This is a genomic window from Rhizobium bangladeshense (assembly GCF_017357245.1).
Lineage (GTDB): Bacteria > Pseudomonadota > Alphaproteobacteria > Rhizobiales > Rhizobiaceae > Rhizobium > Rhizobium bangladeshense.
This window is the reverse complement of record NZ_CP071612.1, coordinates 3163342-3391318: the sequence shown is the minus strand read 5'-3', so window position 1 is coordinate 3391318 and position 227977 is coordinate 3163342. Positions and strand designations below refer to the sequence as shown.

The window sequence follows — 227977 nt, the reverse complement described above, 5'->3', positions numbered from 1 at the left end:
GGGCAACCCGTCAGCTCAGTCGGAACGCAATTCAAGTGGCGCCAGCAGCAATGATGGTATCGGACGGGCAGCTTTTGCCAATTACGATGGCAAGGTCCGCAGTCGCATCCGCCGTGCAATCAGAACGCCGCGTGGTGTCGAGGGGACTGTGGTCGTCTCGTTTTCGGTGAATGGCAGCGGAGGCCTAACTTCCGTTCGTGTGGTGAACGGGTCCGGCGTCCCCGAGATCGATCAGATTGCCATCGATGCTATCCGGCGTGCGGCACCATTCGGCCCGACGCCTGGTGGAAATGGAAGGAGCTTCACGTCGCTTCCGATCTCAGTCGAATAATATGACAAACACATTCAACTTTATACTTTACGAGGAAAATCAAGTTTAATAAAGTCCATCCGCACACGCAGGAATCGTGTGACGACCAACGAGCGAACGGGTGGCATATGGCTCGCAAGGGCAAGAAGGGATCGAACCGGGAGGTCCGCGACAGCGCGGGTGAGGAGGTCAGCCAGGCGTCCCACGGACGATCCAAGCTGGATGGCCGCAGTTTTCTGTATGTCGGCGGGCGTGACTGCCAAGTGGCGCATCTTCGCCAGATCGCCAGCAATTTCGGCGCCGAGCTCATTCATCACGATGGCGGCCTTCGCGAGGCGGTCTCCCGCATCGACACGCTGCTTCCCTCTGTCGACTGCGTGTTCTGCCCCATCGACTGTATCAGCCACGATGCCTGCCTGCGCGTGAAGACCGGCTGCAAGAAGTTCAGCAAGGCCTTCATCCCCCTCCGCAACGGCAGCAAGTCCAGCCTGGAACGTGCACTGCAAACAATGAACGAACGAGACAATTCCCGATGAACGACCAGCGCCCCGACGGCTTCACCATGATCGGCCTGCATAAGCTTGCTTCGCAGACCGGCGATGGTCTCGTGCCCGAGCTCTATGAACTTCTTCAGCAGCATATCGAACGCCAGCAGATCTACCAGAATGTGACGCTGTTCCCCACCTGGGAGGCGCGCATGCCCGGAGAGGCGGCGGCAAGGCCGCTTGGCGCTGCGGCGGCGAACGGCAATAATATTCTTGCCTTTCCCTCACCCGCGGTAAGGGCGGCGGCCAAAAGGAAGGCGTAAGGAGATTTCATGTATATCGCAATGAACCGCTTCAAGGTCGTCACCGGAACGGAGGGCGATTTCGAGACCGTCTGGCGCAATCGCGATTCCAGCCTGGCCGTGGTGCCCGGTTTCGTCGAATTCCGCCTGCTGCGCGGCAAGTCCAACGAAGAGGAGGGCTACACTCTCTATTCCTCGCACACGGTCTGGAAGAGCGAAGAGGACTTTCAGAATTGGACGAAGTCGGAGAATTTTCGCGCGGCGCATCGTAACGCCGGCGAGCGCAAGGCTATGTATAAGGAGCCGCCGGTGTTCGAAGGCTTCAACGTCGTCGATGGTATATGAAGCAGGGGTCTGATCGTATCGAGGTCCTACCGGTTCTGCCGTCGCTCGATATCGATGCGACGCTCGCCTTCTATCGAGACAAGCTCGGCTTTGCCAATGTCGTCTATCACGCAGAAGACTATCTCATATTGCGGCGTGACGACATGGAACTGGATTTTTGGCGCACCAGAGATGCCGGGCTTTGATGAGAAGGCCACCATCTATCTCAGGGGCGAACCTATCGGCGCCCTCCACGCGGAATATCGCGAGCGGGGCATCGAGCGCCTGACCGAGATGGAAGTGCGGCCGTGAACATGGGGGGAATTCTACATCCATGATCCGCACCGCAATCTCTTGCGCTTTGGCCGTGTGCCACAGCAGCGCGCCTAAGCCCTTACGCGGAAGATGGCGCCTCCCGCAACGGCCAGCCAGCCAAGCATCATCGCCCAGCCGCCGGTCGGCGCGGCATAGGGGAAGAGGCCGGAGCCGGAAAGGCGCAGCGTGACGAGATCGCCGGCGAAGAGCAGCGTTCCGACAATCATCAGAAAACCGGCCAGCCAGGCGGTTTTGAGCCGGGTGGTGCCCAGCGCCAATGCCAGCAGGGCAGGCGCATGCGCGAGGCACATGGCGGACGCGGATGCGGCAAGGCTGGCTTCACCGCCGCCATGCGCGGCAAGCGCTGCGAGCGCCACGCCGGCTACGCCGAACAGGCCGGCAAAAAGATGGAGCACCGGCTCCAGACGCGCGTTGAGGCTCATGGTTATTCCTTGTTCTGCATGTGATAGGCAAGGCGCTCGACCGGCGCCCAGATGAGATCGCGCAGCGCCTGGCTCGCGACCGTCTCATCGAGCGCGCGGCGGAAGCAGAGCAGCCATTCGTCGCGCTCGATCGGCCCGATCTCGGCGACGAAATGGCGGCTGCGCAGGCGCGGGTGGCCGCGCTTATCAGTATAGAGTGGCGGGCCGCCGAGATATCCGGTCATGTAGTCGTAGAATTTCTCTTCGCTGCCTTCGAGGCTCGGCGGGTGCACGGCGCGCACGTTGCTTGCCTCCGGGAGTGTATCCATCAGCTTGTAGAAGCGGTGCGTCAGTGCCCGTACGGCCGGATCACCGCCAATCGCTTCATATAAAGTGGTGACCTTCTCCGTCACGAAACCATCCCGCTGTCATCCCATAGCAATTGCGCGATCCTTCATGCACCGGAGATAACATGATCGCAACTGTCATCAAGGTGCCGCGTCATTTCGCGCATAGTCCCGACACAGTTGGCCTTACGCCGATTTTTCTTGACAAAACCGTCTAGACGGTTTCTTTTGTTTGCATGTCGAAAGCTCACCATCGCAAGAAACAGCCCGCTCTCGTGCGCCAGCAATTGCTGGAGGTTGCGGCGCGTCTTGTGGTCAACGAAGGCATGGCCGCCGTGACGCTAGACGCGGTTTCTGCTGCCTCCAGCGTCAGCAAGGGCGGACTACTGCATCACTTCCCGACGAAGAATGCGTTGCTCGACGCGTTGTTCGAGAGCCTGCTCGACAGGTTCGACGCCGACATCGAGGAGCTGATGCGCGGTGATCCATTGCCGCAGGGTCGCTTCACCCGCGCCTACCTCAAAGCAGTCTCCGGCCTCAAGGATCGTCCCGACGATTCCAAAAGCTGGACTCAGGTAACCATCGCCCTGCTCGCCGAGCCCCGGCTGCGCCTGCGCTGGCGTCAATGGGTGCAGGCGCGGGCGGAGGAATATGTCGGCACCGATTCCTCGCTCGATGCGCAAATCGTGCGTTTCGCCGCCGATGGGTTGTGGTTCGCCGATACGTTGGACAGCCATGATATCAACAATGCTTTAAGGCGCGACCTCATCAACCGCCTTGTCGATCTGACCGGAAAGTAATCTAGGGAGTTCGCCATGAGCCAGGCTGCCGTTTATGGGCTGCTTCTCGTCGCCGTCGTGCTCGAAGTCATTGGCACGACCGCGCTGCAACTATCCCAGCAGTTCAGCCGCATGGGGCCGACGGCCATCGTCGTCGCCTGCTACGCTGCCGCCTTCTACTGCCTGTCGCTAACGCTGAAGAGCATTCCCGTAGGCATTGCCTACGCGATTTGGAGCGCTTTGGGAATCGTGCTGATTTCCTCGGTTGGCCTGGTATTCTTCAAGCAGCGTCTCGACGTGCCGGCAATCGTCGGCCTCTGTCTTATCATATCAGGCGTACTCGTGGTCAATCTGTTCTCGAAATCCGTTTCGCATTGATTCCATAGCGATATTGCGGAAAACCTCTTCTAGAGGCCGACGAGAGATTTTCCCCTTTGTCAAACTCCTGACAAAGGTCTATGTGTTCCTCTGACGTCGAGGAGACGAGGCGCTGTCAGCGACACTTTCCAAAGCGCTTTGAATTCGGCCTTTCCCGCCTGTTGATACTTCCAGCTTCCAGAGGAGCAAATCATGGCCATACGCACCGTCGTCTGGGGAGAGAATATTCACGAGAATACCAATGAAGTCGTCCGGGGCATCTATCCCGAAGGCATGCATACGACGATCGCGAATGCGCTGAATAAGGATCCCGGCATCTCGGCGACGACGGCGACGCTGCAGGAGCCGGAACATGGGCTGAGCGAGGCCCGTCTTGCGCAAACCGATGTGCTGACCTGGTGGGGCCACAAGGATCACGGCGCCGTCTCCGATGCCGTCGTCGAGCGCGTCGCCAAGCGCGTCTGGGAAGGCATGGGCCTTCTCGTGCTGCATTCCGGCCATTTCTCCAAGATCTTCAAGCGACTGATGGGCACGCCCTGTGCGCTGAAATGGCGTGAGGCGGGCGAGCGCGAGCGGTTGTGGACGATCAACCCGCGCCATCCGATCGCCGCCGGCATCGGCGAGCATTTCGAGCTCGAGAACGAGGAAATGTATGGCGAGCAGTTCTCAGTGCCGGAGCCGCTCGAAACGGTGTTCATCTCCTGGTTCCAGGGCGGGGAAGTGTTCCGCTCGGGCCTGACCTGGCGCCGCGGCGCCGGCAACATCTTCTATTTCCGTCCCGGCCACGAGACCTATCCGACCTATCACGACGCCACTATCCAGAAGGTGCTGATCAACGGCGTCAAGTGGGCCTATAACCCTGCGGGCGCTCTGACGAGCATTACCGACGCTCCGAATGTGCCGGTAGAAAAGGCACTGGAGCCGATCGTCGAACGCGGCCCGAAACTGCACCAGGCCGGCGAAGCCGGTTACCGCTGAGGAGCATTCATGCGACTACTCGTTCTTGGCACGGGCGTGATGGCGAAAAACCAGCTCACCCACTTCAGCAAAATCGACGGGGTCACGGTGGTCGGCGCCGTCGACACCGATCCCGACCGGCTTTCCGCCTTTGCCGAAAAGTTCGACATCGAAAAGCGATTTCTGTCGCTTGATGAGGCGATTGCCTGGGGTGAATTCGACGCGGCGACCAATATCACGCCCGACCGCATTCATCACCCGACAACGCTGGCGCTGATTGCCGCCGGCAAACATGTGCTCTGCGAGAAGCCGCTGGCGGAAAACTATCCGAAGGCGCTTGAGATGACGGAAGCTGCCGAAAAGGCCGGTGTCATCAACATGGTGAACCTCACCTACCGCAACGTCGCGCCGCTGCAGCGCGCCCGCGAGATGGTGCTCGCCGGCGAGCTCGGCACGATCAAGCATGTGGAGGCCTCCTATCTCCAGAGCTGGCTCGTCTCGCGCGCGTGGGGCGACTGGCGCACCGAATCGACCTGGCTGTGGCGGCTTTCCACCGGCCACGGCTCAAACGGCGTGCTCGGCGATGTCGGCATCCATATCCTCGATTTCGCCGCCTATGGCGCCGCGACTGACATCGACCATGTCTTTGCGCGGCTGAAGACCTTCAACAAGGCGCCGGGCGGCCAGATCGGCGAATATATGCTAGACGCCAATGACAGCTTCACGATGTCGGTCGATTTCGCCAACGGCGCGCTCGGCGTCATTCATGCCAGCCGTTGGGCGACCGGCCATCTGAACGAGCTGAAGCTGCGCATCTACGGCGAAAAGGGCAGCCTCGAAGTGATCCATCGCCCCGGAGGGTCCGAGCTGCGCGGCTGCCTCGGCGACGACGCCGAGACCGCCACCTGGAAGGAGATCGAAGTGCCTCCGGTGCCGACCAACTACCAGCGCTTCGCCGAAGCGGTGGCAAGCGGCATCCAGCCAGACCCAAATTTCCGCCACGCGGCCAACCTGCAGAAGGTGCTCGATCTCGCCATGGTTACGGAACGCGAGCGGCGCGAGCTGAAGGTCTGATTTCCGGTTGGGGTATGGAAGCCGCCGTTCAGGCGGCTGCTTGCCGTGCTATCACGCGCCGATCGGTCGTGCTGCAAACAAAAAAAGCCCCGCCGAAGCGGGGCCGGAGTAGCCGAGACGCAGCAGGCGGTCTCGACCGTTTGATTATTCGATGACCTGCACAACTCGATGGGTCCGGGGTTCCACGATCACGCGACGGTCGTTCACGACGGTATAGGCGTATTTGGGGTTATCCGGAACCGGGGTGACGACGACATCGGCCGGAAGCGGTTTGCCGACGACGATCGGTTGCTCGACGACCACGCGAGAGGTCGGGGCCGGCTGTTGTTCGACGTAGGTGACGACCTCGCGCGGCGGCGGGTCAATAGCGGCACCGGCAACGCCGCCGGCGATGCCGCCCACGGCAGCACCCACGGGGCCACCGACTATTGCGCCGGTAATGGCGCCTCCGGCGGCACCGGTCACGGCGCCGTCAGCGAGCGCGTTGGTGGCAAGCGACGACAGCGCAAGGGCGCCGGAGACAAGTATGATCTTGTACATTTTGCTTCTCCTTTGCTGGGGTTGCACTCGACTAACGACGGTGCCAAACCGAGGTTCCAGCAGCAAAGAGTCACGCTTTGGAAGGCCGGTTCACATTCTGTGAGGCGGCTGAAGCATGCATGGGGTGAGATTATTCCAGGCGCCGACGGAAGAGCCAGGCGGCGGCGCTGAGAGTAACAGTGGCGATCAGCGCCAGCGGGATGGTTTGATTGACCACCTCGCTTAAGGGGATATCCTTGAGGAAGACGCCTTTGACGATCACCAGGAAGTAGCGCAGGGGATTGACCAATGTTATCGGTTGGAGCCAGGCTGGCATGTTTTCGATCGGAGTCGCAAAACCGGAGAGCAACATGGCTGGGACCATGAACAGGAAGGCGCCGAGGATCGCCTGCTGCTGCGTCATCGACAGTGCGGAGATGAAGAGGCCAAGGCCGGCGACAGAACCGAGATAAAAGATCGCGCTGCTATAAAGCAGGAAGAGCGAACCGCGCAGCGGCACCTCGAAGAGAAAGACGGCGGCCACAATATATACGGTGATGTGGAAGAGGCCGAGCATCATCGGCGGGATCAGCTTGCCGATCAGGATCTCGTGCAGACGCAACGGCGAGACCATCAGTTGATCGAAGGTGCCGAGCTCGCGCTCGCGGGCGATCGACAAAGCCGTGACGATCAGGCCGATCAAAAGCGCGATGCTGGCGATCAGGTTCGGCACCATGAACCATTGGAAGGTGAGGTTGGGGTTAAACCAGTTGCGCGGCACGGATGAGACGATGCTGGCGCCGGCGCGTTTGCCGGCCGGTGTCTCGGCGGCAAGCGCGGCGCCGATCTGCGAGATATAACCAGCGACGATCTGCGAGGCGTTGGAGCGGCGGCCGTCGAGCACCACCTGCAGGTCGGCCGGCGTCCCCGCTTCGATATTGCGGGAGAAATCCGGGCCGATCTCGATGGCAGCGAGTACCATCTGATTGTCGATCGCCACCTGGATCTCCGCCTGTTCGGCGGCAATCTCAATATTGCGGAAGGTCGGCGAGCCATCGATGCGCTCGATCAGCTCCTGGCCCCAATGGCCGCTGTCGCGGTTGAGGATCATGACGTCGACATTGCGGACTTCAAGTGTCGCCGCGTAGGAAAAGACGAGGAGCTGGACGATGGGCGGGCCGATCAGGATAGCGCGTCCCTTGGGATCGCGGAGCACCGCGAGCAATTCCTTGACGATGAGCGCGTAGAGCCTTGTCCATCCCATCTCAGCCGATCCTCTTTCTGGTGCTGCGTGCGGCCAGCACGAACATGACGCCGCCGATCGTCAGCATGACCGAGATTGCCTGACTGAACATCGGCCAGATGTCGCCGGCGAGAAACACCGTCTGCAGGCTGGGGATCAGGTAGCGCGCCGGCACGATGAAGGTGATCCACTGGATGATCTTCGGCATGGAGTTGATCTCGAACAGGAAGCCCGAGAGCAGGAAGGCCGGCAGGAAGGCGGAGATCAGCGCGAGTTGCGACGCCAGGAACTGGTTCTTGGTTGCTGTCGAGATCAACAGGCCTTGCCCCAGCGCCGGGATCAGGAAGGCGGCCGACAGGGCGTAAAGGCCGGCGACGGAGCCGCGGAACGGCACGCCGAACAGAAAGACCGCAAGCAGCACGCAGAGCGTCATCGAGGTGAGGCCGAGCAGAAAATAGGGCAGGATCTTGCCGGCGAGCAGCTCGACGGCCGTCACCGGCGTCGCCATGATCGCCTCCATCGTACCTCGCTCCCATTCGCGGGCGACGACGAGCGAGGTCAGCAGCGTACCCACGAGCGTCATGACGATGGCGATGGAGCCCGGCACGAGGAAATTGCGGCTTGTCAGCTCCGGATTGAACCAGAAACGCTGTTCGATGGCGATGGCGGGATTACGCGAGGCGACGTCGGCCTGCCTCTGCTGTTCCCAGTTGGCGACGGCGCCCTGCGCATAATTCTGGACGAAATTCGCCGTGTTCGGATCGGAGCCGTCGACGATAACCTGGATCTCCGGGCGATTGCCGGCGGTGTAGCGCGTGGTGAAATCGGCCGGGATGACGACGATACCGCGCACCTTGCCGATCACGAGATCTTCCTCGAACAGGCGCCGGTCACGGCCGATCAGCACGTCGAAATAGCGCGACGCCCGGAAGCTGGCCGCGAGGTCCTGCGTCAGCGGCGTCATCTCCTCGGCCACGAGGCCGATGCGGGTGCGCGTGGTATCGAGCGAGACGCCGTAGCCGAAGAGGAAGAGCAGGATCAGCGGCAATACGAAGGCGATGAGGATGCTGCTCGGATCTCGGATTGCCTGGAAACTTTCCTTGCGCACCAGGGCTGCAAGGCGCCGGAGCCGGCTGGAGGAAATACTCATGCGGTATCCTCCGCTTCCGATCGCTGCACCAAAGCGATGAAGGCGTCCTCCATCGTCGGATCCGGTTCATCCTTTGTCGCGACACGTGCCTTCAACTCATCGGGCGAGCCGAGCGCGATCGAGCGGCCGCGATAGATCAGCGAGATCCGGTCGCAATATTCCGCCTCGTCCATAAAATGAGTCGTGACGAGCACGGTGACGCCCTTTTCCACTAAGCCGTTGATATGGGTCCAGAACTCGCGCCGGGTAATCGGATCGACGCCGGAGGTCGGTTCATCGAGGAACAGGGCGCGCGGTTCGTGCATGACAGCACAGGCGAGCGCCAGGCGCTGTTTGAGGCCGAGCGGCAGATCCTTGGCAGGTTCGCGGGCGTGGCGGCCGAAATCGAAAATATCGGCCATCAGCTCGATGCGTTCGCGCCTGCGCTGCCCCCGAAGTCCATAGACGCCGGCGAAGAATTCCAGGTTCTGCATGACCGTGAGATCGCCGTAGAGCGAGAATTTTTGCGCCATGTAGCCGAGCTGATTGCGCGCTTCGGCGGCGTCGTGACGAAGATCGAAACCGGCAACACGGCCTTCGCCGCCGGTCGGTTTCAACAAGCCGCAGAGCATCTTGAAGGTGGTGGACTTGCCGGCCCCGTTCGGACCGAGCAGACCGAAGATCTCGCCGCGGCGGATATCGAAGCTGATATCGTCGGCGGCGGTGAAATCGCCGAAGCGTTTGGTCAGGCCCCTTGCCTCGATCACCGGGCGGTCGCCCTCGGCCTTCAGCGGCTCTTGCGCTTCCGCAAGCCGGGAGCGGCCGCCGGGCCCGCCGCCGAGCATATCGACGAAGGCGTCCTCGAAACGCGGTGGGGCAGGAGAAAGCGATGCGCCGTCGCCGGCCTTGCCGATATCGGGCTTCTTGCCGCTGGCTGCGACGAGGCGGATCGCCTCGCCCTGGATCACGCCGTCGATGACGCCATCGGCCTGCAGAAGTTCGGCGAGAACCTGCCGGCGGCGGCCGCTAACATCGGATACGCGGAAGACACGGTCGCTGACACGCTCGGTCATTTCGTCCGGCTTTCCGGAGAAGAGCAGTTTTCCCTCGTTCAAGAGCAGGACGTGGTCGCAGGCTTCGGCCTCGTCGAGATAGGCGGTCGACCAGACCACGCCTATGCCTTCCCTAGTCAGGTTCTCGACCATCTTCCAGAGGTCGCGGCGCGAGATCGGATCGACGCCGACGCCCGGCTCGTCGAGCAGCAACAGGCGCGGCTTCTTCAGAAGCGCGCATGCGAGGCCGAGCTTCTGTTTCATGCCGCCGGAGAGCTTTCCTGCAAGTCTGCCGGTGAAGCGCTTGAGGTCGGTGAAGGTCAGCAGCTCATCGAAGGCGCCGGCGCGTTCGCTCTTGGGCAGGCCACGCAAATCGGCATAGAGGTCGAGGTTTTCCTGCACCGAGAGATCCTCATAGAGGCCGAAGCGCTGCGGCATGTAGCCGATCGCAGCCTGAATGCCGGCGGCATTCTTTCTGGTGTCGAAGCCAAGAACCTCCATCGTTCCGGCGTCCGGCAGCATCAGGCCGGTCATCAGCCGGATCAGCGTCGTCTTTCCGGCGCCGTCCGGGCCGACGATACCGGTGATCGCACCGCCGCCGATGACGCCGGAGATGGCATCGAGAGCCGCAGGCGCGTCGCCGAAGCGTTTGGTAACGGCGTCGATCCAAACGAGCGGCCTGTCGTCCCGGTCAGGCCCAGGGGCGGTCATTGTCGGCCTGCCGTCGGCGCAGACGGCCGCACGGTGACCGGCATGCCTTGGCGCAGATCCGGGCCGGGCCTGTCGATGACGATTCTCAGGCGATAGACGAGGTCGGTCCTCAGCTCCGGCGTTTCGACTGACTTCGGAGTGAATTCGGCGACCGGCGAAATGAATCCGATTGTGCCTTCATAAGGTTTATCCGGCTGGGTATCAGAGGCGACGGATACTTTCATGCCGGGGTGGATGCGCCCGAGATCGGGCTCGGCGACGTAGCTGCGCACCCATACCGGCTCGGTCAGGGAGAGCACGAAGACGGTATCTGCCGGCGAGACGATCGCGCCGTTCTCCCGCACCCGCGAGAGGATGACGCCGTCGTTCGGCGCGCGCAATTCCGTGTCAGCCAGCGAGGTTCGAGCGGAGGCGAGCGTTGCCTCGGCTGCCTTCAGCTGGGCGTCGGCGGCGGCGATATCCTCAACCCGCGAGCCTTCCTGCAGCAGCTTCAGCGCCTCGTTGGCGGACTCCGATCGTGCGGCGGCCATCGCCTTTGCGGCGGTCGCCTGGTCGAGGCTCGCTTCGGAAATCGTGCCCTGCGGGCGAAGCTGACGGGCGCGCTCATAGGCTAGGTTGGCATTTTGCAGATCCGCGAGACTTTCGTCATAGGCGGCGCGCGCCTGGGCGATCTCGGTCGGCCGCGGGCCGGCCTTCAGCTTGTCAAGCGTTGCCCGAAGAGCGGCGGCATTGGCCTCGCCGGAGCGGACGGCGAACTCGTAGGGCGAGGCGTCGAGTTTCGCCAGGATCGTCCCGCTCTTGACGACATCGCCCTCATCGACGCGGAGTTCGGAGAGGCGGCCGCTGACGCGAAAGCCGAGCGAGACCTGGCGAATATCGACATTGCCGTAAAGAACGAATTCGCGGCGGGCCTCGGGCAGCCAGCCGAGCCTTGCGGGAAGGCCATACCACCAGGCGGCCGCGCCTGCCGCAAGGAGGAGAAGGACAGCGAGGGGGAGGATGCGTTTCACGCTGCGCCTCCTTTCTGCGGACCGATGACATCGGCCAGCTCAGCGGCCAGGCGCCGCAGTATTTCCACCTGCTCGGGACCGAAGCCGTCCCATTCCATCTGGGCGAGCACAGCGGCGTGGGCAAACCGGAAGATGAGGATGCTGCCAACGAGATTGAAGGTACGCAGGCGCACATGTTCGGAGGCCGGATCCTCGCCAAGGATTGCGCCGACCAGGCGCCGGCCCATTTCGATCATCGGCCGCATGATGCCTTGGTAGACGCGCTTGAAGGCCTCGGTCGGCTCCATCTGCTCGCGGATCAGGAACCGGGCCCACGGTTCGGACTCCTTGGCTACGAAGAGCGTCACCATAGTCTGGAGAATTTCGGTCAGGAAGACGCGCGCCTGCGTCTCTCCGAGCGTTTCGCCGGCTGCGTCGAGAGCCATGAGATGTGCCCCGATGCGGGCCCGCATGCCGCTGACATGCGCGTCGATCTGCATCATCAGATATTCGGCGGTGGCGATGTAGAGGCCTTCCTTGCTGCCGAAATAATAGGGGATCGCCTGCAGGTTCACGCCCGCAGCTTCGGTCAGCTGCCGGGTCGAGGCGCCGTCGAAGCCGTAGCGCCCGAAGACGTCGAGAGCAGCGGTCAACATCTTCTGGCGAGCGATCTCGGCACGGGCGGAAGCTGGCGGATTTGAGTTGTCGCGTTCCTGGGTCATGACATCCTTATAGCCTACCTGGCCAAATAAGTCAATCGATTGATTTTCTACGCAGTGGCGACTTCCTCGGCGAGGATGCGTTTCCTCTATCAAGGTTTCCGGAATGAGGGGATGAGCCGGTCTTGGTACGTCGTGCAGACGAGCTTTCCAGCGCCCGCAGGAAAAGCAAAGAGGCCCGCAGCGAACGGGCCTCTCATGCTCTTGGGGTGGCTGCTAACAGTAGCAATGCACTATCTCTAAATTTGACGACACTAATATGTCCGGCGCCGATCTGAACGGTGGGAAAAGTATGCCGGTTTTTTCTCGTTATACGCTCATTTTATGACACAAAACTGCCTTGCTCTTTCCGTATCGCCAGTTCGATGCGTATCCAGATCTATATTATCGCGTTCCTGTTGAGCGCCATTATGTGGTCGATCTCGTTCGATGCGGCGCGAGAATCCTATCATGCTGCGCAAAGCGCGGGATTGATGCCGAACTTGCATATCAACAAGAAGCTGGATCGCATTCTCTAAGACTGCGACGGCTGTGCGGACAAAAGTCAATTTCCTAAAAATTGAGCGATCTGCTTAAAAGCCCTGCAAATTCCGACGTGTAGAGTGTTCCCATGCAAGCGGCCGAAGCGTGGACAGACGCGTCGATCGCTTGGAGACGGGCGCAAGGAAGCCCGCCAATCCAAGAACGGGGACTTCGACATGCAGAAAACTGTTGCCGCCATCGCCTTGACTTTGAGCATAACCACGGCAGCGGGTTCGGCCTTCGCCGCCGGGCCTGCGAGCCTCGCCCGCGACCTGATGTACACTTCCGCCATCGACCATTCGACCGAAAATCCCTTGACGACACGCGCCGGCTTCGTGCGGCCGAGCGCTCCCCTCGTTCTGCGAGGCCCGGCTGCTATCGAGGGTAGGGGTTATCAGCTCAAGGCCTATTCGCAGAGCTTGACCGTCGCCATCAACTATCTCTTCTCGAAGACAGTCGGTGCTGTGGAAGCGGTCACGCTTCTCCGTTAAGGCAACGCGCTTCAGGCATTCAGTTCGCGACGCACGTCGATATACCAGTCGACGAAGGCCTTGACGCCGGCATCCAATGTCGTATCGGGCTTGTAACCCGTCAGTGCCACGAGCAGATCGGGAGCCGCGAAGGTGCGCGGCACGTCCCCCTTCTGCATCGCCAGCATCTTGCGAATGGCAGGACGGCCAAGCGCTTTTTCCACCGTCTCGACGAAATCCATCAGGCTGACCGGTTGGCCGCCGCCGATATTGACGACGCGGAAGGGCGCCTGACGCGAAAGCGTTTCGACCGCCACGTCGCCGAGCCGATTTTCCTCGCTTGGGGCAATTGCCGACAACCTGACGATCGCTTCGATGAGATCGTCGATATAGGTGAAGTCGCGGCTCATATTGCCTTCGCCGTAGATCTCGATCGGCTGGCCATCCAGGATGTTCTTGGCGAATTTGAAGAGCGCCATATCAGGCCGGCCCCACGGGCCGTAGACGGTGAAGAAGCGGAAGGCAGTCGTCGGAATCTTGTGAAGATGGGCATAGCTGTGCGCCATCAGCTCCATCGATTTCTTCGTCGCGGCATAGATTGTCAGTGGCTCATCGGCGCGGTCGGTCTCACGAAAGGGGACCGTCGCGCTCGCGCCATAGATCGATGATGTCGAGGCCAGCATCAGGTGGCGAACTTCAACCCGCCGGGCAATTTCCATGATATTCCAGGAGCCTTCGACGTTCGAATGTATGTAGGCTTCGGGATTTTCCAGGCTGTAGCGGACTCCGGCTTGCGCCGCGAGATGGATCAGGATGTCAGGCTCGCTCGCGGAGACTGCCGCCTCCAGTGCCCGCCGGTCTTCAAGCATTGAGATGACAGGCCGGAAGGCGGGAAACTGAGAGAGCGCCGCATGACGCATCTCCTTGAGCTTGACGTTGTAATAGGGAGTGAGGCCGTCGAAGCCTGTCACCTCATGCCCTTCCTGCAGCAGGCGCCGGGCCAGATGAAAACCGATAAAGCCGGCAGTGCCTGTAATGAAGTAGCGCATTCCCACCTTTTTCTCGGCCCCCTGCCGACGGCAAAAGCCGATTCCGTATAAAATGGCACCCACTTACAGGATAAAAAGAGTGCGAGTCGATAGTCCTTTGAAAGATAGCGGCTGAGCCGGTGCCGCTGTCGTCGTTTCCGGATGTTATGCTGCATTGCACCATTACGGCCCTCATGTTATGGGCGGCTCGTCGTCTTGAGATGATGCCGAAATTGTGAGCGTTTTTCGAGCGACATCCTGTTCAGGCGGAACCAGGGATTGATGAGAAACATAATTTACTGGATTTTTTCGGCTTTTCTGACCCTGGCCATCGTGGTCGTGTCGCTGCGCTATATCACGAACTTCTGGCTGCTCTCCTTCGTCTACAGTTTTCAAATCCACCTCGCCGCCGCATTCGTCGCCGGCAGCCTCGTCATCCTCGCAGTCAGAAGACATGTTTACGGCTTTGCTCTTCTGCTCGCCTCGCTGTTTCTCGCCGCGCACGGCCTTATCATGCTGCGCGAATTTGCCGGGGAAGACAGGGGGACGGGAACAGCGCCGCTTTTCAGGCTGATGTCGTTCAACATCGCGATCGACAATTGGAAAAATTCGACCGCCATCGCCGACATGGTGATCGCTTCGAATGCCGATGTCGTCAATCTGCTCGAAGCCAAGCCGCTGACGTTCCATCTGCAGCGACTGTTCAAGGTTTATCCGTATCATATCGGCTGCGACCACGGCAAAGACAGCTGCGATACGCTGGTGCTGTCCAAACGCCCCTTCGTGACGCGGCAGGTCGCGAGCATCGGCAGCTTGCGGAAAGACAGGCTGGTCGCAGCAAGTGTCGATTTCGGCGGGCACACCGTCAATCTCGTATCGGCGCACCTGACCAAACCCTATTTCGACGACTACCAGGTGGAAGAGTTGGAAGATCTCGGCAAAGCGCTCGGTTCGATCTCAGGTCCGCTGGTGCTGTCCGGCGATTTCAATTCGTCGTCGATCGCTCCTGGCGTTCGGGCTTTGCTGCGCACGCAGAAGCTGAAGACATTGGCGCCCGAACCGGCGACATGGCCGATCGCCGCCGGGCGGTTCGGGATCGCCATAGATCACATCTTCGCGCGCGCGCCGCTTCATCTGAAGTCGCTGAAACGTCTCGATGACAATCTCGGCTCCAACCATTCGGGCCTGATCGCCGAATTCGTTCTCGGTAAGGATGGCGAAACGGGGCCGGCACAATAAACGGGGCAAAGCAGCCCGGGCCGAAATCAGAATCTGGTTCGGCCGCCCTTACGGTCGATCATCTGAAAATTCTTGCCGTCAGTCTTCACGCTAACGCAGTCGGTCGACTTGTCGGGAAACCGGACACACACCTGGCCATTGCCGATCTTATAGCCGTTCTCGTTGCCCTCGCGATATTCATAGCCGTTGCTGCTTTCTTTCAGCTCCGACGTGCCGGGCAGATGCTGGCGGATTTCCGCCTCGCTTGCAGCGCGCATGTTTTGGGCAAAGGCTATTGCCGGAAGCACGATTGCAAGAAATCCGGCCAAGGCGGGCAGGGTACGCATTAGAAGACATCTCCTGTCAGGTCTGTCGGCTCATGCATTGTACGAGAAACCCGGAAAGGAATTCAACTGGAATGGTGCTCATGCCGGCAGCGCTGGCGGACTGACCTAGTCCGCCAGCCGTTCCGGCATTTGCTCTATGTTCTTCCGAATTCGTCGACAATACGGATAATGTCGTCCTCTCCGAGATAGGAGCCCGTCTGAACCTCGATGAGTTCGAGGACGATCTTGCCCGGGTTGGCGAGACGGTGGACCTCTCCGAGCGGGATATAGACGCTTTCGTTCTCGCGCAGCATCTGCACGTTGTCGCCGATCGTCACCTCGGCCGTTCCCTTCACGACGACCCAGTGCTCGGAGCGATGGTGGTGTTTTTGCAGCGAAAGCTTCTTGCCCGGCGTGACGAATATGCGCTTCACCTGAAAGCGGTCGCCATTGAAGATAGAGGTGTAGCCGCCCCACGGTCGGTAGGATGTCGGATGCGTTTCGGCGAATTTTGCCGTCGCGGAGGAGGCGGCCAGCATCTTGACCAGTTGCCCGACATTCTGGCTGTCCTTGAGCGGCCCGACATAGACGGCGTCCTCGCTAGCGATGACGGCGACATCCTCCATGCCCTGGACGGCAAGGTGCACGCCATGGGTCATGACAAGCGAGTTGCGGGTATTGACGACGGTCGTGTTGGCGGCGGCGACATTGCCGCTATCGTCGCGTTTGCCCGACTTCCAAACTGCATCCCAGCTTCCCATGTCGGACCACCGGAATGGAGAGGGAACGACCGCTGCCTTCGATGTCTTTTCCATCACCGCATAATCGATCGATATGTCGGGGCTCTTGGCGAAATGGTCGGCGTCGAGGCGGGTGAAATCGAGGTCGCGGCTTGCCTTGGAAACAGCCTTGCTTGCAGCCTTCAACACCTCGGGAGCATATTCCTGCAGTTCGGCAAGAAGTTCTGCTACCGGGAACATGAAGATGCCCGAGTTCCAGTAGAAGCCGCCGTTCGCGAGCATCCGCTGGGCTTCGTCCAGTGCCGGTTTCTCGACGAAGCGGCTCACCTTGTGAGCGCCATTATCAAGCGCATCGCCGATCTCGATATAGCCATAACCCGTCGCCGGCTCGGTCGGATTAATGCCGAAGGTAACGAGCTTGCCGCCGGCCGCCGCGTCGCGGGCGATACGGATACAGTCGAAATAGCTCTTGTCGGCGAGGATCTCATGATCCGAGGCGAGCATCTGGATGATGGTGTCCTTGCCAAAGAGGTCGGCGGCAAGCGTTGCTGCAGCGGCGACCGCCGCGGCGGTATTGCGGGCGACCGGTTCGAGCAAGACGGCGGCGAGCGGGATGGCAAGCGCGCGCGCCTGCTCGGCGACCAGAAAGCGGAACTCCTCATTGGTGACGACGATCGGAGCTTCATAGAGCTCGGGATCGGAAACGCGTTCGAGCGTTTCCTGAAACAGCGTCTTGTCGCCCACGAACTGGATGAATTGTTTCGGCGCAGTGGCACGGGAAAGCGGCCAGAGCCGCGTGCCTTTGCCGCCGGCCATGATCACGGGAACGATTTTCTGCTTCATAGGCGGGTTCCTCGAAATAGAACGCTTATTCGTTGCATTTTAGCGGGCAGTTGCCCAGGCTCTTATTCTGTCGAGCCCGGCATGCAGCAGGTCGAAGGCTGCGGATTCGCTGCCGGCTTCCACGTAGCAGCGCATTTCCGGCGCATTGCCGGATGGGCGGAAATGGATGATCCGGCCATCGCTCAATGTCACCCGAAGCCCATCGATATTGGATTGCGCCGCTACCACGCCGATGGGCTGCAGGAAAGAGGCCAGATTTTCGTCCGAGGCGCGGAGATATTCCATCAGCGCGGCGCTCGTCTCAACCGGGAAATTCTCCAGACGATCGGCGGCGGCGAAGGGCAGTTTATAGGAACTGGCAACGGCAGAGACGGGCTGCCTGCGAGCGGCCGCGAGCGACAGGATTGCGAGCATGGGAATAAAGCAATCACGCGTCGGCAGGGCGCGCAAGTTTTGCCTGTTGATATCGAAAGGGGTAGCGGTCAGCAAACCGCCATTGGCTTCAAAGCCCATGACGCGATCATCGCCGGCGGCCACAGCCTCTTCCATGCCTGTTATGACAAAGGGGGAGCCGACACGGGTGCGCTTGACGGCAAAGGAGCCTGCGGCCTCGATGCCGGAATTGGAGGTGACGGGCGTCACAACTGTGCGAGCTCCCAAGAAATTGGCTGCCACAAGACCGAGAAGGTCGCCGCGCAGCGGTAGGCCGGCTTCATCCGCGACAAGCGGGCGGTCGCCGTCGCCATCGGTCGAAACGATCGCATCGAGTTTGTGCTCGGATACCCAGCGTCTCATCAGCATAATCGTCTCGTCGGACACGGCTTCGGTGTCGACAGGAATGAAGCTCTCCGAGCGTCCGAGAGCAATGATCTCGGCACCGTAATGGGTGAGAACGTCGACCATCAGGTCGCGGGCGACAGTGCTGTGCTGATAGACGCCGATCTTCAAGCCCGACAGCGCGCCCTGTGGAAGCAGCATGGCGTTACGTTCGAAAAAGAGCTGCCGGCAGATTGCTTCATGCTCTTCGATTTTGGCCAGCGCCACGACCGGCGCTTGACCACTTCGCTCGATCGCGGCTGCCTCTGCAGTAATGGCTGCCTCGTCCGATTTGTCGATCTCACCGTCCGGGCGATAGAATTTGATGCCGTTGCGGTCTGCCGGTATGTGCGAGCCCGTAACCATCAGGCACGCGGCCTTGCGTTGGAGGCCATAAAGGGCAAGGGCTGGTGTCGGCACATTGCCGCAATCGAAGATCCGGAAGCCGAGAGCCGTCAGCGCACCGGCGCAATTTGCCGAGATTTCGGGGCTAGAATCGCGAAAGTCGCGGCCGATCAGAATAACGTCGCCGACCTGCGCCCTGCCGGTCCGCAGCAGATATTTGCCGAACGCGGCGGCGTAGAGTGCCGAGGCGCGTCCCTTGAGATCGACTGAAAGTCCGCGAAGGCCGCTCGTGCCGAATTTCATGTGAAGACATGCCCCCGATTGTCACAATAAGGTTCTACTCACCCCGTCAGTCGGCGTAAATACCGAAGCGGGCATATAGTAAACACGGACGATGACGTCTCGAACAAGTTCTGCGGCTCGCCGCCAGGTTTCGATGGGCTGAAGCCGACGCGAAACCCCGCAGGCATTGCGACGTCAGTTTGTTTGCTGGAACCGCCTGTCGATTATTTCGTCCTATGCTGAAGGGTTTCTGATGAGCGATACATCCGTCAGTCTCGAGGAGAGCTGGAAGGCCGCGCTGGCGGGGGAGTTTTCAAGTCCCTATATGCAGCAACTCAGATCCTTCCTCGTCGCCCAGAAGCAGGTCGGCAAACGGATCTTTCCGAAGGGCAGCGAATATTTTCGCGCTCTTGATCTGACGCCGATCGCCAACGTCAAGGCCGTCATCCTCGGCCAAGATCCTTATCACGGGCTTGGGCAGGCTCACGGTCTATGCTTCAGTGTCAGGCCCGGCGTGCGCATACCGCCCTCGCTCGTCAATATCTATAAGGAGATGGAGACGGATCTCGGCATAACACCGGCACGCCACGGTTTTCTCGAACATTGGGCAAGGCAGGGCGTGCTCCTGCTGAACAGCGTGCTGACTGTCGAAGAAGGGCAGGCGGCCGCCCATCAGGGCAAGGGGTGGGAGCGCTTTACCGATGCCGTTATCCGCAAAGTCAATGATGAATGCGAATCCGTCGTCTTCATGCTTTGGGGTTCCTATGCTCAGCGCAAGGCTGCCTTTGTCGATACGGCCCGACATCTGGTGCTCAGGGCGCCGCATCCCTCGCCGCTTTCGGCCCATAACGGCTTCTTTGGCTGCAAACACTTTTCCAAGGCGAATGCTTTCCTCCAGTCCCGCGGGCGGGCGCGGATCGACTGGCAATTGCCCGCAGATCCTCATGGGGCCTGAAGTGAACATGAATTGATTTTCGTTCGCTAAAAGGAGACAATGCGTTTTGGTCTTAGGGTCTATTCCGGAGGCCAGGCCGGGCGCATTTATGATCCATCAAAAGCTCGCGAATGGCGGGCGAGAAAGGGGTCTCACATGCTCGATCAGATCAAGGGGCTGCATCACGTTACGTCGATGGCGGAGGATGCCCGCACCAACAACCAGTTTTTCACCCATGCGCTTGGCCTGCGCCGCGTCAAGAAGACCGTCAATTTCGATGCGCCCGATGTTTATCACCTCTACTATGGTGATGAGACCGGTGCACCCGGCACGATCATGACCTATTTCCCCTTCCCGAAGATGGCACAGGGCCGTCCCGGCACCGGTGAGGTCGGCACGACCGCATTTTCCGTCCCGCAAGGCTCGCTCGGCTTCTGGAGCGAGCGCTTCGCCACGCTTGGCGTCGGCGGTCTGAAGGCCGAGGAGAGCTTCGGCGAAAAGCGCCTGAACTTCTCCGGCCCGGATGGCGATGGCTTCGCACTCGTCGAGGTCGAGAATGACAGCCGCCAGCCGTGGACGCATGGCGGCATCAGCGAGGATCGTGCTATTCGCGGCTTCCACTCCGTTGCCATGCGGCTGAGGGATGAAGGCGCAACCGCCGAACTGCTGAAGTTCATGGGCTACGAAGTGGCCGAGGAAAGGGACGGAGTCAAACGCCTGATCAGGCCGGATGGCAACGGCGCCCAACTGATCGACCTGGAGACCATGCCGAACATTGCCCGCGCGCTTCCCGGCGCCGGCTCCGTCCACCATGTCGCCTTTGCGGTCGAAAACCGCGAAAAGCAGCTCGAAGTGCGCAAGGCGCTGATGGACACGGGCTATCAGGTCACACCGGTGATCGACCGAGATTATTTCTGGGCGATCTATTTCCGCACGCCAGGTGGTGTTTTGTTCGAGGTCGCGACCAATGAGCCTGGCTTCGACCGCGACGAAGACACTGCCCATCTCGGCGAAGCGCTGAAGCTGCCGCAGCAGCACGCTCATCTTCGCTCCTTGCTCGAGCAGCATCTGCAGCCGCTGGAAGCGTAGGGAGGGTGATATGATCGAAACCGGATATGTGCATCGGCTGCGTGCCGGCGCACCTGACAAACCGATTCTGCTGGTGCTGCACGGCACCGGCGGCGATGAGAACCAGTTCTTCGATTTCGGCCGACGGCTGCTGCCCGAAGCAACGATTCTTTCACCGCGTGGCGATGTTTCCGAATTTGGCGCGGCCCGGTTCTTCCGCCGCACTGGGGAAGGGGTTTACGACATGTCCGACCTTTCACGCGCGACGGAGAAGATGGCGGCTTATGTCACGGCATTGGCCGCCGAATACCAGGCTTCTCATGTTCTGGGCCTGGGCTTCTCGAACGGCGCAAATATTCTTGCCAATGTGCTGATTGAAAAGGGCATCTTCGATGCGGCGGTTTTGATGCATCCGCTCATTCCCTTTCAGCCCGAAGCTCGGTCGACGCTGGCGGGAAGAAAGGTACTGGTGACAGCCGGACAACGGGATCCCATCGCTCCGATCGCAGCCACCGAGGCCCTTTCAGCGCACCTGGAGGGTCGGGGTGCGGAGGTCAGAACGGTCTGGCATGCCGGCGGGCACGAGATCGCGCCGCTTGAGATCGATGCGGTTCGCGAGTTCCTCAGCGGTTATTGACCGTGCAAGGACAGTGGCCAAAACGTGAGCGGGACCGGTGAATACCGGTCCCGCATCGTTCTGAGACGACGATGATGTCGTCGTAGATTGACACTCAAGGGGGCTCGGAACCGCCCGCCGTTTAAGTCAGATGTCGCCGTCTTAAGACCGCCGGCAGTCGGTGCGGCAGCTAAGGGCGAGGCGGATATTTGCCCCTTATTGCTTTCATGTAAAAATTCCCCGGTGATTCCGCCATCGTCAAACCGACGACGACCCCTTTGGGAACACCTTCATATTCTCGCCTCTGACCGTTGGTCAGATAGACCCGCAGATGCCGGCTGTCTTCGTCGTAGCTGATCGCTTGGATAAGTTTCGAATCAACCGCAGTTTCCACTTTGCACCCCGCAATTTTGGATCTGAGATTCCTGATCAAGAATTGTCATTCACTCTCGCAGCGCACCATCTTTAAGCGACGTCGCAAGGTCGTCAAGCGCGATCTGCTTTAACGTTCATTTTTTCATGGCGACTCTCGCTGTAGTTGATTTATACAGCTTTTTCGGAGACCTCGCCTGTGGAAAGCCGCGAGTTTCCAGTTCTTCCAAACGCGAAAATACTCGGAAATACAGCTGGTGATAGAAGGTCCGCAGCAGTAAACGCACGATTAACCGGCAATTAACCATCATGTATTAAAATACAGGCGAATATTAATCGCGATATCTTCTCAGCTATGGATGGATACCAAGCGCCGCTGCTTGCGGAAGTCGTTTGTTATCCCGAGCGGGCTGCGTGATCGGGCTAGATCATGTTGCCGCCGAGAGCCGACCTGCCGAGGTGAGGCCCACGCAGGAATCTCTTGCGCTTTCAATCGGGAGCTACAAGGATGGACAATCCTCACTGCTTGATGAGTTGGACGCGCAACGTTCGGCCGCGACCGCCCAGGCGAGCCTGACGCAGGCGGTTCAGTAAATGGCGAAGGACTATGCCGTTGTGAATGTGGCAACAGGTCTCCGCTACAATCTCGACGCCGCGATCAGGCCAACTTCTTATGAACACTGAGCTTGGTGCCGTGGCAGCAATGGATGAGAATTCGATCAACCCGCCATTCGGTCGGGTCTCATAAATGGGTTATATGTTTAATTATCTAGGACCGTGGCGACAACAGATACCGATACTGGCCGGCAGCCGTAGGAAGCGCGCTCGGCTGACATTTGCCGAAAGCGAATTCGCTGCGGTCTATGCCATGAGCGATGTTCACGGATGTTACAACGAGCTCGTCGAGGTGCATCGACGCATCGTAGAGGATGCAGCGCGTATTCCGGGTCCCAAACTCATCGTCATGCTCGGCGACTACGTCGATCGTGGACCCGATTCGAGTGCGGTTCTGGAGTTCCTGAGCAAGAGTCCGCCGCCGGGATTTCAGCGTGTGGTCCTTTGCGGCAATCACGATGCGGAGTTGGTGAAGCTTTATCGCAAACCGGCGGGAATTTTCGAGTGGCTGGGTTTTGCCGGGACGGAGACGCTGCAATCATATGGCATCGATATCGAGCATCTCCTGCAGTCGGCGGCGGGAAACGAAACGATTGCCCGCGTCATTCGCAACATGATACCCGAGCGGCATATCGAGTTCCTGGAATCGCTGCCGGTCATGTTGCGGATAGGCAGGGTGGTGTTTGTGCATGCAGGTGTCAGACCCGGCATCGATCTCAAGAAACAAACAGACAGCGACCTCATGTGGATCAGGCAACCCTTCCTGGACGAGGGGCCGCAGCTTCCTGTGCTCGTGATCCACGGACATACCCCGGGGCGAATCCCGACATTCGGTCCGCAACGCATCGGCATCGACACCGCGGTTTCGGCGACGGGCCGGCTGACCGTGCTAACGATCAAGGGGACGCGGGTAGGGCTTCTTTAGAGCGCCGTGCTCCTTCCCGCACACAGTAAGGACACTTCAACACTCTGAATCTAACGCATCGGTGCCTTCCGAAAATCCATTCCGATCTTCGGGCCGATGAGCTGGGCAAGGAGAACGTGACGCCAACCAAAAACTGCTTCGGTTTCGGCGGCACGATTCAAAAAAACGCCGCGGGATTGTGCCGCGGCGTCAGAAGCTTCACGTATTTGTCAGGCTCTCTCAGGCGTCCTGGTAAAGGTTGGTGCCGATACCGGTATAGGTAAAACCGTGTTTGCGGATTTCGTCGCTGCGATAGATGTTGCGCAGATCGACGAGTACCGGAGCGCGCATCGACTGCTTCAGGCGATTGAAATCGAGTGCTCGGAACTGGTTCCATTCGGTGACGATGACGAGGGCATCGGCGTCGGCAGCGGCTTCGTAGGGGCCGTTCGCATATTCGATGTTCTCGATGACCTTGCGGGCATTATCCATACCCTCGGGATCATAGCCGACGACCTGGGCGCCGGCGTCCTGCAGCGTCTGGATGATGGCGATGGCCGGGCTGTCGCGCATGTCGTCGGTGTTCGGCTTGAAGGTCAGTCCGAGGATGGCGATCTTCTTGCCGCGAATGTCTCCGCCGACGGCCGAAATGACCTTGCGTCCCATCGCTCGCTTACGGTTGTCGTTGATCGAGATCGTCGTCTCGATGAGACGGATCGGGGCGTCGTGATCCTGCGCGGTCTTGGCAAGGGCAAGGGTGTCCTTGGGGAAGCACGAGCCGCCGTAACCGGGGCCTGCATGCAGGAACTTTGAACCGATACGGCCATCGAGGCCGATGCCGCGCGAGACATCCTGGACGTTTGCGTCGACCCGCTCGCAGAGATCGGCGATCTCATTGATGAAGGTGATCTTCATCGCAAGAAATGCGTTAGCGGCATATTTGATCAGTTCGGAGGTGCGGCGGGTCGTGAAAACCAAGGGTGCCTGATTGAGGTAAAGCGGGCGATAGACTTCGGTCATGGTTTCGCGCGCCCGATCGTCGTTCAGCCCGACGACGATACGGTCAGGGCGCTTGAAGTCTTCGATCGCCGCACCTTCACGGAGGAATTCCGGGTTGGAAACGACGGCGATATCCGCTGCAGGATTGGTTTCCCGCATGATGCGCTCAACCTCATCGCCGGTGCCGACCGGCACCGTCGATTTGGTGACGATGACCGTGAAGCCTTCCACATAAGTGGCAATCTCGCGCGCAGCCGCATAGACGTAGGAGAGGTCGGCATGGCCGTCGCCGCGCCGGGACGGCGTGCCGACAGCAATGAACACGACGTCGGCGCCACGCACGCTTTCGCCGACATCCGTCGAAAACGACAGGCGGCCGGTGCTGGTGTTTTCGGCAACCAGCTGATCGAGACCCGGCTCGTAGATCGGAATGCGGCCTTCGCGAAGGGCCTCGATCTTGCTCAGATCCTTGTCGACGCAGATGACGTCGTGGCCGAAATCCGCAAAGCAAACGCCTGAAACGAGGCCTACATAGCCTGATCCAATCATCGTGATGCGCATATTTCCCTCAAATCATTAGAGTAGAACGTCATGCTGCGTCGCAGCATGAGGTTCGTCATACTGAATCTGGGCCAAAAGACAATATCGAAGATCGCTTGATACCCACATCGGAAGTCGTACTCGAGGTGCCTCTGCTCGTTGCCGGCTACCCCGCGACAGCAAAAACATAGGTTTGTGTGGGCGATATGACAAGTCGAGCCGTTCGTTATAGCCGGCTCGACTTCAATTCCGTAACGGGAGGAATTGTCCTGTGGACTGCCTTGGCTGCTACAGCCGATACCAGACGTAGGGGTCTGTTCCCGATTGAATCTTGTCCCATCGCAGGTCGGTATCGTGCCAGTTCTTGATGCTGCTTTGCCTGTTGTCGAGCACAAGGTCGCCCATGTCGGTTCTGACCACTAGCACTGCATGTCCTTCCCCGGAAGGCGTAAACGCTGTCGCAATCCGCAGGGCGCGCGACGACCAGCCCATCGCTATCAGTCGACTGCGTTTGGTCAACGCAAAATCTTCGCAGTCGCCGCTGCGCACATTCACCCTCCAGACGTCGCCGTTCAATTCGTTGCGGGGATCGTTCCGGCCGACCATCGTCCGGTTGACGGAGCTGTTTACATTTTTCAGTTGCAGCATCTCCTTGTCCGTCAGCGTGATGACAGCCAATCCATTGTTGTCGCGGCATTCGGCTGGGTTCTGGGCGCAGAACAGCACCTGGGCGAAGGGCGGAATGATCTTGCCTTTTTCAGAGATGTAGCTGACCGCCGAATTGTCGTTCAGGCCGCGGGCAAGACCTGTGGGGCCGGCGGCAAATGCCGAGCAGGCATTGCCAGCCGTAAAAGCAAGCGCCAGAAGTGTAACAAACGTTTTCTTCATCTCTTAAATCCCCGTCAGGGCAACCGATTGAGATCAGGCTTGCCTTTTCGCGCAGTCAATGGCATGGCGATTTAGTGATCTGCCAAGTATATGGCACAGAACGTCTATCCCGTTTCTGCTGCATGAGGAGCATAATCGGGTCTTGTCTCGATTGGCTTAAGCCGTTCGAGACAATTTTAAACTATGTGGAATTCTGTTGCACTTTAACACGCTAGCGCTTGATATGCAACTTATGTTAGTACGAGTATATTAACCGTAACGGTTGTAATCCCCTCGGTGCCGCTGCTGGTAAGCGAAGTCAAATGCTATCCAACCTCATCAACAGGCAGGTCTTGCGGGAGGCGATTCTCGTTGCCTTTATCGGCCTGGTTATATTGACACTCGTTCCTTTTGGGAGCGTCACGCCCTTTCCCTTCGCTTTCGCCGCAATCGGAATGTTTGCTCTCGCCATCCTTGCGGGATTGCTGTTCGCGCTGCCAAAACACGGGAGGTGGGTGTTCAACATCGCCTTGTCTTTACTCGTCGTGCTGACGAGCTGGACGTTTATCCAGACAATCGAATTGCCGGCCAACTGGCTGGCGAACCCCGCTTGGCGCGCTGCGCGCGATCTGGCGGGCGTCCAACATGCAGTGATCTCCGTCGAGCCGGCCGATACGCTTGCCTCGATCCTCTGGGTGGCTCTTCCTTTCGTGACGTTTCTGACCGGCCTGATCTTGTGCGATACCGATCAACGCGCACGGAAATTGCTTACCGGTCTGGGACTTGCTGCAGGGGGCGTCGCCGTTTTCGGCCTGCTGCAATTCTCCATGTTTCCCGACGTCCTGATCGTCGTCGAAAAACACGCCTATCTCGACAGCCTGACCGCCGTCTTCGTCAACCGCAATACCGCTGCGACCTTCCTCGGACTAGGAACGTTGCTCATGCTGACGCTGGTGAGGGACATCGCTCGTTCCTATTCAGCCCACCCGCCTGGCGAGCCCGGCCGAAACCTTCTGCTCTTGAGAACATGGATCTGCATTCTGCTCCTGTGCGCATGTTTCACCGCGTTGATGCTGAGCCGATCACGCGCCGGCATATTCGCGACTTTTGTTGCTGCTCTCATCTATTTTCCATGGCTTGTCATCAATTGGAACAGCTCAAGGCGATACATAACACCGGTGCCGAGATGGCGCTCGGTGTTGAAGCTTCTTTCCGCGGTCATCTTCATCGTTCTTTTGCTAAGCATGTTTGCAGGACGAGCGATTTTGCGTGCACAGGAGCGGCGGCTCGAGGATGACGATCGTTTCTGTATTCTGCCGGGCATATGGCGTGCCATTTCGGATCACTGGTTGACGGGAACTGGCCTGGGAACCTTTCGCACGGTGTTTTCGGCCTACCGCGATCCAGCCTGCGGCATCTTCGGGATTTTTGACCGCGCACATAATTTCTATCTCGAAGGATTTCTGGGGCTGGGGGTAACGTTTCCGGTTGCGACGCTCGTTACTTTCGCGGTGCTTGCGAGGGTTTTCTGGCGTGGGCTCTCCGAGAGGCGGCGCCTCAGGTACTATGTTCTACTCGGCATAGCGGGAACGGTCCTGGTCGCCCTTCATGCGGCGGTCGACTTTTCGCTTCAAATCCCTGGCTTCGCGGTATTTTTCTCCGCCTTTCTGAGCGCCGTCGTGGCGATCAGCCTCGGCCGCAGTCATGGCAAAAATGAACGCCAATATGGGTGACCGACCAGCGCATAACAGTTTAAATAAATGGAATTATGAAGGTTTTCCGAAAATACCGACAGATTGAGGGCTGCGGGTTGACTCTTAAATGCAAGAGATTTTATAGCGGACGCAGCCTTTAGATTATCGCCGGCGTCAGAGAGCCGGGCCGAGGCCGTTCGTTTGTTGAAGGGCTTGGCGTTGCCAAGCTGCCACAGTTAGAGAATGATAAACGGCTTTTGGTAATTAATGATCAGGGATTGTCTTGTAATTTGTCCGATTGCGGAGCAGTAGCTTCAAGGGCGTCAACACGGGTTATTCTATGGGTTGTTTTCCTGTTGGTAGTACACGCGTCGCCATTGTTGTAGCGCTAACGAGTATATTGGCAAGCTGCACGTCCTTGCCAAGGTCCGGCCCAGATCACAAAGATGTTGATCGAGGGGCGGCGGTGAAGGTAACAACGAAGGAGCGTCGCGTCGGTATCGACTACGCCCTGATTGATCTCAGCAAGAACGTCCTGCCCTATTTCTCATCTCCGCAGCCCACCTCCTTCAAGGGTTTTGGTGGTGGTCGCGGCGGTGCGCCTGAAATTCCGCTTGGTTATGGCGATGTCGTCGAGGTTGCGATCTTTGAAGCGCAGTCCGGCGGCCTCTTCATTCCCTCCGACGCCGGTAGCCGACCTGGCAATTATATCTCTCTGCCGGCGCAGACCATCGACAGAAACGGAACGATCACGATCCCCTACGCGGGTCGCGTTCCGGCTGCCGGTCGCCTGAAGGAGACCGTTGAGCAGGATGTGGAGGACCGTCTGGCCAGCCGCGCAATCGAGCCTCAGGTGGTGATCACAACGACCACCAACCGCTCGAGTCAGGTAGCCGTGCTTGGGGACGTCAACAATCCTCAGCGCGTTCAGGTCAGCCCGGCCGGTGAGCGCATTCTCGACGTCATTTCCGCCGCGGGTGGTTTGACGACCAATAACATCGAAACGAATGTGACGCTGCAGCGCCGCGGCAGGACGGCAACCGTCGCTTATAATACGCTGCTGAAGAACCCCGCTGAGAATATCTATGTCGCGCCGGATGATACGATCTCCGTCGATCATGAGCGCCGCACCTTTCTCGCGCTCGGCGCAGCTGGCGTCAGCGGCCGGTTTGATTTCGAAGAGTCGGACCTGAGCCTCGGGGAGGCGATCGCCAAGGCCGGCGGCCTGCGTGACGATCGGGCGGATCCGTCTCAGGTCCTGCTCTACCGTCTTGTCCCGAAGAAGACGGTTGCGGCGATGCATGTGGATACGACGAGGTTCGCTGGCGATACGGTTCCTGTGATTGTCCGCGCCAATCTTCGTGACCCGGCAACCCTGTTTGCTGCTCAGCAATTCAAGATGGAAGACAAGGATATTATCTATATTTCCAATTCGGACTCTATTGAATTGGTCAAGTTCCTTGACATCGTAAACTCGGTATCGTCCACTGTGGCCGGCGTGACGGACGACGCACGCGATACACGCAGTGCGGTGCGAGAGCTCGGGCGTTAATGGGGAATAGCCGGCGCCGCTCATAAACGATCGGTGCCGGGGCCTGTTTTTCGATAGTGGATTTGATGAAGGAAGCCACTTATGGCAAGGTTTAGTGTTCATCGTAAACTTGCATATGGCGGAATTGCCGCGGCAATGTTTGTCGGCATGACTTCGAGCGCTTTCGCGGCTGCTTGCCTGGGGGCTGCAAATCTCACAACCGTTGACGTCAGCGGATTTACCGCCAGTCCTGCCGTTTTGCTCGACATGTCCGATCCGCTGGTTTTGTCATCGCGCGTTCGAGCGCTGGTGGCGAGCAGCAACGACGCCCTGTTGCCGGTGATCGAGCAGGCTAAGAGTGCCAGTGCCGCGCAGATGGCCGCGATCGGATCGGGTCTTGGGCGAGCCGCAAACAGTTGCCAGGTGTCGGATCCGCAGTTCAAACTGGCGATCGAAAAAGCGGTTGCCGAAGCGGCCAGCGCCGATCCCAACCTTGCGCCGCTGCTGACAGCCTTCGCAAAAGTTCTCGCAGAAGGCGGGACCGCCGCGCTTGGCCCCAGCACAGGTGCGCTTGCCGCAGCATCCGGTATCGGCAACACTGGCTCAATTGGGCCGACAGGCCCGGGCTCGGATGACGGTACGCCGTTTGATGGCAGCGCCACGACTGCGGGCACGCTGAGGGTTTCGGATGCGAGCGAGGAGGAGGACAGCTCGTCCAGGAGTTCGACGACGATAGCCATCAGCACGGGAGGAGCGGGACAGTCGTCATCTGATACGACGGAGTCGACGAGTCAGAGCGTCCCCGTCACACAATAGCTGGAATTGCCTGTAGATCTTAGCGCTTGACGCCTTTGTTGGAGATCGAAATTGCTGTCGCCAGATAAACTTACGCCGCGTATCGACCCTTCCCGCGATACGGGAAACGAAGCTGATTTCATCGATTTCGACAAGCTTATCGCAATTGTCCGTCGGCAGTGGCGGATCGTTGCGGTATGCGCTTTCGTCTTTGCCATTCTTGGTGTCGTCTATGTCCTGACTGCAGTGCCGGTCTACACAGCCGAGACCAAAGTGCTGATCGACCGCAGCGACAATCAGATGATTAACCAGCTCGCGGCCTTCGGCCAGCTAGACGATGACGAAGGCACGGTCCTCAGTCAGGTCGAGCTGCTGAAGTCCGATACGATCGCCTATGCGGTCGTCGACAAGTTGAAACTGGTGGACGATCCGGTTTTCACGGCACAGAAAAACTCGCTCTTTTCTGTGGCAACGCTGAAATCACTGCTGAATTTTCGCTCCTGGTTCGCCGATGACGTGGCAGTTGCTCCAGATCCGGAAATGAAGCGGCGATGGGCCGCGGAAACCGTCGCCGGCAACATCGATGTCGAGCGTGTCGGCAAATCCTACGTTCTCGACGTCACTTATACCTCGCAGTCGCCCGACCTGGCGCGTGAAATCGCCGCCGCTATTGCCGATGTTTATCTGGTTGATAAACTGAATTCGAAGTATGAGGCGACACGCCGAGCCGGCGAGTGGCTGCAGGAGCGTATCGAAGAGCTGCGGCAACAGGCCTTGGATACCGATCTCGCAGTGCAGAAATTCCGCAGCGAGCATGGCCTTGTCGAGGCAGGGTCGGGCACCTTGCTTAGTGAGCAGCAGCTTTCCGAGCTGAACACCCAGTTAATCAAGGCTCAGGCCGAAACGGCGCAGGCCGAGGCGAAATATACCCGCATCAAATCGATTATCGACGCCAGACAGACCGATGCGATCGTGACCGATGTACTCGACAGCTCTATTTCAAACGATCTTCGCAAGAAATATCTGGAAGCTTCGAAGCTCGAGGCCGAAATCGAAGCGCGGCTTGGCCCGGACCACGTTCAGGCAGTTCGGCTTCGTGCGGAAATGGCCGAATACGAAAGGCTCATGTTCGATGAACTTAATCGCATCGCCGAAAGCTATCAGAGCGAGCTAACAGTTGCGCAATCCCGCGAAAAATCGCTGCGCGACAGCGTTGATAAGGCAACGGGTGTGGCCGCAACGGCGGGCGAGACGCAGGTACAGCTCCGCGAACTTGAGCGGACACGGGATACCTACAAGAATCTCTATCAGAGCTTCCTGGCGCGCTATCAAGAAGCGATCCAGCAGCAGAGCTTCCCGATAACTGCCGCACGTATCATCACGACCGCGGAGACGCCGACGAAGCCGAGCGCTCCAAAAAGAAGCCTCGTTATCGCTTTCGCAATGTTCCTGGGGTGCGCGTTCGGTAGCGGCATTGGAGCTTTCCGTGAATTCCGCGATCGCTTCTTCCGCACTGGTGACGATGTCAGGGATATGCTCGATGTCGAATCTCTTGGCGTCATGCCGCTGATTGAGAACAATGTCGAGGATCCGACGCTTGTCGATCCAGGGAACCCGCGAAGCATCGCCAGGGGCGGAAAGACAACGACTTATGTCGAGGAGCATCCGCTGTCGGCATTCGCCGAGACGCTGCGTAGCGCGAAAATTGCGATCGATATCAGTGCGTCCGATCAGCGCTGCAAGGTCATCGGTATGGTGTCGAGCTTGCCTGGTGAAGGTAAGTCGACGACAGCCATCAACTTTGCCAAGCTTCTGGCCATGCAAGGTGCACGGTGCCTGCTCATCGACGGCGATATGCGGAATCCAGGAGCGACGCGCGCCATCGGCCGTCACGCGGAAGCCGGCTTGCTTGAAGCGATTGTCGACAATCGTCCGCTGAAGGATCTCATTCTCCTCGACCCCAGGACCAAGCTGGCATTCTTGCCGACCGTGGCACGATATCGCGTTCCGCATTCGTCGGAGCTGCTCGCATCGCGCGGTATGGATCAGCTTCTGGAAATCGCGCGTCAAAGTTTCGATTACATTATCGTTGACTTGCCTCCTCTGGCTCCGGTGGTGGATGCGCGCGCCATTAATCCGAAGCTCGACGCCGTCGTGTTCGTGATCGAGTGGGGCAAGACTTCGCGGAAGGTGGTGCAGTCGACACTGTTGTCTGAGCCGGATCTGTATTCCAAGTGCGTTGGTGCCATATTGACCAAGGTCGATCCGGCGCAGATGAAGCTTTACCGGACGTTCGGTTCCAGCGAATATTATTACAAGCGGTATTCGCGATATTATACTGAAAGCTGATGCTTGGCGCTCGGTATGTTTCGCCCACGAGGATCACTTTCCTTATCGTCGCTGTAATCTTTACGATGCTGGCCGGCCGAGAGCTCTATGCTTCGATAAGGACGGCCAGCATTTCTATTGTCGCCGAAAGGATGGAGCGCGGCCAAACTGTCCCGAACGACGTCGCAGCGAGATATGCGGCTCGCACGATTGAGGTGGTTGACGGACGCTATTGCCGATCCGACATTGTCGCCGCCGGTGTTACGCTTGTTCTGGCGCAGCTCGATCGACAGAACGTCAATATCAACTACGATGCCTGGGTTGCCGCGGCGTCGGATGCCCGCCGGTATCTCCAGCACGCGCTCTCGTGCATGCCTACAAACAGCAATTTCTGGCTTCGTCTCGCCGCCGTTCAGTCGGCAATTGCGGAGGAGCCGCTTCAGGTCGCAGGCATGATGAAACGTTCGGTCGCTCTCGCGCCCTACGACGAGTCGATCATCCTGACCCGATTTTATTTCTGGAACGATTTCACCCATGCAACGCTTTCGGCGGCGAGCAGCGCAGTCGACAGCGATCTTACGACAATGCTGAAACGCGGCGACCGCTGCAGGGTCAATGCCACCATAAAAGCGGTGAGTCCGCAGCTGCGCCCAGTCCTCGATCGGGTCTGGGCAAGTGTCGGGGAAGGCGCCACGGCGCGGCTTCGGCAGCGCTGCAGCGGGTGATTACAGCCGTTCGCAGTATTTCGATTTCCGGCGAGCTAAGAATGTTCGACCTTGTTGTCCGCGAAATTCAAGAGCGCAGGGAACTCCCGCGCGTCAGCGGGGCTTCAAAGAGAGCTGCGTACCGGATTAAGGGCGGACAAGCTGACCACGCGGCACCGGATCATTCAATCATCAATGCGGCCAAAGTGCCCGCAGAGTCCTTGCCAGAAACGGCAACGCCCGCAGCATGTGTCGCGAGCGTTGCTTCTTGATCGGACTTTGATGATCAGACGTCTACGCCGCCGGAAACGACGTCGGTACCGGTAATGTTGAGCGTCAGAATGCCTACATCCGTGTGGCCTTCACCATCGGAGATCTTGTAGTACTCGATGGTTTCCGTCACCTGAGCGCCCGGAGCGATATCCTGCGTCAGCTCGTAGGTGAATTCGCCGTTCGCCTGGACATGGAACGTGCCATAGGTACCGAGAACCTCGGTTACAGCGCCGCTGCTTGCATTGACGTTCGAGCCGTCGAACTGGCGGAGGAAAAGGTGACCATTGTCGCCGGGAATGTCGTTATCCAGAACGTTGCCCCCGATAGCGTCACCTTCGCTGAAGCTGTAATGATCATCGACAGCGACCGGATTGACCTGGCTGACGCCCTGAATATTCAGGGTGAACAGGCCGAAGTCAGTGTTGCCGGCACCATCGGAGATTTTGTAGGAAACCTTCTCCTGGAGCAGCTCGCCGTTGGTGAAGCCGATCTTGGCGGCATCGCTCAGCACATAGGTGTAGCTGCCATCGGCCTTGACGTAGAAGGTGCCGTAGTCGCCCTGGATTTCGGTAACTTGGCCGGGCTGCTTGGCGCCGACGCTCTGTTGGTCGAAGAAGCGCAGGAAAAGGTTACCGTCGGATGTGTCGTTGGTAAGCAGGTTTCCGGAAATAACGTCGGTTTCCAGAAATGTTGCAGTATCGTCGGTTGCGTGAATAGCCATTATTGTCTCTCCTTGAAATTGATCTTCGCTGGTCATTTTTGACCTTCAGCGAGCTGCCCGATTAAGGATATCTTAATACATCGAGTCAAGCGCATAGTTAACAAGAGTCGAATATTCACGGCTGTATTTTTTAGTATTGATACACGCTTACTGTGCATAAGATCATGAAAGATTTCGATATTATTGCTTTAACAATAAGTGAATGGAGAATTGTTTCAAAATCCGCCAGCTTGTCTCCTCGCTGAAAGATTCTTTATCATGAAGCAATTATCGGAATGCGAACACCGGGACGAGTCGGAATAGAGTTCAGCTATAATCATTTATAATGATTGACGTGAACTTGCGAGTTCTGACGATTGTCTGAAGGCTCAGGCGCGCAACTGCAGAAATATTGTCTTCCATTATACTTCTATCAGGTATAACTGGGAATGTTGCACGGTCGTGCAGCTCGCGACGAACTCTGTCCTGCCCGAATAGTGGCAAATGACTGTTTGCCGGCGACGTCCGGCACCCTTGCGGTGCCGCAATATGCGGCGGAATCAAGTTATTATCGCTGCGAATACAAGAATTATCGCCTGATATCGCGCATTTTAGTGTTTCATTTCAGCAGGCAGAGAGAGATCGGCGGCTAAAGATTTTCCATTACATTTGGGAGATCGCGGCATGACCGTCTATTACGTGAATTCGGTGACAGGATCCAACAACAATAACGGAACCAGTGAGAGTTCGGCCTTCGCGACCTTGTCTGCCGTTGAATCCTTGAGACTAAACCCGGGTGATAGCGTGCTGCTTGCTGCCGGAAGCGTATTCAATGAGCAGTTCGATCTGAAATATTCCGGCAGTGTCAGCGCCCCCATCACCATCGGCAGCTATGGCATCGGTGATGCGCCGGTCATTCGCAGCAGCAATGACGGGATCCACGGTTCCAAGGCTTCGAATATCGTCATCGAGAATATCAAGATCGCCGACACAGGCGCTAACGCGATCTACGCTGGCAACGTCTCGAACTGGACCGTGCGCAACGTCGAAGTATCGAATACAGGTCTGTCCGGCAAACCCGGCTCGGTCAGCTTCCAGAGCAGTCAGAACATCACCATCGAGAACAGCACGCTGACCGGTGTGCGTTCCGACGGAATATGGATGGATAAAGTGAATGGCGTCACTCTCATCAACAATACCGTCACCAATAGCCTGGGTAGCGCAGCAGATGCGATCCAACTCAACGACAGCAGCAATATATTGATCGCGGACAATCACCTCGAGCAGACAGCGACGAATAGCGCCAAGGGTGTCCTGGTGCTGATCCGGGCGACCAATGCCGTGGTCGAGGGCAATACTCTAGTCGGGGGCGGTTTTGGGCTGAGCGCTCAGGGAGGTACGAATATCGCCATCCACGACAATGACATCTCGGGATATGGCGGCTATAGCTGGTCTTACGGTATCGGTCTCGGCGACCAGGGCGATGCGAAGAACTACGACATCAGCGGAAACTACCTGCATGACGGGGTCTATGGCGTTTTGGTCAGCGCCGTCGGCAACCCTAGCTACATTCGCGAGAATATCGCTGTCCACGACAACGTCTTCGACGAACTGTCCTCGTCCGCCTTGAAAGTCGACAAGCCGGCGTCGGGGTCGTTCTACAATAATGTTATCGACAGCGATATATCGATTCTGACCATGCCCGCGACGATTGCCGCTCAGAACACATTCTCCATCGGTGTAAACAAGACGCTCGAACAAGCACAAGCAGAGCTTGATGGCGCAGCTGGGGGCGCAAGCGGCGATACGTCGTCGAGCAACGGCCAGACGCCTGCCACACCAGTCCCCGAGAATATAGACGTGCCGACGCCGCCTCTGGTTGGCGCTCCGGGGCCCAGTGTTGAAACGCCGGTTGTGACCGTACCTGCCGTCGCCGTTCCGAAAATTGTTGCTGTCCACGACAGCTTGAAAATTTCAGCCGATACCGGCAGTGCCTATCACGGAAATCTTCTTGAAAACGACCATGCGAGCAACGGAACGGTGCTGCTTCGCCGCTTCGGCGACAGCGCGGTGGACAAGCATGGCCTGACGCTAACCGGGAAATACGGCGTCATCCACGTCGAAAGCGATGGCGATTACAGCTATACCGTCGATGCAACCAAGCTCGCCGGATTGAGTGGAAAGGTGAGCGAATTCTTCCAATACAAAATTTCTGATGGCGCTTCCCATATCGATGCCGACAGCTTGAGCGTCTCCATTAACGTCGACGCATTCCTCAGCAGCCACGCCTCGCAAATGCTGCTGGCTTAAACTGAACCTGAAGCATTTCCGCTGGCCGCGGAAGTGCTTCAATTTTCAAGGTAGGCCAAGGTTCTCGCTACCGGTGACGTTGCAAATCACGCCATTCCCGGTGAAAAAATGTTCCGCTGGCCCGAAATATGTGAACTATAAATTGTATTTAAAGTTAACATTCCAGTAAACGCCGGAGCTAAGCGTGCCACACGTTTGCCGCTTTGCGCCGTTATTGGGCGTTTTGCGATTTTCACTTGCTTCGGCCGGTATAATTATCGTAGCGTTAAAGTTAGATCCTCTGAAATTGTTCGTGGTAAATTTGTATTTTCGGTCACTTTTCAGTGGGATTTATGGGCTAAGTTATGGGCCTGCAAGCGGAGCGTCGGCACCGGTGCCGGGGATCCGTAGGCAGCCATGTCAATGTTCGGGCTTTATAGGCTCGCAACTGCAGTGTGTGTCCGCGTGTTCGTGGGTGCGCGATGCGGTAGAAGAGGGATTGTTACGTGTTTCAAAGTTCAGCAGCTGACGTCAATGAACCGTCCAAGGCCTTGCGGAAATGCAAAGGGGGGCTGATCTTCATTGGCATAGCAAGCGCGCTTGTCAATATCCTCTATCTTACAAGTTCATTTTTTATGCTTGAAGTATATGACCGCGTCATTCCAAGCAAAAGCATACCGACGCTCGCCGCCCTGGCAATACTTGCATTAATTCTTTACGCTTTTCAGGGCGCGTTCGAAGTTCTCAGGAGCAGAATGCTCGTTCGTGTTGCCGGTGCGCTCGACGAAATGATGAACGGTCGGGTGTTTCGGGCGCTTGTCAAAGCGCCGTTGAAGGTCAAGATCGGCGGCGACGGGCTTCAGCCCCTGCGTGACTTCGACCAGATAAGGACCTTCTTGTCCGGCATGGGCCCGACGGCGATGTTCGATCTGCCCTGGCTTCCTTTCTATATTGTAATCTGTTTCCTGTTCCATCCGGCGATCGGATATATCGCGATCGGCGGAGCGCTGGTTCTCGCTATCCTGACGTTCCTGACCAACCATGGCACGCGTACGCTCTCCAAGCGGCAGTCGGAAGCGGCCAACATGCGCAACGCCTTTGCGCAGAGCTCGATTCGCAACTCCGAGGTCATTCATGCCATGGGCATGGCAGGTACCATGGCTGAAACCTGGGACCGCAAGAATGCGGAATACCGGAACATCACCCGGCAGGCATCGGATGTCGGCAACGGATACGCGACCATTTCCAAAATTTTCCGTATCGCTCTGCAATCGGGAACGCTGGCGACCGGCGCGATCCTCGTCATTCAAGGACAGGCCTCTTCGGGTATCATCATTGCCGGTTCCATCCTGACGTCCCGCGCTCTGGCACCTGTGGAGGCGGCGATCGGGAATTGGCGCGGTTTCGTTTCCGCCCAGCAGAGCTGGGCCCGGCTTTCGAACCTCCTGAAAACAATTCCCGAGATCCCGGCCCCGCTTGCGCTTGCCGCACCTTCCAAGCAAGTCACGGTCGAAGGCGTCGCGAGTGGGCCTCCGGCTGGCCAGCGGCTGGTTATCTCCGATATCAGCTTCGGCCTGAGGGCAGGGAGCGCGCTCGGGGTCATCGGCTACAGCGCCTCGGGTAAGTCGTCGTTGGCGCGGGCGATGATGGGCATTTGGCCAACGGTCAGAGGATCCATCCGCCTGGATGGCGCTGCGCTCGATCAGTGGGACGGCGACGCACTGGGCCGGCATATCGGTTATCTCCCGCAGGATGTGGAGCTTTTCTCGGGAACTGTCGCGCAGAATATCTGCCGCTTCGCGAAAGAGATGTCGCCGGAGGCCGTGGTTGCCGCGGCGAGGGCGGCGCGTGTTCACGACCTCATTCTGCGTTTGCCGAACGGGTACGAGACGGAAATCGGCGAAGGTGGAGCTGCGCTTTCGGCGGGCCAGAGACAGCGTATCGCGCTTGCGCGAGCGCTTTATGGCGAACCATTCCTTGTCGTGCTTGATGAACCGAATTCCAATCTCGATGAGGAAGGCGAGCGGGCGCTGAGCGCTGCGATCATGAGTGTGCGTGCACGTGGCGGCATCGTCGTCGTCATCGCGCATCGATCCGGCGTTCTGGCAGTGTGCGACTTCGTGCTGATGATGCAGGAGGGCAGAATGATCGCCTTCGGTCCCAAGGAAGAGGTGCTGGCACGGGTCAGCCGGCCGGAGGCGGCGCGCACCCCGATTGCCGAGCGCGTGGCTCAGCTCAAAGTCGTGGTCGACGGCAATGCAGCCGAATAGTCCGGAAGGTAGATTGTGAGTAAAGTCATTAGTGAATCGAAGCGTTCCCTCAATCGTCATGTGGCGGTTGTCGGGGCGTTGGCCATTGCGCTGGTTTGCGGCATCGGCGGTTGGGCGGCGACAACGGAGCTTTCCAGCGCCGTCATCGGCGAAGGCGTTGTCATCGTCGATGGCGATGTCAAGAAGGTCCAGCATCTAACGGGCGGCATCGTCTCAGAACTTCTGGTCTCCGAAAACGACCATGTGTCGGCCGGACAGGTTTTGATACGGCTTGATGGAACGGCGACAAGAGCGCAGCTTTCGATTGTGGAGAGCACGCTTGCTCAGCTCTATGCGCGCCGTGCCCGGCTGAAGGCCGAGCGTATCGGCGCGGAATCGTTCGAAGTCGAAGAAAACCTCAGCGATCTGACGTCCAGCACCGCGGCACAGCAGCTGCTCGACGGCGAGCGGAAGTTGTTCGACAGCCGCAGGTCGGCGCTGATCGGGATGAAGAGCCAGCTGGCATCGCGCAAGGATCAACTCGCCGAGCAGATCAAAGGGTTGGTCGTTCAGATCAATGCCACCGCCGATTCCCTCGGCTTGATCGAACAGGAACTCGAAGCCGTCGATGTTCTCTACAAGAAGGGTCTGGTCACGCTTCAGCGTTTGAATACGCTCAAGCGCGCCCGCGCCGATCTTCAGGGTAACAGCGGTCAGGAAATCGCTGCAAAGGCGGAGGCCGAGGGCAAGGCGATCGAGATCGACCGACAATCGATTCAGCTGGATGAGGATCGTCGTTCGGAGATAGCAAAGGACCTGACCGATGTCGAAGCTCAGATCGCCGAAAACGAGGAGCGCCGCGGCACTGCGCTTGATCAACTCCGCCGTCTCGACATTACCGCACCGCTGAGCGGCCGCGTTCACGAATTGGCGGTTCACACCGTCAATGGCGTTATCGAAGCCGGCCAGACGTTGATGCTCGTTGTTCCCGAAAACGACGATCTTACAGTCCAGGCGAAGGTCGCCACCCGCGATATCGACCAGGTCCATGTCGGCCAATCCGTCGATGTACGTTTCAGCGCCTTTGATCAGCGCACGACGCCCGATGTGCAGGCCGTGATCACCTCGATTGCGCCTGATATCGTCAAGGATGAGCGGACAGGGCTCAGTTATTATCCGCTGCGCGTCAAGCCGGAGGCGCAAAGTATCGCGAAGCTGAAATCGATAAAACTCTATCCCGGCATGCCGGCCGAAGTCTTTATCAAGATCGCCGACCGGACCGTCATCTCTTATCTCACAAAGCCGCTGACCGATCAGATGCAGCACGTATTTCGTGAGGAATGATTGGCGTCTTCCCGACGCCGTTGCTGCATGGCGCGGCACGTCAGCGCAGTGCCGCCCCTGATTGGAGGCAAGGCTCGCGTCGCGTACTGAAACAGGCGTGAGAACCTATCTTCATGATAGTCTCAAGCCTGCCGCGGCGTGGCTGCGCGAAGGACTTTGACGGCCATTCCAAACGGATGTGCGGCGGGGTGACGTATAGCTCTCGCCGAGATATGGTTTCGTCATGATATGTTTGCAGCTTTGGCGAGCGGTGCCGACCGAGAGGCGACTGGCATGGTGTCTGGTTCTGTATCTGGCCAGCCTCATATTGGTTTCAATGACTGGGAAGAGTGATGCCGAGAACCTTCCGCCTGTGAAAATCGTGGCTTTCGGAACGTCCCTCACAGCACGCGGGGGATGGCAGCCCGGCCTTCAGACAAGGCTTGCCGCCTGCCTGCAGAGACCTGTAAGTGTCGAGAGCGTTGCAAAGAGCGGCGAGACCTCGACATGGGCTTTGACCCAGCTGGATCGCGTCCTTGCCGAGCAGCCCGATATCATTCTCATCGAACTCTACGCCAATGACGCGACATTGCACCGGTTCGTGTCGCTGGCGCAAAGCCGAAAAAATATTGGCGAGATTCTCGATCGGCTTCATCAACGGCTGCCGCGGGCGCGGATCATCCTCATGGCGATGAATCCGTTTTCAGGATTGCGCGGGCTGATCCGTCCTTTCGTCGACAGCTATATTTTGGTTCATCAGGCGGAGGCACAGAAACGGGGCCTGGAGTTTGTCGACCATAGGCCCGGTTGGGAGCGTCTGTCCCCGGACGATCTCGCCGCCGCGATTCCTGACGGCGCGCATCCGCGGCCCGAAGTCGCCTCGAAAATCATCGTACCCGAACTCGTCGGACACATAGCCGGCCCCGGTTGCGGAGAATGATTTCCCCTTTCTCGAGGGCCTGCGCGTGCCGCGGGGATCAACCTGCCGCGAGATAACCCTTCAAATAGTTGACCAGCGACGTCCGGCTGGTATCGGACGCGTCTTCATGAGAGGGGCTGTCCAGGTCCTGGAGAAGATAATCTTTGAGTTCCTCATCGCTCTGGGCGACATAGATGCCGGGCCGGCCGACGAGCTGGCTGACGGTGGCAAGCTGGTGGTCATTTCGGTGCTCGCCAAGGGCTGCCTTCCGCGGGACCAGAATGATCGGTTTGCCGAAGCGTTTGGCCGTGAGGACGGTGCCGATTCCTGCGTGGGAGACGATGACACTCGCATCGCGAAAGATCCCGTCGAAATCCGCGGGCTCGATATTCTTGATCCATTTCATGTTCTGTGGTGTGTAGGTGCCCTTGCCGATCTGCGCCAGAACCGGTCTGGTCAGGTCCTTGGCGAAGGTGTCGACGGCCTTGACGAGGCGATCAAACGGCAGCTGCGTTCCGACGGTGACGAGGATCAAAGGACAGCTCCTGCGTAATGGGGGCCATCCGGCCGCGAAAGATGTTCCCATTGCGTGAGCCAGAGCGTCGCGATATGGCCTGCCAATTTTCCCGACAAGGATAGTTTCTCGACATTGGCAACGCTGTCGATCCAGATCGTGCGTTTGCCTGTCATCTTGCCGGCTAGAAGACAAAAGAGCCCGGGCGCGGCACCCGTGGAAATGATGACGTCGGGCCTGTGCCTGATGACAATGGCGAAGGCGCTGAAAAAGCACCGGATCGACATGGTTATCGAGTCACGGCTGCAATCGGGAAGGACCAGCCCGTCTCGAATTTCGTATTTGGAGAGAAGCCCCGGGATGGTCGTTGCAAAAATGATATCGCAGCCTTCGAACGCGCTACGCATGGACATCAACTGTTCCCAGTGACCGCCTCCTGACGAAGCAGCGAGAACTTTCAGTTTTTTCTCAGCCATAGACAGGCATCTCCTATGTTTGACCGATGACGGGAGGGTTGGACCGTTCCACTGAAACCGTGGCTGTATCGCGGCAGTTCAATGGAATTCTAACATTAGTAACCAACACGTCGAAGCGCGGATTGTGTAAAACTCCTGGTTCGGGACAATCTTTCACCTGACATACTTATAAATCGGCCCCGCCATCGGTACTGCCTGAAGCGCCAACTTGGCAAGAATCGGCAATAACGTCCCGGCAAGCATCAATATAACGACCATAAAAGCAAACCACGGACCGTGATATGGCAGGATCTTCACATAGATACCCTTGGCTATTCCAATGAAGATCGTATTGAAAAGGTAGATCACCATCGAATTTTGACCGAACCAAAGGAGGATCTTGTCGTTTTCGAAAATCGGCAATTTGACGAGAGCATGCAGAAACGGAATTGACGCCGCTCCGCACAAAAGAAGCCAATAGGGGAAGCTCCGGCCGATATAAAGTGCGGCTGCGAAAACAACTAGCCAGAGGATGATATATCTGGAGAATATGTTGAGAGCGTATTCGGAATATTTGCAGCTCAGCATTCCAGCGGCGAAGAATACGAAATAGCTCAGAATTCGCGCGACATAAAACCTCTCCGAGGCGGGGATGAAAAAGATCGCCAGCGAGAAAAGGAAAAGAATGCCGATCTGCCGGCTGCTCAGCCGCCACAGGATCGGTGTCAGCACCGAATAGACGAAAAGCACGAGGAGATACCAGATCGAAATGGTCGGGTTGTTCGGGCTGTTCGAAATCACCGCCCATGGCCCCTGCCAAAAGCCGCTGACGCCGTCATCGACGTGAACGAACGTCTCGGCGATCTGCTTGCCGAAGACATTGATCAGGCACATGACGATAAAGGGGATCAGCAGCCGATCAAATCTCTTGGCGAAGAACTGGCTGAAGTTGCGATCAAGAGCATTATGCGCGCCTGTGAAAAAGAACACGAAGCCACTGAGATACATGAAGAACGGCATGTGGAAGGTGTAGATCGCGGATTTCGTCGCCTGGTACCATGCCTGCTCACCAAGCGTACCTTGCATGACAAGGTGGCCGTAGACGACCAGAAGGATGCCGAGGCCTTTGCCGCGTTCGATATCCAGCAGTTTTTCGCGTTCAACGCTGACCGCGGCTCTTTTCGATTCGGGCACGGCCATTGGGGCGCTGGTCATTGCCTATTCTCCTAAAGCGGGTTGTGGACGACGGGGGCTGCGCCGCCCGCCCGGTCCCTTTGAAAGAAGCCGCCGCCGACTTGGCGGGGGGACAACAGGTTCCGTTCTCATCGGTAAGACAGAGACGAGGACCGGCCACAGACCGATCGGTGCAAGCATCATTCCCGCTTCGGTCATCGCGCCGATCATGACGAGCAGGATCAGCGCAACCTCTTTGGCCTGAACGGTCTGAAGCTGATGGCTCCTGTAGACTGCGGCTATCTTCTTGAAAATTCGCGTCAGCAGGAAGGCGATCCAGCAAAGGAAGCCCGGAATACCGATGTTGAGGCAAATCTCGAGATATGTGTTGTGCAGGGAGCGCACGGTGTGTCCCAGACGGACATATTCCTCGACAATGTCCGCCTGTCGGAATGTGGCGAAGCCATAGCCGAAGATCGGCCGATCATAGATCAGTGGGATTACCTGCTCCCAGATATCGGATCGGCCCGATAGGGTCAGGTCCTTTCCGAACGCCTCGGCGACGGCCTGTGCGACGCCGAGATAGGCGATCGAGCCGGCGAAGCCGATCAGGAGGCAGAGGAATAAGACGATGAAAGCGCGGGCCATGCTGTGCCTGATATTCTCCATCATCTTCAGGCCGACGATCGTTGCAAGACCGATCGCCACCATGACGACCGCGGTCGACGACAAGGAGACCACGATAAGGACGAGGGTCAGCACGATTGCGATGGTTTTCAGCAAGCCGCTGTAGCGAAGCCGGGGGGAGGGCAGCCGATGGGAAATCAGCACGATAAAACAGATCGCACTGAACTGCCCCATTGTATTTTTGTGATAAAACAGTCCCTTCACCGCCCCCGCCAGCGAACCGCCCATGATGCCGAAACGCGGGAAAGCAGCGGTGTAAAGGATGTTTGCGAAGGCCGAGAAAATGGCAAAGTTGGCGAGGAGACGCAAGGTTTCCTCGTTGCCGTAGCGCAGTCGAAAGAGCAGGGGGCCAAGCGCAAGCAGACCGACGGCCGCGGCACCGCGCACAGATGCGCCGAAATCGAGCGAGCCGAAGAACGACACCACGATCGAAAAGATGACGATACCGACGAGCAGCGGAATGCCGCGGAAAAAGGCGAGGAAGCGGTTTGGCTCAAGGATGCCATAGAAGCCGATCAACGGGATCAGCGAATAGAGCATCAGCTTCTGCGGCAGCGGATCAACGCTTGCCCCGTCATCGAAATTCGATGGATAACCATACCACATGCCGGTTGCCCGCAGCAGGGCGACGTAGAAAATGCCCGTCAGGAGCAGGCGGACGAGCGTCTCCTTTTTGATGCCATGGCGTGGCCGCGCACGGACGGACGGCCGCAGGCCGATATCTCCGTCTCGAACATAGGTTGGGCCAAAACTCATGCGAGGGCGCTCCTGCAAATGATATCAGAGGGCGGCATTGGGTTTGTATTCCTGGTATGCATGTCCGAGGATCCCGTTGACCATGCCTGCGCCACGCAGGACATGGGTGAGTGCTCGCATGCCCCAATAGGGTGAAATCACGATCGCCGGCAGCATGGCCAGCCCAAGCATCACTCTCGTGGCGCCATAGGCCGCACGATAGAGCCGGCGCTTGAGGTTGCCGTGCAGGACCTCGCTGACGGCGAAAGTATTGCCGAGCCGGTATTGCCGCTGCAACACCCACTTCCAAGTCATTCGGCTGGCGGGAACGATATCATAGACGAGCGCCTTGTCAGCCCAGAAAACCTGCATGCCACGGCGAATCGCCTGGTTGAAGAAGAGATAGTCAGTGCCCCCGGTGAAGCGCATCTTCTCTTCGAAGCGCAGATTCCACGAGCGGATGAGGGGATAATCGAACATGACGTTGTTCGAAGCCGCATAGGAAATGCGCTGACCATCCTTGTTCTTCTTGCGCTCGAAAACCCTTGCCTTGATGAAATATTCCGGCGGGTTTTCGGGATAGACCGGCTGGACCGGCCCGTAGACGCAATCGGCGCGGTTTTTCTCCCGCGTCTCCAGCATCGCATCGAGCCAGCCATCGACGGGCCATTCGTCATCATCGAGAAAGCAGAAGAGGTCGGTGCCGGCAGGGGCTGAATCGAGCGCGCGATTGCGTGCAAAGGGTATGCCCTGGTTCGGCTCGACGACATAGATCAGATCATAGGCGCCCGTCTGGCCAAAGTCCTCGACGGTGGCTCTTGCGCTGCCGGCGGCATCATTATCGACGATCACCATCGTCAGATGGTAGGGACGGGCCGGATCCCTGGTCTGGCGTGTCATCACGTCGAGCAGCTTGGCGATCCCGTCCAGCCGCCGATAGGTCAGCACGCCGACGGCGATGTTCAACGGTGAGGCGCCTTGCCGATCAGATCTGACCGATGAAGGTGGAAAGGTGTCTTGCTGGTTCATGACTGTCCTCTCCGCAGCATATTTCCCAAACGCTTGCGCGCGGCCATCAAGGCCACTTCGTTAATGGCATCATCACCAAACGGACCGCCCGTCACCGTGTTGCGAGCCTCGCTCCTCAGCTTCAAGAGCGATGTCGTTTCGGCAATGCCGCCCGCCACAAGGCTCTTGCCGAGCGCATGCAGCCCATCATAGCGGCGTGCCAGTTCCAATCCTGTCGCGATCATGATCCTCGGGCGAAGGGTTTTTGCCCTGCTCGTGCCCGTATAGCGGTTGGAGGCATGAATGCGCTGAAAGGTCAGCGGCGTTTCGACGATGGCGCCGCGACCGAGATAGGCGGCCGCGAACTTGATGTAATTGTCGCTGAGGACGACGTCTTTCGCGACGGACATCGGCAGGATCTGGGACAGCAGTTCGCGGCGGAAGCTCAAGCCGGAGGTTGGCACCGGAAGCGAGGGGAAGCCGCCCTTGCGCAACGTGTCCCGCTTGTCGAACAGCGTCACCTGCAACTGAGCTGGAGGCTGGTCGCCTTCATGGGTCGTCACGCGGTCAAAGCACCAGTCGATCTCGTTGCGGTCGTAGATCTCGGCGACGCGCGCGAGTTTGCCCGGCAGAAACGCATCATCGGCATCGAGGAGAAATAGAATATCGCCGCTTGCGGCCGCAAAACCTGCATTGAAGCTTGATGCTTGGCCGCCATTTTCCTTAAATACGGGCAGGATCCGCTCGCCATAGGCGGCAAGGATCTCTCGGGAATCGTCGGTGGAGCCGTCGTCGACGACGATCACTTCGAAATCGGCATAGGCCTGCGACAGGACGCTGTCGATGCATGGGCGCAAATATTGGCCGTAATTGAAATTGTTGATGAGCACCGATAATTTCACCGCACGACCTCCTGCACCAGTCGACCAGAATGATTTCCTGCCGGTGCGTATCGGCGAAGTCCGGCGCGGTAGCCACGCATGTAGTAATACTTCCAGATGGCCCAGAAACGCTTCTTTGATCGCGGCAAAGGATAAAGAAGAGCTGCCCGAGCCGCCCAGTTGGCGCTTTCTATCCAGGTTCTCACGGGCACGCCCCCGATCCTTACGCCTTTGGGAATATCCTCGGCAAAGAGCGCCGGCATTCCATAGCCCAGACGTTCCCCGCGTTTCTGTACCCAGGCCTCCGTCACGCTGGAGGCTGGAATCCAATGATGAACAATCGCCTCGGCGCACCGATATGTTTTCACGCCGCTTCGGGATAGGCGGCTGACGATTTCGGTATCCTCTCCCATTGCGAAAAGACCTCCTGGAAGCGGACCGATGTCTTCACGGAATCGTACATTGCCGCCAAGCAGTTCACGACGCACGCTCGTGTTCGGACCCCAAATTTTTGTCGGGTCGCATGGGCCACTGGATTCCTCGTCGGCTATAGCGAAGGTTGATCCCATGGGAATCCAGTCCAGCAGCGGATCTCCATGGGGGTAATGCTCCCAATTCGGGAGAATGCGGCCGCCGATAACGCCATAATCCGGGTTCGCCTCTGCACATGCGGCAATCGAACTCAACCAGTTCACATCCGCCTCGATATCGTCGTCCGTAAAAACGATCAGCGCTCCTCGAGCGATTGCCAGGGCGGCGTTCATAGCTCCTGATTTGCCTGGACGGGCATGATTGACAACAATCATCGGAAGCTTCTTGGCATACTGATCGAGAAGCTGCTCTGTTTCGTCTTCACTGTTGTTGTTGACGGCAATCAGTTCCCATTGTTCAGCCGGAAGGTTTTGGTCCAGCATCGAATCCAGCATCTGTTGAAGCCGTCTACTAGCGCCGTTGAAGGACGAAAAGATGACACTAATTCTTGGATCCGTCATCAAATCCGCTCACCTCCTGAAGTGCGAAAATCCTGTGCCCCGCCGCCGTAGCTCGAGCACTTCCAGCCGATGCCGCGGTTTAATACAATCATCATTTGGTACTAACCTGAGAATAGATCGTTTTATTCGTCGCTGATCGCTGCTTGAGAAATTGGCGCAGGATGCCCTGTCTCACCGACTGCGCCCACAGCAATCTGAAGCGAACGCCGCTTAAGGGGAAACGCTTGACGGCGACGCTGGCCGGCGCCATCAGAAGCCATCTGAGGGCGCTTCCGACTGGCAGACCGGCGATTTTCGTTTTGCTCTCGAAGAGGTCCGGTCGAACGATCACCAGACCCATGCCATAGCGCTCGCCGCGCCGCAAAACCCAGCCTTCATCCAGGTAGCCCTGCCTTACAATGTGCCGAACCCGGGGATGCCGCGAATGAAAAGCCCTGGCGCCATTCTTCTCCAACCTCAGAGCGAAAGCGGTATCCTCACCCATCGGGAACTGGGCGACAGTGGCATCCGGACCGAGACCGTCGTGTACGATATAGCCGGGCCCTAAAATCGAGCGGCGGAAGGCCGAATTTGGCCCTGATATCAACGCGGCCGAAATCGGGCCCTCGGGAAGATCGTCGTTCAGCGCATAAAGAATTCCCAGATGCCCATACTGCATCAACCACGGTGCAGGCTTTTCCTCCCATTCGGGCGTGATCAGGCCGCCGAATATGGCGAATTGTGGCTGCTCATCTGCCAAGGCAAGAAACTGCTCGATCCAATCCGGCGCGGGAATGACGTCGTCATCGGTTAATATGACGAGTTCGCCCTCCAGATGGCGGAAGCCCAAAGTCAATGCATGCTGCTTGCCTTGTTTTGGCTCAAAGTAAACTTCCAGCGGAAGCCGCTCCTTATAGGAATTCAGGACTGCTGCAGTGTTGTCGCTGCTGTTGTTGTCGACCGCAACGATTTTCCATACTTCTTTCGGCAGGGTGGAGGCGCAGAGTGCGTCAAGCATCGTTGGCAGAGTCTTCTCTCCGTTATAAGTCGAGAAAAGTATTGTAACCTTGACTTTGCTCATTTACTGCTCCGGCTCCCGTTTCGGTCTGATCGCCTCCCAGTACGGACTCAGCTCACGCGTTACCGATGACTTGGGCCTGCGACAGAACGCTGTCGATGCATGGATGCAAATACTGCCACAAAATTACTGATGAGCACCGAGAGTTTCAGACTACTGCCTCCTGAGCAATCGATCACTGTGCCATCGTCTCAGGCACGTATCGACGAATTCCGGCGCGATAGCCGCGCATGTAATAATATTTCCAGATTGCCCAGAAGCGCTTCTTCGATTGCGGCAGGAGATAAAGCACTGCTGCTCGGAAAGCCCATTGCGCGCTTTCGATCCAGGTCGGAAGCGGAACCCCGCTTAACCTCACCCCCCCGGGCACCTCGTCGGGAAAGAGCGCCGGCATGCCGTAGCCAAGCCGCTCGCCTCTTTTCTGTACCCAATCTTCCGTTACGCTCGACGCCGGAATCCAGTGATGGACCACGGCCTCGGCGCATCGATAGGATTTGGCGCCATTGGCCGCCAGGCGAATGATGATTTCCGCATCTTCACCCATGGCAAAAATCTTCCCGGGAAGAGGCCCGATATCTTCGCGGTAACGCACGCTTGTTCCGAGCAGTTCGCGTCTGACGATGGTGTTCGGCCCCCAGACCTTTGTCGGATCACACGGTCCGCTTTGGGTTTCATCGACGATCGCAAAGGTGGATCCCATCGGAATCCACTGGATGAACTGATCTTTTGGCTCTTTCTCCCATTCAGGGACGATTCTGCCGCCGAAGACGCCATAACTCGGATGGGCTGCGGCGCAGTCGACGATCGCTTTCAGCCAGTTCGGTTCGGCGCGAACATCGTCATCCGTCAAGACGATGAGATCCCCCTTCACGAGATCCAGGGCCATATTCAGCGCGCCGGACTTTCCCGGCTTGTGCTGCTGCAGGATGGTGATGGGAAGCTTGTCGCTGTAGGATTTCAAAAGATCAAACGTGTCGTCATTGCTGTTGTTGTCGACAGCAATCAGTTCCCACTGATCATGGGGAAGCTCCTGGCGTACCAGGGAGTCCAAAGTATGGCGCAGCCGACGGCTGGCGCCGTTGTAAGATGAAAAGAGCACGCTGACGAGAAGATTCGCCATCTTCAACCAACCCTTTTGGTGAAATCGAACGAGAAAAGCCTCATAATTTAGTTGCCTTCGCTAATGCGCATTGGAGTGTCTTATGCAGGATTCGACCGCGCCCCGCCGAAGAATTCGCGCCGATAACCCTGGCCGAGAACCCTCAGCTTGCGAAAATTGCGCAACAAGCGTCGCGGCTTCAGAAGCACGCCGCGATTGAGAAAATACTGCCGCATCAGACTCGGCGCCCGGCTATGCGATCCGCCATGGGCGACCCGGTAGACCGCGCCCCGAAAGGGGAGTTTGGCCAGCGGTGCTCCGCGCTGGGCAAGAATGTCCGCAATGCGGACATGGCTGCCGAGCATCGACTTGATCCAGTCGAGCGATGCGTCCTCGAACCGCTGCGGCAATTCATAAAGATCGGCGCGAATGATCAGCGATGTCCCGCAGAGATGGCTGAAGTCATCATGACCAAGCAGGAAATTACCGCCATCGTCCCAGATGTAACCATGGTCGATCGTCCAGCCGTTCGCGTTCTGATTTTCGGAAGCATGCTGGACGATACGGGAACTGACGAAATCATCATCGTCGACAATCATGAAGAAGCGGCTGTCGGCCGCGGCCAGCATGCCGCTCAGGACGCGCCGACCCTTGTCGGCGCGGAACGCGTCGAGGAAGTCTTCCTTGCTGCCTTTGCCAAGCTCGTGCATGTCGTTCGGCGGAAAGGTCACGCGCACGGCGGAGAATTTCTCCGGCAGATCGGGCAGATCGGCGCCTTCGTTGGCCACGATGATGCCGCGCCAATCTCCATTGGTCTGGTTGGCGATGGAGGCCACGGTCTGGCTGAGATTTGCCTTCAGCTTGCTCCAATCGCGCGCGTTGTCCTGATGTCGGACCGGGATGATGAAGGTGACAAGTGGCATCGAATTCCCCCTCAAGCCCGCAGGCCCACAGCGTCTTTCTCAGCGACGCGCCCAGTGGCAGCCTGCTGACGCGCCCACTCGATCCCGTCGTCGAGCGAAGTCGCCTTGTAGGAAAGGTCGGTGCCGCCGGAGAAGGCATTCATGAAGCGGCGGATCTTTCCATAGCTGTTGTCCAGCACCGCATGCGGACGGCCAAGCAGCAGCGAGCAGATATGGACGTGCAGGCGATCGGTCACGATCGCGCGGGCGCGCGAAATCTGGCTGATGCCACGCTCGAAGCGGTTATGGGCCGCAGCGTCCAGCCTGCGCAAGGCAACCTCGCTCGGCTTCAATGCGAGATAAGCAGAGGCGACGCCCAATTTTTTGGCGATGTCCACTTTCCGTTTAGATTCAGTGATCCAGTCTTCCACAGGAATATCCGAAGGGATCTTGCGATCGGTGCCACCGACCCGTTCCGCATCCTCCCGCAACATGGCGAGGACCGGAATCTGCGTCGCCCTGTCCGGTAGCGCGCGGATGGCGAAGGCCATATCAGGGCACAGCCGCACGGTGCAGTCGAAGTGCTTTTCGGAAAACTCCTTCGATTCTTCATCGCGCACGAGCAGTACGAAATTCTTGTGGCGCCCGATGGCCTTCTTGGACTGCTCGATGCGCTCGGGCGAACTGTAGTGGATCGACTGCGGGAACTGGATGATCTGCCGATCCGGGAAACGTTCCATGACCATCTCGCGGAAGTCCTGGTGGGCCACCCAGATATCACCGAAATTGCCGCCGCCGTGAATGAAGATCGGGCCGGTGGGCACCCGCCGTTTCAGTTCGTCGGCGGAAAAATCGTGGAGCCTGGAAACATAGTCCGGGCGCTTGCCGAAGCGATCCCTGAGATAGGCCATCTCACCCAGCCAGATCGCCGAGTCGCCGCAATTGCGTATGTCGGGGAAATCGAGAATCGCAAGCGGTTCATCGCGCGAGACATAGTCCTTCAGGCAATCATGGATCATGCCATTGAGTTTTGCGATCAGCTCCGATCTGGATTGGCTGGTCATTCTGCCTCTCTTGTTGATGTTCGTTTAGCTTCAGGCCGACTTGGGTACGGCAATACGTTTTGCTTTTGACAGGAACTTGACAATGATGCGGTAAACTTCGGTTTCCGGGCCGTCAGGCTTCTTCATCGCAACCCAAAGAACGAAGCTCGATCCGGCATAGATGATACCGCCGGCGATGACCAGAACGGCCAAATGAAGGGCCAAGTGCAGCTTGTCGGTAGGCATGCTGAGAATATGCGACAATCCCCAGACGCCGGCGGCCATCAAGGCGACGCTGGTAAGCGCGCGGAAGTTGGCCGCAAGCTGCTGGAGGAACGGCAGGTTGATCAAGCGCTTGACGAGAAGCATGTTGACCACGGTGGAAATCAGGCCGGTTAACACACGCGCATAGACGACGCCCGGAAGCCCCCCCATCACGAGGCCGGCGATGATGATGGGAATGCGGACCACCAGCATCTGCGTGTCGCGGATGAACAACATCTTCGTATGACCCTTCGCCATGCCGAGCGGCTGGACGAGCGAGCCGAGGGTCTGAAGGGCAAAGACCGATGCGAGCGCCTGGACGATGAAGATGGCGGGGACCCACTTCTCTCCCAGGGCAAGCCGCATCATTGGCTCGGCCACTACGGCCATGCCGATGCCCGCCGGAAGCGCCACGGCTGCCAAAAGCGCCTGCGCACGCTGATAAGCGGCGATCAGCCGGACCGGATCGTTGCGGACCTTGGAGAAGCCCGGGTAGATCGTCTGGTTCAACGGCGCCGTCGCTTCGCGCGTCGGCAGCGTCGAGAGGGTGTTGCCCACCGTATAATGGCCGAGCTGTGTGGCGCCCAGCATCTTGCCGATCAGCAGATATTCGATACGCCAGTTCAGCGTGTTGACGATCTGTCCGGCCGTCAGCCACACCGAGAACGAAAACAGTTCCCGTGCATGCCGAAAGGTGACGCGCGGCCAGAACGGCAGAACGGTGTAGGAAACGATGATATTGGTCACCTGATAGGCGAGGGTGCCGATCACGAGCGCCCAATAGCTATGGTAGATGGCCGCAATTCCGACGGTGACGACAAATCCTACCAGCTTTTGCGATACGTTGAGAACGAACTCCTGCCAGAAGATCAGATCGCGCTGGAGCATGACACGACGGGGATTGGCGAGCCCGCTCAGGAGCAGACTGAAACTCAAGGCGAGCATGACGCTCGTCAGCCGAGGCTCGTTATAGAATTCGGCTATCGGAAAGGACGCGGCGGCAAACAGCAGCGCCAATATCGCGCTTCTCGTCACGCTTAAGGTCCAGACCGCGCTGAAGTGCGTTTCGCTGGGCGACTCGTGACGGATAAGGGCCTGATTGAGCGAGAGTTCGGTGACCGAACTCAGGATCACCTGGATCGTCGTTGCAATGGCGACGAGACCGAAATCGGCCGGCACCAGATACCAGGCGAGCACGAAGGTGCTGAGTGCGGAGAGCCCGTTGACGATGGCGCGGGAGAGACTCAGCCACATACTGCCCCGAATGAGGCGGTCGGTAACACTGCTCATGGGCGAACGGCTCCCGCGGTCTGGGCTCTTGCCCATCTGAGCGGGCTGCAGGCCCATCCGGAGTGCTTCCTGCCCTTGCGGGAGCGGAGAGCGTTGGCGGAATTAGAAAGCATCATGCCTTATTGCCTCGTCACGGGGTCTGCGACATCAAAGGGCGCTGGCCGTCTTCTTGGAAAAATCCTGCTTCAGTCGATCCAGCTCGACCAGCATTTTCTCGTGCGCTCTTACGATAGCCTCGTCGGAGCTGAGCTGTCCCGGCTTCTCAGCCACGCGCTGCAGCGTTTTGATCGTCGAGCCGAAGACATAGTTGCCGGTCAGCTGCCGGATGCGACGGTGGCGGAACGTGATGTTCTTCAACAGATATGTGTTCTTACGCACCAAAGATGCGCCGGCCTCGACGAGGTTGGACGGTCCGATCGGATCGAAATCGATCTCTAGGTCGAGCGCACTCGCCCAATCATACCACTTGGCGCGATTGCCCGGCGCAATCGGCCGGATCGCTCGCCACGGAACGCGCAGCGCATCGGAGATGATGCAGCCATGCATTGCCTCGGAGACGATCTTATGCGACGCGCTGATCTCGGTCAGAACTTTTTCCACCGACCAGCGCGGGTCGATATAGTGGATGCCGGCGAGATCGCAGACCTTGTCCCAGCTGCCATACATGGCGCTTTCATAATGCGGCATGAAGGAGACGGGATAACGCTTCTCAACGGTCTTTGCGTCCCAGCAGCTGCGCGTGAGGATGCCCGAATCGCCGATGGCGTAACTCGAGTCAATGCCGAGGATTTCGGCGGTCTTCTTTCCGCGCACGAAATAGAAGGTCCAATTGCCGTCGACTTTCGGCGGATTGGTGTAGCCGCCATAGCCCGAACCGAAAACGATCTTCTGCATGTTTGGATCGAAATTATCGTAGAGGATCGAGCCGATACCGAGAAACAGCTGGCTCTCATCGTCGTCGAAGAAGCCGGGCAGAAGACGTTCCCAGAGCCAATGGTTCAGCTCGTCGCCAAAATTCTCGTGTTTCCCACGATAGGCAAACATCTTCATCGTGCTTCTCCAGTCGGCAAGTGCGTCACGAGCTGCGTGACCGTTTCGTCCTCGCGGGCCATGCGTCCGTAACGCGAAATGATCTTGATGTCGCTGCGGATTATCTTTGCCGGGTTGCCGGCCACGAGCGAGCGCGGCGGCACGCTCTTGGTCACTACCGAGCCGGAGCCGATGACACATTCGTCACCGATCTCTACGCCGGGCAGGATGATGCTGCGGGCACCGATGAAGCAGCGTTTGCCGATCCTCGTGTGAAGGTAGAGCCCGCGTGTGAGGTCGTGGGTCAGGATGGCGGCTTCAAAGGCGACGTAGGTTTCGGCGCCGATATGCAATCCCTTCGGGTTGGTCTTGTCGAAGCGCACGCTCAGCGAAAAGCTTGCCGTGGGATCGATGTCCATGCCCCAGAATTTCGTATAATAGAGCCACTTGGCCTTAACGATCCCGTTCCGCAGCGGCCGAAATACGTTCAGTCCCCACTTCGGCTTCTTTCCTGTCTGCACCATCAAGTCCGACCCCGGCTGGAAAATTGGTCTAGTACGGAACTGTAATAGTCCTCTAGCATCCCCGTTTGACGACGTATGTCGAAGCGTTCGGCCACCAGAAGCGGTGCCCGCGCGCTGAAGGCTGTCCACAGGCCCCGGTCGTTGAGCAGTCTTCCGACCGCTTCCGCCATACCCGCGACATCCCGCTCCTCCACGAGATAACCAGTTTTCCCCTCTTCGATCGCTTCGCCCACGCCTCCCGAGCGGAATGCGACGACCGGAGTGCCGACGGCTTCGGCCTCCAGATTGGCGAGACCGAAGGCTTCCGCGTGACCATTGTCGAGGGTCACGCTGCCATGAAGATAGAGCTCCGCACTGGCGAGCAGATCCCTTATCTCTGTCTGCGACAGATTTTCATGGATCGTGACGCTTGGCAAGGAACGACGCGCCAAGGCTTCGATTTCATCCTTCAACGGTCCCTGTCCGACCATGACGAATTCAACCGGGGTGCCGGCGGCGGCCACGCGTGAAAGCGCATCGATCATGAAGCGATGGCCCTTATAGTCGACGAAACGGGCAATGGAAACCACCAGCCCCTTTTTTCGTGGACGCGGCTCCATTTTGAAGAGATCGAGATCGATGCCGATGTGATGGCGAAAGACGCGGTCGGCTCGGAAGCCGAGCGCCAGCAGCCGGTCTCGGATGAAATCCGAAACCGCGATGTTCCAGCTGTTCCAGCCTGCCATCTCGCTCCGGCCCTTGGCGAAAAAGCGCACCTGATTGAAGCCGCCCGGCTTTTTCGGATCGCCCCGATAGGTAGCGTCGAAGCCGTGAAACGTCGTGACGAGCGGCTTGCCGGCGGCCTGCGCCAAGGGGCCGATGACATAGCCGTTCTTGCCGAAATGCGCATGGACGAGATCGGCTTTGCCGATCGCGGGAAAGAGGAAAGGCAGGCCGATCTGCGGAATTTTCAGAAGCAGTTCACCGGCGCGCGCAACAGGAGACCGACGAATGTCATGAACCGGGACAGTCGATTTTTTTGTGTGGGCGGAAGAGATTCGCGAACCAGCAAGGATTTCAGCTTCGAAGGAACGAAATGCCACCGCCTGGTTGAGAACAAATGCCTGGCTGGCAGGCAAAAATTTTTCCACATAAATAACGGCTTTTCTCATGAATCTATTCGCGTCTCCGCTGTCTTGGCGATCACATTGCCTCTATTGCCCGCTTGATGCCGTCAATCGAACTTCTCGGATCGTTGTTTTCGTCGTAAAGATTAACGCGCTTCGTGCATGCCGCGCCGGGATGGGTGTCCTTCTCGTCAAGCTCGCCATATTTCTCCGACATGCCCCAAACCGTGGCGCCTTTCAAGTCACCACGTTCGGCAGCGACTGTGATCACGTCACCGAATATCTCGGCATAAGGGACCGGCGTGAAGCTCTGGTCGCGGTTGAGGAAGTGGCAGGACGCATCGAGTTCTGTGATGAAAACGCCGACACCCATATCCTTCAACGTTGCACAGAAGCGGCCCATCCTCTCCGGATCGATCCGGTCGAGACCGGGGCGGAAATGCGATTGCAGCCCGACGGCGCCGATCGGCGTCTTTCTGACGACGAGATCCTCGACAATCTTCAGGATGCGCGCACGCTTCTGTTCGAACACGTCGGATTTTTTCTCCAGATGCGTCTCATTGAGAACCAGCATTGCGTCGGGATCGGCTTCGTGTGCCATGTCGAAGCTCATTCGGATGTAGTCGTCGCCAAGATGGCGTCGGAAAACGCAATTCCGCAGATCCGGCGCATCATATTCCAACGGCTCATTCACCACATCCCAAGCATCGATCGACCTCTTATAGCGAGTGACAACCTGTTTTATATGACGGTTCATCGCCACGCGAATGGTCTCAGCGTCGGTGATAGCGGACACCCAATCGGGCGTGCGATACCAGACGAGCGTGTGTCCATAAACCCTCATGTTGTTTTTGCGTGCAAACGCAACGAGGCGATCGGCTGGGCCGAAGGAAAAGACGCCGGGTCTTTTCTCCGTTGCATTCCACTTGAGCTCGTTTCGCGGCGTTATCGAATTGACGTTGTCGATGTATAGCTGCGACGCGATCGGATTGTTGACATCCTCCGCATCGATCGCCGAACCGAATCGAAACGACTTTCCGTCGGCAAGGGCGCGCAGTCCGGCAGATGGCGGCACTTGCGCCAAAGTCTGACCCGCACGCGCATATAACAGGGCGAGCGGGACGGAGGCGAGGAAACGTCTTCTATTCATTCTTTCTCTCGCCGTTAGCTGGCGTTTCACGTCTGCAACGGAATTGAAGGGCTAACCGCGCGTACGACGACCCAGCGCGGAATCGAAATCAAAACAGCGATACAACTTCAGATATATTTACCGCGAAGTGGATAACGACAGTGATTTCTGGACCTTTCTGCATGTTCCAAGATACAAACCGCTGCGGAGGAAGCTCTTTATGGAAGATTGGTTTAACTATCTGATGAGCTGTTTTTATATGGCATTTCAAAATGCCGTTTTTTTATGGCGACTGTCCAAAACGGCGTCTCCCGGCTTGATGATCGGCAGTTCGCAGCACTTGCTCTCAGCATTATCGGCATCATTCTCATCCTGTTCGTCGCGCTCGTCAGAACCTCGTCGCGGTTGCGTCGATCGACAGGCGTCGTTCGCTCGCTCAGCGATGAACTTGCGCAGGCCACTCAGGACCTCAACGTAGAGCGTCTCTGGCGCCTGGCCGGCGGCGACGGGGCTGAACGGCCAGCTGCAGACAGCTTGACGGAGCTTTACAGGATCCTGTCCAGGCATAACGGTGATGAAAGTCGCATAGCCTGAAGCGCGGCCAATGCGGGCGGGGAGCTTAGACTAGTTGCGATTTTCTGCCGGCGGCTCTTGACGGAGAAGTTTCGGTTGCGTGCGGTTGGCCGCAACCGAGTGCTCCGGCGCGGGGAGCCATGTTCTGCCGGAAAAATAGTTCCTCGTCCTTTTCTCAGGGCCTGACGTTGCATCCAGCGAGAGGGTAAAATTGTAACGCTCGGGATTGAGCACTTCGTGGGTGAAGCTGATGCTGGCTCCGAAGCCGTCCTCCTTGATATCCTTTAGGTCTTTTATCGCATTCAGAGTCTCATGAAAATCGAGCCATTGCGGCTGACGCAGCATGGTTTCGAAAATGCGCAGGATGGCTGGGTCGAGCTGGCCATTCTGATCCCTTTCGGGATTGACGATCTTTACGCGCATGTTGCTGATCGCGCCGGCGGCATCGCCGCGAACGATGACGAAGATGGAATTTGCGAGCTGATCCTTCTCGCGCTTGCCGCTATGCTCGTAAAAACACTCGAAGGTGTCGGCGTCGAAGCTGGCCGCTGCCCATTTGCTGGTCTGAATGCCTGCCTGGCGCAGTGCCGCGCACATTGCAGGTCCGGATATGCGCCATGTGCGCAGAAAGGCCGAAGCGGTCTGTGCCACGGGCGCTTCAATGGTGTGCGGCGGCAGCTTGTAAGTCGCCGGCGCCGAGCGGGGAAGGGCTTTGGGCGGTTGCGGCTTAACCTCAGGCGGAAAAAGATCGAAGCCGAAATAATGGCCGACCGCCCTCAAGTGTCTCATATCGTTGGAGAGGAGCACCGTTCCGATAACCAAGGAGACGGAAATCGTCAGCAGCAACCAGAAGATCACAGGAATCCGCGGTTTTCCTGCCGGCTGTTTCGCATATGCGGGCGACGAATTATTGGGCAAGCTTGTCTTCTCCGGCACGCGAGAAGGTTTCGATGTCTGTCCAGATCCAGCAGTATACATGATCCGTTAAATATCTTTGGCCTCGTGTCTGCAACCGAGCGCCCTGTCGTCCGCTTCCTCATAAAAGCAAGCTGTCGGTTCCGCCGTCGAAATGCTTCACAGCATTGGCGCCGAGAACTCCGATACAGCGTTCGGCAATTGCGGCGAGGGGTTAGCCGCTGATCTTGCTGCTTCTGTGACCGCATCAATCGGTATCGTCCGAATTGTATTTAAAACTGGTCAGTTTGAAATCATTGTTGAATTGACATTAATATTTCAGCTATTGGTCGAGCTGAAAATATAATCCGCACCAAAAATCGTAAAAACTTCGGATATTTGCTTTTATTTCGCGCGATTGGTTAGAATATTGGCGCTGAAACCATACATTATTTTGCCGATATATTTGTCCATCAGGCGGATTTCGCGGGTTGTATCAAATTTTCGACGTAATGATCGATAGGTTGCGCTGAAACTGCAGAAAGGAGAGGACATGTCCATCGAGCTAGACGCAACCACCTACGTTCACGCCAAGGCGACAACTGCACACTCTTATATTTTGCCCAAGGTTTTTGATGTGCTGGGGGATCATTTCGATGGTTCTGTAGAAAACGACGTCTTCGATCTGGGGTGCGGCACCGGGGGAGCCGCCGCTGCTCTGGCGAAAGCAGGATATGATGTCGTCGGCGTCGATCCCTCCAGCGATGGGATCGGCAAGGCCAATATCCGGTATCCTGGACTGGCGCTGAGCGTCGGCTCGGCCTATGACGACCTGTCGCGCGAATATGGCAGCTTCAACGCGGTTATCAGCCTGGAGGTTGTCGAGCATGTCTACGATCCCAAGACCTTCACCTCGACGATGTTTGATCTCGTCAAACCAGGCGGGATCGCGGTCATGTCGACGCCCTATCACGGCTATCTGAAGAACCTTGCGCTTGCTGTGACGGGAAAAATGGATGATCACTTCATGCCATTGAAGGATCACGGCCATATCAAGTTCTGGTCGAAAAACACGCTGCGCACACTGTTGGTTGAAACCGGCTTCGATAATGTCCGCTTCGAATATGTCGGAAGAATTCCTGCCTTTGCCAAATCAATGATCGCCGTCGCCGACAAGCCGCTTTAGCCAAGTGTAGGCGGCTGGTCGATTGCGCGACAGTCTTCCGGCAGCGAGGATGCAGACGGCACGACATCGCGTCATGCGCCGCAGTAATCCACAGGTTGTTTCTACTGCATGCGGCGCTGAAAAAAACCGTTACGAAATATTTACTTTTAGTTGCATTATTGCTTAAACTCTCCATTATACAGCGGGGCATATTGATGAAGCGGGAGACTTAATCAGATGAAGGCCAAATCGCCGAATTCCATCGATGTCTATGTTGGCAACCGTGTGAGAGTTCGACGAAAGACGCTCGGGATGACCCAGCATGGTTTGGCCGAACTTCTCGGCATTACCTTCCAGCAGATTCAAAAATACGAAAAAGGAACGAACCGGATCGGCGCCAGCCGGCTCCAGCGCATATCCGAGATCCTTCGCGTGCCGGTCGGCTTCTTCTTCGAGAACGGCGGTTCCGGTCCGGTCGAGGGTGAGACGAGCGAATTGAACAAGTTTTTGTCCTCCAAGGAGGGCTTGGCCCTCAACAAGGCGTTCATCGCGATCGAAGATCCGAACATCCGCCAGAAGCTGGTGGCATTGGCCAAAAGTCTCGCGGTGGCGGGATTGCCTGACGTCGATAGCGACCTGCAGGATCCGGTCGTACACAACTGAGGAACGGATCGTGCTTCATCTGCAGACATTTAGCGATCTGCGGTTGACCGAGGCGGATGGCGAGCTCGTTCGCTATCCGATCAAAGGGCTGTTGATGATGGCCCATATCTACGCGGGTGCGAGCAATGAACTCAGCCGCTATGAACTAGCTCAATTTCTGTGGAGCGACGTCGAGCCGGAGTTGGCGCGGCTCAATTTGCGCAAAATGCTGTCCCGCATCCGTGAGATGGACGGCGGGCGCGTTGAAACAGCTTTTGATTTCACCGCCACCACGGTTTGCCTCAACAAGCAAGTGGTTTCCAGCGATCTGGATGTCTTTCGGGCCGGCGGTACGCCGCTGGACCGGCTGCAGGCGATCGCCGAGTTGACCCAGCGTGGTTTCATCGGAAATATCAAGCCGGCGACAAAGCCGGTAGATGCTTGGATCAGGGCGCAGCGGGACGTCCATGCGCTGCAACTGCGTCAAACATTGCTGGAGGCGTTGCCGGATGAGCAAAAGCCAGGCGCGGCGCGTATCATTTCCAGCGCTGCCCTGCAAATCCTCGAACGGGATCCGAATGATGAGCAGATCAGGGCATTGCTGCATCGGCTATCCGGTGGCTCGTCGTTGGGCGAGAGATTGCCAGATGACGGCGGCCGTCCAAGGGCGGAGGTGAAGCGTCCCGAGCCCGGCAGCCAATCAACCGACATCGAACGCATATCGCCGACACTGAGGATCCTCCCTCGTCTGGTGTTGCTTCCTCCTACAGCGAAGCACGCCGATGCCGGACTTGCGCTTGCCAACGCCCTGATCGAAGACGTCACAATCGAACTCTGTGCGCTCCGGCATATCTCCATCGTCGCCCCGCATACGGCTGGACAGATCCGCCGCGACTCCGAAAAAGCGGCCGTGGTCGCGCGGCACTCGATCGCCTATCTTCTGGATACCCGATTTTCCGAAGAGGGATTGTTCGCTCAGTTGATCTATTTCCCCACGGACGAGATCATCTGGGCCAATCGTTTCAGGATGACCCCCGATATATTGCCGCGTCAAAGACGGATTATCGCCCAGCAGCTGACCGCGTCGGTGGCGCGTGAGCTGGCTGAAAACGAGGAGGAACGGTTACGTTTCGAAGCCAACCCCGAGGCCTATCACGCCTATCTCGTCGGCTCGAGCCTGATGAGCAAGCTGACACTGCCGCATATCCGGCGGGCAAGGAAGGCGTTCAAGCAGTCGCTGTCGCATAAGACGGATTTCTCGCCGTCATTTACCGGCCTGGCAAGAACTTTCACCAGCGAATGGCTCGTAACGGCGCAGGGAAACGATGAACTGCTGCATCTGGCGGAGCAGCATGCGCTTCGCGCCATCGAGCGAGATCCGGGATCGGCGGCGGGTCATCGTGAGCTCGGCGTCACCAAACTTTATCTCGGTGATGTGGATGCCAGCGTCGCAGCCCTTCATCTGGCGGAAGAACTCAGCCCGCATTTTGCCGATGTCATCTACAGCCATGCCGATACACTCGTTCATGCATCCCGCCCAGGCGACGCGCTCGCCAAGATCAGGAAGGCAATTTCGCTCAATCCGATCGCACCTGACGCCTATCTTTGGTGTGCGGCGGGAGCAAGTTTCTTCCTGGAACAGTATGAAGAGGCCATCGCTTATGTCGACGCGATGAAAGACAAGGCGCCGGCCCATCGTATCGCCGCGGCCAGTTGCGCAATGGCCGGCGATCGAAAACGGGCACTCTTCCATCGGCAGCGCGTCGAGAGCATCAACCCGGTGTTCGACGTCGAGAAGTGGCTCGCCATCGTTCCCTTCAAGGAGCAATGGCAAAAAGACCTATATAGGGAGGGCCTGTTGAAGGCCGGATTTTAACAATAGCTGAGGGGCATCACATGGCGAAGGCTGTCATTATAGGAATACCTGGCGAGGCAGGTCTTTGGCTCGCCGATCTCGACGCCGGCACGGTCAGACCGCTCAATCCCACTGGAGAATTGGCGACCGCGAGCGGCCTGCGCAAAGCCGGCGGCATATTCGTGAAGGGCGCCGATATGGCCGTCGCCGTTTCGTCGGCGCAGGTCGCTCTTTCCGGTCACGTCGACGGCTGAGCGGGCATTCTGACGGACCGATCCATATATTCCGACAGGATTATATCGCCGCGGGAAACTCTTTCCCGCGTCGAGCCTTTCTTGGCACGGTTCGGCATAACAAGAGTTGCGAGACACACCGGGCTTGATGACGTCGGAATTCCGGTCTGGTGCGCCTATACTCCGAATTCGCGATCAATCGTGATTGCTCAGGGAAAGGGTCTGACCGATGTCGACGCCAAAGTGTCCACCGTCATGGAGGCCCTGGAACGGGCAGTTGCCGGCGAACCTTTCGTCGATCTCGTCCTGAGTACCTCATTGGGTCTGCAGACGATGGGGCACAGGATTGATACGCTGGACTGCCTGATTGCGATGCATAAACCCGATCTCGGCCCGGACGAGGAGACGGAATGGGTGGCCGGCATCAATATCCTAACCGGAGAGACGATTTATATCCCTTTTGAAGCGGTGTTGCTCGACCGCACTTACGATGCGCGATACTGGATGTCATCGGACGGCCTGGCATCAGGAAACAGTGTCGAGGAGGCGGTTTTCCATGGCGTGCTCGAGCGGATCGAGCGGGACGCGCATGTGCTGTGGCAGGTTGGCGGGGAACCGGATCGTTATGCCGGCTGCGTCGACCCTCGCGGTTTCCAGGACGATGCACTGACCGGGTTGATCGACAAGATCGAAAGGTCAGGATTGGCGCTCAGGCTCTTCGATATTACCAGCGACATCGCCATTCCCTGTTTCACTGCCATTCTGGGGCCACGGGATGCCGTTCCAGGCCAGCGGGATCGCCAGTGCGCCAGGGATATCCGCCTTGTCGAGGTGACCGGCGGTACGGGAGCCCATCCGTCTCCCGTGCGCGCGGCCATCCGGGCGGTAACGGAAGCCGTGCAATCGCGGCTCACTTATATCAGCGGAGCCAGGGACGATATTTCTCCCGTCACGTTCTCAAGGTCCTTGCCGCCGCTGATGCGGCGGGCATTCGACGCAGTTCCCGTCTCGCCGGTCGCCGGTCCTGTCACTGGTGGAACGCCGGAAAATCAGGATCTAGCGCATTTGCTGCAGCATGTGCTGGACGCCTTGCGAAACAGAGCGATCGGTTCGGTGGTCGTCGTTCGCCTCAGCGACGAAACGCTTCCCTTTGGCGTCGTCAAGGTCGTCATCCCGGAGCTCGAAAATCCGGAAGGGCAGCGTGCTCGCCCGTTTGGAACAAGGGCGCTCGCCAGGGCGATAGGCTTTTGAAGATCATTTTCGCAGGTCCCAGTCTTCCCGAAGCGGCCTCACTTGCCGGCGGGTCGATACGCGTCCTGCCGCCAGCCACGCAGGGCGATGTTCTGGCAACAGTGGATCAAGGTGCCAATGTCATCGGCCTGATCGATGGCGGCTTCGAATACGCCGCCCCGGTTTGGCATAAGGAAATCCTCCGTGCTCTTTCGCTTGGTGTGACGGTTCTCGGAGCCGCAAGTATGGGCGCGTTACGTGCTGCGGAATGTCATTCGTTCGGGATGATCGGGATCGGCCGCATTTTTGAAGACTACCGTACGGGCCGGTTGGTCGACGATGCCGCCGTGGCGCTGGTGCACGCGCCGAGCGCTCTGGGCGGCAAGCCGCTGACGATACCACTCGTCAATGTCAGCGCCACGCTCGATGCCATGGAAAGGAATGAGTTGCTCCCCGGTGGGTTGCGCCAGGTCATCGAAGATGCCGCAAGCGCGATTTTCTTCAAAAGACGGACGTGGCGGGCAATCGTCGAGCAATGCGCTGGCATAGCCGAGCCGGATCGCCCTCACCTCCTCGCCACCCTTGTCTCGCATTCCGTCGATCAAAAACGCATCGATGCCCTTGAATTGCTGAAAGCAGTGCAGTCAGCAGCTGACATTCGCGTGGATGCCGATTTGTCCTGGAAACTCCACGAAACCTCATTCTCCACACGGCCTGCATTGTGAAGGGAGAACGACGACAGTCACCGGGAGTTGTGTCACGCTTTTTTCACGGGCTCGACCACGTCAGCCCGCGTATCATTCCTTCAATTCGTTGGAGAAATGGGCATGGGCGTGACATCGGCTGCTAAAGTAAATGGGGATCTCGGGGCGGAGGACGGTCTGGACGAACTGGTCGCACTGGCGAGGATGATCGCCTACGCGCGACAGGTTGCTCAGGATGTCAAACTGCAATTCGCCACGAATTGCCTTGATCTTGCTCTTGAGGCCGTGAAGCAGGAAGTCGGGGAGGGGCTGACCAGAGACTTGGCTGAATTGAGCTCTCCGGTTCCGCTGGTGAGCATAAGAAGTCACTGATGTGAGCTTTCGGGGGTGAGATGTTTGTAGCCGCTCATTAAAGCGCTCCGTTCACCTGCTCGGCGAGAGTCGCTGGAACTGGCTATTGCAGTGGCAGTTCAAGCTCGATCTCGGATCGTGACTGGTGCTTACGCGTCATTGAGCGCAATTGGCTGATGCGGACGTGACCAAGCGGTCCATGAGACCGAAATTTGCAGGAACACTGCGGGGAGTTCTCGTGACTAGCCATCGGTCTGTCGAAAAATAGGCCTTGGTCCTCATCTGCGATGCTGAGGTCGACTTAATGCCAAGAGCAAAATTAAAGCTATTTTCGCTGCCGGCGTCGCGGGTGAAGGTAAGATAAGCGCCGAATCGTTCGTATTCAACATCGCTAAGGTTTTGGATCGACGTAAGCGCGTCCCTAAAATCGGGCCAGCACGCCCGCTTCACAATGATCTCGAAAATGCGCAGGACGGCCGGGGCGAGATGTCCCTGTGCATCTGTCTTCGGTCCAATGATCTTGGCGCGGATCTCAAGAATTTCACCAATTTCATTTCCACGAACCTTAACGAAGGTCGAACTGATCGGTCGTACCTCGTCCCGTTCGTAGATGCGCTGAAAATAACATTCGTAATTGCGATTGCGCATCGATGCGGCTTTCCATTCGCTCATCTCGATGCCGGCCTCTCGAAGACCGCCGCAAATATTTGGCCCCGAGACCAGCCACCTCCGCAGAAACTGACTTGCCAGCTCCAGCTTGGGGACCTCGGTCAGATGCCGCGATACAGTTATCGGCGGGAGAGGAGAAGGAGCCGCCGTATCGAGGGCTGTGCGTGGTGATTGGGCAGTCTTGTTAAGGCTCTGGTGTTCAAGGAGTCCGGCAGGATCGACGGGGCGGATTTCACGGTAATAAGCAACGATACTTGCAAGAAGCAAAATGGGTATCAAAAGCGCTGGCCAAAGCAGCCAGCCGTGGTTGCTCGCGAACTTCCGATACCGAGGTCGGCTATCGCGAGGAGGACCGACTGTTGGTGGCACTTTGCCCACGGCGTTACCTCGCAAGCTCGCGACCACGGGTGTCGGTCGGCGCGTGGCCAATCAGCCCGTGCGGTGAGTCATTCGGGAGCGAGCAGCGATGTGAAAGCGTACAGTCGACTCACCTTCGAGTGATTTTGATGTCGAGCGTAACAAGCGTCAAGAATGGTAAGGAGTTTCGTTGACGTTGTCTCCGGGCAAGGAGACGGCGGCTGTTTGGTTTCAGCGGTTGTCTAATGATCGGCCGGGTGGCCGATCCTGATCTCAATGGGTCAAATCGCGCTTCTGGGCCAGCAGTAATATGTAGTCGTCGGCAATGTCCGCGATGGCCATTGCGACTTCCGCTGGATCGCACCCCTCGACCTTCGTGTTTGCAATGAACTGATAAACCGCCTTCTCAATCTGTTTCCGGCAGATCATCACGCGTTCATCATAACCAAATTCCGGAATCTGCGATGCCATATCACTCATCAGGTCGGCTCCTCACTACTTGCAGTGACCATGACACAAATTATAAGTTGAGCAAGCAAATGCTTTATGAAAGGTTAATTCGATGGCGGGGTGCGACCATTTCGACACAGGTTGGATCGTGAGGGCATTCAGGCTTGGTGAATGAGGCCAGCTCTTTTGTGCAGGAGGACTGATTGTTCTATGTCGGGAATGGTGAGCGTCTCTTACGCTGAGGGTGGTCTTCGCCTAGAGGATCTTCGCCTGGAGGGTCTCCGCCATCTGACGAGCTTGTATTGACCGATCCAAGGCTGACCTTACATCGGTCTGGTCGGCGGCCTGGCGAACAGTTCAACCCTTTGATTTGTCGGCATATTAAAGTCCAAACTCGCCTCCACACCCGATATTCTTTGATGCTGAATTGCCTTGCCAGTCTTCGGTACCGACGCGGTTCCCGGAGACCGGTGGATCATCGTCGTGGCGGCCTCTTCTATAGAGCGGTTGATCAACGCGTTTGCGAGAAAGCAAAGCAGGAATGAACGGCAGAAGTTTTGTTCTCGAAATGAGTTTATTCCCGATATTTTCAGGGAAAAATCCAATAACTCCACGACAGGTGAGGTATAAGTATGGTTTCATCAAAAGGTAAAAATGAAGGTTTCACATGCAGGTTGTGTTTCAATATCAACTAAAAGGCGAATAAGCCTTGCCTAATAATGATCGGCGGATGTGGTGGTGTTTAGATTAAAAAGACGACATGCTGATCTATAACTGAAAATAATATCGTCTGCGTGACGCCTCTTTGAAATCAGCCAGTTTTCTCCTGAAGCAAAAGCGGCGTTAGTCCGGTGTCGAGCGAGATGTTAGCGCAGTAAGAGAAGGAGCGACTGTCCTTTCCTGTCGACATCACAGATTTTCTCAGCCCATCTACACAGACCAGTATTACCATCCGATGCAGGATCTATCTGCGCCAGCCTGTCGCCTCGCAAGGTCGAGGACCCGTCGGGGTGGTGACGGGCCCTCGGATTAGATTGCTTGCACAGTGCGAGGCTATAATTGCTTTTAAAGTTGATTATGTCACAGATTATTATTGGGGCAATTACGATTTCCCACACTTTATTGTCAAACTCCTATCGACATCGGCGAGTCTACTGAATTTTACTTCAAAATTATGGGGTGATTGCCAGTTGAGTGGAAATGCCGAGCTTTGAAGGCCTCTTCGTTTTCCTCAATTGCGGAGATGCTCTATCTCCTCGCGATCGCAGCGGACTTTCCGCCGCACCGGTCGATCTCCGACAAACGCCTGAACAGGGACCTCGTTCGGAAACGGGACCACCCGCCGACCAGAGGGATAAGGGGATCCAAATCCTCGAATTTCTTGAAATATTGTTGCTTGGATTGCTTGATCGGCCAGACTTTGAACAACGCCTTGTTTGCGGCTCTGATAGCTTTCGAAACGATCAGTTTGATGACGACCCCTGCTGCAAGCAGCGGGCTATGATGGTAGATGTGTTTAAGTGAGGCTGCGGCGCTGCGCCAATCTCTCAAAGCTGCAAATTTCGAGAACGCATAGAGGTGAGCCGAGGCGCGGGCGCAGCTGACAACGAAAGCGGGAAGTCCCGGATTGCGGGCGGCACATTGCTCAGTCACCGCCAGAAGCGATCGTGCCATTCGGGATCTGTCGGCAGACATGGCTGCAGAATGAACGCGATAACCCACCAGGCCGAGTGGCACCGCCTCGATCTTGAAATGCTCGGCGGTGCGGAGCTCGAAATCAAAGTCTTCGCATCCTCCGATGCCCCGCTTGGCATAGCTCGAATCGTAGCCGCCGATCTTGTCTATGACCGCGCGGCGCACCATGAAGCCGCTGCCATTGCCGACGAAGCGGAAGACGAGGTGACGAATGAGAATGGATTCCCGGGCGCTGAGCGACGAGCCCGACTTCGTGCAATATCCCTCGGAATCGATGAGACGGTGAAGAGCATAGACCGCACCCCAGGTGTCGGGCAGGGGATGAAGTGCTGACAGCATTCTCTCGATATAAGTGGGATGCCACAGGTCGTCCGCATCCAGGAAGGCGATATAGCCTGCTTTCGATGCTTCGATCCCGGCATTGCGGGCTGCGGCGACGCCACGGTTTTCCGTCGACAGAAGTTGGATCCTTGAATCCTCTGCTGCAAAGCGCCGACAGATGGACGCCGTCTCGTCCGTCGAGCCGTCATCGACGACAATGATCTCCAGCGCCGTGTGTGTTTGATCGATGACGGATTGAAGCGTCTGGGCGACGTAGTCTTCGGCATTATAAGCGGGGATTACGACTGCCACGAGAATCCCCGATATGGGTGACATCTCCATCGCCGTCACCCAAGCTTGGATGTGGATGCGAGCATTGGCGGGCGAAGATCTATCTGGTTCTTCATCAGCTTCGCGACAGCGGGGCGATGGCTGACGACGATCAGTGTTCTGTCAGCATCTTCCTGGATCGCCGAAAACACCCGCATCTCGGTATTTTCGTCAAGCGCGCTCGTCGCTTCGTCCAACAGCAGGATTTGGGGTCTGCCGGCGAGTGCGCGCGCCAGGCCGATCCGCTGCCGTTGTCCACCCGAAAGCCGCACCGCCTCGTCGCCCAGCCATTCGTCGAAGCCTTCCGGCAGATTCTCGATGAATTCCGTGGCGCAGGCGACATCGGCGGCCCAACGGACGTCCTGCTCGGAGATATCGCGACGGAAGCGGATGTTGTCGTAAACCGTGCCCTCCATCAGCTCAACATCCTGGCCCGATACCGATAGCAGTTGCAGCCAGCTGGATCGATCAAGGGTTGCCAGATTTCGACCGTCGATCGTGATCAGGCCTCGCGTCGGCTGAATGAGATCGAGGATCATGTTCAGAATGGTCGTTTTGCCGGAGCCGCTCGGTCCTGTCAGGGCCGTCGTTTCACCTGCTTTGATCGAAAAGTTGAGGTTGTGAACAGCCGGTGCGGTCGCATGCTCATAGGTGAACGAAACATCGTGGAAGACGATGGCTTCCGAGAGCCTTTTGACCGGCTCCCCCTGCAAGGCCTGTTTGGCGTCATCCTTCTCGGAAAGCAGCGCCAGCACGTTGTGCAGGGACGCTTCCATCTCGTAAAGACGCAGGATCTGGGAGTCGAATCCCTTGATATGGGGTTGAAGCCTGTAAAGGAGGATCGTTGCAGAGAGCGCTGCCTTGAAATCGACTGGAAGGAATTGCGAAGACAGGATGATTGTCAGGATGACCGCAAAAGTGAGGACTTCGCTCACCAGTGAGGTCGTCGCACCCATCCAGTCGGACCTGCGCCAGGTGTGGCCCACGTCCCTCGAGAGCTCTTCGAACAACTTTTGGTGGCGCTTTTCGAGGCCGAAGCTTTTGACGGCTTTTAAGGTCTGCAGCGTTGTCCAGCTCAACTGCGTCAATGATTCCACCGCGGCGAGCGCTGAAGCGCCTAGACGGCGATAGGCACCGGCGAAGAACCCCAAAGCGAAATTGTGAATGCAACCGAAGGCGAGCGCCAGTACGGCAATTGGCCACGCCATGACAAGCATGCCCACGCCGAAGATCACGATGGTGCCGAAATTCACTCCCAGACGCACAAGGCTGGCGTGGGCTGACGATACTGCATAGGATTCAGTGGCGATGACGTTAATCAGGTCGCTGCGCTCATAACTCTGAAAGCGCTGGAAGGGGATGGTCAAGACTTTGGCATAGAGACGATCCCGCATGGAGTCGCTGATCTGATGGTTAACGGCGCTGTCAATCAGGGAATTTACAAATCCCAAGGAGATTCTGAGGAGAATGGAGCCGATTAAGATGCCGATCAGTACCGGTTTCGACAGACTGAGATCGACTCCGCCGAAAAACGCCGGCAGGGATGCGCCGACGCCGGAAGTGGAAGCTTGTTGGCCGAGGAGAAAAACCAGGCTGACGAGCAAGGTAATTCCGACCATCTCTGAGAATCCCGTCAGAATTCCCAGGATGATCATGACAGTCATCTTGAGCCGCAGCGCCGGCACGAGTTGCCGAAGCTCACGAAAGCGAGCCGCAATGACCATGTTGTACGCGTTGGTTGGCCGGGAGGAAGCGGATTGTCGCATTCTATGCATTGTCGGTCATCCGCGAACGCTTCGGGCTGAGCAACTCCCCGATCGGCCCGAAACGATCGCTGAATGGCGTGCCAGGTTGCGGAATGGCTGCCCCTGCAAAGACATTTTTCGGAGCCGAGGGCTTTCCGAGAAGGCGCTTTGCAACGCGGATGCCATGACGTTTCACCTGGCGAAATCGCTGTTGCAACCCATGGGCGATCAGCTGCGGGGAGTATTCCCTCGCCATCATCGGCGCCAGCTTCCTGACCTGGTTATAATCGCGCGCGGCAAAGGCTCTGTTGAAATACCAGCGCGCCGTGTTGAATTTTGCCGCCCGGATATCGTGCGCCAGATGCGGATAACGCTTGATGATCGGTTCCATCACCAGAGAGTGAGATTTTAGCATCCGAAGGGCATTGCTCGACATGTTTCCCCTGGTGAAGCGATAACCCGTGAGAAAATCGGGAGCCAGGGCGAAGGGTAATGTCTCTGCCAGCGCCAGATAAAGTTTCAGGTCCTCGCAGCCTTCGGCGCCACTGTCGCGAAGGCCTGCGTCATAGCCGCCGCAGCGGATGATTTCCTCTCGCGGCATCAAGGGTGTGCTGCCATTGCCGATGAAGTTTTCGCGCAAGAGAGGTTCGAAGATGTTGCCTTGATGGAGGACCGGGCGCGAGTGGCCGAAAATGATTCCGTTTTCGTCGATGGCTGCATACCAATTATAGGCGACACCCTTACCCTCGGGAAGTTTCCGCACCGCCTGGAGCTGGAGCTCGAGCTTGTGGGGATGCCACACGTCATCGGCATCGACGGGGGCGATATAAACTCCGCGCGCTTCTCTGATGCCATGGTTGCGAGCACGCGCCACCCCGCCGTTGACCTGGGTGAGAACGCGGACACGATTGTCCCGTAGACGATAGTCATGCGCGAGCTCGAGAGTGCCGTCGCGGGACCCATCGTCTACCACGAGAATTTCGAGCCGGTCATAGGACTGGTTCGAGACGCTCGTCAGCGTCTCCAAAAGCGTCTTCTCGGCATTATAAGCCGGTATGACGACGGTGATGAGCGGGATGGCTGTGGTGGTCATGGCTTGGTCATCCGATAAAGGCGCCCGGCAGGCCGATGAGATCAGGAAAGTCTTCAAGGGGGCGATCCCCGCGCACTTCGAGGCGCGGGAGAGCGTAAAGGTTATCGGAGAAGGCGGCCGTTGCCGGACGGGTCGTGAAGGCAATCGCGTAGCCGGCCTGCGCCAGAATGCCGGGGACGCGGAAATCAGTCGCCCCATAGGGCAGCGCGATGGCGTCAGCGCTGGCTCCAAGTCGGCACTGCAGGGCATTTCGCGACACCATGGCTTCGGCGAGCAGGTCATTGTTATCCATGGCGGTCGCAGGCGCATGCGATGCGAGGTGGGAGCTGAAGCTGACACCTTGTTCATGCAGGGCCTCAATGTCCGACCAGGACATCAGCGGGGCCGGCTCGCCATAGGCGCAATCCCAGTCTGACCGACCACCAACTTTGTCGGTGACAACAAACACCTCGGCTCGGAAGTCATTCTCGGCAAGGATGGGGAAGGCGTGCGTCCGGAAGTCCAGGTAGGCGTCATCGAATGTCAGCATCACCGGGCGGCCTTGAATCGGTTTTCCGCTTCGCAGAAGAGTGGCCAGGGTCTCAGAGGTCACCGTGTAATAGCCTTGCCGCCGGAGGAACTGCATCTGTTTGCGGAAGACTGCTGGCGGCGTGCGAAAACGTTGGAGTGCTGCCGGGCCTTTGTCCGCAATCCTGTGATACATCAGAACGGGAACGGAGCTCGTGACCTCGGTCTCCCACGCAACCTCGCGTTCTACACCGGCAGGTCCCCAGATGACGTGCTTTGCGACATCCGCGTCCAGTGGACTTCCGTGCGTCTCGGTCCGCAGGACGGGAGCGGCCGTCGCGGGTCCTCTCCGAAACCGATGGATGGCGTAAAGATCTGTCTCGATCGATTCTTCCAACGCAAGCCCGATTTGTTCGGCAAACACCTTCTTGATCGTCCCGACGCCAAAAGGGTTGCCCCAGTCGAATCCGGTCCGATCGGCTTCGTCCCTGCGGATATGCGCATGAGCGGTAATCAGGTAGCCGTTCGGCTTCAAGGCCGCCGCCATCTTGCGGCAGACGTTTGCCAGCGTCTCCTCGTCCTTCATGTAATAAAGGACTTCGGAACAGACGATCAGATCTTGTTCGCCCGGGAGATCGTTCTTGACGAAGTCGAGAACGTAGAGCTCGACGTTGCGATGATCGTGACATCGATCGATCGCTCGATCGATTGCCCGCTGGGAAATATCAGTCGCCGTGAGATGGGCAACCCTCTGCGCTAGCTTGTCGGTGAATATCCCTTCGGCGCAGGCGAGTTCGAGAGCTTTCCCGATCCCTTTCGGGATCAGGCTTAATGTCTGCTCGTACTTGACCTGCTCGTAGACCGACACGTAATTCCAGGGGTCCGGGCGTTCGAATATATGCTCCCAATAATCTTCTTCGGACTGAGGGGCTGCCGTTTGTGTTCCTTCCTTTGGGCCTGTATTCGAAGCTTTTGCAAGCCGCGGGCTCAGGCCGCGTCGGAGATCCCGCAGAACCTCGGACAGCCGGGCGTCATTGTCCTGTTCGTCGCCTGGCGCCGTGGCAAGGAGGGCATTGCCGGCGATGCGCGCCAACAGCCTTTTCAGGCGTCCTCGACGGCGGCCGTTCCGTATGATGAGACCGCCGATGGCCCTGTAGCCCCGCACTGCTTCCGTCGTCCAGGAACGGGCATAGGCAAGCGTCGTCGGCGTCTGTAGATGTTCGACCGCTTGCATCTCCTTCATGATCAGCCTGATCTGCGCCCGGATCGAAAGATCACCCCAGAGCGGCCCCACGAAGGAGCCGACATGCTGTTCGCCTGAGAAGGCGTGCATGACAAGTGTGTCGGCCCGCTCGGCATTGGGAATTCTGGAAAGCGCGCCGAGCTCGACGCTGACAACCCTGACATTGCCGAGCGTAAACGATCGCAGAAGATTTCCGGAGGATATTTGCCAGGCCGCGGCCTCGATGATCTTGCGACCGGTGCCGGGCAAGGAATGACGCTGAATCAGCTGGATGAGCAGGAGGAAAATCGGCTGCCATTTGGCAAGCGCATCGATCAAATCGTCGGCCCGCTCGGGCAAAAGCCCCGTCTCCAAGCCGTGCAGAATGACGCCGGCAAAAAAGCTCTCATAACCCGCGGCGTCCGGCATTTCGGGGAGGAACGCGGCAAGGGCTGCAATATCCATCGCCGGATCGAGTTTTGCCGCAACGACCCAGCAGAGCATCCGCAGTTGGCTGACGGCGGGCGTAATCCAGCCGGCCTCCGGCCCCTCGGCCAACAAGCCTTCCTGCATGCGGAGCGCTTCTCCTTTCGTCGTCACGCGAATGGCGTCACGCACCATTTTGAAAGGATCGCCGGAGAGAGAGCCAGTCTTCATTCGATAGAAAGCCAGGCAAGCATCGACACGGCGGAATTCGGCGCCCGCAAAAGCCATACGCAGCCAGAGATCCCAGTCCTCGCAGGTCTGCAGGGTCTCGTCCATGCCTCCTATTCCCTCGAAGAGGCTCTTGGGAAAGACGACGGTATGAATGGCGAGCGCGCAGAAGGACGAGAACTCGCGCTTGGCGGCGTCGCCCGCAAGGACGGGCGGCTGCTCCACCCGCATCATGCGCCCGTCCGGGGCCACCCTGCGATAGGCGCAGAAAGCAATAACGGGCCGAGATCCATCCTCCGCCACTGGTTGCATGTTTTCGATGAAGGTCGAATCTAACCAGTCGTCGGCGTCGAGCATACAGAGCAGGGGCGCGGCCGCCAGACGCGCGGCATGGTTTCGCGCTGCCGCCGCACCGGCGTTCGGCTGGCGGACGGGGAGAATGCGGGCGTCCTTTGCGGCGATGCCTTGAAGAACCTCCCAGGTGCGGTCGCTCGAACCGTCGTCAACCACCACCGCCTGCCAATTCGTCCGCGTCTGCCGCTGCAGGCTGATGAGACATTCTGCGAGCGTATCCTCTGCATTATAGGCAGGGATGAGGAAGGAAATATCCGGCGTCGCGGCGCTCACCATGCGGGCATCTTCCATCGGCGCAGAACGTAGAGCGCGCCATTGATGCTTCCGAGCATTTCCTGCCTCAGAAAGAAATCGTTCGACGTGGCACCCTTGCGCAGGCGTTTGCGCAGCCGTCCGGCATAATATTTCGGAAAGGAAATGATGATGCGCCGCAGATTGGCGCGGTTGCCGGTGTTCTGATACTGCACCAGCAGGGCCGCGACATGGCCGCTCATATATTGGTAGATCTGCCTGGCGAGTCCCTTCATATCCTTGCGATGAAAATGCCACGACACGGCGGTCGGTTCATAACGGCAGACATGGCCATGATGAAGGAGCCGGTTCCAATATTCGGAGTCGCCGGAACAGCCGGCGGCGCCCATGTCCAGGCGAACGTCGAACAGGCCGATCTCATCGAAGACCTTGCGGCGGAAGGCCTGGCTTGCGCCGGCGCCGATCGTCCAGACCGGCGCGCCAAAGCGCGCATGGCTGTTATAGAAATCCTTGGTGAAATCCTGCCTGATATAGCCTCTGCCGAAACTCCAGTGTTTTTCGAAGATGAATTGCGCCGGGGTTGCGAGTTCTCCGGGAAGGATCAGGCCGGTTACGCAGCCGATGTCCGGACGGTCAAACGCCTTCATCAGGTTCTGCAGCCATTCCCGGTGGAGGACCACATCGTCGTCGGTGAAGGCGACGAATTCGGTTTTTGCCGCACGGATGGCGGCATTGCGGGCATGATCCAGCCCGACCCGGTCTTCACGGACGTAGGTTGCGCCCGCTTCCTCGACGACGCGACGGGTCGCGTCCCCGGCGGAGGCATTGTCCACCACGATAATTTCGACAGGACGAAGCGATTGTTCCGGGATCGAAGCCAGGCAACGGCGCAGTTCCTCCGGCCGGTCCTTGGTGCAGATAAGAATGCTGACGTCGCGATTGTTCAGGGGAGTTTGCGCTACCTGGCGCGCATGGTCGAGCGTAACGCGCTGGACGACACGCTCAGCCAACGCAGCTGCTTTCTCAGGCGCTTCAACATAGGCCTGCCCGACAGGAAGGCCATCCGACAGAAAGACAGCAAGCCCTTCTGAAAGGGCGGGCGAAACGGCATCGACGTCAACCGAGGCGAGATCGAGATAGTGAATTGGTACGGGAAAATTTATGTCCTTGAGATCAGATGGAATTAGTACTCGCATCAACACACTCTCGATCGCACCGTTGAGCTCTGCGCATCGCGCCTCATCAGGATCGATCTCCGGAAAGCACGATGCGTTAGTTGAGAAAATCGGCGCAACCTTCGCGAGTCCGGAAGGACGCGGCGAGGCTCCGACGGGCCGGCATCAACGATGCGCGCTACGCAGCCTTGATGACTGCTTGTCGGCCTTCATTCTCTCCTTGAACCATTCGAGCGTCAGGGCCACGCCTTGTTCGTAACTGACCTTACACGACCATTCGGGCATCACGTAGTTTGCCCTGCTGAGGTCCGGCCGACGGTTGGTGGGATCCTGCGGGGGTGACGGCTCGAAAACGATCGGCGCACCGCCGACGAGGCGGGAGACATATTGCGCGACCTCGAGAACCGAGATCTCGCGATCGTTGCCGATGTTCAAGGGGCCCTTATAGTCAGTTTCGTTTATCCAGAAATAGCGGGCGAAGCCGTCGACGATATCGTCGACATAGCCCCAACTGCGGGACTGGAGACCATCACCGAAGACGGTGATCGGGCGGCCCGAAAGCGCCTGGGTTATGAAGTTGGAGACCGCACGCCCATCGTCGGCGCGGGTGCGGGGGCCGTAAATGTTGAAGGGACGGATGACCTTGACGTCAAGCCCCTGGGTGCGCTGCATCTCGAACAGCAGCGATTCCGTGCAGCGCTTGCTCTCGTCGTAGGAAGAGCGCGGCCCGGTACAGTCGACCTGGCCCTTGTAGGATTCGGGCTGCGGCGAGACCAGCGGGTCGCCATAGACTTCGGAAGAGGAGGTGAAACCGAAGCGGCCGCCTTTCTTCAGGAGGTCGAGAAGTCGCATCGCCCCAAGAAGATTAGCCGAAATCGTTCGCTTCGGCTCCTTCATATACCAGGGCGGCGATGCGGGAGAGGCGAGATGGTAGATTTCGTCGAATTGATCGGAGGTCTGCAGGGTTTCGACATCCGATTTCACGAAGTGGAAACGCGGGTCCCGGATGTGCTCGATGTTTTCAAGAAGTCCGGTCCAAAGATTATCGACAACCACGAGTTTCTGAACGTCCGTCCGGAGCAGAAGTCGGTCGCACAGATGCGATCCAATGAAACCAGCTCCGCCCGAAATCAATACAGTTTTCATTTGCATTGCCCTTGATGGCTTCAAGAAAGGTAATTGTTTATTAGCATTCCCTAGAAGGACTGGCAATTGCTTCGAGAAATTCTAAGAAATACTCGCGCGTTAATCTTAATTATTAATTTGCAATACCCATGGTAGTATCACCAAGTGTACTGCGGGGCGAAGTTGCGGACTCCGGGACATATGCTGTGTCCGGCTCGGCCACAGCATATCCGTCAGCCACCAAGCGTTCTCTATCACAAGGGCACAGTCGCGCATCGGGCTAAGGTCCGACTCGAGACGAGCACTTTGCTTTCGAACGTTGCCCTCGTGTGCTTCAAAGGTCCGACGCGCGAACAGCTGGCTCCGGCGTCCGTCACGCCGACTGCGCCCATTTGCGATCAGTCGGCCGCAAGCGCGGTCAATATCTGATAGGCCGCGGCGATCCGATCTTCGTTGGGATAATTTTTGTTGGCCAGGATGGCGATTCCAAGGCGCTCCTTCGGAATGAAGGCGACATAAGCCCCGAAACCGTTGGTCGAGCCTGTCTTGTTGATCCAGACATCGTCACGCGGTTTCATCGGCGGCCGTAGTTCAGACACAGGAATGGTCTTCAGCATCGCGGCCGAATTGCCCTCGAGCAGGCTCGCCAAAACCGCTGGATAGGCATATTGCTCCCAGATCAGATCCTGGGTCATCGCCCCGACGCTGAAATATCCGGTATGGGTCCTGGCAATCGCCTGCTGCAGCGTGCCGTCGAGCTTGACCAAGCCCATATTGGCGCCGACGAAGCGGACCATGTCGCCGGCCGTGGATCTTACGCCGTAGGCTTCAGAGGAGAGCAGGGCCGGCGTCAGCCGCGCCGGTTCGCCGGTGCGCTTATATCCTTGAGCATAATCGGCGAGCCGCGACTTCGGCACATTAATATAGGTGTTCTTCAATCCGAGAGCGGCAAACAGTTTGCCTTCCATCAGGGCGGCGAAATCGTCGCCCATGGCTTTGGCGGTGATATAGCCCAGCATGCCGATGCTCGGATTGGCGTAACTTCTTTGCGTAGCAGCCGCGTAGGAGGGCTGCCAGGCTGCGAAATAGGAAAGCAGCTGCTTTTCGGTCTTCACGTCGTCGGGCAGTTGCAGCGGAAATCCGCCGGCGGCATGGGTTGCGAGATCGATCAGCTCGACCTCGCCGAAAGGCTTTCCCTTCATCGCCGGCAGATATGTGCCCACCTTGTCTTCAAGCGAAAGTTCGCCCTTCGCTTCAGCGTAGGATGCCAGCGTCGCGGTGAAGGTCTTGCTGATCGAGCCGAGTTCGAAAAGCGTGGTCGGCGCCACCGGCCTGCCCGTCTCCTTCGATTCGACGCCATAGGTGAAGACATGCTGCTCTCCGTCGACGGTGATGCCGAGGGCAACACCTGGAATGGCGTTTTTATCCATGACCGGCTTGATCGCGGCGTCGGCGATCGCCTTCACTTTCGCGGCATCGGCGGCAAAGCCGCTTGTGCAGGTGCATGCCGAGATCAAGGCGGCCAATAAGATTCCTATCCCAACCTTCTTCATATCAGTTATCTCCAAATCATCAGGGCGGTCGATACAAGCGCAAAAATGCGCGCGGGGAGGGGATTTAGCTGCCCTGTTTTGTGACGACAAACGATGATATCTCGCAGCAGCCACGAGATTTTCTAGGGCACACATGGTTAGGCAATTCCTTCCCCTGAACGGCCTCAGAGCCTTCGAAGCCTCCGCGCGGCATCTGAGCTTCACCCGCGCCGCGATCGAGCTGTGCGTCACCCAGGCGGCCGTCAGCCAGCAGGTCAAGGGCCTGGAGAAGCGGTTGGGGGTGGCGCTTTTCCAGCGCCTCCCGCGTGGTCTGAAGATCACCGCGGAAGGCGAGGCGCTGCTGCCGACGGTGACCGCCTCCTTCGACCAGATGGCGACGACGCTCGACAGGATCGAGGCCGGGCAGGTGCGCGAGCTCATGTTCCTCGGCGTCGTCGGAACCTTCGCCGTCGGCTGGCTCCTGCCGCGGCTTGCGGATTTCCAGCGCCGGCATCCCTTCATCGACCTGCGGATTTCCACCAACAACAACCGCGTCGATCCGGCGGCGGAAGGGCTCGACTTCGCCATCCGTTTCGGCAGCGGCTCATGGCACGGCACGGAGGCGCGGCGCCTGTTCGAGGCGCCGCTTTCGCCGCTCTGCATCCCGAAACTCGCCGACGATCTCCGATCGCCGGCAGACCTTGCCGGGGCGACACTGCTTCGCAGCTACCGGACGGACGAGTGGAGCACCTGGTTCCAGGCCGCAGGCGTGCCGCCGGCCGACCAGGTCAATGCCGGCATCGTCTTCGATTCCTCGGTCGGCATGATGGAGGCGGCTCTCCATGGGCTCGGCGTGGCGCTCGCCCCACCCGCGATGTTTTCACGGCACCTTTGCTCGGGCGCGATCGTCCAGCCCTTCGCCACAGCCATCTCGCTCGGAAGCTACTGGCTGACACGCCTGCAGTCGCGGCCGGTCACGCCGGCCATGCGCGCCTTTTCGGACTGGATCTTTTCGCAAGTCGAAGGGTAATCCGGGGAGCGCCCACCGGAATGGGCGCTCCGATTGAGGCGTCATTTCTGGATGCAGGTGTCGACCGTGTCCTTGGTGCACTCGTCGAGCCCGGTGAAGACCGGATCCTCGACCGGCTTGCCGGCGATGAGATCCATCATCACGCTTGGCGCCTTGTAGCCCATTTCAAAGGGCCGCTGGCCGACGAGCGCCGTCACCAGACCTTCCTTGGCGATCGCCACCTCTTCGCCGATCGTATCGGCGGCGCCGATGACGAACTCGTTCTTGGCGATCTTGTCGGCCATCGGCTTGAACAGGTCGCGATAGGGCTGCGGTGCGCCGAACAACGGCCAGCCGCCCATGATGCCGAAGGCGTCGAGATCGGGATTGGCGGCGAGGATGTCGGTCATCGCCTGCACGCCCTTGGCGCCGTCGTCATTGGTGAAGACTGGGCAGCCGGCCACCTCGGTCCAGCCGCCTTCGCCCTTCAATGCGGGGAGATCCTTCTGGCCACTCAGCGTATCGCGCATGCCCTGGGCGCGGCGCAGGATGTTGTCGGCGCCGGGATTGCCTTCGATGGTGCAGATCTTGCCGCCGTTCGGCTTGGCCTTCTTGATGTATTCGCCGATCCTCGCCCCCATCAGATAGTTGTCGGTGCCGAGATAGGTCTTGCGCAACGCAGAATCTTCCGCCGCAAGATCCGCATCGAGGGTCATGACGGGAACGCTCGGATTGGCCGTCTTCAGCGTCTGGGCGATCAGCTTGGCGTTGGACGGCGAGATGGCGATTGCTGCCGTATCGGCCTTGCCGAGCATATCCTGGACGATCTGCGCCTCGCCGGCCTCGTCCGAAGTCGATGCCGGGCCGGTATAGAAGCATTCATATTCGGCCGAAGCGTTTTCCTTGTTCCACTTCTGGCAGCCCTGGTTGATCGCCTCGAAGAACGGGTTGTCGAGGCCCTTGACGACGATGACGAGCTGCTTCTTGGCGGCCATGGCCTCGCCGGCCGTGAACGCCACGACTGCAGCGGCAGCCAGCAATAATGCCTTCCTCATAGCTTCCTCCCTTTGTGGAAAGACGGGCGCCTTCGCCCGCCCTGTTATCAACCGGGATACCAGACGATACGAGGCTCCTCCCCCGAACGCCGGTATTCCCAGGCTGAATCGATGAGCTTTTCCAGATCGTAGACGGGGCGCCAGTCCAACAGGAACTTCGCCTTGCTGTTGTCCATCCAGTTCGAGTGATATTCGCTCGAGACATCGACGGAGCCGAGCCCGCGCGTGCGGGCGAGATAGGCGGCGACCTCGCCGTAATCGACCGGCCGGTCCATCGCGATGTTAAAGAGCTGGCCCACGGCGCGCGGATTGTCGATCGCCGCCATTATCGCGGAGACCAAATCGTCGACATGGACGAGATTGCGCTTCAGCGGCTGCCCGTCGGCGTCGCGCAGCAGCGGCACCGTGCCGTCACGCGCGTAACGCGCCGCATCGGCCGGCGGCACCAGGCTCTTCCAATCAGGCCCGCCGAAGACATCGTCGCCGAAGGAGAGGGTGAACTTGAAATCGTCTTTCTCCATGATCCAGGGCGCGCGCAGGCAGCAGCTGTTGATGCCGTACTGGATGGCGAACTGCTCGAGCATCACCTCTTCCAGCACCTTGGAGAGCGCGTAGCAGCCGGGATAGGCGCGATGCGGCGTCTTTTCGGTCACCGGCCCGTCATGGCGATAGAAAAAATGGCCGATGCCGGCATCGCCGCCGATGAGAATGAATTGCCGCGCTGTGGGGCTTAAGCGAAAGGTTTCGAGCAGCCAGAACAGCCCCTTGACCGTCACGTCGATCACGTCGTCGGGCGTTTCCTTGCAGGTGGCGAGATGCAGCACATGGGTGACACCTTGCATCGCCGCTGCAACGACGGCGCTGTCGGCGATCGAGCCCTTGACAACATCGATACGGTCCGTCTCTTCAAGCACACGATTGTGGCATAGCGCGCGAATGCGTGCTTTGGAAAATCGCGGCTCGTCAAGCAGCCCAGTTATGAAGCGCCGCCCGACCTTGCCCGTAGCCCCGGTGACAAGGATCAGCATGCTCTCTCTCCCAGCAACAGCTAATATCTACGCGTTTGCGGCGTCAATCGGTATTTGCGCGGCGAAGTAGATTTTTGCTTTGGCGGCCCCTTTACGCGGACAATTGATTGACGATTCTTCAGGCATTTGCGTAAATGAACATAATCGCTTTTCCGGGAGGAGCTTGGCAAAGCGAGATCGTAGGCGTCTGACGGCCAGCGGGCCGCGGCGGCAAGTCTGCGGTATCAGGGGAGGGTGGTCGGCTGGCAGCGGTTCTCGAACTCACCAATATTTCCAAGCATTTCGGCGCCATCCAGGCGGTCAACGACGTGTCGTTCACGCTCGAAGCCGGCCAGGTCGTCGGCCTGATGGGCGACAACGGCGCCGGCAAGAGCACGCTGGTCAAGATGATCGCCGGCAACTTCCGGCCGAGCGAAGGCACGATGCGGCTGGACGGAAAGGAAATCGTCATGCATCGGCCGGTCGAGGCGCGCCAGCATGGTATCGAAATCGTCCATCAGGATCTGGCGCTCTGCAACAATCTGACGGCAGCCGCCAACGTCTTCCTCGGTCGGGAGCTGCGCCGCGGCGTCGGCCCGTTCCGCATCCTCGATTACAAGACGATGTATCGGCGGGCCGGCGAGATCTTCAAGGAGCTGAAATCGGAAACCCGCCCGCGCGACCTCGTCAAGCAGATGTCGGGCGGCCAGCGGCAGGCGGTGGCGATCGCCCGCACCATGCTGTCGGAGGCGAAGATCGTTCTGATGGACGAGCCGACGGCCGCGATATCGGTCCGCCAGGTGGCTGAGGTCCTGAATCTCATCCGCGAGCTGCGCGACCGCGGCATCGCGGTCGTGCTGATCAGCCATCGCATGCCCGACGTCTTCACCGTCGCCGACCGGGTGATCGTCATGCGCCGCGGCCGCAAGGTCGCCGACAAATCGATTGCGGCGAGTTCGCCGGAGGAAGTGACGGGTCTCATAACAGGCGCCATCGAACAGGTTTGAGCGGCGCGCCACGGGCAGAAAAGAAGGTCAGCAATGGCAGTTACCCTCGATCAGACGATTGCGCAGAGAGAGCGAAGCCGGCTTTCGGAGTTCGTCGGCAGCCAGACCTTCTGGGTGCTGATCGCCGTCATTCTCGCCTGCATCTTCCTGTCCTTCGCCACGGATTCCTTCGCGACGGCGAAGAACCTCTACAACATCACTCGAAACGTCACCTTCGTCGCCATCATCGCGCTCGGAATGACGCTCGTCATCATCACCGGCGGCATAGATCTCTCGGTCGGGTCGGTGCTCTGCCTCTGCAGCATGGTGCTCGCGGTCACCATGAATGCCGGCTACAGCATCGAAATCGGCATAGCGGCGGCGATCGGGACGGCGCTTATCGTCGGCGCTTTCAATGGCGTGATGATCGCCTATCTCGATTTCCCGCCCTTCGTGGTGACGCTCGGCATGCTGTCCATCGCGCGCAGCCTCGCCATGGTCGCCTCCAACAACACCGTCGTCTTCCAGTTCGGGCCCGATCATGACCAGCTCCTGGCGCTCGGCGGCGGCGCCTGGTTCCTCGGCATTGCCAATCCGGTCCTGTATATGATCGTTCTGGCGCTTCTGACCGGCTTCGTGCTGCGCTGGACGCGCTTCGGCCGCTATGTTTTCGCGATCGGCGGCAATGAGCATGCCGCCACGCTGACCGGCGTTCCCGTGCGCCGCATCAAGGTCGCCGTCTACATGATCTCGGCGCTGTCGGCCGGCATTGCCGGCATCGTCCAGACCGGCTGGCTCGGCGCCGTCACCACAAATATCGGCGCCGGCATGGAGCTCCAGGTCATCGCGGCCGCCGTCATCGGCGGCGCCAATCTCGCCGGCGGCGTCGGCACCGCCTTCGGCGCCCTCGTCGGCGCGGCGCTGATCGAAGTGATCCGCAATAGCCTCGGCCTGCTCGGCATCAACGCGTTCTGGCAGGGGACCTTTATCGGCGGCGCGATCGTGCTGGCGGTGCTGTTCGACCGGATCCGGAATTTCAGGCAGAGCGAGTAGGCTGCGGTCCTGCGACAGCAGCATGCGTAAACAATGAGCTGAAGCAGCACGAGCGGATCCGAAAGGTCGCGGCGCGCTTGATTCTACCGCTGCCTACGCCGCCGGCGGGCGGTACCGGATCGACTTTGCCTTTTCCAGGGCCCGGATCGTATCCTCGACATCGAGGAGCACGGTGGTCTCGATCGAGCTCAGCGCGCCGCCGGCCCCGATGGCGAGCGTCACGGCCGCCATCGACACGTTGTCGGGCGCCTCCCATAAATTCCACCCGTCATGCTCGCCGAAGGCGTACCAAAATCCATGGAGTTTGCCGCCGACGGATTCGATGTAGCTGCGTGCCGCCTCTCGGCGATCCTCTGGCTTTTCGATCATGCGCGCCCAGGTCTCGGGCGTGTAGCTGAAGCGTGTGAGATACATGGCCATGGTCTGCTTCCTCCGCCAGACCCATCAAGTAAACGCTCAAGCCGGGAGGAACGCGAGTCACTCAATGTGCGTACACAGGGGCGGGGCCGGCGGCGAAAACGGCGCCGCCGGGACCTCCTGCTGGTTATGCCGTGATGATATAGACGATCGTCAGAGCATCGGGATCGACGATGACGATCCGGCCATCCGCAAGGATGAAGAAGCGGTAGCCTTCATATTGCGGAAGGATCTTCACGACGCGCGGCGGCAGCGGTTCAAGCCGCACTTTCTGCGGGATTTTCACCCCGACGGAGACTGTGAAGTCCACTTCCTTCACTGGCTCGACACGCACCTCCTTTACGACAGTGCGAATTTCCGTCTGCTGCTCGACCGAGATGTTGACGTTGGTCGTGGTGTTCGTCTGGTTGTTCGTCGTCGTGCTGCTGTCGACATTCGTTTCGGACGAGCTCTTGTTTGTCGTCGTCGCGTTCTGATCGGCCGGCTGCTTCGCATCGCCGCTCTGCGTGGTAGCGCTTCCGCTCGTGCCTGTGGTGGCTGCGCCGCTGCTATCCATGCTGCCGGATTTGGCGGCGGGCTTCTGTTCAGTGGTCGTACCGCCGCTGGCATCTTGCGATCCGGATGTAGTTCCCGCCGAAGATTTGCTATCCGTCGAAGGCTGCTCGGAGCTCTTCTCAGTCTCGGAACCCTGGCCGGGCTGCTGCTGCGTCGACTGACCCTGCGGGCAGGCTCCCGAAGCGTCGGGGGTGCACTCGGCACCCGACTGGCCGGAGCCGGCCTGCGAACCGGAATCCGTGCTTTGAGAACCGGACTGAGTCTGGCCGCTCTTTTGGGTGTCCTGCTGGGCCGCGGCCGGCAGTGTCGCAAGCGGCGATACGCTGAGTGACAGCGCTGCGACAAGCATGGTGAGGTGGGTGCTTTTCATCATCAATCTCCGAAGTTTGAACGCGCGATCCCGCCCGCATTCCCATGCGTCGCATGCGCGCCCCTGATTGTCTGGAATGGCGGTCCGGTGCCGCCGGTCGGTCACTCGATGACCTGGATGACCGTCCGCGAGGAAGGTTCGACGATCACACGCTGATCGTTGACGATCGCATAGGCATATTTCGGATCATCCGGAATCGGCGTCACGACGACGGTCTCCGGCAGAGGCTGCCCGACGACGACCCTTTCCTTCACCACGATGCGTTCAGCAGGCGCCGGAGCCTGCTCGACATAGGTCACCACCTTTGGCGGCGGCGGATCGATGATGCTGCCTGCGACGCCGCCGACAATGCCGCCGACAGCAGCGCCGACCGGGCCGCCGACGATCGCGCCCGTTGCCGCGCCACCGACTGCACCTGTGACCGTCGACTGTTGCGCAAAGGCAGAAGCCGACGCCAGCAGGACGCCGGCGGCAGTTGTTACTGCTTTGATATTCATTTGTTTTCCTCCTTTGGTGCGGTTTGTTCCGCTGGAGGTTGCAACTGGCAAATGGAGGATGTGTTCCAGGGCTAGGACTTGAGGCCGGGGCGTAGCCGACCTTAGTCCTAGCCCAATCGGTTTCCGCTAGCTATTGCGTCGGGAAACGGCTCAACATCCGGTCGTGCACGTTCTCTTCACCGACGATCATTGCCGCAAGCGAAATGGCTTTTTCCCGGTCGGCAGGCTTCGTTATATAGCCTTCGAGCAGCACGACAGGACCGAGCATCCTCACCTCGATGGCGCTGCTGTCGATGTCGCGATCAGCGGAAATGGCCGCTTCGATCGTTGCGATGGTCGCTGCCGAACTGTGGCCTTGCGGGCAGCGTTCTTCATGGCTGTTATTATCGGGGCCGAATTTCATCTCCTCCTCCTGTTCCGCCCCTCCACGGATCTACAAGTTACATGAAGCAAATATAAATAGCGGGTGCCGGCCTGCCAGTCCGACTTAGGTCCGGCTTCCCCCCGCCCTCATTTGCCTTAGATGCTTCCCGTCCTGTTGAAGGGACATCGGGAAGGTCTTGGTCGCTCTCGCCAACGCCAGCGGCACATCCCGGCGAAGCGTCAATCTGGCGATCCCGTTCTCCAGCGGATGGAGGCTTCTTGTGAGGTTAAGGAACGAATGGCAATGCAGGCAGTCGGTATGGTGGATTGGCGCAGAAGCGAAGATTTCGCTCCTCTGATGCTTGTGATGAGCGGTCAGGAAGAGCACAGGCTGGTTCGGTCATTGAGTGATGTTGCCGATGCCCTGATCAACGGCTGGCCGACGGGCGATGGCCGAGAATATATAGCGGCTGTAAAAACATGCCTCGATGCCATCCAGGGCAATATCCCGCCCGATGTGGCGCGCGCAGCACTCATTCTCGCTGCGGAAGAAGCCGGTATTCCCGTGATTGCGGTTGCCCACTGAGCTGGCAAGCTTCTCCGCGCCATCGGCATCCGCGCATTTCGTTCCGGCAACCAGCGCGCACATGAGAAGGCAGCTGTGACAAGACTGCGAGGTATGCCGATGTTGAAATATCTTCTTCTTGCCGGTGCCGTGACTTTGGTTGCCTCACCCGCGCCTGCCGATCCCTACAAGGACGAGAGCGGCAAAGGCTCCTACCACGCCTTGGATCGCCGTGACGATTCCTGAGGCTATTCCTTATTCCCCGCGGACTTTGCCGCCGCCGTGCGCTGCCGGGTCTGGTTCGATGATCGTCCTGCCGGCCATCAGCCTGCGCCGACAAGCTGTCGTGAGGCGCAGCGATCAGTTTATCGCTATGGCGGTCGGATCATCTGGGGCGGCGAGCGATAGTCGGCTTACCCGGGCACACCCGGATCGTGGGACGATGTCCTAAGTGATTGTTGGATCGCACAGAGTAACAGGGGTGCGCGCGGAGACAGGAGAGCTCCCTCTGCGCGATCCGGAGCGATTAACGGCCGCGGGTCGCAAAGAGTTGCGGTACGGTGCCGTACAGAACAAAGTAACCCTGAAAAAAGGCCCCGTTGGATTGGCGGGGCCGGTAAGGTTTGGAAAGGACAGATGCGACCTCGGCTAAGAGACCATCACATCCACTCTGCTAACGAACCTGCTTTGAAGAAGTTCCTTGGATTCTGCTCATTATTGCTTCAATTCGGCAGCCAAGATAATGGATAATTATCTTTGACGTCGCTCCTATTGAGTTGAACAGTTCACCATTTTCCCGACGTTGCGATAAGTGATAAAATTTTCAACCAGACATCGCATATTTAAGCTTGTCGGCGTTCTTCATCACGTCGGCGGTTTTGCAATCTGAGAGTATTGTTTCACGAATGCTACTGAGTGGACGCAGAACTACATGGTGGCTCTACCGCTTCCAGCGCAATCAGAGCCGGCAATACTGCCCGGCGTCTCGCCGCTCAATCTTATGGAGAAGCCGAAGACGTCGAACCGTCGTTCGGCTGAGAACTTGCAGTTCGTTCGGATAGTCTGGCGTGCGGCGGCACCAGGAAATCGAGCAGACCGTCGACCCGTAGGTCGGCGGTTCTCTTTTCCAGAATGTCACCAATCAGGGTTGTCAGAAATTCCGCTGTCAGATGGTTCCAGTCTGTGATGAACGGAACACCCCTGCTGCTCGTTAGGCATTTCTCCTTGTTGTAATCGCAGTGAAGCTTGACGATATCGACGTAGGTGAATGCAAGGTCAGATGGGAAAAACGGCAGTTGCTCCAAGGGCTGGTTGGCCGGCGGATAGCTCGCTTCCCGCAGGCATATGGAGGCATCGGATTTTCTCTGAAACATGAGCCCCAGGCACGACTGCGATTCCTTGAGCTGGAAATAATTTCCGAAAACGAAAACTCGCGCGTTATCCGAGTGGCTTTTCATCCAGGAAATAAGCTCGAACCTGAATGGGTTGACGGTGTACTCAAAAGGCCGAAGGCTCGTGAGGAAAATCGCTTTCGTTCGGCTGAGCAATGATTTGTCGTTGACGTATCTTTCAAAGGGAATGCAGTACTGATCGTAAATGCTGGCGCGAGAGGGGGCCCTGACGATATCGTTCTTGATCTCGACCAGGCAGTTTAAGTAGCTGATTGACACGATTTCATACCGGTCGGCATCAATGTAATTTTTCAGCGCGATTGACCAGTTTCTGGCGTGCGAGTCCCCAATTATGAAGATAATGGGCTTCCCAGGCTGGATGTCGTTGTTCAGGCTGTGAAAAGTGCTTTCGAGCCGTGCTTCGTTCGTCTGCGCGAGAGGTGGATAGACTTCATCCAACCTGTGGGGAAAGCCCGCCATAGAGACTGCTGACACGACAGCAGCCGTGATGGTCGCAACTGATGAGCTCAGGGTGATCCAGAGAACGCGGCTTTTCCTGGTGTGGCGAAGGGGCTTTTCGACGACGACAAAGCTCACGACCGCGACCAGGACCGTGACTGCGACGGCAAGAAACTTATCGCCATTGCTGAAGTGCACGTCTGTCTGCCGCCAGAAGGCGAAGATCGGGTAATGCCATAGATATAAAGAGTAGGATACGAGTCCGGTGAGCGCCGCAGGCCGAGAAGCCAACAGGCGCCCGACTGCGTTCTGATGGCCGGCGAATGCGAGCACCAGACAGGTCCCGATGACTGGGATCGCAGTCAACAGGCCGGGGTGAACCGTGTCCTTTCTGAACAGGATGAGCGAACCAAGAACGAGTACAAACCCGGCTGCCGCGAGCAAAGGCCGAGGCCGAGTTCGCCCACGCCTCACCTCGTGATAGGCGAGAAGTGTTCCGGCCAGCAGTTCCCAGGCCCGGGTGAGTGGGGAGTAAAAGGCCTGTTGCTGATCATACCGTACCGTTACGACACACAATACAAAGCTGAGGGATGCCACCAGCAACACGCACGGCAAAAACCTTGATCTCAGGTATCGGCGCACGATCAGCAATAAGACCGGAAATCCGATATAAAATTGCTCCTCGACGCTCAACGACCAGGTGTGCAGAAAGGGCTTGAGAAGGGTGCTGGGCTCTCCGTACAGAGCCGCCGTAGAATAGAAATAGATATTCGATCCAAACAGGAGCGACGAGCCTATGGAGTTGGCGTAGTCCAGGAGTTCCGACGGCAACAACAAACAGTAGGCGAAGGGCATTGTCGTGAGAATGACTGCGAACAGCGCGGGCAGGATTCGTCGCGCGCGCCGGGCATAGAATTTGAGGAAATCAATGCGCCCCGTTGCCTCGAGTTCTGTCAGCAAGATTTTGGAGATCAGGAAGCCGCTGATCACAAAAAATATATCGACGCCAATGTACCCGCCTCGAAGCAGCGTGCGGCCGGCGACGGTGAACTCGGCGTGATAAAGGATAACGGCTATAACCGATATGGCCCTCAAGCCATCGATCTCTGGTCTGTAAACCTTCAATGTTAGCGGCCTTCGATATCGAGAGCGTCACTTGTCGCGCGCAAGATTGGCGCTTTTGGGCTGCCTAACATAGAGATCTTGGCAGAGAACAGTCCGGCCTGACAAAAGATTTGTGGTCGGGGCCGATTTCAATCCTTATTTTCTGCGTTGTTGTAAATCGGCATTCCCACCAGATTGCATTATGCGCCTGGTTCTATGGGCCGTTCCAGAAGCGAGAAGGCGTCAACTGCCGCCAATGGCACCCTGTCATTGCGCCCCACCATGGCGCGTCCGAAATCGGCAAAATATCGAAGTTGGGCGGGTGCAATGCGTAACTGCTGCAATATGCTCGCTCGAGCCACGTTATCGGTTTTGCGACATGGAGCGCCCGTTGGTCTAAATGATTAGGGCAGCGAAAAGGAAGCAGGGGACCGGTTTGCAGATCTCGGCCGCGATTGCAACCGCGTCAAGCCCTCATGATCGAGCTCAGCCCTCCGGCGGCGAGGCAAACCGGCTGGCGTCGAACGGGCCTCTGGCGGCGACCGGGGGGACAGCCACGCCTGACGCCGCGACATCCGCCTCACGGTGAACCGTGCGGGGGGAAAGGCGAGGCGCGCTCAAGCCGATCGCTTCGCCCGGAGAATGCAGCGCCCATTGCAGCAACGCCGCTTCCGAAGTCGATCCAAGGAAATCGGCTTCCTCCCAGGAAGCGGTCATGGGCAGGGAGGCGATCATATCAGCGCCCTGCCTGGAGGTCTGCTGTGCAGCAATGACGGGATTGAAGCGGGCGTGGACCGGCAGTGCAGGCGGCCGTCTCTCCGGAAGCGCGGCAATCGGGCCGATCGAGGCAGTCTCCAGCCTGTCGTCTGCGGCCGCATCCTGCGCGGGGGCTACCGGGCGCATCGCCGGTATCGGAACCTGGAAAGATGCAAGGTCCGGAGCGGAGTCCTTGTCATCCGGCTCGCCGGCGCCGGTCTGTAGTGCCAGCGCATTCAATGCCCGGCTTTTCGGCGTCGGCAGAAGCGCCGTCACCAGCTTGCTGTCTGCGGCGTCGCGCCTCGGCGGCGTCGAGGCCGCCACCTCTTCGTCCTCTCCGGCGGTGCTGGCGATCTCTATCGAGGTGGAAGTGACGCGCTTCCTGTAGTTCGCAACCGCCTGATTATATCCCGGCAGCGGCCGGCCATCGGCCGGAAGATGCATCGTCTTACCGTCCGGGAAGATGCGCGCGAGTTCCTGTCGCGACATGCGGGGCCAGGCCCTGACGTTGCCGACGTCGAGATGCACGAAGGGCGACCCCGAGGTCGGATAATAGCCCACACCGCCGACTTGCATCTGCATGGCAACAGCACGCAGCGTCGAGAGCTTCACGCCGGGAACGTAGAAATCCATCGCCTTGCCCAGCATATGCTGGCTCTTCTTGGCGACGCCGGTGCTGCGCGAGCGGTTGCGCAGCATGTTGTTGGTGGCGGGGGAACGATAGGCGGAGACGACGTGGATATAGTCCTTGCCGCCGCTCTTCCTATACACCTCCCAGACAAGGTCGAGCAGCCGCGGATCCATGCGGGTTGGCTCGTTCCTGCGCCAGTCGCGCAGAAACCGGTTGATCTGGGCAAGGCCCCGTGAATCGAACTTTCCATCCCGCTTGTAGGTGATCGTGGCTCTCTCGCCCGTATGGGTAAAGAACAGCTTGAGCGCCCGATCTTCCGCCGAGGCCAAGGATGCAGAAGCGACAAGCGCCGGCAGCGCAATCAGAGCCGGCAGAATGGTCTGCGCTGCGAAGCGTTCCGCGCGTGAGAGGAGCGCGGCAATTCCGCCCAAGGCTCCGACCGACAAACTCTGCAGTGAATACTTCAACACGAACAAACCCGTCCTACACCAAACACTCGACGACGGGCGGGAAAACTCCGCATCCATCAGGCTCAATAAAGCCAGCTTATGGTCAATAAATTGCTAACAGGCGGATGTGGAAACTTGGTGAACTGAAGATGCCCGCGGCGTCAAGCTTATTGCTGTTCGCACCACGCTGAGCTTTGGTGCGCATGCAGAGGGAGCCATCAACCTTTCGGTCGTGGAGGTTTTGCATGAGACATCCTGTCGAAAGCCGTCAGTAGCGGGGAAGAAGTGACCCTCTCACGTGGGAGGCACCCTTAGAACCCGACTTTCCGTCGCACCCTTCTCGCCGGATGCGCGAAGAACAGCTTCTGGGCGCGATCGTCTTAAACGCGTGTCGGACCTCTGCGAGCGGCGAAGAGGCTATCGAACGTCACCCAAGGGCGAGACGGCCGGGCCATTCAAAGCGGTGCCGTCGACGGCGAAATGTGAGCCATGGCAAGGACAGTCCCAGCAGCGCTCCAGGGAATTCCAGTGCACGTGGCAGCCAATGTGTGTGCAAGATGCCGATTGCTTGTAGAGCGTCCCATCTTCTGTTCGGAAAGCGGCGATTTTGGTGAGGCCCTCCCGGACAATGGCGCCTTCTCCGGGCTGTAACTTTTCGACGGAATCGAGTTCGCCGGGTGCGACATACTCTGCGAAATTCTTGATCGCCGTCGCATTCTCCATCAGGTAATCGCCGATCGCCCGCGGTGTCTTGCGCGAGGGCTCGTAAAGTTCCAGCCACGGACTGTCGCCATTGAGAACGAGATCGCGGAGCAACAGCGAAGCGACCACGCCATGGGTCATGCCTTCGCCGGAATCGCCGGTGATGACGAACACACGTTCATTGCCGGGATTGCGGCCGATGAAGGCGGCATAGTCAATCGTCTCCATGACCTGGCCCGACCAACGATGGGTCTCGGCGCCAATATCGGGGATCAGACGCCTGGTCCAGGCCGTCAAAGCCGCGAAGCGCTCTGAAGCATCGTCGACGGCTCCTGTTTTGTGGTCTTCGCCGCCGACGATGAGAAAGTCCCTCGCGCCGTCACCGGGTTGCAGACGCACGTAATGGTAGGGATCTTCCATGTCCCAGTAGAGCCCATCTGCGATGGCCCCGCGTTCGATCTCGAAGGACATCGCATAGGTCCGATACGGCGCTTGCTTCGTGTGAATGGCGACGCGGTCATTGATCGGTGAATTTGTGGCGACCACTGCCCATTTGCCGGTGACGGTGAAGCCTGAGTTCGTCGACACACGGACACGCTCCTCGGTCTCCTCCACCTGCTCGACCACTGTGTCGCAGAAGAGCTTCCCGCCGCGGGCGCGAATGCCCGCCGTCAGTCCACGGAGATATTTGAGCGGATGGAATGTCGCCTGACGGGCATAGCGAAGTGCTGATGTCGCAGCGCATCCCGCAAATGGCAGACCCGTGACGTTTTCGACCGCGACGTCGATTTGCAGCGCGGCGCCGAGTTCGCGTTCGAGATCGGCTTCCTCTCCTTCGGACGATGGAAACAGGAACCCGTCGACACGTCGGAAATCACAGGCGATGCCTTCGCTCCCTTGGATCGTTTCGATACGGTCGATCGCAGCCGATTGGCTCTCATAAAACTGCCGGGCCAGTTCCCGCCCCCGAAGATCGATCAACTTGGAGAAATAGTCGTCGCATATGGATGACAGATGCGCCGTCGTGCGGGCCGTCATGCCGCTGCCTATCTGGCCGCGATCAATGACAACCACCTTCTGCCTCGCAAGGGCGAGCTCATAGGCTACCGACAAACCGGCAATTCCGGAACCGATGACTACGGCATCGGCCTCATCGTTCCGCGTGAGTGGGATGGCGTCGGGCATAACCCTGAGCGGGGCCCACAAGGAGACAGTTCTTTCGTCGCTCACATTCATGGCGCACATCTCCGAACAAGTACTGGCTAAATTGGAGAAGGCACGCAAAAGTTCCGCCGGGGCTCTGCCAAACCTGCCCATGGGCAGACCGCGGCACGAATGGAATCCGCCACGAAGGCTGAATACCCTCGACAGCCTATTGCGGCGGAAGGCCGGCGCGCGCGAGGTCTGCCGCGGCTTGATCCATAATAGAAGGATCTCGGAAGTTCCAGGTCTGCCGCCACGACTGGATCGTCGCGGTCGGAGCTGACTTGAGCATCTTCTCGACGGCAGTGCGGGCGTCTGCCTCGCGTCCCAGCCGTATATAGGCGACGGCTAGTTGCAATGGCGCGTCGGCGAATTCCGTGGCCTCCAGCGCCTCGACCGCCTCGCGTGTAGTTGACGAACCAGGCCAATGCTCGGTCCTGCGCGGCTGTCGCCTTGCTTGTCCTGGTATGCAAACGACGACGTTCGGGAGACGACCGCAATGTCCGAAAAGCGCGAGAGGATTGCGATGGCGTCGTTCGCCAGCCCTTCTCCCATGTAGCCCAGGCTCTTGTCGGCACTTAGGCCGTGAACTCATAAAGGCGGCTATGCAATGGAGGCGGTTAGCCCACGGCCCGTTCGAACTGGCTGGCGAACTTGACATTATATGCGTGGAAATCGCCTTCAGGCGTGATCACCAACTCGGTGATGTTGGCGCGCTGGAAGGCGTCCTCAGCGGTTTGATTGTCTATCTTTAGGCTGACGGTTAGCGCGCCATCAACCACATCGACCAGCTTGTAGTCGTAAGAGATCGTTTCGCCGAAGCAGATGATTTCGATGCCCTGAACTATCAACTCCGAATCTGAATCTTCCACATCCGTCCAACGGCCCTGCATTTTGGTAGGAAATGGTGCATCGCGTTCAAGCCGTTCCATGAATGACCTTTCAATAATGTTTTATGCATCCTGTCGTTCGACGATTGGCGCATCTTGGGCGAACATTCCGCCAAAATCTGCATCGCACCGGCGCCTGCAGGAGAGGTCAGTGTTAGCGGATACTCTAACGCCATCCATGCGGCCACTGCGGCCGCGATTGCTGCGGGGACTCCAATGGCCAACCATCGTCTGCCGGTTCGGCGCTTTTGCCGAATGCGCCGGCGTGCCGCGGCGTCGATGCGCACTCGACGAAATGAGTTTTTCAACTAATGGATCTATTTTTGGTTTTCGCACGAAAACATAAATTGACTTCTACTTGCAGTAATATTTCGTAACATTGAGGTGGGCTGCTCAGCGATCACTTTGCTATACCCCAAGCATTGTATCTCCTGTACGTTGGGCGGCCATCCTATTCGACTTCACCAATCGTTGCGTCGCCTCGGGCTCCAGCTGCGAGCGAAGCCTTCCGCAAGGAGCTTCTTACCGGTCTCTTCGCCAATCATTCGAAAGATGTTGATGAGCGGCCGATGCGACGGCGTCCTGTCCACCGCGCCGCTGAATCACGTGATGGCTGGCCACGAATTGGAAGGGGTGGGACCGCAAAGGGGGTGAAGAGTGAGCGGACCGGCCCTGGCTAGGGCTCCTTTGCGATCCCGTCTCACTAACGGTTGGTGATTGGCCGGGTTCCTGTACGCTGGCAGACCAATAAAGAAAATCTCAGCACGGCCTAAAGTCCTACGACGGCGGTGCCTATTATTGTTCCCGTCCTAAGTTCTTTTATGAGCCTTTCGGCCGGAAATGGAATTCCAGCCAGTTTTCCGTAGTGCTCGTCGACCCTCCTGCATGCCTCCAGGGACTGCACTTCCACCGCCGGTAATACATCAAAAGGACGCCCCGATCGTGCTTTGAGCAATCTGGCAAAAGCGCATCGTTAGGACCAAGCTGTACGGGTTCGTGTTTGGAGTCGCATTGCCATGGTGCTGGTCGAATACTGCCTGCACAAGCTTGGAAGCTTTTTTTACAACACTTACTATCTGAATGGTGCGGCAATGGCGCTCAGTTTCGCCATTTCCATTGGCCTGGTTCTGACGGTTTTCGCAGTGGAACTCACCTATGTGGGGTTCGGCAATTCCGGGTTCCGTCGGGTTTTCTTCGAACGCAGCAAATCCACAATCACCGACATCGTCTATTTCGTCCTTCAGGCGACGGGAATGATTACGCTATTCGCGGCGCTATCATCATTTGGTCTGTCCTATGCCATCACCAGCGCGGCTCAGGATGCCCCCCACCTGGACCTTGCCCGGAGGTTGCCAGGCTGGGCACATGTTCTCTTGTTCCTAGTGCTATCAGACTTCTTGAGCTACTGGCAGCATCGGTTGATGCACCGGCTGCCGGTACTATGGCGGCTGCACGAATTTCACCACGCAGCTGAAGAGTTCAACGCGCTGACTTCGTCGCGGGAGCATCCGTTGGAGAAGGCGGTAAACATGGCCATTATGGTCGTTCCGGCGCTGCTTATCGGCCTGCCAACGGCCGAATTCGCCTTCGTGACCATCACCTTTGGCGCCATTGGTCTGGTCAAGCACAGTGCCATTCCCTGGCATGGCTGGTTTGGCAAATACGTGATCCAGTCACCACGCGACCACTTCATCCATCACTCCCGAATGCGGGAACATCACGACAAGAATTTCGCCAATTATTTCCCGATCTGGGATCATTTGTTCGGCACCTATTACGACGGCGATGCAGACGGTGCAAAGCTCGGTCTGGACCGCGACTACTTCAACCAAACCGATCCGTTCCGCGAAACCATCGCCACAGAAATCCGTTTCTTCCAACGCGCGTGGCAAGCTGCCAAGGCAAAGTGCGGCATAAGCCCCATAAGCGGAAAACCTGCCTCGCCGCAGGGGCTGGCGGGCTCGGAACAGCGCCGGTAGCGAAGCTGGCATCGCTCTGTTGTGAGAAGCGGCAGCTTTCTGGAATCCACGAACTTGCCGCACAGCTCCCGCACGGCCCACGATTCTCACAATCCTCGCAGCGTGTTGTTCCCGACCCGACCAAAAAAAGCCCCGTTGTTTACGGGGCTAGGCAGCGTGCAAAAACTAGGCGGTTGAGGGCGCGAAGCGCACGCACTGAATCAACGTGGCGTCGTGATGAAGGTTCCGAAGGCCAAAGCAGTGGCCATGCTTCGGCAGCTCTAATCCGCTAGTCAGCAGGCACTAGAACGTGCTCCAATTCGGCGAACGAAGAATACCGTAGCCGCGCTGAGTGGCGGCGTTGCCAAAAAACGGCGGCGTCTCTACGCTGATTCTCTCGCCCCACTGGCACGATATGACCAATACGGCGCCATAGAAGTTTGCGGCCGGCGGCCGCAGCGGCGGCATCGGTAAACCGCGGGTCGCATCGTCTTTCATCACTTCAGATGGTTCTCTGCTGCCTCGAGCTTGCGTCTTAGAGGCTGTTCCTGCTCGTAGGTCTTATAGGGGAAGTGCTCCCAGCACCACCAGCGGACGGGAATAGCCTTGGATGGACTGTGGCCGAAGCCACCCCATTCCTTGCACCCAGGCTCCTCGCAGTAGTGCTCGAAGTGTACATTGGCACCGGGTGCGGCCGAATGGTTGGTAATGCTCATGGCGTCTATAGCAAACTTGTTTGCGCCGGCTCCCCGGCCGTGTCGACTATGGTCGAGCCATAGGCCTCGCGCGATATCACCCTGATTGCGTCGTTCGGCAGCGGGCGAGCGAGCGTCTTTGCCTCCTCCCAGGGGGCGCGCATCCAAACGTCGACTTCCTCTTGCGTCAACAGGAGGACGGGCATTGCCTTCTGATGGATCGGCTTGACGACATCGTTGGGATCGGTGGTCAAAAAGGCATAGAGATCGTCGGTCGAAAGGCCATCCTTGACTTTCCGGACGCTTTGCCATTGCGGAACATGGATACCCGCGAAGAACATCAACGGCTTGCTTTCATCACGGGCAAACCAGGCATTCGGCGTGCTCCCACCGTCCTGTTTGCTGGCTGGGTCGGGCTCGGCAAAGCTTGTCACCGGCACGATGCAGCGGCTCTGTACACCGAACCATTTCTTCCAGTGGGGAACATTGAGGTTCCTGATGTTGGTGACTCCCTTGTCGGGCTCCATCCGGATGAGCATGTCCATGTCGACGGGCTTGCCCTTCTGGCGCAATTTTTCAGCCCGAGCCTCGGCAGCCTGCTTGACCACGAAAAACGGGGAGGGCAATCCCCACCGCGCATGCACGAGCTGCTTGCGGCCATCGGCTGTATTGCGGACGATCGGGCCCATTTGGTCCGGGTTGATCTGATAGGCCGGCATCAGGTTGACCAGACTCTCGACCTCATGGGCCCACTTATTGACCCAATCCTTTGCGTCCATCCGGTATAGATTGCACATATCTCCCTCCCTCGGCGTCCATACGCCATTGTTGTCACTTCGTCCGGATGAACTGGCCGTTCCATCGATCACGGAATTGCTGTGCAGCTTGGCGATTTGCTGAAACAGAAAACACCGTATTCGTCCCATTCCACGGAAGCGCAATATGACCTGCTCGCCCGATCGAAGGCCAGAGCGGAGTTGATGATTTCACCCCTTTGCCGATAGTCATTGGTTTGTGCGCCGGAGTGACAGTTGCCCCCCAGACTATGACGTGATGAGGAAGGTCTTTTTTCACGCCAGCGGCAACAGGGTTATCTCGGCGGCACGCGACTTCATAAAACACCGTCTTCCCAAACTGGCTTCTTCACCATGTCGACCCTGATCAGACGTCGCACGGTAAGCTTGCCTGTTTCCGACCCCCATATCTGAACCACCTTCAAGCTCATGTAGTCTCCCCGGTTGCAGCGTACGCAGCGGAATCGCGAAGCCAATCGGTCGAGACTGACATCCTTGGTCAGCTTCAGCAGATCACGTGGGATAAAGCGGTAGGTCGTCCTGCAGAACTGACAGGTGACCTCCAGCAATTGACCCGCCTCGGCCGCGTCGCGCAGGCTCCACCCGCGCAACTTCTTGTTATAGTTCATCTCAGGCATTGTAAGTCAGTCTCGGTCGTAGCTTGGTCGCCACCCGCGAGTGATGCCTCGGCTCATAGCGCCTTCCGCAAATGCGAGCTGCTGACGAAGATGACGGATATCCTCGAGCAGGGTACCTATCGCGGCCTCCATATCGCCCTGGTGATAGGCGACCACCTCGGCGAGCTCGCGATCTGCCGGCTTCGAACTTCGCTCCGGTTTCATGGCTGCATCCAAGGGTGTATCCCCGCCTTCTTCAGATGTTCGCTGTAGGCCCATACGGCCTCCTCCACATCATCGAAATAGCGAAATTTGAAAGGCTCTGTCGCTTCATCGACGAAAATTGGATCGCTTTTTGCGGGATCTGCGTCCGCCATGCGATCGGTGAGAAAGATACCGCAAGCCTCGCCTGCGGTGTGGTCAATCGCGAGCTGAACACGACCTAATTGAGAGGCCATGGCGGCGTCCAATACATAGGTCGTGAAGAACTCCACGCCTCGGCTGCCTGCAACGGCCTTAACCAGGCTCTGATGCACTTCAGAAACGTCGATCTCCTTCGCCGGCAGCCACATCAAACCTTCTGGAACAAAATAATCATCATCCACGGCTTCGCCGACCGGCTGCTCGCGCATGTCCGTTCTCCCATGTCGTCAATATTCAGATTGGCGGCCGCACGCCGATGTTCTTATTATGTTCGCATCGGCAGATGAGTCAATAATCATTCTAGGCAAATTGCTTTTTAAGATGTTGCTGTTGAACTGCGGCCATGACAAAGCCGCCTCGCAAGCCATCGAAGCCGCTAGCCGGTGAACCCGAAGCGCCGATCCGCAGCCGCCCGCGTAAGAAGCGTGACCAACTCAGCATCGGCTTACCCTCGACCCAATGCCGACACGCATTGAACCGTGTCTGGCGCTGCTGAAGACGTAAGCGACGAAAAGGACAATGCACACGAAAGCCGGTCGGTGATTCATCGGCGACTTGACGAGCAGATGCGGCAGATCAATCTCCTCGATAAGGTCGTCGAGATCAGCAGCGGCGTAGATTCGACGTTGCGCGAGGAGGTCAAGGCGCTGAAAGAGACCGTCAGCGAACATCACAAGGCAGTCCAGCCAGCCCTTGAGGATTGGAAGCGCATCAAAACGATCGGCTATGGCGTCTCAGGTCTGATCGCCATTGCTGCACTGACGACAGGCGCAATCGTCACATGGATGAGCGACGGTGCGGCGGCGTGGATTCGGCATTGGTTGAAGTTCAAGTGACGATTGATGCCGACGCTATCGATCTCGGCTAAAGCGCGCGATCTGGGCAATTGCTGTATCGATATGAACTTCGGCAGCGAGATGACCGTCTGCGTCACAAATTTCAATCGCCAGCGGGAGATCGGGCTGCTTCGACAGAATGGCCCTGCCGACCAGTTCTCGAAGGCTCTCGCTGGCGTCCTCTTTTGCTGACGCCAGATCTGAGAATTCCCCGCCTTCATAGTCGGGAACAATATGCTCAGCGTATTTGATGCGAAATCACGCCCTCACTCCCCAGCTTTGAGGTAGGGCGCGGATGCGATGGTTCAACCTACTAGGATCTCACGAGGTCTGCATCTGCAGTCAATCTCTTGAGGCGTCGGGCCGTGCGGAGCATTGCTTGGGAGAGTAGTGGAAATGCCTCCGCACGACCCAACTGTGGGGTAGTCATGGATCGCAAAGAGTGCAAAGGGACGTGCAGCGAGACAAAGCTCCCTCTCGCGATCCGACTTCCTAACCGCCAGCGAGCGATAGCGGTTCCTGTACCATTCCGCACCAATTTAGAGAGACGGCCGCTGACTTGGCTGGATCGCGGCTACAAATGTGCGAAACCGCACTGACGGTTGGCCTATGGAGGTGTATGCACTACGATTTTTTTATCGCGCTGCGAGCGAACTAGCGAACTGTTGCGACGGTTAAGGAGGATAGTATGGGGGAGTTCGATCTCTCACTTCAGCTGGAAGATGTGAACGTTCTTTCGGATGCTGTTCGGACTTGGTTCCTGCATAATCACGCGAAGCCGACGGAGCCAGCAATGCAGCTCCTTTGCAGCGCGGCGGTCGACCTATTTAATCAAGGCCACAGGACGCGCGAGGAGCTGGTCACGCTGCTGATCATGAAGTTTGATAGCCGTCATTCGCTGCAGGTCAACGCGCCAACGTCCACGTCACATCACTGACAGTTATTTCGGCCATGAAGGCGGAACGCCGGCATATGATGCACATGGCATGATTTCCAATGCAGTTAATCCTTCGAGGCGTGGGACCGCGCGGAGCGTCGCTTGGGAGCTGACCGGAAAATTGCCTCCGCACGACCCAACTCTGGGAAGGGGTGGATCGCTAGGAGAAAGGGCATAACGCGATCTGAAGATACTGGCTTTCTGCCACGATCCGGTGAGTTAACCTCATTGTCCTAATGCGGTTCCGGTACGCTGTTGGACAAAAAAAGGCCCACCGAGGCGGGGCAGGTCGTTAACAACACGGGATCGCACAGGGGAAACATATGTGCTGCCCTGCTGCTCTAACAGACTTTCCGGCGGTGAGCTCAAAGCAGAGCTTTGCTTTGCGGCTCTTCCCAGCCGCATGGATCGCAAAGTGATCCCGGACATTTGTCCGGCGGTCTACCCGCAACGGGGAAGTACGCGATGACGACCATTCTCGTTACCGGCGCGACGGGGGGAATTGGCAAGGCCGTATGCGAGCGTCTTGCCGCTGGCGGCACTCGGCTTGTGCTTGCGGCTCGTGACCAAGCGCGACTTGAAGCACTAGTTGCGACGCTCCCTGCACCTCTCAACGGGTCGCACACTCCCATGCCAGTTGATATGTCCTCCGACACGTCGGTGGCGAATTTCGATAGAGGCCTCGCTGCTTCGGGCTCGAAGCTTAACGGTGCTGTGCTGATGCCGCCGCAACCCCATTCCGACAGCAATCCTATGCCTGAGCCGGAAGTCTGGCGAACATTGTTTCAAACGAGCTTTATCGGGCCGCTGTCTGTCTTGAAGTCCGCTATCGCTCAGATGGAGCCGGCTCCTGAGGCGGGTGTGCGCTGCAAAATCGTTATCGTCTCCGGCATGTCCTCCGTTCAGGTCCTCAGTCACTACGCCACCGCCAACGTGATCCGCACCGCTTGGGTGGGAGAAGCAAAGACGCTCGCCTTCGCCCTGGGCGAGCGCGGCATCCACGTGAATACTCTCTCGCTTGGTGGCACCTTATCGCCATGGTACCGGGATGCCATTGCCAAGAGAGCCGCCAGCGCAGGGATGACCTTTGAAGAAAGACTGGCGAGCGAGACGGACAACATTCCACTCAAGAAGTATGGCGCACCATCCGAAGTCGCTGTGGTCATCGACGGATTATTGTCGCCTCTTTCCGACCATATGACCGGCCTGAACATTCTTCACGATGGCGGTTTTACACGAGCCTATTGAGTGCTTTCCGACCCAAGCTGCAGATGAGCTCTGAATTGCCGCTATTGGCGCGCGAACCAGACCTGAGCTATGCGGCTGCGGAACTTCCGCTCCCCACCGGATTTGCACCTTAGCATCCTGCTGACGTGCGTAGTCCGGTTCGGGCCGATCTCAAACCTTTGCACCAACGCCTCGGATGTCTGCTCTTGGCAATAACCGCCATAGCAGCGGAAGGTCCCATACCGGCTCCCTTCCGGGCAATACGGGTTTGTTGCCAATGATCGCAATTGGCGCATTCATATCATCAACCTTGCAGCGGTAGCTATCGGAACGACCTGTCGCGCTTGGTCAATGTGGGAGGAAAACACCGCTTACGCTCTAACAGCGCGCGATCGGCCAGGTTCCCGGAAGGTGTTGGACAGGAGCAAACTTGGTTATGGAAGTCGGTTTTACCGCAGAAACAATGCATGAGATAAGATTCGTCAGAGCGACGGCTTCAAGTTCTCTGCCGAACGTCTTTCTGGATGCGAATTTCCTGGCCTGCCGCGTAGATTCGTGCGAATTCCTCTTTAAGAAATACCTTTTCCTGCGCTCCGCCAAGTTCGGCTACGGAGACGACCCACAGACCGCCGCGTTCAAAGACGGTGACAGAATTCTCCAGCATGGCTCACCCTCAAAGCGCCTTCGATTGATACCCACGGAGCCAATATTCGCCATTATATCGGGTGACCAGTCCATGTCGAATATCCTAAAATTGTGGAGGCAGAGAATTTGTGGTTGAGTTCTCGTATGCAAGGATATCGCGCGTCGAGCTACTCGCACCCGTCATTGCGCTGTTCCGGGTTCCATTTACGAGCGAAGCCTTCCTTTAGCATCCTCTTCCCGATCTCTCCCCGTTTGTTCTGTAGATGTTGCGAGAGGTCGGTGCGATTTCGTACGGTCCGCCGCGCCGCTGAAAACCACCCGTAAGCCCCTTTCAGCCAAAAGCTGTTTCAGCCTACCCTTGGCGATCAGGGCTAGCTTCCGTTCCTTGAGGCACTTTGCGTGGCTCCCGATCTCCGGCGTGTCTATGCCCGAGACGAACGGAACTCAGTCGCCAAGCAGTCGCATGTTCTGGCCGTCGCATTTGACTGTGTCGCCGTCGACTGCCGTCAGCGAGGCGCAAATGATCAGTCCGGCGATTATCAATAGCAGGACGTCCGGACCTGCCGAACCGGACCACCCACCCAGGTGCTCGGCGGCGTCGATGTGCAGGTTGTCGGTCGATAGGTGGGCTGCTGCTGCTACGTCGGATCGGTCGGAACTGGCTTTAAGGCAAGCCAGGCATTGGAGCTTCGCGCTGCCATGGACAAGCTTAAGGTCTCGGCGCCTGCGGTGAGGTATTCCGGCCAGGGCAAGAACCTGATCTGGATCAAGCCGACACTCGTCGCCGAGATTGAATATCGTGCCTGGACGCATGACGGGAAGCTTCGGCATCCGTCATATAAGGGACTAAGGGAGGAGCGGGACGATGCGGCAATTTACGGCATCGAATGATGTCGGGACCTAGCCTTCGAAGGAAATTAGTTTCGGAGCGGCAGTGTACATCAGCGGCTGCCTGACAAATCCCGCGGCCACTGGCGCATTCAGCCAATCTGCGGCGGCAAGAGTGGTGGAGGATATCAGAAAATTTGTTCTGAAGGCGCGACCGTTCTTGTTTAAGAAAGTGTGTCCGAAGATGGCGAGGTTCCCATCGTTGGCGATCGCCACCCTGAGAACAACATCCCATCCTTCGGTGATGAGAGCGCTCTCGTGCAGAGAAGAAAGTGTAAAAAGGACAAATGCTTCGTAAGCGATCGCCAGTGCGTCGTCTTCCTCCGCGAGCAAGAGGCCAGCATCCAATAAGGCTTGGCGGAACTCGAAGTACATTTCCTCAACCTTCACGGCGCGCTCCGCTTCAATCTTTTTAGGATCTAGCCCTTCGAGGTTATCCCAGAAATACCTCAGCAGGTCGTTTACGGCAGCAGACGTTGGGCCGCGTTCACGGCAGGGATGGGCCAGAAAATCGCCAAGCTCACGCATGGTGCTATTTTTCGCCACACGCTCTCGCAGCTACATAATGATGGTGGCAAAATGGGAATAATCAAAATCGCCTGAAATGATCCGTTTAACGCGACTTCTGATGGCTTCGGGTCGATCTAAATCAATATCCATGCGCGCAAATTGTCAGAGATGAAATGTGCGGACAAGTCATGCGGCTCGCGAAATATCTGCGATCCGGCTGCCGGCGTCGTCGAGAAAGTTGGCTGTGTCGGGCATGGTCATCGGGTCGGCCGGCCGTTGCCGCTATTCCGACGGTTCGGAGAAGCCGCGGTAGAAGCGTGTCGGCTTCAGCAACGAACTGGTGATGTTGGCAACGATCGCCCCATCCGCCTCGCTCTTCGCCTTCGCTTCCTGCCACTCACGATCAGCGATGAATTCGGCCCATTTCTGCTCGCGCTCCGCCAGTGACCGCCATTCGAGCAGATAGGTCAGATCGTTGCTGGAAGAACCGATCATCGTCGTCCAGAAGCCGAGTGAGCGGATGCCGAGGCGTTCCCAGATCGCCAGTGTCGCGGTCTCGAAACGCTGTTGCAGTGCCGGCAGCCTCTCCGGCAGACATGTATAGATGCGCAATTCGTGGATCATTGGATGCTCCTCAGAAAGGCTTCGCTTCTCTTCGAGATGCCCGCCGCCGCTTAACAAATTCGCGACACACATACCAAGCTACATAGGTCATGAGAATGGCTAGCTGCTGCAACAAGATGGCAACGACGACTAGAAACTGATCTAATCCTTCGTACGAGCCGTCCACAGTGCGATATGTGGCGTGAACGTCATTCTGTCGCATACGTATACTGACAGAACGACCCAGATCACCGCCAAAGAATGCAATGTCTTCCACCAACGCGGCCACGTGCACCCAGCGATAAAAGCCCCGATCGGAGCTGCGAAGTTGCTCATCATTATGATGGCGAATGCGAGTTCAGGCTTGATCATCGAAAGCCGATCCTTCCGGCGGGCAGATGCATTTCAGTTCTCAAGTTCAAATTGCAGCTGCCAACCCCGGCATCGAGGTTTACCAGAGCGACGGCTGCGCAGTTCAGGCACTCCCATCAACATGCCCATCCTCGTCAAGCTGTTGTACCGGCAGATAGGTGTTCTTCTCCATCCATTCTCGGACGATGAACCTGATCGCATCGTCACGATCAAGCCCCAGCTCGCTCGACACGTCTATGACGGCTTCCTCCAGATCGGGATCGAGCGTGATCGACCCGGCGTTACGCACTATCAGGGCGGCGCGGCGCAGCATGATCTGCAGATTTGCCCCGGGGAATGTCGTCGGTGGATCGGCGGCGTCTTCGAGGAGGGCGGCGCCGTCGCCATTTGCCAATGCAGGCCCTGGAAGCATGACGGAGGCTGCGGCACCTGTCATATAAGTGGCTGAGGGAAGATCAGAATGACGCTTTGGTTTATGCGTTATAGGAGAGCACATGTCTCGGCAAAAGCGTATGCCCAGTTGTTACGCGAACGGCTCTTCGCGCACTGAATCGTCACTTGATTACCCTGCGGACGATTTCTATCAGACGATCCAAATCTGTTGGTTTTTCCAGGATGACTGCGCCCGCGAGGACCGGATCAGATGCAATTTCATGGGGCGGGCTTGCTGTCGCCAGAACGAACGGGACATTCAACTGCCGAAGCTTTGCGGCCACAGGATTCACCCTTGTCCCGCCGATATGGATATCGAGAACGGCGATAGCAGGTCGCTGCTGCTCCAGCAGATCGAGCGCGCCCTCGTTCGATGATACCGGCCCAAGCACCAGCAATCCGGCAGCGGTCAGTTTGCGTCGGAGTTCATCGGCGATAAAGAACTCGTCCTCGACGACGAGGACCTTGGTCTCACCTCCGGCCCTCGCTTCGAAAGTACCGCTCACATGACCTCACATCGGGATTTTGATTATCGCAATGAAACCACTGGGAGGATAGATAAGTTCCACGCTTCCACCCATATGGGCTGCTAGGCCTTCGATCAGTTCAGTCCCATAGCCCTTGCGCTCAGGCTGAGAGATGCGCGGCCCTGCTTCCTCGCGCCATTGACATACGAGAAGCGTCCGCTCCCGCGGCCCGGTGTCCGACTCCCAGGTCACACTAATCCTTCCACCCGGAACGGAACCAGCACCGTACTTCGCTGCGTTCGTACCGAGCTCGTGGAAAATCATGCTGACCGGAACAACGTGTGAACTTGAAAGTTCTGCGGACGGTCCGGAGCATTCGAGCCGTTCTGAAACAGTCATGCCTACCGCGTCCCTCACCAAGGTTTCGAAGTCAGCCGCCTTGCCTCGCGCGGCGAGCTCCTGAGCGTGAAAGGTCACGTCCAGCCTGCCAAGCAGTGCCTCCTTGAAGCTTGCAACAACAGGATCGTCCGCTCTGGTATTGTTCACGACCGACCGAACGACGGCCGAAAGGTTCTTCAGCCGGTGCCTCATCTCGGCGACGATGAAGTCCATCTGGGCGTCGTGGCGCTGGCGCTCCGTGACGTCGTCGAAGATGACCAGGAGGTTGGGGCTGTTGTCGTCGGGATGAACAAGGCGTCGGGCGTCGACAAGAAATGTACGCTGGCCGATCGTCGGAAAATCGTGCCTCACTTCGAAGCCGATGACGGCGGTCGCCCGTGGGATGACCGACTCTATGAGCTGCCGAAGCTCCGCAATATCCCACTGGCCGTTTCCAAGCCGAAAGAAGTTCTCCGCCAAAATGTCTTCACGGTCGACCTCGAAAGTCTTGATGAACGCATTGTTCGCAGTCGTAACACAGAAATGCTGATCGAGAACGACAACGGGCTGGGTCATGGTGTCGACAACCCCCTGAGCCTGCACGTGCCCGATTTTCATCAGACGGTACAAATCTTCCAACAACATAGATGCCATGCCCTCCTCACAGACGTGGCGACAATATGAAGCCCCACAGCTGGAACTCCCAAAAGGTGAGCCTTTGCGTCTAAAGTAATCTTTTCTTTGTGACTGGCAATGTCCGCAGATGGCGCAGCGGCACGTCCGAGCCCGACGACATTGCGTAGGGGTGACCTGGTCAGATCACGCGCAGTCACCTTCTGGGTCGGCGATGTCGTCGGCAATACCGCGGTGTGCTCGGATAGAATGGCCGCCACATTGTCGAGAAGCATCGCCAGGTCAGGGTCGCTGCCAAAAAGCTCGCAAATCAAGCCGTCCCATCCGCTTCGCTGTCTTCATCAACTCGTGCACCGACACATAGGTGTTCTTCTCCATCCACCTCTCTGACGATCAACCTGACGGTATCGCCGCGTGTCTTACGACCTGGGATACTTCGATGACGAGACATGCAGGCTCGAACCATTGCCGAACCCTTTCGGCACAAAGGTGTTACCTATGTCTTAGGAATAAACCGTAACCTATGTGTCCAGAATGGATCCTGCAATTGTTGGCGCACCCGACAGGATTCGAACCTGTGACCTTTGGAATCGGAATCCAACACTCTATCCAGCTGAGCTACGGGTGCATGCCGAAGGCGGTTTGAATCGCCTGTCCGATGGGTGGTTCTTAGCCTAGCTTGCGGCCGGCTTCAATCGTGAATTCTCAGAAATACCGATGCTTGCGATTTGGCACGTGTATTTATCCGCAAGCCTTGGTGCACAAATGAAAACTCCGCCGGCCTTGCGGGCGGCGGAGCTCGGTTGTCTGGGGCAGGGGCTCGCAGCGGTCAGATCTGCATGGCGCCGGGGCCGGGGATGGCCTTGGGCGGCACCTTGCCGAGAATGATCATGCCCAGCACTTCGTCCTTGGTCACGTCCTCGGTGCGGGCATGGCCTACCACTTGGCCGTTCTTCATCACCGAGACGCGGTCGGCGAGGTCGAAGACGTCGTGGATGTCGTGGCTGATGAGGAAGATGCCGATGCCTTCCTTCTTCAGCTGCTTGATCAGCTCGCCCACCTGCGCCGTCTCCTGCGGGCCGAGGGCCGCCGTCGGCTCGTCCATGATCAGGATGCGGGCGTTGAAGAGAATGGCGCGGGCGATTGCCACCGATTGCCGCTGGCCGCCCGAAAGCGCCTTCACCGGCTCCTTGAAGCGCTTGAAGTTGGGGTTGAGCCGTCCCATCACCTGCCGCGCCGAGGCCTCCATCGCCACGTCGTCGAGTGTGCCCCATCGGGTCTTCAGCTCGCGGCCGAGATAGAGGTTGGCGGCCGCGTCGACATTGTCGGCTACGGCAAGCGTCTGGTAGATCGTCTCGATCCCGTATTTCTTGGCGTCGCGCGGATTGCGGATGTCGGCCGGCTCGCCATTGATCAGGATCTCGCCGCCATCGCGCTTGTAGGCGCCGGAGAGGATCTTGATCAGCGTCGATTTGCCGGCGCCGTTGTGGCCGAGCAGGGCCACCACTTCGCCGGGGTAGAGATCCACCGAGGCATTGTCCACGGCGTGGATGCCGCCGAAGGAGATCGAGATGTTTTTCAGTTCCACGAGGGGAGTGCGTTGATCAGTCATGTCTTGGGCTCCTCTCACTTGGCACGGGCGCGGTAGACGGTGTCGAGCCAGACCGCAACGACGAGGACGGTGCCGACGACGACGCTCTGCAGCGGCGTGTCGACATGCGCCAGCACCATGCCAGATTGCAGGGACTGCATGACGAGCGCGCCGAGCATGGCGCCGGCGATCGTGCCGGTGCCGCCCGCCAGCGACGTCCCGCCGATAACGGCGGCGGCGATCGTGTAGAGTTCGTCGAGCGTGCCCTGCGCGTTGGTGGCGGCGTTGAGGCGGGCGGTGGAGATCGCCGCCGCGACGGCTGCGAGAATGCCCATCAGCGCGAAGATGCGCACCGTCACCCAGCGGGTCTTGATGCCGGCGAGTTCCGCCGCCTCGGGGTTGCCGCCGATCGCGAAGACATAGCGGCCGAAGCGCAGCCTCGTGGCGATGAAGGTCATGATGATGCCGACGACGATGGCGATCAGCACCGGAACGGCGATGCCGTAGGGAATATCCAGGCCGGTTTCCGGCCAGGGGATATTGTTGGCCTCGGCGTAACGCTTGGCGATATTGATCGGCCAATAGTAGCTGTTGGCAATCCAGACGGCGCCGAGGATCAACACGCAGCTGAGGCTCGCCAGGAAATATTCCGCCCAGACAGGCCTGAGCGGAAAGCCGAAGCGGCGGCGCTGCCGGCGCGAGCCGATGATGCTGGCGATGACGAAGAGGCATGCGGCGATGCCGACGATCCAGCTCCAGGTGGCGCCGATCGAGCCCTCCGCGCCGCCGCCCATGATGCGGAAGGTCTGGTCCATGGGGGCAACCGTCTGGCCGCTGGTGACGAGCCAGGTCGCGCCGCGCCAGACAAGCAGGCCGCCGAGGGTGACGATGAAGGAGGGAACGTTCAGGAAGGCGATGATGATTCCCTGAAATGCGCCGATCAGGCAGCCGGCGATCAGGCCGACGAGAAGGGTGATCGCCCAGGTGAAGGGGCTGTCGAAGCCCAGATATTGCGGCAGGATCTGTGCCTGGGTGACACCCATGATCATGCCGCAGAGGCCGAGCACAGAGCCGACGGAAAGGTCGATATTGCGGGTGACGATGATCAGCACCATGCCCGTCGTCATGATCGCGATGTCGGTCGTCTGGACCGAGAGGTTCCAGAGATTGCGCGGGGTCAGGAACAGGCCGCCGGTGATGATGTGGAAACCGATCCAGATGATGACGAGCGCGCCGATCATGCCGAGCAGGCGCGTGTCGATCTCGGTGGCGCGGAAGAAGCGGGCCACCGGATTGGCTTCCGCCGCTCGCGGTCCGCTTGAGGTCGTTGATTTTAATACATCGGCCATGGGTTTGCCGTTCCCCCATTTTGTTTTGACGGCTGCGCCGGCGCGCGAGAGGCTGCCAACGGCGTCATTCGTCTGTTCTTCAACTGACCACCGCGATGCTTCCGGAAACCGGTCGCGTGGCGTCGCGACGCTCTTCCGGCAGGGAATGCAAATCTGCGATGGTGCGGCGAGGCGGAGAAAACTTCGTCTTTGGAATTCCCGTCCGCATCCGGCGCCGCAGCGTTATCCGCTGCGGCGCCGGTCATTCTAGTTCAGCGGCTCGCTTACTTGCAGGCAGCGACCGTGTCGGCCTTGACGCCCTGGCAGGCCTCAGCCTTGGAAATCCAGCCGGCGTCGATGACGACGTTCAGATTGTCCTTGGTGATGGCAAGCGGCTTCAGGAAGACGGACTGCATTTCCACGCCCTTGGGGCCGCCCTTGAACGCCTGAACGCCGTCGATCTTGCTCATGTCCTTGCCGCCGGCGAGGTCGAGAGCGATTTCGGCGGCGCGCTTGCCGAGCTCGCGGCTGTCCTTCCAGACGGAAACCGTCTGCGTGCCGAGCGCGATGCGGTTCAGCGCCGCCTTGTCGCCGTCCTGGCCGGAGACCGGAACGGAGCCGGCGAGGCCCTGGGCGTCGAGCGCTGCGATCGCACCGCCGGCCGTGCCGTCGTTGGAGGCGACGACGGCGTCAACCTTGTTGTTGTTGGCCGTCAGGAACTGCTCCATGTTGCGCTGGGCGTTCTCCGGCAGCCAGCCGTCGGTATAGGCTTCGCCGACATTCTTGATCTTGCCGGCGTCGATCGCAGCCTTCAGCACTTCCTGCTGGCCCGAGAAGAGGAAGTCGGCATTCGGGTCGGAAGACGAGCCCTTGATGAAGACATAGTTGCCTTCCGGCTTCACCTTGAAGACGCCCTCGGCCTGCAGGCGACCGACTTCCTTGTTGTCGAAGGTGATGTAGAAGGCGGCCGGGTTTTCGATCAGGCGGTCGTAGCCGACAACCGGGATGCCTTCGGCGGCTGCCTTTTCGATCGCCGGAGCAATCGCGTCGGAATCCTGGGCGAGGATGATCAGAGCGTTGGCGCCCTGCGAGATCAGCGATTCAACGTCGGTCAGCTGCTTTGCGGCAGAAGACTGCGCGTCAGCGGAAATATATTTGGCGCCCTTGGCTTCGAGAGCCTTCTTGATGGCGGCTTCGTCGGTCTTCCAGCGCTCTTCCTGGAAATTCGACCAGGAAACGCCGACGACAAGATCAGCAGCCATGGCGGCAGTATGCACCGAAACGAGGATGGCAGCCCCTGCCATCAGTTTCATAATAGACTTCATAATGTCCTCCCGAGTGAGTTGCGACCGGCCCAGCCCATTGCTTCCTCCGGCCACCGCGAAAGCTGTCGAGAAAGATTTCGATTTTTTTCTCGACAGTCGAGAAATTAACTGTCAGAGATTTTTTCAACTGTCAACACTGCACTACCGGCTTAATTCGCTTGCGCGGCAGCGGCCGGAGATGCAGTGGGAACGAGGGGCGGAACCAGAGCATGATGCCGAAAACCATGAGCGGTTTTCAGACAGGCCGTCATGCTCTAGCTGTTGAAATGCGAGCACAGGGAGAGGGCGGCATTCATGCTGACCAAGTCGAGCACGGAGCTGGTCCGGCAGAGAAACAGCGTGCTCGTGCTGTCCGTGCTGCGCCGCCACGGCGCGCTCGCCCATACCGAAATATCGGATTTCACGGGCCTTTCCTCGGCCACCGTTTCGGCGATCACGGCCGAGCTGGAAAGGGCCCAGATTATCGAAAAATCCGAGCAGCAGGCGGCCAGCGGCCGAGGCCGGCCGCGCGTGCTTTTGCGCCAGCGGCGCGATTGCGGCTACCTGATCGTTGTCGTCATCTCCTCGGATGCGGTGCAATATTCGCTTGTGGATTATGCCGGCAAGCTGATCGACCGCTTCAGCGAGGAGCGTTCGCATGATCCCTCGGGTGCCGCCCGTTTCCTCGCAGCGGTGCAGGCCGGGCTTTCGCGCATTCTCGATCGCTCCCGGATTTCCCAGGAAAAGGTGCTGCTGATCTCGATCAGCAGCAAGGGCCTCGTCCATTCCGCCGAACCCGTCCTCGTCTGGTCGCCGATCTTCGGCAGCGATCAAATCGATTTCGAATCGGCGCTTCGGTCGGAATGGCAGGCCAAGGTCATTCTCGATAACGAGACGCTGCTCGTCGCCGCCGCGCTCGGCGCGCGCGAGGAGATCGCCAAGGGCGCCGATTTCCGCTCGCTCGCGGCGCTGTCGCTCGGCCACAGCATCGGCCTTGGCATCGTCCGGCGCGGAGGCCAGACCGGCCAGGAAATTTCGGCGCCGAATTTCGGGCACATGCTGCATATGGCGAATGGCGGCCTCTGCCGCTGCGGCACGCGCGGCTGCATCGAGGCCTATGCCGGCTTCTACGCCATCCTGCGCAGCGCCTTCGAAGTGCCCCTCGATACGATCCCCGCCAAATTCGTCCCGGTTGCCGAACTCGACAAGATCGCCGCCCGCGCCCGCCAGGGTAACCGCACCTCCGCCTTCGCCTTCCGCCAGGCGGGGCTGGCGCTGGGCAATGGCCTGTCGCGCATGCTCAGTCTTACCGAACGCATGCCCATCGCCATCACCGGCCCCGGCACCCGCTATTACGACCTGCTGCGCCAGGGCATCGAAGAGGGTCTCGGCCAATCCCACATCGTGCGCATGGAAGGCATGCCCGAAATCCGCGTCGTCCCCGACGAACCCATCCTCGTCTTCGAAGGTCACCTCAACCGGGCGCTGTCGGTGATCGACCAGGATATCGTGATCTCGGGGGGGCAGGGGACGGATTGAGACGGCGAAACGCCGGGCGGCTCTTGTGGAAGGGCAACTCCGGTCTAAAGTGGCTTTCGGAAGAACACGACGCGCTGTGTCTCCTCAAATCCTAAAGCGGTATGAAGCGCATGGCTGGCTGAATTCTCAAGCAGCGCGTCAGAGCCAAACTCAATGCACCCAAGCGACTTCCCCCAATCGGCAACGGCATTGCAAAGCAATCGTGCGATGCCCTTTCGCCTGTCAACAGGCCGGACATAAATCCCTTCGAGAAATAAAACGGGCGAGCTGCTGCATCCATTCACATAATCATGTCGCAAAGTCGCCTCAGCAAACCCGACGGTTTCATTCGCAGGATTTCGAGCGATGAACGCGACGGCCTGTCCACTTTCTGAAAGATGCGCCCGGCCCAACTCAGCTCGATGATGTTCAAGCGAGTGATGCGGCCACAGCGCAACGCGAAGCTGCGCCCACGGCTCGACATCTTTTGTCGTCGCAATCTCAATAATCGCATCCATATTGCGGTTCCTTCTTGTCGCCAGACCCCGACTAAAGCGACAGTTTTTGCGACGCGAGTGCGCAGATTGCTTCACGAAGATATGTCCAGCAAGTTAAACCGCCTCAAACACCCATGCCTCAAGGGGAGGGGCACCAGTATCTGCTTGGATTCCACATTTCGGTTAGGGGCTGGGGCGGCATATCCCTTCTTTCCGGTAAAACTGGGAGAAGGTGGCGGCAGCCGATAAGCGCTGCACCGCGCCGCGTCCGGAGCCGGACGCGTAAGGCATCATCCGCCGCGCCGACGCCGAGTTGGCAGAGACGCTCCCACTCTTCGTCATCCCAAGCCTTGAGCCTGGGATCCACGCCGGCCCCTGGTGGAGGCCAATGCCCCGAATTAGCAACCGTGCACTCGGCGGGAGGCGGCTTGTCTTCAATACGCGTGCCCATGCTCAAAACGCAAAACGGCCGGGCGGAGCCCGGCCATCTCATGCACGGCTTACGGTCGGGAGAGGGCCGTCAGCCGATCCTAATGAGCTTGCCTTCTTTGACCGACTGCACGGCGGCGTCGGCAAGCGCGAGCGCTGCCAGGCCGTCGGCGCCGGAGGGCGAGATCTTCGTGCCCTTTTCGATCGCGGCGATGAAAGCTGCAATCTCGTTGGCATAGGCTTCGGTGTAGCGGGTCATGAAGAAATCGTGCAGCGGCGGGCGGGTGTAGCCGTCACCGTTCGCCACCTCGATCGAGACCGGGCGCTGGTTTTCGGCCGCTGCCATGCCCTTCGCGCCGTGCACTTCGATGCGCTGGTCGTAGCCATAGGTGGCGCGGCGGGAGTTGGAGATGACGGCCTGCTTGCCCGAAGCAGTCTGGAGGATCACCGAGACGCTGTCATAATCGCCGGCTTCGCCGATCGCCTTGTCGACGAGCACGGCGGCGGTCGCAAGCACCGAAACCGGCTCTTCGCCGAGCAGGAAGCGGGCCATATCGAAATCGTGGATCGTCATGTCGCGGAAGATACCGCCCGAGCGCTTGATATAGTCGACCGGCGGGGCGCCGGGATCGCGCGAGGTGATCGTCACCATCTCGACCTCGCCGATCTTGCCCTCGTCGATTACTTTGCGCACTGCCATGAAATGCGGATCGAAGCGGCGGTTGAAACCGACCATCAGCTTGGCCCCGGTCTCTTCCACCACCTTGATGCAGTCCTTGACGCGATCGACGTCCAGATCGATCGGCTTCTCGCAGAAGATCGCCTTGCCGGCGCGGGCGAATCGCTCGATCAGGTCGGCATGGGTGTCCGTCGGCGTGCAGATGACGACGGCGTCGATGTCTTTGGCGGCCTCGATGGCTTCGATGGTGCGGACCTCGCAGCCATAGGCCGAAGCGATGGCTTCTGCCGCCTGGGGAAAGGCGTCCGCCACCGCAACCAGCGTCGCATTGGTATCGCCGCTGACGGCCTTCGCATGAACCTTGCCAATACGGCCGGCGCCGAGAAGACCAAATCTCACAGTCATTTCAACCTCCCTCAAATTCGGAACAAATAAACCGAATTGCCAAAAATCCGGAATTTTCATTCCACCTTCTCGGCGTTGCGTCAAGTCCGCGGATCTTTCACATTTGCAAGATTCGAACCAGAGCCTTTCCTCCGAACGGAAGCGTCCCGCAGGAGCGGTTCGATTGAACTTTCGATACCGGTCGATTCAACAGAATGCTTTAAACTGTCCGGGAAAGGCTTTAGAGACAAGCGCGGCACAGGCCGAGGGCAGTGCGACACAAGTGACCGTGGAGCAGGAATGCAACTGATCGATCCGAACCATCCGGCATATCGCCGCCTCTGGGTGCGAATAGCCATCGTTGCCGTCTGCTTCGCCTGGGCCACGGTCGAATTCGTCACCGGCGATCCCTTCTGGGGCGTGATATCGGGCGGCGCCGGCGCCTATGCCCTCTATGTATTGTTCTGGACGTTCGATCCGAAACCGTCGGAGACCGCTGCAATCGTCACACCCGATGACGCGGACGGGGATGAGCCGGCAGCAGACGACGAGAAGAAAGCCGAAGAGAAGAAGGCCGAGTGATCGAAGCGCGCCGCGATCTTTTCGATGCGCGCCGCGCTTGACGTCCTTGTTTGATAATATTGCACAACGGTGCACGGCTTCGCATGCCGCAGTCCGACCCCCGACGTATTACCGTCCTGTCAGAGTGACGGTTCCCTAGCCTGCGCCTCGATCGTTTCGCAGGCATCGCCGAATGGATCGCGCACCGGTACCAGCGGCGAAACGCTGAGCAGGAGAAGCGCTCTCAAATGTGACCAGCCACCTCCCAGCAGCGGCGCAAACGGTGTCATCACGATGCGTTCCTCGCCGTAGAGACGCTGGTATTCTGCAAAATTGCAGAAGTTCTCGTGATTGCTGTCCTTCAGATGGAAGGTTTCGACCGCAGCACCTTCGGCAAGGATAACTTCGTGCGTATCGAGCATGACGGCGAAGTACTCGATCGATCCCTCGGCGGCGGGCGTGACCGGTGCGATCGTCGTGCCGTTCACGAGCTCCTTCACCTGGATCAGAACTCCGTTGAGGTACAGCGCGTGGCCAGGCGAGAGAAAGAGATCCGAATGGGGTGTGTGCCCATCGAGTGCGTGGCGGGAGACCCTGATCGGCACGACGTCCTTTTGCCAGCGCGCGCCGCTCCTCTTGAAGGTTTGGCGGCCGACCCACTTTACCGGACGGGTGCTGCCGTCAGCAAGGGCAACGCGGTCGCCGATGCTGAGATCCTCGACGGGCTTCTCACCGCAATCCGTTAGTATCCCCGTTCCCCGCAGGAAGCAATTTGCGCCGCTGCCGCCACGGCCACCTCTTCCGCCTGGGCCACCGCTCCCACCGGAACCTCCGTGTCCACCGGAGCCGCCGCGTCCCCAACGTCGACCCATCGCTTTGGCCGGAGAGGTAGAAATTGCCGTGGCCATGGCCGCCATGGCGGCGAGACGAGCGCCGGTAGCTGCAGCCACACCTAGAAAATGTCTGCGCGCGGTGTTGCGTGGCAGCTTTGGGTCTTCCGTAGATGACATGTCGGCGGTCTCCCTTAAAACATCTAAACCGCCCTATGTTACAACGGGTTCTCTCTTGCTCAATTTCGCCAGTTAGCGCTATGCCCTACCGAAAAGGGCGTAGGCATGGTCTATCCGGATCCTGAAATACGCTATCGCTGGTAACAAAAAGCTGGTGATTTATCCGCTACCATAACGAGAAATGATCAAACCGGTTATGGTGAGGGTCGGTTGAATGGCAGAAAAACAGCCTATATAGCGTTCACAAATCGCGGAACCGGCGGCTCTCCAAAGTCTCGAGCAATTCCAACAAAGTGTGGAGCGGTTTTGCGCCGGGAATTGCGTGAAAACGAAGAGATTGAGCAATCATTGATCCGACGAAAAACGGAATTGCTCTGGGAAGGCTTGCCTGCGCTCGAGAACGTCAGCTGTGCGGCAGGCGGCGCATCGCCTCGTCAATCAAGAGATTGGCGATCATCATGCGCCTGTTGGCATTGTCGCGGAAAGGCTCTGCGACGCCGTCAGGATGGTTGGCCTTGGCAAAGGCGCGCCGCTTCTCGTTCAGCGTCTGTTGGGTATCGGCGGCAGCGATCGCCAATTCCGCGGCAATCTCTTCCGGGGCGATGCGGGCGAGATGGTCCGGCATAACCGGTTCCGGCTCCTGCGGGGGAGCCTCCTCGGCCGCCGGCTCGGCGTTGAGATTATCGAAGTAGGCCTGGCCGACGCGCTGCGAGGCAACCGAGATGCCTTCCATGACATCGAATGCGAGGCCGGTGGCGAGCCCGGATACGCGGTGGGCAGGCGGCGCTTGTGTCTCTTCGGCCGGTTCTTCCTCCGCCTTCAGCCGCTCGAGCACTGATTGAAATACCGATTGTCCGAACAGCATGCGCCTTCCTCTCGAGGATATTAGAGCCCGTCAAGATGGCGCAGGGCTTGCCGGTTCGATCGATGGAGCATGATGTCGCCCGAAAACCGCCGACCCTTCTCGGCATCATGCTTTAGCCCCCTGCTTCAGGCTCTCCTCGAGAATGATGTCGTAGAGCAGCCTGGCGCTCGGCGGCAGTGCCCGCTCTCTCGCGGTGATCAGGCTGTAGGGCTTGACGTTGATGTCGAAATCGATCGGCAGCATGCGCACGTCGGACGCCTTGGCGCCTTGGCTTGCCAGGAAATGGGCGACGTCGACGGCGACGGGCGCGATCGCATCGGTTTCGCAGACGATGGCGCAGGTGAGCAGCAGCGAGGAGGTGTTGACGATATTTTCGGGCAGCGCCACGCCCTGGGACAGAAAGATGTCTTCGATCGTGCGACGCAACAGCGTGCCCGGCGGCTGGAACACCCAGTCGTAATCCCTGACGTCGGTAAGGCTGCTCGTCTTCTTTCTTTTCAGGAGCGGATGGTGGTTACGCACGATCAGGCAGGCCCGCTCGATGCCGATCTCCCTGACCTCGAACAGCCGCGGATTGAGATCGTCGGGAATGCGGCCGATGATGAAGTCGTGGCGGGCGGCGAGCAGTTCGCGGGCGAGCACATTGCTCGTCTCCACCTGAATGTTGATCTCGATGCCGGGATAGGCTTTACGCACCTTGTTGATTGCCGGCACAACGAGGCTCATGGCCGGCGCCGTGACCGCACCGATGAAGACCGAGCCGCCCTTGCCGCTCTTCAATTCGGCGATCTCGCGGCTCGCCTCGCGCAACTCCAGAAGGATCTTGCGGGCGCGTCTGGCAAGGGCCGCGCCGAAGGTCGTCAGCACCACGCCGCGGGCGACGCGCTCGTAGAGCGGCGTCTTGGTGATCGCCTCCATTTCCGACAGCATGCGCGATGCGGCGGGCTGCGAGATGTTGAGGACATCCGCAGCTGCGGAAATCTGTCCACTATCTTCGATTGCGACGATCATGCGCAGGTGATTCAGCTTAAGTCCCGAACGGAGAAAGCTGTCGTCGCCGAAACTGTCGCTGTGGATATCGACGTGATCCATCGAAATGGGCTCTGAAACGATCGTCATGGTTGCAGCCTCCCCACTGCGCTCCATCAAAAGTAATACTTTTTAACGATATACCAAAATTGTTATGCACATTACCACTTATTCTATTTGACAGTTATAGGAATCCATACCAGTTTGCCGCCGTGTGCTGGTTGGCACTCAACACGTGTGAGATCGTGGAGGAGACCTACTTCGTTTCTCACCATCTGAAGTAACTATCCAATACGGAACCTGCCACAGTTTCGGGGCGGGCGATTTTTCGTCCGCTGCTCTATTAACAAGGGAGAGAGAAATGAAATCCATTATCTCATTGATGGCTGCGGCTGCCTTCGGCGTCGCTTCCTTCGTCATGCCTGCCATGGCGCAGGACAAGGGCCTCGTGGGCATCGCCATGCCGACGAAGTCCTCCGCTCGCTGGATCGACGACGGCAACAACATCGTCAAGCAGCTCGAGGCCGCCGGCTATAAGACTGACCTGCAGTATGCTGACGACGATATTCCGAACCAGCTGTCGCAGATCGAAAACATGGTCACCAAGGGTGCCAAGGTTCTCGTCATCGCTTCGATCGACGGCACGACGCTTTCCGACGTTCTCCAGAAGGCTCACGACGCCGGCATCAAGGTCATCGCTTACGACCGCCTGATCCGTGACTCGGCCAACGTCGACTACTACGCCACCTTCGACAACTTCCAGGTCGGCGTTCTCCAGGCAAACTCGATCGTTGACGCCCTCGGCCTCAAGGATGGCAAGGGCCCGTTCAACATCGAACTCTTCGGCGGTTCGCCGGATGATAACAACGCCTTCTTCTTCTATGATGGCGCGATGTCCGTTCTGCAGCCCTACATCGACTCGGGCAAGCTCGTCGTGAAGTCCGGCCAGACCGGCATGGACAAGGTCGGCACGCTGCGTTGGGATGCGGCTACCGCCCAGGCCCGCATGGACAACCTGCTCTCGGCCAATTACACCGACGCCAAGGTCGACGCCGTCCTGTCTCCCTATGACGGCCTCTCGATCGGCATCATCTCCTCGCTGAAGGGCGTCGGCTATGGTTCCGCTGACCAGCCGCTCCCGGTCGTTTCCGGCCAGGACGCTGAAATCCCGTCGGTCAAGTCGATCATCGCTGGCGAACAGCACTCGACGATTTTCAAGGACACCCGCGAACTCGCCAAGGTCACGGTTTCCATGGTCGATGCCGTCATGTCCGGCAAGGAGCCTGAGGTCAATGACACCAAGACCTACGACAACGGCGTCAAGGTCGTTCCGTCCTATCTGCTGAAGCCGGTTTCGGTCGACAAGACCAACTACAAGCAGGTCCTGATCGACAGCGGCTACTACACAGAAGACCAGCTGAAGTAAGTTAAACAGGAGGCCGGAGCCCGTGCTTGCGGGTTCCGGCCTTCGATTTTATGATCGCCCCAGCTGTTTTAAGCTGCCGGCGCTGGAACTTTGACTATGGACAACACCATCCTCGAAATGCGGAGCATCACCAAGACGTTCCCGGGCGTTAAGGCGCTGGAGAATGTGAACCTCAAGGTTCGCAAGGGTGAAATTCACGCATTGGTAGGCGAAAACGGGGCCGGAAAATCGACCCTGATGAAAGTGCTATCGGGCGTCTATCCCACGGGAAGCTATGAGGGCGACATCGTCTATGAAGGCGAGACGCGCCACTTCAAGGTCCTGAAGGACTCCGAAGAAATCGGCATCGTCATCATTCACCAGGAACTGGCGCTCGTGCCGTTGCTGTCGATCGGCGAAAACATCTTCCTCGGCAACGAGAATGCCAAGAACGGGGTTATCAGCTGGGAAGAGACCTATAACCGCACGAAGCAACTCTTGCAGAAAGTCGGTCTGCGCGAATCCCCGAACACTTTGGTGACAGACATCGGCGTCGGCAAGCAGCAGCTCGTAGAGATCGCCAAGGCGCTGTCGAAGAGTGTGAAGCTCCTCATCCTCGACGAGCCCACAGCCTCGCTCAACGAGAAGGACTCCGACGCACTGCTCAATCTGCTGATCGAGTTCCGCAATCAGGGCATCACCTCGATCATCATTTCCCACAAGCTGAACGAGATCCGCAAGGTCGCCGACCAGATCACGGTCCTGCGCGATGGCATGACCGTCAAGACGCTCGACTGTCACGCGGACGAGATCAGCGAAGACATCATCATCAAGAACATGGTGGGCCGCGACCTCGCCGATCGTTATCCGCCGCGCTCGGTGCCGATTGGCGAGACGATCTTCGAAGTCAAGAACTGGAACGCCTATCACCAGCATCACCGCGACCGCCAGGTGCTGCATGACATCAACGTCAGCGTCCGCAAGGGCGAGGTCGTCGGTATCGCCGGTCTGATGGGTGCGGGCCGCACCGAATTCGCCATGAGCGTCTTCGGCAAGTCCTACGGGCACAAGATCAGCGGCGAGGTGTTCGTCGAGGGCAAGCCGGTCGACGTCAGCACCGTGCGCAAGGCGATTGATGCGGGTCTTGCCTATGTCACCGAGGACCGCAAACAGCTTGGCCTCGTGCTCAACGACACGATCCTGCACAACACGACGCTCGCCAACCTCGAAGGTATTTCGAGCAATAGCGTCATCGACGACATCAAGGAGATGAAGGTCGCGACCGATTACCGGTCGAAGCTGCGCATTCGCTCGCACGGCATCTTCCAGGAAACGGTCAATCTTTCCGGCGGCAACCAGCAAAAGGTCGTGCTGTCGAAGTGGCTGTTCTCCGATCCCGAGATTTTGATCCTCGACGAGCCCACGCGCGGCATCGACGTTGGCGCAAAGTACGAGATTTATACTATCATCAACCAGCTTGCCGCCGATGGAAAGGGCGTTCTGATGATCTCATCGGAAATGCCCGAACTGCTTGGCACTTGTGACCGCATCTACGTGATGAACGAAGGACGCATCGTCGCCGAACTGCCGAAGGGAGAAGCAAGCCAGGAAACCATCATGCGCGCTATCATGCGCTCAGGGGAGAAGAGACAATGACTCCGGTCAACCCGACAACCGAGGAAAGCAACGTCGTTTCTGTTGCCGACTACATCCGCGGCAACATTCGTGAATACGGCATGCTCATCGCGCTCGTCGCGATCATGGTATTCTTCCAGCTTTACACCGGCGGCATTCTCTTCAAGCCGGTCAACCTGACGAACCTCGTCCTGCAGAATTCCTTCATCGTCATCATGGCGCTCGGCATGCTGCTCGTCATCGTGGCCGGGCATATCGACCTGTCGGTCGGTTCGATCGTCGCCTTCGTCGGCGCGCTCGCGGCAATCTTCACTGTGACATGGGGCATGAATTTCTGGGTCGCCGGCCTGATTTGTCTGATCGTCGGCGGCATTATCGGCGCTGCGCAGGGCTATTTCATCGCCTATCACCGCATCCCGTCCTTCATCGTGACGCTCGCCGGCATGCTGATCTTCCGCGGCCTGACGCTGACGGTGCTGGCAGGCAAGAACATCGGCCCGTTCCCGAAGGAATTCCAGGTCATCAGCACCGGCTTCCTGCCGGGCGACATGATCAACATCTTCGGCGCGCCCGTGCAGTCGACCTCGCTGATCCTGACGGTCATCCTGCCGGTCATCCTCTTCTACCTCGCCTGGCGTCGCCGCAAGATGAACGAAAGCCATGGCATCGATGTCGAGCCGCTGGGCTTCTTCATTGGCCAGAACCTGGTCGTTTCACTCGCCATTCTGTGGCTCGGCTATCAACTGTCCAGCTACAGGGGCCTGCCGAACGTTCTCGTCGTCATGCTGGTGCTGATCGCGATCTACGCCTTCGTCACCAAACGCACGACGGTCGGCCGGCGCATCTACGCCATGGGCGGCAATGAAAAGGCGACCAAGCTTTCGGGCATCAACACGCAGCGCCTCAGCTTCTACACCTTCGTCAACATGGGCGTGCTTGCAGGCCTTGCCGGCATGATCGTCGCACTCCGCCTGAACTCGGCAACGCCGAAAGCCGGCGTCGGCTTCGAGCTCGACGTGATCGCGGCCTGCTTCATCGGCGGCGCCTCGGCATCGGGCGGTGTCGGCAAGATCACCGGCGCGGTCATCGGCGCATTCATCATGGGCGTCATGAACAACGGCATGTCGATCGTCGGCCTCGGCATCGACTTCCAGCAGATGGTCAAGGGTGCGGTGCTTCTCGCGGCCGTGTTCTTCGACGTTTACAACAAGAACAAGGGCTGAGCATCTAAGCCCAGCCCGGCATTCGCAGTCATATGAAAGACCAATTCCGGCTCCCGATGGAGCCGGACAGGCGGAGCTTTTGTCTTCGCCGGAACGAGAAGGATCGAAGTCGTGCTTATTTCCCAGATCAAGGGTGCCAACGGAGAGATCGTCGTCGCCGTGCGCGAGCAGGGCGGTGCGGCCAGGTCGGTCAAGAATGCAGGCAGCGTCTATGCGCTGGCGATGGAAGCCGCCGATGGCGGCAAGTCGCTCGCCGCAGTCATCGAGGCCCATGGTTACGGCGAGGCCGTCGACCTTGAGAAGGCCTATGCGGAAGGCCGTTTCCTGCCGCCGATCACCCATCCCGATGCCGCCCACCTGCATCTGACCGGCACCGGGCTCACCCACCTGGGTTCGGCCGCCACCCGCGATTCCATGCACAAGAAGACCACCGAGGCGGCCGAGGAAACGCTGACCGACTCGATGAAGATGTTCAAGATGGGTCTCGAGAACGGCAAGCCGAAGTCAGGCGAAAAGGGCGTGCAGCCCGAGTGGTTCTACAAGGGCAACGGCTATGGCGCGGCAGCGCCGGGCGCTCCCCTGGTGTCGCCGTCCTTTGCCCTCGACGGCGGCGAAGAGCCTGAATTGGCTGGCATTTACGTCATCGCCAAGGACGGCTCACCGTTCCGCATCGGCTTTGCCCTGTCGAACGAATTTTCGGACCACGTCACCGAACGGATCAATTATCTTTATCTGGCCCACTCGAAACTGCGCCCGGCCGCCTATGGTCCGGAAATCCGCATCGGCGCCGCGCCCGAGGATATCCGCGGCACCTCGCGCATCAAGCGCGGCGATAAGGTGATCTTCGAAAAGCCCTTCCTGTCGGGCGAGGCGAACATGTCGCACACCTTCGCCAATCTCGAATACCACCATTTCAAATACGGCCTCTTCCGCGTCCCCGGCGATGTCCATGTCCACATGTTCGGCACCGCGACCCTGTCCTTCGCCGACGGCATCAAGACGGAAGAGGGAGACGTCTTCGAAATCGAAGTCGCCGAATTCGGCCTGCCGCTCCGCAACCCGCTGAAGATCGCGGCCGAAGAAGAGATCGCCGTCAAGCAGCTCTGAATTAGAGATCCGGACGCCTGGGCGGCCGGTTCGCGATGTAAACGGTAAAGGAGGCTTGTTGAGCCCATGACCATTTATCAAAACCTGATCGCCGGCGAATGGGTCGGCACGGACGCGACGAAGAACATCAACCCGTCCGATACGAACGAGGTCGTCGGCCTCTATGCCAACGGCAGCGCCGAAGACACCCGCAACGCGATTGCCGCCGCCAAGGCCGCCTTTCCCGCCTGGTCGCGCTCGGGCATCTGGGAACGCCATGTCATCCTGAAGAAGACCGGCGACGAGATCATGGCGCGCAAGGACGAGCTCGGCGCGCTGCTCGCGCGCGAAGAGGGCAAGACGCTGCCGGAGGCGACCGGCGAGGTCATCCGCGCCTCGCAGATCTTTGAATTCTTCGCTGGTGAAGCCCTGCGGCTCGCCGGCGAGGTCATTCCGTCGGTTCGTCCAAACATCGGCATCGAGATCACCCGCGAAGCGCTCGGCGTCATCGGCATCATCACGCCGTGGAACTTCCCGATAGCCATCCCGGCCTGGAAGATCGCGCCTGCGCTCGCCTATGGCAACACCATCGTCTTCAAGCCGGCCGAATTGGTGCCGGCCTGCTCCTGGGCAATCGTCGATATCCTCAACCGGGCCGGCTTGCCGAAGGGCGTCTTGAACCTCGTCATGGGCAAGGGCTCGGTCGTCGGCCAGGCCATGCTGGAGAGCCCCGACGTTCACGGCATCACCTTTACCGGCTCGACCGGCACCGGCCGGCGCGTCGCCGCCGCCTCGATCGAGCATAACCGCAAGTTCCAGCTCGAGATGGGCGGCAAGAACCCGATGGTCGTGCTCGACGACGCCGACCTCAACGTTGCCGTGGAAGCCGCCGCCAATTCCGGCTTCTTCTCCACAGGCCAGCGCTGCACGGCGTCGTCGCGCCTGATCGTCACCGAAGGCATTCACGACAAGTTCGTCGCGGCTTTGACTGAGAAGCTGAAAACGCTGGTCGTCGACAATGCGCTGAAGGCCGGCACCCATATCGGTCCCGTCGTTGACGAACGGCAGCTGAAGACCGATATCGACTATATCGAGATCGGCAAAAAGGAAGGCGCCAAGCTCGCCTTCGGCGGCGAGGTCATCTCCCGCGAAACGCCCGGCTTCTACCTGCAGCCGACGCTGTTTACCGAAGCGACCAACCAGATGCGCATTTCGCGCGAGGAGATCTTCGGGCCCGTGGTCTCGGTGATCCGGGCGAAGGACTACGACGAGGCGCTTGCCATCGCCAACGACACGCCGTTCGGCCTTTCGGCCGGCATCGCCACGACCAGCCTGAAGCATGCGACGCACTTCAAGCGCAATTCGGAAGCCGGCATGGTCATGGTCAACCTGCCGACCGCAGGCGTCGATTTCCACGTTCCGTTCGGCGGCCGCAAGGGCTCGTCCTATGGCCCGCGCGAGCAGGGCAAATACGCCGCCGAATTCTACACAACCGTCAAGACCGCCTACACGCTGGCTTGAACAAGCGAGATGACCCGGGCCGTACGAGGCGGTCCGGGGGTAATCCTGAAGGACAGAGATTATGAAAAAGAAAGCGGAATGGCCGCGCAGGCTGAGATCGCAGGAATGGTATGGCGGTACGAGCCGCGACGTGATCTATCACCGCGGCTGGCTTAAGAACCAGGGCTATCCGCACGACCTATTCGACGGCCGGCCTGTCATCGGCATCCTCAACACCTGGTCGGATATGACCCCGTGCAACGGTCATCTGAGAGAGCTCGCCGAAAAAGTGAAGGCGGGCGTCTGGGAGGCCGGCGGCTTCCCGCTCGAAGTGCCGGTGTTCTCGGCCTCGGAAAACACCTTCCGCCCGACCGCAATGATGTACCGCAATCTCGCGGCGCTCGCGGTCGAGGAAGCGATCCGCGGCCAGCCGATGGATGGCTGCGTCCTGCTCGTCGGCTGCGACAAGACCACGCCGTCGCTGCTGATGGGAGCTGCCTCCTGCGATCTGCCGTCGATCGTCGTCACCGGCGGTCCGATGCTGAACGGCTATTTCCGCGGCGAACGCGTCGGCTCCGGCACGCATCTGTGGAAGTTCTCCGAAATGGTGAAGGCGGGCGAGATGACGCAGGCCGAGTTCCTCGAGGCGGAAGCATCGATGAGCCGCTCGTCGGGCACCTGCAACACGATGGGCACCGCCTCGACAATGGCTTCCATGGCGGAAGCGCTCGGCATGGCGCTGTCAGGCAATGCCGCAATCCCCGGCGTCGATTCCCGCCGCAAGGTTATGGCGCAGCTGACCGGCCGCCGTATCGTGCAGATGGTCAAGGACGACCTGAAGCCATCCGACATCATGACGAAGCAGGCCTTTGAGAACGCCATCCGCACCAATGCGGCGATCGGCGGATCGACCAACGCCGTCATCCATCTGCTGGCGATCGCCGGCCGCGTCGGTATCGACCTGACGCTTGACGACTGGGACCGTTGCGGCCGCGACGTTCCGACGATCGTCAATCTGATGCCCTCGGGCAAGTACCTGATGGAAGAGTTCTTCTATGCCGGCGGCCTGCCTGTCGTGCTGAAGCGTCTCGGGGAGGCCGGGCTCCTTCATAAGGATGCTCTGACTGTCTCCGGCGAAACAGTCTGGGACGAGGTCAAGGACGTCGTCAATTGGAACGAGGACGTTATCCTGCCTGCCGAAAAGGCGCTGACCTCTTCGGGCGGCATCGTCGTTCTGCGCGGCAATCTAGCACCGAAGGGTGCGGTGCTGAAGCCTTCGGCGGCCTCGCCACATCTCCTGGTGCACCGGGGCAGGGCGGTCGTGTTCGAGGACATCGACGACTACAAGGCCAAGATCAATGACGACAGCCTCGACATCGACGAGAATTGCGTCATGGTCATGAAGAACTGCGGGCCGAAGGGCTATCCCGGCATGGCCGAGGTCGGCAATATGGGGCTCCCGCCGAAGGTGCTGAAGAAGGGCATCCTCGACATGGTGCGCATTTCCGACGCCCGCATGTCCGGAACGGCTTATGGCACCGTCGTGCTGCACACCTCGCCGGAAGCGGCGGTCGGCGGGCCGCTCGCGGTCGTCAAGACCGGGGACATGATCGAGCTCGACGTGCCGAACCGTCGCCTGCATCTCGACATTTCGGACGAAGAACTGGCGCGTCGGCTCTCCGAATGGCAGCCGCACCACGATCTGCCGACGTCGGGCTACGCCTACCTGCATCAGCAGCATGTCGAGGGAGCCGATACCGGCGCCGACCTTGATTTCCTCAAGGGATGTCGCGGAAACGCTGTCGGCAAGGACAGCCACTGAGTAGGGCATGTCCGACGAGACATTGATGAAGAGGCGGGGCTTTTGTCCCCGCCTTTTTGTTGGCGAAATGAGGCCACTTTCGAGCCGCCAGCGCCCATGCTGTCCTTCCCGCTAGTTGCGATGAGAAAAGCGCTCGAAATGGCGCGGAATTGCGCGATCGTGCAATGGCGAGCGTCGGTGGTTCAGCTCTGGCTCTGGCTCTGCATCTGTCCGCCGTCTTCGACCTTCACGGTCACCGACAGGGTTTCGCCCGGTGTGCCGATGCGCATGCCTGAGATCGGTGCGGCGTCGCGATAGCAGAGGCCGGAGGCGATCCGGACATATCGGTCATCGGGGCAGATCTCGTTGGCGGGATCGAAGCCAACCCAGCCAAGGCCGGGAATATGGGCCTCGGCCCAGGCATGGGTCGCCGCCTGTTCGGCCTTTTCCGTCATCATCAGATAGCCGGAGACATAACGCGCCGGAACCTGCAGGGCGCGGGCGGCGGCAACGAAGATGTGCGCATGGTCCTGGCAGACGCCGCTCTTCTTCTCCAGCGCCTGTTCGGCCGTCGTCGCAGTGTCGCTGGTTCCGGGCCTGTAATCGACAGTCTCGTGAATGGCTGCCATCAGCGCATGCATGCGGGCGAGTTCATTATCGCCGTTGACGCCTTTGATTAGTTCCTTCACCAGCTTGCCGCTCTTGGTGAGCGGCGTTTCGCGCAGGAAGAGCCAGAGCGGGCAGAAGCCCGTATGCGGGCCGGTGACGCCATTGATATCCGTCGTTTCGACCTCGCCTTCCGCGAAAATCCGCGTCACCTGCTGCTCGCCTTCCAGCGAGACCAGGTTGACGTGGTTGCCGTACTGGTCGTCATATTCCACTTCGGGCGTGGCACCCTCGACCTTCAGCGACCAGCCGAGCACTGTCTGGCCGTTGGTTGCCGGCGGCGTCAGCCTCAGACGTTGCAGCGAGAATTGCGCCGGTTCGTCGTAGCGGTATTCGGTGAGGTGGCTGATCTTCAGTCTCATGTTCTGATCCGCTTAAACGTAGAACCGGTAGCCGTCGGAAATTTCCATGCCGAGCTGGTTGTTGCGGGCGACGAAATCTTCCAGGAACTCATGCAGGCCCTGATCCATAATGTCGCGGATTGCCCGCGTCTGCAGCGTGGTGCGGATCGCGTCGGCGGTATCGTGGGCGGGAAGCCGCTCCTCGTAATCCTGGGCGAGATAGCCGAGATTGCTGACGATCTTCTCGTAGCAATAGGCAAGCGAGCGCGGCATCTGCACATTGAGGGTCAGGAAGTCGGCGATATTCATCGCCCGGTATTCGCCGTCATAGGCCCAGCTATAGGCCCGGTGCGCGGAGACCGAGCGCAGGATCGATTCCCACTGCACGTTGTCAAGCGAGGAGCCAACGGCCGAGACGGAAGGCAGCAGCACGTAATATTTCACGTCGAGAATGCGGCTCGTATTGTCGGCCCGCTCGATGAAGGTGCCGATGCGGGCAAAATTATAGAGCTCGTTTCTGAGCGTCGAGCCATGGAAGGCGCCGCGGATGAGGCCGGCGCGGCGCTTGATGACGTCGATCACCTCAGGCAGGTCGGCGGCCTTCACGCGCTTTTCAAGCAAGGCTTTGAGATCTATCCAGCATTCGTTGGTAGCCTCCCAAGTCTCCCGCGTCAGCGCGGTGCGGACCATGCGGGCATTGTTGCGGCCGTAATCAATGCAGGACATGACGCTCGACGGGTTGGAGCGATCGCGCAGTAGATAATCGATCGCATCGGCATTGGTCAGCTTGGCGTGGCCCTCGTCATAGGCTTCGCGAACGCCGGCACTTTGCAGCACGCCATCCCAGTTGTCGTCGCCGGCGCTGCTGCGGGTTAGCGACATGCGCAGTCCCGCATCGACCAGGCGAGCGATATTCTCGGCGCGCTCGATGTAACGGAACATCCAGTAGAGGCCGTTTGCGGTTCTTCCGAGCATCAGTCCTCCAGTACCCAGGTGTCTTTGGTGCCGCCGCCCTGGCTGGAGTTGACCACCAGCGAGCCCTGCTTCAGCGCCACGCGGGTGAGACCGCCCGGAATGATCTGGACCTTGTCGGAAACGAGCACGTAGGGGCGGAGGTCGACATGGCGCGGCGCAATGCCCTTGTTGACGAGGATCGGCACGGTGGAGAGCGACAGCGTCGGCTGAGCGATGTAGTTATTCGGCTTGGCCTTCAGCTTTTCGGCGAAATCGGCGCGCTCTTTCTTCGATGCCGTCGGCCCCACAAGCATGCCGTAGCCGCCGGAACCGTGCACTTCCTTGACGACCAATTCCTCCAGGTGCTCCAGCACATATTTCAGACTTGATGCTTCCGAGCAGCGCCAGGTCGGCACGTTTTCGAGCAGCGCCTTGCGGCCGGTATAGAACTCGACGATCTCCGGCATGTAGGAATAAATCGCCTTGTCGTCCGATATGCCGGTGCCCGGCGCATTGGCGATGGTGATATTACCGGAGCGGTAGACGTCCATGATGCCGGGAATGCCGAGCGCGGAATCGGCCCTGAATGTAAGGGGATCGAGAAAGTCGTCGTCGACGCGGCGGTAGAGCACGTCGATCGCTTCGTAGCCGCGGGTCGTGCGCATTTTCACCTTGCCGTCGATGACGCGCAGATCCGAGCCCTCGACCAGCTCGACGCCCATCATGTCGGCGAGGAAGGAATGCTCGTAATAGGCCGAATTGTAGATGCCGGGCGTCAGCACTGCGACGCGCGGCTTGCCGGTGCAGCCAGGAGGGGCGAGCGAGGCGAGGCTCTGGCGCAAGAGATAGGGATAATCCTCGACGCGCTGAACCTTGTTTTCATGGAAGAGCTCGGGAAACATCTGCATCATGGTTTCCCGGTTTTCCAGCATGTAGCTGACGCCGGACGGCGTGCGGGCATTGTCCTCCAGCACGTAGAACTGGTCTTCGCCGGTGCGCACGATATCGGTGCCGACGATATGGGTATAGACGCCGCCCGGTGGGCGGAAGCCGATCATCTCGGAGAGAAAGGCGACATTGTTCTCGATCAGCTCGCGTGGAACGCGGCCGGCGCGGATGATCTCCTGCTTATGGTAGATGTCGTCCAGAAAGGCGTTGAGTGCGATCACCCGCTGCTCGATCCCCTGAGCCAGCTTGCGCCACTCGCGGGCGGAAATGATGCGGGGAATGATGTCGAAGGGGATGAGCTTTTCGGAACTGTCGGCGTGGCCGTAAACTGCGAAGGTTATGCCGGTCTTCCGGAAGATGTTTTCCGCATCGCGGGACTTGGCAATCAGATGCGCCCGGTCTTGGCTGTTGTACCACTCGTAATATTTTTCATAAGGCGGGCGGGGGCTTTCGTCCCCGGTAATCATTTCATCAAATGCCAAAGGTGCGGCTCCCCTTTTTTTGTTCATTTGAATACAACGCAAATTGCAATGCAAGAACCATGCGCAATTCGGGGAAAGATTTTTGCAGTGCGGAAAAGAAACGGAATTCCAGGCGTTTGAAGCGAGGTGGGGCGGGGCGACGGACGGGTGTTCCGTAAGAACTGCGTAAAATCTGAGCAGGTGATGGTTTTTCATTCGGTGATGCAGGCGTAGGCGCGGCTGCATACGCTCTTGTTCTTGTGCTCGGGAGAAGGCATGCCATGGGAGCCGCACGAGTTACGCGTATCCTGCGCCCACAACCATCAACCAAATTTCATATAAGCATCAACGCTTCGCCTTTGACCGAGGCCTTCGGCTACGGCTATCAGCACCGCGATATCTTTTTGCCCGAGCCGCCCATGTCCCTCGACCGCCTTGCCCCCGCCGTCTTCGTTTTGCTTTGGTCTACCGGCTGGGTGGTGGCGAAATATGCGGCGCTGCATTCCGAGCCCTTCACCTTTCTGTCGATCCGCTACGCGCTGTCGGCCTTTGCTTTCCTGACGCTCTGCCTGGTGATGCGGGCGCGATGGCCGAAAAGCCGGGCGACGTGGCTCCGCGCCATCTATTCCGGCGTCTTCCTGCACGGCTTCTATCTTGCCGGCCTCTGGTGGGCGATCGCCAATGGGGTGCCTGCCGGCATATCGGGCATCATCGCGGCGCTGCAGCCGCTGCTGACGGCCATGGCGGCTCCCTTTCTCGTCGGCGAGCGGTTGCAGAAGAGCCAGCAGATCGGTCTCGGCCTCGGCTTCATCGGCATTGCCATCGCCATTTCGCCGAAGCTCCTCGATCCGGCGACCGCTGATCTCAGCCAAGCCGCTCTGCCGCTGGCGATCAACCTGATCGCCATGGGCTCCGTCACCTACGGCACGCTCTACCAGAAGAAACACCTGCAATCCGGCGACCTCAGGACCATTGCAACGCTGCAATATGCCGGTGCGCTGATCCTCACCCTGCCACTCTCGCTGACCTTCGAATACCAGCATTTCGATGGTTCGGCGCAAGCTTATGGCGCGCTCACCTGGTCGGTCTTCGGTCTGTCGATGGGCGGCGTCGGCCTGCTGCTTTATCTCATCCGCCGCGGGCAGGTCTCGCGTGCCGCCTCGCTAATCTACCTGATGCCACCGGCTGTCGCGCTTGAAGCCTTCATCGCCTTTGGCGAGCCGCTGACGCTGCCATTGATTTTGGGCACGATTGTTGTCGTGACGGGCGTCTATCTGACGAACCGCAGGGCAACCGAGCGGCAGAGGCCGGCAGAGGCGTAGACAACGAAAAAGGCCGGAGAAATCGCCGGCCTTTCCAATCTTCAATAGATCTATGATCAGGCGCGTTCGCGGCGCTGGCCGCCGCCATTGCGGGAGCCGGAGCTGCCGCGGCGGTTGCCGCCATTGCCCTCGCGGCGCGGTTCGCCGCCCTGGGCCTGATGCTGTCCGCGGTCCTCGCCGTGCTTGCGGGCCGGGCGGCCGTGGGCGTGGCGGCCGTTGCCGCGGTGATGGCCGCTCGGCTCGCCATTGGCGTGATGGCCATTAGGGCCGTTATGCGCAGGGCGCTGCGGCTTTGCCGGACGGAAATCGGAGGTCGAGGCCAAATCGTTGTCGGGGCCGAAATCCGGAACCGCTTCGCCGCGACGCTGGCCGCGGAAGTCCTCGTTGCGGCCCAGGCGCTCGGGGCGCGGACGGCGCTCGCGGCGTTCTTCGCCACCGGCGCGGATTTCGCTGCCTTCGCCTTCTCGGCGCGGGCGGCGTTCCTGGCGGCTGCCGCGATGCTCCGATCGGTTCTGATCGCCACGGCCTTCGCCGCGACCCTCACCACCACGACCTTGGCCGCCGCCGCGATTGCGGTTGTTGCCATTGCCGTTGCCGCGACGGGGGCCGCTGTTGCTGATATTGGCCGGCGGCTCGCCGCTTGCGACCTTGATGTCGATGCCCATCAGGCGCTCGATATCGCGCAGCAGCTTGGCTTCGTCGGGTGCGCAGAAGGCGATGGCGATGCCGTCGCGGCCGGCGCGCGCCGTGCGGCCGATGCGATGGACATAGGCGTCCGGCACTTCGGGCAAGTCATAGTTGTAGACGTGGCTGACGGCCGGGATGTCGATGCCGCGGGCGGCGACGTCGGTCGCGATCAGCGTCTTGATGCTGCCGTCCCGGAAGGACTTCAGCGCCCGCTCGCGCTGACCCTGGCTCTTGTTGCCGTGGATGGAGGCGACGGAATAGCCGATATTGTCGAGGTGCTTCATCAGCTTCTCGGCGCCATGCTTGGTGCGCAGGAAGACGATGGCGCGGCCGTCGGGGTTTTCGGTCAGCGACTTGCGCAGCAGTTCAGTCTTGTCGTTCTTGCCGCCGACGAAATGGACGTATTGCTCGACCTTGTCGGCAGCCTTGCCGGGAGGCGTGACTTCGACTTTGACGGGATCGACGAGATACTCGCCGGCGAGATCGGCGATGGCCTTGGGCATGGTGGCCGAAAACAGCATGGTCTGACGCTTCTTCGGCACCAACTTGGCGATCTTGCGCAAGTCATGGACGAAACCGAGGTCGAGCATCTGGTCGGCCTCATCGAGCACAAGATAGCGCACCGTCGTCAGCGTGATTGCGCGGCGGTTGACGAGATCGAGCAGGCGGCCGGGGGTGGCGACCAGGATGTCTGTGCCCTTTTCCAGCTGCAGCTGCTGCTTGTTGATCGAAACGCCGCCGACCACCACATTGATGCGCAGCGGCGACTTGCGGATGAACTTCTTCAGGTTCTCGGCGATCTGGTTCACCAGCTCGCGGGTCGGCGCCAGGATCAGCGTCCGCGTCGTGCGGTTGTCGGGGCGGCGCTCGTCAGCGAGCAGCTTTTCAATGAGTGGCAGGCCGAAGGCGGCGGTCTTGCCGGTGCCGGTCTGGGCAAGGCCGATCAGATCGCGGCCTGAAATGAGGAGGGGAATGGACTGTTCCTGGATCGGCGTCGGCGTTTCGATGCCGAGCTGGAACAAGGTGGCGACGATCGGCTTGGAGACACCAAGCGATTCAAAATTAGTCAAGGCATAACCTTTCGGGGCGCCACAACGACTAGCGCCGGAACGCACCATGCGATCCGGTTTCATTCTGGCGTCAAGAACCCCGCGTGAAGTGGGAACTTGCAAGTTGGAAAAAGCTTTCCAGCGCTTCTGGCCGCTTCTTGGGAGTGCGGCGCTCTATCGAAATGCGCTTTTGTCCCTTCTTCCTGCGTTTCGTACTTTCTCGCAGGGGCACGCTCACGCGGCGGCCGGAAGGGTGAAAGCTGAGCCGCATTTGGGCTAGTTCGCTGGAAAAGTCAAGTGCAGCGCACAAAAAGGCGCTAGGCCGGGTCAGGCGAAGGCATTCTCAGCACGAAACTTTTCGATGCGCTTTCCGCTCCGTTGACGAGGATGGCGATGCGGTGTTCGCCGGGATAATAGCGCCGCGTGGTGATCGGCCGCATGGCATGGCGGCGCTCGATCGCGTGGCTCTGCCCGGGCGCGAGTGTAATCGTCCTGCATTTGAAGACCTTGGGCGAGAGAGAGCCGTCGGCCTTCACGTGGTGGATGGCGTAGTCGATCATCAGCGAGTGCGTGGTTTCGCCTGAATTGGTCAGGCGGATTTCGAAATCCAGCCCTTCGCCGAACATCACCTCGCCGTTCAGAAGGCGCAGTTCGCATGTCAGCGCGGCTGCCGTGCCGAAGCCGAAATTGGCGAGCGCCTGCGGATGGCCTTTCTTGAGCAGCGTGCGTGAGGCATGTTTCAGCAGCCAGCGGCGCTCCGCTGACGCGCCCTCGATGCGGCCGGCGATGAAAGCGGCGACGAGATCCGGATGATCCTTGGCGATGTCGTTCAGGCTGTTGGCGACGGAGCGGCGCACGTAATCTTCCGGATCGTCCATCAGCGCGATGAGGATCGGCAGGATTGGCGTCGGATCCTTGACGAGTTGCGGCAGGCGCATGGCCCAGGGCAGGCGCGGCCGCGTTCCCTCGCTGGCCAGTCGGCGCACGTGCCGATCGGGGTCGCCGACCCAGGCGGAGATGATAGCGAGCGCGCGCTGCTGGTCGCGATGGATGAAGGGGCGAATACCGAATTCGGCTGTGAAATGCGGTGTCAGCGCCTTGAGGAGATCGAGGCCGAGTTCGAAATGATCGAGGCCGCGGGCGGCGATGAACTGATTGACCGGCAGCAACATCCAGCCGGTCAGACCGGGTCTGCCTGATGCAGGCAGGCTTGCCTTCAGAACGGCGGCTGCTTCGATAAAATCTTCGGGAAGCGTGGCAGACAGCGCGTCGCGGATCAGCGCCGAGCGCTCCATCAGCTCAAGCGCCTCCAGCCCATCGCTCGCGAGCTTGAGGAAATGGGTCTTGTCGAAGGAGAGCGCATTGGCGGCGATGCGATCAGCCATGTCGACGAGCAGCGCTTCGTGCAGCAGGTTCTTGAGCGGTTCCGGCATGTTGGTCCTCTCGTGATCTTTCAGCGCAGCGGCGCTGTCGATTTCCTGGGAATGAGTGTCGGAGCCGAGATGCGGATACGGTCGTCGATGGAACCGCCATCGCCCGCAAGAAGCTCGAGGGCGTTCGAAGCAATTTGCTCGAACGGCACACGCAGCGTCGTGAGCGGCGTGGGCAGGTGATTGACGATCGGAATGTCGTTGTAACCGACGATCGAGATATTCTGCGGCACGGAAAGGCCGAGTTTCGTCAGGCCCGACAAGGCGCCAATAGCGGTATTGTCGTTGACCGCGAAAACAGCGGTCGGGCGGGGGCTGAGGTTCATCAGTGTTTCGATGGCCGCCGCACCCGACTCGATGCCGAATGTCGAGGCGATAATGCAGGAGGGATCCGCTACCAGTCCCGTTTCTTCCAATGCTTGGCAGAAACCCTCTACCCGGCCTCGCGAACTGGAGGCATAGGAAGGGCCGGCAATGACGCCGATCCTGCGATGGCCGAGATCGAGCAAATGGCGTGCAGCGAGGTAGCCGCCCAGCCTGTCATCGCCGACCGAGGAGAGGCTGTGACCGTCGGTACGCAGCGCCAGCACATAGGGGACACCGCGCCTTGCCAGTTCGTCAGGAAAGTCGTCGTCTTCCCGCGCTGTGGCAAGGATCAATCCGTCGACGCCGCGTCTCAGGAGGGATTCGGCGGCAAGCCGGTCGGCCTTCGGCTTGTCGTCGGTCGTGGCGACAATGGCGAAGCGGCCGGTGCGGCTGCAGGCCTTGGCCAGCGCTTCATAAAGCATGGCCATGACCGTATCGGTCAGTCGCGGAACAATCACGCCCACAGTCATCGTGTTGCCGCGCCTGAGACTCGCTGCCGAAACGTCTCTGACATAGCCAAGCTCTTCAGCGACCTTGCGAACGCGGCGGGCGGTCTCGCTATCGGAGCGGGGGAGCCGCTCGTCCAGAATGCGGGATACTGTGGATTTGGAAACGCCGGCTGCAGCCGCCACGTCAAGAATGGTGATGCGGCTTTGACCGAGAATTTGATCTGCCTTTGAATTCATTGAGCCTTTTCCATTCGAGTCGGGCGGTCGGGCGCCGTTTGCGAACATGCACCAAAAAAGAAATTGACTCCAGAAAATTCAAGAACGATAGTGGGAACGTTCCCATAAACGATCCCGTCGCTGATCATGAGTGAGCAGCGATCGCCAAGGAGGAGATCAAGATGCAACCGATGGACCTGCGCGGGCTGAGCCCGGCGCCCGTTACCGCTTTCACCCGCGAGGGCGAAGTCGATCACAAGGCCAACGCAAAAATCGCCAAATGGCTGGTTTCGATGGAAGGGGTCAAAAGCCTCGTCATCCTCGGCCATGCCGGCGAGGGCACTTTCCTTACCGAGGAGGAGCGGCTTGCTCTTATCCGCACCTATGTTGAGGCGGTCGACGGCGCCGTGCCGATCATTGCCGGAATCACAGGCGAGGGTACAAAGGTTGCTGCCGAAGAGGCGAAAAAGTGCAAGGCCGCCGGCGCCACCGGTGCGCTGGTCTATCCGAACCATGGCTGGCTGCGCTTCGGGTTTCAGAAGGGCGCTCCCCAGGATCGCTACAAGGCGATCTGGCAGGAATCCGGCCTGCAGTGCATCCTGTTCCAGTATCCGGACGCCACCAAGGCATCCTATGATCTCGATACGCAGCTGGCGATCGCCACGCAGGCAGGCGTCGTTGCCACCAAGAACGGCGTGCGCAATATGAAGCGCTGGTATGTCGAAATTCCGGAACTGAAGAAGGCCAATCCCAATCTGCAGGTTCTGAGCTGCCACGACGAATGGTTGTTGCCGACCATGTTCGACGTCGATGGTCTGCTCGTCGGCTACGGCAATATCGCGCCGGAACTGCTGATCGACTTGATCAAGGCAGGCAAGGCGCAGAACTATCCAGAAGCCCGGAAGCTTTTCGAACGTCTTCTGCCGGTGACGCGGGCCGTCTATCACCGCGGCTCCCACATGGAAGGCACCGTGGCGCTCAAACTCGGCCTCGTGCATCGTGGCATTCTCGATCACGCGACCATCCGCGAGCCGCTGAAGAACCTTGGCGAAAAAGCGGAAGCGGAAATTTTTGCCGCCTTCGATGCCGCCGGCATCGGCCGCGTCGACCAACTCCTGGCTGCCGAGTGATGCATTCGACGCTCCTGCGCATGCCGCAGGAGCGTCATTCCGATGGGAAGGAGAAGCCGTGGACGGCATCTCCTTTTGAAGCCCATTGTACTGACAGGACAAGCTGACACGCAGCAATAACCATCAAGCAGGAGCGCCCCTGGCCGGGAGAGTGGTAGCCACGGGCGAGAAGGAGGAACCAATGAATGTCATGCAGCCTATGCCGGTGGAGACGGGGAGTTCCGTTGATCCGCAGGCCGAAATCAGCGCTCGCCTTGAGCGTCTGCCCATTACCCGCGAGGTGTTCTGGGCACGCAATATCATCGGCGCAGCAACATTTTTCGACGGCTATACTGTCATTGCCATCGCCTACGCCATGCCTGTCCTGGTGCGAGAGTGGGGCCTGAGCCCTTCGCAGACCGGCATGATCCTGTCGATGGGCTATCTCGGACAATTGATCGGCGCCATCCTGTTTGGCTGGCTTGCTGAAAAGATCGGCCGGCTGAAAGTTCTTCTATTCACGATCCTGCTCTTTGTCAGCATGGATGTCGCCTGCCTATTTGCCGCGGGCGCCGGCATGATGATGACCTTCCGTTTTATTCAGGGGATCGGGACGGGAGGCGAGGTGCCGGTGGCGAGCGCCTATATCAACGAGTTGATCGGCTCGAAGGGGCGCGGCAAGTTCTTCCTCCTCTACGAGGTCATGTTTCTGCTCGGGTTGGTCGGCGCAGGGCTGATCGGCTACTTCATGGTGCCGGTTTACGGCTGGAAGGCGATGTTCGTCGTCGGCCTCGTTCCGGCAATCCTGATGATCCCGTTGCGGTGGTTCCTGAAGGAGTCGCCGCGCTGGCTGGCTGCGAACGGCCGCTACGAGGAAGCGAACGCCATCGTTACACGCATGGAAGAGAGTGCACGCTCAGCCGGCAAGCAATTGCCTGAGCCAAAGGCCGTCCAGGTGGCGATCCGTCGCACGTCCGACTGGCGCGAGCTCTTCCAAGGCATCTACCTGAAGCGCACGCTCTCCATCTGGGCCATGTGGTTCACAGCCTATACGGTCGCCAACGGGACGATCACCTGGCTGCCAACGCTCTATCGGCAGGTGTTTAACCTTCCGCTTCAGACTAGCATCTTCTATGGTTTCCTGACGTCGCTCGGCGGCGTGATCGCCGCCGTCATCTGCGCGCTGCTCATTGACCGGGTCGGGCGCAAACGCTGGTACACCGGCGCACTGCTTCTTGCTCCTCTGCCGCTCTTGACTCTCGCATGGCTCGGCGCAACCTCGTCCATGCAGGTTCTGATCCTTGGTGGCCTTGCTTATGCCATCGTCCAGACAGTCACCTTCTCGCTTTATCTGTACTCCGCTGAAATTTATCCGACGCGTCTCAGGGCACTCGGTACCGGAACCGGCAGCGCATGGCTCCGCTTGGGCTCGTCGACCGGCCCGATCGTTGTGGGCACGCTGATGTCTTCCCTGGGTATCCAATACGTCTTCGCGAGCTTCGCTGCCATTCTGATCCTTGGCGCTCTCATCACGATGTTATTTGCCGTCGAAACCAAGGGCCGCGTCCTGGAGGAGCTATCTCCATAACGGATGCAGCTCTGGCGCAAGCAAATGGTCTGGCGGGTGAATGCTCGCCAGACCATTTGCCTGTTGTCAGCGGGCGGGTGCCGTCTTGAGGTCAAGCGGCGCCGGATGCGGTTTTATTCCGGGCACACTTTCACGCGGTAGGGGTCTCCCCAGCGGTCGTAGCGCCATTCGAGATGGCAATAGTGCGGCCGGTAATAGGTCCGGTAGACGGGATAGGGACGATAGACGGGGTAGGCCGGATAGACGGGGTAGGCGGGTCGGGCGGCTTCGGACAGAAGAGCGCCGCCTACGACGCCGGCGGCAAGGCCGCCCCAGAAGGCATCGCGCGGACGGGCATCGGCGGTGGTGGCGGTGGTGAGCGAGGCGCCGGCAAAGGTCAGCGCAATCAGGCCCGTCGCCATGGTCTTATGAAGAACGGACATGGTATCTTCCTTATCTAGACTGGCTTCTATAAAGCCATCGCCAGACTCCGCTCGGATCGCGGCGGAGCGATGGCCGCGCAAGGGCTCGCCGCATTAAATCTTGGTCATGATTTCAATGGCCGGCCAAGAGTAGAGACGGGTCGCAGCCGACCGGATTTGCTGCCGATCACGGCATGATCGGGGTCCGAATTGGTAATGGCCGTATTCGGCCTGATGAGCCGGCTTGTGAAATTCCGCCCTCGATTATTTATGGTTAAAACCTTGTTAAAAGCCTTGGCGTTATAGTCTTTGTAGTTGATATTTCATTTATTGCGGGAGCGACAATTTCTTGAAATCAGCCGGGGACATTCTGGAATTGGCTTGCCGCCGGATCGCCGATCTGGACACCCCGGCCTATGTCAAGAACAGCGAGTTGCGCTATGTCGCCGTCAACGGGGCCTATGCGGATTTCCTGGGCCGCGAGATTTCCGACTTCATCGGTAGGCGCACCCGCGAGCTATTCGACCGCCCCGAGGAAGAGGACCGCGAGGATAAGGAACGCCGCGCGCTGGTTTTCGGCACCGAGGAAAACGCCATCTGCTTCGACGCGGAGAGCCTCCACCATGAGCGCGTCCAGATCGAAAGCTTCTCGCCGTCGCCGGATCGGATCTATGTGCTTGGCATCTTCGAAGCGCGCGAGCGCCGCGTCATCGCCGGCAGGGAGATGGTTGGCAACCCAGGGTTTGTAGGCGATTCCGAAACCGCCGCCGACCTCGCCCGGGTGCGCGAGGCACTGGAAAATCTCGATCAGCCGATCGGCATCTTTACGGCGGACGGACGCCCGCTTGTCGTCAATGCAGCTTATCGCAACGGCGCTCTGCCTGTGGCCGGCGAATCGGCCTGGGGAGAGAGCGTCAACGAACTCGACGTTCTCCGCACCGTCCTGGAGGACCTGCCGGTTGCGGTCTTCGTCCGCGACGACAAGCACCGCCTGGTCTATGCCAACAAGTATTATGAAACCTTCAGCGGCCGCGCCCGCTCCGAGTATATGGGAATGACCGAACACGAAATGTTCGGGCCGGAAGGTGCTGAGGCGATCTACCAGGAAAACCTGCTGGCGCTGAGGGACGGTATTTCGGTGGAGCTCGAGAGCGAGATGCCGAGCAATAGCGGCCATGTCTATCCCGTCATCTCGCGCGTCAACCGCGTCATGACGGCGGATGGGCGAACCTATGTCGTCGGCTCCTTTTCCGACATCTCACCGCTCAAGGATCGCGAGAGGGCGCTGATTGAATCGCGCAAGCAGGAAGAAATACTGCATCGCGACATCGAGAGCATTCTGCGTTCGCTGCCGATCGGCGTGCTGATCCTCGATAACGACCACCGGATCCTCTACGTCAACGACGAATTCTACGGCATCTGGGAACTGCCGCTCGACGATCGCTTCGACGGCCGCCCCTTCCTTGACGTCATCCGCCGCAATTACGAACTCGGGCGCTACGATCGGACGCAGACGCCGGAGGAGATTTACGCTTTCCGCAAGCACCTGTTCGAGGCGGAGGAACCGGAGCCGATCGAGGTCGGCTGGGCGGGCGGCAAATCGGTGATCTTCGACAGCCGCCGCATCTCCAACGACCGCATCCTGCTGACCTATGCCGACATTTCGGCGGTGCGCGAGCGGGAAAAGGAAATTCACGAGACCCGGGCCGCGCTGGAGCGGCTCGGCGAAATGATGCGCGATGCCACACACGCCATGTCGCAGGGGCTTGCCATCATCCAAGACGGCGTCATCAGGATGTCCAACGAGGCTATGGCCGATATCCTGCAAATCCCGCCTGAATACATCGAGGCCGGCCAGGGCTGGCTCGGCATGTTCGAATTTTGCGCGGCGCGCGGCGATTTCCACGATGAGGCGGACGAGATCCTGCAGGAGTGGCGCGCCAACATCGCGGCGAGGCAGCCGATTTCCACCGTCTTCCATGTCGGCGGCGAGCGCTGGGTGAACATGGACGCGACGGTCAGTACCGGACAGCATTGGGTGGCGCTGTTCACCGACGTCACTGATCTCAAGAGCCGCGAGGAGGAACTGCGCCAGCTGCTGTCGCGCGCCGAAGCCGCCGATCGCGCCAAGTCCGAATTCCTCGCCAATATGAGCCATGAGATCCGCACTCCAATGAACGGCGTGCTCGGCATGGCGGAGCTGCTGGCCAAGACCAATCTTGATACGCGCCAGAAAACCTTCATCGACATCATTGTCAAATCGGGCAATGCGCTGCTGACTATTATCAACGACATCCTCGATTTCTCGAAGATCGATGCGAGGCAGATGACACTGCGCAAAGCGGCGTTCGATATCACCGAAGCTGTGGAGGACGTGGCGACACTTTTGTCGTCGCATGCCGCCGAGAAGAACATCGAACTGCTCGTGCGGGCCGCACCGGATTTGCCCGCCGCCGTGATCGGCGATGCCGGCCGCTTTCGCCAGATCGTCACCAATCTCGTCGGCAATGCCGTCAAGTTCACCGAGCGTGGCCATGTCTTCGTCGATGTCGGCTTCGAGACCGTCGCCGGCGGCGAGATCTTGGCAAGCATCCGCATCGAGGATACCGGGATCGGCATTCCGAAGGACAAGCTCGCATCGGTTTTCGACAAGTTTTCGCAGGTCGACGCCTCCTCGACCCGGCGGCATGAGGGAACGGGCCTCGGTCTTGCAATCACCGCCGGCCTCGTCGATCTCTTCGGAGGCTATATCAATGTCGAGAGCGAATGGGGCAAAGGCTCGGTCTTCACCGTGAACCTGCCTTTCGCGGTGGCCGCCGCCCGGCTCGAACCGAAGCCGCTGCCGATCAATGTGCAGGGCGCGCGTATCCTCGTCGTCGACGACAACGAGGTGAACCGCCGCATCCTGACCGAGCAGCTCTCGCTCTGGGGCTTCGACGGCGTGGCTGCAGAGGGTGGAGGCACCGGGCTTGCAATCCTGGAGGCGGCCGCCGATCTCGGCGTCACCGTGGACGCAGTCGTGCTCGACTATCACATGCCCGACATGAACGGCGCCGATGTCGCGCGCCGGTTGCGCGCCGACCCCCGGTTCGTCGAGCTGCCGATCATCTTCCTGACGTCGATGGATATTTCGGGCACGGAGAAGGAATTCGCGGCACTGAACGGCCATGCACACCTGATGAAGCCGGCGCGCGCCAATGTGCTACGCAACACCATGGTCGAAGTGGTGCGTGCAAGCCGCGTCAAACAGTCCTTCGCGAGCGAGAGCACCCGGCCACAGGCGCAGGCGGTCGTGCCGGAGCCCGTGCCGCAGACGCGCGGGCCGGAATTCATCGACGTGCTCGTCGCAGAAGACAATGAAGTCAACCAGATCGTCTTTACACAGATCCTGCAGGCAACCGATCTCTCCTTCCTCGTCGTCGACAATGGTGAGCAGGCGGTCGCCGCTTGGGCGAGACACAAGCCGGGCATCATCATGATGGACGTCTCGATGCCTGTTATGAACGGCCATGAAGCGGCTCGGACGATCCGCGAGAAGGAAAAGGGGCAGGGCCATCGTGTGCCCATCATCGGCGTCACCGCCCATGCGCTCGAAAGCGACTGCGAGGCCTGCCTCGACGCCGGCATGGACGACTACATGTCGAAGCCGATCAGCCCGGAACTGCTGGAGGAGAAGATCCGGCAATGGCTGGGCAAGACCGGGCAGCAGCCGGGGCGCAAGGGCTACTGAACACGATCGAACCAAAAGGGTTATTCGGTGAGCGCTTTGATGCCGCAGAGCATTTCACGTTTGCCGGCGAAGCCTTTGCGACGCTCGACGGCAAAGCCCGCAGCGATGAGATTGCGGCGCACGAAGCCGGCCGCGGCGTAAGTTGCGAAGGTGCCGCCGGCGGCCGTCTTTTCATTGACGCACCGCATCAGTTCCTCCGACCACATGTCGCAGTTGCGTGAGGGGGCGAAGCCATCGAGGTACCACGCGTCGAAGCCGGTGTCTGCCGCGGCAATGCCGTCGAGCGCGGCGCCGCAGACGACGCTGAGGCGCGTCTGGTCGTCAAGGTCGAGCGCGACGGTGCCGGCAGGCAGTAGCGGCCATGCTGCGGTCAGCGCTTCGCGCTCGGCATCGATCTCCGGCCAGTGTGACAGTGCCCGGCCGATTTCCTCGCGCCGCATCGGGTGGAGTTCAAAGGAAATGAAATGCAGTTGCTGGCCGGCTGCGCGATGCAGCTTCCATTGCCGCCAGGTCTCGGCGAAATTCAGGCCGGTGCCGAAGCCGAGTTCGCCGATGACAAAATCCCGCCGGCCCTTCCAACGCTCCGGCAGGCCATTGCCGGCGAGGAAGACATGGCCGCATTCGAGCCGGCCATCGGTCTGGCAATAAAAATGGTCGCCAAATGCGATGGAATAAGGCATATCGCCGTCGCGCCATTCGAGCGGCTGCGGCGCGCCCGCGCCAATCTGATCGGGGTTCACGTCTCTCATGGAAAAAGCCGATAGTCCTGCACCGGCGTCCGGTCAATCTTCTTGCGACTTGCTGATCGTCGGCGCCGGTATCATGGGTCTCTGGGCGGCCGTGCATGCCAAACGCTTCGGCATGAGCACCATCCTTGCCGACGCCGGCAGCCTGGGCAGAGGCGCCAGCGGCGGCCTGCTGGGCGCGCTGATGCCGCATATGCCGGACCGGTGGTCAGTGAAGAAGCAGTTCCAGTTCGATGCCCTGGTTTCGCTCGAAACTGAAATCGCCGCACTCGAAGCCGAGACGGGAGTTTCCGCCGGCTACCGCCGTTCCGGGCGGCTGATCCCGCTGCCGAAGCCGCATCTCAATCGCATCGCCCGCGGTCATTCCGAGGATGCCGACTGCCATTGGCGGGCCGGCGAGCGCCGCTTCCACTGGCATGTCATCGACAGGCCGCCGATCGATGGTTGGCCTGACATATCTGCCGGCGAGAACGGCTTCGTGCACGACACGCTTGCGGCCCGCGTCGCACCCCGCTCATTGATCTCAGCGCTCATCGCCTTGCTGCGGCGGGCAAAATGCGTGCGCATCATGGAACATGCGGCCGTTGCCGCCGTCGATCCCGATCGCGGCACGGCGGAGATTGGCGGCGAACCCATTGCTTTCAGCCGCTGCATCCTGGCCGCCGGCCATAAGTCCTTTCCGTTGCTGCAGGAGTTGACACCGGGGGCGAAAAAGCCGATCGGCCAGCCGGTGAAGGGGCAGGCGGCGCTGTTGAGGGCCGATATCGACCCGGCGCTGCCGACAATCTTCCTCGATGGGCTCTATGTTGTGGCGCATGAAGGCGGGTATGCGGCAATCGGCAGCACCAGCGAGAACCGCTTTGACGATCCCGGCTCGACCGACGCACAACTCGATGCGCTGATCGAGGCGGCGCGCGCCATCGCGCCGATCCTTCGCGATGCGCCCGTCGTCGAACGCTGGGCGGGGCTTCGCCCGAAGGCGATCGACCGCGATCCGATGATCGGCCGCCATCCCGTCCATCCCCGCCTGATCGCGTTGACTGGCGGTTTCAAGGTCAGCTTCGGGCTGGCCCATCGGCTGGCGGAGGCTGCGGTTTGCATCGCGGGCGATACAGATTGCGAGTTTTCGCTGCCGGAAAGCTTCGCGATTTCAAGCCATATCGCTGTCGCTTCACGTTAAACGTGAATTAGATACAGCTGCGTTTCGTTATTCTGTCATGCAAATCACCTATCTGCTTGCGCATCGGCAGCGCCGGATTTCACCGGTGCTCACTTCCTTGTATGGAGGAAATCGCATGCGCTATGCCATTTGCTTCACGCCTCCGGCGAGCGATCGGCTGTCGCTCGTGGCCGCCAATTGGCTTGGCCGAAACGTGTTTTCGGGCGATATGGTGGAGCCTCCGGCCGTGCGCGGCCTCGGCATTCATGAGATCGCCTTTTATACCGCCGTGCCGCGGCGCTATGGTTTTCACGGCGTTCTAAAGGCGCCTTTCCACCTGTCCGCTGAGACGTCGGAGGCGCAACTCCTGCGCGATCTTATGCGTTTTGCGGGGACATACGCCCCCTTCCGGATTCCACATCTGGAAATCGCCCGGCTCGGCAATTTCTACAGCCTGATGCCGAGCGCTCCCTGTGAGCAGATCCAGTATCTGGCTTCGGCGATCGTTCAGGAGTTCGATCGTTTCCGGGCGCCGCTGAGTGAAGCCGACATCGAACGCAGCGATCCCGACGGGTTGTCGGCGGCGCAATTCGCCAATCTGCATCGTTGGGGCAATCCTTACGTGATGGAGGAGTTCCGCTTCCATATGCCGGTGACTGGCCCCATCAATGCGATTGACATGCCCCGCATCGAGCTGGTGCTGCGGACGATCTTCGAGCCTGTCTTGAGAGAGCCGGTGACGGTTTCGAATGTGGCTTTGATGATCGAGGAGGGCACCGGCGGTCCCTTCCGCGTTCACTCGCTCCACCCCATGGGCAAGGTCAGCGCGCGCAGGATCGCCTGAGCAGGTATCAAGCTAAGCGACTGTAAAACATATAGAAATTCTGCTGCGCAGTTTCCGTCTCGACATTCCGGCTGCGGATGATACCGTTCCCCGTCTTTTCAGAAGGTGATTTGATGGTATCCGAGACCTACCCGCGCAATCTCGTCGGCTACGGGCGTCAGACGCCCGATCCGAAGTGGCCGGGCGACGCTCACGTCGCCGTGCAGTTCGTCATCAATTACGAGGAGGGCGGCGAGAGCTGCATCCTCGAAGGCGATCCGGCTTCCGAAAACCTGCTGTCGGAAATCGTCGGCGCGGCCGCCTGGCCGGGGCAGCGCAATCTCAACATGGAATCGATCTACGAATATGGTTCGCGCGCCGGCTTCTGGCGGCTCTGGCGCATGTTCACCGGTCTCAAGGTGCAGGCCACCGTCTATGGCGTGACGCTGGCGATGGCGCGCAATCCCGAAGCCGTCTCCGCCATGAAGGAGGCCGGTTGGGAGATCGCCAGCCATGGCTACCGCTGGCTGGAATACAAGGATTTTCCCGAGGATCTGGAGCGCAAGCACATTCTCGAGGCCGTGCGCCTGCACACCGAACTGACAGGCGAGCGGCCCTACGGCATGTATCAGGGCAAGCCATCCGACAACACGCTGCGACTGGTGCAGGAAGAGGGCGGCTTCCTCTATTCCTCCGATTCCTATGCCGACGACCTGCCTTACTGGGTCAAGGGCGTCGACGGGAAGCCCTTCCTGATCATCCCCTATACGCTCGAAACCAACGACATGCGTTTTGCCACACCGCAGGGTTTCAATGCCGGCGACCAGTTCTTCACCTATCTGAAGGACGCTTTCGACACGCTTTATGAGGAAGGCAAGGACGGCAGCCCGAAGATGATGTCGGTCGGCCTGCACTGCCGCCTTGTCGGGCGTCCGGGCCGGGCAGCCGCTCTGAAGCGTTTCATCGAATATGTACTCAAGCATGACAAGGTCTGGATCCCGCGCCGCATCGAGATTGCCGAGCACTGGCACAAGCACCATCAGCCGGATGCGCTCTAATGCTGTCGCGCGAGGATTTCGTTTCCCGCTTCGGCGGCGTCTTCGAACATTCGCCCTTCATCGCCGAGCGGGCCTATGACGCGGGCAGCGTGACGGAGCCGCTGACGGCATCAGGCCTGCATGCAGCGCTAGCCGCCGCCTTTCGTGCGGCAAGCCGGGAGGAGCGTCTCGGCGTGTTGCGCGCCCATCCCGATCTTGCCGGCCGTCTGGCGATAGCAGGTGAACTCACGGAAGACAGCCGGAAGGAGCAGGCCGGCGCCGGTCTCGATCGGCTGAGCCCGGCCGAGCATGCCCGTTTCACCGAACTCAATGCGGCCTATGTGAGAAAATTCGGCTTTCCCTTTATCATCGCCGTCAAAGGGCTCGACAAGGACGACATCCTTTCGGCTTTCGAAACGCGGATCGGCAATGGCCTGGATGAGGAACTCGCGACCGCCACGACACAGGTCGAACGGATCGCGCTGCTGCGCCTGACATCGATGTTGCCGGAGGGCAAATGAGCGAGCATCGTGCTATCGACTATCTCAATGAAATGCAGAAGGCGGCGGCCGAAGCGTTATACTTCGTGGGCGGAATGGATGAGGCGGCCTTCGCCGAGGACAATCTCACCTTCAAGGCGGTTGCCTTCTGCCATTTCACCATCGGCGCGGCTGCGTCCCGACTGCTCGTAGCCCATCCGGAATTCGCAACCGAGCATCCCACTCTGCCATGGACGAAAATCTGCGGAACGGGCAACCGCATTCTCGAAGACGTCTTCGCCCTCGATCCCTCCGAAATCTGGGATGCAACCTATCGTACGCTGCCGGAACTTCTCGTTGAGATCGATGCCATTCGTCACTGGCATGCCGAGGGCGAGTGAAACATTGTCAGATTTTCTCGACATCCGCCCGCTTACCAGATCGGCCTTCGCCCCTTTCGGCGAGGTGATCGAAGCCGATCCAGCCTCGATGCGGCTCATCAACGGCGGCACGACCGAACGCTTCCATGCACTGGCTGCGGCTGAGGCGTCGGGCGAGGGCGCGCGCGTCATCATCAATCTCTTTCGCGGCCGGCCGCGCAGCTTCCCCTATGACGTCGACATGATGGAGCGCCATCCGCTCGGCAGTCAGAGTTTCTCGCCGATTTCCGGCCGGCCCTTCCTCGTCGTCGTCTCCGAGGACGAGGGCGGACGTCCGAGCAAGCCGCAGGTGTTTCTCGCACGCGGGGACCAGGGGGTGAACTACCGCCGCAATGTCTGGCATCATCCGCTGATGGCGCTGGGCCAGGCCTCCGATTTCCTGGTCGTCGACCGCGACGGGCCTGGCAATAATCTGGAGGAATTCTTCTTCGAAATCCCGTATGTCATCAAAGAGCCAGCCCCATGACCGGATTGACGACACATGTTCTCGACACCGCCCTTGGCAAGCCCGCCGAGGGCCTCAGGATCGATCTTTTCCAGCTCGACGGCGAGATCCGCAGACATCTGAAGACGGTCGAGACCAATGCGGACGGCCGGGTCGATGGCGGCCCCATGCTCGCTGGCGAAGATTTCCGCGCCGGCACCTATGAACTCGTCTTCCACGCCGGCGATTATCTCAGGGCCACCGGTACGCCGCTGCCGCATCCGGCCTTCCTCGATCTCGTGCCGATCCGCTTCGGCATCGCCGACGTCACGGCGCATTACCATGTACCGCTACTGATCTCGCCCTACGGCTATTCCACTTACCGGGGCAGTTAGATGCGTTTCGCGGCGATCGCCGATATTCACGGCAACCATCTTGCGTTCGAGGCGGTGCTTGCGGATATTCAGGCGCAGGGCATCGAGGAAGTCGTCAACCTCGGCGACTTTTTCAGCGGGCCGCTGGAGGCAGGCCGGACGGCTGATATGCTGATACCGCTCGGGTTTACTTCCGTTCGCGGCAATCACGATCGCTATCTGATCGAGCAGGATCCGGACTCCATGCATGTCTCGGATGCCGCCGCCTACCGGCAACTGACACCGTCTCATCTCGAGTGGCTGCGGGGTCTGCCGTTCGATGCCGTCTATCAAGGCGAGGCCTATCTCTGCCATGCGACGCCGAAAGACGACAATCTCTACTGGCTGGAGTCCGTCTCGCCAGAGGGGCATGTCTTTCCGAAGCCAATCGAAGCCATCGAGGCGCTGGCCGAAGGCATCGATCAGCCGCTGATCCTGTGCGGCCACAGCCATGTGCCTCGCGCCGTTCGACTCTCGGACGGCCGCCTGATCGTCAATCCCGGCAGCGTCGGCTGCCCTGCCTATGACGACGTGCTGCCCTACTATCACAAGGTCGAAGCCGCCCACCCGCTGGCCAGCTACGCCATATTGGAAAAGACGGCCGCGGCATGGACATGGCAGTTCAGACATGTCGCCTATGATCATATGGCGATGTCGGCACTGGCCGCCAAAAGGGGCCGTGCCGACTGGCAGAGCGCGCTGGCGACCGGCTGGTTGCGGTAGCCGCTGGGGATCCGATTACTCCTTCGGGGGCGCCGCAGCGATAGCTGGCTGCGGAGATGTCGCGGGCGCGGCGGGTGCTGAGGCAGGCTTGGGGCTGTCGAGATTGCTAAGCAGCGACGAGATCGCGTTGTCGCCTTCGAAGCCCGCTTCCTTCAACAGCTTGTCGAGGATCGGCTTGTTGGCCTGATATGCGAGCAGCTGACCGGCCAGCCCTTCGCCCATGCCGATGCCGCCTTCGCCGTTCGCACCGCCGCGGCCGAGCATGCCGCCGGTATCGAAGATCCGGATGTCGGAGATCTTCTCGATCGGCTTGACCGCCTCAGCGAGTGCCTCAGGAATGATGCGGATACGTTCGCGGGTGATCTCGAACTCGATGATGGTCTGACTGAGCTTGTTGCGGGCCTCGTTGAGAAGCGCCTCGCTTTCAGCTTGGGCCCGGCCGGTTTCGAGGATGCCTTTGGCTTTGATGATCGCCGCGTCCGCTTCGGCGGTCGCCAGAGTCTTGATCGCCTCCGCCTGGTCAGTCGCCGCTTGTTTTTCAGCCTCCGCGCCGACGGTGACGGCAGTCGCTTCGGTTTCGGCCCTCTTGCGGGCATCGATCACGGCGATCTGCTTTTCACGCTCGGCAATCTCCACTGCCTTGGCGGTGCCGACCTTTTCCTCCGCCGCAATCGCCCGGGCGCGGGCCATTTCGGCGGTCGCCTTCGCCTCTGATTCTTCACGACTTTTGTTAGCAACGGCAATCGCGCTTTCCTGTGCCACGATCTGAAGGTCGCGCTTGGCTTCGGTATCGCGCTGCTGGACGGCGCGGGCGGCGTCGATGTTTGCGCTCTCGCGGGCCTGCTTGGCGGCGGCCTCGCGCTCGGCGATAGCCTGTTCGGAGGCGATGCGGGCTTCCTCCTCGGCGCGTTTAGCCGCCTGCTCCTGCTGAGCGGTTTCGGCGCGTGTCGCCGCGGATTTGTTGGCGATGTCGCGTTCCTGGTTGAGCTCGGCTTCCCGCTTGGTCCGCTCGATTGCCAGCGATTGCTGGCGGGCCTCCAGATCCTTCTGGGCGATGGCGACTTCAGTATCGCGGACGATCTCGTTGCGCTCCTTCTTGCGGCCCTCGGTAATGCGGGTGAGCGCAGCGAGACCTTGCGCATCGAAGAAGTTGTTGGCGTTGAAATGCTTGATATCCGTCTGGTCTAGGCGTGTCAGTGACACGGATTCGAGCTCGAGGCCGTTCGACTGGAGATCGGCGCCGACGGCTTCCTGCACCGCCTTGACGAAGTCCATTCGCTGCTCCTGCAGAGCATCGAGATTCATGGTCGCTGCCACGGAACGAAGGCCGTCCACGAATTTCGCCTCGATCAGGATGCGAAGCGCTTCCGCATCATTGGTGCGGTCGCCGAGCGTCTGCGCGGCCAGCGCAATCGAGGAGCCGTCGGGTTTGACGCGTACATAGAATTCGGCGCCTATATCGACGCGCATACGGTCCTTGGTAATCAACGCATCGCCTTCGCCGCGACGAACCTCGAGGCGCAGCGTTTTCAGATTGACCCGGGCGATGGAGTGAAAGATCGGCAGAACGACGGAGCCGCCATCGAGCACGACTTTCTGGCCGCCGAGGCCGGTGCGGACATAGGCCTCGTCGCGGCTGGAGCGCGTATAGAGAGAGGCAAGGACGAAGCCGATGCCGAAAATCAGAACGATGGTAATGCCGGCCGGTAGAATAATGTCGTACATCATGGCTGCCCCCTCAAAGATTGATTGTCCGCTGCGGTCGGATCGACCAGTGCGGGAATGGCGATAAACACGTCTGCCTTACGATCGACGAGAAGAACCTCGGTGCCGATCTTCAGCGCTTCCTGGCCCTTTGCCGCCCTGGCTCTGAGCACATGCCAGTTTCCATGCTGGTCCTTGATCCGGACGCGTCCGGGCAATCCCTGATCGAGCGGGCCAATCGACACTTCAGCCGTTCGGCCGATGAACGTGTCGAGATCGACGGCATAGGTCTCATCATGCGGCACGATCCGCGCCACCGTCCGGCTCGATGCCCTGACCATGGGGAAGGTGACCAGTACAGCGGGAACGGCGGCGAGGCCCGCGGGCAGCGGCGCCCAGAAGGCGCCGGCGACCGCCTGTATGGCAAAACCCGCAATGGCGAAGAAGCCGAGCGCCATCATCAGGAGAATAAGCAGGGGAACGCCGCCAACATTGAGCCAGGAGAGGTAGCCCGCAATGCCGTCATGCCCGTTGAAATCCGGTTTTCCGAGAAGCTCCGTGATCGAAAAACCCATCACGGTCGCGAGCATCTCGATGACGGTCAGGCCGGCCAGCACGGCGGCGGCGATTGCGAAGGGAAGGCATTCGGGGGCGAGAAGAAGTCCCATCGGCGTTACCGGTTATCGGCCTTGAAGCGCGCGAGGCGCGCCTCGATAGCCTGCTCACGGTGCAATCGGTCGAGTTCGTCCAGTTCGGAACTATGGGCATGTTCGGCTGAGGGGACGCCGGTCAGCCGCGAGACCGCCGCGGCGGCGCGGGCTGCGCCTACGCCAGGTGCGGGCCTGCCGGCCAGGGCCTCTTCGGGATGCTTGGCGATGCTGCGCTTGAAATCGACAAGGCGGGCATCCGCCTCGCGGCGCGTGGCCAGCACCGCCTGCAGGGCTTTCTGGCCGTCGTCCACCTGCTCCCTGGCGTCGGCCAGCGCCTTGTCGAGCGCGGCGATCTGGGATTCGAGATCGATCTGGCGGGCGACACCGGCTTTTGCGAGGTCGTCGCGCCCGGAGGAGACTGCGAGGCGGATCTTCTCATCGAGCGCGTTCATGTCTTCGGCGATTTCGTCCCGGCGGCTTTGGATGCGGTATTCCTCTGCGCGCGCCTTGCCAAGGTCGGTGCGTGCTTCCTCCGCCGCCGCATCGATCTCGCGGATTGCTTGTTCGATGACGGCGATCTTGTTGACGCCTTCCGCCTTGTCGATAGCCGCATTGGCGATCCCCGCGATCAGGCGCCCCATGCGTGAAAGAATGCCTTCATTCGTCATGTTTTCCTCCATCCGAGCGGAATTCGGCGTGACGCCGATGTGGATTTCGTAGCGATCGGGGCCAGCAACGAGGTAGGCCGGAAAAATGCTGTCCCATCCCTTCGAGTAACCAGCGACGTCGAAGGGGACGGCAACGCGTCCGTGCACCGTCGCGATCGTCAGGTCGGCTGGCCCCTTAATGGCGAAGAGCTTCTCGTCGAGCGGCAGTTGCGGTGGGTCGGCGATCATGCCGCGATTGGTTGCGAAATCGCGAAGGCCGAGCGTCACCAGCCTCGCCGGGAGCCCCGTCTGCTCGCGTACTGTTTCATAAGCAAGCTCATGCAGCACGACGAGATTGGCGCCCGCCCTGTCGTCGATGAGTTCAGTCAGAATGTCGATCATCCTGCGATAGGCGGCAATGGTATCGTCAAGCGCCTGCCGGGCCTGATCATCAGGCGCCAGCATGTAGCGCAGCAGCGATTGGTGCGGTGTCTTGCCTGTGTACGTCATGGGAAGAAAATAAAGCACCGCTTTTGTGCTTTCAAGTGGGGGCATAAAAAACCCAGCGGAAGTTTAACGTGAAGTTAAAGCAGACGAACCGCTAGGCAAGCGGTTAGAGGCAGCGTTCTACACAGTCTCCGCATCGCGTTGCGGTGGCTAAAGTCGATCGGCCCCGCTCCCTATCGGGCGACCGTATGCGCCTCGCGAATGCCGGCGCTGATCCGGTTTATGATAGTCCATACGAGAAGCAGAGCCACTACTGCCCAAAGCCACGAAGTCCATGCTGCAAACCTGCCGCCAACCGCGATGAAGATGCCGAGCGCGCCGAAAAGCACCGCACGGTCGCTCTTGCCCAATGGCCCGTCGTACCGCCGACTTGCGCCAACGGTTTGACCCAAAATCCCGGCAAATTCCGTCAGCGCCGAGAGGAATATGACGGCCACTGCCAGCATGATGCCGTTCGGATCGATGAGCGCGAAAGGCAAATACAGGGCGACATCCGAGACGACGTCACCGATTTCGTTCAGATACGCGCCTAAAATACTCTTCTGCCCATGTTCGCGCGCGAGCATGCCGTCGATGGCATTGAGCCCCATGCGCAGGAGAAACCATACAGGCACCAGCAGGAACCAATGCGGAATTGGGGCGACGATCAGAAAAAGGCCAAGTAGAACCGAGACAGCAGCGGCAACTGAAGTCACCTGATTGGCCGTGACGCCTCGCGCCGCGAGGGATCGCACCAGAGGGCGGAGAATATTCTGAAATCGGGACTTCAATTGATAAACGGACATGCTACCTCAGTGGAATTTCGCGGAATTGGAAAAGTCAATCCTAGCTCGGACGGTGCAGATCGTTGTGCTTGCGAAGAAACCCATACTTCCTGTCGGTTCTCGCATAAGACTTACATTTGCGACTAGACTTCTGCAATAAATTCAAATCACTGTTCCGCCATTGGTTGCAATTCATCCACCCATCAGAATTGGAGAAGACCGTGCTGCAAACTGCCGATAGCGTGCAACCGTCCTTGACGGCCAGACCAGTGCGTGAATCCGAATTTGTATCGCATGACGGCACTCGACTCTTTTATCGGACATGGCCTGCGATCGGCGCTGCACCGAAGGGCGCAATCATTCTTCTCCATCGCGGCCACGAGCATAGCGGCCGCGTCGCGCATCTCGCGACCGAACTCGGCCTCGACGATTTTGCCTTCTACGCCTGGGACGCACGCGGCCACGGGCGTTCACCGGGAGAGCGCGGCTATTCGCCATCCTTTGCTGCCTCGGCGCGTGATCTCGATTGCTTCGTCCGTCATGTCAGCGAGACCAGCGGTATCGCGGCCGAAGACATCGCCGTCATTGCGCAGAGCGTTGGTGCGGTCCTTGCCAGCACCTGGGTGCACGACTATGCGCCGCCGATCCGTGCCCTCGTGCTGGCCTCACCGGCCTTCAGCGTCAAGCTCTACGTGCCCTTTGCCAAAGAAGGCATTGCGCTCTGGGAAAAGCTCAAGGGGACATTCTTCGTCAATTCCTATGTCAAGGCGAGGTTTCTCACGCATGATCCCGAGCGGATCGCCTCGTTCGAATCCGACCCATTGATATCTAGGCCGATTGCCTCCAACATACTGTTACAGCTCTATGAGGCGGCAGCCCGCGTCGTCGATGACGCCCGCGCCATCACCGTTCCGACCCAGCTGCTGATCTCCGGCAGCGACTGGGTGGTGCGACACGCGCCGCAGCACCGGTTTTATGAAAACCTCGGCAGCCGCATCAAGGAACGGCATGTGCTCGCCGGCTTCTACCATGACACGCTTGGCGAAAGGGACCGCGCGATTGCGCTCGCCGAGGTTCGCCGTTTTATCGCTGCACGTTTCGCCGAGCCCCGGGCGCCTGCCGACCTTCGCACCGCTCATATCCAGTCCTATACCAAGGACGAGGCCGACCGGCTCGCGAGCCCTCTGGACGCCACATCCCCACGCGGCATCTACTGGGCGCTCAGCCGTCTCAATATCAGGCTCGGCGCGCTAGTGTCCGAAGGCATAAAGACCGGAGTCAAGACCGGTTTTGATTCCGGTTCGACGCTCGATTACGTCTACGAGAACAAGCCGCGCGGGCTCGGCCCCGGCGGGCGGTTGATCGACAAGGTGTTCCTCGAAGCGATCGGCTGGCGCGGCATCCGGCAGCGCAAGCTGCACTTGCAGGAACTGATCCACCACGGGCTGCAGCGCCTGAAAGCCGCCGGCCGCAGTACCCACATGCTCGACATAGCGGCCGGGCACGGTCGTTATGTCCTCGATGCGATCGAGACGGCTGCGGTGCGTCCCGATAGTGTGCGGTTGCAGGATTATTCGCCGATCAATGTCGAGGCCGGCCGCAACAGCATCGCCGCGCGTGGACTGGGTGATTTCGTGAGCTTCCGCCAGCAGGATGCGTTTGACGGCGAGGGGCTGGCCGCAATCACGCCGGCTCCAGATCTAGCGATTGTCTCCGGCCTTTATGAGCTGTTCTCCGACAATCAGATGATCGCCGCGTCGCTCGACGGGATCGCGCGTGCGATGCAACCCGGCGGTCTGCTCGTCTATACCAACCAGCCATGGCATCCACAACTGGAGATGATCGCCCGCGCACTGACCTCGCACCGGGGCGGTCAGGCGTGGGTGATGCGGCGGCGGACGCAAGGAGAAATGGACCAGTTGGTCGCCGCTGCCGGGTTCCGCAAGATCGAACAGCGCATCGACCAGTGGGGCATTTTCACCGTCTCGCTGGCGGAGAGGGTCTGAGGGCAAAGCGTTGGGGCAGGCACATTCTACTCTTTCGCAGGCAGCGCCGGTCCTGAAGCGGGCGGCACTCTGGCTCGTCTTCCTGGCGCCGTTCTTCTATCTGAGTTATGGCGGCGCCAATTGGCTGGCATCGCAACGCGCCCATGTGCCGAACATCGCCTTTGCATGGGAAAGCGCCATTCCGTTCCTTGCATGGACCATCATTCCGTATTGGTCGATCAATCTGTTCTACGCGCTCTGCCTGTTCATCAATACGACGCCGCGCGAGGTGGATCTACTCGCGAGGCGCTATTTGACGATCCAGTTGATCGCGGTCGCCTGTTTTATCGCGTTTCCGCTCGAAGCAACCTTTGTACGGCCGGCAACGAGCGGTCTGCCCGGTTTCATGTTCGCCGTCCTCGGCGGCTTCGATAAGCCGTTCAACCAGGCGCCGTCGCTGCATATCGCGCTGCTGGTGGTGATCTGGGACCATCTGCGCGGCCGGCTGCCGAAGAGGGCCCGGCTCGTCTGGCACTTCTGGTGCTTCCTTATCGGCGCCTCGGTCATGACGACGTGGCAGCATCACGTCATGGACATACCGACCGGCGTGTTGCTCGGTCTGTTTGCCGCCTGGCTTTTCCCGCGCCACGCCGGTTCCCCTCTTGCGAATTTCGCGTTGAGCGGCGATCCAAAGTCGCGCCGTCTCGGGATCTACTATCTGTGCGGCGCCGCCGCGTTTCTCGGCCTTGCAGCGCTCTTCACTCCTCTATCGGCCGCAGCACTTCTGTTGCTCTGGCCGGCTGTCGCACTGGCGATCGTCGCAGCTGGATATTTCGGCGCCGGCCCGCAGATCTTCCAGAAACGCGTCGATGGGCGGATCGCGCTTGCCAGCCGCTGGCTACTGGCGCCCTACCGGCTCGGCGCTATCATCAACGTTTGGCTCTGGACCCGGAAAATGCCGGCGTCCGTGGTGATCGCCGATGGCGTCCATCTCGGTCGTTTTCCGCGTCGCCACGAGGCTGACCGTTTTGCCACGGTGATCGACATCACCGGCGAATTGCAGCGCCCGAGCGGGACCTCAACGCGCTGGTGCAGTTTTCCTACTCTTGATCTTACCGGCGTTGACGAGACCCAGACGCAAGCGGCAGCGAACCTCATCGAGGTTGCGCGCCAACAGGGGCCGGTCCTCGTCTGCTGTGCGCTCGGCTTCCAGCGGAGCGCCTGCGTCATCGTGCGTTGGCTGCTCATCAGCCGGCGTTGCGAAAATCCAGCCGAAGCGCAGCGGCTGATCGAGCGGGCGGGCTGGCGTGTTCATCTGCCCGTTGAAAGCATCCATGTCGTGACGGAGAGCTTGCAATGACGCAGTGGAATACCACGGCCTTGGCGGCTGCACGAAGTCTCGGCCGCAATTCAATCTCCTGCGGGCTGACAGCGCTGCTGCCACTGATCGTGGGCCCGATCACCTCGGGCCATCGAGGCTTCGCTCCATCGCTCGGCTGGCTGTTGTTGCTCGTTTTCTGCCTGATCGTCCTTGCGCTGGCGATCCATCTGCTCTTCGACGCGCTGTTGTTTCGCCTAGCGTCGAGCCACGAGACAGAGGCCGCCGGTCTTGCCGCCATCGACGACCTGTTGTCCCGGATGCGGCTTCGCAAGCCGGAGAAGACGTCACCCAGCCTGGAGACGCGAATTGCCGGATCGCGCCGCATCGTCCGGCAACAGCGTTTTGCGCTCGCCATCGGTCTCGTGACGTTCGCGATCCTTCTGTTCATTGCGGCGGATGGTCAGCCGCTATGCTGAATAGGACGGCAGGCGGTTGATGCAGAGATTCGCGACAGGTGTCTGGCAAGTCCTTCAGGCGGCATCACGGGCTTCCGTCAGCGCCTGGTGACTGGCTCGGGGCATCTCGAAGCCAATTTCTGAGGCGAGTCATTGCCGCCCTGATATGATCGAGGAGTCGATGTCGTTGATGTCGCGCTTGCCGCAGAGGGCCATGGTGATGTCCATCTCCTTGCGGATGATGTCGAGCGCCAGCGTGACGCCTTCCTTGCCCATGGCGCCGAGGCCGTAGAGGAAGGGGCGGCCGATATAGGTGCCTTTTGCGCCGAGCGCCACGGCTTTCAGCACATCCTGGCCGGAGCGGATGCCGCCATCGAGATGGATTTCGATGCGATCGCCGACGGCATCGACGATCTTCGGCAGCATGCTGATCGAGGAGGGGGCGCCATCAAGTTGGCGGCCACCGTGATTGGAGACGATGATCGCGTCGGCGCCGGTGTCGGCTGCGGCCTTCGCATCCTCCGGATCGAGAATGCCCTTGATGATCAACGGACCGCCCCATTGCTCCTTGATCCAGGCGACGTCCGCCCAGGAGAGCCGCGGGTCGAACTGCTCGTGTGCAAACTTGGGCACGGAGGCGACATTGGCGACGTTCTTCGCATGGCCGACGATATTGCCGAAGTATCGGCGCTTCGTCTTCAGCATATCAAGGCACCAGAGCGGCCGGGTTGCCATCTGCCAGATATGTTTCGGAGTTAGTTTCGGCGGTGCCGAGAGGCCGTTGCGCAGGTCCTTGTGGCGCTGGCCGAGGATCTGCAGGTCGGCCGTCAGCACCAGCGCCGAGCATTTCACGGCCTTGGCGCGACGGATGAGGTCGAGGACGAAATCCTTGTCCCTCATCACGTAAAGCTGGAACCAGAATGGTCGCGTGGTCACCGAGGCTACGTCCTCGATAGAGCAGATGCTCATTGTCGAAAGCGTGAAGGGGACGCCGAATTCCTCTGCAGCGCGCGCCGCCAGCATCTCGCCATCGGCGTGCTGCATACCTGTCATGCCGGTCGGCGCGAGCGCCACCGGCATCGACACTTTCTGGCCGATCATCGTCGTTTCGAGCGTGCGGTTGCTCATGTCGACCAGCACGCGCTGGCGCAGCTTGATCTCACCGAAATCGCTTTCATTCGCCGCATAGGTCGATTCCGTCCAGGCGCCTGAATCCGCATAGTCGAAAAACATCTTCGGTACACGACGCCGTGCGAGCTTCTTCAGGTCGGCAATGGTGAGCGGAGTGGCCATGAATCGAACCTTCTTCACATATGAATGCGACCACCGCCGATAACATGAATTACAGAAGGAGCGTTATCGGATGCTGGGGCCTTTCCCGCTACCTCTTTCGGGGGTAACCGATATCGTCAAAGGCGTGCTTTCAAAGCAATGCCGGCCACGTAGGTCTCGGCGATGGCTCTGTCGTCGCCCATCGTCTGAAGCAAGAAGAGTTCTTCCGGGAGCGTCTTCACGGCTTCCATCTTCAACGCCATGGCCGGGGTCGCAGCCGCATCGAGGACGACAAGATCGGCTTCGGTGCCGGGTCCCAACGTGCCGATCCGGTCGGCTAGCGAAAGCGCCTCGGCATTGCCACGCGTCATCAGGTAGTAGCTTTCCAGCGGGTTCAGCCGCTCGCCGAGCAGTTGCTGGATCTTATAGGCCTCGTCCATGGTCCGCAGCATCGAATAGCTGGAGCCGCCGCCGATATCCGTGGCGACGCCGACACGGACCGGCTTCTGGCGCCGCGCCAGCGCCTTCAACGGGAACAGACCGGAACCGAGGAAGAGGTTCGAGGTCGGGCAGTGAACGGCGACGGCGCCCGCCTCGCTCATGACGTCGGCCTCGCGTTCGGACAGGTGGATGGCGTGGCCAAACAGGCTTTTGGGTCCCAGCAGGCCGTAGCGGGCGTAAATATCGGTATAGTCGATCGCCTCCGGATAGAGCTCGCAGGTGAATTTGATCTCGTCGTGATTTTCCGAAAGATGAGTCTGGATGTGCAGATCGGGAAATTCGCGGGCAAGCGCTGATGTCGCCTCCATCTGCGCCGGCGTCGAGGTGATGGCGAAGCGCGGCGTGATGGCGACATGATTACGGCCCTTGCCGTGCCAGTCCGCTATCACCTGGCGGGTCTCGTCATAGCCCATCTCGGGCGTGTCGAGCAGGCCCTGCGGGGCGTTGCGGTCCATCATCACCTTGCCGCCGACCATGCGCATATTGCGCTTCATCGCCTCGGCGAAAAAGGCATCGGCCGAGGTCTTGTGCACGGAGCAGTAGGCGACCGCCGTCGTGGTGCCGTGGCGGATGAGCTCATCATAGAAGTGGGTGGCGATCTTTGCGGCATGGGCGCTTTCGACGAAACGGCATTCCTCGGGAAAGGTATAGGTGTTCAGCCATTCGAGCAGGTTGGCCGCATAAGAGGCGATTACCTGCATCTGCGGAAAATGCAGATGCATGTCGATGAAGCCCGGCATGATCAGATGTGGGCGGTGATCAATCTCGGTCGCGTCTTTGGCGGCTCTTGCCTTGACGTCGGCATACGGGCCCACTGCGGCGATCACCCCGTCCTCGATCAAAAGGCCGCCGTCCTCCTCATAAAGATAACTCTGGCTGTCGGAGAGACTCAGCGGTGCGCGATGAAAGGAAAGCAGGCGGCCGCGCAGAAGTGTCGTCGTCATTGTTTCTTGCCTTCGACTGCGCTTTCGAACCAGGCGATGAGCAGCCTGCGTTCGTCCGGCGTAATATCGGTTACATTGCCGGGCGGCATGGCATGGCTGCGGCCTGCCTGTATATAGATTTCGCGGGCATGGGCGGCAATCTCCGCGTCGTTTTCGAGTGCCACGCCCTTCGGCGGCCGAACGACGCCTTCATAGACGGGCTCGGCGGCGTGGCACATGGAACAGCGTGTCGAGACCAGTTGCTTGACGGCAGGAAAATGCGGATTGTCGGCGAATTGCTGAAAGGCGGGTGTTACCGCCGCCGTATCCGTCTCGCCCGTCAGCTGCTTCGGCACCGTCGAGAGCCACATGATCAGCATGAAGAGGATGACGGTGACGATCCAGGTCCAGGTTGGCCGGCCTTTCCTGGCATGGGTGGTGTTGAACCAGTGGCGGATGGTGACGCCCATCAGGAAGACCAGCGCCGCGATCACCCAGTTGAACGCCGTGCCGAAGGCCAGTGGATAATGGTTCGACAGCATGAAGAAGATAACGGGCAGCGTCAGATAGTTGTTGTGCAGCGAACGCTGCTTGGCGACCTGCCCGTATTTCGGATCGGGCGTGCGCCCGGCGATCAGATCGGCGACGACGATCTTCTGGTTCGGGATGATGATCATGAAGACGTTGGCCGACATGATCGTCGCGGTGAATGCGCCGAGATGCAGGAAGGCGGCGCGGCCGGTGAAAAGCTGCGTGTAACCCCAGGCCATGAAGACCAGCACGGCATAGAGCACCGCCATCAGCCCCCAGGTGTTGCGGCCAAGCGGCGACCTGCAGAGCAGATCGTAGACGACCCAGCCAAAGGCCAGCGACGCCAGCGAAATCAGGATTGCGACCGGGGCGCTGATATCGAGCACGTGGCGATCGATGAGAAACAGGTCGGCCCCGCCATAATAGACGATGCAGAGCATGAGGAAGCCGGAGATCCAGGTGAAATAGCTCTCATATTTAAACCAGGTCAGGTGCTCCGGCATTTGCGCGGGCGCCACCAGATATTTCTGGATATGATAAAAGCCGCCGCCATGGACCTGCCATTCCTCGCCATAGGCTCCGGGCGGCAGATGCGGGCGTTTCACCAGTCCGAGATCGAGCGCAATGAAATAGAAGGACGATCCGATCCAGGCGATCGCGGTAACGACATGGAACCAGCGCGCCGCGAAGGCGAGCCATTCCCATGCTATGGCATATTCATACATCGAGTTCCCCTATCTTCCTCCGACTCGTGACATTGCGGAAATTTTGCCGGGGAGGGAAGAGGAGATTGAGTTTTGCCGGAGCTGTCGATAGTGGCGCGGATCGCCGATCTGTTGTCCCCGTGCCTAAAAGCTGCCGAGAAGGCTGTGCAATATCTCCGGCTTATACTCGATCCGCTTATTCAACGGATCTTGAAACTAATATGCCTCGGTTACAGTTATGTTGCAGGCCGCCGGAAGGAAATAGGAACCCTTAGATCGTCGGCGGCGCATTCATCGACGGAGAAGACGCTCATGATGCGCAGTATTCTGACGTGTGTGATGATTGCGTATGCGTCGCTGGCGACGGCTCACGACGCACCCATGGGGTGGAGTTATGACCCCTATTGTTGCAATGGCAACAGTCACAATGGTGACTGCCAGATGATCCCTTCGAAAAGCGTGGCGGTGACGCCGAGCGGATATCGTGTGACACTGCTGCCGGGTGATCACCGGCTGGTCACGCATGCTCACGTCTTCTTGCTGCCGATGACGAAGGCGATGCAGTCCGGCGACAACGACTATCATCTCTGTCTGTTCCCGAACGAAGACACGCCGCGCTGCTTCTATGCGCCGGAGATGGGATATTAAATCCGACCACATGTATCGGACCCACTAGACGGGTCCGATACATGTGGCTTTACAGCGCGTCGCGATCATTCCGGTTCGATCAGGCGCTTGATGCCGTTGTCTTCGCATGCCATATCCCGACCGCTGCACTTCCGGGAGTTATGCGCTAGTTTCCTGCCGCTTCATTTCCTCGAGAATCCAGTTGCGGAACGCCTTGATCTTCGGAACGTTCCGGCGGTTTTCAGGGTAGGCGAGCCAGTAGGCCTTGCCGTCGCTGCGGGTCAGTTCGAACGGCTGATAGAGCCGGCCAAGCGCGATTTCGGCTGCGTAAAAGGCCGGATGGAGGATGGCGACGCCGTGGCCCGCGATCGCAGCGTCGGCCTCCACCGCCTGTGAGCCGAGCTGGTTACGCGGCCGCCGGTCGAGATCCGTCTCTGTGACGCCGGCTGCCTCGAACCATTGTTTCCACCAGATGTCGCCAGCATCGAAGAGATCGAATTTCAGGAGATCGCGCGGCTCCCTGATGCCCCCTGCCGATTCCGCCAGCTTCGGGCTCAGCATCGGGGTGAATTCAAGTCCCATCAACCGGTGCAGCGTCAGCCCCGGCCAGTTGCCGTCACCCCAGCGGATGCCGACATCGATCTGCTCGCGCGTGAAATCGATGATGTCAGAGCTTGCCTGAAGGCGGACTGCGATCGCCGGATGCTTCAGGTGGAAAGAGCCGAGGCGCGGCGCCAGCCATTTGGACGCGAAAGTGTGGGTCGAGCTGATGGCAAGCGTGCCCTCGACGCTGTCGCGCGCGGTCGCCATGGCGTCATGCAGCATGGCGAAGGCCTCGGTCACCTTCGGCGCCAGCCGCTCGCCGGGTTCGGTCAGGGCGATCTGGCGGGGACGGCGCAGGAAGAGCGGCTCGCCGACATTCTCCTCCAGCAACTTGATCTGATAGCTGACGGCCGTCTGCGTCATGCCGAGCTCGTCGCCAGCCTTGGTGAAACTTCCGAGCCGGGCAGCGGCCTCGAATACGCGCAGCGCATTCAACGGAAATTGTTTCGAAAGTTTCATGGATAAGTTCTCTTTATGCAGGTAGACGATCGTTCAATTGGAATTGCAGCATTTTTCCCGGCAAACTTCAACTCATACCATCAATCTGACGAGGTGACGTCATGGATTGCCATGCTATCGAAGAGAGCCGGCCGCAACAGATCAGCAGTATTTTCCTGCGCCTTGCCGGCTGGTTGTCAGGTGGCGCCAACCGCTTCTGCCGTTTGCCGCGGCTCGACCTTTCCGCCACGCCCGACCGCGTCAAGCGCGATATCGGTTTCCTGGACGGACGCGATCCCTATTATGAGGACGAGCGCATGCGGTAGGCAGCGAGTGCCGCCAGGATTTCGGCGGCGGTCATGGCGGCGATGACTTCAGGACGTTTGTCCCTGACCATGGAGCCGCCGATCGGCAGCGTCAGCCGCTTCATCCAGCTCTGCTCGCCGCCTTCGCGCAAAAGCCAGCTCGCGAAGGTGGCGCGCTTCGTCGCCGAACCGATCATGCCGGTATAGGCGAGATCCGTCCTTGCCAGTGCTTCGCGGGCGATGAGAAAGTCCAGCGCGTGGTCGTGGGTCAGGATGACAATCACGCCGCCGGCCGGAATATCCTTGACCAGCGCTTCGGGCATCGGCACGAGCCGGACCTTCGTCCGGGCGGGCAGGTTGGCGAGTTCTTCCTGCCTTGTTTCGACGACCGTCACCGAGAGTGGCAGCGGCGCAAGGGCCGAGGCCAGCGCCCGGCCGACATGGCCAGCGCCGAAGAGAAGGACCTCGGGCCGAAGCTCGATTTCGCCGGCGAGCCGAGCCTCGATTTCGTCTTTCAGCGCCAGCGTCAGGCGCCGGAACCGCAACTGTGTGCGCCCGCCGCAGCACTGACCGATCTCGGGGCCGAGCGGAATATCCATCTCCGCCACGCCGCTGATGCCTGTAAGCATGCCGCGCGCGTTGGCGATCGCCATGAACTCGAACTGCCCGCCACCGATCGTGCCCCAGAGCGCGGTTGGCGAGACGAGCATGAAGGCGCCGGCCTCGCGCGGGGTGGAGCCTTGCGTCCCGGTGATGTCGACGAGGACGCTCTCTGGGTTGGCGGCAAGGAAAGTGGGAAGATCAGTCATCGCAGATGGGCCTTGCGATGTTGGGAGCATGCCGCGAGATTTGGTTCAAGCGCATTACGCTCTCAAACTCTCCGTACGAACGATTGCAGGATAGAAGCGAAGGATATCATCTCTGCACCCGCTTCATCCGCTCCACCGCCATCAGCACCCGTTCCGGCGTCGCCGGCGCATCGAGCCTCGGGCAGACCTTGTAATCCGCGACGCTGGCGACCGCCATCGACAGGGCTTCCAGCACAGAGATCGCCAGCATGAAAGGTGGTTCGCCGACGGCCTTGGAACGGCCGATCGTCGCTTCGGCATTCTCCGACCATTCGGCGAGCCGCACGTTGAAGATTTTCGGGCGGTCGGAGGCGAGCGGGATCTTGTAGGTCGATGGCGCATGGGTGCGCAGCCGGCCCTTGTCGTCCCACCAGAGCTCCTCCGTCGTCAGCCAGCCCAAGCCCTGCACGAAAGCTCCCTCGACTTGGCCCAGGTCGATCGCCGGGTTCAAAGAGCGGCCGACGTCGTGGAGGATGTCGGTCCGGTCGATCAGATATTCGCCGGTCAGCGTGTCGATCGAGACTTCGCTGCAGGCGGCGCCATAGGCGAAATAATAGAAGGGCGTGCCGCGGCCGGCCTTGCGGTCCCAATGGATCTTCGGCGTCTTGTAGAAGCCGGCGGCCGACAGCTGGACGCGGGCGAAATAGGCCTGCTTGACGAAGTCGGGAAAGGGGATCTCAAGCTCGCCGACGCGCACCCGGTTCGGCAGGAAGACCACCTCGGAAGGCGCCACTTCCCATTTCTCGGCGGCAAAGGCCACCAGCCGTTCCTTGATCTGGCGGGCGGCATCGAAGGCTGCCATGCCGTTCAAATCCGAGCCTGAAGAGGCGGCGGTGGCCGAGGTGTTGGGTACCTTGGCCGTCGTCGTCGCGGTGATTTTCACCCTGTCCATATCGACCTGGAAGCTGTCGGCCAGCACCTGCGCCACCTTGGTATAGAGGCCCTGGCCCATTTCGGTGCCGCCATGGTTCAGGTGGATCGAGCCGTCCTGATAGACATGGACGAGGGCGCCGGCCTGGTTGAAGGCGGTCATGGTGAAGGAGATGCCGAACTTGACCGGCGTCAACGCTATGCCTTTTCTAATGTAGCGGCTGTCGCGATTGAAGGCGATGATGGCGTTGCGCCGTGCCCGATAGTCGGCTGTCTCCTCCAACTCCTCGACGATGCGGGGGATGATGTTGTCCTCGACCTCCTGATGGTAGGGGGTGAGCGTGCGCCCGGAGCCCGGCTGGCCATAGAAATTCAGCTTGCGGACATCGAGCGGATCCTTGCCGAGGGCGTAGGCGATCTCCTCGATGAAGCGCTCGGCGCCGAGCATTCCCTGCGGTCCGCCGAAACCGCGGAAGGCGGTGTTGGAGACCGTGTGCGTCTTCAAGGGCTTCGACTGCAGATGCACATGCGGGTAGAAATAGCTGGAGTCGGCATGGAAGAGAGCCCGGTCGGTCACAGGGCCCGAGAGATCCGAGGAGAAGCCGCAACGGGCCGCATACGTCGCATCGACGGCGTGGATACGGCCTTCGGCGTCAAAGCCAACCTCGTAATCGACAAGGAAATCATGGCGTTTGCCGGTGGCGCTCATATCCTCATCACGATCGGGACGGAACTTGATGGCGCGGCCGAGCTTCTTGGCGGCGATCGCCGCAAGGGCTGCGAACTGATTGCCCTGCGTTTCCTTGCCGCCGAAGCCACCGCCCATGCGGCGCACATTGACCGTGACGGCGTTGGACGGGATGTCGAGCACGTGGCCGACGATGTGCTGGATCTCGCTCGGATGCTGGGTCGAGGACCAGACGATGACCTCGTCGTCCTCGCCGGGAATGGCCAGGGCGATATGGCCTTCGAGGTAGAAATGCTCCTGACCGCCGATGCGCATCCGGCCCCTCAGGCGCATGGCGGCGTTCGGCATTTCCGTTTCCGGCTCGCCGCGCTGGAGGGTCATCGGTGTCGTGACCAGAGGGCTGCCATTGGCGAGAGCGCCGTCGATATCGCTCCAGTGCGGCAGGTCGCGATAGTCGATCTTGGCGAGCCGCGCGGCGCGCCGGGCAGCCTCGCGCGTTTCGGCGATGACGGCAAAGATCGGCTGGCCGTGGAACTGAACCAAAGTTTCGGCCAGCAGCGGCTCGTCATGGCTGCCATTGCAGCTGACGTCGTTGACGCCGGGCACGTCCTTGCCGGTGAAGACCCAGATCACGCCGGGATAGGCTGCGACCCCGGAAAGATCGATACCGATGATTTCGGCATGGGCCCGGTCGGAGAGGCCGAGGGCGCCGTGCAGCAGGCCGGCGGGTTCGGGAATATCGTCGATATAGTCGGCGGTGCCGGTGACGTGCTTATGCGCGGAATCATGACGCACGGGGCCGTGCATCGGTCCCATGATGACAACTTTGCGGTCTTCGAAGGTGGACTTGTCCATTAGCGGCGTCCTCCTGAGGGAGGGGAGGAGACCGCGGCTATTCCCATGAAGCTTTGCGTTCCGGGCGTTCCGATCAATGTGTCCATCACGCCACCTCCTCGAACCGCTTCAGCTCTGCCGGGGCGCCGACAGTCTCAAGATAGAACCGCATCAGCAGGTTCTTCGCCGTCAGCTGGCGGTATTCCGCCGTGGCGCGCCAGTCGGTGAGCGGCTGGAAGTCGGCGTCGAAGGCGGCGCGGGCGGCCTCGATCGTCGATTCCGTCCATGGCTTGCCGATCAGTTCGGCCTCGACGGTGCGGGCGCGTTTCGGCGTCGCCGCCATGCCGCCGAAGGCGATGCGGATGTCGGTGACCGTCTCGGCCTCGTCGAGCGTCAGCAGGAAGGCGCCGAGCACGGCGGTGATATCCTCGTCGCGGCGCTTGGTGACCTTGTAAGCGGCAAAGCGGCTGTTCGCGGGATAGGGCACGAAGATGCTTTCGACGAATTCGCCGGGCTTACGGTCCTGTTTGCCGTAGGCGATGAAGAAGTCCTCGAGGGGCATTTTGCGCTGGCCTTCGAGGGAGCGCAGCGTCAGCGTCGCGCCGAGCGCTATCAAGGGCGGCGGACTGTCGCCGATCGGGGAGCCGTTGGCGATGTTGCCGCCGATCGTGCCCATGTTGCGCACCTGCTCGCCGCCGATGCGGTCGATCAGCCGTCCGAGCGCCGGGATCTTCCGGGCGATCGCTTCGAAGGTCCTGGTGTAGCTGACGCCGGCGCCGATGGTGACTCCGTCCTGGCTTTCGGTGACCGATTGCAATTCGCTCAAATGGTTGATGAAAACGACCGGGCTCAGCCGTCGCATCTGCTTGGTCACCCAAAGGCCGACATCGGTCGCGCCGGCAACGACGGTCGCGTCGGGCTCCTGCGAGAGAACTTCCGCCAGCGCCTGGACCGAAGCCGGCACGATCAACCGGTCTTCGCCATTGGCAATCCGGATGGTGCCGCCCGCCTGCATTGCCCAGAGCCGCGCAATGATTTCCGAGCGCGTACGCTCCAGCGGATCGAACAGCGCGCTCGGCCGCATCAGGCTCACCTGCTCGGCGGCCTTGACGATCGGTTCGTAGCCGGTGCAGCGACAGAGATTGCCTTGCAGCGCCTTTTCAATTTCGTGGCGGCCGGGTTTTTCCCTGGTGAGCCACAGGCCGTAGAGTGACATGACGAAGCCCGGGGTGCAGAAGCCGCATTGTGAGCCGTGGCAATCGACCAGCGCCTGCTGCACCGGATGCAGCGCGCCGTCCCGGCCGGCGAGATGCTCGACCGTCACCACGTGAGTGGCGTGGAGCGAGCCCATGAAGCGGATGCAGGCATTGACGGATTCATAGGCGAGCTTGCCGTCCACGAGCCGGCCCACAAGGACGGTGCAGGCGCCGCAATCGCCTTCGGCGCATCCTTCCTTGGTGCCGGTGAGGCGCCGCTTCAACCGCAGAAAATCGAGAAGCGTCTCGGTCGGTCCGATATCGGTAAGTTCGATGTCCTCGCCATTCAGGATGAAGCGAATGCTGTCGTTCATGATATTCCCGGTTGTTTTTCCAATGGTTAAGCCGCAGTCCAGCCCCCGTCAATCGAGATATGCGTTCCGGTCACCTGGCGGGCGGCGTCGCTGGCGAGGTAGAGCGACAGCGCGCCGATCTCCTCGGCTTTGACGAATTCATGCGTCGGCTGCGCCTTGAGGATGACCTCGCTCTTGACCTGCTCCTCGGTCATGCCGCGCGCCCTAGCGGTATCGGGTATCTGCTTTTCGACGAGCGGCGTGAGCACGTAGCCGGGGCAGATGGCGTTGACCGTCACGCCGAATTCGGCAAGCTCCAGCGCTGCCGTCTTCGTGAGGCCTAATATACCATGTTTTGCCGCGACATAGGCGGATTTGAAGGGGGAGGCGACGAGCGCGTGGGCCGAAGCGATGTTGATGATGCGGCCATGCTTCTTCGCCTTCATCAGCGGGATGGCGGCGCGCATCGTATGAAAGGAGCTCGACAGATTGATCGCGATGATCTGATCCCATTTCTCGACAGGAAAATCCTCGATTTTCTCGACATGCTGGATGCCCGCATTATTGACCAGGACATCGACGCTGCCGAAGGTTTTCGCCGCCGTCCCGATCAGGTCGGCGATCTCGGCAGGTTTCGTCATGTCGGCCGGATGGTAGATCACCCGGCCCTTCGATACTGATTCAAGCCGCTCGACGATCGCCTTGATTTCATCGGTATTTCCGAACCCGTTGATGACGACGTTGTCGCCGGTTTCGGCGAAGGCGGTGGCGATCGCAAGGCCGATGCCGCTGGTGGAACCGGTGACGACGACTGATCTGCTCATGCTGTTCTCCTGACATCGCGATATTCGCAGCGAGGTTATGCCCAAAGCCGGCAGGCTGGCAATTGCGCTTTATTCGCTTTTCTCTCCCGCATGCGTGTCCTATTGAATTGTTACGATAATCATATGCTTGAGGAGGATTTCATGGGTGGATATGTTCTGGCGATCGATCAGGGGACGACCTCGACGCGGGCGATCGTCTTCGATGGCGACATGCGTGTCGCCGGCAAGGGCCAGAAGGAATTCACCCAGATCTATCCGCGCTCCGGCTGGGTGGAGCACGATCCCGAAGAGATTTGGGATTCGGTCGTTTCCACCGTCCATATGGCGCTGCGCGGCGCCGGAATCACGGCCAAGGATGTTGCCACGCTCGGCATCACCAACCAGCGCGAGACGGTCGTCGTCTGGGAACGTGAGACCGGCCGACCGATCCAGAATGCGATCGTCTGGCAGGACCGGCGCACGGCAAGCTATTGCGACAACCTGAAACGGCAGGATCTCGAGCGGCTTTTCACCAAGAAGACCGGCCTCATCCTGGATCCTTATTTTTCCGGCACAAAGCTTTCCTGGATGCTCGCCAATGTGAAGGGTGCAAGGGCGCGTGCCGCCAGAGGCGATCTCTGCTTCGGTACGATCGACACTTTTCTCATCTGGCGGCTGACGGGCGGCAAGAGTTTCGTCACCGACGCGACCAATGCTTCGCGCACGCTCATGTACAACATTGCCGACAACGCCTGGGACGAGGATCTGCTCGACATTCTGAGAGTGCCGGCCGCCATGCTGCCGGAGGTCAAGGATTGCGCCGCCGATTTCGGCACTGTCGAGGCAGATATCTTCGGCGCCGAAATCCCGATCCTCGGTGTCGCAGGCGACCAGCAGGCGGCGACCATCGGTCAGGCCTGCTTTGCGCCGGGCATGCTGAAATCGACCTACGGCACCGGCTGTTTTGCGCTGCTCAACACCGGCGCCGACATCGTGCGTTCGAAAAACCGGCTGCTGACGACCATCGCCTACCGTCTGAACGGCGAAACGACCTATGCGCTGGAAGGCTCGATCTTCATCGCGGGTGCTGCCGTGCAGTGGCTGCGCGACGGGCTCCGGATCATCGGCAGTGCCGCTGAAACCAACGCTCTTGCCGAAAGGGCCGATCCCACGCAGGAAGTTTATCTCGTACCGGCCTTCACCGGGCTTGGCGCACCGCATTGGGATGCCAAGGCGCGGGGCGCCATCTTCGGACTGACGCGCAATAGCGGACCGGCGGAACTTTCCCGCGCGGCGCTCGAAGCGGTCTGCTACCAGACCCGCGATCTCCTGGATGCCATGCAGAAGGACTGGAAGAATGCCGGCGACGATACGGTGCTGCGCGTCGATGGCGGCATGGTCGCCTCCGACTGGACAATGCAGCGCCTCGCCGACCTGCTCGATGCCCCCGTCGACCGCCCTGTTATCCTGGAGACCACCGCCCTGGGTGCGGCATGGCTGGCCGGCAGCCGAGCGGGAGTGTGGCCGGATAAGGACGGGTTTTCGGCGAGGTGGAAACGCGACTGCCGTTTCGAACCCGACATGGACGAGAAGGTGCGGGCGGCAAAGCTCAAGGGTTGGAAGAATGCGGTTAAGCGGACGCTGAGCGAGGGCTAGCCTTCGATAAGAGCCGGCGGTTCCTGCAATCGCAGCTTGAGCTGATAATTTTTTGATGCGGCCTGTCGGCTAAGCCGTTACTCCTTCGTCATTCGGAGAGAGGAGTGACCGATGCTTTACGCAATCCTTTGTTACGCCCATGAGGAAACCGTCTTCGCCTGGACCAAGGAGGAGGAGGCTGCTGTCATGGAAAAACTTTATGCTGTGCAGGAGCCGCTTGCTGTGTCCGGCAAGCTCGGCCCGGTCGGCCGGCTGATGCCGACGACGGCGGCGACGACCGTGCGCAAGGGCAAGGACGAGGCCCTGGTCATCGACGGGCCGTTCGCGGAAACGAAAGAGGCGCTTCTCGGCTTCTACGTGGTTGATTTCGATACGCTCGACGAGGCAGTCGCCTTCTCGAAACAGCTATCCGCCGTCAATCCCGGCTCCACCTCTTACGAAATTCGGCCTTTCTACGTGTTCAGGCCGGGAGATGCTGCATCATGACCGACATTGCCTGGATCGACCTCGCGCTTGCCTCCGCCCGGCCGAAGGCGCTCGGCGCTCTGCTGCGCTATTTCCGTGATCTCGATACCGCGGAGGAGGCGTTTCAGGAGGCGTGCCTGCGGGCGATCCGGACATGGCCGGAAAAAGGGCCGCCGCGCGATCCGACGGCCTGGCTCATTTTCGTCGGTCGTAACAGCGGCATCGATGCGGTGCGCAAACGGTCGAAGCTTCAGGCACTGCCGGACGAGGACGTCATTTCCGATACCGAGGATGCCGAAGGCGACATTGCCGAGCGGCTCGACGATTCCAATTATCGCGACGATATCCTGAGGCTTCTCTTTATCTGCTGCCATCCGGATCTGCCGGGGACCCAGCAGATCGCGCTGGCGCTGCGCATTGTCTCCGGTCTTTCGGTGACGCAGATCGCGCGCGCATTCCTGGTCTCGGAAAGTGCCATGGAGCAGCGCATCACGCGGGCCAAGGCGCGTGTCGCCAAGGCGGGAGTGCCTTTCGAAACGCCGAGCCCGCAGGAACGGGCCGAACGCCTCTCGATCGTCAGCACGATGATCTACCTGATCTTCAATGAGGGTTACAGCCAGGCCGACCCCAGGCATGAGGCCGCCGCCTTCAGCGACGAAGCGATCCGCCTGGGACGCCTGATGCTGCACATCTTTCCGTCAGAACCGGAGTTGATGGGGTTGCTTGCGCTGATGCTTCTGCAAATATCGCGCCGCCCGGCGCGTTTCAGCGCCGAAGGCGAGATCGTGCTGCTCGAAGATCAGGACCGCTCTCTCTGGAACCAGCTTTTCATCAATGAGGCCCTGGCGCTGCTCGACAAGGCGCTGCGCCATCGCCAACCCGGCCCCTACCAGCTTCAGGCAGCCATCGCCGCCATCCACTCCCGCGCGAAACGCGCCGAAGACACCGACTGGACGGAAATCGATCTGCTTTACCGCGCGCTGGAGCGTGTTCAGCCTTCGCCTGTGGTAACGCTTAATCGCGCGGTCGCTGTTTCGAAGCTGCGCGGGCCGCAGGAGGCGCTGGATCTCATCGATCCGCTCGGCGAGAAGCTCGGTGGCTACTTCTACTATCACGGTCTGCGGGGCGGGCTGCTGAAGCAGCTTGGCTTGACCAGCCAGGCGCGCGAAGCCTTCGACCATGCCATCGCGCTTGCCCATTCGGCGGCGGAAGCCGCCCATATCCGCCGGCAGATCGACAAGATGCAGGAAGAGGCGGCGCAGCCGATTGCAAAATAATTTCGGCGCACTGTCGGAACGGCGGAGTTTGACACGTCCTTGTAACAACCTGATAGGAAACAGGTTTCATTCAAACGGAGAGATGTTGAAATGACCGCCAGCACGCAACATGAACTCGTCCTAACCCGGGAATTCGACGCCCCGCGCGACAAGATCTTCAAGGCATGGACCGATCCGGATCTTGTGAAGCAGTGGTTCGTCCCGCGCCCGTGGAGTGTTGCAGAGGCGACGCTCGATGTCCGCCCCGGCGGCGCCAGCGTTGTCGTCATGCAGGATCCCGAGGGCAACCAATATCCGAACCACGGCGTCTATCTCGAAATCGTCGAGAACGAGAAGATCGTCTTCACCGATGCCTATACCAGCGCCTGGGTGCCTGCCGAAAAGCCTTTCTTCACCGGCGTCATCCTGCTGGAAGACCTCGGCAACGGCAGGACGAAATATACGGGCAGGGCGCTGCACTGGCGCGCCGAGGACAAGGAAGCGCACGAGAAAATGGGCTTCCATGAGGGATGGGGCAAGGCCGCGGACCAGTTGGCGGAGCTGTTGGCAAAGATGTGATTGTCAGGGGCGGCGTGGTGAAGGCCGCGCGGTCCGATGCTTCAAGCACGGTGTGAGGCAGCTTGTAAAATGATTCCGCTGAGGCTTCGAAGTCGTTGAATTCAGATTCAATTTTGGCCTGGTCGCCATGGCGACGCGGTTAGTGTGTTTCGAGGAGCATGATTTGCTCACAACGGCGATCACACGGGAGAAGACGGTCAAGAAATGGACGCGGCAGTGAAAGCTCAATCTGATCGACCGAGAGGATCCCGAGTGGGAGACATCTCCTTTCACCTTCTCGGTCTATGATGAGTTCCTCGTCGTGCGGACGCACGACTGCTGGATTCCTGTGCTTGTCACAGGAATCCAGCGGCGCCATGTCCATGGCGCAGGGACTGTTTGCCATCGTACAATGTTCGCTCTGTTAGATGTCGCTGAAGGCGTCCAACGAGTCGTGAAAACTACCGCCGCCTATCAAGATTCTCGAACAATCCGTTCCACAATTTGTGTTTGCGCTCCATCACCGCCATCCCTATCTCCGGATCGAGTTCAACAGGATGCCGACGATGGAACTGGGCCTTTACACATTCGCCGATGTCAATCCCAATCCCTCCCGCAGCAAGGGAGTGGAAGGGGCCGAACGGCTGAAGCATCTGATCGAGGAGATCGAGCTTGCCGATCAGGTGGGCCTCGACGTCTTCGGGCTCGGCGAACACCACCGGCCGGATTATGCGGTGTCGGCTCCCGCCGTGGCGCTGGCGGCTGCGGCCGTCAAGACCAAGAACATCCGGCTGACCAGCGCGGTCACCGTGCTCTCCTCCGACGATCCGGTGCGTGTGTTCCAGCAGTTTTCGACGCTTGACCTCATTTCCAACGGCCGTGCCGAGATCATGGCAGGGCGTGGTTCTTTCATCGAGTCCTTCCCGCTGTTCGGCTACAATCTCGAGGATTACGACCAGCTTTTCGAGGAAAAGCTCGACCTGCTTCTGGCGCTGACCGACAACGAGATCGTCTCTTGGAAGGGTGAGCTTCGCGCGGCGATCAACGGACGCGGCGTCTATCCGAGGCCGCTGCAGGATCCGCTGCCGCTGTGGGTCGCGGTCGGTGGCACACCGCAGTCGGTGGCGCGCGCCGGCGCGCTCGGACTGCCGGTGGCGCTCGCGATCATCGGCGGCGAGCCGCGCCGTTTCGCGCCGCTCTTCGACCTCTACCGGGAGGCCGCGCGCCGGGCAGGGCAGGATCAGGCGAAGCTGAAGACCAGCATCAATGTCCATGGCTTCATCGCCGACACCACCGAGAGAGCCGCCGACCAGTTCTACGGGCCGCAGGCCGAGGTGATGAACCGTATCGGCCGCGAGCGCGGCTGGGGACCGACGAGCCGGGCGCATTTCGATCTGTCGCGCGGGCCGAACGGCGCGCTCTTCGTCGGCGATCCTGAGGCGGTCGCGGAAAAGATCATCGCCCATCACTCGATATTCAAGAACGACCGCTTCCTGCTGCAGATGGCGATCGGCCTGATGCCGCATGATCAGATCATGCGCGGCATCGAGCTCTACGGGACGAAAGTCGCGCCGATCGTCAGAAAGGCATTGACTGAAAGGGGCGAAGGGTCGAAAGCCACGGCTTAACCAGCGCAACCCCTCAGCGCGTCCTCCCGGATGCGCGCTCTAAGACGGCCGCGGCCGTCCCGCGCAAGGCCGGAAGAGACGAATGGTAATCGCAAACGACGATGAACTGACAAAGCTCAAGGAGATCGGCCGGATCTGCGCCAACGCCATCCAGGTCATGGCGGCGGCGATGGAGCCCGGCATGACGACGCTTGAGCTCGACCGGATCGGCCGTAAGGTGCTCGAGGATTCCGGCGCGCGCTCGGCGCCGGAGTTCTGCTACCAGTTTCCCGGCGCCACCTGCATCAGCGTCAATGAAGAAATCGCCCACGGCATTCCAGGCGCGCGTGTCATCCAGGCCGGCGACCTGATCAATATCGACGTCTCGGCGGAAAAGGACGGCTTCTTTGCCGACACCGGCGCTTCCTTTGCGATGCCCCCGGTCAAGCCGAAGATCGAACGCCTCTGCCGCGACGGCAAGCGGGCGCTCTGGGTGGGGCTCAATCAGGTGAAAGCGGGCGAGCCGCTTGCGAAGATCGGCACCGCCGTCGGCGCTTTCGCGCAGAAGAACCGCTATACGCTGGTCGCCAATCTGGCGAGCCACGGCGTCGGCCGCTCGCTGCACGAGGAGCCGGCCGAGCTCTCCACCTGGCCGGACCCTTCGGAAAAGCGTGTGATGACGGATGGCCTCGTCTTCACCGTCGAGCCATTCCTTTCGCTCGGAGCGACCTGGGCCGAAGGCGGCGACGATGCGTGGACGCTCTATGCCGATCCGAAGGCGCCGACCGTGCAATTTGAGCACACGGTGGTTGCGACGCGGAATGGACCTGTGATCCTGACCTTGCCGGATGGGCGGGTGTAGGGTCGGGTTCGGCAGAGTGTTCTTTTCGCTTGAGCCCTCTTCCTTCATTCATCCATTATCGGTGCACCGCCTCGTCCTTCGAGGTCCTGCGAGCGCCTCCGGATGAGGCTCTCTTGGAGGCTGCGCGCATCGTCCTGCGTCGGGGATTACTACCGCGGCATCCTCTAAAACTCCTCAAGCTGAGGTGCGCAGCGCGTAGGGCGAAGCCTCGAAGCACTTCGCAACGCCGCTCCTTGCATTCATCGAACTCGGAGCACTCACCTACCCATCGACTTTCGCAGAATTGATCAATCGATCAGAAATAGTCGTTTGCGATGCCGGTGCTGCAGCGCGATAAGCCCTGCATGCTTTCTCGCCCACCCCATTCTTCGCCAGACCTCGTCGCTACCGCCGCTGCCGGCGCCGTCGCTATGGCGGCGGCAATGGGCTTCGGGCGCTTCTCCTACACGCCGATCCTGCCCGGCATGATGAGCGGCGTGCCGCTTTCGGCGGCGGATGCCGGCTTTATCGCGTCGGCGAATTTCGTCGGTTATCTTGTCGGCGCCGTGCTTGCGGCCTATGGCTGGGCGGCTGGGCGCGAACGGCTGGTGGCGCTGCTGGCACTGCTTGCTACCGCCATTCTTCTCGCCGCGATGGCGGTTACAGAGTCCGTCGCCGTCTTTGCGGTCATCCGGTTCCTGGCCGGCCTTGCCAGCGCCTTCGCCATGGTTTTTACCTCATCGATCGTGCTCAGCCACGGGGCTGCTGCCGGCAATGACCATGTGCAGGCCGCGCATTTCGGCGGACCGGGGGCGGGCATCGCGCTTTCCTCGGTCATGGTGCTGCTGATTGGTCTCGGCTTTCACGACGGGCCGGGCGGCTGGCGCGCCGATTGGATCGGCGGGGCGATCTATTGCGCGGTAAGCCTTGCCATCGTCTGGTGGCTCTTGCCCAAGGAGCCGGCGCAATCGGCGCGAGCGGGCAAGGAACCGGCGCTCAACTGGAACCGGCCTATGGTGCTCGTCACGCTGTCCTACGGCCTGTTCGGCTTCGGCTACGTCATCACGGCAACTTTTCTCGTAGCCATCGCGCGCCTGTCCGCAACGGGAGCCTTCGTCGAGTTTCTCTGCTGGTTCATCGCCGGGTTGACGGCGGCGGTGGCGCTGTTTGCCTGGAAGCCACTGGTCAGGCCGCTCGGGCTTGGTGGCGTCTATGTCGTGGCGCTTCTCATCGAGGCCGCTGGTGTGCTCGCCACTGTGGCACTGCCGCCTTCGGTGGCGCCACTGATCGGCGGTGCGCTGTTCGGAGCGACGTTCCTGGCGATCACGGCCTACGGGCTGCAGATCGGCCGCAAGCTCTCCCCCGAGAGCCCACGGCGGATCCTGGCGATGATGACGGCTGCCTTCGGCGTCGGCCAGATCGTCGGACCGGTCGTCGCGGGCTGGATCGCCGAACGTTCAGGCAGCTTCACCGTGCCGACAGTGGTCGCTGCCGCAGCGCTTCTTGTCTGCGCAGCGCTCGTGATGCCGGTCATCAGAAAAATCGCGTAGCGCAGTCGGCTTTTCGCAGAACCACGCCATTCTTTGTCTCTGCGCAATTGCGGGCGGAGAAAGCGCCACGCACTTTTCCTGGAATTGCTCTGGCCGGTTACATCTCCGTAACAATGGGCCTAAGCCATTGCTGCTTCCTTCGAACTGCCTTAGTTTCCGGCACAATCAGTGTTCCGCGACACTCCCGAGACTCACAGTTCAGGAAAGCAAAGCCCCCCGTGTTTCATTCGTTTTTTCCCCAGCCCAAGGCATTCTTTTCTTCGCTTGTTGTTTGGACGCTGATTTCCATTGCCGGCTGGTATCTCTTCGCCGCCGGTCTCGGCCTCTCTCTCGGTTTCACACCGGTTCCTGAGGATCAGCAGCCGATCGACCTCTCGTTTTTCCTGCTGCCCGAAAACGTCTGGTTCTACAGCTATTTCTTCTTATCCGCGGTAATCTTCTGCGGCGCGTGGCATCTGAAAGCGCTGCACCATCCCTGGAAGCTGTGGTCGATCTGGGGCTCGGCGCTGATCATCTTCGTGACTTATTTCGGCGTTCAGATCACCGTTGTGATCAACAACTGGCGCCGGCCGTTCGGCGATCTCCTGCAGAATGCGCTGTCGAAGCAGCCAGGTATTACCGTCGACAATTTCTACGACCTTATGTGGGTCTTCTGTCAGATCGCATTTCTCAGCATGTTCGTGTCGATCATGACCGACTTCTTTACCAGCCATTACATATTCCGATGGCGCACGGCGATGAACAATTTCTACATGTCGAAGTGGGAAAAGCTTCGTCATATCGAAGGGGCTTCGCAGCGCGTCCAGGAAGATACGATGCGTTTCTCGAGCACACTCGAAGGTCTCGGCATCAGCCTCATCAACTCTGTGATGACGCTCGTGGTTTTCCTTCCGATCCTTCTGGCGCTCTCGCACTATGTGACAGCATTGCCGGTGATCGGGCCTCTGGCGAATTCGCTGTTTTGGCTGGCGCTGTTCTGGTCGGCCTTCGGCACGCTGCTGCTGGCAGTAGCCGGCGTAAAGTTGCCTGGCCTGAACTTCCGCAATCAGCGCGTCGAAGCAGCCTATCGCAAGGAACTCGTCTATGGCGAAGACCACGCCGACCGAGCCCAACCGCTGACGGTCAGGGAGCTTTTCGAGAACGTTCGGCGCAACTATTTCCGAATGTACTTCCACTACATGTATTTCAACGTCGCGCGCTATTTCTACATTCAGGCGGATGCGCTTTTTGTGGTCTTCATGCTGGTGCCGACGATCGTGGCGGGTGCCATCACTTACGGGATCTTCCAGCAGATCTCGACCGCCTTCGGCCAGGTGAGCAACTCCTTCCAATATCTCGTCAATTCCTGGACGACGATCATCGAACTGCTCTCCATCCATAAGCGCCTCAAGGCCTTCGAGGCGGCCATCTATGATGAACCGTTGCCGGAGATCGACCAACGTTATCTAGAGCGGGAAGGGGGCGTTGTGCACGCTGATGGTTGATGGGTAAGCCCCTCGCTGGACCACGGCACCGCCTCTCATTCCAAAAGCTCTTCTCAGAGACCTGACACTCGCTGCAGTTTCCCGCGTGCCTCAATCATCGGAACCGCTTCGGAATAGCTTACACAGGCCACGTCAGCCCGATGGCAGACGTCGCTGACGAGGCGGTCCAGCGCGCGCCAGTAGGCGCCGCCGTTCATCTCGACGAAATGGAAGCCGAGTTGGAGAGGGATGCGGTCGCCGCTGTACTGACGGTCGAAGGCCTGGGAGAAGGCGGCGTAGGCGCGGTCCTCGAACTCCTTCGAATCCGCCCTGTCCTCCTTACCCTTGGAGTGGCGGACGAAGAGATTGTAGTCCATGCCGATGATCGGCTTTTCGTTCGGGCCTTCGGGAATCAGGGGGAGGCCGAAACGGATGATGCCGTCTTCCTCCACAGGCATGGCCGGGCCTTTGGTCACAAGGCTCGCATCATAGGTGAAACCGGCCTTCTTCTCGGCGGCGATCATGTCGGCACCCGCGGTTGCGGAGAGATAGGGAGCGCGGAAGCCCTTGATGCCATGATCGACCAGTTCCTGCCAGCCGGCCGGCTCATCGAGGCCGACGCTCTTCCAGGCATTTTTCAACGTGGCATGGAAGGTCGCGTATTCGGCCGACCAGTCGGCCTCACTCCATAGGCGGCCGTCGAAATGGCCGCAGGCATGGCTTGCCATGTCGTGGCCTTCGAGATGGGCATGCCAGATATTGCCCAGGCGTTCGCGGATCTCGTCGTCGCTTTGGGCAAAACCGATATTGGATTTTCCGCTTTTCTGGTGCGGCGCCTGATAGGCCTTCTTGGCCGCCTCGTTCATCAGGAAGGTGCAGGAAAGGAAGTAGGTGAAATGGGCGCCAGTCCTGGCAGCCATTTCGCGGCTTTTCAGCCAGAGCGCATTGTCGTGGGCGCCGTCGAAGGAGATGATGACGAGCTGCTTCGGCCGGTCGGCCGCCTCTGCCGCCGCAGGAAGAATGAGGGAGGCAACCAGACAGGAGGCGAGGAAAAGACGAGACATGAGCACCGCGACAATTTGTTCGCGGTTTCCCTCCGACAGAATTGCGGCGAAGCTGCGGTGTTACTGGCATTTTTTCGCGCAAGTCGCTAAGCCATGACAAACTGCACGGAAAGGGCGCGCAATGACATTGCTTATCGTCGGCATCATACTTTTCCTCGGCGTGCATCTGGTACGGGTGGTGTCGCCCGGCTTTCGCCGGTCGATGATCGCAAGCCTCGGCGAGAAGGGCTGGCGGGCAGCCTATTCGATCGCGAGTCTGGCGACGCTGATCCTGTTGATCTACGGATTCGGGCAGGCGCGTCAGGTGACGGGCATACTTTACAGTCCGCCGGTCTGGACGGCGCATATCGCCATCACGCTGATGCTGATCGCGATGATCTGTCTGGTCGCTTCGCTGTTGCCCGCGGGGCATATAGCAACCAGGACGAAACATCCGATGGTGCTGTCGGTGAAGGTCTGGGCGCTGGCGCATTTGCTCGCCAATGGCGAGACGTCGTCGGTTCTGCTGTTTACGGCGTTTCTTGCCTGGGGCGTGATCGTGCGCATTTCGCTCAAGCGCCGCGAGCGGGCGGGGGAAATCACGCTCCGGCCCTTCGTCTCGGCCAAATACGACCTCTATGCCGTCGTCATCGGCATCGTCGCCTGGGCGCTGATCATCTGGAAGCTGCACGAATGGCTGATCGGTGTTTCGCCGCTTGTCGTGTAACGAATCTTTCACATCCCCCTTACAACAGCGGCAAAATGGAGTAGAAGGCCGGGCAATGTGCATTTTGCGCAAAGTTATGGGTATATCCGCGGCCGGAGACGAGAATGGCATTTAACGACGACAGCTTCATCCGTGAGGTCAATGAGGAATTGCGGTCCGACCAGATGAAGGGCGTCTGGCGCCGGTTTGGCCGTTATATCATTGTCGTCGCCATCCTGATCGTCGTCGGCACCGCCGGCAAGGTGCTCTACGACTATTGGGACGACAACCGCTCCTCCGGCGCCGGCGATCAATTCCTGGCGGCGATGAAGCTTGCCGACGAGAACAAGAACGATGAGGCCTTGGCCGCGCTCGGAAAGCTGGAGAAGGAAGGGCATGGCGCCTATCCGGTGCTGGCGCGTATGCGGGCCGCGACCGTCCAGGCGCAGAAGGGCGATACTGGCGCGGCGATCGCCGCCTTCAACGAGATCGGCAAAGACAACAGCGTTCCTGCTGCGGTGCGTGATGTCGCCAAAATGCGCGCGGGCTGGCTGCTGATCGAGAACGGCTCGTATGAGCAGGTTTCGGCTGCGATCGAAGAAATGGCCGTGCCGAGTAACGCCTTCCGCCATTCGGCGCGGGAAGCACTTGGCCTGGCCGCATACAAGGCCGGCAACGTGGCGCAGGCGCGGCAATGGTTCCAGTCGGTCGTCGACGACACCGGCAGCCCGCGCCCTGTTGCCAATCGCGCTCAGATGATGCTTGATCTTATTACCGCGTCCGGCAAGGCGCCCGCCGCGCAGGGCTGAGTTTTAAGGAAAAACAATGAGTTTCACGGTCGCCATCGTCGGTCGTCCGAATGTCGGCAAGTCGACGCTTTTCAACCGCCTGGTGGGCAAGAAGCTTGCGCTGGTCGATGATACGCCCGGCGTGACACGCGACCGCCGGCCGGGTGATGCGCGGCTGATGGGCCTGACCTTTACGATCATCGACACGGCCGGTCTGGAAGAAGCTCACGAGGAAAGCCTGCAGGGCCGGATGCGCGCTCAGACGGAAGCGGCAATCGACGAGGCCGATCTTTCGCTATTCGTCGTCGACGCCAAGAACGGGCTGACGCCCGTCGATACCGCTCTTGCCGAAATGCTGCGCCGGCGCGGCAAGCCGGTGGTGCTCGTCGCCAACAAATCTGAAGCGCGTGGTTCCGACAGCGGCTTCTACGAAGCCTATACTCTGGGGCTGGGCGAGCCAACGCCGATTTCGGCCGAGCACGGGCAAGGCATGCTCGATCTGCGCGACGCGATCGTCGAGGCGATCGGTAAAGACAGGGCCTACGCCAAGGAGGATGTGGCGGTTACCGATGTCGACATCCCCCAGAGCGAAAGCACGGCCGACGGCGAGGACGAAGAGCCAGCCTATGATGAAACGAAGCCTCTGCGGGTGGCGATCGTCGGCCGGCCGAATGCGGGCAAATCGACGCTGATCAATCGCTTCCTCGGCGAGGATCGGCTTTTGACTGGTCCGGAGGCGGGCATCACGCGTGATTCCATTTCGGTGGAATGGGACTGGCGCGGCCGCACCATCAAGATGTTTGATACTGCCGGCATGCGCCGCAAAGCGCGGGTGACGGAGAAGCTGGAAAAGCTTTCGGTGGCCGACGCGCTGCGCGCCATCCGCTTCGCCGAAACCGTTGTCATCGTCTTCGATGCGACGATCCCGTTCGAGAAGCAAGACCTGCAGATCGTCGACCTCGTGCTGCGCGAGGGCCGCGCGGCCGTGCTTGCCTTCAACAAGTGGGATATGATCGAGGATCGGCAGGCGGTACTTGCGGATCTCCGCGAAAAGACCGAGCGGCTGCTGCCGCAGGCGCGCGGCATCCGCGCCGTGCCGATCTCCGGCCAGACCGGCTGGGGCCTCGACAAGTTGATGCAGTCGATCATCGATACCGACAGGGTCTGGAACAAGCGCATCTCAACGGCGAGGCTCAATCGCTGGCTGGAGACGCAGCAGATCCAGCATCCGCCACCGGCCGTTTCCGGCCGCCGCATCAAGCTGAAATATATGACGCAGGTTAAGGCTCGCCCGCCGGCTTTCATGATTTCCTGCACCCGCGCGGACGCGCTGCCGGAATCCTATACGCGATACCTGATCAACGGCTTGCGCGCCGATTTCGACATGCCCAGCGTGCCGATCCGCATCCATTTCCGCTCGCCTGACAATCCGTACGAGTCGAAGAAAAAACGGACGTAAGGTTAGAGGCGCTGGCTGGCGTCGCTATACTTGGACCCCCCTCTGTCCTGCCGGACATCTCTCCCACAAGCGGGAGATCGACTTGGAGATGGAATCTCCCCAAGCAATTGATGTTGGAATGAGTGGGTCCGCCGAGCCAATCTCCCCACCTGTGGAGGAGATGCCGGCAGGGCAGAGGGGTGGCCTCAGCGCAAGGAGCCCACAGCTTCGCCGCTGCAGGCGTCGCTGGAGCAGTTGAACGGCCTGCCGCCAGCGCTCGTTATCGTCGACGAGAGCGACGTTGTTGCGTGACGAGGGCGAGGCCTATGCCCGCAAGCTCAGCCAGGCCGGCGTCAAGGTTACGTCAATGCGTTACAACGGTACGATCCACCACTTCGTGCTGCTGAACGCCATCGCCGAAACGCCTGCCGCGCGCAGCGCCATTGCGGTCGCGGAAACGCTGCGCAATGCCTTTCACAAGCAAGGGATCAGTCTGCAGATGGGAGAGGCCCGGCGGTATCGCCAGGCTTTCTGCTTCTAGGGAGCGACTTGGCGAATTGCCATGCCTTTCTCCATTTCGGCGTGATGACCCCATTGGCAGCGCGAATATTGTTGATGAATTGCTGCGTCGCCGCTTCCCAGGAATATTGCATGGCAAGCTCTCGCGCCTTGGTGCGCGAGGCGGAGAGGGCGGCCAGGCAGGCGGCGCGCAGGTCGGCGTCGAGTGCCCCGACCTCGCTGTCCTCGCCGATGATATCGAGCGGGCCGGTGACCGGGTAGGCGGCGACCGGCACGCCCGATGCCAAGGCTTCGAGAATGGTGTTGCCAAAGGTATCGGTGAGTGAGGGAAAGACGAAGACATCGGCCTGAGCATAGATTTTGGCCAGATCCTCGCCGAATTTCACTCCGGTGAAATGTACGTTGGGGTAACGCTGCTCCAGCTCTGCGCGCGCCGGACCATCGCCGACGACGACCTTGGAGCCCGGCAGGTCGAGGTCGAGAAATGCCGGCAGGTTCTTTTCCAGCGCCACGCGCCCGACCGTCATGAAAATCGGGCGAGGCAGACCAAGCGGCTCCGGCTCAAGCGGCATCGGATGGAATTGCGTGGCGTCGATGCCGCGGGTCCAGGGCATCAGGTTCTTGATGCCTCTTGCCGACAATTCGCGGGCAAGGCTTGGCGTCGCCACCATGCAGCCGGCGCCGCCGTTGTGGAACCAACGCACGAAGGCATAGAGCCAGCTCTGCGGGATCGGCAGGCGGGCAGAAACATATTCCGGAAAGCGCGTGTGATAGCTGGTGGAGAAAGGCATGCGCTTGCGCAGGCACCAGCGGCGGGCGGTCAACCCCAGCGGACCTTCGGTGGCGATATGCACATAAGACGGATTGTGCTTTTCGATCTCGTGCGCGACGCGGCGGTAACTGGCGATCGAGAGACGTATCTCCGGATAGGTCGGGCAGGGAATGCTGTTGAAGCGCTCCGGCGTCACCATCGCAACCTCGACACCCATTTTCGCCAGTTCGCGATTGGTGTTCTCGATGGAGCGGACGACCCCGTTGACCTGCGGATGCCAGGCGTCGGTGACGATCACCAGCCTTTCCGGCAGGTTTCCGGCGGCTGCAGCATTGGCCCAGCTCTCGCCGCTATAAGTATTTGCCGGACGTTGCAGCATGTCACGATTTCCATCCGCGTCGCGATGATCTGGCAACGCTCTACCCCTTAGCGGGGTTCCGGAATGGCGATTCCCGCCTCTTTATTTTGAGGCATGAGCATGATGGAAATATTACAGCCCTGTATGAACGGTTACAGGAGCTTAACGCCGTAAAGCCGGCAATTATGTCGGGCGGGAGAAAGCCTCACAGCCTTAAAAAGAAACGGCGCCGGCGGGGAGGCCGGCGCCGCTTGGGAGGTTAAGCGGCAGCGGAAGCCGAACCGGAGAGCGGAACTTCCGAGATCGTCTTCAGAACCTGGGACGCGATCTGGTAGGGGCAGCCCTGCGAGTTCGGACGGCGATCTTCCAGATAGCCCTTGTAGTCGTTCTTGATGAAGGAGTGCGGTACGCGGATCGAAGCGCCACGGTCTGCAACGCCGTAGCTGAACTTGTTCCACGGAGCCGTCTCGTGCTTGCCCGTCAGGCGCTTGTCATTGTCCGGGCCGTAGACGTTAATGTGGTCCATCAGGTTCTTTTCGAACTGGGCCATCAGCGCCTCGAAATAAGCCTTGCCGCCGACTTCGCGCATGTACTTCGTCGAGAAGTTGCAATGCATACCCGAACCGTTCCAGTCGGTGTCGCCGAGCGGCTTGCAATGATACTCGATGTCGATGCCGTATTTTTCGGTCAGGCGCTGCAGGAGGTAGCGCGCCATCCAGATCTGGTCGGCGGCCTTCTTGGAGCCCTTGCCGAAGATCTGGAATTCCCACTGGCCCTTGGCCACTTCGGCATTGATGCCTTCATGGTTGATGCCGGCAGCGAGGCAGAGATCGAGGTGTTCCTCGACAATTTTGCGGGCGACGTCGCCGACGTTCGAATAGCCGACGCCGGTGTAGTAAGGACCCTGCGGAGCCGGATAGCCCTGCTCAGGGAAACCGAGCGGACGGCCGTTCTGGTAGAAGAAATATTCCTGTTCGAAGCCGAACCATGCATCTTCGTCGTCGAGGATGGTGGCGCGGGCGTTGCTCGGATGCGGCGTGACGCCATCGGGCATCATGACTTCGCACATGACGAGAACGCCGTTGGTGCGGGCCGGGTCAGGATAGATGGCGACGGGCTTCAGCACGCAATCGGAGCTGCGGCCTTCGGCCTGCATCGTCGACGAACCGTCGAAGCCCCAGAGCGGAAGCTGTTCCAGCGTCGGGAATGCGTCGAATTCCTTGATCTGCGTCTTGCCACGCAGGTTCGGTACCGGAGTGTACCCATCGAGCCAAATATACTCGAGCTTATATTTTGTCATCGTGACTCTCTCAATGCTACGAAGGTGAGCAAATCCGGAGGCGATTTCGACGCGTAAGCGCGTCCGGCCGCCAGGGGATGCACTCGTTGAAGCATGTAGCGTGCCAGTTTGGCAGCCGATGGAAGAAAATTACAAGCCGGTCGATAGGCGCGCATTTTCTTTTGCCGAAATCCGGCCTTCAGGAAGGCTGAACGCCTTATCATCCCGAAGGAAAGGGTTTTTTCGCTTCGGAACCGGATGAAAATATCGGCGTTACGCTGTCGTGATGAAGTGTTGAACAAATAGGCGGGAAGCTCTTGATCAGGACAGCATAGAGATCAATCACCCTTTGGTAGAGCATATATTTTGTGCAATTTGCATAAACTATGTGCACTATGCTATGGTCGCAGTCCTGATGTCGATGCGCCGAACGGAATGGAGGCGATCTCAATGCCCACCGGTTTCCATCGTGAATCCGCGACGATCTACCAGTTTCCCGTCAAGCCGACGCGCGCCGCAAACCGGTTCGAACGCGCCAGGCTGATGGAGCGCGAGGCGGCTGATGTCTGCGATGCGGCGCTCGATAGCTGCTGGTATCATGACGAGGCGGTTCGCGAGACAGATCGGCCGACGAAGTCCTGATTCTTGTGCCTTAACGGCCAAGAATACCGATAGGCGGGGAGCGCTCGCGCATGGCATACCTGCGGGGACGTCATGCGCGGGCTCAGCCACCGCTCAACCCAAGTTTTTCTCTTGGAACCAATGCCCCATGTTCGCTGACGACGCGAGCCGCAACGCCTGCGGCGAAGCGGGCGGCGGCCGGCGCGTCCTCGCTATCGAGGTATCGTGCGAGGAAGGCACCATTGAAACTGTCGCCGGCGCTGGTGGTGTCAACGACCTTCTCGACCTTTTCGGCCGGAACGAAGGTTTCCTCTCCGGCGAAATTCAAGGTGACACCGTCCGCGCCATTTTTGACCACGACGTTGAGGGCGCCTAGCGCGCGGTAGCGATGGACTGTCGCCTCAATGGAATCGTCGCCGAAATGGGCGGCCTCATCGTCAAAGCTCGGCATGACGAGCACGGAGGAGCGGGCGCCTTCACTGATCGTCGTATGCATTACGTCGTAACTCGACCAGAGGCGAGGACGGATGTTGGGGTCGAAAACCACGAGCTTGCCGACGGCCTTGGCGCGTCGGATCTCGGCGAGAAGCGTTGCGGCATCCTCCTGCGGCAGGATGGCAAGGGTGATGCCGGAGAAATAGATGACATCAGCGGCTTCCACCGCCTCGCGCAGATGGTCAGGATCGGCAGCGAGGCTACGGGCCGCGGAACTGTCGCGCCAATAGCTGAAGGAGCGTTCGCCGTTCTTCAGGTTGATCATGTAAAGGCCCGGCGTCCTGCCTTTGATGCGGCGGATGAGGCTCGTGCCGATACCCGCCTCGGCGATGAAGGCAGCCATCTCGTCCGACATGGCGTCGTCGCCAAGCGCGGTGAAATAATCGACCGACCAATCGGCGCCAAGGCAAGCGCGGGCATACCAGGCGGTGTTGAAGGTGTCGCCGGCAAAGCCCTTGCGCAGCAGGCCGTCGCCGGCCTGCGAGAGTTCCACCATGCATTCACCGATCGACAGAAACCGTCTTCCGTTCACCTTGTCCTCCCGGCATCAGAGCGCTACTGATGTAACAGGCTGCTCTATCGCTTTGAATTGACGCTTCATCCGCTGATACGCGGAGCGGGGCGGAGTGACAAGCTCGATGTTGCGCGCGCTATTCCGACAGGAACGGAAAGCCGCCTTCGCGCGCAAGCGAAGGCGGGCGCCGGCAAAGGATCTTTATTCGTGAATCGTGTAGCTTCCGAGCGCGCAAAGATCCTGCGTGTCTTCGGTGGTTTCGAGATCCGAGTCTTCGTCGAATTCGAAGCGCATGTCATATTTGCAGACGGTACGGCCATCGGCGATGGTGATGTTCGCGGTTTCGCCCGGATTGAGGACGTTCTCGCCGAACACGTCTTCCTCCCAGTTGTCGATGCCCGCCGGCGAGCTGTAGAAGCGGGTCAGCACGGAATTGGTTCCGTTGGTGAGCTGGAACTTCAGATCCTCGGCACGCGAGGGCATGGCGGAGGCCGAGACGACCGAGACCGCAAGTGCGATAGATCCCAATACTTTCGATTTCATGTATGCGTTCCCCTGGCCCATGATTAGGCGGAAACGGGATAGCATATGCTCCTATAAATCTTTCTTATCGAGGACTTTAGATTCCAAAATAGCCCTATTAAACATGGCGATGCTGGACCGCGGAAGAAAGTGAAGGCCGCGTCAGGCGGCCATCATTCCATTGATGGCCTGTCCATATGATAGCAGGCGGCCTTCTGGCCGGGGCGGACTTCCTCGATCGGCGGCATTTCCGTGCGACAGATATCGGTGGCCTTCCAACAACGGGGTGAGAAGACGCAGCCTTTCGGCGGGTTGAGCGGCGAGGGCGGATCACCCTGCAGGCGGATACGGGTACGCAGCCGCGCGAGTTTCGGGTCCGGGATCGGGGCTGCGGAAAAGAGCGCCTGCGTATAGGGATGGGCGGGATGATCGAAGACGGTGGCGCAGTCGCCCGATTCCACTACACGGCCGAGATAGAGCACCAGTACATCGTCCGAGATCAGGCGCACGACGGAAAGGTCGTGACTGATGAAGATCAGCGTCAGGCCGAATTCCTTGCGCAGCTTGCGCAGGAGCGTGATCACCTGGCCCTGGATCGAGACGTCGAGGGCCGATACCGGCTCGTCGCAGATGATGAGCTTCGGTCTGGTGATGACGGCGCGGGCAATGCCGATGCGCTGCGCCTGGCCGCCCGAGAACTCATGCGGATAGCGGTTGATCATCTCCGGCACCAGGCCGACGGCGCCCATGATCTGACGAACGCGTTCGGTGCGCTCGGCCTTCGAAAGCTTCGGCTCGAAGACGGTGAGGGGCTCGGCGATGATGTCTCCGACCGTCATGCGCGGGTCGAGCGAAGCGATCGGATCCTGAAAAATGATCTGCATGTCGCGGCGCGCCGCGCGCATTTCCTCCTCCGTGAGGTCGAGAAGATTGCGGCCCTGCCAGAGAATCCGGCCCTTCTGCGATTTCAAAAGCCGTAGGATGGAGCGGCCGAGCGTCGACTTGCCGCAACCGGATTCACCGACGACACCGAGCGTGCGGCCTTCGGCGAGATCGAAGCTGACATTGTTGACGGCGGTGAGGAAGACCGGCGGCTTGAAGAAGCCTTTTGCCGGAAGTTCGAACTGGGTCGTCAGGTTTTCGACCCTCAGCAGCGACCGATCAGCCATGGTTCAACAACTCCTCACGACGCGGGAAGGGATGGTAGCAGGCGGCGCAGTGGCGCGGCGCCAGCGTTTCGAGCGGAGGCGGACGGTCGATGCAATCGTCCTGGACCTGCGAACAGCGCGGCGAAAAATTGCAACCCTTCGGCAGGTGCTGCAGGTTGGGCGGGCGCCCGGGAATAACGACGAGGTCGTCGACATCTTGGTCGGGCCGCGGGATAGAGGCATGCAACGCCGCCGTATAGGGATGGGCCGGATTGTCGAAGAGCTCGTCGACGGGCGCCTCCTCGACGATGCGGCCGGCATACATGACGGCGACGCGGTCGGCGAGGCCGGCAACGACGCCCAGATCGTGGGTGATCATGACAAGCGCCGTGTTCATCTCCGCCGTCAGGTCGTTGAAAAGGTCGAGGATCTGCGCCTGGATGGTGACATCGAGTGCGGTCGTCGGCTCGTCGGCAATCAGGAGCTTCGGCTTGGTGAGCAGCGCCATGGCGATGACGATGCGCTGGCGCATGCCGCCTGACAGTTCGTGCGGATAAAGATGGAATCGCCGCGTCGGATCGGGGATGCCGACGCGTTTGAGCATGTCGAGGGCAGCGTCCGATGCGGCACGCGCCGTCAGGCCGCGGTGAACCTCCAGCTGTTCGGTCAGCTGTCGGGAAATTTTCAGCGATGGGTTCAAGGCGGTCATCGGGTCCTGGAAGACCATGGCCATGTCCTTGCCGCGGATCTGATCGAGCTCGCGCGGTTTCAGCGACAGCACGTCCTTGCCTTCGAGCAGCGCCTGTCCCGCCGTCCTGCCGTTCTTGGCGAGCAGGCCCATGATGCCGAGGAAGGTCTGGCTCTTGCCGGAGCCGGACTCGCCGACGATGGCGATGCGCTCGCCGCGCCGGACCGTGAGGTTCATGTTGGAGACCGCCTTCACCTCGCCGTCCGGCGTTTTGAAGGCGATGGAGTAGTCCTTGAGTTCGAGCAGGATGTCTTTTTCTTGAAGCATTCTATCGATCCTTCGGGTCGAAGGCGTCGCGCAGGCCGTCGCCGATGAAGAGCAGGCTGAGCAGCAGGGCGACGAGGAAACTTGCCGGGAAGATCAGCAGCCAAGGCATGCTTTCCATGGCGTCGGTTCCCTCGGCGATCAGCGTGCCGAGCGAGGTCAGCGGTTCCTGGACGCCGAAGCCGAGATAGGACAGGAAACTTTCGGTGGCGATGATTTCAGGCACCGTCAGCGCCGCAAAAATGACCACCGGGCCGACGAGGTTCGGGATGATGTGCTTGACGATGATCTTGAACGGCCGCTGCCCGGAAGCACGCGCCGCCTCGATGAATTCGCGATGCTTGATCGACAGCGTCTGCCCGCGGACGATGCGGGCCATGGTCAGCCACTCCAGCGCGCCAATAGCGGCAAACAGCAGATAGACGTTGCGACCGAAGATAACCATCAGCAGGATGACGAAGAGGATGTAGGGAAGGGCATACATGATATCGACGAAGCGCATCATGATCGCATCCAGCCTGCCACCGATATAGCCAGATATCGCGCCGTAGAGCACGCCGATCAAGACGGACACGACGGTTGCCGTCAGCGCCACGGCAAGCGAGACGCGGGTGCCGTAGAGGACGCGGGCAAGGAGGTCGCGGCCGTTCGGGTCGGTGCCGAAATAATGGCCGGTCTCGATCGAGGGCGGGATGCGGAAGGCCGCCCAATCCGGGTCCTCGTAGTTGAAGGGGATGAACCAGGGGCCGAGAAAGGCGGCGAGGATCAGGAGCCCCAGGACGGCAATCGACAGCACGGCGGCCTTGTTGCGTCCGAGGCGGCGCAGCGCATCCCTGGTGAGCGAACGGCCTTCGGGCGCCAGCCCTTCCGCCTGCAGAAGCTCCTCTGTGAGCAGCTCGCGTTTTGCGGGGTTGAGGATCATCGGTTTCTCACTTTCGGGTCGAGCCAGGCATAGGCGATATCGACGAGAAGGTTCAGGAACACGATCAGTACCATGTAGAAGATGACCGTCCCGAGAACCATGCCGTAATCGCGGTTCAGGGCTGCGTTGACGAAATAGCGGCCGATGCCGGGCAATCCGAAGATGCTTTCGACAACCAGCGAGCCGGTGAGAAGGTAGCTTGCCGCAGGACCCAGATAGGAAACGACCGGCATCATGGCGGGTTTCAGCGCGTGGCGCATCACCGTCAGCCGTGGACCGATGCCCTTGGCCTTGGCGGTGCGGATGAAGTTCTGGTTCATCACCTCGATCATCGAACCGCGGGTGATGCGCGAGATGCGGCCTGCATGCGGCAGGGCCAGAACGACGATCGGCAGGATCAGGAATTTGATCGATCCGTCACCCCAGCCGCCAACGGGAAACCAGGCGAGGTGAATGCCGAAGATGAGCTGCAGGATCGGCGCGATCAGGAAGTTGGGCAAGACGACGCCGACCAGGATGAGCGCACCGAGAATGTAATCGGGCGCCTTGTTCTGGTAGAGCGCCCCAAGACAGCCGACGCCTACACCGACAATGATGGCAATCAGGAAGGCAGCCGTGCCAATGGTGAAGGTATAGGGCAGGCCGATCATGATTTGCTGGGCGACGGTGAAATCCTCGCTGGCGAAGGAGGGGCCGAGATCGCCCCGCAGCAGGTCGCCGACATAGATCAGGTATTGCTGGATCAGCGGCTTGTCGAGGTTGTAGTGAGCCGCAAGGTTTTTCAGGATCACCGGCGGCAATGGCCTTTCGCCATCAAACGGGCCGCCGGGGGCAAGGCGCAAAACAAAAAGCAGGCTGTGACGGCGATCCACAGAACGGGGATCGTCGATAGCAGGCGACGGAGGGCGTATCTGATCATGGTCTTGGGCCGGCCCTTCCCGCGAGCGGCGGGAAGGACCGTTTTCCCTTACTCTTTCATCGACAGCCAGCGCGTGCGGTGGATGTCCTGGATGTTGTCGACGAAGCCTTCGATCTTCGGCGAAACGACGTTCTTCGAGACATAGTAATAGATCGGCAGGGCTGCGGACTCATCAAGCGCCAGCTGTTCAGCCTTCTTGAAGATTTCGGCGCGCTTGGTGAGATCCGTCTGAGCGTTGCCGTCCTTGATCAGCTTGTCATATTCAGGATTGGACCAGCGGCCGTAATTCATCTGCACGCCTGTCACCAGGAGGTTCAGGAAATTGTCCGGATCGTTGTAATCGGCGAGCCAGCCGGCACGGCCGATCTCCACCTGGCCACGCTGCATCTGGTCGTAATGCACCTTGGTTTCGGCGTTGACGAGCTCAACATTGACACCGAGCGGCTTCCACATGGAAGCGATCGCCACGGCGATGCGCTTGTGGTTGTCGTTGGTGTTGTAGCTTAGGACCGCTTGGAGCGGCTTGTCCGGGCCGAAGCCAGCTTCGGCGAGCAGCTTCTTGGCCTCGGCGACCTTCTCGTTATAGGGCAGGTCCTTCCAGCTGACATAGGCCGGCTCGCCATAATTCGCCGTGCCCGGTGGGACCCAGGAATAGGCCGGCAGTTCGCCAGTGCCGAGGATCTGCGGGCCGATTACTTCGCGGTTGATCGCCATGGACAGAGCCTGGCGGACGCGCTTGTCGCTGAAAGGCGGCTTCTGCGAGTTGACGACATAATAATAGAGGCCGGAGAAGGGGGCGACATGCGCCTGACCCGGCAGGTTCTTCTTCATCCACTCGTACTGGTCGGTCGGGAAGTCGGTGAGGATATCGAACTCGCCGGCGCGGTAACGTTTCAGTGCGGCTTCCTGGTCTTCGAGCACGAAGAACTTGGCGCCGTCGATCTTCAGGTCCTTGGTGCCGTACCACTGGTCGTTCTTGACCGTGGTCACATGCGAGCCCGGAACCCATTCGGTCGGCTTATAGGGGCCGTTGGTGACGATGTTGCCGATCTTGACCCAATCCTGGCCCTTCGCCTCAACGACATGCTTCGGCAGCGGATAGGCCGTGTAGTGCATCAGGGCGTTGATGAAATAGGGGTCGGATTTTCCAGAGTGATTTCGAGCGTCTTGTCGTCGATCGCCTTGACGCCGAGCTGGTTGAGATCGGTGATCTCGCCCTTGCTGATCTTTTCGGCGTTCTTGATGGTGAACTGCAGGTAGGCGTAGTCGGCGGCGTTCTTCGGGTCGACGAGGCGCTGGAAGGCGAAGACGAAGTCTCCTGCCGTTACCGGCTGGCCATCGGACCACTTGATGCCGTCGCGAAGCTTGAAGGTGTAGACCTTGCCATCCGGCGAAATGGTCCAGCTTTCAGCCTGGCCGGGGATCGGATTGTCCATCGCATCCTCGGTGACGAGGCCTTCGAAAATGTCGCCGGCGATACGATTCTCCCAGTCGCCAGAGAGCTTTTGCGGATCGAGCGATTGCGGATCGCCACCATTGTGGATGTTGAGCGTAGCCGCGTGCGCCGAAAATGCCAGCAATGTGCCAAACATTGCGGAGGCGAGAAATTTTTTCGTGAACTGGTTCATGTTGGGCCCACCTTTCTAGGCTTTTCGCCTTTATTAGACATTTGTTCCCAGATCTTTGACCTCTTACGTGCAGGTCAGCGCGCACCTTATCGCAAAGGCTTTGCGTTGCAACCCCAAATCCGGAGGCCGGTTTTCGGTTGTGGACAAGCCTATATACGTCTTCCTCTTGTTGCATCGCGACCAAGCGTCGCGGCGGTTTCTGTTCCATTCATACAGCCACGCGTGGTTGTCTTTTGTTTCGTCCGCTTTAGTGTGTCGAGCGCAAACGAGGCAGGAGATGTAGCCGATGGCATTGCAGGCAGGCGGGAATGCGGACTGGTGGCGCGGCGCGGTAATCTATCAGGTTTATCCGCGTTCGTTTCAGGACACCAACAGCGACGGGCTCGGCGACCTCAAGGGAATTACCCGGCGGCTGCAACATATCGCCAGCCTCGGCGTGGATGCCATCTGGCTCTCACCCTTCTTCAAGTCTCCCATGGCCGACATGGGCTACGACGTTTCCGATTATTGCGACGTCGACCCAATTTTTGGCACGCTGGCCGATTTCGACGAGATGATGGCCGAGGCGCACAGGCTCGGCATCAAAGTGATCATCGACCAAGTGATCTCGCACACTTCCGACCGCCATCCCTGGTTCATTGAAAGCCGGTCGAACCGGACCAATCCGAAGGCGGACTGGTATGTCTGGGCCGATCCGAAGCCTGATGGTACGGCGCCAAACAACTGGCTGTCGATATTCGGCGGGCCTGGCTGGGAATGGGACGGCGTGCGCCGGCAATATTACCAGCACAATTTCCTGACCTCGCAGCCCGACCTCAATTTCCACTGCAACGAAGTGCAGGACGCGGTGCTGGAAACGGTGAAGTTCTGGCTCGACCGCGGCGTCGACGGCTTCCGGTTGGACACGGTCAATTATTATTTTTGCGACAAGCAGCTCCGAAGCAATCCCCCGCATGAGCCCGATACCAGTGACGGGGGTCTCGATGCGCCCGACACCAACCCCTACGGTATGCAGAACCACCTATACGACAAGACGCAGCCGGAAAATATCGGCTTCCTCAAGCGCTTCCGCGCGCTGCTCGACCGCTATGAGGACCGCACGACCGTCGGCGAAGTCGGCGACGGCGCACGTTCGCTGAAGACGGTCGCCGCCTATACGAGCGGCGACGACAAGCTGCACATGTGCTACACCTTCGATCTGCTGGGGCCGGATTTCACCGCCGCGCATATTCGCAGTTGCGTCGAGGCCTCCCAGAAGGTGGTCACCCACGGCTGGGTCTGCTGGGCCTTCTCCAATCACGACGTCATGCGCCATGTCAGCCGGTTCGCGCTGACGGAGGAGGAGCGGCCTGTTATCGCCAAGCTCGCGATCTCAGTACTTGCGGCTCTGCGCGGTTCGATCTGCCTTTATCAAGGCGAGGAGCTTGGATTGCCGGAAGCGGAGCTTGCCTTCGAGGATCTGCGGGATCCCTACGGCATCCGGTTCTGGCCGGCCTTCAAGGGCCGCGACGGATGCCGCACCCCGATGCCCTGGGAAGCCGGCAAGGCGCATGCGGGCTTCACCTCGGGCGAAAAGAGCTGGCTGCCGGTTCCCTACGAGCAGGCAGCACTCTCCGTCGACACGCAGGAGGACAGCGACAGCTCTGTCCTGCATCACTATCGCCGGACGCTCGCATTCCGGAAGAGCCGCCCGGCGCTCATCGACGGCGAGATGACCTTCGTCGGCACCAACCAGGACCTGCTCGCCTTTACCCGCGAAAAGGGCGGAGAGAAACTGCTGTTCGTTTTCAACCTGACGCGCAAACCGGCGGAATTCCGTCTGCCCGACGGCATGGCGCTCGGGGAGCCGCTCGCTATGCCGGGGTTTGAGGCGGTTGCAGGAGCAGGGCCGGTGAGGCTTGCGGCGCTGGATGGGTTCTGTGCGCGGGTTTCGGCAGGCGGCGCGAGCGGGATTGTTCTATCGAAGCTGCTCGACAAGGTATCCGATGCGGAGCCGGTCGAAGGCGACGAAGGTTGGCGATAGATCGAGGCTCGTTGACCTGCCGCGTCCACGAGGCTTGTCACTCGATCAGCGCGAACCTGTCCACGTCGACCATGCCGCGGTCGGAAATCTTCAGGTGCGGGATGACGGGCAGCGGCAGAAAGGCAAGCTGGAGGAATGGCTCTTCCAGTGTGGCGCCGAGCGCGAAGGCGGCCTTGCGCAGATGGTGCAGCGTGTCGCGCACGGTTTCGTACGGCTCGATGCTCATCAGGCCGGCGACGGGAAGGGCGATTTCGCCGGTGATGTTGCCGTCCTCGACGACGACGAAACCGCCCTTGATCTCGCCGAGGCGGTTTGCGGCGCGCGCCATGTCGTCCTCATTGACCCCGATGACGCAGATATTGTGGCTGTCGTGGCCGACCGTGGAGGCGATCGCACCCTTCTTCAGCCCGAAGCCCTGGACGAAGCCGTTGGCATGATTGCCGTTCTTGCCGTGACGCTCGATGACCGCGACCTTGATGATGTCGTTGGCAAGATCAACCGTTGTCTCGTTACCTCTGGCCGGCAGGCGGTAGCGGCGATGCTCAGTGATGATCTTGCCCGGCAGGACGCCAATGACCGATGTTTCACCCTCGGCGACGGGGACTCCGAAATGGGCGGCGTTGACCGTTCGGGCCTTGACGCTGTCGAGGCCGATCGGGGCGACCGGTTTGCGCGTGGCAAAGAGCGTGTCAGTGACATGGCGGCCGGCGGAAAAGACCATCTCGGCGCGGCAGCTCTGCAGGCTGTCGAGAATGACGAGGTCGGCGCGCCAGCCTGGCGCAACCAGACCGCGGTCCCTGAGGCCGAAGGCGCGGGCGGCCGAGATCGAGGCGGCGCGGTAGATGGCCAGGGGCTCGACGCCCTTGGCGATCGCCGTGCGGATCATATGATCGAGATGGCCCTGTTCGGCAATATCGAGCGGGTTGCGGTCGTCGGTGCAGAGCGCGAGGTAAGGCGAAAGCCGCTCGGTGATGATGGGGATCAGCGCGGCGAGGTCCTTGGAGACCGAGCCCTCGCGTACCAGGATGTGCATGCCCTTGCGGATCTTTTCCAGCGCCTCGGCGGCGCTCGTGCACTCATGCTCAGTGCGTATGCCGGCCGCGAGATAGCCGTTGAGGTCGTTGCCGGAAAGAAGCGGCGCGTGGCCATCGATATGGACGCCCTGGAAGGCGTCAAGTTTGGCCATGCAAACGGGATCCTTATGGATCACCCCGGGGAAATTCATGAACTCGGCAAGGCCGATCACCTTCGGGTGATCGCGGAAGGGCAGGAGGCGCTCGATCGGCAGGTCGGCGCCCGCAGTTTCGAGATGCGTTGCCGGCACGCAGGAGGAGAGCTGGACACGGATGTCCATGATTGTCTCCAGCGCGGATTCAAGGAAGAATTCGATGCCCTCGGTGCCGAGAACATTTGCGATCTCATGCGGATCGCAGATGGCGGTGGTGACGCCGTAGGGCAGGACGCAGCGGTCGAATTCATGCGGGGTCACGAGCGAGGACTCGATGTGCAGATGTGTGTCGATGAAGCCCGGAACGACAGTTCTGCCTGATATGTCGATTTCGACTTCGCCCTCATAATTGCCTGAAGTACCGACGATGCGGTCGGCGCCGATGGCGATGTCGGAGTGGACGATTTCGCCGGTAACGAGATCGAAGAAGCTACCGCCCTTCAGCACGATGTCGGCGGGCACGCGGCCCACACCCTGGTCGATAAGACGTTCGAGCTTGGTGGTCATGAACTGGCACCCCTTCGCTGATTTCTGCCGCTGCTGTGAGAAGCGCGGAAAAATTCTTTGGTATTTCCGGCCGCTTCCGACTTGACCATGGCAATGCTAGTGAAGCCAGAATACAGATGCTAATTCCCAACTCAAGGTCATGATATGAAAGCAATTATTTCGGCTGCCTGTGCGGCTGTTCTTTTGTTGAGCGGTTGCGAAACAACGAAGACCACGCAAAATTCGGTTACCTTCAAGACTGACAAATACAGAAGGGTCACCAGCGTCATCCTCGCAAAGCCGTCTGGAAGCGAGGTTATGGATGCGAGCCTCAAGCGTGCTGTCCTTACCCGTTTCCATACGATTGTTCCAAGACCTCTACCCAACAGAACCTATACCCAGCCATTGGTTCTCGTTACACCCACCACGCTGGAGGATTACACGCGCGGTGATCTGAAGAAGACAAACTGACACCCAATACAAATCGGGCGCCGAAAGGCGCCCGATCCTGTTTCACGAGGTTCGTGAACTACTCGGCAGCGACGATTTTGCCGCCTTCCCACTTGTAAAGCGAGAAGCTCTGCGAGGTCAGGTCGCCGGTCTCGCCGTAGGTGAGCTTGCCGATGGCGGTCGGAACCTCCATGCCGCCCTTCAGAGCGGCCGCGACGGCTTCGGCATCCTCGGCGCTGCCGGCCTTTTCGATGCCGGCTTTCAAAACTTCAACAGCGGCGTAGGCGTTGAGCGTAAAGGCCTCGGCCGGAATGTTCTTGGCGGCAAGCGCTTCTGCGGCAGCCTTGGAGTCCGGGTTCTTGGTGGCATCGGAAGCATTGGTGAACAGCGTTCCTGCCGCTGCATCCGTACCGATCGCCCAGAACTCGGTGTTCGAGAGACCATCGCCGCCGATGATCATCGCGTTGGCGGAAAGATCGTGCAGCTGGCGGGCGAGCAGGCCGCCCTCGGGGTGGTAGCCGCCGAAGTAGACGATGTCGACCTTTTCGGACTTGATGCGGGTGGTGAGCGCGCCGAAATCCTTGTCGCCGGGGGTGATGGCGTCATTGACGACTTCGGTGACGCCGCCGGCATTGAGCGTCGCCTTGAAGGCATCGGCAAGACCCTTGCCGTAGGCGCCCTTGTCGTTGACGATAGCGATGCGCTTGTCCTTGAAATTCTTCAGCACGTGTTTGGCGGCGACTTCGGCCTGCTGGTCGTCGCGGCCGCAAGTGCGCAGCACGTTGGTGAGGCCGCGCTTGGTGAGGTCGGGGGCCGTGGCGGTCGGGGTGACCATCAGCACACCATTTTCAGCCAGAACGTCCGAAACCGGGATCGCAACGCCCGATGTTACTGGTCCGACGACGAAGCGGATGCCGTCGCCGACAACCTTGTTGGCGGCGGAAACGCCCTGCTTCGGTTCGCCGGCATCGTCGGCCAGTTCGAGGACGACTTTCTCGCCGAGGATTCCGCCCTTCTTGTTGATCTCGTCGACGGCGGTCTGAGCGCCGTTCTTCACCTGATCGCCATAGGCGGCGACGGGACCGGTCAGCGGCGCGATGAGGCCGATGGTGATATCGGCATGGGCAAGGGGCGCAAAGGCGAGTGACGCGACGAGGGTCGCCGTCAATGTCTTGAGGGTCATTGTCTGTCTCCTTGGATGGGGTCGTCGACCCGCGATGATGTGCCGCGCCGGCTTTCCCGATCATTCAACAGCCCTCAGGGGCCGTGCCAAGGACGATCGGTAACGGTGCGATCAGCGAGCCCGCCGGCCATGTTTGACTCGGGAAGGGCTCATGGCAAGATTTCTAGAAATTTTGATGAGATTGCGCAAGTTCATAACAAAACGCAGGGAAAATTCGGCCGATCCGGCCGAAAGCTCGCCAAGGGCGGATCATTTTTCGACATTTCTCCGGGATTTCCTGATGCGAGCTGGCGGACGGCTTTCCGCCAGATAAATCGCATCCATAAGGTTGTCTTTAGCTTTCCAATTAACCGTTGGTTTGGCCAGTGGCAGTAACATCCCGCGATATCAAACTGCCGCAGCATTGAAAAAGAGAACTATACAACAAATACATAGACCTATCGGGAAACAGAGATCTGGATGCTGAAGCGTATCGACGCCGGTCAGGTGCGTATCGGAATGTTTGTGGAGGCTATCGAGGGCCTGTGGCAGGATCCGTTGTTATCGAGGCGCAGGTTTTCCCTGCGGCGTGAGGTCGATGCCGCAAAAATTCGCAAATGCGGCACCGCCAGCGTCGTCATCAATACCAGCAAGGGGCTCGATACCAACGGCCTCCCGGGCCGTGACATCGAGATCGACATCCAGGCCGCGTGCGAGGCCGTTCAGAAATCCGTACGGTTATTGGAAGAGGCTTTCGCGAGGCTGCGGAACGGCGAGGGCTTCAGCATCGATCACGTGGCGCCTGTGATCTCGTTCGTCTCCAAGTCGATGGATGAGAACCCCGCAGTTTTCCTGAGCGTCACGCGTCTGAAATCAAAAGATGAAGTGACCTTCCTGCATTCCATTTCGGTGAGCGCGCTGATGATCCTTTTCAGCCGCCATCTCGCACTCGACGAGCATACGATTCAGACGCTCGGCACGGCTGGTTTGCTGCACGATGTGGGCAAGCTCGAAGTTCCGCTTGAGGTGCTGAACAAGACGGGGCCCCTGGAACAGGACGAGATCGGCTTGCTTCGGGGCCATCCGGAGAAGGGGCACGCGATGCTGTCGCTGCAGGAGGGCATGCCGGAGATCGTTCTCGACGTTTGCCTCAATCATCACGAGCGCATTGACGGTAAAGGCTATCCGCGCCGGTTGTCCGGCAGCGAAGTGAGCCTTCACACGCGGATGGCGACTATCTGCGATGTCTATGACGCCATCACTTCCGTGCGGCCATATAAGGCGCCGTGGAGTGCCAGCCAGGCACTGAAATGGATGTTCAGCGCCGAGGGGCATTTTGATCGCCAACTCCTGAAAAAATTCGCCCTCTGCCTTTCCGTCGCCTCTGTGAGCTGAGGTTTTTGCATCTTTAGTCAAGACGAAAAAACCCGCGAGACCATTGGTCACCGCGGGTCTGAGCGGAAATCCCGAGAGCGTCTTCAGATATTATTCTGCAGGATGGTTCGCAGCTTGCCGAAGAGCTCGTCAATGTGCTGCTTTTCGATGATCAGCGGCGGGGAGAGCGCGATGATGTCGCCGGTGGTGCGGATCAGAAGCCCGCTCTCATAGGCCTTCAGGAAAGCGGTGAAGGCGCGCTTCGTCGGCTCGCCGGCGATCGGATTGAGTTCAATTGCGCCGATCAGGCCGGTGTTCCTGATGTCGATGACGTTGGGGCAGTCCCTGAGCGAATGCAGCGCGTCGGCCCAATAGTCGGAAAGCTCGGCGGCGCGGGTGAGCAGACCTTCTTCCTTGTAGGTGTCGAGCGTGGCGAGGGCTGCGGCGGAAGCGATCGGGTTCCCCGAATAGGTATAGCCGTGGAAGAACTCGATCATGTGCTCCGGGCCGTTCATGAAGGCGTCATGGATCTCTGAGGTAACGAATACGGCGCCCATCGGGATGACGCCGTTGGTCAGCCCCTTTGCGGTCGTGATCATGTCGGGCTTGACGTCGTAATATTGCGCGGCGAAGGGGGCGCCGAGACGGCCGAAGCCGGTGATGACTTCGTCGAAGATCAGAAGGATGCCGTGTTTGGTGCAGATTTCGCGCAGCTTCTGCAGGTAGCCCTTCGGTGGAATCAGGACGCCCGTGGAGCCCGCCACCGGCTCGATAATGACGGCTGCGATGGTGGAGGCGTCATGCAGCGTGACGATGCGCTCGAGTTCGGTGGCGATGTCGCCGCCATGCTCAGGCTCGCCGCGGGTGAAGTTGTTCTTGCCGGGCTGGTGGGTGTGCGGCATGTGATCGACGCCGGTCAGAAGCGTGCCGAACATCTTGCGGTTGGCGACGATGCCGCCGACGGAGATGCCGCCGAAATTGACGCCATGATAGCCGCGCTCGCGACCGATCAGGCGGAAGCGAGAACCGTTGCCCTTCACTCGGTGATAGGCGAGCGCCACCTTGAGCGCGGTCTCGACGGATTCGGAGCCGGAATTGGTGTAGAGGACGTGGTTCATGCCTTCCGGAGCGATATCGACCAGGCGGTTCGCCAGTTCGAAGGCCTTGGGATGGCCAAGCTGGAAGGCCGGCGCGTAATCGAGTTCACCCGCCTGTTCCCGGATCGCCTCGGTGATCTTCGGACGGCAGTGGCCGGCGTTGACGCACCACAGGCCCGCCGTGCCGTCCAACACCTGACGGCCGTCATGGGTGGTATAATACATGTCCTTGGCGCCAACGAACAACCGCGGCTCCTTCTTGAACTGGCGATTTGCCGTAAAGGGCATCCAGAAGGCACGAAGATCGTTCGGCGCATTGAGGCGGTTGGACATGCTGTTCTCCTGGCCGTTGACGGCCCGTTCCCGGGGGCTTATCGCCCGAATTTTTACTGCCCGGTCAAATTATCAGGGCTTCTCAACGCGTCAACGAGAAAAGTCCGAAGACGCTTCGTTCGGTTCAGCATCCGGAGTTGCGTCGCCGGCAAAGTAGGAGGTCGGGGCTGGCGGCGGTATCCGGTCATAATGAACTCACGCAAAGGCACGACCGGCAAATCGCGAGATTTGCCGGTCGTTTGGCTTCGAGGTTCAGGTGCCGAAAAAGGTTGCCGATGCTTCCGGGACATTCCCCGCCTCGGCACCGCCCAACTTTATGTCAGCGCTATCATCAGGCTGCGGATCTACTTCTGCTCGGAACGAGGTAGATGTCTTCGAGCGTCGCCAGAATCTTCATGACCGGCTCGGATGTGCTCGAATAGTAGATGGTTTGGGCGTCGCGGCGGGTCTTGACCAGCTTCTGCGCACGCAGCTTCGAAAGGTGCTGTGAAAGAGCCGACTGACTGAGGCCAACTTGTGTGGCAAGCACGCCGACGGCGACTTCGCCCTTCACCAGGCTGCACAGGATCAGCAATCTCTTGGGGTTGGCCATGGCTGACAATAGTGCTGCCGCCACATTCGTGTGGTCAGCCAAATCCGGGGTTTCCATAATGTTATCTTCCTAATGCGAAACGTACATCATCTATTTGGCAAAAGCCGTCTGCCGGAGCCGGCGGCCGAAACTAGCAACTGGGCTCGAAGATTGTATATACCTAAATTTAAGGTATCGAGTATGCTATTTTAGATATGTTTGAACAAATGTGATCGGAATCCACAGCCAGAGTTTCGAATTCGTGTCGCACCAAAAAGTCGCCCGAAGTGATCTCGAAACCCGCTGGATCGATGCCGCAGATGCGCCAAGGGGCGGATTCCGGGGCTTTTAGGCGCACTGCGAGGACTTCCGCCACGTCGGGATGGCGTCCTATTAAATCTCGCACTGTTTCGGCCGCTTTGGCGGCGACCTCCTCGTTTGCGGGCGACTGGATGATGAGATCCCTTCCGTCGAGATAGTAGGCGCGGCCGAAGCCGCCGTTTAGGCTCGCCTGCTCCGGTTTGAGACGGAAGAAGAGGAAATCGGGGAAATCGATATAGAGTTTTGCCTTGGGATGGCGATCGAGAAAACGCGTGCGAATGCGCTCGTGGAACTGATGACCATGCTCAACTGGTTGCGCCGTGCATTGGGCCGTCAGCCGACTATGGGCCAGCGGATCGCCCTTGCCTGGCTCGCCGGTCAGCAGCGAGGCACGCGGGTCTCTTATGAGCGCCTTCGTGTGCGCCGAAAGCTTCGAAACGAGAATGACGGGGGCGCCGTCGATATCGGTGGCGAGGAGGACGCGGCTGGCGAAGGGAAAACCGGTCCCGGGATCGAGAACCGCAATCGCCGCGTGCCGTGCCGAGCGCAACAGCACGCGGGCGAGTTTGCGGGCCTCATCATCGGTTTCGCGTACAGGCGAGGGCTGATCTTTCATATCCGCTTTGTGACAAAGCGGATTGAAAACATCAAGCATCCTCCTTGCGGCGATGGCGAGTAAGGCCGGCGACGATATCCTGGGCGGTGATGGTGCCGATGACCGCGCCGTTTTCCACGATGCCGATGCTGCCCGGCTGGCGGGCGAGGACGTCGAGGACATCGACGAGCGGGGTCGCGGCGCGGGCCGTGGCGCTGACGCTCATGCCGGCGGCCGTCTGGCCGAGGCCGGGCTGCATGACGTCGGCGGCAGTCAGCATGTTGATCGGATTGAGGTTCTGCACGAAGTCGGCGACATATTGGTCGGCAGGATTCTTCACGATGTCGTGCGGCGTTCCACACTGTATGATCCGGCCGCCCTCCATGATGGCGATGCGGTTGCCGATGCGGAAGGCCTCGTCGAGATCGTGGCTGACAAAGAGAATGGTCTTCTTCAGCCGCCGCTGGAACTCCAGGAGCTCGTCCTGCAGCCGGGTGCGGATCAAAGGATCGAGCGCCGAGAAAGGCTCGTCCATCAGCAGGATCGGTGCGCCAGTGGCAAAGGCGCGGGCAAGACCGACACGCTGCTGCATGCCGCCTGACAGTTCGTTGACCTTGCGGTCGGCCCATTTCGTCAGGTTGACGAGCTCGAGCTGCTCGCCGACGCGGACCTTTCGTTCGGCCTCCGGCATGCCGGCAAGCTCGAGGCCGAAGCCGACATTCTCGGCGACGGTGCGCCAGGGCAGCAGCGCGAACTGCTGGAACACCATGGAAACGGTGTGGGTGCGCAGGTCGCGGAGGGCTTTGGCATTGCATCTATAGGGGTTGACGGGACCAGCGGATGTCGACACCGAGACGTCGCCGCGCACTACGGGGGCGAGCCCGTTGACGGCGCGCAGCAGCGTCGACTTACCGGAACCGGAAAGGCCCATCAGCACGAGGATCTCGCCTTCCTCGATCGTCAGCGAGGCATTGGCGACGCCGAGCACCAAGCCGGTCGCGGCGCCGATCTCGTCACGCGTTTTGCCCTGGTCGGCCATGGCAAGCGCGGTTTCCGGCCGGTCGCCGAAGATGATGCTGACATTTTTGAAGCTAACCGCGGTCATGCGCCATCTCCTTCATCCGCCGTGCGGAACATGCGGTCGAGAATGATCGCCAGGATGACGATGCAGAGACCGGCTTCGAAGCCTTTGGCGACGTTGACGGTATTCAGTGCGCGCACGACAGGCACGCCAAGACCATCGGCGCCGACGAGGGCGGCGATGACCACCATAGACAGCGACAGCATGATGGTCTGGGTGAGGCCCGCCATGATCTGCGGCGCGGCGAAGGGAAGCTCGACTTTGCGCAGCACCTGCATTGGCCTGGCGCCGAAGGCAACCGCGGCTTCGACGAGGGATGGCGGGGTCGAAATGATGCCGAGGCGCGTCAGCCGGATGGGGGCTGGGATGGCGAAAATGACGGTCGCGATCAGGCCCGGCACCATGCCGAGGCCGAAGAGGATTAGCGCCGGAATCAGATAGACGAATGTCGGAATGGTTTGCATCAGATCGAGCGCCGGGCGCATCGCGGCATAGACCCAGGCGCGGCGGGCCGCTGCAATGCCGAGCGGAATGCCGATCACCATACTGACGAAAGTGGAGGCGAGCACGAGAGCGAGCGTCTCCGTCGTTTCCTTCCAGTAGCCCTGATTCATGATGAGCAGCAGGCCAAGGCAGGTAAAGAGGGTGACCGCGATCGACCGGCGCAGCCAGAAGGCGATGGCGGCGATGGCGGCGATGACGATCAGCGGGTGAGGCTTCTGCAGCACGAAGAGCAGGCCGTCGATGACGTGCGACAGCAGGGAGGCGAGCTGGTCGAAGAACCAGGCGCCGTTCGAGGTGAGCCAATCCACGAAGGACTTGGCCCCGGGGCCAATGGGAATCTTAAAGTCGGTGATCCAATTCAAGGGGCGCGCCTATCCGAAAAAATCAACTATGGACAAAATGAAAAGGGGCGGCGAGCCGCCCCGTTCACATTATCAAAGGCCAAGGCTGGTCTTGGCAGCGGCCAGCGCGTCGCCCTTGCCGTCGCGGGTCTTGACGCCCGCAAGCCAAGGCTCGAGGGCGGAAGGATTCGCCTTCAGCCATTCGGTCGCCGCGGCCTCGGGCTCCTTGCCGTCGTTGAGGATCTTGCCCATGATCTGGTTCTCCATGTCGAGGGAGAACGTCAGGTTTTTCAGCATCGCGCCGACATTCGGGCATTCGTCGAGATAGCCGGCGCGAACATTCGTGTAGACCTTGGCGCCGCCAAAATCGGGACCGAAGACGTCGTCGCCGCCTGTCAGATAGGTCAGCTTGAAGTTGGTGTTCATCGGATGGGGTTCCCAACCGAGGAAGACCACGGGCTTGCCGGCTTTTTCGGCGCGAGCGACCTGCGCGAGCATGCCCTGTTCCGAGGATTCGACGACTTCCATATCCTTCATGCCGAAGGTGTTCTTTTCGATCAAGTCCATGACGAGGCGGTTGCCGTCATTGCCGGGCTCAATGCCATAGATCTTGCCGTCGAGATCGTCCTTATGGGCGGCGATGTCCTTGAAGTCCTTGATGCCGAGTTCGGCGCCCTTGGCATTGGTGGCAAGCGTGTACTTGGCGCCGACGAGGTTGGGGCCGAAGGATTCTACGGACTTGTCGTCGATATAAGGGCGAACGTCCTTTTCCTGTGTCGGCATCCAATTGCCGAGGAAGACGTCGATGTCCTTGTTCTTCAGCGACGTATAGGTGACCGGCACCGAAAGAACCTTGACGTCGGTCTGATAGCCGATGCTCTTCAGGACGACAGATGCGGTGGCGGTGGTGGCGGTGATGTCGGTCCAACCGACATCGGAGAAGCGGACGGTGGAGCAGCTGTCGGGATCCGCGGCGAAGGCGGCGGTCGCAATGGAAAGCGCAGCGACGGCAGTTGCGGTGACGAGTTTGAATGTGCTTGTTGTTTTCATTTTAGACTCCCAGTCTTTAGGTCCCCAAGCCAATCACCAATAACCCAGTTTGACAAGCGACCTCAGTGCGTTTGCGTCGTATCGGAGGGTGCGATTGCGACGTTTGCGGTTTTTCCGAGGCACCCAGTTTTCGACGCTTTCGACGGATTCCAGACGGTGATTTCTGTGATTATTGCTACTACGGGGGTTTTCTTTGCCGATCCGAGCTTTCAATAACCGATCAAGGAGACTCGGATGGCAAAGCTCTATTTCAACTACTCGACGATGAATGCCGGCAAATCGACGATGCTGCTGCAGGCCTCCTATAATTACCAGGAGCGCGGCATGCGCACGGTCCAGTTGATCGCCGCGTTCGACGAGCGGGCCGGCCGGGGTGTCATCGGTTCCCGGATTGGGCTGGAGGCAAGCGCCATTCCCTTCGAACCGGACGAGGATCTGTTCCGGCTGATCATGACGCTGGGCAGCGAAGGGGCGCCGATCTCCTGCGTCTTCGTGGACGAAGCGCATTTCATGACGCCTCTCCATGTCTGGCAGCTTGCCCGCGTCGTCGACCGACTCGGCGTTCCCGTCATGGTCTACGGGCTGCGGACCGATTTTCAGGGCAAGCTTTTTCCGGCGTCTCAGGAACTTCTGGCAATCGCCGATGAAATGCGAGAGGTGCGCACGATCTGCCATTGCGGCCGTAAGGCGACAATGGTGGTGCGGCTGGACGCGCAGGGAAAGGTGCTGCACGAAGGCGCGCAGATCGATGTCGGCGGCAATGAGAAATATGTTTCTCTCTGCCGCAGGCACTGGGACGACGAAATGAACGGGCCCTGGATCGCCGAGCCGGGAGGCCGGTGACGCGGCCGGTTTTCTTCGGCGCCGCAAGCGGCTAGCTTGGGCAGAAGATTCTCCGGAGGGATCAGGTGCGCAAAGCCCCGCCATTCGACAACCAGTACGAAGCCGCAGGCGGTCTTGCCGAGAAGATCGAGGCCGAGGGGGCTTATTGCGCGGGCTGCATCCGCAGCTATGACAGCGATGAAAAACATTCGGCCGACGAGATGTTCCTCGAGCAGAATACCCGCTTCCAGGCCCATATCGCCGATGGCGCGGCTCTCGATGCGTTGCTCGCAGAGTTGGTCTTCACATTGGACCGGATGACGGCGGAGGTTTCGGGGGATCTCGATAGTTTCCGCGGATTGACGCTTCGCGAGAAAATGGCCGGTTGGACGTCGCGCCAGCGGATGTGGCGCATGTATACCGAACGCGTGCGCGAGGCGCCTGTCATCGAGCGGCTGCTCGACCTCCTGGCGAAATCGGACGCGCTCGCCAGGCTGATCGCTAGCCAGCGCAGTTCAATCGTCGAACGCCACAAGATAGCCGAACGCGGTCTCGTGGACATCGTCGAGCAACGGCGCCGGCTGGTCGATTCCATCGATATCGCCCGTCTGAAGATGAAGGAGCTCAACGCCAAGGCGCTGACGACGCAGGGTCGTATCGGCGTCTATGGCAACAGGGCGCATTGGGAGCAGATGGAGGCAGAGCGGCGGGCGCTGAAGGCGGAGGCCGAACGCATTTCCGCGGAGGAGCACGAGATGCGGGACGACAGCCAGCGGCGCGAGCGCTTCATCGGCCTGTTTCAGGCCTTCGTCGATTCGCTGAATGGCCGCATCGGTTCCTGCAACGTGTTGCTGCGCAAGCTGATGATCGATGTCGAGGAGCGGCTGATCATCTATCAGGCGCAGGTCGATACCGACCGGCCGGGCATGAAGGTCAGGATTAAGCCGGAACTCTTCCCCGATATCGCCGCACCGATCAGGCTGTTCGAGAAGGGCATGCTGGTCGCCCAGGATCTGGAGCGGCGCAAGAGCCGAGCCGACCTCGACGTCGCCGCGAAGTTTCCGGCTTATGCCGAGCTGGCGCCGGAAACGTCGGGAGCGCCGCTCATCGACACGGCGCGCAGATCCTTCCGCTTCAGGCTGCCATTCCTGCGTTCCTAATCCGCGACGGGAGCGCTCCGCGCTGGTTTCATTCGTAAAAATCGAGGGCTCGTGTTGTGCTCGGCCTACCGAGCGCATATGTGGATGCAGCGGGGCGGCGATGTCCTCCTGCATAATTCCTCAGATCGGAATCGATTTAAGGAATTATGCAGCAACTCAAAGTGCTGCAGCGTCTTTAGCGCGTCTTAAAAACGCGCGGCGCTGCAGTGTTCGCCTCACCTGACAGGAGACGACGATGCTTGACCGGATAGCCGGTTTTTTCAGGCTGATCGGCCAGACGATCGGCCGTTGGGCCCGCCTGTTTTCCGCCTGGGCCTTCTGGCCGTTTCTAGCCGCTCATGGCTGGTACCAGCGCCGGAGCTGGATGATCCGGCTGCCGATCATCGCATTCGTGGCGCTCTTCGTCGTGCTTTACGGCTATTTCTTCTGGCAGACGCAGGTCTGGTCGAATTTCAACACCGCCTTCGTCGATCAATACAGGCTTTCGGAACGCAAGGTTCCCGCCGGGCAGGAACTGCCGGTCACCGAGGGGGCGAGTGCTGGGACTGCCAAGACCTGCCAGCGCTCGGCCATCGTCGATGTCGCCGCTGACCTGACCGATTTCAACGTCGACCAGAATGCATGGATCTCCTCCATGCTGCTCTACAAGATGGGCTTCTTCGGCATCGACTGGGATCACACGCCTTTCCTGGACAACAAGGCTTCGTTCCAGCGTGGCATCAACCAGGTGGTTCGCCGGACTTCCGCGGAGCTTGTCGATACGCTCGGGCGCGTGCGTGGCACGTCGGGTATCAACAATGATCTGCAGAGCGCACGCGGCAACCTGCAGTTCGATGAATATAGCTGGTATTTCGGGCTCGATCCCTTCGGACTGAAGACGCCGACGCCTTCCTTCTACCGCACGGCCATAAGAGACCTGCGCAAATTCAACACAGATCTCGCTGCTTGCAATGCTATTTTCGACGGCCGCGCCGATAATCTAATGCAGTTCATCGACCGCATCGCCAACGATCTCGGCAGCACCTCCGATATGCTTGCCGAGCGTTCCGAGCATCACAATCGCGGCTGGTTCGATACGCGCGCCGACGACCGCTTCTGGTTCGCCTATGGCCAGCTCTACGCCTATTACGCCATCCTTACCGCTGCGCAGACGGATTTCTCGCAGGTCGTGCGGGAGCGTAATCTCGGCGCGATCTGGGGCGGGACCACCCGGCAGTTCCAGGCGGCATTGCGCATCCAGCCCGCGATCATCTCGAACGGCCGAGAGGATGGCTGGATCATGCCGAGCCACCTAGCCACTATGGGCTTCTATATTCTGAGGGTGCGCTCCAACCTCGTCGAAATCAGGTCGGTGCTCGATCGTTAAGAGCTGCGCGTCAGCGGGTGGTCAGCGGCGTGCCGTATGATCCTCGAAGCCGACCACGCGCAGCTTCTCGACGAATTCATAGGTGACGCCGACGATGCCGCCACCGCTCGCATCGTCACGGAAGCGGCCGATGCTGCGCACCAGTTTGTAGCCGCCAAGCCGATTGTCGACGCGGTAGACGAAATGGAAGCCGACTCCCTGGAGGCTTGCCTCCTCGAAGGTCTGGGCGATCAGGCCGCGATCTTCCGCGTGAATGCGCGACATCAGCTCGGTCAGATTGACCGGTCCGTCGCTATAGGGAAGGTCGAAGATCGCGTGCACATCCTCGCTTGCAAAGAAATGTCCAGTTTCGATGTCGATGCGCCAGAAGCCGAAAAGGCGATAGGCTGCAACCATCTGGACGATTTCCGCATCGGTGATACCGATATGGGCGCGAGACTGTTCTATCTTGTCGACGACGGGCTGTTCGAAGCGAAGAGACACGATTCCCCCAAGTCACGGGACGACGTGCTGACCCTCTTCTGATTCTTCAGCTGATCAGCTTCAATCGAATTGCTTTTGCTACCAACTGGGTGCGATTGACGCAATCGAGTTTTTTGATCGCGTTGGTCATATAGGCGTTCACCGTGTGATCGGAGAGCGTCAGGATCTGGCCGATCTCGATCGAGGTCTTGCCCTGTGCCGTCCAGCGCACGACTTCAAGTTCGCGAGCCGACAGCGCATTGTGCGCGTTTTCCTCGTTGCGTCTGACCAAATTGTATGCGTCGAGGGCGTGCAGGATGATGATGGCCAGCTCGTTTACCTCGCTCTGGCCGAGAGCGGCGCGCTCGCCACAGAACCAGAAGATCAGGCGCCGGCCATCGACTGCAATTGTCGGCATGGCGACACCCGCAGGTATCCCATAGCGCAGCATCAGGGCGCGCAGTTCGCCCGGAAAGGCCTGTCCATTGACGACATCGTTGAGGTGCCAGGCCTGCGGCACGGCGGACTCCCGCAGCCGTACGCCGAAAGGGCAACCCCGCATCATGTTGGCGCGATCGAAATCCCTGACATAGGCGGCGGGAAGCGAGCTTTCGATCAGTAGCGGTTTCAGGAGGAGGTCCTCCGGCGACGGAGCGTGCATCAGCGTCGCATAGGACAGCCCGAAGGCGGCAGAGACTCTTGCGAGTGCTTGTGCAAACAGACCGCGCGTTCCTGCGACAGCAAGTTCCGCCGAAAGCAACGACTGTCTTTCAGAGGTGGTCATGTAAGACATTTGTACGCCTCCGGCAGCCTGAATGTTAACGCTATCAAATACACAAACACCGCTGGATGCTAGTCCCAATCGGCTTATCTCAGGCCAATTGGTTCAAATCGTGTAGAAATAGTCACGACTGCTCGCGCATCGGTTGAGCTGCAGCCTATGCAAGTAACGTTGTGGTATCTTTGACTTCTCCTGCCGCAGGATAGTTTTGGATTCATCGTGCCATGGTCCGGGAAAGAATCATGCCGGAAAAGCCCGGGCGGCGGGAGGCGTCGAAATCTGGCTTGCTGCGGCGCAATGCAATTGATAAGCGTATTGTAATGTATAACTGAGGCGATTTAATCGTGCGTCCTGCATTCAGCCTGCATCTGAAGCATCTGTTTTCTCTCATCTTACTTGTTTTTCTTCTGTTGGGTTTGCCGATCGGTGCAGTGGCCTCGCAGGCTGCCGGGGAGAAGAGGCCGGCAGGGCAGCCGCCGATGCGCTTCATCCTCGTCCACCATCTCCTCTGCATGGAAGAGTGTCCGGGATGGATATCGGCAGAGGGACGCATAACCTCAGACACGCCCGCGCAGCTGCGAAAAATCCTCAAGAAGATCGGTAACCGAAAGCCGCCGATCGTCTTCCGTTCCGAGGGCGGTGATGTCGATGCCGCCTATGCGATGGGCCGGATGATCCGCAAAGCGGGTCTGGAAACGGCGGTAGGAGGCACAAGACTGAAGGATTGCCCGGCTGACGATCTGCGCTGCGATGCCGCCATCGCAAAGGACGGGACCGCACTGGGTAACACCTATTCGGACGGCGCATATTGTTTTTCCGCCTGCCCGCTGGCCTTCGCGGGCGGTACGTCGCGTGTCGCGTCGCAATGGGCTTTCATCGGGGTTCACCAGATCACGACGATCTATAACAAGGTGCGCGTCTCCTACCGTATCGAATACAAGATCGTGAACGGCAAGAAGAAGGAGATCTCCCGCAAAGAAGTCGCGCGCAAGTCGGCGGGGCAGAGCAGTTCCACCAAGCTCGGCAAGAAGGCGACCGTGGCGCTCACGAGCTACTTGAAGGAGATGGGGGTCGAAAAGGATCTGCTGGATCACATGATGAGCGCCACGCCTGACAGCATCAAGATCGTGCCGCCCGCCGAGGCAACTCGAATAGGCCTTATGACCGACATGCTGTCTTACAGTGAATGGCCAGGCATGCCGCGTTGTGCACCGGATGCAGCCGCCGAGGCGGTCTGCCACAGTCGGAGCGTGAAGACGCCTGTGGCTGAGGCGCCGGTATCGCAGGCATCCGCGCAGAATGCGTCCGGAGGCGCAAGCGAGAGCCTGCCGAAAACTCGGCCCATGGATTTTCTCCTGATGTCCAATGGCAATTGCCTGGAAGAGTGCAGACAATGGATTTCCGCGGACGGAGACATCACGCCGGATACGCCAGCTCAGCTGGAAGCGGTCCTGAAGACGCTCGGCGAAAGGAAGCTGCCGATCGTTCTTCAGTCCAATGGCGGGGATATGGATGCGGCCTTCGCCATGGGGCGCATAATCCGCGCTGCAGGTCTGGAGACTTCGATCGGTAGAACGCAGTTGCCGAATTGTCCAAAACTGGACCCGCGTTGCAAAGCCAGTATCGCCAAAAGCGGATCGACAGAGAGCGAAGTTTTCGCTGGCCGTGCGTATTGTCTTTCGACCTGTACTCTCGTCTTGATGAGCGGAACGCCGCGGATTGTCGGGTATTCAGATATCGGCCTCGTAAGGCCAACAACGAGTCAATATACGAAATTCTTCGCCTATTTTGACGAGATGGGCGTCAGTGCAGAGACATACGAGACGATGATGCTTGCGACATCGATCGAGCGAGAGAAGTTACTTCCCTCTCATGCGTTCAAGCTTGGCGTCATCAATGGTATCATTCCTTATGATGAAGAGCCCGGCTTGCACGTCTGTGGACCGGAGGCGAAGGAAAGTCTCCGATGCCCCAGAAATCAGAAGCCTGAAATCACCCCTGCGGCTTTGGCAAACTGATATCGGCTGCGGAAGGGCACTCTCGGTCGCCGATCTGAATGTGTCTTCCCGCCTCGTCAATCCTTGTCCTTCAGATCATTTTCGATGTGACGCTCATCAGCTTCTCTGGGAAGCCCAGTATCACGGCGCCGAAGGCCAGGTGAATGGGCGTCGGCCACATGATCTTGCTGTCGTCATATTGGTCGGCATTGAGGAAGACCTGCCGCAAATGGATGGAGGAGATGGCGACGATCGGGGAGGCGACCTTGATCTTCAGGGAGCGTGGCGCCTGCGGGGCGAGCGCTATTCACAGCTTGCCGATATTTCGATATCCCAATGCGAGGACAACGCCTTCGCGCCCGCGCAGGCCGGGACGGGGTAGATCCATGCCATCAATCAAATCCGATATCGAAATCGCGCGCGCCGCGGCCAAGAAGCCGATCTTCGAGATCGGGGCGACGCTCGGCATCGCGGCCGAGCAGCTTGTTCCCTATGGTCACGATAAGGCAAAGGTCAGCGCCGAGTTCATCGCGGCGCAAGCGGAAAAGAAGGATGGCAAGCTGATCCTCGTTACCGCGATCAATCCGACGCCGGCGGGCGAGGGCAAGACGACGACGACCGTCGGCCTCGGCGACGGTCTGAACCGGATCGGAAAAAGGGCGATCGTCTGCATACGCGAGGCGTCGCTCGGCCCCTGCTTCGGGGTTAAGGGCGGGGCGGCCGGCGGCGGTTATGCGCAGGTCGTGCCGATGGAAGACATCAACCTGCATTTTACCGGCGATTTCCATGCGATCACCTCGGCACACAATCTGCTGGCGGCGATGATCGACAACCACATCTACTGGGGCAACGAAGAGAATATCGACATCCGCCGCATCACCTGGCGGCGGGTGATGGACATGAACGACCGGGCTCTGCGAAGCATGGTCTCCTCGCTTGGCGGCGTCGCCAACGGCTTTCCGCGCCAAGGCGGTTTCGATATTACCGTTGCTTCCGAAGTGATGGCGATCCTTTGCCTCGCCACTGACCTCAAGGATCTGGAGCGGCGGCTCGGCGACATCATCATCGGCTATCGCTTCGACAGGACGCCGGTCCATGCGCGTGACCTGAAAGCCGACGGCGCGATGGCCGTGCTGCTCAAGGATGCGATGCAGCCGAACCTCGTGCAGACGCTGGAAAACAATCCGGCCTTCGTGCACGGCGGCCCCTTCGCCAACATCGCCCATGGCTGCAATTCGGTGACAGCGACGAAGACGGCGTTGAAGCTCTCCGATTACGTGGTGACGGAAGCGGGCTTCGGGGCGGACCTAGGCGCCGAGAAGTTCTTCAATATCAAATGCCGCAAGGCCGGGTTGAAGCCGGATGCAGCCGTCATCGTCGCCACCGTCAGAGCGCTGAAGATGAACGGCGGCGTGAAGAAGGAGGATCTCGGCACGGAGGATGTCGCGGCGCTGAAGAAGGGCTGCGCCAATCTCGGCCGGCACGTCGCCAATGTGCGCCGCTTCGGCGTACCCGTCGTCGTAGCGATCAATCATTTCGTCACAGATACCGATGCCGAGATCGCGGCGGTGAAGGAGTTCGTATCGCGGCTCGGCGCCGAAGCGATCCTCTGCCAGCACTGGGCGAAAGGTTCGGCCGGAATCGAGGAACTCGCACACAAGGTGGTGGAGTTGGCCGAATCCGGGCAGGCGAAATTCCAGCCGCTCTATGGCGACGATATTTCTCTGTTCGAGAAGATCGAAATCGTCGCGTCGAAGATCTACCATGCCGGCGAGGTGACGGCCGACAAGGCGGTGCGCGACCAGCTACAGACATGGGAGGAGCAGGGCTACGGCAAGCTCCCGGTCTGCATGGCGAAGACGCAATATTCCTTCTCCACCGATCCGAACCTGCGCGGTGCGCCGGAAGGCCATATCGTCTCGGTGCGGGAGGTGCGGCTTTCGGCCGGCGCGGGCTTCGTCGTCGCAATTACGGGCGAGATCATGACGATGCCCGGCCTGCCGAAATCGCCGTCGGCGGAGCGGATTTTCCTCAACGACCAAGGCTATATCGAAGGATTGTTCTGATCGAAGGATGGAAAGGGCCCGCGCTGAAGCCATCAATGGCAATAGCGGTAGCCACCCTTTCTTTCGATCACGTCGAGATGGAAATGGGTTTCATGGGCGGCGTCGCTTTCGGGGTCGAGGACGGTGGTGAAATAGAGGCAGCCGGCGGCGCTGACGGTGCGCTGGAAGGCGCCGGTTAGCGTCGGGTCCTCGCGGCGGGAGCGGACGGCGACATCCTCGCCCTTTTCGAAGTGGAAGCTCACAATATCGATGGCGTTGCCGCGGGCATGCTCGGAGATCTTGCCTGTTTCGGAGCCGTTGCGCAGGCGGCACATATAGGCCGTAGCCTGGTTGACAGCGGTAATGCGGCCCTGCTCCGGTAGGGCGGCGGAAGCGGCGGGGATGACGCTCTCCTTGATCCAGCGGGCAAGGGCGAGTGCGGCGGGGCACCGGATCGTCGCTTCCGGTTTCAGCGTGATACCGGGCAGGGCTTCGGAGACGATGATCGGCTTGTCGATGCCGCAGCCGTTGCCGTCGTCGATACGCGGCGCTTGCCGGAAGACGACACCCAGGGCCTTGAGTGCGGTGGTGCATTCGGCGTGCGCGGCATCGCTCTCCGGTTCAATCGTCAGATTCTGCTCTTCAAGCGTCTGCTCAGCGGGCGGCTTGCCCTCCTCCGCGGGCGTAGGTGGACTTTGGTGCATGTCCGGCGGCAGCGGTGGGCCCTGCATTGGTTCTGATGGCTCGGGTTTTGCCGGTGCGGTCTGAGGCGTTGGTATCTGGCCTGATGCCGGCGCCTCAGGCTCCTTGATATCCGGTTTCGGCTGAGGAGCGGGGACCTCTTCAGGCGTGGGCGGTTCCGCCTTTTCCGAAGACGGGGCGGTGGGGCTGGTCACGGGGGCGGCATCGGGCCTAGGCTGGGGCAATGGACCTTGTGGTGGCAGGCGGGCGCCGACAAGAAAGACAGTAGCGGCGAGAAGGATCGCCAATGTCGAAAATTTTCTCAACGCATCCGCTTCCTAGTGTCCGTGGCTAGAAACAACGCTTGAGAACGTTTTTCGTTGCAATTGTGCAACGTCCTTGAAGAAGGCTAAAACTTGATCGCAATATTCAACATAGTGCGGCAGCTTATGTTGACAATCGTCCTCATGTTTTTTATGCGGCGAAAAGAAGGCGGAATTCTGCTTCGTCTTTATCCGTAAAAGCCCAGCCAGCCCATCGAGCGTTCGACCGCCACGACCAGCCAGCCCGGTAATCATCATTAGAGGGTAGGTTATGATCATCCGGCATTGGCGCTCGGTTCTATTGGTCTGCACGGCAGCCGTTCTTCCTGTTTCGCAGTCGTTCGCGCAAAGCGCCTCGGCACCGACGCCACAAGCGACGGCCGATGACAGCACTGTCCTGCAGAAGATTGTCGTCAAGGGCAAGCGCGTGGCTCCGGGCAGCGTCGCCGACACGCCGCTCGCCACGGAAATCACCAAGAAACAGCTGGAAGAGAAACAGGTTACCAATTTCGACGATATCGGCCGCAGCGTCGATGCAGGCGTCAACTATTCGCGCGCCGATGCGGGCTTTAATCTGCGCGGCTTTTCCGGCGCTCGCATCTTGACCACCATAGACGGCATTCCGATACCTTATATTTCAAACAGCTCGCGCCAGGGCGCTTTTGCGCCTGCCAACGCAAATGGCGGCGGCGATACGTTCGATTTCGATTCGCTGTCCTCGCTCGATATCGTGCGCGGCGCGGATTCGAGCAAGGGCGGTTCGGGCATGCTCGGCGGCGCCATCGTTCTCAATACGCTGGAGCCGGAAGATCTCATTCCGGAAGGCCGAGATTGGGGCGCGATCGTGAAATCGACCTATGACAGCGAAGACCGCAGCCTTTCCGGCTCGGCCGCCGCCGCCAAGAAGATCGGCGGCACCTCGATCCTGTTCCAGGGCGGCTACCGCAAAGGCCATGAGCGGGCGAACTTGGGCAACAATGACGTTTACGGCGCTCGTCGGACCGAGGCGAATCCTGCCGATTTCGACCAGAACAACCTGCTCTTCAAACTGCGTCAGGAGCTGGAAGGCGGTCATCGCATCGGCTTGACGGCGGAACGCTTCCGCCGCGACCTAGAAACCGACCTGCGCCATCTTCAGGGAGGAACCAGCCCCCGCAACTTCATGATGGACAATTATGACGGTCGCGAACAGCGTGACCGCGATCGCGTATCGCTCGACTACGATTATGAAGCGCAGTCTTCCGACGCGTTCTTCAGCAGTGCGCGCGCCACACTTTATTGGCAGGATTTGAAGAAGGAGGCCGGCAGCGGGGGCCGTACGACCGCCGATGTTGCCTATGGCCGCAATAACGAGGTCGAAAACGAAACCTGGGGCTTCAGCGGCACCGCGACGAAGGATTTCGAATATTCCGGTCTCAGCCACTCCGTTCGCGTCGGCCTTGACGTCGGCGTCTCCAGCTGGAGCCAATATAGCTGGGCTCTGTGCCCCACGTCGACGACTTGCCCGTCGCTGAACAACCAGGCGGAAGTGCCGAATGTGGACAGCCAGAACCTTGGGCTAGTTGTCGAAGACAAGATCGAGATCGGCAATACCGGCTTCACGCTGACGCCCGGCTTCCGCTTCGACTGGTTCAACTACGATCCCTCGACCGGCGGCGGTTTTGCCAACAATACCGGCCTTACCCGTTTCGGCGATCTTCGCGAGCGAACGGAAGCTGCCATGTCGCCGAAGATCCTTGCGACATACGACCTGACGCCTGATGTAGAGCTCTATATGCAACTGGCCGTCGGCTTCCGCGCACCGACGGTGGATGAGCTTTACAGCCGCTTCTACAACCCTACAGGTCGCTACGCCCAACTCGGCAATCCTGATCTGGAACCGGAAATCGGCCGCGGCATCGAAATCGGCACCAATTTCGACACGGGCGATTTTACCGGAAGGGTCGCGGCTTTCCATACCCGTTATCAGAACTTTATTGAAACGGTAACGAGCGTCGACGCGACAGGCTTTACTGAGTTCAATTACACGAACGTGGCAGCGGCGACGATCTCGGGTATTGAAGCAAGCGCCGCCAAGACCTTTGACAACGGCATCAATCTGCATGCCTCGCTTGCCTATGCCTATGGCAGGAATGAAGAGACCACCCAGCGCCTGCGCTCGGTGGCGCCGTTCAAGGCGATCATTGGCGGCGGCTGGAGCAATGAGACCTTCGGCTTCGACCTTTCCTCGACGCTTTCGGCCGGCATGCTGACCGACCACCTCAATACCGTCGGCACGACCCCCGATACGACCTTCGATGCGCCTGGTTATGCCATCGTGGATTTGACCGGCTGGTGGACGCCGGAACAGCTGCCGGGCCTGCGCGTTCAAGCTGGTGTCTACAACATCTTCGACCAGGAGCACTACAACGCGCTCGCCGTGCGCGACGTTAATCTCAACTCGGCGACGGCGTCGCAGCCGCGGGAGTGGTATTCCGAGCCGGGCCGCACATACAAGGTGTCGCTCACCAAGACCTTCTGATTGCCATCAATACTTTCGAGGCTGGGGGAGGGGCGGCTTTTGGGCCGCTCTTTTTTCGTTACGCAATCGCCTCTTGCGCGGCGGCTGATCTCAGGCTAACAATTTTTTCATGATCAAGTCTTTGAACATCGCTGTTTGGTGGTGGGCTCGCTGAGGCGGCCTCGACCAATCGTGTCCAAAGACGACGACGAGTGAGCCGCCCGAAACTTCGAGGCGGCTTTTTTGTTTATCGCCGCCTGTCGTCCGGGCCCCGATAACGGAGTGGAACTATGGTAACGATCCTTCGGGATGATGGTGCGGAAATCTACGAGACCAAGGGCGGCATCACTGTCACCCGGCAGCGGCGGGCGATCCCCTATGCCGACGCGGTCTCTTCCTATGTCGACAAGCTCGACGAGCGCCGCGGCGCGGTCTTCTCGTCGAACTACGAATATCCGGGCCGTTATACGCGCTGGGATACCGCCGTCGTCGATCCGCCGCTCGGCATCTCCTCCTTCGGGCGCGACGTCTGGATCGAGGCCTATAACGAGCGCGGCGAGGTGCTCCTCGGCTTCGTGACCGAGCGGCTGAAGACGGTGCCCGAGCTCGTGCTCGGCGCCTCCTCCGCCCGTCGCCTCGACCTCTCCGTCAAGACGCCGGATCGGGTATTCACCGAGGAAGAGCGCTCGAAGATGCCGACCGTCTTCACGGTACTGCGTGCCGTCACCGACCTGTTCTATTCGCAGGCGGATGCGAGCCTTGGACTCTACGGCGCCTTCGGCTACGACATCGCCTTCCAGTTCGATGCGATCGATCTGAAACTGACGCGGCCTTCCGATCAGCGCGATATGGTGCTCTATCTGCCGGACGAGATCCTCGTCGTCGACAACTATGCCGCCAAGGCCTGGATCGACCGCTATGATTTCGAGAGGGACGGTGTAACGACCGAAGGCAAGGCCGAGGATATCGCGCCGGAGCCCTTCAAGCACACGGATGCCATTCCGCCGAAGAGCGACCATCGGCCGGGCGAGTATGCCGAGCTCGTCACTAAGGCGAAGGAAAGTTTCCGCAAAGGCGATCTCTTCGAGGTTGTGCCTGGGCAGAAATTCATGGAGCGCTGCGAAAGCAAGCCTTCCGATATTTCCAAACGGCTGAAGGCGATCAATCCCTCGCCCTATTCCTTCTTCATCAATCTCGGCAATCAGGAATATCTGGTTGGCGCCTCGCCCGAGATGTTCGTGCGTGTCTCCGGCCGCCGCATCGAGACCTGCCCGATCTCGGGCACGATCAAGCGCGGCGACGATCCGATCGCCGACAGCGAGCAGATCCTGAAGCTCCTGAATTCGAAGAAGGACGAATCCGAGCTGACCATGTGCTCGGACGTCGACCGCAACGACAAGAGCCGCGTGTGCGAGCCCGGTTCGGTCAAGGTGATCGGCCGCCGGCAGATCGAGATGTATTCGCGCCTCATCCACACGGTCGACCATATCGAGGGGCGGCTGCGTGACGACATGGATGCCTTCGATGGCTTCCTGAGCCACGCCTGGGCGGTCACCGTGACCGGGGCCCCGAAGCTCTGGGCTATGCGCTTCATCGAGAGCCATGAAAAGAGCCCGCGCGCATGGTATGGTGGGGCGATTGGCATGGTCGGCTTCAATGGCGACATGAACACCGGCCTGACGCTGCGCACCGTGCGCATCAAGGACGGCATCGCCGAAGTGCGCGCCGGCGCGACGCTGCTTAACGATTCCATTCCTGAGGAAGAAGAAGCCGAAACCGAATTGAAGGCCTCTGCCATGCTTTCCGCCATACGAGACGCCAAGACCGGCAATTCCGGCAAGATCCAGCGCGACGTCGCGAGCGTCGGCAAGGGCGTCAGCATCCTGCTCATCGACCATGAGGATAGCTTCGTCCACACGCTCGCCAATTATTTCCGCCAGACGGGGGCGACGGTTTCAACCGTCCGCACACCGGTGCCGGAAGAGATCTTCGATCGGCTGAACCCCGATCTCGTCGTGCTGTCGCCAGGGCCTGGAACGCCCAGGGATTTCGACTGCAAGGCGACGATCAAAAAAGCGCGAGCGCGTAACCTGCCGATCTTCGGCGTCTGCCTCGGCCTGCAGGCGCTCGCCGAGGCGTATGGCGGGGAACTGCGCCATCTGGCGCTTCCGATGCATGGCAAGCCGTCGCGAATCCGTGTGCTGGAGCCGGGCATCGTCTTCTCCGGTCTTTCAAAGGAGGTGACGGTCGGCCGCTACCACTCGATCTTCGCCGACCCTTCGACCCTGCCGCGTGAATTCATCATCACGGCGGAGAGCGACGACGGCACGATCATGGGCATAGAGCATGCCAAGGAGCCTGTCGCCGCGGTGCAGTTCCATCCGGAATCGATCATGACACTCGGCGGCGATGCCGGAATGCGGATGATCGAGAACGTCGTGGCGCATCTGGCGCGCAAGGTGAAGACAAAGGCTGCTTGACGGCGATTGCGCCGCTCTTCCTGCTTGCGGGAAGGGCGGCGCGGGCATTCCTACGTGGATTCAGTGGTCGGTGCGGGACAGTATTGCGGAGCCCGGTTGACTTTATCGGACAAATCGGAACATTTCAGGAACGATCAATCGGAGCCAGTTGCCGTGGCCAATGCTGAAAAGTTCATCATCCTCCCTTACCGCAAGAACCGCGGCAATCTCGTGCCCGGCGAAATGCGCCAGGCATCCAATTCCATCAGCGCGGAAAAGATCGCTTTGGCGATGGCCGAGCGCTTCGTCGGCGTTGCGGCCTATGCGGTCATCGTCGACGAAGAAACAGGCGACATGACCTCGCCGCGCCTGCTTGCGCGATACGGCGAGATTGCCGATCTCAACGCCGCCTGAGGCATTTTTTCGATGGAGACGTCGCTCTACCTGCCGGTCAAAGCTTTTCTCGAGGCGGCCGGTTACGTCGTGAAGGGTGAGGTCGGCGGATGCGATCTCGTCGGCTTGAGCGAAGGTGAGCCGCCGGTCGTAGTCGTCTGCGAACTCAAGCTCTCCTTCAACCTCGAACTGCTTCTCCAGGCAGTCGACCGGGCGTCGATGAGCGATGAGGTCTGGATCGCGGCGCGCGTTTCGGTCAAGGGGCGCGGGCGGGAGACCGACAAACGCTATCGCGACCTCTGCCGGCGGCTCGGCATCGGCATGCTAGGCATTTCCGACGGCGGCGAAGTCAGCGTCGTCGTCAGCTCCATCTCTCCTATGCCGCGCACCAATCCAAAGCGGCGTTCACGCCTCGTCAGCGAGCACCAACGCCGACGCGGCGATCCCGTTGTTGGCGGCGGTTCGCGGGCGCCGATCATGACGGCTTACCGCCAGCAGGCGCTGCTCTGCGCGGCAGCACTTGAGCAGGGACTCAAGCGACCGCGGGAGATGAAACTGATCGCACCCAAGGCGGGGCCAATCCTGCGTGACAACGTATACGGATGGTTCGAGCGTACGGAAAAGGGGGTTTATGCTTTGACGTCAGCCGGCCAAGCCGCTCTTGTGCGCTGGCCGCAGCCCGTGCTTTCGGAGCTGGCGCCCTTGAGCGGTGCAGTGCCCGGCAACGAGAGTGCGGCAATCTGATTTCGCTTGGGCGGAGCCACCGCTGGAAAGCGCGCGCCATTTGCTTTGACAAATCCTCCAGCATCGCCCATACCACCCTCAACTGGACCGCCTGCGCGACATTCGCGTGGGCGGTTTTGCATTTCAATGGCCTGGATCCTGCTATTCACTCGCAACCGCAGGAGGACGATATGAGCGACAACGGCGATCTTACGGTTCGGAAGCTGGCGATGTGGGGCATCCCGCTGTCGCTCGGCGTCATGGGGCTGAAGATGGTGGCCTGGTGGGTGACCGGCTCGGTGGCACTGCTATCGGACGGGCTCGAATCGATGGTCAACGTCGTTGCCGCCTTCATCGCCTTCTTTGTCATCCGTTATGCGCAGAAGCCGGCCGATCATGACCATCCCTTCGGCCATCACAAGGCGGAATACCTATCCGCCGTCACCGAAGGTGTGCTGATCGTCGTCGCCGCGCTGCTGATCGTCAAGGAGGCTATCGGCTATCTCGCCGAGCCGCGCATGCTCGATGCACCGGCGCTTGGCCTTGCGGTTAATTTTGCCGCAGGCCTCATTAATGCGGTCTGGGCGCGCCTGTTGATCCGGACCGGACGCAAGCATCGATCGGCGGCGCTGACGGCGGACGGCCAGCATATCATGTCGGATGTGGTGACGTCGGTCGGCGTACTCGTCGGTCTGCTCCTGGCGCTGGCGACAGGCTATGCGATCTTCGATCCGGTGCTTGCCATCCTTGTTGCCTGCAATATCCTCTATCAGGGCTGGAAGGTGATCTCGCAATCGATCGGCGGGCTGATGGACCAGGCTGTTAAGCCGGAGGAGGAGGAGGCGATCAAGCAGGCGATCGCCACCCATGCAGAGGGCTCGATCGGCGTGCATGACCTAAAAACAAGGCGGGCGGGCACCGTCACCTTCATCGATTTTCATATGGTGGTGCCGGGCTCTATGTCCGTGAGGCAGGCGCATGATATATGCGATCGCCTTGAGGATGCCATCAGAGCCGTGCATGAGGGCGCCAAAATAGCCATTCATGTGGAGCCGGAGGGCGAAAAAGCCCATGGCATCCGCGTCAAAGTCGTCAAGGAGGCATGATGCCGAATACAGATGTTTCCAGCCTGTCTATGCTGGGCCACCAGACCGAAACTGCGAATTCGCCGGAGGAGGCGGTGCTGGAAAAAGTACCGTCCAATCATGCCGGCACAGATTACGTGGTGCGTTTCACCGCGCCGGAGTTCACCTCGCTCTGCCCGATGACCGGGCAGCCGGATTTCGCCCATATCGTCATCGACTATATTCCGGGTGAATGGTTGGTGGAATCGAAGTCGCTGAAGCTCTTCCTGCATTCCTTCCGCAATCACGGCGCCTTCCACGAGGATTGCTCGATCTACATCGCCAAGCGCATCGTCGAACTGCTCGATCCCAAGTGGCTGCGGATCGGCGCCTACTGGTATCCGCGCGGCGGCATTCCGATCGACGTGTTCTGGCAGACGGGCAAGCCGCCGGAAGGCGTGTGGCTGCCTGAGCAGGGCGTCGCCACCTATCGTGGACGTGGGTGAGCCGCGGTGTCGCCTAAGGCGGCAGCAATCGATCCCGTGCATCGATTGCAGCGGCGAACGCCCTAAGCCATAGTGAAGGGCCGGTCAACGGTGCGGCAACCGCTGCCCGTCTTCACCCGCTAAACCTCAAACATCCGTAACGTCGGCGGACGAGTCGTCGCTGTAATCGTCGCCGTCGTCGTAATCCGCCTGCTGGACATTGTCGTCATTGTCATTGCCGGCATTATCCGATGCCTGGCGGGTGTCGTCGTTGCCAAAAAAATTGTTGATAACGGTTTCCTCGTTGGGGGCGCTGGCATTGCCGAAGGGGTTGGCGCCAAAGGGCGAGCCCCAGCCAAGCGAGGACATGTGGTTGCTGAAGATGCCGCTCAGCGAATTGGCAAGCAGCATGCCGCCGGCGACACCGGCCGCCGTGCCGAGCGCGCCGCGCAGGAAGCTGCCGCCGGCAGACGGCGCGGAGGCCTGCTGGCTCCACGGGCCGCTCGGCTGCTGCGGCATCTGGCGAGCGTTGCTGTCGTAGCCGCGAGATTCGTCATAGGAACGCGACGGCTGACCCCAGGGGCCGGGGTTGGAGGGGACGGGCGCGGGCTGCTGCGTCTGGGTGTTGCCGAAGATCGAGCTCAGGAAACCGCCGCCCTGTTCGGCCTGGTGGTGCTCGCTGGCGCCGGCTTCGAGCTGTCGGACACGCTCCTCGAGCTCCTTGATGTGGTTTGCGGCAGCTTCCAGGCCCTTTTCCTGCACGATAACGGCCTGGGCAAGATAATAAGTGGCCGACGGCTGCTCGCGCGTTGCCTGCTCGATCAGGGCTTCGGCCTCGCGGTCACGCGGCTGGGCTTGCGCCGTGCGCACGCGGTCGAAGAGGGCTGTCAACAATTGGCGTTCTTCCGGTGACATATCCTGTCTCCTGTTGATCTCGGATGGCGGTGCCATGTGAGGGGTGAGGTAGGAACCGATTCAGGCTTTTCAAAGCCTTCTACCGTTACATTTCAGTAAGGCTTGCGGAACGGCGCGCGGCTTCTTAAGGATATCTCCACCGCTTCCGTGCCTTGTGTTTTTCCCGCATTGTTTTAGGCATTGAGTCGCACTATGTGCGAGGAACCCGAATTCATCTCCGAGAGGTTCGAATGAACGACGAAGAACAGGACGACAAGACGAAGGAACTGCCGCTCGGCAAGGAAACGGAGGCGAATCTTTTCAAGTCGCGTTCGATCTTCATCTATGGACCGATCAACCAGGAACTGGCGCAGAAGGTCTGCTCGCAGCTCGTGGCGCTTGCCGCGGCCAGTGACGATGACATCCGCATCTATGTCAATTCGCCCGGCGGCCACGTCGAATCCGGCGATTCCATCCATGACATGGTCAAGTTCATCAAGCCGAAGGTCTGGATGATCGGCACGGGCTGGGTCGCTTCCGCAGGTGCGCTGATCTATGTGGCGGCTCCGAGGGAGCGGCGTCTGTGCCTGCCAAACACGCGCTTCCTGCTGCATCAACCGTCGGGCGGCACGCGCGGCATGGCATCCGACATCGAGATCCAGGCACGCGAGATCATCAAGATGAACGAACGCCTGAACAAGATCATGGCGGAGGCAACCGGCCAGCCGCTCGACAAGATAGCCAAGGATACGGATCGCGACTATTGGCTGTCGGCGGAAGAGGCGAAGGACTATGGCCTCGTCTCGCGGATCGTCACATCGCAGGCCGATATCTGAGCTTTCCAGCCTAAACAGTTGAACCGCCCTTGCCTGCCGATCGCAGGCAAGGGCGGTTTGTTTTTGGATGATGCTTATGCTTGCCCATACCGCTGGACAGAAAGAGTTGAATCCGGACTTGCGCGCGCGACAACTGTCGTGCTCCATGCGCCATTCCCGCAGCCCGAGTTCCGCCATGCTCAAAGATTTTTCCGTCCAGGCCCTGTTCATGGGGCTGTTGACTGCTTTCGTCGGTTCCGCCAGCTCTTTTGCCGTCGTGCTGCACGGCCTGCGGGCGGTCGGCGCGACAGAGGCACAGGCAGCTTCGGGGCTGATGGCATTGTCGATCTCCATGGGGATCTGCGCGATCGTGCTCAGCGCCTTGACCCGATTGCCGATCAGCATCGCCTGGTCGACGCCGGGCGCGGCATTGCTTGCAAGCACCGGGGTGGTCGAGGGTGGCTTCAATGCGGCAGTCGGGGCGTTTCTCATCTGCGCGGCGCTGATCGTCGTTGCCGGACTGTTCAAGCCGCTCGGCCGCGCGGTTGCCGCCATCCCCGCGCCGCTCGCCAATGCGATGCTCGCCGGCGTGCTGATCGGTCTCTGCTTCGCGCCTGTAAAGGCGATAGGTTTCAATCCGCTGCTCGGTCTGCCGATCGTTATTTCCTGGATCGTTGTCGGCGCCTTCAAGCGGCTCTGGGCGGTGCCGGCAGCACTCGCAGCCTTCGTGCTGGTGCTCGCCTTCGGCGTCGATATCCCTGAAGGCGCTTTCGCCTCGCTTGAACGATCGCTGGTGCCGACGGCGGAAATCGTCGCGCCTGTATTCAATCTCGCCGCCCTTATTTCGATCGCGCTGCCGCTCTTCATCGTCACCATGGCATCGCAGAATATTCCCGGCATCGCGGTACTGAAGGTCAATCTCTACGATCCAAAACCCGGCCCGCTCTTTGCCGTCACCGGTTTCTTCTCACTGCTGTCGGCGCCTTTCGGCGGCCACGCCATTAATCTGGCGGCGATCACTGCGGCCATGTGCGCCGGGCAGGATGCCCATGCCGATCCGAAACGGCGCTATTGGGCATCGCTGATCGCCGGCATCGGTTACGTCATTCTCGGGCTGCTTGCGGGCGCGGTGACGGCTTTCGTGGCGCTCGCGCCTCCCATTCTGATCGAGGCAGTGGCGGGGCTGGCGTTGGTCGGCGCTTTTTCGTCCTCGGCGATGTCGGCGTTCCAGGCGCCGGAATCGCGCGAGGCGGCCGCGATCACCTTTCTCGTCACCGCATCCGGCGTTTCCTTCGGCGGCATTTCAGGCGCCTTCTGGGGATTGATCGCCGGCGGGTTGATGCTGGCGCTGTCGCGGCTTGTGAAGAGGTCCAAAGACCGCGCTCAGCAGGCGTGAGGGAAGCCGGCGGGCCGCGAGGGCTTGCCAGTTCTGCTGCCCGAGGTTATAAGCGCGGCCATGAAGACCTCTGGCGCCAAGATTTCCGACATGATTGCACGCGGCCGCATCGCCGCGCGTGACGTCTCGTGCGCCCTGACCTCGCTTCTTCTCCTCGGCCTTACGCGCGGTTGCCGGGTCCTTTGAGGAGCGCTCGGCGGCCGAAAGCCCGCCCGGCCATCGCTCCTCGCGACTCACTTTCAAAATGACCCAACGAACCGATGAAGGTCCGTATTTGTTTATCGCCAAACCCGATGTGATCGGCTAAGAGGCGGGGCAAATGCCGGACGAGGAGACAAGACAATGGACACCACCACCAGCCGATCCTCAGCAAAAGGCATGCCCGATGCCGGCGTGAAATACCGGCCCTATCCGCAGGTGAACATTCCGGACCGCACCTGGCCGACAAAGATCATCACCAAGGCGCCCGTCTGGTGCTCGGTTGACCTGCGCGACGGCAACCAGGCGCTGGTCGATCCGATGGGTCACGACCGCAAGGCCCGTATGTTCCATCTGTTGCTGGATATGGGTTTCAAGGAAATCGAGATCGGTTTCCCATCGGCGTCGCAGACGGATTTCGATTTCGCCCGCTGGTGCGTGGAGGAGGGCAACGTGCCCGCTGACGTTTCCCTGCAGGTGCTGGTGCAGTGCCGGCCGGAGCTCATCACCCGCACCTTCGAGGCGTTGGAAGGGGCAAATCGGCCGATCGTGCATTTCTACAATTCGACCAGCGAGCTGCAGCGCCGCGTCGTCTTCGCCAAGGATGTGCAGGGTATTAAGCAGATCGCCGTCGATGCCGCCAAGATGATCACCGACATGGCCGCCAAGGCCGGCGGCGGCTATCGTTTCGAATATTCGCCCGAAAGCTTCACCGGCACCGAGCTGGAAGTGGCTCTGGAGATTTGCAATGCCGTCATCGAGGTGGTGAAGCCGACGCCCGACAACAAGCTGATCATCAACCTGCCGTCGACCGTCGAGATGGCGACGCCGAACGTCTATGCCGATCAGATCGAATGGATGTGCCGCAACCTCGACAATCGCGAGAACCTGATCGTGTCGCTGCACCCGCATAACGACCGCGGTACCGGAATCGCCGCCGCCGAACTGGCCTTGCTTGCGGGCGCCGACCGCGTCGAAGGCACGCTGTTCGGCAATGGCGAGCGCACCGGCAATGTCGACGTCGTCACCATGGCATTGAACATGTTCACGCAAGGGGTCGACCCCGGGATCGACTGCTCGAACATCGAGCGCATCAAGGAAGTGTTCGAGTATTCGAACCAGATGGCGATCAGCGAGCGTCACCCCTATGTCGGCGAACTGGTCTACACGGCTTTCTCCGGTTCGCATCAGGATGCGATCAACAAGGGGATGAAGGCGGCGCAGGTCGCCAACCATCCGGTCTGGGAAGTGCCTTACCTGCCGATCGACCCGCGCGATGTCGGTCGCTCTTACGAAGCGATCATCCGCATCAACTCGCAGTCCGGCAAAGGCGGCATCGCCTATATCCTGCAGCAGGATTACGGGCTGAATCTGCCGCGCAACCTTCAGGTCGAGTTCCGCGAAGACATCCAGCGCATCACCGATGTCGAGGGCAAGGAGCTTCCTTCGAAGCGCATCTACGACCGCTTCATCGAGCGCTACGTAACGCAGCCGGACGCGCGCCTGAAATTCGTCGACCACCACACGTATCCGGACACGGAGCGCAAGGGCCAGCGGATCGTCGCGGCCGAGATCACCGACAACGGTGAGATCAAACGCATCGAAGGGCGCGGCAACGGTCCGATCGACGGCTTCATCAACGCGCTGTCGCATTATCTCGGCATCGAGATGTCGGTCGAGGACTATTCGGAGCATTCGCTGCAGCACGGCTCGAACGCCGCCGCGATTTCCTATGTCGAGACCTCCTATCCCGGCGGCAAGCTCTTTGGCGCCGGCATCAATACCAACATCGTCGCGGCATCGCTCGAAGCAATCGTCTCGGCGGCCAATCGGGTGCTCGAGGTGAAGGCCGGCAAGGCCTGATCGAACAGAGTCAGGCCGCGGCGGAGTCGGTGTGGCCTGATGATGCGCTCTGCCCCTCGCTTACACCCGATGGGAGCAACTGCCCGCCGCTCTTTTCCACCGCAAACGTTTGTGGGGAGCAATGCGGTGCAACGAGTTCCTTCTCCCCAGCGGGGAGAAGATGCCGGCAGGCAGATGAGCGGGTGAGCGACGATAGGAGCGAAGCACTGAGCGCAAGCGAAGGGCAATAATAAATGCTCTGCCGTGTGGGCCCTTACCGACCCACGGGCCAACTTCTCCCCACTGGGGAGAAGAGGGAGCAGGCCTTACCGTCTCACCAATAATCAAATCGCCGTGGCGATCTTCGTGGCGAGCTGGCCGAGGGCGGCTTCGGCGGAGGGACCAGCGAGAACGTAGGATGTGCCGGCATTGTGCCAAGTCACGAGGCCGATCTCGTCCCGGATCGTTTCCTTGAAGTCTTCGGTCTCGGGCGGCTGCGCATCCTTGCGGAAGCAGATGGAGATGATGTCGCCGTCGGCGTTGGAATAGACGAGCTGCCCGACGGGGCGGCTGTCGCCGAGAATCACGCGGGCGCCCTGGAACGTCCAGGATTCGGCGCTGAGATCGGGAACGCGGAAGGGCACGCCGATCGCAGTTGTGAGCCAGCTGGAGATTTCCTCCGCCTGCGAGGCCGGCACTTCGACGAGGTGACGCGGCTGGCGGATCAGCAGACGTTGATAGGCTGTGACGTCACTCAGCCAGTCGCTGGTATTGGCCGGCGCCGTGGCGGAGGTCGTCGTGGCGATTTCATCTGCATCCGGGGTGGAGCCGGCAAAGTAGCCGATGCCGCAACCGACGACGAAGAGGATAAGCGCGGCTGCCAGCGCTTGTGGGCCGCTGGGGGCCAGTTTCACCTGCGGGCGCGTGGCGCGCTGGGCGATCGGCGTCTTTGGCGGCTGCGTGCTCTTGATAGAGCGGACGAGGGCGAGCGGGACCGGCTCCTTCAGGACATCGTCGAGGCGGCGTCGTCCGAAATCGGCGCCATGGCGCAGCTTTTCATGCAGGCGGCGCGCATTCTCATCGGTCGCCAGACGCTGTTCCAGCTCGTGCCGTTGTTCGGGCGAGACCTTGCCGTCGAGAAGGGCGGTGAGCTGGGCTTCGAGCGGCAATTTCCTGAGATCGAGCAATTCAGTACCTGTGGATGGGGTGGGTGCCGGCAAGTCCAGCGAAATGCAGCCTTGCTGTGGCGAGTTGGGAGACGACGCTTGCCGCCGAAATGCCCATGATGTCGGCCGCCTGCTGATAGCTGTGGCCTTCGACATCGACGAGCAGAAAGATCGCAGAAACACCCTCCGGCATTTCGGCGATCATGCGATGGATGGCGTCGGGATCGACCGAAGCCGAGCGTTCGCGCGCAGCTTCTCTGATATCGGTGACGTTGCCGCGCGCCGACGCCTTCGTCTTGCGCTTGCGGCTGTCCTCAGTCCATTGCTGGCGGGCAAGCGTATAGATCCAGCTTTCCAGCCGGCCTTCGCCGCTCCACTGATGCCCCTTGGCAATGGCACGCAGACAGACCGCTTGGACAAGTTCATCAGCCACACCCGCTTCGCCCGCGAGCGTGATCGCGAAGCGACGAAGATGGGGCAGAAGGCCGACGAGATCACGCCGGAGGTCGATGGTCGTTGCGGGCTGACGCATTGTCTATCCAAGAAGCATTCACAATGGTTTCGCGGACGAAAGCTTCGCCATCGGACGCGAAACCGGCTTTATCGTCACCGGAGATGCAGGTGCTTTATGAAACAAGTCTACTGCACTCCGCAAGCATTCGGTCATCTTATCCCCCTTTCGCTAGGGGTTTTCATAATCTAGCCCGCAAAGCTTGCGTCAATATGTCCTGTAGCCGTTCAAGCTTTGCAGCAGAGCGCGATAGGCCCAGGTGTCTTCGCCGCCGCGGTCGCGAATTTCGACGAGCTGGACGCGCGCCCCCTGGATATCTCCCTGTTCCACCAGCGCCATACCCATGTAGGAGCGGGCGAGAATATAATTCTCATCCGCCTGCAACGCCTTGCGGTAATAGGACATGCCGAGCTCGATGCGGCCTGCCTTGCGGTTGGCATAGCCAAGATAGTTCAGGATCCGTGGGTCGTTCTGATCGCGGGCGAGATTGAGCACGGTGATGGCGTTCTCATACTGGCCGGCATAGGCGAATTCGCGGGCGAACTTATAGAGATCATCATCGTTGAAGCTGTTCTTCTTCGGTGTGACGCATTCCTTCTTGTCCT

General features: G+C 59.8%; 209 protein-coding genes, 1 tRNA gene and 12 pseudogenes (2 of these 222 running past the window's edge). 100 read left to right on the top strand and 122 right to left on the bottom strand.

Going from position 1 to position 227977, the window contains the following annotated elements; translation table 11 throughout:
* The 5 genes and pseudogenes from J2J98_RS16485 to J2J98_RS16465 form a co-directional block, all read left to right on the top strand.
* Positions 1-331: the final stretch of an energy transducer TonB family protein gene (locus J2J98_RS16485; RefSeq protein WP_207601616.1), read on the top strand. Its footprint begins 992 nt before the window's first position; 331 of the gene's 1323 nt are visible here — the last part of the coding sequence; its start codon lies off the left edge, out of view; its stop codon occupies positions 329-331.
* A gap of 107 nt (positions 332-438) precedes the next feature.
* The gene (locus tag J2J98_RS16480) at positions 439-846 is read left to right on the top strand and encodes a DUF2325 domain-containing protein (protein WP_064711375.1); all 408 of its coding nucleotides are present in this window, start codon (positions 439-441) and stop codon (positions 844-846) included.
* On the top strand, positions 843-1118 hold the full coding sequence (locus J2J98_RS16475) for a hypothetical protein (protein ID WP_207601615.1): 276 nt from the start codon (positions 843-845) through the stop codon (positions 1116-1118). Before J2J98_RS16480 ends, J2J98_RS16475 begins: the two co-directional genes overlap by 4 nt.
* Positions 1119-1127: 9 nt before the next feature.
* The gene (hmuQ, locus tag J2J98_RS16470; protein WP_207601614.1) at positions 1128-1442 is read left to right on the top strand and encodes a heme-degrading protein HmuQ; all 315 of its coding nucleotides are present in this window, start codon (positions 1128-1130) and stop codon (positions 1440-1442) included.
* Positions 1439-1811 (top strand): annotated as a pseudogene (locus tag J2J98_RS16465) (VOC family protein). The gene hmuQ and the pseudogene J2J98_RS16465 overlap by 4 nt, the downstream one beginning before the upstream one ends.
* Here the strand turns inward: J2J98_RS16465 and J2J98_RS16460 are convergent.
* Together J2J98_RS16460 and J2J98_RS16455 are read right to left on the bottom strand one after the other, a co-directional pair.
* Positions 1808-2179: a DUF423 domain-containing protein gene (locus tag J2J98_RS16460; RefSeq protein ID WP_207601613.1), complete on the bottom strand. Its 372-nt coding sequence runs from the start codon at positions 2177-2179 to the stop codon at positions 1808-1810. The pseudogene J2J98_RS16465 and the gene J2J98_RS16460 overlap by 4 nt on opposite strands.
* Positions 2180-2181: 2 nt before the next feature.
* Positions 2182-2571: a group II truncated hemoglobin gene (locus tag J2J98_RS16455; protein ID WP_207601612.1), complete on the bottom strand. Its 390-nt coding sequence runs from the start codon at positions 2569-2571 to the stop codon at positions 2182-2184.
* A 170-nt stretch (positions 2572-2741) separates the two neighbouring features.
* Between J2J98_RS16455 and J2J98_RS16450 the strand changes: the two genes are divergently transcribed.
* From J2J98_RS16450 to J2J98_RS16435, 4 genes are all read left to right on the top strand, one after another.
* Complete coding sequence (locus J2J98_RS16450) at positions 2742-3305, top strand: TetR/AcrR family transcriptional regulator (RefSeq protein ID WP_207601611.1); 564 nt, start codon at positions 2742-2744, stop codon at positions 3303-3305.
* A gap of 15 nt (positions 3306-3320) precedes the next feature.
* Positions 3321-3662, top strand: coding sequence for an SMR family transporter (locus J2J98_RS16445; RefSeq protein ID WP_064705951.1), 342 nt, complete (start codon positions 3321-3323; stop codon positions 3660-3662).
* Positions 3663-3854: 192 nt separating this feature from the next.
* The gene (locus tag J2J98_RS16440; protein WP_207601610.1) at positions 3855-4640 is read left to right on the top strand and encodes a ThuA domain-containing protein; all 786 of its coding nucleotides are present in this window, start codon (positions 3855-3857) and stop codon (positions 4638-4640) included.
* A gap of 9 nt (positions 4641-4649) precedes the next feature.
* Positions 4650-5693, top strand: coding sequence for a Gfo/Idh/MocA family protein (locus tag J2J98_RS16435; protein ID WP_064705949.1), 1044 nt, complete (start codon positions 4650-4652; stop codon positions 5691-5693).
* A gap of 144 nt (positions 5694-5837) precedes the next feature.
* Here J2J98_RS16435 and J2J98_RS16430 read toward each other — a convergent pair whose 3' ends face one another.
* From J2J98_RS16430 to J2J98_RS16405, 6 genes are all read right to left on the bottom strand, one after another.
* Complete coding sequence (locus J2J98_RS16430) at positions 5838-6233, bottom strand: DUF1236 domain-containing protein (protein WP_064705948.1); 396 nt, start codon at positions 6231-6233, stop codon at positions 5838-5840.
* A gap of 130 nt (positions 6234-6363) precedes the next feature.
* Positions 6364-7476, bottom strand: a complete 1113-nt coding sequence (locus J2J98_RS16425) for an ABC transporter permease (protein WP_207601609.1) — start codon at positions 7474-7476, stop codon at positions 6364-6366.
* Position 7477: 1 nt separating this feature from the next.
* A complete protein-coding gene (locus tag J2J98_RS16420) occupies positions 7478-8605 on the bottom strand; it encodes an ABC transporter permease (protein ID WP_138392877.1) in 1128 nt (375 codons plus the stop codon).
* On the bottom strand, positions 8602-10347 hold the full coding sequence (locus tag J2J98_RS16415) for an ATP-binding cassette domain-containing protein (RefSeq protein WP_207601608.1): 1746 nt from the start codon (positions 10345-10347) through the stop codon (positions 8602-8604). The genes J2J98_RS16420 and J2J98_RS16415 overlap by 4 nt, the downstream gene beginning before the upstream one ends.
* A complete protein-coding gene (hlyD, locus tag J2J98_RS16410; RefSeq protein WP_207601607.1) occupies positions 10344-11357 on the bottom strand; it encodes a secretion protein HlyD in 1014 nt (337 codons plus the stop codon). The genes J2J98_RS16415 and hlyD overlap by 4 nt, the downstream gene beginning before the upstream one ends.
* Entirely contained in the window at positions 11354-12058 is a 705-nt protein-coding gene (locus J2J98_RS16405) for a CerR family C-terminal domain-containing protein (protein ID WP_207601606.1), read from the bottom strand. Before J2J98_RS16405 ends, hlyD begins: the two co-directional genes overlap by 4 nt.
* 695 nt (positions 12059-12753) lie before the next feature.
* Here J2J98_RS16405 and J2J98_RS16400 point away from each other — a divergent pair.
* Positions 12754-13068 carry a hypothetical protein gene (locus tag J2J98_RS16400; RefSeq protein WP_207601605.1) on the top strand — a complete coding sequence of 105 codons (315 nt, stop codon included), beginning with the start codon at positions 12754-12756 and terminating at the stop codon, positions 13066-13068.
* 11 nt (positions 13069-13079) lie between these two features.
* Here the strand turns inward: J2J98_RS16400 and J2J98_RS16395 are convergent, their stop codons facing one another.
* Positions 13080-14096, bottom strand: a complete 1017-nt coding sequence (locus J2J98_RS16395; protein WP_207601604.1) for an NAD-dependent epimerase/dehydratase family protein — start codon at positions 14094-14096, stop codon at positions 13080-13082.
* Between the two features lie 261 nt (positions 14097-14357).
* On the opposite strand from J2J98_RS16395, the gene J2J98_RS16390 reads away from it, so the two are divergent.
* A complete protein-coding gene (locus J2J98_RS16390) occupies positions 14358-15314 on the top strand; it encodes an endonuclease/exonuclease/phosphatase family protein (RefSeq protein WP_207601603.1) in 957 nt (318 codons plus the stop codon).
* Between the two features lie 26 nt (positions 15315-15340).
* Here J2J98_RS16390 and J2J98_RS16385 read toward each other — a convergent pair whose 3' ends face one another.
* The 3 genes from J2J98_RS16385 to J2J98_RS16375 all read right to left on the bottom strand — a co-directional run bounded on the left by J2J98_RS16385 (position 15341) and on the right by J2J98_RS16375 (position 18666).
* Positions 15341-15640 carry a hypothetical protein gene (locus tag J2J98_RS16385; RefSeq protein ID WP_064705940.1) on the bottom strand — a complete coding sequence of 100 codons (300 nt, stop codon included), beginning with the start codon at positions 15638-15640 and terminating at the stop codon, positions 15341-15343.
* Positions 15641-15774: 134 nt separating this feature from the next.
* A complete protein-coding gene (locus J2J98_RS16380) occupies positions 15775-17202 on the bottom strand; it encodes a mannose-1-phosphate guanylyltransferase/mannose-6-phosphate isomerase (protein WP_064705939.1) in 1428 nt (475 codons plus the stop codon).
* A 39-nt stretch (positions 17203-17241) separates the two neighbouring features.
* Positions 17242-18666, bottom strand: coding sequence for a phosphomannomutase (locus tag J2J98_RS16375; protein ID WP_207601602.1), 1425 nt, complete (start codon positions 18664-18666; stop codon positions 17242-17244).
* A gap of 232 nt (positions 18667-18898) precedes the next feature.
* Here J2J98_RS16375 and ung point away from each other — a divergent pair, with 232 nt between their 5' ends.
* The 3 genes from ung to J2J98_RS16360 all read left to right on the top strand — a co-directional run bounded on the left by ung (position 18899) and on the right by J2J98_RS16360 (position 21284).
* Positions 18899-19600, top strand: a complete 702-nt coding sequence (ung, locus tag J2J98_RS16370; RefSeq protein WP_207601601.1) for a uracil-DNA glycosylase — start codon at positions 18899-18901, stop codon at positions 19598-19600.
* A 135-nt stretch (positions 19601-19735) separates the two neighbouring features.
* Positions 19736-20668, top strand: a complete 933-nt coding sequence (locus J2J98_RS16365; RefSeq protein WP_138392885.1) for a VOC family protein — start codon at positions 19736-19738, stop codon at positions 20666-20668.
* 10 nt (positions 20669-20678) lie between these two features.
* Positions 20679-21284 carry an alpha/beta hydrolase gene (locus J2J98_RS16360; protein WP_207601600.1) on the top strand — a complete coding sequence of 202 codons (606 nt, stop codon included), beginning with the start codon at positions 20679-20681 and terminating at the stop codon, positions 21282-21284.
* 169 nt (positions 21285-21453) lie between these two features.
* Here J2J98_RS16360 and J2J98_RS16355 read toward each other — a convergent pair whose 3' ends face one another.
* A complete protein-coding gene (locus J2J98_RS16355; RefSeq protein ID WP_064711387.1) occupies positions 21454-21696 on the bottom strand; it encodes a KTSC domain-containing protein in 243 nt (80 codons plus the stop codon).
* Positions 21697-22088: 392 nt separating this feature from the next.
* Here J2J98_RS16355 and J2J98_RS30875 point away from each other — a divergent pair.
* Positions 22089-22226 (top strand): annotated as a pseudogene (locus J2J98_RS30875) (TolC family protein); the annotation flags it as partial.
* Between the two features lie 157 nt (positions 22227-22383).
* Positions 22384-23175: a metallophosphoesterase family protein gene (locus J2J98_RS16350; RefSeq protein WP_064711388.1), complete on the top strand. Its 792-nt coding sequence runs from the start codon at positions 22384-22386 to the stop codon at positions 23173-23175.
* 219 nt (positions 23176-23394) lie between these two features.
* On the opposite strand, the gene J2J98_RS16345 is transcribed toward J2J98_RS16350, so the two are convergent.
* Positions 23395-24714 (bottom strand): UDP-glucose dehydrogenase family protein, encoded by a 1320-nt coding sequence (locus tag J2J98_RS16345; protein ID WP_064705933.1) that lies wholly within the window; start codon positions 24712-24714, stop codon positions 23395-23397.
* A 267-nt stretch (positions 24715-24981) separates the two neighbouring features.
* Positions 24982-25581: a transglutaminase-like cysteine peptidase gene (locus J2J98_RS16340; RefSeq protein WP_138392888.1), complete on the bottom strand. Its 600-nt coding sequence runs from the start codon at positions 25579-25581 to the stop codon at positions 24982-24984.
* A gap of 302 nt (positions 25582-25883) precedes the next feature.
* Between J2J98_RS16340 and J2J98_RS16335 the strand changes: the two genes are divergently transcribed.
* The 5 genes from J2J98_RS16335 (at position 25884) to J2J98_RS16315 (ending at position 32633) form a co-directional block, all read left to right on the top strand.
* Complete coding sequence (locus J2J98_RS16335) at positions 25884-27293, top strand: O-antigen ligase family protein (protein WP_138392889.1); 1410 nt, start codon at positions 25884-25886, stop codon at positions 27291-27293.
* A gap of 301 nt (positions 27294-27594) precedes the next feature.
* Positions 27595-28806 carry a polysaccharide biosynthesis/export family protein gene (locus J2J98_RS16330; RefSeq protein WP_064705930.1) on the top strand — a complete coding sequence of 404 codons (1212 nt, stop codon included), beginning with the start codon at positions 27595-27597 and terminating at the stop codon, positions 28804-28806.
* 81 nt (positions 28807-28887) lie between these two features.
* Positions 28888-29601 (top strand): sugar transporter, encoded by a 714-nt coding sequence (locus J2J98_RS16325; RefSeq protein ID WP_207601599.1) that lies wholly within the window; start codon positions 28888-28890, stop codon positions 29599-29601.
* A gap of 51 nt (positions 29602-29652) precedes the next feature.
* Positions 29653-31929 carry a polysaccharide biosynthesis tyrosine autokinase gene (locus tag J2J98_RS16320; RefSeq protein ID WP_207601598.1) on the top strand — a complete coding sequence of 759 codons (2277 nt, stop codon included), beginning with the start codon at positions 29653-29655 and terminating at the stop codon, positions 31927-31929.
* Positions 31929-32633 carry a hypothetical protein gene (locus J2J98_RS16315; protein WP_064705927.1) on the top strand — a complete coding sequence of 235 codons (705 nt, stop codon included), beginning with the start codon at positions 31929-31931 and terminating at the stop codon, positions 32631-32633. Before J2J98_RS16320 ends, J2J98_RS16315 begins: the two co-directional genes overlap by 1 nt.
* Before the next feature lie 265 nt (positions 32634-32898).
* Here J2J98_RS16315 and rapA2 read toward each other — a convergent pair whose 3' ends face one another.
* Entirely contained in the window at positions 32899-33606 is a 708-nt protein-coding gene (gene rapA2 / locus J2J98_RS16310; RefSeq protein ID WP_064705926.1) for a calcium-binding lectin RapA2, read from the bottom strand.
* 663 nt (positions 33607-34269) lie between these two features.
* Here rapA2 and J2J98_RS16305 point away from each other — a divergent pair.
* The 4 genes from J2J98_RS16305 to J2J98_RS16290 all read left to right on the top strand — a co-directional run bounded on the left by J2J98_RS16305 (position 34270) and on the right by J2J98_RS16290 (position 40386).
* Positions 34270-35895, top strand: coding sequence for a right-handed parallel beta-helix repeat-containing protein (locus J2J98_RS16305; protein ID WP_207601597.1), 1626 nt, complete (start codon positions 34270-34272; stop codon positions 35893-35895).
* A gap of 485 nt (positions 35896-36380) precedes the next feature.
* Positions 36381-38144 carry a type I secretion system permease/ATPase gene (locus J2J98_RS16300; RefSeq protein WP_138392893.1) on the top strand — a complete coding sequence of 588 codons (1764 nt, stop codon included), beginning with the start codon at positions 36381-36383 and terminating at the stop codon, positions 38142-38144.
* 15 nt (positions 38145-38159) lie between these two features.
* Positions 38160-39467, top strand: a complete 1308-nt coding sequence (locus J2J98_RS16295) for an HlyD family type I secretion periplasmic adaptor subunit (protein ID WP_138392894.1) — start codon at positions 38160-38162, stop codon at positions 39465-39467.
* A gap of 223 nt (positions 39468-39690) precedes the next feature.
* A complete protein-coding gene (locus J2J98_RS16290) occupies positions 39691-40386 on the top strand; it encodes an SGNH/GDSL hydrolase family protein (protein ID WP_207601596.1) in 696 nt (231 codons plus the stop codon).
* Between the two features lie 37 nt (positions 40387-40423).
* Here J2J98_RS16290 and J2J98_RS16285 read toward each other — a convergent pair whose 3' ends face one another.
* From J2J98_RS16285 to J2J98_RS16210, 16 genes are all read right to left on the bottom strand, one after another.
* Positions 40424-40900 carry a glycosyltransferase gene (locus J2J98_RS16285; RefSeq protein ID WP_207601595.1) on the bottom strand — a complete coding sequence of 159 codons (477 nt, stop codon included), beginning with the start codon at positions 40898-40900 and terminating at the stop codon, positions 40424-40426.
* Complete coding sequence (locus J2J98_RS16280; protein WP_207601594.1) at positions 40897-41355, bottom strand: glycosyltransferase family protein; 459 nt, start codon at positions 41353-41355, stop codon at positions 40897-40899. Before J2J98_RS16280 ends, J2J98_RS16285 begins: the two co-directional genes overlap by 4 nt.
* A 153-nt stretch (positions 41356-41508) precedes the next feature.
* Positions 41509-42549, bottom strand: coding sequence for an acyltransferase family protein (locus J2J98_RS16275; protein WP_207601593.1), 1041 nt, complete (start codon positions 42547-42549; stop codon positions 41509-41511).
* Positions 42550-42552: 3 nt separating this feature from the next.
* The gene (locus J2J98_RS16270) at positions 42553-43950 is read right to left on the bottom strand and encodes an O-antigen ligase family protein (protein ID WP_064705918.1); all 1398 of its coding nucleotides are present in this window, start codon (positions 43948-43950) and stop codon (positions 42553-42555) included.
* A 24-nt stretch (positions 43951-43974) separates the two neighbouring features.
* Positions 43975-44958 carry a glycosyltransferase family A protein gene (locus J2J98_RS16265; protein WP_207601592.1) on the bottom strand — a complete coding sequence of 328 codons (984 nt, stop codon included), beginning with the start codon at positions 44956-44958 and terminating at the stop codon, positions 43975-43977.
* On the bottom strand, positions 44955-45839 hold the full coding sequence (locus J2J98_RS16260; RefSeq protein ID WP_207601591.1) for a glycosyltransferase family 2 protein: 885 nt from the start codon (positions 45837-45839) through the stop codon (positions 44955-44957). Before J2J98_RS16260 ends, J2J98_RS16265 begins: the two co-directional genes overlap by 4 nt.
* Positions 45836-46810 carry a glycosyltransferase family 2 protein gene (locus tag J2J98_RS16255; protein ID WP_207603152.1) on the bottom strand — a complete coding sequence of 325 codons (975 nt, stop codon included), beginning with the start codon at positions 46808-46810 and terminating at the stop codon, positions 45836-45838. The genes J2J98_RS16260 and J2J98_RS16255 overlap by 4 nt, the downstream gene beginning before the upstream one ends.
* 91 nt (positions 46811-46901) lie before the next feature.
* Entirely contained in the window at positions 46902-47870 is a 969-nt protein-coding gene (locus J2J98_RS16250; RefSeq protein WP_138392901.1) for a glycosyltransferase, read from the bottom strand.
* Positions 47871-48042: 172 nt separating this feature from the next.
* On the bottom strand, positions 48043-48987 hold the full coding sequence (locus J2J98_RS16245; protein WP_207601590.1) for a glycosyltransferase family 2 protein: 945 nt from the start codon (positions 48985-48987) through the stop codon (positions 48043-48045).
* An 80-nt stretch (positions 48988-49067) separates the two neighbouring features.
* Positions 49068-49889 (bottom strand): hypothetical protein, encoded by an 822-nt coding sequence (locus J2J98_RS16240; RefSeq protein ID WP_064705912.1) that lies wholly within the window; start codon positions 49887-49889, stop codon positions 49068-49070.
* Positions 49890-49900: 11 nt separating this feature from the next.
* Positions 49901-50932, bottom strand: a complete 1032-nt coding sequence (locus J2J98_RS16235) for a polysaccharide pyruvyl transferase family protein (RefSeq protein ID WP_207601589.1) — start codon at positions 50930-50932, stop codon at positions 49901-49903.
* 30 nt (positions 50933-50962) lie between these two features.
* A complete protein-coding gene (locus J2J98_RS16230; RefSeq protein WP_207601588.1) occupies positions 50963-52465 on the bottom strand; it encodes a lipopolysaccharide biosynthesis protein in 1503 nt (500 codons plus the stop codon).
* A 147-nt stretch (positions 52466-52612) separates the two neighbouring features.
* Entirely contained in the window at positions 52613-53515 is a 903-nt protein-coding gene (gene pssM / locus J2J98_RS16225; protein WP_064705910.1) for an exopolysaccharide glucosyl ketal-pyruvate-transferase, read from the bottom strand.
* The gene (locus J2J98_RS16220) at positions 53512-54018 is read right to left on the bottom strand and encodes an acyltransferase (RefSeq protein ID WP_020922035.1); all 507 of its coding nucleotides are present in this window, start codon (positions 54016-54018) and stop codon (positions 53512-53514) included. Before J2J98_RS16220 ends, pssM begins: the two co-directional genes overlap by 4 nt.
* Entirely contained in the window at positions 54018-55169 is a 1152-nt protein-coding gene (locus tag J2J98_RS16215) for a glycosyltransferase (protein ID WP_064705909.1), read from the bottom strand. The genes J2J98_RS16220 and J2J98_RS16215 overlap by 1 nt, the downstream gene beginning before the upstream one ends.
* Positions 55170-55200: 31 nt before the next feature.
* Complete coding sequence (locus J2J98_RS16210; protein ID WP_207601587.1) at positions 55201-56274, bottom strand: endo-1,4-beta-xylanase; 1074 nt, start codon at positions 56272-56274, stop codon at positions 55201-55203.
* Positions 56275-56538: 264 nt separating this feature from the next.
* Here J2J98_RS16210 and J2J98_RS16205 point away from each other — a divergent pair, with 264 nt between their 5' ends.
* Positions 56539-56847 (top strand): hypothetical protein, encoded by a 309-nt coding sequence (locus J2J98_RS16205; protein WP_246569378.1) that lies wholly within the window; start codon positions 56539-56541, stop codon positions 56845-56847.
* 30 nt (positions 56848-56877) lie between these two features.
* Here J2J98_RS16205 and J2J98_RS16200 read toward each other — a convergent pair whose 3' ends face one another.
* Positions 56878-57744 carry a DUF6030 family protein gene (locus J2J98_RS16200; protein ID WP_207601586.1) on the bottom strand — a complete coding sequence of 289 codons (867 nt, stop codon included), beginning with the start codon at positions 57742-57744 and terminating at the stop codon, positions 56878-56880.
* 529 nt (positions 57745-58273) lie between these two features.
* Between J2J98_RS16200 and J2J98_RS16195 the strand changes: the two genes are divergently transcribed.
* From J2J98_RS16195 to J2J98_RS16165, 7 genes are all read left to right on the top strand, one after another.
* Complete coding sequence (locus J2J98_RS16195) at positions 58274-58906, top strand: class I SAM-dependent methyltransferase (RefSeq protein ID WP_138392906.1); 633 nt, start codon at positions 58274-58276, stop codon at positions 58904-58906.
* Between the two features lie 216 nt (positions 58907-59122).
* Positions 59123-59548, top strand: a complete 426-nt coding sequence (locus J2J98_RS16190; RefSeq protein WP_064705904.1) for a helix-turn-helix domain-containing protein — start codon at positions 59123-59125, stop codon at positions 59546-59548.
* A gap of 10 nt (positions 59549-59558) precedes the next feature.
* Positions 59559-61403 (top strand): peptide antibiotic resistance protein, encoded by a 1845-nt coding sequence (locus J2J98_RS16185; protein WP_207601585.1) that lies wholly within the window; start codon positions 59559-59561, stop codon positions 61401-61403.
* 20 nt (positions 61404-61423) lie between these two features.
* On the top strand, positions 61424-61636 hold the full coding sequence (locus J2J98_RS16180) for a hypothetical protein (RefSeq protein ID WP_064705902.1): 213 nt from the start codon (positions 61424-61426) through the stop codon (positions 61634-61636).
* A gap of 42 nt (positions 61637-61678) precedes the next feature.
* On the top strand, positions 61679-62866 hold the full coding sequence (locus J2J98_RS16175; RefSeq protein WP_207603151.1) for a YcaO-like family protein: 1188 nt from the start codon (positions 61679-61681) through the stop codon (positions 62864-62866).
* Positions 62863-63570 (top strand): TfuA-like protein, encoded by a 708-nt coding sequence (locus J2J98_RS16170; protein ID WP_138392909.1) that lies wholly within the window; start codon positions 62863-62865, stop codon positions 63568-63570. Before J2J98_RS16175 ends, J2J98_RS16170 begins: the two co-directional genes overlap by 4 nt.
* A 102-nt stretch (positions 63571-63672) precedes the next feature.
* On the top strand, positions 63673-63921 hold the full coding sequence (locus tag J2J98_RS16165) for a hypothetical protein (RefSeq protein WP_064705899.1): 249 nt from the start codon (positions 63673-63675) through the stop codon (positions 63919-63921).
* Between the two features lie 135 nt (positions 63922-64056).
* Here J2J98_RS16165 and J2J98_RS16160 read toward each other — a convergent pair whose 3' ends face one another.
* The 9 genes from J2J98_RS16160 to ampC form a co-directional block, all read right to left on the bottom strand.
* A complete protein-coding gene (locus tag J2J98_RS16160) occupies positions 64057-64836 on the bottom strand; it encodes a DUF6030 family protein (RefSeq protein WP_311043659.1) in 780 nt (259 codons plus the stop codon).
* 363 nt (positions 64837-65199) lie between these two features.
* Complete coding sequence (locus tag J2J98_RS16155; RefSeq protein WP_064705897.1) at positions 65200-65406, bottom strand: hypothetical protein; 207 nt, start codon at positions 65404-65406, stop codon at positions 65200-65202.
* Positions 65407-66624: 1218 nt separating this feature from the next.
* Positions 66625-67734, bottom strand: coding sequence for a glycosyltransferase family 2 protein (locus J2J98_RS16150; protein WP_259664135.1), 1110 nt, complete (start codon positions 67732-67734; stop codon positions 66625-66627).
* Positions 67735-67739: 5 nt separating this feature from the next.
* Positions 67740-69497, bottom strand: coding sequence for an ABC transporter ATP-binding protein (locus J2J98_RS16145; protein WP_207601584.1), 1758 nt, complete (start codon positions 69495-69497; stop codon positions 67740-67742).
* Complete coding sequence (locus tag J2J98_RS16140) at positions 69490-70560, bottom strand: glycosyltransferase family 2 protein (protein WP_207601583.1); 1071 nt, start codon at positions 70558-70560, stop codon at positions 69490-69492. The genes J2J98_RS16145 and J2J98_RS16140 overlap by 8 nt, the downstream gene beginning before the upstream one ends.
* 7 nt (positions 70561-70567) lie before the next feature.
* Entirely contained in the window at positions 70568-73573 is a 3006-nt protein-coding gene (locus J2J98_RS16135) for a trifunctional glycosyltransferase/class I SAM-dependent methyltransferase/polysaccharide deacetylase (protein WP_207601582.1), read from the bottom strand.
* Positions 73567-74745, bottom strand: a complete 1179-nt coding sequence (locus J2J98_RS16130) for a glycosyltransferase family 2 protein (protein WP_207601581.1) — start codon at positions 74743-74745, stop codon at positions 73567-73569. The genes J2J98_RS16135 and J2J98_RS16130 overlap by 7 nt, the downstream gene beginning before the upstream one ends.
* Positions 74746-74889: 144 nt before the next feature.
* Positions 74890-75870 carry an NAD-dependent epimerase/dehydratase family protein gene (locus tag J2J98_RS16125; protein WP_064705891.1) on the bottom strand — a complete coding sequence of 327 codons (981 nt, stop codon included), beginning with the start codon at positions 75868-75870 and terminating at the stop codon, positions 74890-74892.
* 377 nt (positions 75871-76247) lie between these two features.
* The gene (ampC, locus tag J2J98_RS16120; RefSeq protein ID WP_207601580.1) at positions 76248-77402 is read right to left on the bottom strand and encodes a class C beta-lactamase; all 1155 of its coding nucleotides are present in this window, start codon (positions 77400-77402) and stop codon (positions 76248-76250) included.
* Positions 77403-77535: 133 nt separating this feature from the next.
* Between ampC and J2J98_RS16115 the strand changes: the two genes are divergently transcribed.
* A complete protein-coding gene (locus J2J98_RS16115; RefSeq protein WP_207601579.1) occupies positions 77536-78411 on the top strand; it encodes a LysR family transcriptional regulator in 876 nt (291 codons plus the stop codon).
* A 41-nt stretch (positions 78412-78452) separates the two neighbouring features.
* Here the strand turns inward: J2J98_RS16115 and J2J98_RS16110 are convergent, their stop codons facing one another.
* Both J2J98_RS16110 and J2J98_RS16105 read right to left on the bottom strand, forming a co-directional pair.
* Positions 78453-79445 carry a sugar-binding protein gene (locus J2J98_RS16110; RefSeq protein WP_064711414.1) on the bottom strand — a complete coding sequence of 331 codons (993 nt, stop codon included), beginning with the start codon at positions 79443-79445 and terminating at the stop codon, positions 78453-78455.
* Positions 79446-79492: 47 nt separating this feature from the next.
* Positions 79493-80473, bottom strand: a complete 981-nt coding sequence (locus J2J98_RS16105; protein ID WP_207601578.1) for an NAD-dependent epimerase/dehydratase family protein — start codon at positions 80471-80473, stop codon at positions 79493-79495.
* A 242-nt stretch (positions 80474-80715) separates the two neighbouring features.
* Between J2J98_RS16105 and J2J98_RS16100 the strand changes: the two genes are divergently transcribed.
* Together J2J98_RS16100 and J2J98_RS16095 are read left to right on the top strand one after the other, a co-directional pair.
* The gene (locus J2J98_RS16100; protein WP_064705886.1) at positions 80716-81459 is read left to right on the top strand and encodes an ATP-binding cassette domain-containing protein; all 744 of its coding nucleotides are present in this window, start codon (positions 80716-80718) and stop codon (positions 81457-81459) included.
* A gap of 33 nt (positions 81460-81492) precedes the next feature.
* Positions 81493-82491 carry an ABC transporter permease gene (locus J2J98_RS16095; protein ID WP_138392919.1) on the top strand — a complete coding sequence of 333 codons (999 nt, stop codon included), beginning with the start codon at positions 81493-81495 and terminating at the stop codon, positions 82489-82491.
* Positions 82492-82584: 93 nt separating this feature from the next.
* Here the strand turns inward: J2J98_RS16095 and J2J98_RS16090 are convergent, their stop codons facing one another.
* The 4 genes from J2J98_RS16090 to J2J98_RS16075 form a co-directional block, all read right to left on the bottom strand.
* Entirely contained in the window at positions 82585-82911 is a 327-nt protein-coding gene (locus J2J98_RS16090) for a GYD domain-containing protein (protein WP_077989933.1), read from the bottom strand.
* Between the two features lie 124 nt (positions 82912-83035).
* Entirely contained in the window at positions 83036-83833 is a 798-nt protein-coding gene (locus J2J98_RS16085; protein ID WP_207603149.1) for a DUF1236 domain-containing protein, read from the bottom strand.
* Positions 83834-83934: 101 nt separating this feature from the next.
* The gene (locus J2J98_RS16080) at positions 83935-84330 is read right to left on the bottom strand and encodes a DUF1236 domain-containing protein (protein WP_064705882.1); all 396 of its coding nucleotides are present in this window, start codon (positions 84328-84330) and stop codon (positions 83935-83937) included.
* A 130-nt stretch (positions 84331-84460) separates the two neighbouring features.
* Positions 84461-84733: a BON domain-containing protein gene (locus J2J98_RS16075; protein ID WP_138392921.1), complete on the bottom strand. Its 273-nt coding sequence runs from the start codon at positions 84731-84733 to the stop codon at positions 84461-84463.
* Positions 84734-84997: 264 nt separating this feature from the next.
* Here J2J98_RS16075 and J2J98_RS16070 point away from each other — a divergent pair, with 264 nt between their 5' ends.
* A complete protein-coding gene (locus tag J2J98_RS16070) occupies positions 84998-85279 on the top strand; it encodes a DUF982 domain-containing protein (protein WP_138392922.1) in 282 nt (93 codons plus the stop codon).
* A 99-nt stretch (positions 85280-85378) separates the two neighbouring features.
* On the top strand, positions 85379-85504 hold the full coding sequence (locus J2J98_RS30685) for a hypothetical protein (RefSeq protein WP_259664136.1): 126 nt from the start codon (positions 85379-85381) through the stop codon (positions 85502-85504).
* Between the two features lie 752 nt (positions 85505-86256).
* Here J2J98_RS30685 and J2J98_RS16065 read toward each other — a convergent pair.
* The 6 genes and pseudogenes from J2J98_RS16065 to J2J98_RS30395 all read right to left on the bottom strand — a co-directional run.
* A complete protein-coding gene (locus tag J2J98_RS16065; protein ID WP_207601577.1) occupies positions 86257-88233 on the bottom strand; it encodes an acyltransferase family protein in 1977 nt (658 codons plus the stop codon).
* A gap of 465 nt (positions 88234-88698) precedes the next feature.
* Positions 88699-90126: a peptidoglycan L,D-endopeptidase MepK gene (locus J2J98_RS16060; protein ID WP_207603148.1), complete on the bottom strand. Its 1428-nt coding sequence runs from the start codon at positions 90124-90126 to the stop codon at positions 88699-88701.
* Positions 90127-90465: 339 nt separating this feature from the next.
* Entirely contained in the window at positions 90466-91986 is a 1521-nt protein-coding gene (locus J2J98_RS16055; RefSeq protein ID WP_207601576.1) for an FAD-dependent oxidoreductase, read from the bottom strand.
* Between the two features lie 136 nt (positions 91987-92122).
* A pseudogene (locus J2J98_RS30400) lies at positions 92123-92399 on the bottom strand (adenylate/guanylate cyclase domain-containing protein); the annotation flags it as partial.
* 174 nt (positions 92400-92573) lie between these two features.
* Positions 92574-92885, bottom strand: a complete 312-nt coding sequence (locus tag J2J98_RS16050) for a hypothetical protein (protein WP_207601575.1) — start codon at positions 92883-92885, stop codon at positions 92574-92576.
* A 419-nt stretch (positions 92886-93304) separates the two neighbouring features.
* A pseudogene (locus J2J98_RS30395) lies at positions 93305-93442 on the bottom strand (thermonuclease family protein); the annotation flags it as partial.
* 417 nt (positions 93443-93859) lie between these two features.
* On the opposite strand from J2J98_RS30395, the gene J2J98_RS16045 reads away from it, so the two are divergent.
* A complete protein-coding gene (locus tag J2J98_RS16045) occupies positions 93860-94822 on the top strand; it encodes a sterol desaturase family protein (protein ID WP_207601574.1) in 963 nt (320 codons plus the stop codon).
* A gap of 476 nt (positions 94823-95298) precedes the next feature.
* Here J2J98_RS16045 and J2J98_RS30390 read toward each other — a convergent pair whose 3' ends face one another.
* The 5 genes from J2J98_RS30390 to J2J98_RS16025 form a co-directional block, all read right to left on the bottom strand.
* Positions 95299-95517, bottom strand: coding sequence for a hypothetical protein (locus J2J98_RS30390; RefSeq protein ID WP_221094772.1), 219 nt, complete (start codon positions 95515-95517; stop codon positions 95299-95301).
* Between the two features lie 5 nt (positions 95518-95522).
* Complete coding sequence (locus J2J98_RS16040) at positions 95523-96293, bottom strand: SOS response-associated peptidase (RefSeq protein ID WP_207601573.1); 771 nt, start codon at positions 96291-96293, stop codon at positions 95523-95525.
* Between the two features lie 314 nt (positions 96294-96607).
* Positions 96608-96919 (bottom strand): hypothetical protein, encoded by a 312-nt coding sequence (locus tag J2J98_RS16035; RefSeq protein ID WP_246569377.1) that lies wholly within the window; start codon positions 96917-96919, stop codon positions 96608-96610.
* A gap of 15 nt (positions 96920-96934) precedes the next feature.
* Positions 96935-97132: a hypothetical protein gene (locus J2J98_RS16030; protein ID WP_207601571.1), complete on the bottom strand. Its 198-nt coding sequence runs from the start codon at positions 97130-97132 to the stop codon at positions 96935-96937.
* Positions 97129-97539, bottom strand: coding sequence for a hypothetical protein (locus J2J98_RS16025; protein ID WP_207601570.1), 411 nt, complete (start codon positions 97537-97539; stop codon positions 97129-97131). The genes J2J98_RS16030 and J2J98_RS16025 overlap by 4 nt, the downstream gene beginning before the upstream one ends.
* Before the next feature lie 134 nt (positions 97540-97673).
* Here J2J98_RS16025 and J2J98_RS30385 point away from each other — a divergent pair.
* Positions 97674-97828: pseudogene (locus J2J98_RS30385) on the top strand (non-homologous end-joining DNA ligase); the annotation flags it as partial.
* Positions 97810-98166, top strand: a complete 357-nt coding sequence (locus J2J98_RS16020; protein WP_207601569.1) for a hypothetical protein — start codon at positions 97810-97812, stop codon at positions 98164-98166. The pseudogene J2J98_RS30385 and the gene J2J98_RS16020, both read left to right, overlap by 19 nt.
* A gap of 15 nt (positions 98167-98181) precedes the next feature.
* Here J2J98_RS16020 and J2J98_RS30870 read toward each other — a convergent pair whose 3' ends face one another.
* Positions 98182-98364: a DUF6894 family protein gene (locus J2J98_RS30870; protein ID WP_425504999.1), complete on the bottom strand. Its 183-nt coding sequence runs from the start codon at positions 98362-98364 to the stop codon at positions 98182-98184.
* Positions 98365-98854: 490 nt separating this feature from the next.
* Here J2J98_RS30870 and J2J98_RS16015 point away from each other — a divergent pair, with 490 nt between their 5' ends.
* Positions 98855-99103, top strand: a complete 249-nt coding sequence (locus J2J98_RS16015; protein ID WP_207601568.1) for a hypothetical protein — start codon at positions 98855-98857, stop codon at positions 99101-99103.
* A gap of 465 nt (positions 99104-99568) precedes the next feature.
* Entirely contained in the window at positions 99569-100351 is a 783-nt protein-coding gene (locus J2J98_RS16010) for an SDR family oxidoreductase (protein WP_207601567.1), read from the top strand.
* Between the two features lie 475 nt (positions 100352-100826).
* On the opposite strand, the gene J2J98_RS16005 is transcribed toward J2J98_RS16010, so the two are convergent.
* Positions 100827-100994 (bottom strand): hypothetical protein, encoded by a 168-nt coding sequence (locus J2J98_RS16005; protein ID WP_207601566.1) that lies wholly within the window; start codon positions 100992-100994, stop codon positions 100827-100829.
* Positions 100995-101142: 148 nt separating this feature from the next.
* A pseudogene (locus tag J2J98_RS30865) lies at positions 101143-101515 on the bottom strand (thermonuclease family protein).
* 99 nt (positions 101516-101614) lie between these two features.
* On the opposite strand from J2J98_RS30865, the pseudogene J2J98_RS16000 reads away from it, so the two are divergent.
* Positions 101615-101866 (top strand): annotated as a pseudogene (locus tag J2J98_RS16000) (ATP dependent DNA ligase); the annotation flags it as partial.
* A 9-nt stretch (positions 101867-101875) separates the two neighbouring features.
* Here J2J98_RS16000 and J2J98_RS15995 read toward each other — a convergent pair.
* From J2J98_RS15995 to xylF, 9 genes are all read right to left on the bottom strand, one after another.
* Positions 101876-102391, bottom strand: a complete 516-nt coding sequence (locus J2J98_RS15995; protein WP_207601565.1) for a hypothetical protein — start codon at positions 102389-102391, stop codon at positions 101876-101878.
* A gap of 264 nt (positions 102392-102655) precedes the next feature.
* Positions 102656-102997, bottom strand: coding sequence for an NIPSNAP family protein (locus J2J98_RS15990; protein ID WP_207601564.1), 342 nt, complete (start codon positions 102995-102997; stop codon positions 102656-102658).
* A 454-nt stretch (positions 102998-103451) separates the two neighbouring features.
* On the bottom strand, positions 103452-103742 hold the full coding sequence (locus tag J2J98_RS15985; RefSeq protein ID WP_207603147.1) for a CopG family transcriptional regulator: 291 nt from the start codon (positions 103740-103742) through the stop codon (positions 103452-103454).
* 160 nt (positions 103743-103902) lie between these two features.
* Entirely contained in the window at positions 103903-104286 is a 384-nt protein-coding gene (locus tag J2J98_RS15980; protein WP_138392934.1) for a response regulator, read from the bottom strand.
* Between the two features lie 6 nt (positions 104287-104292).
* Positions 104293-105279: a sensor histidine kinase gene (locus tag J2J98_RS15975; protein WP_311043661.1), complete on the bottom strand. Its 987-nt coding sequence runs from the start codon at positions 105277-105279 to the stop codon at positions 104293-104295.
* A 530-nt stretch (positions 105280-105809) separates the two neighbouring features.
* Positions 105810-105886, bottom strand: a tRNA-Arg gene (locus J2J98_RS15970).
* 201 nt (positions 105887-106087) lie between these two features.
* Complete coding sequence (locus J2J98_RS15965; RefSeq protein ID WP_064705864.1) at positions 106088-106870, bottom strand: ATP-binding cassette domain-containing protein; 783 nt, start codon at positions 106868-106870, stop codon at positions 106088-106090.
* Positions 106871-106884: 14 nt separating this feature from the next.
* Entirely contained in the window at positions 106885-108198 is a 1314-nt protein-coding gene (locus J2J98_RS15960) for a sugar ABC transporter permease (RefSeq protein ID WP_207601563.1), read from the bottom strand.
* A 263-nt stretch (positions 108199-108461) separates the two neighbouring features.
* Positions 108462-109502 (bottom strand): D-xylose ABC transporter substrate-binding protein, encoded by a 1041-nt coding sequence (xylF, locus tag J2J98_RS15955; protein ID WP_064705862.1) that lies wholly within the window; start codon positions 109500-109502, stop codon positions 108462-108464.
* A gap of 294 nt (positions 109503-109796) precedes the next feature.
* Between xylF and J2J98_RS15950 the strand changes: the two genes are divergently transcribed.
* Positions 109797-111020: an ROK family transcriptional regulator gene (locus J2J98_RS15950; protein WP_207601562.1), complete on the top strand. Its 1224-nt coding sequence runs from the start codon at positions 109797-109799 to the stop codon at positions 111018-111020.
* Positions 111021-111064: 44 nt separating this feature from the next.
* On the opposite strand, the gene aac(6') is transcribed toward J2J98_RS15950, so the two are convergent.
* Together aac(6') and iolG are read right to left on the bottom strand one after the other, a co-directional pair.
* A complete protein-coding gene (gene aac(6'), locus J2J98_RS15945) occupies positions 111065-111508 on the bottom strand; it encodes an aminoglycoside 6'-N-acetyltransferase (RefSeq protein ID WP_375337110.1) in 444 nt (147 codons plus the stop codon).
* A 508-nt stretch (positions 111509-112016) separates the two neighbouring features.
* Positions 112017-113009: an inositol 2-dehydrogenase gene (iolG, locus tag J2J98_RS15940; protein ID WP_207601560.1), complete on the bottom strand. Its 993-nt coding sequence runs from the start codon at positions 113007-113009 to the stop codon at positions 112017-112019.
* 279 nt (positions 113010-113288) lie between these two features.
* Between iolG and J2J98_RS15935 the strand changes: the two genes are divergently transcribed.
* Positions 113289-113570, top strand: coding sequence for a hypothetical protein (locus J2J98_RS15935; RefSeq protein WP_207601559.1), 282 nt, complete (start codon positions 113289-113291; stop codon positions 113568-113570).
* Positions 113571-113689: 119 nt separating this feature from the next.
* On the opposite strand, the gene J2J98_RS15930 is transcribed toward J2J98_RS15935, so the two are convergent.
* From J2J98_RS15930 to J2J98_RS15920, 3 genes are all read right to left on the bottom strand, one after another.
* Positions 113690-114559, bottom strand: coding sequence for a Hint domain-containing protein (locus J2J98_RS15930; protein WP_207601558.1), 870 nt, complete (start codon positions 114557-114559; stop codon positions 113690-113692).
* 403 nt (positions 114560-114962) lie between these two features.
* On the bottom strand, positions 114963-115424 hold the full coding sequence (locus J2J98_RS15925) for a hypothetical protein (RefSeq protein ID WP_064705856.1): 462 nt from the start codon (positions 115422-115424) through the stop codon (positions 114963-114965).
* 105 nt (positions 115425-115529) lie between these two features.
* Positions 115530-116543, bottom strand: a complete 1014-nt coding sequence (locus J2J98_RS15920) for a LysR family transcriptional regulator (protein WP_138392943.1) — start codon at positions 116541-116543, stop codon at positions 115530-115532.
* 271 nt (positions 116544-116814) lie between these two features.
* Here J2J98_RS15920 and chvE point away from each other — a divergent pair, with 271 nt between their 5' ends.
* From chvE to araD, 6 genes are all read left to right on the top strand, one after another.
* Positions 116815-117879: a multiple monosaccharide ABC transporter substrate-binding protein gene (chvE, locus tag J2J98_RS15915; RefSeq protein WP_207601557.1), complete on the top strand. Its 1065-nt coding sequence runs from the start codon at positions 116815-116817 to the stop codon at positions 117877-117879.
* A gap of 96 nt (positions 117880-117975) precedes the next feature.
* Positions 117976-119514: a multiple monosaccharide ABC transporter ATP-binding protein gene (gene mmsA / locus J2J98_RS15910; RefSeq protein ID WP_064705854.1), complete on the top strand. Its 1539-nt coding sequence runs from the start codon at positions 117976-117978 to the stop codon at positions 119512-119514.
* Positions 119511-120716 (top strand): multiple monosaccharide ABC transporter permease, encoded by a 1206-nt coding sequence (mmsB, locus tag J2J98_RS15905; protein ID WP_207601556.1) that lies wholly within the window; start codon positions 119511-119513, stop codon positions 120714-120716. Before mmsA ends, mmsB begins: the two co-directional genes overlap by 4 nt.
* A gap of 111 nt (positions 120717-120827) precedes the next feature.
* On the top strand, positions 120828-121823 hold the full coding sequence (gene araD1, locus J2J98_RS15900; RefSeq protein WP_138392945.1) for an AraD1 family protein: 996 nt from the start codon (positions 120828-120830) through the stop codon (positions 121821-121823).
* A gap of 66 nt (positions 121824-121889) precedes the next feature.
* Positions 121890-123323 carry an aldehyde dehydrogenase family protein gene (locus J2J98_RS15895; protein ID WP_064705851.1) on the top strand — a complete coding sequence of 478 codons (1434 nt, stop codon included), beginning with the start codon at positions 121890-121892 and terminating at the stop codon, positions 123321-123323.
* 61 nt (positions 123324-123384) lie between these two features.
* Positions 123385-125124, top strand: coding sequence for an L-arabinonate dehydratase (gene araD / locus J2J98_RS15890; protein WP_064705850.1), 1740 nt, complete (start codon positions 123385-123387; stop codon positions 125122-125124).
* Between the two features lie 182 nt (positions 125125-125306).
* Here the strand turns inward: araD and J2J98_RS15885 are convergent, their stop codons facing one another.
* The 3 genes from J2J98_RS15885 to J2J98_RS15875 are packed head-to-tail and all read right to left on the bottom strand — an operon-like array spanning position 125307 to position 128494.
* Complete coding sequence (locus tag J2J98_RS15885) at positions 125307-126131, bottom strand: transglutaminase family protein (RefSeq protein ID WP_064705849.1); 825 nt, start codon at positions 126129-126131, stop codon at positions 125307-125309.
* Between the two features lie 12 nt (positions 126132-126143).
* Positions 126144-127085 carry an alpha-E domain-containing protein gene (locus J2J98_RS15880; protein WP_064705848.1) on the bottom strand — a complete coding sequence of 314 codons (942 nt, stop codon included), beginning with the start codon at positions 127083-127085 and terminating at the stop codon, positions 126144-126146.
* Positions 127085-128494: a circularly permuted type 2 ATP-grasp protein gene (locus J2J98_RS15875; RefSeq protein WP_064705847.1), complete on the bottom strand. Its 1410-nt coding sequence runs from the start codon at positions 128492-128494 to the stop codon at positions 127085-127087. Before J2J98_RS15875 ends, J2J98_RS15880 begins: the two co-directional genes overlap by 1 nt.
* 398 nt (positions 128495-128892) lie before the next feature.
* Between J2J98_RS15875 and J2J98_RS15870 the strand changes: the two genes are divergently transcribed.
* Positions 128893-129795, top strand: coding sequence for a DMT family transporter (locus tag J2J98_RS15870; RefSeq protein ID WP_207601555.1), 903 nt, complete (start codon positions 128893-128895; stop codon positions 129793-129795).
* Positions 129796-129851: 56 nt separating this feature from the next.
* Here the strand turns inward: J2J98_RS15870 and J2J98_RS15865 are convergent, their stop codons facing one another.
* The 3 genes from J2J98_RS15865 to J2J98_RS15855 all read right to left on the bottom strand — a co-directional run bounded on the left by J2J98_RS15865 (position 129852) and on the right by J2J98_RS15855 (position 134013).
* Positions 129852-131600, bottom strand: a complete 1749-nt coding sequence (locus J2J98_RS15865) for a DEAD/DEAH box helicase (RefSeq protein ID WP_064705846.1) — start codon at positions 131598-131600, stop codon at positions 129852-129854.
* 248 nt (positions 131601-131848) lie between these two features.
* On the bottom strand, positions 131849-132964 hold the full coding sequence (locus tag J2J98_RS15860) for a DNA alkylation repair protein (protein WP_064705845.1): 1116 nt from the start codon (positions 132962-132964) through the stop codon (positions 131849-131851).
* Positions 132965-132984: 20 nt separating this feature from the next.
* Positions 132985-134013 (bottom strand): LacI family DNA-binding transcriptional regulator, encoded by a 1029-nt coding sequence (locus J2J98_RS15855; RefSeq protein ID WP_207601554.1) that lies wholly within the window; start codon positions 134011-134013, stop codon positions 132985-132987.
* Positions 134014-134174: 161 nt separating this feature from the next.
* Here J2J98_RS15855 and J2J98_RS15850 point away from each other — a divergent pair, with 161 nt between their 5' ends.
* Both J2J98_RS15850 and J2J98_RS15845 read left to right on the top strand, forming a co-directional pair.
* Positions 134175-135122: a dihydrodipicolinate synthase family protein gene (locus tag J2J98_RS15850; protein WP_064705843.1), complete on the top strand. Its 948-nt coding sequence runs from the start codon at positions 134175-134177 to the stop codon at positions 135120-135122.
* Positions 135123-135303: 181 nt separating this feature from the next.
* Positions 135304-136689, top strand: coding sequence for an MFS transporter (locus tag J2J98_RS15845; RefSeq protein WP_207601553.1), 1386 nt, complete (start codon positions 135304-135306; stop codon positions 136687-136689).
* Between the two features lie 113 nt (positions 136690-136802).
* Here J2J98_RS15845 and J2J98_RS15840 read toward each other — a convergent pair whose 3' ends face one another.
* Complete coding sequence (locus tag J2J98_RS15840) at positions 136803-137111, bottom strand: hypothetical protein (protein ID WP_207601552.1); 309 nt, start codon at positions 137109-137111, stop codon at positions 136803-136805.
* Between the two features lie 328 nt (positions 137112-137439).
* Here J2J98_RS15840 and J2J98_RS15835 point away from each other — a divergent pair, with 328 nt between their 5' ends.
* Complete coding sequence (locus tag J2J98_RS15835; protein ID WP_207601551.1) at positions 137440-140820, top strand: response regulator; 3381 nt, start codon at positions 137440-137442, stop codon at positions 140818-140820.
* Between the two features lie 20 nt (positions 140821-140840).
* Here J2J98_RS15835 and mnmC2 read toward each other — a convergent pair whose 3' ends face one another.
* Entirely contained in the window at positions 140841-141569 is a 729-nt protein-coding gene (mnmC2, locus tag J2J98_RS15830) for a tRNA (5-methylaminomethyl-2-thiouridine)(34)-methyltransferase MnmC2 (RefSeq protein WP_207601550.1), read from the bottom strand.
* Between mnmC2 and J2J98_RS15825 the strand changes: the two genes are divergently transcribed.
* From J2J98_RS15825 to J2J98_RS15790, 8 genes are all read left to right on the top strand, one after another.
* On the top strand, positions 141568-142746 hold the full coding sequence (locus tag J2J98_RS15825) for an NAD(P)/FAD-dependent oxidoreductase (protein ID WP_207601549.1): 1179 nt from the start codon (positions 141568-141570) through the stop codon (positions 142744-142746). The two genes, mnmC2 and J2J98_RS15825, sit on opposite strands and share 2 nt — an antisense overlap.
* 115 nt (positions 142747-142861) lie before the next feature.
* Entirely contained in the window at positions 142862-143569 is a 708-nt protein-coding gene (locus tag J2J98_RS15820; protein WP_138392951.1) for a DUF1045 domain-containing protein, read from the top strand.
* A 113-nt stretch (positions 143570-143682) separates the two neighbouring features.
* The gene (gene puuE / locus J2J98_RS15815; RefSeq protein WP_207601548.1) at positions 143683-144606 is read left to right on the top strand and encodes an allantoinase PuuE; all 924 of its coding nucleotides are present in this window, start codon (positions 143683-143685) and stop codon (positions 144604-144606) included.
* Positions 144606-145106, top strand: coding sequence for a 2-oxo-4-hydroxy-4-carboxy-5-ureidoimidazoline decarboxylase (uraD, locus tag J2J98_RS15810; RefSeq protein WP_138392953.1), 501 nt, complete (start codon positions 144606-144608; stop codon positions 145104-145106). The genes puuE and uraD overlap by 1 nt, the downstream gene beginning before the upstream one ends.
* A complete protein-coding gene (locus J2J98_RS15805) occupies positions 145103-145465 on the top strand; it encodes a HepT-like ribonuclease domain-containing protein (protein ID WP_138392954.1) in 363 nt (120 codons plus the stop codon). The genes uraD and J2J98_RS15805 overlap by 4 nt, the downstream gene beginning before the upstream one ends.
* Positions 145449-145970, top strand: coding sequence for an ureidoglycolate lyase (locus J2J98_RS15800; RefSeq protein ID WP_171049169.1), 522 nt, complete (start codon positions 145449-145451; stop codon positions 145968-145970). The genes J2J98_RS15805 and J2J98_RS15800 overlap by 17 nt, the downstream gene beginning before the upstream one ends.
* Positions 145967-146323, top strand: a complete 357-nt coding sequence (gene uraH / locus J2J98_RS15795) for a hydroxyisourate hydrolase (RefSeq protein ID WP_138392956.1) — start codon at positions 145967-145969, stop codon at positions 146321-146323. Before J2J98_RS15800 ends, uraH begins: the two co-directional genes overlap by 4 nt.
* Positions 146324-147064: a metallophosphoesterase family protein gene (locus J2J98_RS15790; protein WP_207601547.1), complete on the top strand. Its 741-nt coding sequence runs from the start codon at positions 146324-146326 to the stop codon at positions 147062-147064. It begins immediately after the preceding gene.
* A 15-nt stretch (positions 147065-147079) separates the two neighbouring features.
* On the opposite strand, the gene J2J98_RS15785 is transcribed toward J2J98_RS15790, so the two are convergent.
* The 4 genes from J2J98_RS15785 to J2J98_RS15770 all read right to left on the bottom strand — a co-directional run bounded on the left by J2J98_RS15785 (position 147080) and on the right by J2J98_RS15770 (position 151357).
* On the bottom strand, positions 147080-148792 hold the full coding sequence (locus J2J98_RS15785; protein WP_207601546.1) for a flotillin family protein: 1713 nt from the start codon (positions 148790-148792) through the stop codon (positions 147080-147082).
* Positions 148789-149436 (bottom strand): OB-fold-containig protein, encoded by a 648-nt coding sequence (locus tag J2J98_RS15780; protein WP_207601545.1) that lies wholly within the window; start codon positions 149434-149436, stop codon positions 148789-148791. The genes J2J98_RS15785 and J2J98_RS15780 overlap by 4 nt, the downstream gene beginning before the upstream one ends.
* Positions 149437-149441: 5 nt before the next feature.
* Entirely contained in the window at positions 149442-150575 is a 1134-nt protein-coding gene (locus tag J2J98_RS15775; protein ID WP_207601544.1) for a PspA/IM30 family protein, read from the bottom strand.
* Positions 150576-150745: 170 nt separating this feature from the next.
* Positions 150746-151357 carry a CDP-alcohol phosphatidyltransferase family protein gene (locus J2J98_RS15770; protein WP_207601543.1) on the bottom strand — a complete coding sequence of 204 codons (612 nt, stop codon included), beginning with the start codon at positions 151355-151357 and terminating at the stop codon, positions 150746-150748.
* Between the two features lie 200 nt (positions 151358-151557).
* Here J2J98_RS15770 and J2J98_RS15765 point away from each other — a divergent pair, with 200 nt between their 5' ends.
* From J2J98_RS15765 to J2J98_RS15755, 3 genes are read left to right on the top strand one after another with little or no spacing between them, the layout of a single operon-like run.
* A complete protein-coding gene (locus J2J98_RS15765) occupies positions 151558-153342 on the top strand; it encodes a bifunctional alpha/beta hydrolase/class I SAM-dependent methyltransferase (protein WP_207601542.1) in 1785 nt (594 codons plus the stop codon).
* 10 nt (positions 153343-153352) lie between these two features.
* Positions 153353-154681 carry a phosphatase PAP2/dual specificity phosphatase family protein gene (locus J2J98_RS15760; RefSeq protein ID WP_207601541.1) on the top strand — a complete coding sequence of 443 codons (1329 nt, stop codon included), beginning with the start codon at positions 153353-153355 and terminating at the stop codon, positions 154679-154681.
* Positions 154678-155118: a hypothetical protein gene (locus J2J98_RS15755; protein ID WP_207601540.1), complete on the top strand. Its 441-nt coding sequence runs from the start codon at positions 154678-154680 to the stop codon at positions 155116-155118. Before J2J98_RS15760 ends, J2J98_RS15755 begins: the two co-directional genes overlap by 4 nt.
* A gap of 129 nt (positions 155119-155247) precedes the next feature.
* Here the strand turns inward: J2J98_RS15755 and J2J98_RS15750 are convergent, their stop codons facing one another.
* The 3 genes from J2J98_RS15750 to J2J98_RS15740 form a co-directional block, all read right to left on the bottom strand.
* The gene (locus tag J2J98_RS15750) at positions 155248-156390 is read right to left on the bottom strand and encodes an alpha-hydroxy acid oxidase (protein WP_064711441.1); all 1143 of its coding nucleotides are present in this window, start codon (positions 156388-156390) and stop codon (positions 155248-155250) included.
* A gap of 116 nt (positions 156391-156506) precedes the next feature.
* Positions 156507-157814 carry a guanine deaminase gene (guaD, locus tag J2J98_RS15745; RefSeq protein ID WP_207601539.1) on the bottom strand — a complete coding sequence of 436 codons (1308 nt, stop codon included), beginning with the start codon at positions 157812-157814 and terminating at the stop codon, positions 156507-156509.
* Entirely contained in the window at positions 157811-159049 is a 1239-nt protein-coding gene (locus J2J98_RS15740; protein WP_207601538.1) for a urate hydroxylase PuuD, read from the bottom strand. The genes guaD and J2J98_RS15740 overlap by 4 nt, the downstream gene beginning before the upstream one ends.
* A gap of 294 nt (positions 159050-159343) precedes the next feature.
* Here J2J98_RS15740 and J2J98_RS15735 point away from each other — a divergent pair, with 294 nt between their 5' ends.
* Positions 159344-159676 carry a hypothetical protein gene (locus J2J98_RS15735; RefSeq protein WP_064706152.1) on the top strand — a complete coding sequence of 111 codons (333 nt, stop codon included), beginning with the start codon at positions 159344-159346 and terminating at the stop codon, positions 159674-159676.
* A gap of 138 nt (positions 159677-159814) precedes the next feature.
* Here J2J98_RS15735 and J2J98_RS15730 read toward each other — a convergent pair whose 3' ends face one another.
* Entirely contained in the window at positions 159815-160717 is a 903-nt protein-coding gene (locus J2J98_RS15730) for a LysR substrate-binding domain-containing protein (RefSeq protein ID WP_064705821.1), read from the bottom strand.
* A 101-nt stretch (positions 160718-160818) separates the two neighbouring features.
* Here J2J98_RS15730 and J2J98_RS15725 point away from each other — a divergent pair, with 101 nt between their 5' ends.
* Positions 160819-161022 (top strand): hypothetical protein, encoded by a 204-nt coding sequence (locus J2J98_RS15725; RefSeq protein ID WP_207601537.1) that lies wholly within the window; start codon positions 160819-160821, stop codon positions 161020-161022.
* On the opposite strand, the gene xdhC is transcribed toward J2J98_RS15725, so the two are convergent.
* The 4 genes from xdhC to J2J98_RS15705 all read right to left on the bottom strand — a co-directional run bounded on the left by xdhC (position 160998) and on the right by J2J98_RS15705 (position 166614).
* Positions 160998-161810, bottom strand: coding sequence for a xanthine dehydrogenase accessory protein XdhC (gene xdhC, locus J2J98_RS15720; RefSeq protein WP_207601536.1), 813 nt, complete (start codon positions 161808-161810; stop codon positions 160998-161000). The genes J2J98_RS15725 and xdhC overlap by 25 nt on opposite strands.
* Before the next feature lie 106 nt (positions 161811-161916).
* Complete coding sequence (xdhB, locus tag J2J98_RS15715; RefSeq protein ID WP_207601535.1) at positions 161917-164262, bottom strand: xanthine dehydrogenase molybdopterin binding subunit; 2346 nt, start codon at positions 164260-164262, stop codon at positions 161917-161919.
* Positions 164263-164347: 85 nt separating this feature from the next.
* On the bottom strand, positions 164348-165811 hold the full coding sequence (gene xdhA / locus J2J98_RS15710; RefSeq protein WP_207601534.1) for a xanthine dehydrogenase small subunit: 1464 nt from the start codon (positions 165809-165811) through the stop codon (positions 164348-164350).
* A gap of 26 nt (positions 165812-165837) precedes the next feature.
* On the bottom strand, positions 165838-166614 hold the full coding sequence (locus J2J98_RS15705; RefSeq protein ID WP_207601533.1) for a 3-hydroxybutyrate dehydrogenase: 777 nt from the start codon (positions 166612-166614) through the stop codon (positions 165838-165840).
* Between the two features lie 141 nt (positions 166615-166755).
* On the opposite strand from J2J98_RS15705, the gene glpK reads away from it, so the two are divergent.
* The 9 genes and pseudogenes from glpK to sbmA all read left to right on the top strand — a co-directional run bounded on the left by glpK (position 166756) and on the right by sbmA (position 176010).
* A complete protein-coding gene (glpK, locus tag J2J98_RS15700) occupies positions 166756-168249 on the top strand; it encodes a glycerol kinase GlpK (protein WP_064706150.1) in 1494 nt (497 codons plus the stop codon).
* A 111-nt stretch (positions 168250-168360) separates the two neighbouring features.
* The gene (locus J2J98_RS15695) at positions 168361-168735 is read left to right on the top strand and encodes a YciI family protein (protein ID WP_064705816.1); all 375 of its coding nucleotides are present in this window, start codon (positions 168361-168363) and stop codon (positions 168733-168735) included.
* Positions 168732-169991: an RNA polymerase sigma factor gene (locus J2J98_RS15690; RefSeq protein ID WP_207601532.1), complete on the top strand. Its 1260-nt coding sequence runs from the start codon at positions 168732-168734 to the stop codon at positions 169989-169991. Before J2J98_RS15695 ends, J2J98_RS15690 begins: the two co-directional genes overlap by 4 nt.
* 90 nt (positions 169992-170081) lie before the next feature.
* Complete coding sequence (locus J2J98_RS15685; RefSeq protein WP_207601531.1) at positions 170082-170549, top strand: SRPBCC family protein; 468 nt, start codon at positions 170082-170084, stop codon at positions 170547-170549.
* A 139-nt stretch (positions 170550-170688) separates the two neighbouring features.
* Positions 170689-170837 (top strand): annotated as a pseudogene (locus tag J2J98_RS30380) (GIY-YIG nuclease family protein); the annotation flags it as partial.
* Positions 170838-171094: 257 nt separating this feature from the next.
* Positions 171095-172156 (top strand): LLM class flavin-dependent oxidoreductase, encoded by a 1062-nt coding sequence (locus J2J98_RS15680; protein WP_207601530.1) that lies wholly within the window; start codon positions 171095-171097, stop codon positions 172154-172156.
* Positions 172157-172238: 82 nt separating this feature from the next.
* Positions 172239-172997: a type I methionyl aminopeptidase gene (map, locus tag J2J98_RS15675; RefSeq protein ID WP_207601529.1), complete on the top strand. Its 759-nt coding sequence runs from the start codon at positions 172239-172241 to the stop codon at positions 172995-172997.
* A gap of 314 nt (positions 172998-173311) precedes the next feature.
* Positions 173312-174526 carry an MFS transporter gene (locus J2J98_RS15670; protein WP_207601528.1) on the top strand — a complete coding sequence of 405 codons (1215 nt, stop codon included), beginning with the start codon at positions 173312-173314 and terminating at the stop codon, positions 174524-174526.
* Between the two features lie 218 nt (positions 174527-174744).
* Complete coding sequence (sbmA, locus tag J2J98_RS15665; RefSeq protein WP_064705811.1) at positions 174745-176010, top strand: peptide antibiotic transporter SbmA; 1266 nt, start codon at positions 174745-174747, stop codon at positions 176008-176010.
* Between the two features lie 53 nt (positions 176011-176063).
* Here sbmA and J2J98_RS15660 read toward each other — a convergent pair whose 3' ends face one another.
* Positions 176064-177053 carry a polysaccharide deacetylase family protein gene (locus J2J98_RS15660; protein WP_207601527.1) on the bottom strand — a complete coding sequence of 330 codons (990 nt, stop codon included), beginning with the start codon at positions 177051-177053 and terminating at the stop codon, positions 176064-176066.
* Positions 177054-177174: 121 nt separating this feature from the next.
* Between J2J98_RS15660 and J2J98_RS15655 the strand changes: the two genes are divergently transcribed.
* The 4 genes and pseudogenes from J2J98_RS15655 to J2J98_RS15640 all read left to right on the top strand — a co-directional run.
* On the top strand, positions 177175-177759 hold the full coding sequence (locus J2J98_RS15655; protein WP_207601526.1) for an NnrU family protein: 585 nt from the start codon (positions 177175-177177) through the stop codon (positions 177757-177759).
* Between the two features lie 104 nt (positions 177760-177863).
* On the top strand, positions 177864-178547 hold the full coding sequence (locus J2J98_RS15650; protein ID WP_207601525.1) for a tetratricopeptide repeat protein: 684 nt from the start codon (positions 177864-177866) through the stop codon (positions 178545-178547).
* Between the two features lie 16 nt (positions 178548-178563).
* On the top strand, positions 178564-179985 hold the full coding sequence (gene der / locus J2J98_RS15645; protein WP_064705807.1) for a ribosome biogenesis GTPase Der: 1422 nt from the start codon (positions 178564-178566) through the stop codon (positions 179983-179985).
* 186 nt (positions 179986-180171) lie between these two features.
* Positions 180172-180505, top strand: a pseudogene (locus J2J98_RS15640) (alpha/beta hydrolase fold domain-containing protein); the annotation flags it as partial.
* Here the strand turns inward: J2J98_RS15640 and J2J98_RS15635 are convergent.
* Positions 180453-181634, bottom strand: a complete 1182-nt coding sequence (locus tag J2J98_RS15635; protein WP_207601524.1) for a glycosyltransferase family 4 protein — start codon at positions 181632-181634, stop codon at positions 180453-180455. The pseudogene J2J98_RS15640 and the gene J2J98_RS15635 sit on opposite strands and share 53 nt — an antisense overlap.
* Before the next feature lie 238 nt (positions 181635-181872).
* Entirely contained in the window at positions 181873-182913 is a 1041-nt protein-coding gene (locus tag J2J98_RS15630) for a glutamine synthetase beta-grasp domain-containing protein (RefSeq protein WP_207601523.1), read from the bottom strand.
* Positions 182914-183342: 429 nt separating this feature from the next.
* Here J2J98_RS15630 and gstI point away from each other — a divergent pair, with 429 nt between their 5' ends.
* Positions 183343-183534 carry a glutamine synthetase translation inhibitor GstI gene (gene gstI / locus J2J98_RS15625; protein WP_064804193.1) on the top strand — a complete coding sequence of 64 codons (192 nt, stop codon included), beginning with the start codon at positions 183343-183345 and terminating at the stop codon, positions 183532-183534.
* 82 nt (positions 183535-183616) lie between these two features.
* Here the strand turns inward: gstI and J2J98_RS15620 are convergent, their stop codons facing one another.
* From J2J98_RS15620 to J2J98_RS15590, 7 genes and pseudogenes are all read right to left on the bottom strand, one after another.
* Positions 183617-184504 carry a sugar kinase gene (locus J2J98_RS15620; protein ID WP_246569428.1) on the bottom strand — a complete coding sequence of 296 codons (888 nt, stop codon included), beginning with the start codon at positions 184502-184504 and terminating at the stop codon, positions 183617-183619.
* A gap of 219 nt (positions 184505-184723) precedes the next feature.
* Entirely contained in the window at positions 184724-185065 is a 342-nt protein-coding gene (locus J2J98_RS15615; protein ID WP_207601522.1) for a hypothetical protein, read from the bottom strand.
* A 152-nt stretch (positions 185066-185217) separates the two neighbouring features.
* Positions 185218-186213, bottom strand: a complete 996-nt coding sequence (locus tag J2J98_RS15610; RefSeq protein ID WP_064705803.1) for an ABC transporter ATP-binding protein — start codon at positions 186211-186213, stop codon at positions 185218-185220.
* A complete protein-coding gene (locus J2J98_RS15605; RefSeq protein ID WP_207601521.1) occupies positions 186206-187207 on the bottom strand; it encodes an ABC transporter ATP-binding protein in 1002 nt (333 codons plus the stop codon). The genes J2J98_RS15610 and J2J98_RS15605 overlap by 8 nt, the downstream gene beginning before the upstream one ends.
* A gap of 1 nt (position 187208) precedes the next feature.
* Positions 187209-188126 carry an ABC transporter permease gene (locus tag J2J98_RS15600; protein ID WP_064705801.1) on the bottom strand — a complete coding sequence of 306 codons (918 nt, stop codon included), beginning with the start codon at positions 188124-188126 and terminating at the stop codon, positions 187209-187211.
* Positions 188123-189045 (bottom strand): annotated as a pseudogene (locus J2J98_RS15595) (ABC transporter permease subunit). Before J2J98_RS15595 ends, J2J98_RS15600 begins: the two are co-directional and overlap by 4 nt.
* A gap of 48 nt (positions 189046-189093) precedes the next feature.
* A pseudogene (locus J2J98_RS15590) lies at positions 189094-190673 on the bottom strand (peptide ABC transporter substrate-binding protein).
* Positions 190674-190959: 286 nt separating this feature from the next.
* Here J2J98_RS15590 and bglA point away from each other — a divergent pair.
* Positions 190960-192696 (top strand): beta-galactosidase BglA, encoded by a 1737-nt coding sequence (gene bglA, locus J2J98_RS15585; RefSeq protein WP_207601520.1) that lies wholly within the window; start codon positions 190960-190962, stop codon positions 192694-192696.
* 37 nt (positions 192697-192733) lie between these two features.
* Here the strand turns inward: bglA and ade are convergent, their stop codons facing one another.
* The gene (gene ade / locus J2J98_RS15580; protein WP_138392992.1) at positions 192734-194431 is read right to left on the bottom strand and encodes an adenine deaminase; all 1698 of its coding nucleotides are present in this window, start codon (positions 194429-194431) and stop codon (positions 192734-192736) included.
* 144 nt (positions 194432-194575) lie between these two features.
* Between ade and J2J98_RS15575 the strand changes: the two genes are divergently transcribed.
* The gene (locus tag J2J98_RS15575) at positions 194576-194881 is read left to right on the top strand and encodes a hypothetical protein (RefSeq protein WP_138392994.1); all 306 of its coding nucleotides are present in this window, start codon (positions 194576-194578) and stop codon (positions 194879-194881) included.
* Between the two features lie 58 nt (positions 194882-194939).
* Here the strand turns inward: J2J98_RS15575 and J2J98_RS15570 are convergent, their stop codons facing one another.
* Complete coding sequence (locus J2J98_RS15570) at positions 194940-196043, bottom strand: branched-chain amino acid ABC transporter substrate-binding protein (protein ID WP_138392996.1); 1104 nt, start codon at positions 196041-196043, stop codon at positions 194940-194942.
* A 459-nt stretch (positions 196044-196502) separates the two neighbouring features.
* Here J2J98_RS15570 and J2J98_RS15565 point away from each other — a divergent pair, with 459 nt between their 5' ends.
* Positions 196503-197417: an HD-GYP domain-containing protein gene (locus tag J2J98_RS15565; RefSeq protein ID WP_207601519.1), complete on the top strand. Its 915-nt coding sequence runs from the start codon at positions 196503-196505 to the stop codon at positions 197415-197417.
* 83 nt (positions 197418-197500) lie between these two features.
* Here the strand turns inward: J2J98_RS15565 and aptA are convergent, their stop codons facing one another.
* The 6 genes from aptA to J2J98_RS15535 form a co-directional block, all read right to left on the bottom strand.
* Positions 197501-198826, bottom strand: a complete 1326-nt coding sequence (aptA, locus tag J2J98_RS15560; protein ID WP_138392999.1) for an omega-aminotransferase AptA — start codon at positions 198824-198826, stop codon at positions 197501-197503.
* Positions 198827-199157: 331 nt separating this feature from the next.
* Entirely contained in the window at positions 199158-199475 is a 318-nt protein-coding gene (locus tag J2J98_RS15555) for an ArsR/SmtB family transcription factor (RefSeq protein WP_064684394.1), read from the bottom strand.
* A gap of 109 nt (positions 199476-199584) precedes the next feature.
* Positions 199585-200334 (bottom strand): HugZ family pyridoxamine 5'-phosphate oxidase, encoded by a 750-nt coding sequence (locus J2J98_RS15550; RefSeq protein WP_207601518.1) that lies wholly within the window; start codon positions 200332-200334, stop codon positions 199585-199587.
* A 31-nt stretch (positions 200335-200365) separates the two neighbouring features.
* A complete protein-coding gene (gene choV / locus J2J98_RS15545; RefSeq protein WP_207601517.1) occupies positions 200366-201418 on the bottom strand; it encodes a choline ABC transporter ATP-binding protein in 1053 nt (350 codons plus the stop codon).
* Entirely contained in the window at positions 201415-202260 is an 846-nt protein-coding gene (choW, locus tag J2J98_RS15540) for a choline ABC transporter permease subunit (protein WP_064705792.1), read from the bottom strand. Before choW ends, choV begins: the two co-directional genes overlap by 4 nt.
* Before the next feature lie 72 nt (positions 202261-202332).
* Positions 202333-203289 (bottom strand): choline ABC transporter substrate-binding protein, encoded by a 957-nt coding sequence (locus J2J98_RS15535; RefSeq protein ID WP_207601516.1) that lies wholly within the window; start codon positions 203287-203289, stop codon positions 202333-202335.
* A gap of 234 nt (positions 203290-203523) precedes the next feature.
* Here J2J98_RS15535 and J2J98_RS15530 point away from each other — a divergent pair, with 234 nt between their 5' ends.
* The 3 genes from J2J98_RS15530 (at position 203524) to J2J98_RS15520 (ending at position 206637) form a co-directional block, all read left to right on the top strand.
* Positions 203524-204132: a thymidine kinase gene (locus J2J98_RS15530; RefSeq protein WP_138393004.1), complete on the top strand. Its 609-nt coding sequence runs from the start codon at positions 203524-203526 to the stop codon at positions 204130-204132.
* A 65-nt stretch (positions 204133-204197) separates the two neighbouring features.
* Positions 204198-205271: a hypothetical protein gene (locus tag J2J98_RS15525; RefSeq protein ID WP_207601515.1), complete on the top strand. Its 1074-nt coding sequence runs from the start codon at positions 204198-204200 to the stop codon at positions 205269-205271.
* A gap of 235 nt (positions 205272-205506) precedes the next feature.
* Positions 205507-206637 carry a DUF2333 family protein gene (locus tag J2J98_RS15520; RefSeq protein ID WP_207601514.1) on the top strand — a complete coding sequence of 377 codons (1131 nt, stop codon included), beginning with the start codon at positions 205507-205509 and terminating at the stop codon, positions 206635-206637.
* A gap of 21 nt (positions 206638-206658) precedes the next feature.
* Here the strand turns inward: J2J98_RS15520 and J2J98_RS15515 are convergent, their stop codons facing one another.
* Both J2J98_RS15515 and J2J98_RS15510 read right to left on the bottom strand, forming a co-directional pair.
* Positions 206659-207120: a PAS domain-containing protein gene (locus J2J98_RS15515; protein WP_207601513.1), complete on the bottom strand. Its 462-nt coding sequence runs from the start codon at positions 207118-207120 to the stop codon at positions 206659-206661.
* A gap of 46 nt (positions 207121-207166) precedes the next feature.
* The gene (locus J2J98_RS15510) at positions 207167-207892 is read right to left on the bottom strand and encodes a helix-turn-helix transcriptional regulator (RefSeq protein ID WP_207601512.1); all 726 of its coding nucleotides are present in this window, start codon (positions 207890-207892) and stop codon (positions 207167-207169) included.
* 332 nt (positions 207893-208224) lie between these two features.
* On the opposite strand from J2J98_RS15510, the gene J2J98_RS15505 reads away from it, so the two are divergent.
* Positions 208225-209898, top strand: coding sequence for a hypothetical protein (locus J2J98_RS15505; protein ID WP_207601511.1), 1674 nt, complete (start codon positions 208225-208227; stop codon positions 209896-209898).
* A gap of 56 nt (positions 209899-209954) precedes the next feature.
* On the opposite strand, the pseudogene J2J98_RS30375 reads toward J2J98_RS15505, so the two are convergent.
* Positions 209955-210157 (bottom strand): annotated as a pseudogene (locus J2J98_RS30375) (TIGR00645 family protein); the annotation flags it as partial.
* Positions 210158-210263: 106 nt separating this feature from the next.
* Between J2J98_RS30375 and J2J98_RS15500 the strand changes: the two are divergent.
* Positions 210264-211943 carry a formate--tetrahydrofolate ligase gene (locus J2J98_RS15500; RefSeq protein WP_064705784.1) on the top strand — a complete coding sequence of 560 codons (1680 nt, stop codon included), beginning with the start codon at positions 210264-210266 and terminating at the stop codon, positions 211941-211943.
* A 32-nt stretch (positions 211944-211975) separates the two neighbouring features.
* Here the strand turns inward: J2J98_RS15500 and J2J98_RS15495 are convergent, their stop codons facing one another.
* Positions 211976-212929 carry an extensin-like domain-containing protein gene (locus J2J98_RS15495; RefSeq protein ID WP_207601510.1) on the bottom strand — a complete coding sequence of 318 codons (954 nt, stop codon included), beginning with the start codon at positions 212927-212929 and terminating at the stop codon, positions 211976-211978.
* 268 nt (positions 212930-213197) lie between these two features.
* On the opposite strand from J2J98_RS15495, the gene J2J98_RS15490 reads away from it, so the two are divergent.
* The 6 genes from J2J98_RS15490 (at position 213198) to queF (ending at position 220571) form a co-directional block, all read left to right on the top strand.
* Positions 213198-215447 (top strand): TonB-dependent hemoglobin/transferrin/lactoferrin family receptor, encoded by a 2250-nt coding sequence (locus J2J98_RS15490; RefSeq protein ID WP_207601509.1) that lies wholly within the window; start codon positions 213198-213200, stop codon positions 215445-215447.
* 269 nt (positions 215448-215716) lie between these two features.
* Positions 215717-217906, top strand: coding sequence for an anthranilate synthase (locus tag J2J98_RS15485; RefSeq protein ID WP_207601508.1), 2190 nt, complete (start codon positions 215717-215719; stop codon positions 217904-217906).
* Positions 217907-218059: 153 nt separating this feature from the next.
* The gene (locus J2J98_RS15480) at positions 218060-218299 is read left to right on the top strand and encodes a hypothetical protein (protein WP_064705780.1); all 240 of its coding nucleotides are present in this window, start codon (positions 218060-218062) and stop codon (positions 218297-218299) included.
* 12 nt (positions 218300-218311) lie between these two features.
* On the top strand, positions 218312-219022 hold the full coding sequence (locus J2J98_RS15475) for a DUF2161 domain-containing phosphodiesterase (protein ID WP_207601507.1): 711 nt from the start codon (positions 218312-218314) through the stop codon (positions 219020-219022).
* Between the two features lie 170 nt (positions 219023-219192).
* A complete protein-coding gene (emfA, locus tag J2J98_RS15470) occupies positions 219193-220107 on the top strand; it encodes a cation diffusion facilitator family transporter (RefSeq protein WP_207601506.1) in 915 nt (304 codons plus the stop codon).
* The gene (queF, locus tag J2J98_RS15465) at positions 220107-220571 is read left to right on the top strand and encodes a preQ(1) synthase (protein WP_064705777.1); all 465 of its coding nucleotides are present in this window, start codon (positions 220107-220109) and stop codon (positions 220569-220571) included. The genes emfA and queF overlap by 1 nt, the downstream gene beginning before the upstream one ends.
* Positions 220572-220697: 126 nt before the next feature.
* Here queF and J2J98_RS15460 read toward each other — a convergent pair whose 3' ends face one another.
* Complete coding sequence (locus J2J98_RS15460) at positions 220698-221465, bottom strand: DUF2076 domain-containing protein (protein ID WP_064705776.1); 768 nt, start codon at positions 221463-221465, stop codon at positions 220698-220700.
* Between the two features lie 230 nt (positions 221466-221695).
* Between J2J98_RS15460 and J2J98_RS15455 the strand changes: the two genes are divergently transcribed.
* From J2J98_RS15455 to leuA, 3 genes are all read left to right on the top strand, one after another.
* Positions 221696-222280 (top strand): ATP-dependent Clp protease proteolytic subunit, encoded by a 585-nt coding sequence (locus tag J2J98_RS15455; protein ID WP_064705775.1) that lies wholly within the window; start codon positions 221696-221698, stop codon positions 222278-222280.
* Positions 222281-222425: 145 nt separating this feature from the next.
* Positions 222426-223655, top strand: a complete 1230-nt coding sequence (locus tag J2J98_RS15450) for a benzoate/H(+) symporter BenE family transporter (protein WP_197491927.1) — start codon at positions 222426-222428, stop codon at positions 223653-223655.
* Positions 223656-223997: 342 nt separating this feature from the next.
* Positions 223998-225716 (top strand): 2-isopropylmalate synthase, encoded by a 1719-nt coding sequence (gene leuA / locus J2J98_RS15445; RefSeq protein WP_064705774.1) that lies wholly within the window; start codon positions 223998-224000, stop codon positions 225714-225716.
* A 323-nt stretch (positions 225717-226039) separates the two neighbouring features.
* Here the strand turns inward: leuA and J2J98_RS15440 are convergent, their stop codons facing one another.
* The 3 genes from J2J98_RS15440 to J2J98_RS15430 all read right to left on the bottom strand — a co-directional run.
* The gene (locus J2J98_RS15440; RefSeq protein WP_207601505.1) at positions 226040-226882 is read right to left on the bottom strand and encodes an anti-sigma factor family protein; all 843 of its coding nucleotides are present in this window, start codon (positions 226880-226882) and stop codon (positions 226040-226042) included.
* A gap of 1 nt (position 226883) precedes the next feature.
* Positions 226884-227393, bottom strand: a complete 510-nt coding sequence (locus tag J2J98_RS15435) for an RNA polymerase sigma factor (protein WP_207601504.1) — start codon at positions 227391-227393, stop codon at positions 226884-226886.
* A 186-nt stretch (positions 227394-227579) separates the two neighbouring features.
* A protein-coding gene (locus tag J2J98_RS15430; RefSeq protein WP_064705771.1) for a tetratricopeptide repeat protein crosses the window boundary here: on the bottom strand, positions 227580-227977 show its 3' portion. 163 nt of this gene lie beyond the right edge of the window; the window shows 398 of its 561 coding nt (coding positions 164-561); its start codon lies beyond the right edge, outside the window; it ends in the stop codon at positions 227580-227582.

What these genes read in the sequence shown, in the direction of transcription:
- J2J98_RS16480 (WP_064711375.1), top strand. Translation starts at nt 439, where the DNA reads ATGGCTCGCAAGGGCAAGAAGGGATCGAACCGGGAGGTCCGCGACAGC.
- J2J98_RS16475 (WP_207601615.1), top strand. Translation starts at nt 843, where the DNA reads ATGAACGACCAGCGCCCCGACGGCTTCACCATGATCGGCCTGCATAAG.
- hmuQ (WP_207601614.1), top strand. Translation starts at nt 1,128, where the DNA reads ATGTATATCGCAATGAACCGCTTCAAGGTCGTCACCGGAACGGAGGGC.
- J2J98_RS16460 (WP_207601613.1), bottom strand. Translation starts at nt 2,179, where the DNA reads ATGAGCCTCAACGCGCGTCTGGAGCCGGTGCTCCATCTTTTTGCCGGC.
- J2J98_RS16450 (WP_207601611.1), top strand. Translation starts at nt 2,742, where the DNA reads ATGTCGAAAGCTCACCATCGCAAGAAACAGCCCGCTCTCGTGCGCCAG.
- J2J98_RS16445 (WP_064705951.1), top strand. Translation starts at nt 3,321, where the DNA reads ATGAGCCAGGCTGCCGTTTATGGGCTGCTTCTCGTCGCCGTCGTGCTC.
- J2J98_RS16440 (WP_207601610.1), top strand. Translation starts at nt 3,855, where the DNA reads ATGGCCATACGCACCGTCGTCTGGGGAGAGAATATTCACGAGAATACC.
- J2J98_RS16435 (WP_064705949.1), top strand. Translation starts at nt 4,650, where the DNA reads ATGCGACTACTCGTTCTTGGCACGGGCGTGATGGCGAAAAACCAGCTC.
- J2J98_RS16430 (WP_064705948.1), bottom strand. Translation starts at nt 6,233, where the DNA reads ATGTACAAGATCATACTTGTCTCCGGCGCCCTTGCGCTGTCGTCGCTT.
- J2J98_RS16425 (WP_207601609.1), bottom strand. Translation starts at nt 7,476, where the DNA reads ATGGGATGGACAAGGCTCTACGCGCTCATCGTCAAGGAATTGCTCGCG.
- J2J98_RS16420 (WP_138392877.1), bottom strand. Translation starts at nt 8,605, where the DNA reads ATGAGTATTTCCTCCAGCCGGCTCCGGCGCCTTGCAGCCCTGGTGCGC.
- J2J98_RS16415 (WP_207601608.1), bottom strand. Translation starts at nt 10,347, where the DNA reads ATGACCGCCCCTGGGCCTGACCGGGACGACAGGCCGCTCGTTTGGATC.
- J2J98_RS16405 (WP_207601606.1), bottom strand. Translation starts at nt 12,058, where the DNA reads ATGACCCAGGAACGCGACAACTCAAATCCGCCAGCTTCCGCCCGTGCC.
- J2J98_RS16400 (WP_207601605.1), top strand. Translation starts at nt 12,754, where the DNA reads ATGCAGAAAACTGTTGCCGCCATCGCCTTGACTTTGAGCATAACCACG.
- J2J98_RS16395 (WP_207601604.1), bottom strand. Translation starts at nt 14,096, where the DNA reads ATGCGCTACTTCATTACAGGCACTGCCGGCTTTATCGGTTTTCATCTG.
- J2J98_RS16390 (WP_207601603.1), top strand. Translation starts at nt 14,358, where the DNA reads ATGAGAAACATAATTTACTGGATTTTTTCGGCTTTTCTGACCCTGGCC.
- J2J98_RS16385 (WP_064705940.1), bottom strand. Translation starts at nt 15,640, where the DNA reads ATGCGTACCCTGCCCGCCTTGGCCGGATTTCTTGCAATCGTGCTTCCG.
- J2J98_RS16380 (WP_064705939.1), bottom strand. Translation starts at nt 17,202, where the DNA reads ATGAAGCAGAAAATCGTTCCCGTGATCATGGCCGGCGGCAAAGGCACG.
- J2J98_RS16375 (WP_207601602.1), bottom strand. Translation starts at nt 18,666, where the DNA reads ATGAAATTCGGCACGAGCGGCCTTCGCGGACTTTCAGTCGATCTCAAG.
- ung (WP_207601601.1), top strand. Translation starts at nt 18,899, where the DNA reads ATGAGCGATACATCCGTCAGTCTCGAGGAGAGCTGGAAGGCCGCGCTG.
- J2J98_RS16365 (WP_138392885.1), top strand. Translation starts at nt 19,736, where the DNA reads ATGCTCGATCAGATCAAGGGGCTGCATCACGTTACGTCGATGGCGGAG.
- J2J98_RS16360 (WP_207601600.1), top strand. Translation starts at nt 20,679, where the DNA reads ATGATCGAAACCGGATATGTGCATCGGCTGCGTGCCGGCGCACCTGAC.
- J2J98_RS16350 (WP_064711388.1), top strand. Translation starts at nt 22,384, where the DNA reads ATGGGTTATATGTTTAATTATCTAGGACCGTGGCGACAACAGATACCG.
- J2J98_RS16345 (WP_064705933.1), bottom strand. Translation starts at nt 24,714, where the DNA reads ATGCGCATCACGATGATTGGATCAGGCTATGTAGGCCTCGTTTCAGGC.
- J2J98_RS16340 (WP_138392888.1), bottom strand. Translation starts at nt 25,581, where the DNA reads ATGAAGAAAACGTTTGTTACACTTCTGGCGCTTGCTTTTACGGCTGGC.
- J2J98_RS16335 (WP_138392889.1), top strand. Translation starts at nt 25,884, where the DNA reads ATGCTATCCAACCTCATCAACAGGCAGGTCTTGCGGGAGGCGATTCTC.
- J2J98_RS16330 (WP_064705930.1), top strand. Translation starts at nt 27,595, where the DNA reads ATGGGTTGTTTTCCTGTTGGTAGTACACGCGTCGCCATTGTTGTAGCG.
- J2J98_RS16325 (WP_207601599.1), top strand. Translation starts at nt 28,888, where the DNA reads ATGGCAAGGTTTAGTGTTCATCGTAAACTTGCATATGGCGGAATTGCC.
- J2J98_RS16315 (WP_064705927.1), top strand. Translation starts at nt 31,929, where the DNA reads ATGCTTGGCGCTCGGTATGTTTCGCCCACGAGGATCACTTTCCTTATC.
- rapA2 (WP_064705926.1), bottom strand. Translation starts at nt 33,606, where the DNA reads ATGGCTATTCACGCAACCGACGATACTGCAACATTTCTGGAAACCGAC.
- J2J98_RS16305 (WP_207601597.1), top strand. Translation starts at nt 34,270, where the DNA reads ATGACCGTCTATTACGTGAATTCGGTGACAGGATCCAACAACAATAAC.
- J2J98_RS16290 (WP_207601596.1), top strand. Translation starts at nt 39,691, where the DNA reads ATGATATGTTTGCAGCTTTGGCGAGCGGTGCCGACCGAGAGGCGACTG.
- J2J98_RS16280 (WP_207601594.1), bottom strand. Translation starts at nt 41,355, where the DNA reads ATGGCTGAGAAAAAACTGAAAGTTCTCGCTGCTTCGTCAGGAGGCGGT.
- J2J98_RS16275 (WP_207601593.1), bottom strand. Translation starts at nt 42,549, where the DNA reads ATGACCAGCGCCCCAATGGCCGTGCCCGAATCGAAAAGAGCCGCGGTC.
- J2J98_RS16270 (WP_064705918.1), bottom strand. Translation starts at nt 43,950, where the DNA reads ATGAGTTTTGGCCCAACCTATGTTCGAGACGGAGATATCGGCCTGCGG.
- J2J98_RS16265 (WP_207601592.1), bottom strand. Translation starts at nt 44,958, where the DNA reads ATGAACCAGCAAGACACCTTTCCACCTTCATCGGTCAGATCTGATCGG.
- J2J98_RS16255 (WP_207603152.1), bottom strand. Translation starts at nt 46,810, where the DNA reads ATGACGGATCCAAGAATTAGTGTCATCTTTTCGTCCTTCAACGGCGCT.
- J2J98_RS16250 (WP_138392901.1), bottom strand. Translation starts at nt 47,870, where the DNA reads ATGAGCAAAGTCAAGGTTACAATACTTTTCTCGACTTATAACGGAGAG.
- J2J98_RS16245 (WP_207601590.1), bottom strand. Translation starts at nt 48,987, where the DNA reads ATGGCGAATCTTCTCGTCAGCGTGCTCTTTTCATCTTACAACGGCGCC.
- J2J98_RS16240 (WP_064705912.1), bottom strand. Translation starts at nt 49,889, where the DNA reads ATGCCACTTGTCACCTTCATCATCCCGGTCCGACATCAGGACAACGCG.
- J2J98_RS16235 (WP_207601589.1), bottom strand. Translation starts at nt 50,932, where the DNA reads ATGACCAGCCAATCCAGATCGGAGCTGATCGCAAAACTCAATGGCATG.
- J2J98_RS16230 (WP_207601588.1), bottom strand. Translation starts at nt 52,465, where the DNA reads ATGAGCAGTGTTACCGACCGCCTCATTCGGGGCAGTATGTGGCTGAGT.
- pssM (WP_064705910.1), bottom strand. Translation starts at nt 53,515, where the DNA reads ATGAAGATGTTTGCCTATCGTGGGAAACACGAGAATTTTGGCGACGAG.
- J2J98_RS16220 (WP_020922035.1), bottom strand. Translation starts at nt 54,018, where the DNA reads ATGGTGCAGACAGGAAAGAAGCCGAAGTGGGGACTGAACGTATTTCGG.
- J2J98_RS16215 (WP_064705909.1), bottom strand. Translation starts at nt 55,169, where the DNA reads ATGAGAAAAGCCGTTATTTATGTGGAAAAATTTTTGCCTGCCAGCCAG.
- J2J98_RS16210 (WP_207601587.1), bottom strand. Translation starts at nt 56,274, where the DNA reads ATGAATAGAAGACGTTTCCTCGCCTCCGTCCCGCTCGCCCTGTTATAT.
- J2J98_RS16205 (WP_246569378.1), top strand. Translation starts at nt 56,539, where the DNA reads ATGGCGACTGTCCAAAACGGCGTCTCCCGGCTTGATGATCGGCAGTTC.
- J2J98_RS16195 (WP_138392906.1), top strand. Translation starts at nt 58,274, where the DNA reads ATGTCCATCGAGCTAGACGCAACCACCTACGTTCACGCCAAGGCGACA.
- J2J98_RS16190 (WP_064705904.1), top strand. Translation starts at nt 59,123, where the DNA reads ATGAAGGCCAAATCGCCGAATTCCATCGATGTCTATGTTGGCAACCGT.
- J2J98_RS16180 (WP_064705902.1), top strand. Translation starts at nt 61,424, where the DNA reads ATGGCGAAGGCTGTCATTATAGGAATACCTGGCGAGGCAGGTCTTTGG.
- J2J98_RS16165 (WP_064705899.1), top strand. Translation starts at nt 63,673, where the DNA reads ATGGGCGTGACATCGGCTGCTAAAGTAAATGGGGATCTCGGGGCGGAG.
- J2J98_RS16155 (WP_064705897.1), bottom strand. Translation starts at nt 65,406, where the DNA reads ATGAGTGATATGGCATCGCAGATTCCGGAATTTGGTTATGATGAACGC.
- J2J98_RS16150 (WP_259664135.1), bottom strand. Translation starts at nt 67,734, where the DNA reads ATGGAGATGTCACCCATATCGGGGATTCTCGTGGCAGTCGTAATCCCC.
- J2J98_RS16145 (WP_207601584.1), bottom strand. Translation starts at nt 69,497, where the DNA reads ATGCATAGAATGCGACAATCCGCTTCCTCCCGGCCAACCAACGCGTAC.
- J2J98_RS16140 (WP_207601583.1), bottom strand. Translation starts at nt 70,560, where the DNA reads ATGACCACCACAGCCATCCCGCTCATCACCGTCGTCATACCGGCTTAT.
- J2J98_RS16135 (WP_207601582.1), bottom strand. Translation starts at nt 73,573, where the DNA reads ATGGTGAGCGCCGCGACGCCGGATATTTCCTTCCTCATCCCTGCCTAT.
- J2J98_RS16130 (WP_207601581.1), bottom strand. Translation starts at nt 74,745, where the DNA reads ATGCGAGTACTAATTCCATCTGATCTCAAGGACATAAATTTTCCCGTA.
- J2J98_RS16125 (WP_064705891.1), bottom strand. Translation starts at nt 75,870, where the DNA reads ATGAAAACTGTATTGATTTCGGGCGGAGCTGGTTTCATTGGATCGCAT.
- ampC (WP_207601580.1), bottom strand. Translation starts at nt 77,402, where the DNA reads ATGAAGAAGGTTGGGATAGGAATCTTATTGGCCGCCTTGATCTCGGCA.
- J2J98_RS16115 (WP_207601579.1), top strand. Translation starts at nt 77,536, where the DNA reads ATGGTTAGGCAATTCCTTCCCCTGAACGGCCTCAGAGCCTTCGAAGCC.
- J2J98_RS16110 (WP_064711414.1), bottom strand. Translation starts at nt 79,445, where the DNA reads ATGAGGAAGGCATTATTGCTGGCTGCCGCTGCAGTCGTGGCGTTCACG.
- J2J98_RS16105 (WP_207601578.1), bottom strand. Translation starts at nt 80,473, where the DNA reads ATGCTGATCCTTGTCACCGGGGCTACGGGCAAGGTCGGGCGGCGCTTC.
- J2J98_RS16095 (WP_138392919.1), top strand. Translation starts at nt 81,493, where the DNA reads ATGGCAGTTACCCTCGATCAGACGATTGCGCAGAGAGAGCGAAGCCGG.
- J2J98_RS16090 (WP_077989933.1), bottom strand. Translation starts at nt 82,911, where the DNA reads ATGGCCATGTATCTCACACGCTTCAGCTACACGCCCGAGACCTGGGCG.
- J2J98_RS16085 (WP_207603149.1), bottom strand. Translation starts at nt 83,833, where the DNA reads ATGAAAAGCACCCACCTCACCATGCTTGTCGCAGCGCTGTCACTCAGC.
- J2J98_RS16080 (WP_064705882.1), bottom strand. Translation starts at nt 84,330, where the DNA reads ATGAATATCAAAGCAGTAACAACTGCCGCCGGCGTCCTGCTGGCGTCG.
- J2J98_RS16075 (WP_138392921.1), bottom strand. Translation starts at nt 84,733, where the DNA reads ATGAAATTCGGCCCCGATAATAACAGCCATGAAGAACGCTGCCCGCAA.
- J2J98_RS16070 (WP_138392922.1), top strand. Translation starts at nt 84,998, where the DNA reads ATGCAGGCAGTCGGTATGGTGGATTGGCGCAGAAGCGAAGATTTCGCT.
- J2J98_RS30685 (WP_259664136.1), top strand. Translation starts at nt 85,379, where the DNA reads ATGTTGAAATATCTTCTTCTTGCCGGTGCCGTGACTTTGGTTGCCTCA.
- J2J98_RS16060 (WP_207603148.1), bottom strand. Translation starts at nt 90,126, where the DNA reads ATGGATGCGGAGTTTTCCCGCCCGTCGTCGAGTGTTTGGTGTAGGACG.
- J2J98_RS16055 (WP_207601576.1), bottom strand. Translation starts at nt 91,986, where the DNA reads ATGAATGTGAGCGACGAAAGAACTGTCTCCTTGTGGGCCCCGCTCAGG.
- J2J98_RS16050 (WP_207601575.1), bottom strand. Translation starts at nt 92,885, where the DNA reads ATGGAACGGCTTGAACGCGATGCACCATTTCCTACCAAAATGCAGGGC.
- J2J98_RS16045 (WP_207601574.1), top strand. Translation starts at nt 93,860, where the DNA reads ATGGTGCTGGTCGAATACTGCCTGCACAAGCTTGGAAGCTTTTTTTAC.
- J2J98_RS30390 (WP_221094772.1), bottom strand. Translation starts at nt 95,517, where the DNA reads ATGAGCATTACCAACCATTCGGCCGCACCCGGTGCCAATGTACACTTC.
- J2J98_RS16040 (WP_207601573.1), bottom strand. Translation starts at nt 96,293, where the DNA reads ATGTGCAATCTATACCGGATGGACGCAAAGGATTGGGTCAATAAGTGG.
- J2J98_RS16035 (WP_246569377.1), bottom strand. Translation starts at nt 96,919, where the DNA reads ATGAACTATAACAAGAAGTTGCGCGGGTGGAGCCTGCGCGACGCGGCC.
- J2J98_RS16030 (WP_207601571.1), bottom strand. Translation starts at nt 97,132, where the DNA reads ATGAAACCGGAGCGAAGTTCGAAGCCGGCAGATCGCGAGCTCGCCGAG.
- J2J98_RS16025 (WP_207601570.1), bottom strand. Translation starts at nt 97,539, where the DNA reads ATGCGCGAGCAGCCGGTCGGCGAAGCCGTGGATGATGATTATTTTGTT.
- J2J98_RS16015 (WP_207601568.1), top strand. Translation starts at nt 98,855, where the DNA reads ATGGGGGAGTTCGATCTCTCACTTCAGCTGGAAGATGTGAACGTTCTT.
- J2J98_RS16010 (WP_207601567.1), top strand. Translation starts at nt 99,569, where the DNA reads ATGACGACCATTCTCGTTACCGGCGCGACGGGGGGAATTGGCAAGGCC.
- J2J98_RS16005 (WP_207601566.1), bottom strand. Translation starts at nt 100,994, where the DNA reads ATGCTGGAGAATTCTGTCACCGTCTTTGAACGCGGCGGTCTGTGGGTC.
- J2J98_RS15995 (WP_207601565.1), bottom strand. Translation starts at nt 102,391, where the DNA reads ATGCGTGAGCTTGGCGATTTTCTGGCCCATCCCTGCCGTGAACGCGGC.
- J2J98_RS15990 (WP_207601564.1), bottom strand. Translation starts at nt 102,997, where the DNA reads ATGATCCACGAATTGCGCATCTATACATGTCTGCCGGAGAGGCTGCCG.
- J2J98_RS15975 (WP_311043661.1), bottom strand. Translation starts at nt 105,279, where the DNA reads ATGGCATCTATGTTGTTGGAAGATTTGTACCGTCTGATGAAAATCGGG.
- J2J98_RS15965 (WP_064705864.1), bottom strand. Translation starts at nt 106,870, where the DNA reads ATGACTGATCAACGCACTCCCCTCGTGGAACTGAAAAACATCTCGATC.
- J2J98_RS15960 (WP_207601563.1), bottom strand. Translation starts at nt 108,198, where the DNA reads ATGGCCGATGTATTAAAATCAACGACCTCAAGCGGACCGCGAGCGGCG.
- xylF (WP_064705862.1), bottom strand. Translation starts at nt 109,502, where the DNA reads ATGAAGTCTATTATGAAACTGATGGCAGGGGCTGCCATCCTCGTTTCG.
- J2J98_RS15950 (WP_207601562.1), top strand. Translation starts at nt 109,797, where the DNA reads ATGCTGACCAAGTCGAGCACGGAGCTGGTCCGGCAGAGAAACAGCGTG.
- iolG (WP_207601560.1), bottom strand. Translation starts at nt 113,009, where the DNA reads ATGACTGTGAGATTTGGTCTTCTCGGCGCCGGCCGTATTGGCAAGGTT.
- J2J98_RS15935 (WP_207601559.1), top strand. Translation starts at nt 113,289, where the DNA reads ATGCAACTGATCGATCCGAACCATCCGGCATATCGCCGCCTCTGGGTG.
- J2J98_RS15930 (WP_207601558.1), bottom strand. Translation starts at nt 114,559, where the DNA reads ATGTCATCTACGGAAGACCCAAAGCTGCCACGCAACACCGCGCGCAGA.
- J2J98_RS15925 (WP_064705856.1), bottom strand. Translation starts at nt 115,424, where the DNA reads ATGCTGTTCGGACAATCGGTATTTCAATCAGTGCTCGAGCGGCTGAAG.
- J2J98_RS15920 (WP_138392943.1), bottom strand. Translation starts at nt 116,543, where the DNA reads ATGACGATCGTTTCAGAGCCCATTTCGATGGATCACGTCGATATCCAC.
- chvE (WP_207601557.1), top strand. Translation starts at nt 116,815, where the DNA reads ATGAAATCCATTATCTCATTGATGGCTGCGGCTGCCTTCGGCGTCGCT.
- mmsA (WP_064705854.1), top strand. Translation starts at nt 117,976, where the DNA reads ATGGACAACACCATCCTCGAAATGCGGAGCATCACCAAGACGTTCCCG.
- mmsB (WP_207601556.1), top strand. Translation starts at nt 119,511, where the DNA reads ATGACTCCGGTCAACCCGACAACCGAGGAAAGCAACGTCGTTTCTGTT.
- J2J98_RS15895 (WP_064705851.1), top strand. Translation starts at nt 121,890, where the DNA reads ATGACCATTTATCAAAACCTGATCGCCGGCGAATGGGTCGGCACGGAC.
- araD (WP_064705850.1), top strand. Translation starts at nt 123,385, where the DNA reads ATGAAAAAGAAAGCGGAATGGCCGCGCAGGCTGAGATCGCAGGAATGG.
- J2J98_RS15885 (WP_064705849.1), bottom strand. Translation starts at nt 126,131, where the DNA reads ATGAGACTGAAGATCAGCCACCTCACCGAATACCGCTACGACGAACCG.
- J2J98_RS15880 (WP_064705848.1), bottom strand. Translation starts at nt 127,085, where the DNA reads ATGCTCGGAAGAACCGCAAACGGCCTCTACTGGATGTTCCGTTACATC.
- J2J98_RS15870 (WP_207601555.1), top strand. Translation starts at nt 128,893, where the DNA reads ATGTCCCTCGACCGCCTTGCCCCCGCCGTCTTCGTTTTGCTTTGGTCT.
- J2J98_RS15865 (WP_064705846.1), bottom strand. Translation starts at nt 131,600, where the DNA reads ATGGTGCGTTCCGGCGCTAGTCGTTGTGGCGCCCCGAAAGGTTATGCC.
- J2J98_RS15860 (WP_064705845.1), bottom strand. Translation starts at nt 132,964, where the DNA reads ATGCCGGAACCGCTCAAGAACCTGCTGCACGAAGCGCTGCTCGTCGAC.
- J2J98_RS15855 (WP_207601554.1), bottom strand. Translation starts at nt 134,013, where the DNA reads ATGAATTCAAAGGCAGATCAAATTCTCGGTCAAAGCCGCATCACCATT.
- J2J98_RS15850 (WP_064705843.1), top strand. Translation starts at nt 134,175, where the DNA reads ATGCAACCGATGGACCTGCGCGGGCTGAGCCCGGCGCCCGTTACCGCT.
- J2J98_RS15845 (WP_207601553.1), top strand. Translation starts at nt 135,304, where the DNA reads ATGAATGTCATGCAGCCTATGCCGGTGGAGACGGGGAGTTCCGTTGAT.
- J2J98_RS15840 (WP_207601552.1), bottom strand. Translation starts at nt 137,111, where the DNA reads ATGTCCGTTCTTCATAAGACCATGGCGACGGGCCTGATTGCGCTGACC.
- J2J98_RS15825 (WP_207601549.1), top strand. Translation starts at nt 141,568, where the DNA reads ATGGAAAAAGCCGATAGTCCTGCACCGGCGTCCGGTCAATCTTCTTGC.
- mnmC2 (WP_207601550.1), bottom strand. Translation starts at nt 141,569, where the DNA reads ATGAGAGACGTGAACCCCGATCAGATTGGCGCGGGCGCGCCGCAGCCG.
- J2J98_RS15820 (WP_138392951.1), top strand. Translation starts at nt 142,862, where the DNA reads ATGCGCTATGCCATTTGCTTCACGCCTCCGGCGAGCGATCGGCTGTCG.
- puuE (WP_207601548.1), top strand. Translation starts at nt 143,683, where the DNA reads ATGGTATCCGAGACCTACCCGCGCAATCTCGTCGGCTACGGGCGTCAG.
- uraD (WP_138392953.1), top strand. Translation starts at nt 144,606, where the DNA reads ATGCTGTCGCGCGAGGATTTCGTTTCCCGCTTCGGCGGCGTCTTCGAA.
- J2J98_RS15805 (WP_138392954.1), top strand. Translation starts at nt 145,103, where the DNA reads ATGAGCGAGCATCGTGCTATCGACTATCTCAATGAAATGCAGAAGGCG.
- J2J98_RS15800 (WP_171049169.1), top strand. Translation starts at nt 145,449, where the DNA reads ATGCCGAGGGCGAGTGAAACATTGTCAGATTTTCTCGACATCCGCCCG.
- uraH (WP_138392956.1), top strand. Translation starts at nt 145,967, where the DNA reads ATGACCGGATTGACGACACATGTTCTCGACACCGCCCTTGGCAAGCCC.
- J2J98_RS15790 (WP_207601547.1), top strand. Translation starts at nt 146,324, where the DNA reads ATGCGTTTCGCGGCGATCGCCGATATTCACGGCAACCATCTTGCGTTC.
- J2J98_RS15785 (WP_207601546.1), bottom strand. Translation starts at nt 148,792, where the DNA reads ATGATGTACGACATTATTCTACCGGCCGGCATTACCATCGTTCTGATT.
- J2J98_RS15780 (WP_207601545.1), bottom strand. Translation starts at nt 149,436, where the DNA reads ATGGGACTTCTTCTCGCCCCCGAATGCCTTCCCTTCGCAATCGCCGCC.
- J2J98_RS15775 (WP_207601544.1), bottom strand. Translation starts at nt 150,575, where the DNA reads ATGACGTACACAGGCAAGACACCGCACCAATCGCTGCTGCGCTACATG.
- J2J98_RS15770 (WP_207601543.1), bottom strand. Translation starts at nt 151,357, where the DNA reads ATGTCCGTTTATCAATTGAAGTCCCGATTTCAGAATATTCTCCGCCCT.
- J2J98_RS15755 (WP_207601540.1), top strand. Translation starts at nt 154,678, where the DNA reads ATGACGCAGTGGAATACCACGGCCTTGGCGGCTGCACGAAGTCTCGGC.
- J2J98_RS15750 (WP_064711441.1), bottom strand. Translation starts at nt 156,390, where the DNA reads ATGGCCACTCCGCTCACCATTGCCGACCTGAAGAAGCTCGCACGGCGT.
- guaD (WP_207601539.1), bottom strand. Translation starts at nt 157,814, where the DNA reads ATGACGACGACACTTCTGCGCGGCCGCCTGCTTTCCTTTCATCGCGCA.
- J2J98_RS15740 (WP_207601538.1), bottom strand. Translation starts at nt 159,049, where the DNA reads ATGTATGAATATGCCATAGCATGGGAATGGCTCGCCTTCGCGGCGCGC.
- J2J98_RS15735 (WP_064706152.1), top strand. Translation starts at nt 159,344, where the DNA reads ATGCGCAGTATTCTGACGTGTGTGATGATTGCGTATGCGTCGCTGGCG.
- J2J98_RS15730 (WP_064705821.1), bottom strand. Translation starts at nt 160,717, where the DNA reads ATGAAACTTTCGAAACAATTTCCGTTGAATGCGCTGCGCGTATTCGAG.
- J2J98_RS15725 (WP_207601537.1), top strand. Translation starts at nt 160,819, where the DNA reads ATGGATTGCCATGCTATCGAAGAGAGCCGGCCGCAACAGATCAGCAGT.
- xdhC (WP_207601536.1), bottom strand. Translation starts at nt 161,810, where the DNA reads ATGACTGATCTTCCCACTTTCCTTGCCGCCAACCCAGAGAGCGTCCTC.
- xdhB (WP_207601535.1), bottom strand. Translation starts at nt 164,262, where the DNA reads ATGGACAAGTCCACCTTCGAAGACCGCAAAGTTGTCATCATGGGACCG.
- xdhA (WP_207601534.1), bottom strand. Translation starts at nt 165,811, where the DNA reads ATGAACGACAGCATTCGCTTCATCCTGAATGGCGAGGACATCGAACTT.
- J2J98_RS15705 (WP_207601533.1), bottom strand. Translation starts at nt 166,614, where the DNA reads ATGAGCAGATCAGTCGTCGTCACCGGTTCCACCAGCGGCATCGGCCTT.
- glpK (WP_064706150.1), top strand. Translation starts at nt 166,756, where the DNA reads ATGGGTGGATATGTTCTGGCGATCGATCAGGGGACGACCTCGACGCGG.
- J2J98_RS15695 (WP_064705816.1), top strand. Translation starts at nt 168,361, where the DNA reads ATGCTTTACGCAATCCTTTGTTACGCCCATGAGGAAACCGTCTTCGCC.
- J2J98_RS15690 (WP_207601532.1), top strand. Translation starts at nt 168,732, where the DNA reads ATGACCGACATTGCCTGGATCGACCTCGCGCTTGCCTCCGCCCGGCCG.
- J2J98_RS15685 (WP_207601531.1), top strand. Translation starts at nt 170,082, where the DNA reads ATGACCGCCAGCACGCAACATGAACTCGTCCTAACCCGGGAATTCGAC.
- J2J98_RS15680 (WP_207601530.1), top strand. Translation starts at nt 171,095, where the DNA reads ATGGAACTGGGCCTTTACACATTCGCCGATGTCAATCCCAATCCCTCC.
- map (WP_207601529.1), top strand. Translation starts at nt 172,239, where the DNA reads ATGGTAATCGCAAACGACGATGAACTGACAAAGCTCAAGGAGATCGGC.
- J2J98_RS15670 (WP_207601528.1), top strand. Translation starts at nt 173,312, where the DNA reads ATGCCGGTGCTGCAGCGCGATAAGCCCTGCATGCTTTCTCGCCCACCC.
- J2J98_RS15660 (WP_207601527.1), bottom strand. Translation starts at nt 177,053, where the DNA reads ATGTCTCGTCTTTTCCTCGCCTCCTGTCTGGTTGCCTCCCTCATTCTT.
- J2J98_RS15655 (WP_207601526.1), top strand. Translation starts at nt 177,175, where the DNA reads ATGACATTGCTTATCGTCGGCATCATACTTTTCCTCGGCGTGCATCTG.
- J2J98_RS15650 (WP_207601525.1), top strand. Translation starts at nt 177,864, where the DNA reads ATGGCATTTAACGACGACAGCTTCATCCGTGAGGTCAATGAGGAATTG.
- der (WP_064705807.1), top strand. Translation starts at nt 178,564, where the DNA reads ATGAGTTTCACGGTCGCCATCGTCGGTCGTCCGAATGTCGGCAAGTCG.
- J2J98_RS15635 (WP_207601524.1), bottom strand. Translation starts at nt 181,634, where the DNA reads ATGCTGCAACGTCCGGCAAATACTTATAGCGGCGAGAGCTGGGCCAAT.
- J2J98_RS15630 (WP_207601523.1), bottom strand. Translation starts at nt 182,913, where the DNA reads ATGACAAAATATAAGCTCGAGTATATTTGGCTCGATGGGTACACTCCG.
- gstI (WP_064804193.1), top strand. Translation starts at nt 183,343, where the DNA reads ATGCCCACCGGTTTCCATCGTGAATCCGCGACGATCTACCAGTTTCCC.
- J2J98_RS15620 (WP_246569428.1), bottom strand. Translation starts at nt 184,504, where the DNA reads ATGGTGGAACTCTCGCAGGCCGGCGACGGCCTGCTGCGCAAGGGCTTT.
- J2J98_RS15615 (WP_207601522.1), bottom strand. Translation starts at nt 185,065, where the DNA reads ATGAAATCGAAAGTATTGGGATCTATCGCACTTGCGGTCTCGGTCGTC.
- J2J98_RS15610 (WP_064705803.1), bottom strand. Translation starts at nt 186,213, where the DNA reads ATGGCTGATCGGTCGCTGCTGAGGGTCGAAAACCTGACGACCCAGTTC.
- J2J98_RS15605 (WP_207601521.1), bottom strand. Translation starts at nt 187,207, where the DNA reads ATGCTTCAAGAAAAAGACATCCTGCTCGAACTCAAGGACTACTCCATC.
- J2J98_RS15600 (WP_064705801.1), bottom strand. Translation starts at nt 188,126, where the DNA reads ATGATCCTCAACCCCGCAAAACGCGAGCTGCTCACAGAGGAGCTTCTG.
- bglA (WP_207601520.1), top strand. Translation starts at nt 190,960, where the DNA reads ATGGCATTGCAGGCAGGCGGGAATGCGGACTGGTGGCGCGGCGCGGTA.
- ade (WP_138392992.1), bottom strand. Translation starts at nt 194,431, where the DNA reads ATGACCACCAAGCTCGAACGTCTTATCGACCAGGGTGTGGGCCGCGTG.
- J2J98_RS15575 (WP_138392994.1), top strand. Translation starts at nt 194,576, where the DNA reads ATGAAAGCAATTATTTCGGCTGCCTGTGCGGCTGTTCTTTTGTTGAGC.
- J2J98_RS15570 (WP_138392996.1), bottom strand. Translation starts at nt 196,043, where the DNA reads ATGACCCTCAAGACATTGACGGCGACCCTCGTCGCGTCACTCGCCTTT.
- J2J98_RS15565 (WP_207601519.1), top strand. Translation starts at nt 196,503, where the DNA reads ATGCTGAAGCGTATCGACGCCGGTCAGGTGCGTATCGGAATGTTTGTG.
- aptA (WP_138392999.1), bottom strand. Translation starts at nt 198,826, where the DNA reads ATGTCCAACCGCCTCAATGCGCCGAACGATCTTCGTGCCTTCTGGATG.
- J2J98_RS15555 (WP_064684394.1), bottom strand. Translation starts at nt 199,475, where the DNA reads ATGGAAACCCCGGATTTGGCTGACCACACGAATGTGGCGGCAGCACTA.
- J2J98_RS15550 (WP_207601518.1), bottom strand. Translation starts at nt 200,334, where the DNA reads ATGAAAGATCAGCCCTCGCCTGTACGCGAAACCGATGATGAGGCCCGC.
- choV (WP_207601517.1), bottom strand. Translation starts at nt 201,418, where the DNA reads ATGACCGCGGTTAGCTTCAAAAATGTCAGCATCATCTTCGGCGACCGG.
- J2J98_RS15535 (WP_207601516.1), bottom strand. Translation starts at nt 203,289, where the DNA reads ATGAAAACAACAAGCACATTCAAACTCGTCACCGCAACTGCCGTCGCT.
- J2J98_RS15530 (WP_138393004.1), top strand. Translation starts at nt 203,524, where the DNA reads ATGGCAAAGCTCTATTTCAACTACTCGACGATGAATGCCGGCAAATCG.
- J2J98_RS15520 (WP_207601514.1), top strand. Translation starts at nt 205,507, where the DNA reads ATGCTTGACCGGATAGCCGGTTTTTTCAGGCTGATCGGCCAGACGATC.
- J2J98_RS15510 (WP_207601512.1), bottom strand. Translation starts at nt 207,892, where the DNA reads ATGTCTTACATGACCACCTCTGAAAGACAGTCGTTGCTTTCGGCGGAA.
- J2J98_RS15500 (WP_064705784.1), top strand. Translation starts at nt 210,264, where the DNA reads ATGCCATCAATCAAATCCGATATCGAAATCGCGCGCGCCGCGGCCAAG.
- J2J98_RS15490 (WP_207601509.1), top strand. Translation starts at nt 213,198, where the DNA reads ATGATCATCCGGCATTGGCGCTCGGTTCTATTGGTCTGCACGGCAGCC.
- J2J98_RS15485 (WP_207601508.1), top strand. Translation starts at nt 215,717, where the DNA reads ATGGTAACGATCCTTCGGGATGATGGTGCGGAAATCTACGAGACCAAG.
- J2J98_RS15475 (WP_207601507.1), top strand. Translation starts at nt 218,312, where the DNA reads ATGGAGACGTCGCTCTACCTGCCGGTCAAAGCTTTTCTCGAGGCGGCC.
- emfA (WP_207601506.1), top strand. Translation starts at nt 219,193, where the DNA reads ATGAGCGACAACGGCGATCTTACGGTTCGGAAGCTGGCGATGTGGGGC.
- queF (WP_064705777.1), top strand. Translation starts at nt 220,107, where the DNA reads ATGCCGAATACAGATGTTTCCAGCCTGTCTATGCTGGGCCACCAGACC.
- J2J98_RS15460 (WP_064705776.1), bottom strand. Translation starts at nt 221,465, where the DNA reads ATGTCACCGGAAGAACGCCAATTGTTGACAGCCCTCTTCGACCGCGTG.
- J2J98_RS15455 (WP_064705775.1), top strand. Translation starts at nt 221,696, where the DNA reads ATGAACGACGAAGAACAGGACGACAAGACGAAGGAACTGCCGCTCGGC.
- J2J98_RS15450 (WP_197491927.1), top strand. Translation starts at nt 222,426, where the DNA reads ATGCGCCATTCCCGCAGCCCGAGTTCCGCCATGCTCAAAGATTTTTCC.
- leuA (WP_064705774.1), top strand. Translation starts at nt 223,998, where the DNA reads ATGGACACCACCACCAGCCGATCCTCAGCAAAAGGCATGCCCGATGCC.
- J2J98_RS15435 (WP_207601504.1), bottom strand. Translation starts at nt 227,393, where the DNA reads ATGCGTCAGCCCGCAACGACCATCGACCTCCGGCGTGATCTCGTCGGC.